This is a genomic window from Streptomyces sp. NPDC006207 (genome assembly GCF_040613835.1).
Taxonomy (GTDB): Bacteria; Actinomycetota; Actinomycetes; order Streptomycetales; family Streptomycetaceae; genus Actinacidiphila.
In genome coordinates, this window is the sequence record NZ_JBEXSX010000008.1 from 1 (window position 1) to 208402 (window position 208402).

189 protein-coding genes, 5 tRNA genes and 3 pseudogenes are annotated in these 208402 nt (G+C 73.2%); 104 read left to right on the plus strand and 93 right to left on the minus strand.

Annotated features, from left to right (window positions below):
- Window positions 1-67: 67 nt before the first annotated feature.
- Window positions 68-2092: a hypothetical protein gene (locus ABZ312_RS08050; RefSeq protein WP_500322947.1), complete on the minus strand. Its 2025-nt coding sequence runs from the start codon at window positions 2090-2092 to the stop codon at window positions 68-70.
- A gap of 386 nt (window positions 2093-2478) precedes the next feature.
- Here ABZ312_RS08050 and proB point away from each other — a divergent pair, with 386 nt between their 5' ends.
- The 5 genes from proB to ABZ312_RS08075 all read left to right on the plus strand — a co-directional run bounded on the left by proB (window position 2479) and on the right by ABZ312_RS08075 (window position 7354).
- Complete coding sequence (proB, locus tag ABZ312_RS08055) at window positions 2479-3597, plus strand: glutamate 5-kinase (protein ID WP_500323057.1); 1119 nt, start codon at window positions 2479-2481, stop codon at window positions 3595-3597.
- Window positions 3598-3723: 126 nt separating this feature from the next.
- On the plus strand, window positions 3724-4170 hold the full coding sequence (locus ABZ312_RS08060) for a DUF8830 family protein (protein WP_499511861.1): 447 nt from the start codon (window positions 3724-3726) through the stop codon (window positions 4168-4170).
- 90 nt (window positions 4171-4260) lie between these two features.
- Complete coding sequence (locus ABZ312_RS08065; RefSeq protein WP_500322948.1) at window positions 4261-5586, plus strand: glutamate-5-semialdehyde dehydrogenase; 1326 nt, start codon at window positions 4261-4263, stop codon at window positions 5584-5586.
- Window positions 5587-5657: 71 nt separating this feature from the next.
- Window positions 5658-6146: an SCO2584 family spore wall biosynthesis protein gene (locus ABZ312_RS08070; RefSeq protein WP_500322949.1), complete on the plus strand. Its 489-nt coding sequence runs from the start codon at window positions 5658-5660 to the stop codon at window positions 6144-6146.
- A 65-nt stretch (window positions 6147-6211) separates the two neighbouring features.
- Window positions 6212-7354: an SCO2583 family membrane protein gene (locus tag ABZ312_RS08075; RefSeq protein WP_500356862.1), complete on the plus strand. Its 1143-nt coding sequence runs from the start codon at window positions 6212-6214 to the stop codon at window positions 7352-7354.
- Here the strand turns inward: ABZ312_RS08075 and ABZ312_RS08080 are convergent.
- Complete coding sequence (locus ABZ312_RS08080; RefSeq protein WP_500322951.1) at window positions 7275-8396, minus strand: M48 family metallopeptidase; 1122 nt, start codon at window positions 8394-8396, stop codon at window positions 7275-7277. The two genes, ABZ312_RS08075 and ABZ312_RS08080, sit on opposite strands and share 80 nt — an antisense overlap.
- Before the next feature lie 141 nt (window positions 8397-8537).
- Between ABZ312_RS08080 and ABZ312_RS08085 the strand changes: the two genes are divergently transcribed.
- From ABZ312_RS08085 to ABZ312_RS08110, 6 genes are all read left to right on the plus strand, one after another.
- Entirely contained in the window at window positions 8538-8696 is a 159-nt protein-coding gene (locus ABZ312_RS08085) for a hypothetical protein (RefSeq protein ID WP_018556595.1), read from the plus strand.
- Window positions 8697-8730: 34 nt separating this feature from the next.
- The gene (gene nadD / locus ABZ312_RS08090; RefSeq protein WP_499511856.1) at window positions 8731-9312 is read left to right on the plus strand and encodes a nicotinate-nicotinamide nucleotide adenylyltransferase; all 582 of its coding nucleotides are present in this window, start codon (window positions 8731-8733) and stop codon (window positions 9310-9312) included.
- Window positions 9313-9349: 37 nt separating this feature from the next.
- Window positions 9350-11104 (plus strand): LCP family protein, encoded by a 1755-nt coding sequence (locus ABZ312_RS08095; protein WP_500436843.1) that lies wholly within the window; start codon window positions 9350-9352, stop codon window positions 11102-11104.
- An 86-nt stretch (window positions 11105-11190) separates the two neighbouring features.
- Window positions 11191-11628 carry an RsfS/YbeB/iojap family protein gene (rsfS, locus tag ABZ312_RS08100; RefSeq protein ID WP_499511854.1) on the plus strand — a complete coding sequence of 146 codons (438 nt, stop codon included), beginning with the start codon at window positions 11191-11193 and terminating at the stop codon, window positions 11626-11628.
- Window positions 11625-12278 carry a histidine phosphatase family protein gene (locus tag ABZ312_RS08105; RefSeq protein ID WP_500323059.1) on the plus strand — a complete coding sequence of 218 codons (654 nt, stop codon included), beginning with the start codon at window positions 11625-11627 and terminating at the stop codon, window positions 12276-12278. Before rsfS ends, ABZ312_RS08105 begins: the two co-directional genes overlap by 4 nt.
- 105 nt (window positions 12279-12383) lie before the next feature.
- Window positions 12384-12456 (plus strand) — tRNA-Ala (locus ABZ312_RS08110).
- A 49-nt stretch (window positions 12457-12505) separates the two neighbouring features.
- Here the strand turns inward: ABZ312_RS08110 and ABZ312_RS08115 are convergent.
- Entirely contained in the window at window positions 12506-13423 is a 918-nt protein-coding gene (locus ABZ312_RS08115; RefSeq protein ID WP_500436845.1) for a helix-turn-helix transcriptional regulator, read from the minus strand.
- A 101-nt stretch (window positions 13424-13524) separates the two neighbouring features.
- Between ABZ312_RS08115 and ABZ312_RS08120 the strand changes: the two genes are divergently transcribed.
- Window positions 13525-14964 carry an MFS transporter gene (locus tag ABZ312_RS08120; protein WP_500322957.1) on the plus strand — a complete coding sequence of 480 codons (1440 nt, stop codon included), beginning with the start codon at window positions 13525-13527 and terminating at the stop codon, window positions 14962-14964.
- A 7-nt stretch (window positions 14965-14971) separates the two neighbouring features.
- Here the strand turns inward: ABZ312_RS08120 and ABZ312_RS08125 are convergent, their stop codons facing one another.
- Entirely contained in the window at window positions 14972-16255 is a 1284-nt protein-coding gene (locus tag ABZ312_RS08125; protein WP_500436846.1) for a glycosyltransferase 87 family protein, read from the minus strand.
- Between the two features lie 147 nt (window positions 16256-16402).
- Here ABZ312_RS08125 and ABZ312_RS08130 point away from each other — a divergent pair.
- Window positions 16403-16475, plus strand: a tRNA-Ala gene (locus tag ABZ312_RS08130).
- 134 nt (window positions 16476-16609) lie between these two features.
- On the opposite strand, the gene ABZ312_RS08135 is transcribed toward ABZ312_RS08130, so the two are convergent.
- Together ABZ312_RS08135 and ABZ312_RS08140 are read right to left on the minus strand one after the other, a co-directional pair.
- Window positions 16610-18190 carry an NADH-ubiquinone oxidoreductase-F iron-sulfur binding region domain-containing protein gene (locus tag ABZ312_RS08135; RefSeq protein ID WP_500322961.1) on the minus strand — a complete coding sequence of 527 codons (1581 nt, stop codon included), beginning with the start codon at window positions 18188-18190 and terminating at the stop codon, window positions 16610-16612.
- On the minus strand, window positions 18187-19335 hold the full coding sequence (locus tag ABZ312_RS08140) for a hypothetical protein (RefSeq protein ID WP_500322963.1): 1149 nt from the start codon (window positions 19333-19335) through the stop codon (window positions 18187-18189). The genes ABZ312_RS08135 and ABZ312_RS08140 overlap by 4 nt, the downstream gene beginning before the upstream one ends.
- A 336-nt stretch (window positions 19336-19671) precedes the next feature.
- Between ABZ312_RS08140 and ABZ312_RS08145 the strand changes: the two genes are divergently transcribed.
- The 6 genes and pseudogenes from ABZ312_RS08145 to ABZ312_RS08170 all read left to right on the plus strand — a co-directional run.
- On the plus strand, window positions 19672-21633 hold the full coding sequence (locus ABZ312_RS08145; protein WP_500322964.1) for a S53 family peptidase: 1962 nt from the start codon (window positions 19672-19674) through the stop codon (window positions 21631-21633).
- Window positions 21634-21882: 249 nt separating this feature from the next.
- Window positions 21883-24738 (plus strand): leucine--tRNA ligase, encoded by a 2856-nt coding sequence (leuS, locus tag ABZ312_RS08150; RefSeq protein ID WP_500322966.1) that lies wholly within the window; start codon window positions 21883-21885, stop codon window positions 24736-24738.
- Between the two features lie 234 nt (window positions 24739-24972).
- A complete protein-coding gene (locus ABZ312_RS08155; protein WP_500322967.1) occupies window positions 24973-25617 on the plus strand; it encodes a hypothetical protein in 645 nt (214 codons plus the stop codon).
- A 102-nt stretch (window positions 25618-25719) separates the two neighbouring features.
- Window positions 25720-26565 carry a DegV family protein gene (locus ABZ312_RS08160; RefSeq protein WP_500322969.1) on the plus strand — a complete coding sequence of 282 codons (846 nt, stop codon included), beginning with the start codon at window positions 25720-25722 and terminating at the stop codon, window positions 26563-26565.
- Between the two features lie 298 nt (window positions 26566-26863).
- Window positions 26864-27607 carry a ComEA family DNA-binding protein gene (locus tag ABZ312_RS08165; RefSeq protein WP_500436848.1) on the plus strand — a complete coding sequence of 248 codons (744 nt, stop codon included), beginning with the start codon at window positions 26864-26866 and terminating at the stop codon, window positions 27605-27607.
- Window positions 27604-30042: pseudogene (locus tag ABZ312_RS08170) on the plus strand (ComEC/Rec2 family competence protein); the annotation flags it as partial. The gene ABZ312_RS08165 and the pseudogene ABZ312_RS08170, both read left to right, overlap by 4 nt.
- 105 nt (window positions 30043-30147) lie before the next feature.
- Here ABZ312_RS08170 and ABZ312_RS08175 read toward each other — a convergent pair.
- Window positions 30148-31569: an APC family permease gene (locus ABZ312_RS08175; protein ID WP_500322972.1), complete on the minus strand. Its 1422-nt coding sequence runs from the start codon at window positions 31567-31569 to the stop codon at window positions 30148-30150.
- A gap of 241 nt (window positions 31570-31810) precedes the next feature.
- A complete protein-coding gene (locus ABZ312_RS08180) occupies window positions 31811-32227 on the minus strand; it encodes a pyridoxamine 5'-phosphate oxidase family protein (RefSeq protein WP_500322974.1) in 417 nt (138 codons plus the stop codon).
- 56 nt (window positions 32228-32283) lie between these two features.
- Between ABZ312_RS08180 and ABZ312_RS08185 the strand changes: the two genes are divergently transcribed.
- Both ABZ312_RS08185 and ABZ312_RS08190 read left to right on the plus strand, forming a co-directional pair.
- On the plus strand, window positions 32284-33060 hold the full coding sequence (locus ABZ312_RS08185) for an arylamine N-acetyltransferase family protein (protein ID WP_500322975.1): 777 nt from the start codon (window positions 32284-32286) through the stop codon (window positions 33058-33060).
- Window positions 33061-33130: 70 nt separating this feature from the next.
- On the plus strand, window positions 33131-34567 hold the full coding sequence (locus tag ABZ312_RS08190; protein ID WP_500322976.1) for an ATP-binding protein: 1437 nt from the start codon (window positions 33131-33133) through the stop codon (window positions 34565-34567).
- Between the two features lie 15 nt (window positions 34568-34582).
- Here the strand turns inward: ABZ312_RS08190 and ABZ312_RS08195 are convergent, their stop codons facing one another.
- Window positions 34583-34981, minus strand: a complete 399-nt coding sequence (locus ABZ312_RS08195; RefSeq protein ID WP_500436850.1) for a RidA family protein — start codon at window positions 34979-34981, stop codon at window positions 34583-34585.
- Between the two features lie 201 nt (window positions 34982-35182).
- Between ABZ312_RS08195 and ABZ312_RS08200 the strand changes: the two genes are divergently transcribed.
- Window positions 35183-35449, plus strand: coding sequence for a GlsB/YeaQ/YmgE family stress response membrane protein (locus tag ABZ312_RS08200; protein WP_499511838.1), 267 nt, complete (start codon window positions 35183-35185; stop codon window positions 35447-35449).
- On the opposite strand, the gene ABZ312_RS08205 is transcribed toward ABZ312_RS08200, so the two are convergent.
- Together ABZ312_RS08205 and ABZ312_RS08210 are read right to left on the minus strand one after the other, a co-directional pair.
- Complete coding sequence (locus ABZ312_RS08205; protein ID WP_500436852.1) at window positions 35412-36851, minus strand: hypothetical protein; 1440 nt, start codon at window positions 36849-36851, stop codon at window positions 35412-35414. The two genes, ABZ312_RS08200 and ABZ312_RS08205, sit on opposite strands and share 38 nt — an antisense overlap.
- A 3-nt stretch (window positions 36852-36854) precedes the next feature.
- Window positions 36855-37100, minus strand: coding sequence for a hypothetical protein (locus ABZ312_RS08210; RefSeq protein ID WP_499511836.1), 246 nt, complete (start codon window positions 37098-37100; stop codon window positions 36855-36857).
- 40 nt (window positions 37101-37140) lie between these two features.
- Here ABZ312_RS08210 and holA point away from each other — a divergent pair, with 40 nt between their 5' ends.
- Window positions 37141-38124 carry a DNA polymerase III subunit delta gene (holA, locus tag ABZ312_RS08215; protein ID WP_499511835.1) on the plus strand — a complete coding sequence of 328 codons (984 nt, stop codon included), beginning with the start codon at window positions 37141-37143 and terminating at the stop codon, window positions 38122-38124.
- Window positions 38125-38305: 181 nt separating this feature from the next.
- Here the strand turns inward: holA and rpsT are convergent, their stop codons facing one another.
- Window positions 38306-38572: a 30S ribosomal protein S20 gene (gene rpsT, locus ABZ312_RS08220; RefSeq protein ID WP_018556617.1), complete on the minus strand. Its 267-nt coding sequence runs from the start codon at window positions 38570-38572 to the stop codon at window positions 38306-38308.
- Between the two features lie 237 nt (window positions 38573-38809).
- On the opposite strand from rpsT, the gene lepA reads away from it, so the two are divergent.
- The 3 genes from lepA to ABZ312_RS08235 all read left to right on the plus strand — a co-directional run bounded on the left by lepA (window position 38810) and on the right by ABZ312_RS08235 (window position 43246).
- Window positions 38810-40675, plus strand: coding sequence for a translation elongation factor 4 (gene lepA, locus ABZ312_RS08225; RefSeq protein WP_500322981.1), 1866 nt, complete (start codon window positions 38810-38812; stop codon window positions 40673-40675).
- A 201-nt stretch (window positions 40676-40876) separates the two neighbouring features.
- On the plus strand, window positions 40877-41134 hold the full coding sequence (locus tag ABZ312_RS08230) for a hypothetical protein (protein WP_361797151.1): 258 nt from the start codon (window positions 40877-40879) through the stop codon (window positions 41132-41134).
- A 234-nt stretch (window positions 41135-41368) separates the two neighbouring features.
- Window positions 41369-43246 (plus strand): AMP-dependent synthetase/ligase, encoded by a 1878-nt coding sequence (locus ABZ312_RS08235; protein ID WP_500322983.1) that lies wholly within the window; start codon window positions 41369-41371, stop codon window positions 43244-43246.
- 5 nt (window positions 43247-43251) lie between these two features.
- Here the strand turns inward: ABZ312_RS08235 and ABZ312_RS08240 are convergent, their stop codons facing one another.
- Window positions 43252-43791, minus strand: coding sequence for a response regulator (locus ABZ312_RS08240; RefSeq protein ID WP_500323060.1), 540 nt, complete (start codon window positions 43789-43791; stop codon window positions 43252-43254).
- A gap of 56 nt (window positions 43792-43847) precedes the next feature.
- Window positions 43848-47204 carry an ATP-binding protein gene (locus ABZ312_RS08245; RefSeq protein WP_500436854.1) on the minus strand — a complete coding sequence of 1119 codons (3357 nt, stop codon included), beginning with the start codon at window positions 47202-47204 and terminating at the stop codon, window positions 43848-43850.
- Between the two features lie 116 nt (window positions 47205-47320).
- Here ABZ312_RS08245 and ABZ312_RS08250 point away from each other — a divergent pair, with 116 nt between their 5' ends.
- Both ABZ312_RS08250 and hemW read left to right on the plus strand, forming a co-directional pair.
- Window positions 47321-49165 carry a SpoIIE family protein phosphatase gene (locus tag ABZ312_RS08250; protein WP_500436855.1) on the plus strand — a complete coding sequence of 615 codons (1845 nt, stop codon included), beginning with the start codon at window positions 47321-47323 and terminating at the stop codon, window positions 49163-49165.
- 554 nt (window positions 49166-49719) lie between these two features.
- Window positions 49720-50952: a radical SAM family heme chaperone HemW gene (hemW, locus tag ABZ312_RS08255; RefSeq protein ID WP_500356973.1), complete on the plus strand. Its 1233-nt coding sequence runs from the start codon at window positions 49720-49722 to the stop codon at window positions 50950-50952.
- Window position 50953: 1 nt separating this feature from the next.
- Here hemW and ABZ312_RS08260 read toward each other — a convergent pair whose 3' ends face one another.
- Window positions 50954-51784 carry a DUF3097 domain-containing protein gene (locus ABZ312_RS08260; protein ID WP_500322988.1) on the minus strand — a complete coding sequence of 277 codons (831 nt, stop codon included), beginning with the start codon at window positions 51782-51784 and terminating at the stop codon, window positions 50954-50956.
- 30 nt (window positions 51785-51814) lie between these two features.
- Entirely contained in the window at window positions 51815-52549 is a 735-nt protein-coding gene (locus ABZ312_RS08265; RefSeq protein ID WP_500356971.1) for an MBL fold metallo-hydrolase, read from the minus strand.
- 207 nt (window positions 52550-52756) lie between these two features.
- On the opposite strand from ABZ312_RS08265, the gene hrcA reads away from it, so the two are divergent.
- The 8 genes from hrcA to ABZ312_RS08305 all read left to right on the plus strand — a co-directional run bounded on the left by hrcA (window position 52757) and on the right by ABZ312_RS08305 (window position 62174).
- Entirely contained in the window at window positions 52757-53773 is a 1017-nt protein-coding gene (gene hrcA / locus ABZ312_RS08270) for a heat-inducible transcriptional repressor HrcA (RefSeq protein WP_500322990.1), read from the plus strand.
- On the plus strand, window positions 53773-54912 hold the full coding sequence (dnaJ, locus tag ABZ312_RS08275) for a molecular chaperone DnaJ (protein WP_499511827.1): 1140 nt from the start codon (window positions 53773-53775) through the stop codon (window positions 54910-54912). The genes hrcA and dnaJ overlap by 1 nt, the downstream gene beginning before the upstream one ends.
- Before the next feature lie 140 nt (window positions 54913-55052).
- A complete protein-coding gene (locus ABZ312_RS08280; RefSeq protein WP_500436857.1) occupies window positions 55053-55790 on the plus strand; it encodes a 16S rRNA (uracil(1498)-N(3))-methyltransferase in 738 nt (245 codons plus the stop codon).
- Window positions 55791-55876: 86 nt separating this feature from the next.
- Complete coding sequence (locus ABZ312_RS08285; protein WP_500436861.1) at window positions 55877-59152, plus strand: S41 family peptidase; 3276 nt, start codon at window positions 55877-55879, stop codon at window positions 59150-59152.
- A gap of 113 nt (window positions 59153-59265) precedes the next feature.
- Window positions 59266-59625 (plus strand): histidine triad nucleotide-binding protein, encoded by a 360-nt coding sequence (locus tag ABZ312_RS08290; protein WP_500322995.1) that lies wholly within the window; start codon window positions 59266-59268, stop codon window positions 59623-59625.
- Between the two features lie 6 nt (window positions 59626-59631).
- Entirely contained in the window at window positions 59632-60546 is a 915-nt protein-coding gene (locus tag ABZ312_RS08295) for a ribonuclease Z (protein WP_500436863.1), read from the plus strand.
- A 40-nt stretch (window positions 60547-60586) separates the two neighbouring features.
- Window positions 60587-61576: an adenosine deaminase gene (locus ABZ312_RS08300; RefSeq protein WP_500322997.1), complete on the plus strand. Its 990-nt coding sequence runs from the start codon at window positions 60587-60589 to the stop codon at window positions 61574-61576.
- A gap of 82 nt (window positions 61577-61658) precedes the next feature.
- Window positions 61659-62174 (plus strand): hypothetical protein, encoded by a 516-nt coding sequence (locus ABZ312_RS08305; protein WP_500322998.1) that lies wholly within the window; start codon window positions 61659-61661, stop codon window positions 62172-62174.
- Here ABZ312_RS08305 and ABZ312_RS08310 read toward each other — a convergent pair.
- Together ABZ312_RS08310 and ABZ312_RS08315 are read right to left on the minus strand one after the other, a co-directional pair.
- The gene (locus ABZ312_RS08310; RefSeq protein WP_500322999.1) at window positions 62162-62977 is read right to left on the minus strand and encodes an HAD family acid phosphatase; all 816 of its coding nucleotides are present in this window, start codon (window positions 62975-62977) and stop codon (window positions 62162-62164) included. The two genes, ABZ312_RS08305 and ABZ312_RS08310, sit on opposite strands and share 13 nt — an antisense overlap.
- Before the next feature lie 264 nt (window positions 62978-63241).
- Window positions 63242-64114, minus strand: coding sequence for an FHA domain-containing protein (locus tag ABZ312_RS08315; RefSeq protein ID WP_500323000.1), 873 nt, complete (start codon window positions 64112-64114; stop codon window positions 63242-63244).
- 127 nt (window positions 64115-64241) lie between these two features.
- Between ABZ312_RS08315 and ABZ312_RS08320 the strand changes: the two genes are divergently transcribed.
- A complete protein-coding gene (locus ABZ312_RS08320) occupies window positions 64242-65339 on the plus strand; it encodes a carbohydrate kinase family protein (RefSeq protein WP_500436865.1) in 1098 nt (365 codons plus the stop codon).
- Between the two features lie 19 nt (window positions 65340-65358).
- Here the strand turns inward: ABZ312_RS08320 and ABZ312_RS08325 are convergent, their stop codons facing one another.
- Genes ABZ312_RS08325 through ABZ312_RS08335 form a run of 3 tightly spaced genes read right to left on the minus strand, consistent with a single transcriptional unit; the run spans window position 65359 to window position 66544 of the window.
- On the minus strand, window positions 65359-65751 hold the full coding sequence (locus ABZ312_RS08325) for a type II toxin-antitoxin system VapC family toxin (RefSeq protein ID WP_500323002.1): 393 nt from the start codon (window positions 65749-65751) through the stop codon (window positions 65359-65361).
- Window positions 65748-65975 carry a FitA-like ribbon-helix-helix domain-containing protein gene (locus ABZ312_RS08330; protein WP_500323003.1) on the minus strand — a complete coding sequence of 76 codons (228 nt, stop codon included), beginning with the start codon at window positions 65973-65975 and terminating at the stop codon, window positions 65748-65750. Before ABZ312_RS08330 ends, ABZ312_RS08325 begins: the two co-directional genes overlap by 4 nt.
- A 53-nt stretch (window positions 65976-66028) precedes the next feature.
- Window positions 66029-66544 (minus strand): GNAT family N-acetyltransferase, encoded by a 516-nt coding sequence (locus ABZ312_RS08335; RefSeq protein WP_499511816.1) that lies wholly within the window; start codon window positions 66542-66544, stop codon window positions 66029-66031.
- 136 nt (window positions 66545-66680) lie between these two features.
- Here ABZ312_RS08335 and ABZ312_RS08340 point away from each other — a divergent pair, with 136 nt between their 5' ends.
- The 3 genes from ABZ312_RS08340 to ABZ312_RS08350 are packed head-to-tail and all read left to right on the plus strand — an operon-like array spanning window position 66681 to window position 69542.
- On the plus strand, window positions 66681-67694 hold the full coding sequence (locus ABZ312_RS08340; protein ID WP_499511815.1) for a PhoH family protein: 1014 nt from the start codon (window positions 66681-66683) through the stop codon (window positions 67692-67694).
- Between the two features lie 13 nt (window positions 67695-67707).
- Complete coding sequence (gene ybeY, locus ABZ312_RS08345) at window positions 67708-68205, plus strand: rRNA maturation RNase YbeY (protein WP_500323005.1); 498 nt, start codon at window positions 67708-67710, stop codon at window positions 68203-68205.
- Between the two features lie 5 nt (window positions 68206-68210).
- On the plus strand, window positions 68211-69542 hold the full coding sequence (locus ABZ312_RS08350) for a hemolysin family protein (protein WP_500436867.1): 1332 nt from the start codon (window positions 68211-68213) through the stop codon (window positions 69540-69542).
- A 6-nt stretch (window positions 69543-69548) separates the two neighbouring features.
- On the opposite strand, the gene ABZ312_RS08355 is transcribed toward ABZ312_RS08350, so the two are convergent.
- Window positions 69549-70100, minus strand: a complete 552-nt coding sequence (locus tag ABZ312_RS08355; protein WP_500323007.1) for a hypothetical protein — start codon at window positions 70098-70100, stop codon at window positions 69549-69551.
- A 62-nt stretch (window positions 70101-70162) separates the two neighbouring features.
- Between ABZ312_RS08355 and ABZ312_RS08360 the strand changes: the two genes are divergently transcribed.
- A complete protein-coding gene (locus tag ABZ312_RS08360; RefSeq protein WP_500436869.1) occupies window positions 70163-70510 on the plus strand; it encodes a cytidine deaminase-like protein in 348 nt (115 codons plus the stop codon).
- A gap of 21 nt (window positions 70511-70531) precedes the next feature.
- Here the strand turns inward: ABZ312_RS08360 and ABZ312_RS08365 are convergent.
- Window positions 70532-70798: pseudogene (locus ABZ312_RS08365) on the minus strand (LysR family transcriptional regulator); the annotation flags it as partial.
- A 142-nt stretch (window positions 70799-70940) separates the two neighbouring features.
- Between ABZ312_RS08365 and era the strand changes: the two are divergent.
- On the plus strand, window positions 70941-71894 hold the full coding sequence (gene era, locus ABZ312_RS08370) for a GTPase Era (protein ID WP_500323009.1): 954 nt from the start codon (window positions 70941-70943) through the stop codon (window positions 71892-71894).
- A 25-nt stretch (window positions 71895-71919) separates the two neighbouring features.
- Here the strand turns inward: era and ABZ312_RS08375 are convergent, their stop codons facing one another.
- The 3 genes from ABZ312_RS08375 to ABZ312_RS08385 are packed head-to-tail and all read right to left on the minus strand — an operon-like array spanning window position 71920 to window position 74745.
- Window positions 71920-73347, minus strand: coding sequence for a carotenoid oxygenase family protein (locus tag ABZ312_RS08375; protein WP_500323010.1), 1428 nt, complete (start codon window positions 73345-73347; stop codon window positions 71920-71922).
- 3 nt (window positions 73348-73350) lie between these two features.
- The gene (locus ABZ312_RS08380) at window positions 73351-73617 is read right to left on the minus strand and encodes a protealysin inhibitor emfourin (RefSeq protein WP_500323011.1); all 267 of its coding nucleotides are present in this window, start codon (window positions 73615-73617) and stop codon (window positions 73351-73353) included.
- A 9-nt stretch (window positions 73618-73626) separates the two neighbouring features.
- On the minus strand, window positions 73627-74745 hold the full coding sequence (locus tag ABZ312_RS08385; protein ID WP_500436872.1) for a M4 family metallopeptidase: 1119 nt from the start codon (window positions 74743-74745) through the stop codon (window positions 73627-73629).
- 306 nt (window positions 74746-75051) lie between these two features.
- On the opposite strand from ABZ312_RS08385, the gene leuA reads away from it, so the two are divergent.
- The 5 genes from leuA to ABZ312_RS08410 all read left to right on the plus strand — a co-directional run bounded on the left by leuA (window position 75052) and on the right by ABZ312_RS08410 (window position 82023).
- On the plus strand, window positions 75052-76815 hold the full coding sequence (gene leuA / locus ABZ312_RS08390) for a 2-isopropylmalate synthase (RefSeq protein WP_500323015.1): 1764 nt from the start codon (window positions 75052-75054) through the stop codon (window positions 76813-76815).
- Between the two features lie 182 nt (window positions 76816-76997).
- Window positions 76998-77735 (plus strand): TerB family tellurite resistance protein, encoded by a 738-nt coding sequence (locus ABZ312_RS08395; protein ID WP_500436874.1) that lies wholly within the window; start codon window positions 76998-77000, stop codon window positions 77733-77735.
- A 166-nt stretch (window positions 77736-77901) separates the two neighbouring features.
- Complete coding sequence (locus tag ABZ312_RS08400; protein ID WP_500436909.1) at window positions 77902-80001, plus strand: MMPL family transporter; 2100 nt, start codon at window positions 77902-77904, stop codon at window positions 79999-80001.
- A 55-nt stretch (window positions 80002-80056) separates the two neighbouring features.
- The gene (locus tag ABZ312_RS08405; protein ID WP_500323017.1) at window positions 80057-81337 is read left to right on the plus strand and encodes a sensor histidine kinase; all 1281 of its coding nucleotides are present in this window, start codon (window positions 80057-80059) and stop codon (window positions 81335-81337) included.
- Window positions 81338-81387: 50 nt separating this feature from the next.
- Window positions 81388-82023: a response regulator gene (locus ABZ312_RS08410; protein WP_500323063.1), complete on the plus strand. Its 636-nt coding sequence runs from the start codon at window positions 81388-81390 to the stop codon at window positions 82021-82023.
- Here ABZ312_RS08410 and ABZ312_RS08415 read toward each other — a convergent pair.
- Window positions 82013-82312, minus strand: a complete 300-nt coding sequence (locus ABZ312_RS08415) for a hypothetical protein (RefSeq protein WP_500323018.1) — start codon at window positions 82310-82312, stop codon at window positions 82013-82015. The genes ABZ312_RS08410 and ABZ312_RS08415 overlap by 11 nt on opposite strands.
- Window positions 82312-82674: a DUF1304 domain-containing protein gene (locus ABZ312_RS08420; RefSeq protein ID WP_500323019.1), complete on the minus strand. Its 363-nt coding sequence runs from the start codon at window positions 82672-82674 to the stop codon at window positions 82312-82314. The genes ABZ312_RS08415 and ABZ312_RS08420 overlap by 1 nt, the downstream gene beginning before the upstream one ends.
- A 56-nt stretch (window positions 82675-82730) precedes the next feature.
- On the opposite strand from ABZ312_RS08420, the gene recO reads away from it, so the two are divergent.
- Complete coding sequence (gene recO, locus ABZ312_RS08425; protein ID WP_499511800.1) at window positions 82731-83477, plus strand: DNA repair protein RecO; 747 nt, start codon at window positions 82731-82733, stop codon at window positions 83475-83477.
- Between the two features lie 62 nt (window positions 83478-83539).
- The gene (locus ABZ312_RS08430; RefSeq protein ID WP_500323021.1) at window positions 83540-84379 is read left to right on the plus strand and encodes an isoprenyl transferase; all 840 of its coding nucleotides are present in this window, start codon (window positions 83540-83542) and stop codon (window positions 84377-84379) included.
- Window positions 84380-84451: 72 nt separating this feature from the next.
- Here ABZ312_RS08430 and ABZ312_RS08435 read toward each other — a convergent pair whose 3' ends face one another.
- The 4 genes from ABZ312_RS08435 to ABZ312_RS08450 are packed head-to-tail and all read right to left on the minus strand — an operon-like array spanning window position 84452 to window position 87569.
- Complete coding sequence (locus ABZ312_RS08435) at window positions 84452-84877, minus strand: Fur family transcriptional regulator (RefSeq protein WP_499511798.1); 426 nt, start codon at window positions 84875-84877, stop codon at window positions 84452-84454.
- A 52-nt stretch (window positions 84878-84929) separates the two neighbouring features.
- Window positions 84930-85823 (minus strand): metal ABC transporter permease, encoded by an 894-nt coding sequence (locus tag ABZ312_RS08440; protein ID WP_500323022.1) that lies wholly within the window; start codon window positions 85821-85823, stop codon window positions 84930-84932.
- Window positions 85823-86584 (minus strand): metal ABC transporter ATP-binding protein, encoded by a 762-nt coding sequence (locus tag ABZ312_RS08445; RefSeq protein WP_500323023.1) that lies wholly within the window; start codon window positions 86582-86584, stop codon window positions 85823-85825. The genes ABZ312_RS08440 and ABZ312_RS08445 overlap by 1 nt, the downstream gene beginning before the upstream one ends.
- 34 nt (window positions 86585-86618) lie before the next feature.
- Window positions 86619-87569 carry a metal ABC transporter solute-binding protein, Zn/Mn family gene (locus ABZ312_RS08450; RefSeq protein ID WP_500323024.1) on the minus strand — a complete coding sequence of 317 codons (951 nt, stop codon included), beginning with the start codon at window positions 87567-87569 and terminating at the stop codon, window positions 86619-86621.
- A gap of 182 nt (window positions 87570-87751) precedes the next feature.
- On the opposite strand from ABZ312_RS08450, the gene ABZ312_RS08455 reads away from it, so the two are divergent.
- Window positions 87752-89134 (plus strand): glycine--tRNA ligase, encoded by a 1383-nt coding sequence (locus ABZ312_RS08455; RefSeq protein WP_500323025.1) that lies wholly within the window; start codon window positions 87752-87754, stop codon window positions 89132-89134.
- Window positions 89135-89221: 87 nt separating this feature from the next.
- On the opposite strand, the gene ABZ312_RS08460 is transcribed toward ABZ312_RS08455, so the two are convergent.
- The 3 genes from ABZ312_RS08460 to ABZ312_RS08470 all read right to left on the minus strand — a co-directional run bounded on the left by ABZ312_RS08460 (window position 89222) and on the right by ABZ312_RS08470 (window position 92344).
- The gene (locus ABZ312_RS08460; RefSeq protein WP_499511793.1) at window positions 89222-89806 is read right to left on the minus strand and encodes a TetR/AcrR family transcriptional regulator; all 585 of its coding nucleotides are present in this window, start codon (window positions 89804-89806) and stop codon (window positions 89222-89224) included.
- Window positions 89807-89840: 34 nt separating this feature from the next.
- Window positions 89841-90851: an aldo/keto reductase gene (locus ABZ312_RS08465; protein WP_500323026.1), complete on the minus strand. Its 1011-nt coding sequence runs from the start codon at window positions 90849-90851 to the stop codon at window positions 89841-89843.
- A gap of 140 nt (window positions 90852-90991) precedes the next feature.
- Window positions 90992-92344, minus strand: a complete 1353-nt coding sequence (locus ABZ312_RS08470; protein WP_500323065.1) for an MFS transporter — start codon at window positions 92342-92344, stop codon at window positions 90992-90994.
- A gap of 281 nt (window positions 92345-92625) precedes the next feature.
- Here ABZ312_RS08470 and ABZ312_RS08475 point away from each other — a divergent pair, with 281 nt between their 5' ends.
- Window positions 92626-93492 (plus strand): helix-turn-helix transcriptional regulator, encoded by an 867-nt coding sequence (locus ABZ312_RS08475; RefSeq protein ID WP_499511791.1) that lies wholly within the window; start codon window positions 92626-92628, stop codon window positions 93490-93492.
- Here the strand turns inward: ABZ312_RS08475 and ybiA are convergent.
- The 3 genes from ybiA to ABZ312_RS08490 are packed head-to-tail and all read right to left on the minus strand — an operon-like array spanning window position 93473 to window position 95942.
- On the minus strand, window positions 93473-94060 hold the full coding sequence (gene ybiA / locus ABZ312_RS08480) for a riboflavin biosynthesis intermediates N-glycosidase (RefSeq protein ID WP_499511790.1): 588 nt from the start codon (window positions 94058-94060) through the stop codon (window positions 93473-93475). The genes ABZ312_RS08475 and ybiA overlap by 20 nt on opposite strands.
- 50 nt (window positions 94061-94110) lie before the next feature.
- The gene (locus ABZ312_RS08485) at window positions 94111-94533 is read right to left on the minus strand and encodes a MarR family winged helix-turn-helix transcriptional regulator (RefSeq protein WP_500323027.1); all 423 of its coding nucleotides are present in this window, start codon (window positions 94531-94533) and stop codon (window positions 94111-94113) included.
- A complete protein-coding gene (locus ABZ312_RS08490; RefSeq protein ID WP_500323029.1) occupies window positions 94530-95942 on the minus strand; it encodes an MFS transporter in 1413 nt (470 codons plus the stop codon). Before ABZ312_RS08490 ends, ABZ312_RS08485 begins: the two co-directional genes overlap by 4 nt.
- A 108-nt stretch (window positions 95943-96050) precedes the next feature.
- Here ABZ312_RS08490 and dusB point away from each other — a divergent pair, with 108 nt between their 5' ends.
- On the plus strand, window positions 96051-97199 hold the full coding sequence (dusB, locus tag ABZ312_RS08495; RefSeq protein WP_500323030.1) for a tRNA dihydrouridine synthase DusB: 1149 nt from the start codon (window positions 96051-96053) through the stop codon (window positions 97197-97199).
- 349 nt (window positions 97200-97548) lie between these two features.
- Window positions 97549-100314, plus strand: a complete 2766-nt coding sequence (gene ppdK, locus ABZ312_RS08500) for a pyruvate, phosphate dikinase (protein WP_500323031.1) — start codon at window positions 97549-97551, stop codon at window positions 100312-100314.
- Window positions 100315-100396: 82 nt separating this feature from the next.
- Here the strand turns inward: ppdK and ABZ312_RS08505 are convergent, their stop codons facing one another.
- The 11 genes from ABZ312_RS08505 to ABZ312_RS08555 all read right to left on the minus strand — a co-directional run bounded on the left by ABZ312_RS08505 (window position 100397) and on the right by ABZ312_RS08555 (window position 112491).
- Window positions 100397-101554, minus strand: coding sequence for an alkaline phosphatase PhoX (locus ABZ312_RS08505; RefSeq protein WP_500436877.1), 1158 nt, complete (start codon window positions 101552-101554; stop codon window positions 100397-100399).
- Window positions 101555-101721: 167 nt separating this feature from the next.
- Window positions 101722-102648 carry an oxidoreductase gene (locus tag ABZ312_RS08510; protein ID WP_500323033.1) on the minus strand — a complete coding sequence of 309 codons (927 nt, stop codon included), beginning with the start codon at window positions 102646-102648 and terminating at the stop codon, window positions 101722-101724.
- A 60-nt stretch (window positions 102649-102708) separates the two neighbouring features.
- Window positions 102709-102906, minus strand: a complete 198-nt coding sequence (locus tag ABZ312_RS08515; protein ID WP_500323035.1) for an antitoxin — start codon at window positions 102904-102906, stop codon at window positions 102709-102711.
- Window positions 102907-103690: 784 nt separating this feature from the next.
- Window positions 103691-104338, minus strand: a complete 648-nt coding sequence (locus tag ABZ312_RS08520) for a PhzF family phenazine biosynthesis protein (protein WP_500323036.1) — start codon at window positions 104336-104338, stop codon at window positions 103691-103693.
- A gap of 28 nt (window positions 104339-104366) precedes the next feature.
- Window positions 104367-104699, minus strand: coding sequence for a nitrite reductase small subunit NirD (nirD, locus tag ABZ312_RS08525; protein ID WP_500323037.1), 333 nt, complete (start codon window positions 104697-104699; stop codon window positions 104367-104369).
- Complete coding sequence (nirB, locus tag ABZ312_RS08530) at window positions 104696-107281, minus strand: nitrite reductase large subunit NirB (protein WP_500356959.1); 2586 nt, start codon at window positions 107279-107281, stop codon at window positions 104696-104698. The genes nirD and nirB overlap by 4 nt, the downstream gene beginning before the upstream one ends.
- A 1-nt stretch (window position 107282) precedes the next feature.
- Window positions 107283-108623: an NAD(P)/FAD-dependent oxidoreductase gene (locus ABZ312_RS08535; protein ID WP_500436879.1), complete on the minus strand. Its 1341-nt coding sequence runs from the start codon at window positions 108621-108623 to the stop codon at window positions 107283-107285.
- A 111-nt stretch (window positions 108624-108734) separates the two neighbouring features.
- Window positions 108735-109139 carry a PIN domain-containing protein gene (locus ABZ312_RS08540; protein WP_500436881.1) on the minus strand — a complete coding sequence of 135 codons (405 nt, stop codon included), beginning with the start codon at window positions 109137-109139 and terminating at the stop codon, window positions 108735-108737.
- Entirely contained in the window at window positions 109136-109354 is a 219-nt protein-coding gene (locus tag ABZ312_RS08545) for a type II toxin-antitoxin system VapB family antitoxin (protein WP_319140420.1), read from the minus strand. The genes ABZ312_RS08540 and ABZ312_RS08545 overlap by 4 nt, the downstream gene beginning before the upstream one ends.
- A 51-nt stretch (window positions 109355-109405) precedes the next feature.
- On the minus strand, window positions 109406-111523 hold the full coding sequence (locus ABZ312_RS08550) for a molybdopterin oxidoreductase family protein (RefSeq protein ID WP_500323043.1): 2118 nt from the start codon (window positions 111521-111523) through the stop codon (window positions 109406-109408).
- A gap of 272 nt (window positions 111524-111795) precedes the next feature.
- A complete protein-coding gene (locus tag ABZ312_RS08555) occupies window positions 111796-112491 on the minus strand; it encodes a SanA/YdcF family protein (protein WP_500323044.1) in 696 nt (231 codons plus the stop codon).
- Between the two features lie 83 nt (window positions 112492-112574).
- Here ABZ312_RS08555 and ABZ312_RS08560 point away from each other — a divergent pair, with 83 nt between their 5' ends.
- From ABZ312_RS08560 to ABZ312_RS08590, 7 genes are all read left to right on the plus strand, one after another.
- Window positions 112575-112997: a gamma-glutamylcyclotransferase family protein gene (locus tag ABZ312_RS08560; protein ID WP_500323046.1), complete on the plus strand. Its 423-nt coding sequence runs from the start codon at window positions 112575-112577 to the stop codon at window positions 112995-112997.
- Window positions 112998-113109: 112 nt separating this feature from the next.
- A complete protein-coding gene (locus ABZ312_RS08565; protein ID WP_500436883.1) occupies window positions 113110-113988 on the plus strand; it encodes a sirohydrochlorin chelatase in 879 nt (292 codons plus the stop codon).
- A 36-nt stretch (window positions 113989-114024) separates the two neighbouring features.
- Entirely contained in the window at window positions 114025-115332 is a 1308-nt protein-coding gene (locus tag ABZ312_RS08570; protein ID WP_500436884.1) for a deoxyguanosinetriphosphate triphosphohydrolase, read from the plus strand.
- Between the two features lie 159 nt (window positions 115333-115491).
- The gene (locus ABZ312_RS08575) at window positions 115492-116754 is read left to right on the plus strand and encodes an NAD(P)/FAD-dependent oxidoreductase (RefSeq protein ID WP_500332382.1); all 1263 of its coding nucleotides are present in this window, start codon (window positions 115492-115494) and stop codon (window positions 116752-116754) included.
- A gap of 30 nt (window positions 116755-116784) precedes the next feature.
- Window positions 116785-117240, plus strand: coding sequence for a GNAT family N-acetyltransferase (locus tag ABZ312_RS08580; protein ID WP_500359569.1), 456 nt, complete (start codon window positions 116785-116787; stop codon window positions 117238-117240).
- 31 nt (window positions 117241-117271) lie between these two features.
- Entirely contained in the window at window positions 117272-119188 is a 1917-nt protein-coding gene (dnaG, locus tag ABZ312_RS08585; protein ID WP_500359568.1) for a DNA primase, read from the plus strand.
- A 131-nt stretch (window positions 119189-119319) separates the two neighbouring features.
- Window positions 119320-120615, plus strand: coding sequence for an RNA polymerase sigma factor (locus ABZ312_RS08590; protein WP_499511771.1), 1296 nt, complete (start codon window positions 119320-119322; stop codon window positions 120613-120615).
- Window positions 120616-120675: 60 nt separating this feature from the next.
- On the opposite strand, the gene ABZ312_RS08595 is transcribed toward ABZ312_RS08590, so the two are convergent.
- The 4 genes from ABZ312_RS08595 to ABZ312_RS08610 form a co-directional block, all read right to left on the minus strand.
- The gene (locus ABZ312_RS08595; protein WP_500436886.1) at window positions 120676-122631 is read right to left on the minus strand and encodes an ABC transporter ATP-binding protein; all 1956 of its coding nucleotides are present in this window, start codon (window positions 122629-122631) and stop codon (window positions 120676-120678) included.
- On the minus strand, window positions 122628-124376 hold the full coding sequence (locus ABZ312_RS08600; protein ID WP_500436887.1) for an ABC transporter ATP-binding protein: 1749 nt from the start codon (window positions 124374-124376) through the stop codon (window positions 122628-122630). The genes ABZ312_RS08595 and ABZ312_RS08600 overlap by 4 nt, the downstream gene beginning before the upstream one ends.
- Window positions 124377-124445: 69 nt before the next feature.
- Window positions 124446-125900 (minus strand): FGGY family carbohydrate kinase, encoded by a 1455-nt coding sequence (locus ABZ312_RS08605; RefSeq protein WP_500322005.1) that lies wholly within the window; start codon window positions 125898-125900, stop codon window positions 124446-124448.
- A gap of 81 nt (window positions 125901-125981) precedes the next feature.
- The gene (locus tag ABZ312_RS08610; RefSeq protein WP_361798890.1) at window positions 125982-126281 is read right to left on the minus strand and encodes a YtxH domain-containing protein; all 300 of its coding nucleotides are present in this window, start codon (window positions 126279-126281) and stop codon (window positions 125982-125984) included.
- A 177-nt stretch (window positions 126282-126458) separates the two neighbouring features.
- Here ABZ312_RS08610 and ABZ312_RS08615 point away from each other — a divergent pair.
- From ABZ312_RS08615 to ABZ312_RS08625, 3 genes are all read left to right on the plus strand, one after another.
- A tRNA-Asn gene (locus ABZ312_RS08615) sits at window positions 126459-126531 on the plus strand.
- A gap of 14 nt (window positions 126532-126545) precedes the next feature.
- A tRNA-Asn gene (locus ABZ312_RS08620) sits at window positions 126546-126618 on the plus strand.
- A 168-nt stretch (window positions 126619-126786) separates the two neighbouring features.
- Window positions 126787-126863, plus strand: a tRNA-Ile gene (locus tag ABZ312_RS08625).
- A gap of 245 nt (window positions 126864-127108) precedes the next feature.
- On the opposite strand, the gene ABZ312_RS08630 is transcribed toward ABZ312_RS08625, so the two are convergent.
- Window positions 127109-127573: a hypothetical protein gene (locus ABZ312_RS08630; protein ID WP_500322007.1), complete on the minus strand. Its 465-nt coding sequence runs from the start codon at window positions 127571-127573 to the stop codon at window positions 127109-127111.
- A gap of 170 nt (window positions 127574-127743) precedes the next feature.
- Window positions 127744-128988, minus strand: a complete 1245-nt coding sequence (locus ABZ312_RS08635; RefSeq protein ID WP_500436889.1) for a glycoside hydrolase family 88 protein — start codon at window positions 128986-128988, stop codon at window positions 127744-127746.
- 226 nt (window positions 128989-129214) lie between these two features.
- Here ABZ312_RS08635 and ABZ312_RS08640 point away from each other — a divergent pair, with 226 nt between their 5' ends.
- From ABZ312_RS08640 to ABZ312_RS08660, 5 genes are all read left to right on the plus strand, one after another.
- Window positions 129215-130528, plus strand: a complete 1314-nt coding sequence (locus ABZ312_RS08640; RefSeq protein ID WP_500436891.1) for an alginate lyase family protein — start codon at window positions 129215-129217, stop codon at window positions 130526-130528.
- A gap of 265 nt (window positions 130529-130793) precedes the next feature.
- Window positions 130794-131174 carry a hypothetical protein gene (locus ABZ312_RS08645; protein WP_500359563.1) on the plus strand — a complete coding sequence of 127 codons (381 nt, stop codon included), beginning with the start codon at window positions 130794-130796 and terminating at the stop codon, window positions 131172-131174.
- Between the two features lie 15 nt (window positions 131175-131189).
- Window positions 131190-132101 carry an NmrA family NAD(P)-binding protein gene (locus ABZ312_RS08650; protein WP_500322010.1) on the plus strand — a complete coding sequence of 304 codons (912 nt, stop codon included), beginning with the start codon at window positions 131190-131192 and terminating at the stop codon, window positions 132099-132101.
- Between the two features lie 8 nt (window positions 132102-132109).
- Window positions 132110-132310 (plus strand): hypothetical protein, encoded by a 201-nt coding sequence (locus ABZ312_RS08655; RefSeq protein ID WP_500322011.1) that lies wholly within the window; start codon window positions 132110-132112, stop codon window positions 132308-132310.
- A gap of 67 nt (window positions 132311-132377) precedes the next feature.
- Window positions 132378-133607 carry a cytochrome P450 family protein gene (locus tag ABZ312_RS08660; protein WP_500322013.1) on the plus strand — a complete coding sequence of 410 codons (1230 nt, stop codon included), beginning with the start codon at window positions 132378-132380 and terminating at the stop codon, window positions 133605-133607.
- Between the two features lie 17 nt (window positions 133608-133624).
- On the opposite strand, the gene ABZ312_RS08665 is transcribed toward ABZ312_RS08660, so the two are convergent.
- Window positions 133625-134284: a YoaK family protein gene (locus ABZ312_RS08665; RefSeq protein WP_500359562.1), complete on the minus strand. Its 660-nt coding sequence runs from the start codon at window positions 134282-134284 to the stop codon at window positions 133625-133627.
- Window positions 134285-134410: 126 nt separating this feature from the next.
- Here ABZ312_RS08665 and ABZ312_RS08670 point away from each other — a divergent pair, with 126 nt between their 5' ends.
- The 7 genes from ABZ312_RS08670 to ABZ312_RS08700 all read left to right on the plus strand — a co-directional run bounded on the left by ABZ312_RS08670 (window position 134411) and on the right by ABZ312_RS08700 (window position 140655).
- Window positions 134411-135412, plus strand: coding sequence for a Dyp-type peroxidase (locus ABZ312_RS08670; RefSeq protein ID WP_500322016.1), 1002 nt, complete (start codon window positions 134411-134413; stop codon window positions 135410-135412).
- Entirely contained in the window at window positions 135409-136209 is an 801-nt protein-coding gene (locus tag ABZ312_RS08675; protein ID WP_500322018.1) for a family 1 encapsulin nanocompartment shell protein, read from the plus strand. Before ABZ312_RS08670 ends, ABZ312_RS08675 begins: the two co-directional genes overlap by 4 nt.
- Window positions 136210-136259: 50 nt before the next feature.
- Window positions 136260-136460: a hypothetical protein gene (locus tag ABZ312_RS08680; protein ID WP_500322019.1), complete on the plus strand. Its 201-nt coding sequence runs from the start codon at window positions 136260-136262 to the stop codon at window positions 136458-136460.
- Window positions 136461-136785: 325 nt separating this feature from the next.
- Complete coding sequence (locus tag ABZ312_RS08685; RefSeq protein WP_499511754.1) at window positions 136786-137691, plus strand: cupin domain-containing protein; 906 nt, start codon at window positions 136786-136788, stop codon at window positions 137689-137691.
- Window positions 137688-138986 (plus strand): beta-ketoacyl-[acyl-carrier-protein] synthase family protein, encoded by a 1299-nt coding sequence (locus ABZ312_RS08690; protein ID WP_500322021.1) that lies wholly within the window; start codon window positions 137688-137690, stop codon window positions 138984-138986. The genes ABZ312_RS08685 and ABZ312_RS08690 overlap by 4 nt, the downstream gene beginning before the upstream one ends.
- On the plus strand, window positions 138983-140236 hold the full coding sequence (locus tag ABZ312_RS08695) for a beta-ketoacyl synthase N-terminal-like domain-containing protein (protein WP_500436893.1): 1254 nt from the start codon (window positions 138983-138985) through the stop codon (window positions 140234-140236). The genes ABZ312_RS08690 and ABZ312_RS08695 overlap by 4 nt, the downstream gene beginning before the upstream one ends.
- Window positions 140237-140370: 134 nt before the next feature.
- Window positions 140371-140655: a hypothetical protein gene (locus tag ABZ312_RS08700; RefSeq protein ID WP_499511751.1), complete on the plus strand. Its 285-nt coding sequence runs from the start codon at window positions 140371-140373 to the stop codon at window positions 140653-140655.
- A 131-nt stretch (window positions 140656-140786) separates the two neighbouring features.
- Here the strand turns inward: ABZ312_RS08700 and ABZ312_RS08705 are convergent, their stop codons facing one another.
- Together ABZ312_RS08705 and ABZ312_RS08710 are read right to left on the minus strand one after the other, a co-directional pair.
- Window positions 140787-141080, minus strand: a complete 294-nt coding sequence (locus ABZ312_RS08705; RefSeq protein WP_500322023.1) for a hypothetical protein — start codon at window positions 141078-141080, stop codon at window positions 140787-140789.
- Window positions 141081-141142: 62 nt separating this feature from the next.
- Window positions 141143-141418 (minus strand): chaplin, encoded by a 276-nt coding sequence (locus ABZ312_RS08710; protein WP_500322025.1) that lies wholly within the window; start codon window positions 141416-141418, stop codon window positions 141143-141145.
- 172 nt (window positions 141419-141590) lie between these two features.
- Between ABZ312_RS08710 and ABZ312_RS08715 the strand changes: the two genes are divergently transcribed.
- Window positions 141591-143225: a S8 family peptidase gene (locus ABZ312_RS08715; RefSeq protein WP_500436894.1), complete on the plus strand. Its 1635-nt coding sequence runs from the start codon at window positions 141591-141593 to the stop codon at window positions 143223-143225.
- Between the two features lie 60 nt (window positions 143226-143285).
- Here the strand turns inward: ABZ312_RS08715 and ABZ312_RS08720 are convergent, their stop codons facing one another.
- Window positions 143286-143627, minus strand: a complete 342-nt coding sequence (locus ABZ312_RS08720; protein WP_499511747.1) for a chaplin — start codon at window positions 143625-143627, stop codon at window positions 143286-143288.
- Between the two features lie 200 nt (window positions 143628-143827).
- Between ABZ312_RS08720 and ABZ312_RS08725 the strand changes: the two genes are divergently transcribed.
- Entirely contained in the window at window positions 143828-145054 is a 1227-nt protein-coding gene (locus ABZ312_RS08725) for a glycoside hydrolase family 6 protein (protein ID WP_500322028.1), read from the plus strand.
- A 102-nt stretch (window positions 145055-145156) separates the two neighbouring features.
- On the opposite strand, the gene ABZ312_RS08730 is transcribed toward ABZ312_RS08725, so the two are convergent.
- Entirely contained in the window at window positions 145157-147064 is a 1908-nt protein-coding gene (locus ABZ312_RS08730; protein WP_500436896.1) for a glycosyltransferase, read from the minus strand.
- Between the two features lie 235 nt (window positions 147065-147299).
- Between ABZ312_RS08730 and ABZ312_RS08735 the strand changes: the two genes are divergently transcribed.
- From ABZ312_RS08735 to ABZ312_RS08750, 4 genes are all read left to right on the plus strand, one after another.
- Complete coding sequence (locus tag ABZ312_RS08735; protein ID WP_500322030.1) at window positions 147300-148076, plus strand: IclR family transcriptional regulator; 777 nt, start codon at window positions 147300-147302, stop codon at window positions 148074-148076.
- Window positions 148073-148936 carry an SMP-30/gluconolactonase/LRE family protein gene (locus ABZ312_RS08740; protein ID WP_500322032.1) on the plus strand — a complete coding sequence of 288 codons (864 nt, stop codon included), beginning with the start codon at window positions 148073-148075 and terminating at the stop codon, window positions 148934-148936. The genes ABZ312_RS08735 and ABZ312_RS08740 overlap by 4 nt, the downstream gene beginning before the upstream one ends.
- A gap of 137 nt (window positions 148937-149073) precedes the next feature.
- The gene (locus tag ABZ312_RS08745) at window positions 149074-149790 is read left to right on the plus strand and encodes an SCO2400 family protein (RefSeq protein WP_500322034.1); all 717 of its coding nucleotides are present in this window, start codon (window positions 149074-149076) and stop codon (window positions 149788-149790) included.
- A 181-nt stretch (window positions 149791-149971) separates the two neighbouring features.
- On the plus strand, window positions 149972-150979 hold the full coding sequence (locus tag ABZ312_RS08750) for an NADP-dependent oxidoreductase (RefSeq protein WP_500322035.1): 1008 nt from the start codon (window positions 149972-149974) through the stop codon (window positions 150977-150979).
- A 49-nt stretch (window positions 150980-151028) separates the two neighbouring features.
- On the opposite strand, the gene ABZ312_RS08755 is transcribed toward ABZ312_RS08750, so the two are convergent.
- Window positions 151029-151652 (minus strand): TetR/AcrR family transcriptional regulator, encoded by a 624-nt coding sequence (locus ABZ312_RS08755; protein WP_500322036.1) that lies wholly within the window; start codon window positions 151650-151652, stop codon window positions 151029-151031.
- Window positions 151653-151801: 149 nt separating this feature from the next.
- On the opposite strand from ABZ312_RS08755, the gene ABZ312_RS08760 reads away from it, so the two are divergent.
- The 8 genes and pseudogenes from ABZ312_RS08760 (at window position 151802) to ABZ312_RS08795 (ending at window position 160240) form a co-directional block, all read left to right on the plus strand.
- The gene (locus ABZ312_RS08760) at window positions 151802-154318 is read left to right on the plus strand and encodes a beta-glucosidase (protein ID WP_500436898.1); all 2517 of its coding nucleotides are present in this window, start codon (window positions 151802-151804) and stop codon (window positions 154316-154318) included.
- Between the two features lie 189 nt (window positions 154319-154507).
- On the plus strand, window positions 154508-155056 hold the full coding sequence (locus ABZ312_RS08765) for a hypothetical protein (protein ID WP_500322038.1): 549 nt from the start codon (window positions 154508-154510) through the stop codon (window positions 155054-155056).
- A 39-nt stretch (window positions 155057-155095) separates the two neighbouring features.
- Window positions 155096-155899, plus strand: coding sequence for an EI24 domain-containing protein (locus ABZ312_RS08770; protein ID WP_500322039.1), 804 nt, complete (start codon window positions 155096-155098; stop codon window positions 155897-155899).
- A 22-nt stretch (window positions 155900-155921) separates the two neighbouring features.
- A pseudogene (locus ABZ312_RS08775) lies at window positions 155922-156176 on the plus strand (EI24 domain-containing protein); the annotation flags it as partial.
- Window positions 156177-156262: 86 nt separating this feature from the next.
- Window positions 156263-157018 carry a class I SAM-dependent methyltransferase gene (locus ABZ312_RS08780; RefSeq protein WP_500322040.1) on the plus strand — a complete coding sequence of 252 codons (756 nt, stop codon included), beginning with the start codon at window positions 156263-156265 and terminating at the stop codon, window positions 157016-157018.
- Between the two features lie 87 nt (window positions 157019-157105).
- Window positions 157106-158311: a PA0049 C-terminal domain-containing protein gene (locus ABZ312_RS08785; protein ID WP_500436900.1), complete on the plus strand. Its 1206-nt coding sequence runs from the start codon at window positions 157106-157108 to the stop codon at window positions 158309-158311.
- A 6-nt stretch (window positions 158312-158317) separates the two neighbouring features.
- On the plus strand, window positions 158318-158452 hold the full coding sequence (locus ABZ312_RS08790) for a hypothetical protein (protein ID WP_500322044.1): 135 nt from the start codon (window positions 158318-158320) through the stop codon (window positions 158450-158452).
- A gap of 183 nt (window positions 158453-158635) precedes the next feature.
- Window positions 158636-160240 (plus strand): pyridoxal phosphate-dependent aminotransferase, encoded by a 1605-nt coding sequence (locus ABZ312_RS08795; protein ID WP_500436902.1) that lies wholly within the window; start codon window positions 158636-158638, stop codon window positions 160238-160240.
- Between the two features lie 51 nt (window positions 160241-160291).
- Here ABZ312_RS08795 and ABZ312_RS08800 read toward each other — a convergent pair whose 3' ends face one another.
- The 9 genes from ABZ312_RS08800 to ABZ312_RS08840 all read right to left on the minus strand — a co-directional run bounded on the left by ABZ312_RS08800 (window position 160292) and on the right by ABZ312_RS08840 (window position 171066).
- Window positions 160292-161182: a hypothetical protein gene (locus tag ABZ312_RS08800; RefSeq protein WP_500322047.1), complete on the minus strand. Its 891-nt coding sequence runs from the start codon at window positions 161180-161182 to the stop codon at window positions 160292-160294.
- Between the two features lie 213 nt (window positions 161183-161395).
- Window positions 161396-162577 carry an aldose epimerase family protein gene (locus tag ABZ312_RS08805; RefSeq protein WP_500322389.1) on the minus strand — a complete coding sequence of 394 codons (1182 nt, stop codon included), beginning with the start codon at window positions 162575-162577 and terminating at the stop codon, window positions 161396-161398.
- 42 nt (window positions 162578-162619) lie between these two features.
- Window positions 162620-163879, minus strand: coding sequence for an ABC transporter permease family protein (gene mmsB / locus ABZ312_RS08810; RefSeq protein ID WP_499511730.1), 1260 nt, complete (start codon window positions 163877-163879; stop codon window positions 162620-162622).
- A gap of 1 nt (window position 163880) precedes the next feature.
- Window positions 163881-165431, minus strand: a complete 1551-nt coding sequence (gene mmsA / locus ABZ312_RS08815; protein ID WP_500322049.1) for a multiple monosaccharide ABC transporter ATP-binding protein — start codon at window positions 165429-165431, stop codon at window positions 163881-163883.
- A 65-nt stretch (window positions 165432-165496) separates the two neighbouring features.
- Complete coding sequence (gene chvE / locus ABZ312_RS08820; RefSeq protein WP_500357927.1) at window positions 165497-166621, minus strand: multiple monosaccharide ABC transporter substrate-binding protein; 1125 nt, start codon at window positions 166619-166621, stop codon at window positions 165497-165499.
- 6 nt (window positions 166622-166627) lie between these two features.
- Entirely contained in the window at window positions 166628-167674 is a 1047-nt protein-coding gene (locus ABZ312_RS08825) for a hypothetical protein (protein WP_500322053.1), read from the minus strand.
- A 103-nt stretch (window positions 167675-167777) separates the two neighbouring features.
- A complete protein-coding gene (locus ABZ312_RS08830; protein ID WP_500322054.1) occupies window positions 167778-168800 on the minus strand; it encodes a zinc-dependent alcohol dehydrogenase in 1023 nt (340 codons plus the stop codon).
- Window positions 168797-169957: a mandelate racemase/muconate lactonizing enzyme family protein gene (locus tag ABZ312_RS08835; RefSeq protein ID WP_500322055.1), complete on the minus strand. Its 1161-nt coding sequence runs from the start codon at window positions 169955-169957 to the stop codon at window positions 168797-168799. Before ABZ312_RS08835 ends, ABZ312_RS08830 begins: the two co-directional genes overlap by 4 nt.
- Before the next feature lie 200 nt (window positions 169958-170157).
- Window positions 170158-171066: an SGNH/GDSL hydrolase family protein gene (locus ABZ312_RS08840; protein ID WP_500322056.1), complete on the minus strand. Its 909-nt coding sequence runs from the start codon at window positions 171064-171066 to the stop codon at window positions 170158-170160.
- Between the two features lie 235 nt (window positions 171067-171301).
- Between ABZ312_RS08840 and ABZ312_RS08845 the strand changes: the two genes are divergently transcribed.
- Window positions 171302-171796: a DUF3145 domain-containing protein gene (locus tag ABZ312_RS08845; RefSeq protein ID WP_499511723.1), complete on the plus strand. Its 495-nt coding sequence runs from the start codon at window positions 171302-171304 to the stop codon at window positions 171794-171796.
- Here the strand turns inward: ABZ312_RS08845 and ABZ312_RS08850 are convergent.
- Window positions 171784-173919, minus strand: coding sequence for an MMPL family transporter (locus ABZ312_RS08850; RefSeq protein WP_500322057.1), 2136 nt, complete (start codon window positions 173917-173919; stop codon window positions 171784-171786). The two genes, ABZ312_RS08845 and ABZ312_RS08850, sit on opposite strands and share 13 nt — an antisense overlap.
- Window positions 173920-174057: 138 nt before the next feature.
- Here ABZ312_RS08850 and ABZ312_RS08855 point away from each other — a divergent pair, with 138 nt between their 5' ends.
- Window positions 174058-174504 (plus strand): MarR family winged helix-turn-helix transcriptional regulator, encoded by a 447-nt coding sequence (locus tag ABZ312_RS08855; RefSeq protein WP_500322390.1) that lies wholly within the window; start codon window positions 174058-174060, stop codon window positions 174502-174504.
- 34 nt (window positions 174505-174538) lie between these two features.
- Here ABZ312_RS08855 and ABZ312_RS08860 read toward each other — a convergent pair whose 3' ends face one another.
- From ABZ312_RS08860 to ABZ312_RS08870, 3 genes are read right to left on the minus strand one after another with little or no spacing between them, the layout of a single operon-like run.
- On the minus strand, window positions 174539-176023 hold the full coding sequence (locus ABZ312_RS08860; RefSeq protein ID WP_500322058.1) for an SDR family oxidoreductase: 1485 nt from the start codon (window positions 176021-176023) through the stop codon (window positions 174539-174541).
- Window positions 176020-176238, minus strand: a complete 219-nt coding sequence (locus ABZ312_RS08865; RefSeq protein WP_500322059.1) for a hypothetical protein — start codon at window positions 176236-176238, stop codon at window positions 176020-176022. The genes ABZ312_RS08860 and ABZ312_RS08865 overlap by 4 nt, the downstream gene beginning before the upstream one ends.
- On the minus strand, window positions 176235-176945 hold the full coding sequence (locus ABZ312_RS08870; protein WP_500322061.1) for a dienelactone hydrolase family protein: 711 nt from the start codon (window positions 176943-176945) through the stop codon (window positions 176235-176237). Before ABZ312_RS08870 ends, ABZ312_RS08865 begins: the two co-directional genes overlap by 4 nt.
- A gap of 180 nt (window positions 176946-177125) precedes the next feature.
- Between ABZ312_RS08870 and ABZ312_RS08875 the strand changes: the two genes are divergently transcribed.
- The 5 genes from ABZ312_RS08875 to ABZ312_RS08895 are packed head-to-tail and all read left to right on the plus strand — an operon-like array spanning window position 177126 to window position 182532.
- Window positions 177126-178397 carry an NAD(P)/FAD-dependent oxidoreductase gene (locus ABZ312_RS08875; RefSeq protein WP_500322062.1) on the plus strand — a complete coding sequence of 424 codons (1272 nt, stop codon included), beginning with the start codon at window positions 177126-177128 and terminating at the stop codon, window positions 178395-178397.
- Window positions 178391-179146, plus strand: a complete 756-nt coding sequence (locus ABZ312_RS08880; RefSeq protein ID WP_500322063.1) for a DUF1365 domain-containing protein — start codon at window positions 178391-178393, stop codon at window positions 179144-179146. The genes ABZ312_RS08875 and ABZ312_RS08880 overlap by 7 nt, the downstream gene beginning before the upstream one ends.
- Window positions 179143-180423: a class I SAM-dependent methyltransferase gene (locus ABZ312_RS08885; protein ID WP_500322064.1), complete on the plus strand. Its 1281-nt coding sequence runs from the start codon at window positions 179143-179145 to the stop codon at window positions 180421-180423. The genes ABZ312_RS08880 and ABZ312_RS08885 overlap by 4 nt, the downstream gene beginning before the upstream one ends.
- Window positions 180420-181706, plus strand: coding sequence for a class I SAM-dependent methyltransferase (locus ABZ312_RS08890; RefSeq protein ID WP_500322065.1), 1287 nt, complete (start codon window positions 180420-180422; stop codon window positions 181704-181706). Before ABZ312_RS08885 ends, ABZ312_RS08890 begins: the two co-directional genes overlap by 4 nt.
- Before the next feature lie 4 nt (window positions 181707-181710).
- Window positions 181711-182532: a DUF1295 domain-containing protein gene (locus tag ABZ312_RS08895; protein ID WP_500322066.1), complete on the plus strand. Its 822-nt coding sequence runs from the start codon at window positions 181711-181713 to the stop codon at window positions 182530-182532.
- Window positions 182533-182601: 69 nt separating this feature from the next.
- Here the strand turns inward: ABZ312_RS08895 and ABZ312_RS08900 are convergent, their stop codons facing one another.
- The 3 genes from ABZ312_RS08900 to ABZ312_RS08910 form a co-directional block, all read right to left on the minus strand.
- On the minus strand, window positions 182602-183960 hold the full coding sequence (locus ABZ312_RS08900) for a cryptochrome/photolyase family protein (RefSeq protein ID WP_500322067.1): 1359 nt from the start codon (window positions 183958-183960) through the stop codon (window positions 182602-182604).
- A gap of 891 nt (window positions 183961-184851) precedes the next feature.
- The gene (locus ABZ312_RS08905; protein ID WP_500357930.1) at window positions 184852-185634 is read right to left on the minus strand and encodes an anti-sigma factor; all 783 of its coding nucleotides are present in this window, start codon (window positions 185632-185634) and stop codon (window positions 184852-184854) included.
- Window positions 185631-186215 carry a sigma-70 family RNA polymerase sigma factor gene (locus ABZ312_RS08910; protein WP_499511711.1) on the minus strand — a complete coding sequence of 195 codons (585 nt, stop codon included), beginning with the start codon at window positions 186213-186215 and terminating at the stop codon, window positions 185631-185633. The genes ABZ312_RS08905 and ABZ312_RS08910 overlap by 4 nt, the downstream gene beginning before the upstream one ends.
- A gap of 99 nt (window positions 186216-186314) precedes the next feature.
- Between ABZ312_RS08910 and ABZ312_RS08915 the strand changes: the two genes are divergently transcribed.
- Entirely contained in the window at window positions 186315-187190 is an 876-nt protein-coding gene (locus tag ABZ312_RS08915) for an NAD(P)-dependent oxidoreductase (RefSeq protein WP_500322070.1), read from the plus strand.
- On the opposite strand, the gene ABZ312_RS08920 is transcribed toward ABZ312_RS08915, so the two are convergent.
- The 3 genes from ABZ312_RS08920 to ABZ312_RS08930 form a co-directional block, all read right to left on the minus strand.
- Window positions 187191-187952, minus strand: coding sequence for a bestrophin-like domain (locus tag ABZ312_RS08920; protein WP_499511709.1), 762 nt, complete (start codon window positions 187950-187952; stop codon window positions 187191-187193).
- Between the two features lie 3 nt (window positions 187953-187955).
- Window positions 187956-188630: a hypothetical protein gene (locus ABZ312_RS08925; protein ID WP_500436903.1), complete on the minus strand. Its 675-nt coding sequence runs from the start codon at window positions 188628-188630 to the stop codon at window positions 187956-187958.
- Between the two features lie 72 nt (window positions 188631-188702).
- Window positions 188703-189305 carry a TetR/AcrR family transcriptional regulator gene (locus tag ABZ312_RS08930; RefSeq protein WP_500322073.1) on the minus strand — a complete coding sequence of 201 codons (603 nt, stop codon included), beginning with the start codon at window positions 189303-189305 and terminating at the stop codon, window positions 188703-188705.
- Window positions 189306-189367: 62 nt separating this feature from the next.
- Here ABZ312_RS08930 and ABZ312_RS08935 point away from each other — a divergent pair, with 62 nt between their 5' ends.
- Window positions 189368-190324 carry a beta-ketoacyl-ACP synthase 3 gene (locus ABZ312_RS08935; RefSeq protein ID WP_500322074.1) on the plus strand — a complete coding sequence of 319 codons (957 nt, stop codon included), beginning with the start codon at window positions 189368-189370 and terminating at the stop codon, window positions 190322-190324.
- Between the two features lie 67 nt (window positions 190325-190391).
- Here ABZ312_RS08935 and fabF read toward each other — a convergent pair whose 3' ends face one another.
- From fabF to ABZ312_RS08980, 9 genes are all read right to left on the minus strand, one after another.
- The gene (fabF, locus tag ABZ312_RS08940; RefSeq protein ID WP_499511705.1) at window positions 190392-191651 is read right to left on the minus strand and encodes a beta-ketoacyl-ACP synthase II; all 1260 of its coding nucleotides are present in this window, start codon (window positions 191649-191651) and stop codon (window positions 190392-190394) included.
- Between the two features lie 64 nt (window positions 191652-191715).
- Window positions 191716-191961 (minus strand): acyl carrier protein, encoded by a 246-nt coding sequence (locus tag ABZ312_RS08945; RefSeq protein ID WP_326576364.1) that lies wholly within the window; start codon window positions 191959-191961, stop codon window positions 191716-191718.
- Window positions 191962-192034: 73 nt separating this feature from the next.
- Window positions 192035-193066 (minus strand): ketoacyl-ACP synthase III, encoded by a 1032-nt coding sequence (locus tag ABZ312_RS08950; RefSeq protein ID WP_499511704.1) that lies wholly within the window; start codon window positions 193064-193066, stop codon window positions 192035-192037.
- A gap of 15 nt (window positions 193067-193081) precedes the next feature.
- Window positions 193082-194017 carry an ACP S-malonyltransferase gene (locus ABZ312_RS08955; protein ID WP_500322077.1) on the minus strand — a complete coding sequence of 312 codons (936 nt, stop codon included), beginning with the start codon at window positions 194015-194017 and terminating at the stop codon, window positions 193082-193084.
- A 101-nt stretch (window positions 194018-194118) separates the two neighbouring features.
- On the minus strand, window positions 194119-195318 hold the full coding sequence (locus ABZ312_RS08960; RefSeq protein WP_500322078.1) for a PucR family transcriptional regulator: 1200 nt from the start codon (window positions 195316-195318) through the stop codon (window positions 194119-194121).
- 65 nt (window positions 195319-195383) lie between these two features.
- Window positions 195384-196199, minus strand: coding sequence for an ABC transporter permease (locus tag ABZ312_RS08965; protein WP_500322391.1), 816 nt, complete (start codon window positions 196197-196199; stop codon window positions 195384-195386).
- A gap of 10 nt (window positions 196200-196209) precedes the next feature.
- Window positions 196210-197109, minus strand: a complete 900-nt coding sequence (locus ABZ312_RS08970; RefSeq protein ID WP_500436905.1) for an ABC transporter permease — start codon at window positions 197107-197109, stop codon at window positions 196210-196212.
- Window positions 197110-197116: 7 nt separating this feature from the next.
- Window positions 197117-198316 carry an ABC transporter substrate-binding protein gene (locus ABZ312_RS08975; RefSeq protein ID WP_500322080.1) on the minus strand — a complete coding sequence of 400 codons (1200 nt, stop codon included), beginning with the start codon at window positions 198314-198316 and terminating at the stop codon, window positions 197117-197119.
- Entirely contained in the window at window positions 198307-199395 is a 1089-nt protein-coding gene (locus ABZ312_RS08980) for an ABC transporter ATP-binding protein (protein ID WP_500322081.1), read from the minus strand. The genes ABZ312_RS08975 and ABZ312_RS08980 overlap by 10 nt, the downstream gene beginning before the upstream one ends.
- 107 nt (window positions 199396-199502) lie before the next feature.
- On the opposite strand from ABZ312_RS08980, the gene ABZ312_RS08985 reads away from it, so the two are divergent.
- On the plus strand, window positions 199503-200249 hold the full coding sequence (locus tag ABZ312_RS08985; RefSeq protein WP_500322083.1) for a FadR/GntR family transcriptional regulator: 747 nt from the start codon (window positions 199503-199505) through the stop codon (window positions 200247-200249).
- Between the two features lie 46 nt (window positions 200250-200295).
- Entirely contained in the window at window positions 200296-201018 is a 723-nt protein-coding gene (locus ABZ312_RS08990) for a cache domain-containing protein (protein WP_500322084.1), read from the plus strand.
- Here ABZ312_RS08990 and ABZ312_RS08995 read toward each other — a convergent pair.
- The gene (locus ABZ312_RS08995; RefSeq protein ID WP_500436907.1) at window positions 200990-201808 is read right to left on the minus strand and encodes a serine hydrolase domain-containing protein; all 819 of its coding nucleotides are present in this window, start codon (window positions 201806-201808) and stop codon (window positions 200990-200992) included. The two genes, ABZ312_RS08990 and ABZ312_RS08995, sit on opposite strands and share 29 nt — an antisense overlap.
- Before the next feature lie 61 nt (window positions 201809-201869).
- Here ABZ312_RS08995 and ABZ312_RS09000 point away from each other — a divergent pair, with 61 nt between their 5' ends.
- Together ABZ312_RS09000 and ABZ312_RS09005 are read left to right on the plus strand one after the other, a co-directional pair.
- Window positions 201870-202331: a MerR family transcriptional regulator gene (locus ABZ312_RS09000; RefSeq protein ID WP_500322087.1), complete on the plus strand. Its 462-nt coding sequence runs from the start codon at window positions 201870-201872 to the stop codon at window positions 202329-202331.
- Between the two features lie 5 nt (window positions 202332-202336).
- On the plus strand, window positions 202337-203356 hold the full coding sequence (locus ABZ312_RS09005) for an aldo/keto reductase (RefSeq protein ID WP_500436911.1): 1020 nt from the start codon (window positions 202337-202339) through the stop codon (window positions 203354-203356).
- Here the strand turns inward: ABZ312_RS09005 and ABZ312_RS09010 are convergent.
- The 3 genes from ABZ312_RS09010 to ABZ312_RS09020 are packed head-to-tail and all read right to left on the minus strand — an operon-like array spanning window position 203317 to window position 206093.
- Window positions 203317-204105 (minus strand): DUF4429 domain-containing protein, encoded by a 789-nt coding sequence (locus tag ABZ312_RS09010; protein ID WP_500322088.1) that lies wholly within the window; start codon window positions 204103-204105, stop codon window positions 203317-203319. The genes ABZ312_RS09005 and ABZ312_RS09010 overlap by 40 nt on opposite strands.
- A 54-nt stretch (window positions 204106-204159) precedes the next feature.
- Entirely contained in the window at window positions 204160-205356 is a 1197-nt protein-coding gene (locus tag ABZ312_RS09015) for an alpha/beta hydrolase (protein ID WP_500322089.1), read from the minus strand.
- A 53-nt stretch (window positions 205357-205409) separates the two neighbouring features.
- Window positions 205410-206093: a TetR/AcrR family transcriptional regulator gene (locus ABZ312_RS09020; protein ID WP_500322090.1), complete on the minus strand. Its 684-nt coding sequence runs from the start codon at window positions 206091-206093 to the stop codon at window positions 205410-205412.
- Between the two features lie 107 nt (window positions 206094-206200).
- Between ABZ312_RS09020 and ABZ312_RS09025 the strand changes: the two genes are divergently transcribed.
- Together ABZ312_RS09025 and ABZ312_RS09030 are read left to right on the plus strand one after the other, a co-directional pair.
- On the plus strand, window positions 206201-207802 hold the full coding sequence (locus ABZ312_RS09025; protein WP_500358894.1) for an MFS transporter: 1602 nt from the start codon (window positions 206201-206203) through the stop codon (window positions 207800-207802).
- Between the two features lie 103 nt (window positions 207803-207905).
- A complete protein-coding gene (locus ABZ312_RS09030; RefSeq protein WP_500322092.1) occupies window positions 207906-208277 on the plus strand; it encodes a peptidase inhibitor family I36 protein in 372 nt (123 codons plus the stop codon).
- The last annotated feature ends 125 nt before the right edge of the window (window positions 208278-208402 follow it).

The window sequence follows — 208402 nt, forward strand, 5'->3', positions numbered from 1 at the left end:
GCGCACACCCGGGGCGACGGAACGATCTCGTTCCGTCGCAGCCCCCCTCCCGCGTCCGTGGTGCCGGTCACGCGACCCCGGCGCGCTGCCGTGGGACGGCCTGGGGGGCGCTCCGCGCCGCCGTCCTGGCCCGCCGCTCGTCCACCCGGGCCGCCAGGGCGTGCACGGCCTCCTGGAAGCGCTCCGCGGAGGACGGCGCCGCCGGGCCCAGCAGGTGTTCCTTCAGGTTCGCGCGCGCGGTGGCCAGCGTGTCCTCGGCCGTGCCGCGCACCACGGCCAGCAGCTCGCCCAGTCCCGCCGCGTCAGGGGTCAGTACCGTCCCGGCCCGCACGGTGGGGAAGGACGCGCGGAATCCCGCCTCGCTCCGGTCGGTGGTGTTCGTCACCGCGTAGGGCTTGCCGCTCACCAGGAACTCGGAAATCACGCTGGACACGTCGGTGATCAGGAGGTCGCAGTGGTCGAAACAGGAGTAGAGGCCGGGACGCTCCTCGACGATCACCAGGTGCTCGTCCGCGGGATGCGCCGCCCAGTACGCGGCCTCCCAGGCCGCGGTCGCCCGTCGTACGGCGCCTGCGACGCTCTCGTCCCCCGTCGTGCCGCGGTCGGCCATGCGCTCCAGGTCGTCGGCGTCGGGCAGCGACCAGGCGGCGGTCAGCCGGGCCAGTTCGCGCTCGCTGTGCCGGAGGAGGTCGCGCTGCCCGGGGAGGGCGGAGTCCGTACGGCGCCGGCGGTTGGCGTCCTCGATCAGTTCGACGATCCGCCGGTGGGCGGCACCGGCCCGCGGGTCGACGCTGCCGGTGAGCGGGTGCGGGCGGTAGAGCACGCGGACGGCGGGCTCGGCGAGCAACCGGCGGACGATGGCCTCACCGGCCACCGTGATCGAGGTGTTGCCGGGGTCGTCGGTCCACCCCTCCCAGGTGGGCGCGTAGAGCACCGTGAGGGTGCTCCCGGGCGCCGGTGGGCCCGAATGTGGCCGGATCCCGGCCAGTTGCGGACGGCCGACCTCCACGACGTCCTCGTCGGCCACGCCCACCTCGGCCAGCGCGTAACGCTCCCGGGCCGCGGGGCCCGCCACCCAGACCTCGTCGTACGCCTTCGCGTACGGGTTGCAGCTGGACAGCTTGTCGCTCTCGCCGTGGTTGACGAAGGCGTGCATGATCGACGGGATGCGCAGCACCTGTGAGGTCTTGGGCGCGTTGGCCGGGTGGAGCAGCACCTTGAGGCTGGAGTCGCCGAGCCGCATGAGGTCGGCGACCTTCGGCAGGCACACGATGGGGAGATCGGTCGGGCCGATGCGCGGCACCATCCCGCGCTCGCGCAGCAGGATCACCGGCCGCCCGTCGAGCTCGGCCAGGGGGGCCAGCCACATGTTCGCCTGGTAAGCGGAACTCGCTCCCCCGGAGAAGTACATGCCGACCGTGGGCTGGTAGCGCTCGAGCCAGCGGTCGAACCACTCGAGGACCTCGTCCGCGCCCGGTGGCCGCCTGCCGGGCATGAAGGACCGGGCGAGCAGGGCCAGCGCCACGGTGGCCAGCAGCGCGGACAGGGCGACGCCGTCGGCGGCGTACGCCGTGGCCCCGGTCGCCGCGGCCACGCTCAGCCCGAAGGTCGCCGGGCTCCCCACCAGCAGCAGCCGCAGGCCCGGCTGACGGGTAATCAGGGGCGGTGGCGGGGCGGGCAGCGGCAGTTCGGACGTGTCGATGTTGCGTGTGACGACGGGGAGCCGGCGTGCGCGTTGCACCAGCGCCGCCCCGCCCTGGAGGGCGATGTGCGCGCCGTGGACGTACAACAGGCCGCCGAGGCACACGAGGTGGAACAGCACGGACTCCCGTTGGTCCAGGCGCAGCAGTCCGACGATCAGCAGCAGGTCGCGCAGGGACTGCCGGGTGACCGCCTCCGCCTGGAGCAGCCCGAGTGCCTTGGGCGGCGGGCGCTTGCCGGCGTGCAGGCAGACGTCGGCGGCGCAACCGGCGAGGGCGGCGCCCGCCATCAGGGCCCCGTTGGGCAGGGCCACGCCCACCACCTGCGCGATCAGGGCGCACATCTGGGCCAGAAGGAGGCCGAAGTGGTGGACTCCCGGCCGTTTCCCCACGGCACGTTTCACAGCGGCAACTTCCCATCGTCGTACGTTCGGCGGCCCGGCGGAACCGCCCGGACGCGCGAGCGTGCGCTGGGCCGCCCGGGGTGCCGGTTCGCCGTACCCGTGCACGCTGCCCCGTGTTCGAATCCGCAGGCAAATCGTTCCCATTGAGGTGGTTCTCTTGTGACTTTTTTACTTACGGAGTGAAGAGTCCCTTATATGAATTTCATATCTCGTCAAGGGGTGTTCGGGCGCGGGCTTCACGGCGCGTCTGCCCCGTACGCGTTGTCCCAGTCGCCGTCCGGTGGGTGGAAGGCGGCAGCGCCCGGTCGCCCCACTGCCGTAGATTGCGAAGCAGGGAGAGGGAAGGGACGGACGTGGCGAGCGCGAGGCAGGACGTGGCGGAGGCCCGGCGGGTCGTGGTCAAGGTCGGGTCGTCGTCGCTGACGACGGCGGCCGGCGGCCTGGACGCCGACCGGGTGGACGCCCTCGTGGACGTGCTGGCCAAGGCGCGCGGGACCCAGGAGGGCGCGGCAGCCAAGGAGGTCGTCCTGGTCTCCTCCGGCGCCATCGCCGCCGGCCTGGCGCCGCTCGGGCTCACCCGGCGGCCCCGGGACCTGGCGCGGCAGCAGGCCGCCGCCAGCGTCGGCCAGGGCCTGCTCGTCGCCCGGTACACGGCCTCCTTCGCCCGGTACGGCGTACGGGTCGGGCAGGTGCTGCTCACCTCCGACGACATGAGCCGCCGGGCGCACTACCGCAACGCCTACCGCACGCTGGACAAGCTGCTCGCCATGGGCGCCCTGCCGATCGTGAACGAGAACGACACGGTGGCCACCGACGAGATCCGCTTCGGCGACAACGACCGCCTCGCCGCCCTCGTCGCCCACCTGGTCCGTGCCGACCTGCTCGTCCTGCTCTCCGACGTCGACGGGCTCTACGACGGCGACCCCGCCCTCCCGGGCACCTCGCGCATCGAGGAGGTCCACGGGCCGCGGGACCTGGAGGGCGTCTCCATCGGCAGCGCGGGCAAGGCCGGCGTCGGCACCGGGGGCATGGTCACCAAGGTCGAGGCCGCCCGGATCGCCGCCGGCGCCGGCATCCCGGTCGTCCTCACCTCCGCCTCGCAGGCCGCGGACGCCCTGGCCGGACGGCGGACCGGCACCCTCTTCCACGCCACGGGCAAGCGCTCCGCCGACCGGCTGCTGTGGCTGGCCCACGCCTCCACCCCGCTTGGCGCGCTCATCCTGGACGACGGCGCCGTGCAGGCGGTCGTCAAGCGCCGCACCTCGCTGCTTCCGGCCGGCATCGCGGCGGTCGAGGGCCACTTCACCGCCGGCGACCCGGTCGAACTGCGCGACACCTCCGGCCACGCCGTCGCGCGGGGCCTGGTGAACTTCGACGCCAAGGAGCTGCCCCGGCTGCTCGGGCGCTCCACCCGTGAACTGGCGCGGGAGCTCGGCCCCGCCTACGAGCGCGAGGTCGTGCACCGGGACGACCTCGTACTCCTGCACCACTGAGGCGGACCTCCTTCGTGGTTACTTCGTGAAAACCGCCCCGCGCCCGCTTCCGGGCTGCTGGACTTTGAGGGCGGAGCACGGAATCCGGCCAGGGACGCGACGACAGGGACGACAGGGAGGCCGCCGGTGAGACGAGGGCGCCCAGGGGCATCGTCGTCCCGAGGGACGGCGGAGCGGACACTGGTCAGCGTGACGAGCGACGACACCGCCCCGCCCGCGCGGGAGCGCCCCGTGTCCCGGCTCTGGCACGTGACGCTCAGCGTCTGCGGGCCCGAGGCCCCGCTCGCCGAGGTGCGGCGCGCGCTGGAGCAGCTCGCGAACGACCACCCCTTCCTGCTGACCAGCCGGTACGCGGCCGACCACGCCGAGATCCGGTACTGGGAGGAGGCCCGCGACCTGCACGACGCCGCCGCGATCGCGCTGCGGCTGTGGGGCGAGCACCGTTCCTCCGCCAACCTGCCGCCCTGGGAGACGGTGGGCCTGGAGGTCATCGACCGGGACACCTACCACCAGCGCCTCGCGGAGGGTTACGGACCGCCCCCGGCGGCGCCCCTCGGCGTGCACCCCTACTGAGCCGCACCGGCCGGGCCGCCGTGCGCGGCACGGTCTCACCGGCCGGAAAGCCGTCCCGCCGGCCGGCGCCCACGCCGTACCCTGGCCGCTATGAGCAGCCGCAGCCACAGCAACGACGACCTCGCCGCCTCCCTGCCCTCGCCGTGGCCGAAGAGCCCGGTGCTGCAGGCCGCCTACCGCGCCCGTGCGGCCGCCGAAGACCTCGCGCCGCTGCCGCGCTCGGTGAAGGACGACGCGCTGCTGGCCATCGCCGACGCCCTGGTCGTCCGCACGCGGGAGATCGTCGAGGCCAACGCCAAGGACGTCGCCCGCGCCCGTGAGGCGGGCACCGGCGAGGCGATCGTGGACCGGCTGACGCTGACCCCCGAGCGGGTCCGCGCCATCGCCTCCGACGTGCGGGACGTGGCCGGCCTGCCCGACCCGGTCGGCGAGGTGGTGCGCGGCTCCACGCTGCCCAACGGGCTGGACCTGCGCCAGATCCGCGTGCCGCTGGGCGTGGTCGGCATCATCTACGAGGCCCGGCCCAACGTCACCGTGGACGCGGCCTCGCTGTGCCTGAAGTCCGGCAACGCGGTGCTGCTGCGCGGCTCCTCCTCCGCGTGCCACTCCAACTCCGCGCTGGTGACGGTGGTGCGCGACGCGGTCGGCGGCGCCGGACTGCCCGCCGACGCCGTCCAGTTGGTGCCGGGGGAGAGCCGGGAGTCGGTGCGCGAGCTGATGCGCGCCCGCGGCATGGTCGACGTGCTCATCCCGCGCGGCGGCGCCTCCCTCATCAAGACGGTGGTCGAGGAGTCCATCGTCCCGGTGATCGAGACCGGCACCGGCAACTGCCATGTGTACGTGGACGCGCAGGCCGACCTCGACACGGCCGTCGCGGTCCTGCTCAACTCCAAGGCGCAGCGCCCGAGCGTGTGCAACGCCGCCGAGACGCTGCTGGTGCACCGGGACATCGCCGCCGACTTCCTGCCGCGCGCCCTGGACGCGCTGGCCGGGGCCGGGGTCACCGTGCACGCCGACGAGCGGGTGCGGGAACTGGCCGAGAAGAGCGGCACCAAGGCCACCGTCGTCCCGGCCACCGCCGAGGACTGGGAGACGGAGTACCTGAGCCTCGACATCGCCGCAGCCGTGGTGGACTCGCTGGACGCAGCCGTGCAGCACATCCGTCTGTGGTCCTCCGGGCACACCGAGGCCATCGTCACCACCTCGCAGCCGGCCGCCCGGCGCTTCACCCGGTTGGTGGATTCCGCGGCCGTCGCCGTCAACGCCTCGACCCGGTTCACCGACGGCGGGCAGTTCGGCTTCGGCGCGGAGATCGGCATCTCCACCCAGAAGCTGCACGCCCGGGGGCCGATGGGCCTTCCGGAGCTGACCTCGACCAAGTACGTCTACACCGGGGACGGCCACGTCCGCGGCTGACCGGCCCCGGCGGACGGACGGAGTTTCCGAGCGGCCTGCCCAATCCGCGTCATCGGCCCTATTCTGGACGGGTGCCGGACGAACTGGGGGGCAAGCCGTTCCCGGACGGCGAGGACCACGGTGGCGCGGATGACGAATTCGCGTCCGTGGTGCTCGATGAGGCCTTCATACGGGCGGCTGCCTTCCACGAACCGAGCGCCCACGAGCGCATGCTCGCCGCCGCCACGGCACAGGCCGAGGCAGAGGCGTCCCGCCCGCGTGTGCTGGGCGCGGAGGACGGCAGCGGTCCGTACGACCAGGAGGAGACCGAGCACTCCGCGGAGGACGAGGAGTACGAGGACCTCTACGCCCAGCGCCGCCCGTACCGGGGGCACGGCCGCTGGCACCGGACCGTGGCGTGGGTGCTCGCCGTGGTGATGGGCATCGGTGTCGTCGCCCTGACCTTCGCGGCGGTCTACCGGGGCGCCGGAGGGGCCCGCCAGCCCTCCGTACCGCCCTCCCCGACGGGCCGGATCGGAGCCCCGTCGCTACCCCCGGTGGCGGTCAGCCACACCCCATGAGCGCCTGGCGAACTTGTCTCGTACCAGGACGTTTTAAAGGGCCCTGACAGACCTACGCTTGTTGTATGGCCGGGCCTGGAGACCCACCGGAGGGGAACCCCGAGGGCTCCCCGGGAGGTGGTGAGGACGAGTACCGATCCGTCGTCTTCGACGAATCGTTCGTCCGCGCTGCCCGGATACAGGAGTTCTCCGCGCGGGAGCGGCTGGACGGATCGGCCCGCTCGGTGCGCACCCGTCGGCTCTGGGCCCGTGGCGGCGCCCCGCGCCAGGCCCTGGTCCTCGTCCTCCTGATCGCCGTGGCCTTCGGCACCGCCGTCTACCTGGGCATACGCAATCCCTACGACCAGCCCGCCCCTCCCGTGGCGCAGTCGCTGCAGATCACCCTGCTGCCGCTCGCCCCCACGGCCGCGGTGGCCGCCGTGGACCGGTCCCGGCCGTTCGCCGGGCAGCGCGCCGAGCACTACCGGGCCGGCGGGACCGGGTACGCCCTGCCGCCGGCGCGCCGCACCGCGCACTTCAGCGAGAGCCAGGTCATGCAGGCCCTGGTCTCCGCCAAGGACTACCTGGTCGCCTCCTCCGCCGATCCCGACGCGCTGACCGGCGGGGACATCCGCACGGTGCGCACCATGCTGGACCCCGGGCAGCTCGACCAGTTCGACCGGAGCCTGGAGCGGCCCGCCGACGACGGGCGCCACGCGGCGACCGGCTGGCTGGTGCGCTTCGACCCCGCCCGCGTCGCCCTCGCCGACGACGAGGTCAAGGTGCGCGGCACCATGACCGTGTCCGAGGCGGGGGAGGAGGCCCTGGAGGTCGTCACGGACCACACCCTGGTCTACGTCGTGCAGGCCGCCACCGGGGGCAGCGGCCAGGCCTCGCTGTTCACCGTGCGGCGTGAGCTGCGGCTGCGCTTCGACCGCGCGGACCTGCGCGACAAGCACGTGGAACTGCTGCGGGCCGCCGTCGAGGCCGGGCCGCTGTCCTGCGTGACCGCCCCCGTGGCGCACTTTCTGCCGCTGCTGGCCGGGCAGCGGCCGCCGGTGGAGCCCGGGGTCGACCCCTACGACCACCGCCACGAGATCGGCTCGGTGTGCGGGGTGCTGGCCCCGGCCCCGGCGGCCGGACCGGGGATCAGCCCTCCGGCGGCGGGTCCTGCGAGTCCTTCGGCGGGCGCCCTGACGGGCCGGAGCCCGAGCCCGGCGTCCCGGTGAAGCGGTCGCGCAGCCGGCCGCCGACGTCGCCGGCCCCCGCCCCGATGTCGGAGAGCAGCTTCATGAGCGGGTCCTTGCTCGTCTTCACCGTTTCGGCGTAGTGGCTCGCGGATTCCTTGAACGAGTCGTAGACCGAGGTGTCCTTGTCCTCGCTGCGCCGCGGGTAGTGGCCGTCCATGATGCGCTGGTGGTCGCGGCTCGCCGCCCACTTCTTCAGCTCCGCGGCCCGCACCGTGGTGAACGGGTGGCTGCGCGGCAGGACGTTGAGGATCTTCAGCACGGAGTCGCGCAGGTCGCCGGACTCCTCGTACTCCTCGGCCTGCTTCAGGAAGGCGTCCACGTTCATCTCGTGCAGGTGGTTGCCGCCGGCGATCTTCATCAGGCCGCGCATCGAGGCCTGCAGGTCCTGGCCGACCAGGAGTCCGGCACGGTCCGCGGAGAGCTCCGACTTGCGGAACCACTCGCGCAGTGCGGTGACGATCGCCATGATCGCGAGGTTGCCGAGCGGTATCCACGCCACCCGCAGCGCCAGGCTGGTCAGGAAGAGCAGGATCGTGCGGTAGACGGAGTGGCCGGACAGCGCGTGGCCGACCTCGTGGCCCACGACGGCCCGCATCTCCTCCTCGTCCAGCAGCTCCACCAGCCCGGTGGTCACGACGATGATGGGCTCGTCCAGCCCGATGCACATCGCGTTGGGCTGCGGGTCCTGGGTGACGTACATCGCCGGGACCTTGGGCAGGTCGAGGATGTAGCAGGCGTCCCGCAGCATGTCGTTGAGGTGCGCGAACTGCTGGTCGCCGACGCGCACCGAGTCCGAGAGGAACAGCAGCCGCAGCGAGCGCTCCGGCAGCAGGCCGCTAAGCGCCTTGAAGACGGTGTCGAAGCCGCTCAGCTTGCGCAGTGCCACCAGCGCGGAACGGTCCGCCGGGTGCTCGTACGCGCGCGAGGAGATGCCCTCGAAGCGCCGCCGGTTGCGTCCGGGCAGCCGCTCACCGCCGCTCGTGCCGCCGTTCGCACCACTCGAATCGTTCGGACCGGACATATGTCCCCGCCCCCCTGTTCGGCCGTTGGGTACCTAGTGAGGACGCGCGGAGCCACCGCGAAGTTCCACCCCGGCCGCCCGTACGATGTTGCCGAGTCCTCCGCCCGTCGACAGACCCCGAAGCCACCAAGGGACAGCCGAATGACCTCCTACGCGACCGCCGCCGTTCTGACCACGCTCGCCGAGGGCGAGGGCGGCGGCAACCACGAGAGCCTGAGCCCCTACCTCACGGGCGGTGGCGCGCTGTTCGCGCTGCTGCTGCTGCTCTTCATCACCACCCGCTTCAACCGCGACCGCTGAGCTCGATCAGGCGATGCGGGTAGGGTCTATCCGCATGAAGGAGCGAATCGGTGTGATGGGTGGGACGTTCGATCCCATCCACCACGGTCACCTCGTGGCGGCCAGCGAGGTGGCGCACCTTTTCCAGCTGGACGAAGTGGTCTTCGTGCCCACCGGCCGGCCCTGGCAGAAGAGCGAGCAGAAGGTGTCGGCGGCCGAGGACCGCTACCTGATGACGGTGATCGCCACCGCGTCGAACCCGCAGTTCTCGGTCAGCCGCAGCGACATCGAGCGCGGTGGCCGCACGTACACCATCGACACGCTCCGCGACCTGCGGGCCGAGCACCCCGAGGCGGAGCTGTTCTTCATCACGGGTGCGGACGCGCTGGCCCAGATCTTCTCCTGGCGCAAGGCCGAGGAGCTGTTCTCGCTGGCGCACTTCATCGGCGTCACCCGCCCCGGGCACACCCTGTCCGACCCCGGCTTCCCGGCCGGCGGGGTCTCCCTGGTGGAGGTGCCCGCCCTGGCGATCTCCTCGACCGACTGCCGTCAGCGGGTCGCCAAGGGGGAGCCGGTCTGGTACCTCGTGCCCGACGGCGTCGTCCGCTACATCGACAAACGCAGGCTGTACCGGTAAGTGATCAGCGGCTGATCGGCAACTGGAGGGGTCCCCAGTGAACGACTACCCCCGATGGCAATACGCCGAGGGAACACCCGAGCGGGGCGGTCAGGATCCCTACGGAGAAGACCCCTACGCACAGCAGCAAGGCGACTACGCAAACGGTTACGGCAACGAGTACGGCCAGTACGACCCGTACGCCCAGCAGACCGGTGAGCAGACCGGCCGGCAGCAGTCCTACCAGGACCAGCAGGGGTACTCCGGGCAGCCGTACTACCCGCAGGAGCAGCAGCAGTACCAGCAACCGCAGCCGCCGCAGCAGCAACCCCAGCACCCCCAACAGCCCCAGCAGACGCAGCAGTACCAGGGGTGGATCCCGCAGCAGCCGCAGTACCAGGAGCCGTACCACGAGCAGCAGCAGTACGGACAGCAGCCGCCGGCACCCCCGCAGACCCCGCCGCAGGCCCCTCCGGCCCAGCGGCAGCCCGCCTTCGAGGAGCCGCCGGCCCGGCCCGCCGCCGGCCGCTCCGCCGCGGCCAAAGCCGACTACCACACCGGCCAGTTCTCCTTCGTCGACGAGGAGACCGAGGAGTCGGAAGAGGTCATCGACTGGCTGAAGTTCACCGAGTCCCGCACCGAGCGGCGCGAGGAGGCCAGGCGCCGCGGCCGCAACCGCGTGGTCGCCGCGGTCGTCGTCCTGGTGCTGGCCGCCGTCGGCGGCGTCGGCTACCTGTGGAAGGCCGGCAAGATCCCCGGCCTCGGCGGGGACTCCGGGACCGCCCAGCAGGCCGCGGGCGGCCAGAAGCGCGACGTCATCGTGCTGCACCTGCGCCCGGTCGGCAGCGAGGCGACCTCGACCGCGCTGCTGGTCAGCAACTCGACCACCAAGAAGGGCACCACCGTCCTGCTGCCGAACTCGCTCGCCGTGAGCAGCGACGACGGCGGCAGCACCACGCTCGGCAAGTCCGTCGTGGAGAACGGTTCCGCCCCCACCCGTGAGGCGCTGGAAGGTCTGCTCGGCACCAAGATCAGCGGCACCTGGCGGCTGGACACCCCGTACCTGGACAACCTCGTCGAGTCCCTCGGCGGAGTCCTCGTCGACACCGACGCCACGGTGAAGGCAGGCAAGAAGCAGGACGGCAAGACCCTCGTCAAGCCCGGCAAGCAGCAGGAGCTGGGCGGCCAGGCCGCCGTCGCGTACGCCGTCTACCGGGGACCGGGCGAGGGGCCCGACAAGCAGCTGGCCCGCTTCGGGCAGGTCGTCCAGGCCGTGCTGAAGAAGATGTACAGCGACCCGGACCTGGCGACCAAGACCGTCGAGGGGCTCAACCAGGTCATCGAGCCCCCGCTGACCGAGAAGGACCTCGGCAGCAGCCTGGCGGCCCTGTCGGAGGAGGCCAAGGGCGGTGACTACACCACCGAGGCGCTGCCGGTGGAGCCCGACGGCACGCTGAGCGAGAAGGCCACCGAGGACGTGGTCAAGAAGGTGCTCGGCGGCACCGTCACCAACACCGACTCCGACGGCATCCCCCGGGTCACCCTGCGCAACGCGACCGGCGTCGCCGCCAACACCGGCGAGGCCCAGGTGCAGATCGTCGGCGGCGGCTACACCTTCGTCTCCGGCGCCACCGCGGACACCCGGGCCACCTCGCAGGTCCTGTACGCCGACGCCGACCAGAAGACGAACGCGGAGGAGCTGGCCAAGACGCTGGGCCTGTCCGCCAAGGCCGCCAAGAAGGGCGGCGTGGCCTCCAACGCCGACATCACGGTGGTCCTGGGCCAGGACTACAGCCCGCCGGAGAAGAACTGACCCGGGGCGGTCCATAACCGGTCGGGGACCGAGCGCGGTCCGTGAGACCCTGGACGTACGACGTCCCCGACCGGAAAGCCTTACCTGTGACCGCCACGGACCGCTCCATCGAGCTCATTCAGACCGCCGCCCAGGCGGCCGCCGACAAGCTCGCGCACGACATCATCGCCTACGACGTCAGCGACGTCCTCTCCATCACCGACGCGTTCCTGCTGGCCTCCGCGCCCAACGACCGCCAGGTGAAGGCCATCGTCGACGAGGTCGAGGAGCGGCTGCAGGAGGAGCTCGGCGTCAAGCCGGTGCGCCGTGAGGGGGAGCGCGAGGGGCGCTGGGTCCTGCTCGACTACGTCGACATCGTGGTGCACGTCCAGCACTCGGAGGAGCGGGTCTTCTACGCGCTGGAGCGGCTCTGGAAGGACTGCCCCGAGCTCGAGCTCCCCAAGGACGCCGTCGCCACCCGTGGCAAGGCCGAGGAGCACGCCCGCGCCACCGCGGCCGCCGACGAGGACGGAGAGCTGATCTGAACGGCCACACGCGGGGTCGCGGCCGCCGCGTCGTCTTCTGGCGGCACGGACAGACCTCCTGGAACGTGGAGGGCCGCTTCCAGGGCTCCACGGACATCCCGCTGACCTCGACCGGCGTCGCGCAGGCCAAGCGCGCCGCCCGGTTGCTGGCCGCGCTGCAGCCGGACGCGATCATCTCCTCCGACCTGCAGCGCGCCGCCGACACCGCCGCCGAACTGGCCGCGGTCACGGAGCTGGACATCTCGTACGACGAGGGCCTGCGGGAGACCTACGCGGGCGTGTGGCAGGGCCTGACCCACGACGAGATCACCGAGCGCTACGGCGAGGAGTACGCGGCCTGGAAGCGCGGCGAGCCCGTGCGGCGCGGCGGCGGCGAGCTGGAGACCGAGGTCGCCGACCGGGCCGCCCCGGTGGTGCTCGCGGCGGCCGACAAGCTGCCCGACGGCGGTGTGCTGGTCGTCGTCAGCCACGGCGGCGCCATCCGCACCACCATCGGCCGGCTCCTCGGGCTGGACCCGCGCAGCTGGGAGGCGCTCGGCGGGCTGTCCAACACCTGCTGGTCGGTCCTCGGCGAGGGCGCCCGCGGCTGGCGGCTGCTGGAGCACAACGCCGGGACCCTGCCCGAGCCGGTGCTCGGCGACGACGACTGACGGGGCCGGGAGCCGGGGCGGGGCCGGGGCGCAGCCGATTTCAGGAATCCGGCCCTGACCGGCTAAGCTTCTTCTCGTTCGCCGGGCGGAAAGCCCGAGGACAGCGGGGCTATAGCTCAGTTGGTAGAGCGCTTGCATGGCATGCAAGAGGTCCGGGGTTCGAATCCCCGTAGCTCCACAGCGGTATCGGATCCCGTCTCCCCCAGGGGAGGCGGGATCCTCGCGTTTCACCCGGTCCGTTCCGCGGCCGGCTCCTGTTCCGCGGCGAGCGCCGAGAGCGGGCGCGCGTGCCGGGGGCAGCCCACCAGCGGGTCGTCCAGCTCCCGCAGCCGCGCCGTCAGCTCCCGGCTCTCCTCGTCGGCCGGCGTGTAGACCACGATCCGGTGCTCCGGCATCGCCTGGACCGCCAGCGAGGTCGAGGTCAGCCGGATCCTGCCGACCGAGGCGTGATGGATCACCTTGATCCGCTGTCCCGGAGCCGCCACGTCCCCGCTCGCCCACATCTGCGCGAACTCCGCGCTCTCCCGGACCAGCCGCCCGACGAAGGACTCCCAGGCCGGTTCGCCCACGTGCCGGCCGTACGAGGCGCGCAGCTGCGCGACCATCCGGGGCAGCTCGGCGTCCCGGTTGACGTACGCCGAGCAGCACGGCGGGCCGGTGAACAGGCGCAGCAGCACGTTGCGGTCGGCGCGGGAGGCGATCCGCACCTGGGGGAAGAGCCGCCGGTAACCGGAGTTGCAGGCCAGCACGTCGTAACGGGCGTTGTAGACCACCGCCGGGAGCGGGTCGAGGGCGTCGACGATGCCCTCCACCTCCTCGCCCACCGCCTCGGCGTCGGAGACCGGCTCGCGGACGAAGGGCACGCCCGCCAGCCGGTACAGGTGCTTGCGCTCGGCCACGTCCAGCCGCAGGATGCGCGCCACCGCGTCCAGCACCTGCACGCTGGCGTTGATCGGCCGGCCCTGCTCCAGCCACGTGTACCAGGTCACCCCCACCCCGGCGAGCTGCGCGACCTCCTCCCGCCGCAGCCCGGGCGTACGGCGGCGCAGGCCGGGCGGCATGCCGACGTCCTCCGGCCGGATGCGCTCGCGGCGGCTGCGCAGGAAGGCGGCGAGCTCGGTGCGGCGCGGGGACGGTACGGCCATGCGCCCATCGTCCGCCCGTCCACGCTGGGCTGCCAGGTGCTGTCGGTACCAGGATCCGGGGGCTCTCGTTACCGGTACGGGACCGCCCGCAGCCTCGGACCATGGCGAATCCCACCGTTACCGCACGCCGTGCCCCGGCCGGCCCTCCGGGCCGCCGCGGACCGCGTGCCGGACAGCTGCTCGGCGTCCTGCTCACCGGTCAGTTCATGGCCCTGCTGGACGTCTTCATCGTCAACGTGGCCGCGCCCACCATCCGCACCGACCTGCACGCCTCGGGTGCCGGGCTGCAGATGATCGTGGCCGGCTACACCATCTCCTACGCCGTCCTGCTCATCACCGGTGCCAGGACCGGTGACCTGTGGGGCCACCGCAGGGCGTTCCTGGCCGGGCTCACCGTCTTCACCGCCGCCTCCCTGGCCTGCGGACTCGCCGGGTCGACGGGGCAGTTGACCGCGTTCCGACTGGTGCAGGGGGCCGGGTCCGCCCTGATGATCCCGCAGGTGCTCAGCCTCATCCAGCGCAACTTCTCCGGCGAACGGCGGGTGCGCGCCCTCGGCGTCTACGCGGCCGTCCTGGCCACCGGTGCCGCCGCCGGGCAGTCCCTGGGCGGGCTGCTGGTCAGCGCCGACCTGTTCGGCACCGGGTGGCGCCCGGCCTTCCTGGTGAACGTCCCCATCGGGCTCGTCCTGCTCGTCCTGGTCCCGCGGGTCGTCCCGCGCGACCCCGAGGGCGCCGCCGAGCGCCGCCGCGGTCTCGACCTGCCCGGGCTGGTCACCCTCGGCGCGGCCGTGACCCTGCTCACCGTGCCCCTGGTGCTGGGGCAGGAGGAGGGCTGGCCGGCGTGGGGCTGGGTCTGCCTCGGCCTCAGCGTCGTGCTGTGCGTGGTCTTCGCCGTGCTGGAGACCCGGCTCGCCCGGCGCGGTGGCGCGCCGCTGGTCTCCTCGCGGGTCCTGCGGGCACCCGGCATGCTCCGTTCCGTCGCCGTCATCGGGGTCGCCATGGCCCTCAACGCCGGGTTCCTGTTCGCCATCGCGCTCCACCTGCAGAGCGGGCTGGGCCTCAGCGCCCTGCACACCGGGCTCACCTTCAGCGCCGCGGCCGTCTCCTTCGGCGGCACCGGGCTCACCTGGCGCCGGCTGCCCGCGCGTGCCCACGCCTGGCTGGCGCCGGGCGGACTGATCGTGGCCGGCGCGTCCTTCGCGGCGATCGGCCTGCTGCTGCGGGACGGGCAGCAGCACGAACCGGCCTTCCTGGTGGCCCTGTTCGGTGTCGGCCTGGGGCTGGGCGCCTCCTTCAGCCCCACCCTGACCCTCGCCCTGGGGCAGGTCCGTCCCGAGGACGCCGCGGACGCCAGTGGCCTGCTGGCCACCGTCACCCAGCTCGGTCAGCTGATCGGGGTGGCCTCCTTCGGCACGCTGTTCCTGGGCCGGCTGAGCGCCGCCCACTCCTCGGCGCACGCCGTCGCGGTCACCTCCGCCGCCCTGGCGGCCACCGCGGCGGCCGGAGCGCTCGTGGCGGTGCTGCGGCGGCGGAGGGCCTGAGCGCCGCTCAGGCCGCCGCCACGGGGGTCCTGCGCGGTGCGCGAGGGCGGCGCCGGGCGACGGCGACGGCCGCCGACAGGCACAAGAACGCGGCCCCGGCGGCCGGGTAGACCGCCGAGAGGGCCATCTGCCCGGAGGACTGGTGGAGTTCGGGACGCGAGACGCCGTCGCCGTGCGGGGTGAGCCAGAGCGCGTACGAGCAGAAGAGGACGGCGTACGCGGCGGCGCCGGCCCACCAGCGTGCGGGACGGCTCCGCCGCAGGGCCTGGCCTGCCAGCAGGACGACCAGGGGGACCGCCCACACCCAGTGGTGCGACCAGGAGACGGGGCTGACCAGCAGTGCCGTGACGGCGCAGGACAGGACCGCCCAGGCGAGTTCCCCGGCCGCCAGGTGGGCGGTGGCGACGGCCACGCCCACGGCGCCCACGAGGAGTGCCGCGACGAGCCACCAGGTGCCGGGATCGCCGGTGTGCAGGGCGCGGGCGAGGACGCCCCGCAGCGACTGGTTGGCCGTGTCCTCGCCGTTGCCGGCGCGGTCGGCGGAGAGGACGACCTCCGTCCAGAAGCGCCGGGAGTCGCGCGGCAGGACGAGCGCGGAAAGGCCGATGGTCGCGGCGAAGGTGACGGACGCCACGGCGGCCGACCGCAGCCAGGTGTTCCAGCGCTCCCGCCGCCGCCAGGCGATCACCGCCCCGCCGACGGCCAGGAAGGCCACGAACAGCAGCGGTGTCAGCTTGATGCCCGCTGCGATGCCGATGCCGATGCCCGCGACCCGGCCCCTGCGCCCGGCGAGGTCCCCCAGCACGAGCACCGCGAGCAGCAGGTTGATCTGGCCGTACCGCAGCGTCGTCCAGACCGGCTCGCACCACACCGCGCCCGCCGCGACGCCCAGTGCGGCTGCCGCCGCGGGCAGCCGCCGCGGCAGCCCGGCCAGCCGGAGCGACAGATGGGCCAGGACGACCAGCAGGCCGAGGTTGACCGCGGTCGCCGCGATCCGCGCGGCACCCGGGCCCAGCAGTGTCAGGGACGTGAAGAGCAGCGCGGCGAACGGCGGATAGGTGTTGGGCAGCTGCGCGTGGGTGACCCGCATCGCGTACAGGTCGTCCCCGCCCCGCACCGACCAGCCCTCGGCCCGGTAGACGGTGAGGTCGATCATCGAGACGTGTGCCGCGCGTTGGGCGGCCCAGAACGCCGCGAAGGACACCAGGCACACCAGCGCCGCGACGAGGGTGGGCCTGCCGACCCGGGAGCTGCGCGCCGCGGTGTCGGCGATCGGCTGCGTCGCGGTCACTGCGGCCTTCTCCAGATTCTTCCGGGGCGGGGTCAGCCGACAGTACCGGGCGCCGTGCCCGCGGGCCAGGAATCGATTTGGCGTACCTGCCCCGGGGCCGTGTAATGTATCCCAGGTCGCCGGGGGAACCCGGGAGAACGGCATCGCGGGGCTATAGCTCAGTTGGTAGAGCGCTTGCATGGCATGCAAGAGGTCCGGGGTTCGAATCCCCGTAGCTCCACTTCCCACCGCGGACACTGCCCGTCCGGTCGTCACGACCGGGCGGGTTCTTCGTATGCCCCGGCGCACCGCGGTCCGTACGCCGGAGGGGCCCGGCACCGCGACGGCGCCGGGCCCTCCCGCGTGTGGCCGGGGTCAGCGGCGGCCGCCCTCCTCCATGCGCAGCGCCAGTGCGGGGCAGCGGGCCACCGCGCGCTGAGCGGCCGCGTCCAGGTGCGGCGGGACGGGCGTGCCGGCGATGTCGGGGTAGCCGTCCCGGTCCAGCCGTACGATCTCCGGGAGGACGCCGGCGCACAGGCCGTGGCCCTTGCACAGCGTCCAGTCGACGTTCAGCCGCTTGTTGCTGGTCTGCGCGGCGGCGCCGACGGGGGCGCCACCCCGCGGCGCCGGCGGGTCGGACTTCAGCAGCGGCAGCACGCCCACGGTGGGGCGGCCGCAGCCGCCGCCGAGGACGTGGGCGGCGAGGTCGTCGGTGAAGGCGTTGATGGTGGACATCACGAAGCGCATCGAGCCGTCGGGGTGCTTGCACACCCCGCGCCCCTTCACCGCGACCGCGGTCTGCCGCAGTTGCTCCAGCGCGGCCTGCCCGCCGCCGTTGAGCACGTCCTGCAGCAGTCCGGCCATACGGGGCAGCCCGAGGCGGCACGGCCCGCACTGCCCGGCCGTCTCGGCGGCCAGCCACTGCGCGACCCGCAGCGACTCGCCCAGCGGGCACAGTCCCGGGTCCAGCGGGAGCAGGGCGCCCGCGCCCAGGGTGGCCTTGTGGGCCTCCAGGCTCTCGCGGGCGATGGTCACCATCGAGGCGACGCTGGGGTCGATCCAGTTGCCGTGGTAGCCGCCGACGAGCACGCCCTGCCCCGGGTTCCCGCCGCACATCTGCAGGATGTACGACATCGGCACACCCGTCGGGGTCTCCACGACCGTCTGCCGGGGCACCGAGCCGGACACCGTCAGCATGGCCGTACCGGGCTCGCCCGGGGCGCCCGCGGAGCCGAAGCGGATCGCCCCCATGCGGGCGCCGATGGCCAGTTGGGTGAAGGTCTCGGTGTTGGAGAAGAGCGTCGGCATGCCGCCGAGGCCGGACTCGCTCGCGCTCACCTTCTTGCCGGGCGGCAGGGGGAGGCCGCCGTTGGCCGCCGAGATGATGCCCGAGGACTCGCCCGACACGAAGCGCTCCGGCATGCGCACGATCCGGGCCCTCAGCTGGCGGCCCCGTTTGGTGCCCAGGCCCCGCTCGGCCAGGGCGTCGCGCACGGACTGCTCGTTGGTGTCGCGCGTGACGCTGATGACCAGTTCGCGGGCGCCGAGGATCTCGGCGCACAGCAGGGCCCCGTCCAGCATGAGGTGCGGGGCGCGGCGCAGGATGACGGCGTCCTTACGGCAGGCCGGTTCGCCCTCGCAGCCGTTGACCATCACCGCGGTCGGCGAGCCGCGCCGGCGTGCGGCCTCACCGACGGCCTTGAGCTTCTTGTAGAAGGGGAAGCCCGCCCCGCCACGGCCGCGCAGGCCCATCAGCTCGGCGAGGTCGAGCAGTTCGCCCTCGGTCATGCTCGGCATGGAACCGTGCACATTGAGGTGGGTCACCCGGTCCAGGCGCTCCACCTCGTCGAACCCCGCGGTGATCCGGGGCAGCCCGACGGTACGCACGTCGGGGAGCACATCACCCGCCCCCGGGCGAGGGGCGGGTGACCGGTCCGGTATGGCGGGAACGCTCATCGTTGTCCTTCATAGGGTCCGGGCGTGGACTGCTGCCAGGCGATCGGCTGGAGCCTGTCGGCTCCCAGCGGATCCGCGCCCTGCCTGCCGTCCGGCACCGGGGTGCCCCATGCGGGAGTGCCGTCCCAGCCGGTCTGCTGGGGTTGCTGCTGGTACGGCACCTGCGGTTGCTGCTGGTACGTCGCCTGGGGGTCGGCGGGCACCTGCGGCAGTTGCATCGTGGCGGCCGCGGGATCCATGCCGAGGGTACGGTCCGGGGCCGGGGGAGGAACAGCCGTGTACTGCTGGGCGGTGGGGAAGTTGGGCAGCGGCGGCAGCGGTTCGCTGTAGGCGCTGGCCAGGCTGGGCCCGTTCTCCTCCCGGGGCACGGCACGCCGGCGGCCGGAACCGCCCCGGGACGCGGCCCGTTCGCCGCCGAGCTTGCGGAAGGAGGCCGAGCGCTCCCGCGTCTCGGGGAAGAGCGCCTCGCCACGGGTCCTGCGGAGCCGGTAGATCAGCCCGATGGCGACACCCACCAGGCAGATCCCGTAGGCGACGATGATCCAGGACTTGGCGGAGCGGCCGGACTGCAGGCCGTGGATCAGCGCCATGCACCAGGACGCGTAGGCGGTGCTGTGCAGGATGCGCCACCGCACGGGGTGCCGGTTGGCGGCGAAGACGCTGCGCATGGCGCCCGTGGCGGCGGCCAGGATCATCAGGTAGGCGGCGAGCACGCCGAGGGCGATGAGGCCGTCCCGGCCGGTCACGCCGAGGGGGAGGAAGGCGCCGGCGGTGGTGACCCGCACCTCGACGACCTTCGTCGTCACGTGCAGGACCAGGAATCCGATAGCGGCGACGCCCAGACCGCGGTGGATGCCCTGGGTGAGCAGGCGTTCGCGGGGGCCGAGGAAGACGGTGTCGGTGGACACCAGGCCCCAGATGACGGTGCAGCTCAGGGAGACGAGGGTGAGGACGCCGGCGCCGAAGTCCAGGAACGCCCGCAGGTACGGACCCGCGGTGACGGCGAGGACGAGCAGGGCGGCGGCGGTGCCGGCGATCGCCCAGGCGCGGGGCGACCGTGCGGCGCGAAGGGCCCCGGACAGGATGTCGCTCGCCGGTATCGGGGGGGTCCGGCGACCGTCCGGGGACTGTCGGTTGGTGCGCATGCGGCAGACGCTAACTCGTACGGGTGGCCTGAACGATCGTCTTTCGACAACCCGGGATGAGGATCATTACGAACTGCTAACGTTGGTTTGTTCGGGCTCCGTTCGGCAAGGATGATCGGTCCTTCACCGGAGCGTCCGCTCTCCGGCACCATATGTCCGCATTCCGGATCGGATTGCCGCCCCAATTGCCCTTTCGTGGGCCTTCCTTGAGTCCTTCTTGGCGAACACATGTCCCTGGCATGAGCTGTTCACCGCGAGAGTGGCGTGGCGGTCCACGCGCGCTGCCGTCTCCGGCGCGCCGCCACTCCGCGCGAACTTCACACAGCAGGGGGTTTCATGAGCTCAACCCGCTCGAGAAGGCGGGCCGGCCTGGCCCTGGCAGCGACACTGCCTCTGGTCGCCGGTGCGCTGGCGATGGGCATACCCACCGCCCAGGCCGACGCACCGCACGGACGTCACAGCCTCGCCGGAAGCAAGCCGGCCTGGGCCACCGCCAAGGCCGACAAGGGCGCCACCGCCGACTCGGCCAAGGTCACCCTCCGGGTGTACCTGGCCGGCCGTGACGCCCAGGGCCTGGCCGCCTACGCCCAGGCCGTGTCCGACCCCGGTTCCGCCTCGTACGGCACGTTCCTCTCGGCGAAGCAGGCCAAGGCCCGCTTCGGCGCCTCCGCGCAGCAGATCGCGCAGACGCGGCAGTGGCTGGAGTCCTCCGGGCTGAAGGTCACCGGCGTCGACGAGCACTACCTGACCGTGACCGGCGACGTCGCCGACGCGGAGCAGGCGTTCGGCACCCAGCTCCACAACTACGCGAAGGGCGCCAAGACCTACCACGCCCCGACCGGGACCGCCTCCGTCCCCGCCTCCCTGGGCGGCGCGGTGCTCACCGTCACCGGCCTGGACAACTCCCCGCGGCGCGCGCAGCACCAGGACACGCTGCCGCCGCCCGGCGCCGTCTTCAAGAACTCCGGCCCCTTCTCCACCTACTACGGGTCGAACACGAACAAGAAGCTGCCGGTCGCCTACGGCACGCGCGCCCCGTACGCCGTCAAGGGCTACACGGGCAAGCAGTTGCGCGCCGCCTACGGCGCGGGCTCGTACAACGGCAAGGGCGTCACCGTCGCCATCACCGACGCGTTCGCGTCCCCGACGATCGTCGCCGACGCCAAGAAGTACGCCGCCCGCAACGGCGACGCGGCCTACAAGCGCGGCCAGCTCTCCCAGGTGCTGCCGGCCGACTACCGCTACACGAGCCCCGACGAGTGCGACGCCTCCGGCTGGTACGGCGAGGAGACCCTGGACGTCGAGGCGGTGCACGCGGTCGCCCCGGCCGCCGACATCACCTACGTCGGCGCCTCCTCCTGCACCGACGACGACCTGCTCGACGCGCTCGGCAAGATCGTCGACCACCGGCTCGCCGACATCGTCTCCAACTCCTGGGGCGACATCGAGAGCAACGAGACCCCGGACATCGCCGCCGCGTACGACCAGATCTTCCAGATCGGCGCGGTCGAGGGCATCGGCTTCTACTTCTCCTCCGGCGACGCGGGCGACAACGTCGCGGCGCACGGCGCGAAGCAGGTCGACACCCCGGCGAACTCCCCCTGGGTCACCTCCGTCGGCGGCACCTCGCTCGCCGTCGGCAAGGGCGACAAGTACCAGTGGGAGACCGGCTGGGGCACCCTGAAGGCCACGCTGGCCGAGGACGGCTCGAGCTGGACGGCCTTCCCCGGCGCCTACACCTCCGGCGCCGGCGGCGGCACCAGCAAGCTCTACGCGCAGCCCTTCTACCAGCGCGGCGTGGTTCCCAACTCGCTCGCGCTGGCCAACGGCGGCACGGTCAAGCAGCGCGTCGAGCCGGACATCTCGGCCGTCGCCGACCCGAACACCGGCTTCCTGGTCGGCCAGACCCAGGCCTTCCCGGACGGGTCCTTCCAGTACGGCGAGTACCGGATCGGCGGCACCTCGCTCGCCGCACCGGTGATCGCGGGCGTCCAGGCGCTGGCGCAGCAGGCCCGGCACGGCGTGCCGATCGGCTTCGCCAACCCGCTGATCTACGACCGCTACGGCACCGGCGCGTACCACGACGTGACCGACCACCCGCTGGGCCGCGGCAAGGACCTCGCGGTCGTCCGCGTGGACTACGCCAACGGCTTCGACGCGGCGGACGGCACGATCACCTCGCTCCGCAGCCTCGGCAAGGACAGCTCGCTGTCCGCGGTCGTCGGCTACGACGACGTGACCGGCGTCGGCACCCCGGCACGCGGCTACCTCGACTCGTACCGGCCGCACCACCGCTGATCAGGTCCGGAAACGGCACGGAAGGGCCCGCACCGGGGGGAACCTCGGTGCGGGCCCTTCCCGCTCTGGGGTACCCTGACCGCATGCGTGCCGTACGCCTTCTGCTTAGCAAGCCGCGCTGACCACGATCGATGTCAGTGCGGCGCCCCTCCTGTGCGAGGGGCTTTTTCGTTTCCGCAGTGAGCAGGCAGATGTCCGTACGGCGGCCGGGCCGCAGGCCGTCATGACAGCGATGGAGTACGAAGGACGATGAGCGAGACCACCCCCGCCGCGGAGGCGGCTGCGCCCCACCGCTACACGGCCGCCCTGGCCGCCGACATCGAGAGCCGCTGGCAGGACTTCTGGGACGAGCACCAGACCTTCGCCGCCCCGAACCCCACCGGTGACCTGGCCGGGGACGGCGAGCTGGCCAAGCCCAAGAAGTTCATCATGGACATGTTCCCGTATCCCTCGGGTGCGGGACTGCACGTCGGCCACCCCCTGGGCTACATCGCCACCGACGTCTTCGCCCGCTTCCAGCGGATGACCGGGCACAACGTGCTGCACACCCTGGGCTTCGACGCCTTCGGCCTGCCCGCCGAGCAGCACGCCGTGCAGACCGGCGAGCACCCTCGGGTCACCACCGAGGCGGCCATGAACAACATGAAGTCCCAGCTGCGCCGGCTGGGCCTGGGCCACGACAAGCGCCGGTCGTTCGCCACGATCGACCCGGACTACTACAAGTGGACCCAGTGGATCTTCCTGCAGATCTTCAACTCCTGGTACGACCCCCAGGCCGACCGCGCCCGCCCCATCGGCGAGCTGGTCGAGCAGTTCGAGAAGGGCGAGCGGCAGACACCCGGGGGGCGGGCGTGGGCCGAGCTGAGCCCCGCCGAGCGTGACGCCGTCCTGGGCGATTACCGCCTGGCGTACGCCTCGGAGTCCCCGGTCAACTGGTGCCCCGGCCTGGGCACCGTGCTGGCCAACGAGGAGGTCACCGCCGACGGCCGCTCCGAGCGCGGGAACTTCCCCGTCTTCAAGGCCAAGCTGCGCCAGTGGATGATGCGCATCACCGCCTACGCGGACCGCCTGCTGGCCGACCTGGACGCCCTGGACTGGCCCGAGGCGATCAAGCTGCAGCAGCGCAACTGGATCGGGCGCTCCGAGGGCGCCAAGGTCGACTTCGCGGTCGAGGGCCACGGCGAGAGCCCGATCACCGTCTTCACCACGCGTCCGGACACCCTGTTCGGCGCCACCTACATGGTGCTGGCCCCCGAGCACCCGCTGGTCGACACCGTGGTGCCGGCCGCCTGGCCGGAGGGCACCAAGGACGCCTGGACCGGCGGCGCGGCCACCCCGGCCGAGGCCGTCGCGGAGTACCGCAAGCAGGCCCAGTCCAAGTCGGACGTCGAGCGGCAGACCGAAGGCAAGAACAAGACCGGCGTCTTCAGCGGCGCGTACGCCGTGAACCCGCTGACCGGCACCCGCGTCCCGGTCTTCGTCGCCGACTACGTCCTGATGGGCTACGGCACCGGCGCCATCATGGCCGTCCCCGGGCAGGACGAGCGCGACTGGGAGTTCGCCACCGTCTTCGAGCTGCCCATCATCCGCACCGTCCGGCCGCCCGAGGGCTGGGAGGGCGAGGCGTACACCGGCCAGGGCCCGGCGATCAACTCCGCCAATGACGAGATCGACCTGAACGGCCTGGAGGTCGCCGACGCCAAGCGCAAGGTCATCGCGTACCTGGAGCAGCGCGGCATCGGCGAGGGCACCATCAACTTCCGCCTGCGCGACTGGCTGTTCAGCCGCCAGCGGTACTGGGGCGAGCCCTTCCCGATCGTCTACGACGAGGACGGCGTCGCCCACGCCCTGCCCGAGTCGATGCTGCCGCTGGAACTGCCCGAGGTCGAGGACTACTCCCCGCGCACCTTCGAACCGGACGACGCGGACACCGAGCCGGAGACCCCGCTGTCCCGCAACGCGGAGTGGGTCCACGTCGAGCTGGACCTGGGTGACGGGCGCGGCGTGCGCCGCTACCGCCGCGAGACCAACACCATGCCCAACTGGGCCGGTTCCTGCTGGTACGAGCTGCGCTACCTGGACCCGCACAACGACCTGAAGCTGGTCGACCCCGAGATCGAGCAGTACTGGATGGGGCCGCGCGAGGGTCAGCCGCACGGCGGCGTCGACCTGTACGTCGGTGGCGCCGAGCACGCGGTGCTGCACCTGCTGTACGCGCGCTTCTGGTCCAAGGTGCTGTTCGACCTGGGCCACGTGTCGTCGGTGGAGCCGTTCCACAAGCTGTTCAACCAGGGCATGATCCAGGCCTACGTCTACCGCGACGGCCGCGGCTTCCCCGTCCCGGCGGCCGAGGTCGAGGAGCGCGACGGCGGCTGGTGGTACGGCGGCGAGCAGGTCAAGCGCGAGCTGGGCAAGATGGGCAAGTCCCTGAAGAACGCCGTCACCCCGGACGAGATCGCCGCCGAGTACGGCGCCGACACCCTGCGCCTGTACGAGATGGCGATGGGCCCGCTGGACGTCTCCCGGCCCTGGGACACCCGCGCGGTCGTCGGCCAGTACCGGCTGCTGCAGCGGCTGTGGCGCAACGTCGTGGACGAGACGACCGGCGAGGTCACGGTGACCGGCGCCGAGCCGGACGAGGACACCCTGCGCGCCCTGCACAAGGCGATCGACGGCGTCCGCCAGGACCTGGAGGGCCTGCGCTTCAACACCGCCATCGCCAAGATCACCGAGCTGAACAACCACCTGACCAAGGCGGGCGGTCCGGTGCCGCGCTCGGTCGCCGAGCCGCTGGTGCTGCTGATCGCGCCGCTGGCCCCGCACATCGCCGAGGAGCTGTGGCGGCGGCTGGGGCACGAGGGCTCCCTGGCGCACGAGGACCTGCCGGTGGCCGACCCGGCGTACGTGGTGGACGAGACCGTCACCTGCGTCGTCCAGATCAAGGGCAAGATCAAGGCCCGTCTGGAGGTGCCGCCGACGATCTCCGACGCCGACCTGGAGGCCCAGGCCCTGGCCGACCCTGCGGTCGTGGCCGCGCTGGACGGCGCAGGGGTCCGCAAGGTGATCGTGCGGGCGCCGAAGCTGGTGAACATCGTCCCCGCGTGATGGCCTGAGCGCCTGATGCGCGGCTGATCGTCCGGCCGGAGCAGGCCGGAGCAGGCCGGAGCAGGCCGGAGCAGGTCGGAGCAGGCCGGAGGAGGTCGGCGCACTCGGTGTAAGGGGCGGGTGGGGGTTCTCCCGGAACCCTCGCCCGCCCCCGTCCGTTTACGGTGGGCATACAACCGATCGAGCAGATCGGGCCGGTCGGACGGACCGGGCCGACCGGGCAGAGGAGCCGCCGTGGATGTCGCCGTCGCCGTGATCCTGCTGCTCTTCGCCTCCTTCGTGGCGCTCGGTGTCGTTGCCGCGGTCAAGACGGCGCGGGCGGTCAAGCGCGGGGTGGAGCGCACCAGCATCGAGGCCCGCCGCGTGGTCGAGGACACCGGCCTGAAGGCCCGCCGGTACAGCAGGCCCGGGCCCGCCGGGAAGCTCGCCGAGCTGCGCCTGGCGCTGCGTACGTCCGTCACGAGCACGGAAGCGGCACTGGAGGGGCAGGCCGCCGTCGACCCGTCGCTGAGCGAGGCCGTGGCGCTGCTCGCCAGGCTGAGCTCCCACGCCCGGGAGCTCGACGCGGAGCTGCGGCTGCTGGAGCGCGAGCCCGACCGCACCCGCATCGCGGCCCGGATCGGCGAGCTGGAGGAGCGCACGCGGCGCATCACCCACTCCGCGGATTCGCTGCGCTGGGCCGCCCAGGACCGGGCCCGTCGCTTCGCCGACGACGACCTCGCGGCGCTGGGCCGCGACATCGACCTGGAGGCCGGGGCGTTGCGGCACTGGGCGCCCTCGGCGCTGCCGGAGCCGGAACCGGAACCGCGCACTCAGCCGGGGACGCGGCGCGGGCGGATGCCCGAGCCGGGCACCGGACAGCCGCCCAAGGCGCTGTGAGGGGCCGGGCGGGGCCGGGACGGGCCGCGGGGACGTTCACCGGGGTTCACCTCGACGGAGCCGTACTGTCGCCCGGCCTTCGGCGCGGGTAACCTCCCGCACATGTCGTCCCATGTCGCTATCGTCACCGATTCCACGGCCTACCTGCCGCAGGAGGCCCTGACCCGGCACCGGATCACCGTGGTCCCCCTGGCGGTGGTGATCGGCGACGAAGCGCTGGAAGAGGGCACCGAGGTGTCGGCGCCCGCGGTCGCCCGCGCCCTGCAACGCCGCAAGCCCGTCACCACGTCGCGGCCGAGCCCCGAGGAATTCGCCGCCGCCTACCGCACGGTGGCGGAGGCGGGAGCGACCGAGATCGTCTCCCTGCACCTGTCGGCGGAGTTCTCCGGCACCTACGACGCCGCGCTGCTCGCGGGGGCGGACGCGCCCGTCCCGGTGCGCGTCGTGGACACCGCGATGGTCGCCATGGCCCTCGGGTTCCCGGTGCTGAGCGCCGCCGAGGCGGCGGAGGCGGGCGGCTCCGCGGACGAGATCGTGGCGGCGGCGGAGAAGCGGGCGTCGGACACGTCGGCGTACTTCTACGTGGACACCCTGGACTACCTGCGCCGGGGCGGACGCATCGGCGCGGCGCAGGCGCTGCTCGGGTCGGCGCTCGCGGTGAAGCCGCTGCTGCAGCTGGACGAGGGCCGCATCCAGCTGCTGGAGAAGGTGCGTACGGCCTCCAAGGCGCTGGCGCGGCTCGAGGAGATCGTCGTCGAACGGGCGGGCACCCGTCCGGTGGACATCGCCGTCCACCACCTGGCCGCCGCGGACCGCGCGTCCGCCCTGGCGGAGCGGCTGCGGGCGCGGGTCCCCGGGCTCAACACCCTCGTCCTCAGCGAGGTCGGGGCGGTGATCGGCGCCCACACGGGGCCCGGGCTGCTGGGGGCGGTCGTCTCCCCGCTGTGACCTCCTTCGGGTGACGGGGTTATCCACAACCTCTGGACGATCCACAGGACTTGGGCAAGATCATCTCGTTGGCGCCGGTCCGCCTACCGTCCCTGACATGGGATCGACCACCGCAACTCCTCGCCACCGCAGGCACCCGTCCGCACGCGTGCCCGCACCCGGGCCCGCCGCCGGCGCGGTCCGGGAACGGGCCGCCGCCCTCTTCGACCGTCCGCCGACCCGTCCCGCGCCACGGGGTGGGGCGGGCGCGGCGGCTCCGGATCCACCGGAACGACCGGATGGGCCGGAGCGGTTGGCCGTGCCGGAACGAGCGGCTGCGCCGGGGGCGCCGGATCCGCCGGGGCGCCGCGCCGCGGACGCCTGGCGCCTGGCGCTCACCGAGCGCCTCCCCACCTGGCTCTCCGTCCGCTGCGGCATCGAGGCGAAGACGGCGGCCGCCCTGGCCCTCGTCCTCCTCGTCGCCCTCGCCTTCGCGGTGCACCACTTCTGGACCGGCCGGCCGCGCACCGTGGCGGTGCCGCCGGTCGCCGCGGCGCTGCCCGCCGCGGCCGAGGCCCCCGTCGCCGCGCGGGCTTCCGCGGCGGCCGGGCCACGGGCGCCGAGCCCCGCGCCCGGGGCGAAGCCGGTGCTGGTCGTGGACGTCGCCGGCAAGGTCAGGAGGCCGGGGTTGCGCCGGCTGCCCGCGGGGTCCCGCGTGGCGGACGCCGTGGACGCCGCCGGGGGAGCGCTGCCCGGTACGGACACCAGCGCCCTGAACCTGGCCCGCCTGCTGGCCGACGGGGAGCAGATCGTCGTGGGCCGTGCCGCCCCGCAACCGGCCACCGGGGTCCAGTCAACCGCCGCGGCGAGCGGTCCGGTCAGCCTCAGCGCCGCCACCGCCGAGCAGCTGGACGCCCTGCCCGGTGTGGGGCCGGTGCTCGCCCGGCACATCATCGACTACCGCGGCCGGCACGGCGGTTTCACCTCCGTCGAGCAGCTGCGTGACGTCAACGGCATCGGGGACCGCCGGTTCTCCGATCTCAAGCCGCTGGTCACCCCGTGAGCGCGCCCCGCCCGGCGGTGCACGCGGCGGCCGCCTCACCCCGGGGCGCGTCGAACCCGCGCCAGGAGGGCCCGCCGGACCTCCGTCTGGTGGCCCCGGCCCTCGCGGCCTGGCTCGCCGCGGGCGTCGCCCTCGCGGCGCCCGGGCGAGCCGTGGTGGGGGCGTGCGCGCTGGTCGTCCTGGTGGCGCTCGCGTCGTGCGTACGCCGGTGGACGTCGGTCGCCACCGTGGCGCTCTGCGCTGCGGCGTCCGCGGCCGTGGCGGGACTGCACTCCGCTGACCTGCACCGTGGCCCGGTGCCCGCCCTGGCGGCCGAACACGCGCATGCGAGGGTGGAGTTGAGGCTGACGGCGGATCCCCGGCTGATCCGCCCGCAGGTGCGTGGGGCCGTCCGGGCGCCGGAAGCGGTGCTGGTGGAGGCCGAGGCCGTACGCGTGACGGCGAGCGGCACGAGGACCGCCGTCCGTACACCGGTCCTGCTCATCGCCCGCCAACCCGCCCGTACGTGGCTGACGTTGCTGCCCGGCACGCGCGTCGAGGCGGAGGCCCGGCTCGCCCCGGCGGCGGAGCCGGGCGACCGGATCGCCGCGGTGCTGTCGGTGCGAGGGCCGCCGCGCGTCGTGGGGCCGCCCGGCCGTGCGCAACGTGTGGCCGGCGGACTCCGCGCGGGGCTGCGCGAGGCCACCGAGGGCCTGCCGCCCGACGCCCGTGCCCTCCTTCCCGGGCTGGTCGTCGGGGACACCTCCCGTATCCCGGTGGAGTTGCACGACGCGTTCGAGGCCACCGACCTGACCCATCTGACCGCGGTCAGCGGTTCCAACCTCTCGCTGGTGCTGATCCTGCTGATCGGTCCGCCCGGTCTCGCGCTGCGCGCCGAGCGCGGCGGCCTGGCTCCGCGGCTGGCCCTTCCGCTCCGCGTGACGGCCGTGCTCGGGGGAGTGCTCACCGTGGCCTTCGTCGTCGTGTGCCGGCCGGACCCGAGCGTGCTGCGCGCGGCCGCCTGCGGGCTGATCACCCTGCTGGCCATCGGCACGGGCCGCCGCCGCAGCCTGCTGCCCGCGCTGTGCGGGGCCGCCCTGCTGCTGCTCCTCCACGATCCCTGGCTCGCCCGCTCGTACGGCTTCGCGCTGTCCGTGCTGGCCACCGGCGCGCTCCTGGTCCTCGCCCCGCGCTGGAGCACCGCCCTGCGGCACCGGCGGGTGCCACCGCGCCTCGCGGAGGTCCTGGCCGCGGCGGCCGCCGCGCAGGCGGTGTGCGCCCCCGTGGTGGCGGTGCTGGCCGCCCACGTCAGCCTGGTCGCCGTCCCCTGCAACCTGCTGGCGGAACTCGCGGTGGGCCCCGCCACCGTCCTCGGCTTCGCCGCCCTGGCCGCGGCGCCCTTCGCCATGCCCGTCGCCAAGGCACTCGCCTGGGTCGCGGGCTGGCCCGCCGGCTGGATCGCTGCGGTGGCCCGGCGCGGTGCCGCCCTGCCCGGGGCGACGCTCGACTGGCCCGGCACCTGGGCGGGCGCCCTGCTGCTGGCGGCCGTCACCGTGGTGGTGGTTGCGGCGGGGCGCCGCATCCTGCGCCGTCCCTGGCTGTGCGCGGCCGCCGCGCTGCTGCTCGTGCTGGCCGTCGTACGTCCCGCGCCGCTGCCCCGCTCGGTGACCGGCTGGCCGCCGCCGGCCTGGCGGCTGGTGGCCTGCGACGTCGGCCAGGGCGACGCGCTGGTGCTCTCCGCGGGCGACGGCGCCGCCGTCGTGGTGGACACCGGCCCGGAGCCCCGCCTCGTCGACCGGTGCCTGCGCTCGCTCGGGGTCACCGCGATCCCGCTGCTCGTCCTCACGCACTTCCACGCCGACCATGTCGCCGGCCTCCCCGGGGTCCTGCGCGGCCGTGCCGTGGGCGCCATCGAGACCACCACCCTCGACGAACCTTCCGACCAGGCCGCCTTCGTACGCCGTCAGGCGGCCGCCGCCCGCGTTCCCCTGCTGCGCGCGACACCCGGGGAGCGCCGCCGCCTGGGCCCCCTCGACTGGCGTGTGCTGTGGCCCGCCGCGCCCTCCCTGCTCGCGGGCGCCGAGGGTGCCGATCTGGGCGGCACCAATCCCAACGACGCCAGCGTCACCCTGCTGGTCCGCACCGCAGGGCTCACCGTGCTCCTCCTCGGCGACCTGGAGCCCGCGGCCCAGCACGCGCTCCTGACCGCTGCCCCGGACCTCCCGCGCGTCGACGTCCTGAAGGTCGCCCACCACGGTTCCGCCTACCAGGACCCGGCGCTGCTGGTCCGCATCCGGCCCCGTCTCGCGCTCGTCAGCTGCGGGGCCAGGAACCCGTACGGACATCCGTCGCCCCGGACCCTCGCCGCGCTGCGCGCCCAGGGCACCACGGTTTTGCGCACCGACCGGGACGGCCCGGTCGCCGTCCTGGGCGACCGGGAGGACCTGCGGGCCGCCGCGACCGGTCCGTCGCCCGCCGCGGAGCGGGCCGTCCGGGGACGGCGAAGGGCCCGCACCGGTGCACGACCGGTACGGGCCCCACGGGTGCCGGGGACGGGCGGCTCAGGCGTCCTCCAGGCCCATCTCCTCCTCGGGCACGGAGATCACCCAGCGGGTGCTCTGCCGCGGCCGGAGGTAGAAGAGCCAGTAGGCCAGCGAGGCGGCGACGATCACACCGGTGATCACCAGGTCCTGCGCGGTCTGCTGGGTCAGCACGTACGCCAGCACGACGACCAGCAGCAGCGGTATCGCGGGCCACAGCGGCATGCGCCAGGCCGCACGCTCCTTGTGCCCGGCGCGGCGCGAGCCGAGGGCCGCGAGAGCGACGACGACGTACATCGCGGCGACCGCCACGCCGGTGACGCCGCTCAGCGTCTCCACCGGCACGAAGCACAGCACCGCGCCCGGCACGCCCACCGCGAGCGTGGCGATCCACGGGGCGCCGAACCGCTTGCTCAGCGTGCCGAAGGCCTTGTTGACCGGGGCCGGCCAGGCGCGGTCCCGCGCGGAGGCGTACAGCACCCGGGAGTTCTGGATGACCATCACGATGCCCGCGTTGATGATGGCCAGCGCGATGCAGAGGCTGATGAAGGTGCCGACCGCCGAGTTGCTCCAGCCCCGCACGAGCGCCGAGAGGTCGCCCGCCATCAGGGAGTTCATGTCGGGCGCGCCCAGCGTGATCGCGATCGTCGGCACGATCACCACCAGGGCGCCGATGCCGAGCGTCCACAGCACGGTCCGGGAGACCGTGCGCCGCGGGTTCTCCATCTCCTCGGACAGGTACACGGCCGTGCTGAAGCCCTGCAGCACGAAGAGCGCGATCGCCAGCCCCGCGATGATCGTCCCCGCCGTGACCGCCGACCCCACCCCGTGCCCGGCCTCCGTCACCGGGTGGATCAGCACCGAGGCCGACCGCGAGCTGTGGGAGAACCCGAGGAAGGCCACGACCGCCGCCGCGACGACCTCCAGGACCAGGAAGATGCCGGTGATCCAGGCATTGGCCCGCAGGTCCAGCAGGCCCATGACGGTGGCCAGCAGCATGACGGCGGCGCCCGCGATCTTCGGGTCGATCTGCATGATCGGCGCCAGGTACTCGCCCGTGCCGAGCGCGATGATCGGCGGCACGATCATCACGACGATCAGGGACAGCACGAACACGATCCACCCGGCCAGCCGCCCGATGAGCGTGCCGACCATCGCGTACTCGCCGCCCGCGCTCGGTATCAGCGTCCCGAGCTCCGAATAGCAGAAGGCCACCGCGATGCAGAGGACCGCCGCGATCACGATGGTCAGCGCCGTCCCGGTTCCCAGGTCGGCGAAGAGCGGGGGCACGATGACGAACAGCGAGGAGGCCGGGGTCAGGCACGACAGCGTCAGAAGCGTTCCGCCGACCACGCCGATCGACCTCTTGAGCGACTTCGGGGCCTCGATGGGCGGGGCCAGCGGCGAGTGCGGGGCCGTCGGCGGGTGGAGCGTGTCGGTCATGCGCGCATCCGATCGGGTCGGGCTCGAGGGGGCTACCGCCTCCGGTCCAGGGAAACATGAAACGGAATATTCATCTCCGCTTCCGAGGATGAAACCGCGCGCGTCAAGCCCCCGTCAAGAGTCTCCGGACAACGAAATCCGAAGATCAACCAGCCCATGTCCGACGTAAAACCGGCAACTTAAGGCCTGTCACTGTGTATATCGCCGATTGGTGATCAGAATAGCCACGCCCCTTCCTTCATCAGGTCCCGGTCCCGCATCTCCGGCAGCGTCCCCAGGCCTGCACCCATTGCGGCCGGATCGCGTAGAACGCGTACGAAGGTCCGTCACCGCGGGGATCCCACTCGGCCTTCGCCGCGAAGGAGTCAGCGACACCGTCCGGCAGCCGTGCGAAGTCCACGACCCGTGCCGTGCCGTCGATGAGCACCAGATCCCTGGTGTGACCCAGGCTCAGCCGCACCCGTCCCGAGGACTCCAGGCTCCTCCCGGTGGGATTCGTCCTGCGCGTGGCGAGCCACAACTCCTCCCCGTCCCACCAGAACGACAGAGGGACGAGGCACGGCACCTCGCGCGCGTCCGCCGTCGCCACCCACACGTCGCCGCCGTCCCTGAGCCGGCCCATCGCCGCGGCGTGCCGCTCGCGCAGTGTTCGCGTCATGCCGTGAAGCCAGCCGGGTCTGGCGTGATCGTCGCCGGTTCCCCAAGACTGACGCCATGGACGCTTCCCAGGCCGACGCCTACCTCCGCCGCATCGGCGCCGCGCGCCCCGAACGCCCCGACGCGGCGGCTCTGCGCGAGCTGCACGTGCGCCATCTCGTCGCCGTGCCCTTCGAGAACCTCTCCATCCACCTCGGGGAAGGCGTCTATCTGGACCCCGAGGTCCTCCACGACAAGATCGTGACCGCTCGCCGCGGCGGCTTCTGCTACGAGGTCAACGGCGCCTTCGGCGCCCTGCTCGCCGCCCTGGGCTACGACGTCACGCTCTACGCAGCCCGTTCCGTCAACGGCCCGCGCCTCGGCATCCCCTTCGACCACATGGCGCTCCGCGTCCGCACCTGTGACGGTCTCACCCTCCTCGCGGACGTCGGCTTCGGTCGCCATGCGCACCTCCCCCTCGACCTCACCCCCGGCGTCGACCAGAAGGACCCCGGCGGCGTCTTCCGCTTCACCCCGGCCCCGTACGGCGACCTCGACCTCCACCACGACGGCGAGCCGGTCTTCCGCCTCGAACCCCGCCCCCGGGAACTCGCCGACTTCGAGGTCGGCTCCTGGTACCAGCAGACCTCGCCGCACTCCCACTTCACGCGGTCCCTGGTCTGCTCCCGTCTGACCGAGGACGGCGGGAGGCTGACCCTCTCCGGCCGCACGCTCATCACCACCGCTCCGGACGGCATCCGCCGGGAAGAGGCCCTGGACGGCGACGCCGCCGTCCTCGCCGCCTACCGCGAGCGCTTCGGCCTCGTCCTGGACCGGGTTCCCGAGGTAAAGTAAGACTCAATCTACGTAAGATCGGGTCTACCTTTCCACCCGCCTTCCCAGCCAGCCACGGGGGCCGACGCCGATGGAGTTCACCGGCCGCACAGCCGACCTCGAGCACCTCACCGACCTGCTGCGCCGGGTCACCGACGGTACGGCCGCCACCCGCGGCCAAGCCGTGATCGTGACGGGCCGGCGCCGGGTGGGGAAGTCCCGCCTGATCCAGGAGTTCTGCGACCGCTCCGGGGTGCCGTACGTCGTCTTCCAGGCCACCCGCGGCCGGAACCCCGCGGCCGAACGGGCGGACTTCGCCACGGCCCTCGCCCACTCCGGCCTCCCCGGCGCCGACCTCGTCGCCGGCCTCCGGACCGGCGACTGGAACCAGGCGCTGCGCTCGCTCGCCCTCGCCGTCCCCGACACCACGCCGAGCATCGCCGTGATCGACGAGGTGCCCTGGCTGGTGGAGCAGGACCCCGAGTTCGAGGGGGCCCTGCAGACCGTCTGGGACCGCCACCTGTCCGCCAAGCCCGTCCTGCTGGTGCTGGTCGGCAGCGACATGTCGGTGATGGAGGCGCTCCAGACCTACGGCCGCCCCTTCTACGGCCGCGGCACCAAGATGACCGTCCGCCCGCTCCACCTCGCCGACGTGCAGTCCATGACCGGTCTCGGCGCCGCCGATGCGGTGGACGCCCTCCTGATCACCGGCGGCTTCCCGGAGATCGTCCAGTCGTGGCGGCCCGGCACCTCCCGCACCGCGTTCCTGCGCGGGGCCTTCTCCACCCCGCTCTCCCCGCTCCTCGTCGCGGGGGAGCTCTCCCTGCTCGGCGAGTTCCCCGAGGCCTCCCACTCCCGTGCCGTCCTGGAGGCCGTCGGCAGCGGCGAACGCACCTTCTCCTCCATCGCGGCCCGCACCGGGGGCGCCCACCCGCTCCCCTCGGGCACCCTGTCGCCCCTGCTCGGCACCCTCCTGACCAAGCGCGTGCTCGCCGCCGACCTCCCCCTGTCGGCCAAGGCCGACACCAAGAACAAGCGCTACCGCATCGCCGACCCCTACCTGCGCTTCTGGCTCGCCTTCGTGGACCGCGCCCTCCCCCTGATCGAACGCGGCCGGGGCGACCTCGCCCTGGAACGCTTCGAGCGGTCCTGGTCCACCTGGCGCGGCCGCGCGGTCGAGCCCGTCGTCCGCGCGTCCCTGCTCAGGCTGCTCCCCGACGAGGCCTGGCCTCGCACCGAGGCCGTCGGCGGCTGGTGGAACCGCCAGAACAACCCCGAGGTCGACCTCGTCGGCGCCGACCGCGAACCGGTGGCCACGCAGGTCCACTTCGTGGGCTCCGTCAAGTGGTTCGACACCCACCCCTTCGGCCGCCACGAATACGAAGCCCTCGTCCGCGACGTGACCGCAGTCCCCGGCGCGACCCCCGCCACCCCCCTCGTCGCCGTCTCGCGCAGCGGTGTCACCCCCGGCCTCCCCCTGGCCGCCCACTGGGGCCCCGAGGACCTGGTCCGCGCCTGGCGCGGCTGAACCGTCCGCCGCGGCTCAGGGCACCACCGCCGTCGCGGTGACCTCCACCAGCTGGCCGGCGTACCCGAGGCAGCCGACCCCGAGCAGCGTCGACGTGTGGGGCCCCTCGCCCAGCCCTGAGGCCCGGACGACCTCCCAGACCTGCGACAGTTCGGCGGGTTCGGTGCCCACGACGTACACGGTGGAGGCGACCACGTGCTCCAGGCCGCTGCCCACGGCCCGCAGCGCCTCGTCGAGATTGGCGACGACCTGGCGCGCCTGGGCGACGGGATCGCCGGGCCCCACCAGGGTGCCCTCCGCGTCGAGCGGTACGGAGCCCGCCATGAAGGCGAGCCGCTGCCCGGCCTCGACGACCGCGGCGTGCGCGTAACCGGGCGGCGGGAACAAGGTCGGGACGATCATGCGGTGCACCACGGGACCTCCTGGCTGGGAGCGGCTGACCCCGCGATCCTGCAGAGCCGCGGGCACGGACGTCACCCGGTTTTCCCGCACCCGGTGGCATCCGCCCGCCGCCGGGCCGAGAGTTCGCTGAGAAGTGCAACCGCCGTGTCACGGCTTGCCCATGGCTCCGTCTCGGTGCGCATGAAGGGGCGGGGGCCGTGGCAGGTTGACGGCATGACCATCATCGGCTGGATCGTACTGGGCCTGATCGCGGGCGCCATCGCGAAGATACTGCTGCCCGGGAAGGACCCGGGCGGACTGGTCGGGACGACGCTGATCGGCATCGCGGGCGCGGTGGTGGGCGGCTGGATCTCGGCGAAGTTCCTCGACCACCCCATCACCAAGGACTTCTACGACCTGCCCACGTGGGGCGCGGCCATAGGCGGCGCGCTCGCCCTCCTGATCATCTACCGCATCCTGTTCGGGGACTCCCGCCGCTGACCGCGGTCGCGGGGAGCAGTTGCACGTCCTCCCGGCGCACCGACAGGGCCTGCGAACGGCGCGGGTCCCACAGCCAGATCCAGTCCCCGGAGGCGCCGAAGGACAGGACGGCGTGGCCGGCCGGAACCGGGCCGTTCTCCACGGGGACGGGGCCCTCGCCGACGGGCACCACGCACATCAGGGTGCCGTGCAGCCCGAAGTACGTCGCCGGGACGTGTCCCCGCCCGGCGGCGGACGCCGCATCGCGGGCGGCCCGGTCCGCGTCGTGGGCGCCGGCGACGAGCGTGGTGGCCGCGAAGGCGGCCGACAGGAGCACGGTCACGGTGACCAAGGCGAGGCGGTTGTCGCCCTTGGCGATGTGCACGTGCCGCAGCCAGCCCGCGACCGCCGTGAAGAGCAGCACGAACCCCAGGGCGAGGCCCAGCGGTTCGGCGGCTGCCGCGTACGGCCACAGGTCCCCGGTGGAGCGGACCGAGCCGGACGGGATGCCGAACCGGTCGAGGTAGAACGCCTGCATCAGCCGCCCGAGCCAGGTCACCAGCGACCACCCCACGGGCAGGGCGAGCGGCACCAGCCAGACCGCGTTCCGTGAGAACCACGAGTCGCGCAGGGCGAAGTGGACCCCCGGCGCGCACAGGAGGGCCACCGCCGCCAGGGGCCACCACGGGAGTTCCGCGTCCGCCCCGGAGGCCGTCCAGCCCACCAGCAGCGCCGCCGAGGCCGCGGCGGCGGCCACGCCGGGCAGCGTCCGCACCCGGAGCGCGGTACGGTGCGTCCCGGTGGCCGCCGGGACGTCCGTCTCGGGCGGTGCGGGCCGCAGTTCGTGGGTGTCCGGTGTGAACGCGCTTCCACCGAGAGGACGTTCCGCGAGCTCCCGCTCGACGGCCTCCCGGGTGAGCCCGGACGGCAGCCGCAGCAGCCGGTGCGCGCCGCGCCCGCCGCATGCCGCCCACCACCGTGCGAGCCGGTCGCGCCCTCCGCCGCCCGCGCCGGGACGGCGGATCACGCGGTACTCGGTCCGCGGATCGTCCGGCCGCAGCAGCAGCGCCGCGTCCCGGACCCACAGGCCGAGCTGATGGGTCCTCGCCAGGCGTTCCACGGCCCCGCACGCCGCCTTCTCGGCCCGCCAGCGGGAGCCGTTCAGCCGTACCTCGACGACGAGCGCGACGCGGCTGCCGCCCGCGGTGGCGGGGGCGTCCTCACGGCCCGCGCGGCGCACCGCCCACCCCCGCGCCTCCATCAGTCCCTGGGCGAGGGCGAGCTCGTCGGGCTCGTCGACGGCCTCGACCAGGAGACGTACGCGCTGGTTGAACGGGACCGCGGGGAGCGCCCCGGCCACCCCGGGGCGCTCCGCCCCCGGTTCCTGCGGGCGACGGCGCTGGGCGGGAACGCGCAGCGGCACGGCCTAGTCCTCCTCCAGCCAGCCCTCGAACTCCTCCGCCAGTTCGTTCAGCGCGGCGGGGTCGAGTTCCTCGTCCTCGTCGTTGATGAGCAGGAGCCACTGGGCGTCCTCGGCGTCGTCCTCGCCGGCGAGGGCGTCACGGAGGAGCTGGGGGCGGGCGGGCAGGTCGAAGCGCTCGGTGGCTTCGTCGGCGGCCTCCTCCGCGGCATCGCGGTCGGGGAGGACGAGCACATGTCTGACGTCGGTCACCGGGACATTGTGTCGGACCCGCGTGGGATGCTGGACGGCGATGGCCAGGAACAGTACGACAGACAGCCCGCTCGCCCCCGTGACGATCGCGGTGGGGCAGGAGGACCTGCTCCTCGACCGCGCGGTACGGGAGGTCGTGCTGGCGGCGCGGGCCGCCGACGCCGACACCGATGTGCGCGACCTCACCCCGGACGCGCTCCAGCCGGGCACGCTGGCGGAGCTCACCAGCCCCTCGCTCTTCGCCGAGCGCAAGGTCGTGGTCGTACGGAACGCGCACGACCTGTCCGCGGACACCATCAAGGACGTCAAGGCCTATCTGGACGCCCCCGCCGAGGAGATCACGCTCGTCCTGCTGCACGCGGGCGGCGCCAAGGGCAAGGGTCTGCTCGACGCGGCCCGCAAGGCCGGGGCGCGCGAGGTGGCCTGCCCGAAGATGACCAAGCCGGCCGACCGGCTGGCCTTCGTCCGGCAGGAGTTCCGCGCGCTGGGGCGGTCCGCGACCCCCGAGGCCTGCCAGGCCCTGGTGGACGCCATCGGCAGCGACCTGCGGGAGTTGGCGAGCGCCTGCGCCCAGCTCGCCGCCGACGTGGAAGGCGCGATCGACGCGGCCGTGGTCGCCCGCTACTACACGGGCCGTGCCGAGGCCACCGGCTTCGAGGTCGCCGACCTCGCGGTGACCGGCCGCGCCGCCGAGGCACTGGAGCGGCTGCGCTGGGCGATCGCGGTCGGCCAGCCGCTGCCCGGCATCACGTTCGCGCTCGCCTCGGGCGTCCGGGCCATCGGCAAGCTCGCCTCCGCCCCGCGCGGGGCGCGCCCCGCGGACCTGGCGCGGGAGCTGGGCATGCCGCCGTGGAAGATCGACCGCGTCCGGCAGCAGATGCGCGGCTGGTCAGGGGACGGTGTCTCCGCCGCCCTGCGCGCGGTCGCCGAGGCCGACGCCGCGGTCAAGGGCGGCGGTGCGGACCCGGCCTACGCCCTGGAGAAGGCGGTCGTCGCCGTGGCCCGGGCCGCGCGGGCCCGCTGAGGGCCGCAGCCGGAACCGGACGTGCCGAAAGGCCCCGTACCGGGAGGTACGGGGCCCTTCGGGGGCCGCACCCGCGTGGCGAACGCAGGCCGCGTGCGGCCGGAACATCAAGGGTGCCGGTGGAGGAGCGGGTGAGAGGGACCGCTGTGTCCGTCACCGGCGGGTACTGCTGCGGGAAGGCTCAGCCCTGGAGGCCGGCGACCTTGAGAGCCAGCGCCGACTTCTTGTTGGCGGCCTGGTTCTTGTGGATGACGCCCTTGCTCACGGCCTTGTCGAGCTTCTTGGAGGCGAGACGCGCGGCCTCGGTCGCCTTCTCGACGTCGCCGGTGGCCACGGCCTCACGGGTGCGACGGATGGCGGTCTTGAGCTCGGACTTGACGGCCTTGTTGCGCAGGCGCGCCTTCTCGTTGGTCTTGTTGCGCTTGATCTGGGACTTGATGTTCGCCACGAAAGAGCCTTTTCAGGTTTGGTCTGATGGGGTCCGCGCCTCGGGTAAGAGGGCACGAGGCGCGACTGCCCAGGCTAGCAGTCGGCCGCCGCGCCGCCCAAACCGGTGGCCCGTGGCGGGTCCCGCGGCTCCTCCCGCACCGCCCGGCACGGCCGTGGGCCCCGGCCATGGGACTATGGGAGCCATACGTATCGATCCGACCAGAGGCGACAGGCGCCTCAAGAGACAGGACCCTGCGTGCCCGCGACCCCTTCGAACGTGCCGGAGCCGAGCCGTACCGACCCGGCGCTGATCCGCAATTTCTGCATCATCGCGCACATCGACCACGGCAAGTCGACCCTTGCCGACCGGATGCTCCAGCTGACCGGTGTGGTGGATCAGCGGCAGATGCGCGCCCAATACCTCGACCGCATGGACATCGAGCGCGAGCGCGGCATCACGATCAAGTCCCAGGCGGTCCGTCTGCCCTGGGCGCCCACCGCGGGCGCCGATGAGGGGAAGACCCACATCCTGAACATGATCGACACCCCGGGGCACGTGGACTTCACCTATGAGGTCTCCCGGTCGCTCGCGGCCTGTGAGGGCACCATCCTGCTGGTCGACGCCGCCCAGGGCATCGAGGCGCAGACACTGGCCAACCTCTACCTGGCGATGGAGAACGACCTCACCATCGTCCCGGTGCTGAACAAGATCGACCTGCCGGCCGCGCAGCCCGAGAAGTTCGCCGAGGAGCTGGCCAACCTCATCGGCTGCGACCCCTCCGAGGTGCTGCGGGTCTCCGCCAAGACCGGACTCGGCGTCGAGGCGCTGCTGGACCGCGTGGTGGAGACCGTCCCGGCCCCGGTCGGTGTCGCCGACGCGCCCGCCCGTGCGATGATCTTCGACTCCGTGTACGACTCCTACCGCGGTGTCGTCACCTACGTCCGGGTCGTCGACGGTCAGCTCAACAAGCGCGAGCGCATCAGGATGATGTCCACCGGCGCGACCCACGAGCTGCTGGAGATCGGCACCAACTCGCCCGAGATGCTGTCGGCCGACGGCCTCGGCGTCGGTGAGGTGGGCTACCTGATCACGGGTGTGAAGGACGTCCGCCAGTCCAAGGTGGGCGACACGATCACCCAGCAGTCCAAGGGCGCCACCGAGGCACTGGGCGGCTACAAGGACCCCAAGCCCATGGTGTTCTCCGGCCTGTACCCGCTGGACGGCTCCGACTACCCGGAGCTGCGCGACGCGCTGGACAAGCTGCAGCTCAACGACGCCGCGCTGGTCTACGAGCCGGAGACCTCCGCGGCCCTCGGCTTCGGTTTCCGCGTGGGTTTCCTCGGCCTGCTGCACCTCGACGTGATCCGCGAGCGGCTGGAGCGCGAGTTCGGGCTCGACCTGATCGCCACCGCGCCCAACGTGGTCTACCGGGTGGTGATGGAGGACGGCGCCGAACACGTCGTCACCAACCCCAGCGAGTTCCCCGAGGGCAAGATCGCCGAGGTGTACGAGCCGGTGGTGCGGGCCACGATCCTGGCGCCCACGGAGTTCATCGGCGCGATCATGGAGCTCTGCCAGACCCGGCGCGGCTCGCTGCTCGGCATGGACTACCTCTCCGAGGACCGGGTGGAGATCCGCTACACCCTCCCGCTCGCCGAGATCGTCTTCGACTTCTTCGACCAGCTGAAGTCCAAGACCCGCGGCTACGCCTCGCTGGACTACGAGCCCACCGGCGAGCAGACCTCCAGCCTGGTCAAGGTCGACATCCTGCTGCACGGAGACAAGGTGGACGCCTTCTCGGCGATCACGCACAAGGACGCGGCGTACGCGTACGGGGTGCGCCTGGTCGCCAAGCTGCGCGAGCTCATCCCGCGGCAGGCCTTCGAGGTGCCGATCCAGGCCGCCATCGGCTCGCGGGTCATCGCCCGCGAGACCATCCGCGCCATCCGCAAGGACGTCCTCGCCAAGTGCTACGGCGGTGACATCTCCCGTAAGCGGAAGCTGCTGGAGAAGCAGAAGGAGGGCAAGAAGCGGATGAAGATGGTCGGTTCCGTGGAGGTGCCGCAGGAGGCCTTCATCGCGGTGCTCTCCAGCGACGAGGGCGCGGCCAAGAAGAAGTAGCCGGCGCGGCTCGCCGGCGCGGTCCGACGCACCGCACAGGAAGGGCGCTTGTCCGATGACCGGGCAGGCGCCCTTTCGTATGAGCGGACCGGCATTCGGGTGATTGGCAAAAACCCCGGGCCGCGCGGTTTCTGCCGGGGATCGAGGGCGTTACTCATCGTGACAGCGGCGAAAGGCGTCGCTGCGGAAGGGGAATGTGAAGTGAAGTACTCGAAGGCCGCGGCCGTCGTAGCCGGTTCCGTGATCGCGCTGGGCGCCGCCGGTGCCGCCGCGTCCCCCGCCTTCGCCGGGGAGGCCCTCCCGCTCGGCAACGGGCCGATGAAGATCCTGGACGCCAAGGACGAGGTCGCCAAGACCGGTCTGAAGGCGGTCACGGGCAAGACGAACGAGCTGCTCGGCGGTGCCGGCAAGACGGGGGGCACCAAGGGCATGATCGGTGGTCTGCCCATCGGCGGCTGAGCGCCGTACATCCCGCGGTGCCGCCGACGGGTGGCCGGAGCGGTGGCCGGAAGGCGGGCTCCCCGGATTCCGGGCGGGCCCGCCATTATGTGTACGTACCATGTATCCGGTCGTCACGGTTGCATCGCGGTGGCCGCGGCCCCTTACCAAGCGGGCGCCGATTCCCTACTCTGATCACCACTCGTTAGTTACTCGCGAGTCACCCAGCAAAGAGGCGGGCCCCCGGAGGTTGTCGTGACCGACACGCAGACTTTGATCGAGAACCGGCCGCCCTCCGTGGCGAACCTGTTCCTGGAGCGCGTCGAGGCGACGCCCGATGCCGAGGCGTACCGCTTCCCGGTGCCGTCGGCCGACGGCGGTCCGGAAGAATGGAGGTCGCTCACCTGGAAGCAGGCCGCGGACCGGGTCCATGCCATCGCCGCGGGCCTGATGGACCTGGGGGTGCGCCCCGAGGAGCGGGTGGCCATCGCCTCCGCCACCCGGGTCGAGTGGATCCTGGCCGACCTCGGCGTGCTCTGCGCCGGCGCCGCGACCACCACCGTCTACCCGAGCACCAACGCCGACGAGACGGCCTTCATCCTGGCCGACTCCGGCAGCCGGGTGCTGATCGCCGAGAACGCCGTGCAGCTGGCCAAGGCCGTCGAGCGCCGTGCCGAGCTGCCCGAACTGGCCCACGTCGTGGTCGTGGACGCCGAGGACGCCGACCTCGGGGAGGACGGGTGGGCGCTCTCGCTGGCCCAGCTGGAGCAGCGCGGCAAGGTCTACCTGGAGAAGAACCCCGAGGCCGTCCGCAAGACCGTGGGCGACATCACCAAGGACCAGCTGGCCACCCTCATCTACACCTCCGGCACCACCGGCCGCCCCAAGGGCGTGCGGCTGCCGCACGACTGCTGGGCGTACATGGCCCGCGCGATCCAGGCGAACGGCCTGCTGGAGGCGGACGACGTCCAGTACCTCTGGCTGCCGCTGGCGCACGTCTTCGGCAAGGTGCTGACCGCCGGGCACATCACCATCGGCCACGTGACCGCGGTCGACGGCCGCGTCGACAAGATCATCGAGAATCTGCCGGTCGTGCAGCCCACCTACATGGCCGCCGTCCCGCGCATCTTCGAGAAGGTCTACAACGGTGTCGCCGCCAAGGCCCGCGCAGGCGGCGCGGCGAAGTACCGGATCTTCAAGTGGGCCGTCGAGGTCGCCCGCGAGTACGCCAAGGTCACCCAGGACAACCGCCGTCGCACCGGCAACGCCGGCGCGCCCTTCGGGCTCTCCGCCAAGCACGCCGTCGCCGACCGCCTGGTGTACGCCAAGCTCCGCGACGCCTTCGGCGGCAAGCTGCGCGCCTGCGTCTCCGGCTCGGCCGCCCTCTCCCCGGAGATCGGCTACTTCTTCTCCGGCGCCGGCATCCACATCCTGGAGGGCTACGGCCTGACCGAGTCCAGCGCCGCCAGCTTCGTCAACCCCGGCGAGGCCTACCGGACCGGCACCGTCGGCAAGCCGCTGCCCGGCACCGAGGTCCGCATCGCGGAGGACGGCGAGATCCTGCTGCGCGGCCCCGGCATCATGCAGGGCTACCACGGGCTGCCCGAGAAGACGGCCGAAGTGCTGGAGTCGGACGGCTGGTTCCACACCGGTGACATCGGGGAGCTCTCCGCGGACGGCTACCTCACGATCACCGACCGCAAGAAGGACATCATCAAGAACTCCAACGGCAAGTACATCGCGCCGGCCGCGGTCGAGGGCCAGTTCAAGGCCGCCTGTCCGTTCATCAGCAACGTCCTGGTGATCGGCGCCGACCGCAACTTCTGCACCGCGCTGTTCGCCCTCGACGAGCCCACGATCCTCGGCTGGGCGAAGGAGAACGGCCTGGAGGGCAAGCCCTACGCGGAGGTCGTCGGCTCCGAGCAGGTGCGGGCCTTGATGGACGGCTACGTGCAGCGGGTCAACGCGGACCTGCAGCGCTGGCAGCAGATCAAGACCTTCCGCGTGCTGCCGCGCGACCTGGACGTCGAGCACGGTGACCTCACCCCGAGCCTGAAGCTCAAGCGGCCGGTCGTGGAGCGGGAGTTCAAGGACCTGATCGAGGACATGTACGCCGGCACGCGGGAGGACTGAGCGTCTCAGTCACCCACCCGGGGGCCCGGCAGGTCCACGTCGCGCAGCGTGTGTTCCAGCCGGGCCACGCGGCGGGCGAGCGCGGTGACGTCCGGACGGCCGTCGGCGGCGAGCTGCCGCTCGACGGCCGCGAGGCGCTGCTCGATCGCCTCCAGCCGGTCCCGGTCGCGCTCCAGAAGGCCCCGCAACTGGCGGGTCTTGTGGTGGAGTTCCAGGAAGACGGTCACCTTGGCGCGCAGCACCCAGGGGTCGAAGGGCTTGGTGAGGTAGTCCGCCGCGCCGGTGGCGTAGCCGCGGAAGGCGAAGGTGGTGTCCAGGTCGTTCCCGGTCAGGAAGATGATCGGGATGTCCTTGGTCTGGTCGAGGCGCTTGATGTTCGCGGCGGTCTCGAAGCCGTCCATGCCCGGCATCAGGACGTCGAGCAGCACCACCGCGAACTCCTGGCGCAGCAGCGCCTTCATCGCCTCCTCCCCGGAACGGGCGCGCACCAGCGGCTGGTCGAGCGTGCCGAGGATGGCCTCCAGGGCGATCAGGTTGTCCTCCATGTCGTCCACGAGGAGGATGCCGGCCTTCCCCGTGACCGTGGCGGTGCCGCCCGGGGTCACGAGGTGGGCCTCGTGGGGCCGTCGGGGCCGCCGGGGCAGGACCGTTCGCCGTCCCGGCCCGCGTCGGGGTCGAGCAGCAGGTGCGCCGCGTGCAGCAGCCGGTCCACGTCGACCGGTTTGGGCACGTAGTCGTTGGCGCCGCAGGCGATCGAGCGCTCCCGGTCGCCCGGCATCGCCTTCGCCGTGAGGGCGATGATCGGCAGCTCGGCGAAGCGCGGGGTGCGGCGGATGGCCTCGATCGTCTCGTATCCGTCCATCTCGGGCATCATGATGTCCATCAGCACGAGGGCGACGTCGGGGTTCCGCTCCAGGGTCTCGATCCCCTCGCGGCCGTTCTCCGCGTACAGGACGGGCATCCCGATCCGGCCCAGGACGTGGGTGAGGGCGAAGACGTTGCGGATGTCGTCGTCGACGATGAGCACGCGGTTGCCGGCCAGGACCCGGCCGGTGCGGCCGTCCCGCCACTCGTCGATCCGGTTCGAGGTGGGCCAGGTGTCCCCCGGCGCGACCGGGCCGGACGTCCGGCGCTCGGCGTCGTACGCGGCGGCCACGGGCACCGGGCCGCCTCCTGCCTCCGCTCCGCCGCCCGCGGGGCCGTGCTGCGGCTCGGGCTCGCCGGCGCCGCCGTGGCCCGCGTACACCGCCGGGACGTACAGCGTGAAGGTGCTGCCCCGGCCGGGCTCGCTCTCGGCGACGATGCGGCCGCCGAGCAGCCCGGCGATCTCCCGGCTGATGGACAGCCCCAGCCCGGTGCCGCCGTACTTGCGGTTGGTGGTGCCGTCGGCCTGCTGGAAGGCCTCGAAGATCACCGGGAGCTTCTCGCCGGGGATGCCGATGCCGGTGTCCCGCACGGCGAAGGCGATCAGGTCGTCGGCGCCCTCGCAGCGCGCCACCCGCAGTTCCACCCGGCCCTGGGAGGTGAACTTGATCGCGTTGGAGAGCAGGTTGCGCAGCACCTGCTGCAGCCGCTGCTCGTCCGAGAACATCTCGCGGGGCACGTCCTCGCCCACGGCGACGTCGAAGGTGAGCCCGCGGTCGAGGGTGACCGGGCGGAAGGTGGCGTGCACGTAGTCCAGCAGCTTGATCAGCGGCAGCTTCTTGGGACGGACGTCCATGCGGCCCGCCTCGATCTTCGACAGGTCCAGGATGTCGTTGATCAGCTGCAGCAGGTCCGAGCCGGAGCGGTGGATCGTGGTGGCGAAGTGCACCTCCTGCTCCGACAGATGGCCGTCGGGGTTGTCCGCGAGCAGCCGGGCCAGGATCAGCAGCGAGTTGAGCGGGGTGCGCAGCTCGTGCGACATGTTGGCCAGGAGCTCCGACTTGTACTGCGAGGAGGTGGCCAGCAGGGCCGCCTTCTCCTCCAGTTCGGCGTTGGAGCGCTGCAGCTCGGCCTGCTGCCGCTGGAGTTCGTCCGACCGCTCCTGCAACTGCTGGGCGAGCCGCTGGGACTCCGACAGCAGGGACTCCGTGCGGGAGTTGGCGATGATCGTGTTGATCGCCACGCCGATGGTGCTGACGAACTGGTCGAAGAAGGCCAGGTGGACGTCGGAGAAGCGGGAGAAGGAGGCCAGTTCGATGACGCCGAGCAGTTCGTCCTCGAAGAGGATGGGGATGATCACGACACTGGTCGGGGCGGCCTCGCCGAGACCCGAGGTGATGGTGATGTAGTCGGGTGGCGCCTCCTCCACGAGGATGCGTTTCTTCTCCAGCGCCGCCTGCCGCACCAGCCCGTGTCCTGGCATGCCCGGGGTGTCCACCGTGGCGCCCTGCGCCGAGCCGTACCCGGCGATGAAGGCCAGCCCGCGCGGCGCCCGGGGCTGGGCGGTGCCGCTCCGGCCGGCGTCGGTCTGGGCCAGGAAGAACGCCCCGTACTGGGCGTTCACCAGCGGGGTCAGCTCGCGCAGGATGAGGTCCGCGACCTCCATCAGGTCACGGTGCCCCTGCATCAGGCCGGCCAGGCGGGCCAGGTTGGATTCCAGCCAGTCCTTGGCGCGGGTGGTCTCGCGGAGGTTGGCCACCATCAGGTTGACGTTGTTCTTCAGCTCGGCGACCTCGCCCTGCGCCTCGACCGCGATGCTGCGCGACATGTCGCCCTGGGCGACCGCGGAGGCCACCTCGGCGATGGCCCGCACCTGGGTGGTCAGGTTGGACGCCAGCTCGTTCACATCCGTCGTCAGGCGCTTCCACGTGCCGTACACGCCCTCCACCCGGGCCTGGCCGCCCAGCTGGCCCTCGCTGCCGACCTCACGGGCGACCCGGGTCACCTCGGAGGAGAAGGACGACAGCGTGTCCACCATCGTGTTGATGGTCGTCTTCAGCTCCAGGATCTCGCCGCGCGCGTCCACGTCGATCTTCTTCGACAGGTCGCCCTGGGCGACGGCGGTGGCGACCTGGGCGATGTTCCTGACCTGGGAGGTCAGGTTGTCGGCCATGAAGTTGACGTTGTCGGTGAGGTCCTTCCAGACGCCGGAGACGCCGCGGACCTGGGCGCGGCCGCCGAGCCGGCCCTCGGTGCCCACCTCGCGGGCGACCCGGGTCACCTCGTCCGCGAAGCCGCGGAGCTGGTCGACCATCGTGTTGATGGTGTCCTTGAGCTCCAGGATCTCGCCGCGGGCGTCGACCGTGATCTTCTTCGACAGGTCGCCGTTCGCCACCGCCGTCGTTACCAGCGCGATGCCGCGGACCTGGGCGGTCAGCCGGGCGGCCATCGTGTTGACCGCCTCGGTCACGTCCCGCCAACTGCCCGAGAGCCCGCGCACCTTGGCCCGGCCGCCGAGCCGGCCCTCGGTGCCGACCTCGCGGGCGACCCGGGTCACCTCACCGGTGAACAGCGAGAGCTGGTCCACCATGCGGTTGACCGCCCGGCCGAGCCTGCGCAGGTCCCCGCGGAGCGGCCGGCTGCCGTCGTGCAGGTCCACCCGCTGCGTCAAGTCGCTGTCCGCCACGGCGTCCAGCACCCGGGTGGCGTTCGCCGCCGGGATGACCAGCGCGTCGATCAGGGAGTTCGCCGCCTGCACGCTCATCGCCCAGGACCCCTGGCCCGGGCTGTCCGCGAGCCGCTCGTCCAGCCTGCCCCGGCGTACGACCTCCCGCTTGACCCGGCCCAGTTCGGCGGAGAAGTGCTGCTCCCGCGCGACGATCCGGTTGAACGTTCCGGCGAGTTCGGCCAGCGCCCCTTCGGCACCGTCACCCAGCCGCACCCGGAAGTCGCCGTCGCACAGGGAGCGCATCGCCGTGAGCAGCGGCCGCAGTTCCGCCGCGCGTATCCACTCACCGTCCGGCGGCGGGTCGACGACACGCGGACGCGCAGGAGTCGCGGTTTTCGGGGCGGGAACAGCCGATTTAAGAGCCATGACGGCCTTCTTCGGTGACTCGGCGCTTATGAGCGCGCTCAGTCTGTCACGCTGTGCGTGCCGTTAAGGGCGCAATGCCGGATCTGCTCGGGAGCCGCACAGTGGGGCCAGATTCCATGCCACGGGAGTTCGTTTCCCGTACCAGCCTGCCCGGCAACCAGCTGGCGGCCTCCGCGGCACGGAAGTTCGTCCGCGCCGCGCTGGCCGAGTGGACCACCGAGGAGCCCTGGTCGGCCGAGAGCATCGGTGACCACCTCGTGGACGACGCGGTGCTGCTCGTGAGCGAACTCGTGACGAACGCGGTCATCCACGCCGGCACCACGGTCGAGCTGCTCTGCCGGCTGGAGAGCGCGGCACCCGGCGCACGCGAGGACGGCGGCCTCGTCGTCGAGGTCTCCGACCACCACCCCGCCCGGGTCGTCCGCGACCGGGCCGAACTCGCCCGCGAGGGCCGCGACGGCGGGCGCGGCCTGCAGCTCGTCTCCGCGCTCTCCGAGGAGTGGGGCATCACCTACCGGCGCGACCTCAAGACCATCTGGTGCCGGCTGGCCGCCGCCCGCGGACCCGGGGAGACGCTGCCGCCGGCGCCCGAGGCCGAGGGAGCCCTGCTGCGCGGACTGCGCGCCACCGAGATCCTCGCGCCCATGGCGCACCGCCTCCCGCGGCGGTACGACAGCGAGTGGATCAACCGTGGTTCGCTCTCCTTCCTCGCCGAGGCCTCCGACCTGCTGGCCGGGCAGCTCGACGAGGACATGGTCGCCTCCCTCGCCGGGCAGCTGCTGGTGCCCCGGCTCGCCGACTGGTGCGCCGTCTGGCTCACCGGGGACGGGCCCGAGGGCTCCGAGCCGCGCCTGGCGCGCGTCTGGCACGCGGCGGAGGGCCGCATCGACGCGCTCCGCATGGTGCTGGAGAAGGAACCGCCGCCGCCCGGCTCCCGCCCCGGCGCAGTGCCCTGGCCGTGGCCCGCCGTCGCCCACGGCGCGGAAGCGGTCGGCGCGGCCCTCGCCTGCCCCCTGGTCACCGGGGGCCGCCGGCACGGCACGCTGCTCCTCGGACGCACGGGGCTGATGCGCTTCCCCGACGAGGTCATCGGTCTCATCGAGGACTTCGCGCGCCGCGTCGCCCTCGCGGTGGGCACCGCCCGCCAGTACACGCGGCAGGCCATGATCAGCCGGGTCCTGCAGCGCGGCCTGCTGCCCGCGGGGCTCGGCGCGGTGCCGGGCGTCGACACGGCCGTCGTCTACGAGCCCACGCGTGCCGACGTCGTCGGCGGCGACTTCTACGACCTCTTCCCCGCGGGCGGCGGCCGCTGGTGCTTCGCCCTCGGCGACGTCCAGGGCCACGGCCCCGAGGCCGCCGCGGTCACCGGCCTCGCCCGGCCCGTCATGCGGCTCCTCGCGCGCGAGGGGTACGGCGTCGCCGAGGTCCTCGACCGGCTCAACCGCGCGCTGTCGGACGAGGCCGCGGCCGCCACGCTCGGCGACGCGCTCGGGCCGGGGTGGGACGCGGGGCCGCGCTTCCTGTCCCTGCTGTACGGGGAGATCGTCCCGGAGGGTCCGGACGGGCCGCAGGGGGCGGGGGAGGGCGCGGCGGGTGGCGGTGCCTTGTGCACGTTGGCCAGCGCCGGGCACCCCCTTCCGCTGCTCCTCACGGGAAGCGGCGCGGTACGGCCCGCGGCGGCGCCGCAGATACTGCTCGGGATCACGGACGACGCGCGGTACCGCAGCGAATCGTTCCGGCTGGCCCCCGGGGACACGCTGCTGTGCGTCACGGACGGGGTGACGGAGCGGCGCAACGGGAGCCGTCAGTTCGACGACGACGACGGGCTCGCGGCCGTGCTCGCGGCGTGCGCCGGGCTGGGGGCGGCGGGGGTGGCGGAGCGGGTCCGGCGGGCGGTGCACGAGTACGACGTGGCGCCGCCGGATGATGATCTCGCGGTGCTTGTGCTTCAGGCCCAGTGAGGGTGCGTTCGCTGTGTGCGGGGGGTGCCCCTTGCGGCCCGTTGTTGTGTGCGGCGCCGTTGTGGTTGCGGTTGCGGTTTCTCCCCCACCCTCCCGCCCTCCCCCAGCCTTCGGCCGGGGTGCCCCCATGGGGGCACCCCGCCACACACCCTCCTGCCGGCTTGGGCGACTAACGGCCGGATGGGGTGAGGAGGCGGTCCGGGGTTGCCGCAAGTGCCCTTCTGAATCCCCACCGGCCGCTATGCGCCCCGACAACCGGAGGGGGTGTGGCGGGGTGCGCCCGGAAGCGACGAGCGGCGGACCCGGGCGCCGAATGATGCGGACGTAAACCGCGAGCGCTGAGGACGTGCGCCGGCGCGGCCCCGACCCAGGCACACGATGCGCAGGCCCGCACTGACCGCGCCGGATGGGGGTCCCCCCCCGGCCGAAGGCTGGGGGAGGGCGGGCGGCGGGGAAACCCCGAACCGCAACCACGACGCACCCGCACACGTCCACCGGGCCGCACACGAGGGGACCGGAACCGCCCTCGGAGGGAATGGCGGACAATGGGACGCATGCCATCCGTACTGCCCGACGGGGAGCCCATGCCTGAGGACGGCGCGCTCCCGCCGACCGCCCTGCGCGGCGCGGAGTCCCGCCCGCTGGGGTTCTACCTGCACGTCCCGTACTGCGCGACCCGCTGCGGCTACTGCGACTTCAACACCTACACCGCCGCCGAGCTGCGCGGCACCGGCGGCGTGCTCGCCTCCCGGGAGAACTACGCGGACACCCTGGTCGACGAGATCCGGCTGGCCCGCAAGGTGCTGGGCGACGACCCCCGCCGCGTGGAGACCGTGTTCGTGGGCGGCGGGACCCCCACCCTGTTGCCGGCCGCGGACCTGGCCCGGATGCTGGGGGCCATCCGTGACGAGTTCGGCCTGGCGGAGGGCGCGGAGGTCACGACGGAGGCGAACCCGGAGTCCGTGGACCCGGCGTACCTGGAGGAACTGCGGGCCGGGGGGTATACGCGGGTCTCGTTCGGGATGCAGAGCGCCCGGCCGCACGTGCTGCAGGTGCTGGACCGGCGGCACACGCCCGGCCGTCCGGAGCAGTGCGTGGCGGAGGCGCGGGCGGCGGGGTTCGAGCACGTCAACCTCGACCTGATCTACGGCACGCCCGGGGAGTCGGACGAGGACTGGCGGGCGTCGCTGGACGCCGCGATCGGCGCGGGGCCGGACCACGTGTCGGCGTACGCGCTGATCGTGGAGGAGGGTACGCAGCTGGCGCGCAGGATCCGGCGCGGCGAGGTGCCGATGACGGACGACGACGTGCATGCGGACCGCTACCTGATCGCGGAGGAGCGCCTGGCGGCGGCCGGCTACGGCTGGTACGAGGTGTCGAACTGGGCGACCTCGGACGCGGCCCGGTGCCGCCACAACGAGCTGTACTGGACCGGCGCGGACTGGTGGGGCGCCGGGCCGGGCGCGCACAGCCACGTGGGCGGGGTGCGGTGGTGGAACGTCAAGCACCCGGCGGCGTACGCGGCGGCGCTCGCGGAGGGCCGCAGTCCCGGGGCGGGCCGTGAGGTGCTGGCGGCGGAGGACCGCCGTGTGGAGCGGATCCTGCTGGAGCTGAGGCTGTCCGACGGCTGCCCGCTCGACCTGCTGGCCCCGGCGGGTGCCGGGGCCGCGGAGCTCGCCGTGAGGGACGGCCTCCTGGAGACCGGTCCTTACCGCGAGGGCCGCGCCGTCCTCACCCTGCGCGGCCGCCTGCTCGCCGACGCCGTCGTCCGGGACCTGGTCGACTGACTCAGCCAGGGGCCGTGACGAAGTCGATCAGTTCCTCCACGCGGCCCAGCAGTTCCGGCTGCAGGTCCCGGTAGGAGTGGACGGCGCCCAGGATGCGCTGCCAGGCGGCGCCGGTGTTCTCCGGCCAGCCCAGGGCGCGGCACACGCCGGTCTTCCAGTCCTGGCCGCGGGGGACGGCCGGCCAGGCGGGGATGCCGACGGAGGAGGGCTTCACGGCCTCCCAGACGTCGATGTAGGGGTGGCCGGCGACCAGGACGTGCTCGCCGGTGACCTCCGCGGCGATGCGGGACTCCTTGCTGCCCGGGACGAGGTGGTCCACGAGGACGCCGAGGCGGGCGTCCGGGCCGGGGGCGAAGGAGGCGACGATGGCCGGGAGGTCGTCGACGCCGTCCAGGTACTCGACGACGACGCCCTCGACGCGCAGGTCATCACCCCAGACGCGTTCGACCAGTTCCGCGTCGTGGCGGCCCTCGACGTAGATCCGGCCGGCGCGGGCGACCCGGGCGCGGGCGCCGGGGACCGCGAGGGAGCCGGAGGCGGTCAGCCGGGGGCCGGCCGCGGGGGCGGCGGCGGAGGGGCGTACGAGGGTGACCACGCGGCCCTCCAGGAGGAAGCCGCGGGGCGTCATCGGGAACACGCGGTGCTTGCCGAAGCGGTCCTCCAGGGTGACCGTGGGGCCCTCGGCGGTCTTCTCGCAGCGGACGACCGCGCCGCAGTAGCCGGTGGACACCTCCTCCACCACCAGGTCCCGTTCGGCCGCGACCTCGGGTGCGGGCGTGGCGGGACGCTTCCACGGCGGGGTAAGGTCGGGGTCGTAGTTGCGGCTGCGCATGCCAGGGATCGTATCCGCGCGGCGCACCGCTCAGGCGGATCCGAACCGGGCGGAGAGCGCGTCCCGTTGGGCGCGGACGAAGCGGGCGTCGACGACGGCGCCGTGGCCCGGCACGTACAGCGCGGTCTCGCCGCCCAGCCGCAGCAGCCGGTCCAGGGTCGCGGGCCAGGAGTGCGGGGCGGCGTCGGGCCCGGCCTGGGGCTCGCCGGACTCCTCGACGAGGTCCCCGCAGAAGACCACGGCCGGCGTGCCCGGCACGACCACCACCAGGTCGTGGGTGGTGTGGCCCTCACCCGGGTGGACCAGGAGGACCTGGCGGTCGCCGCCGAGGTCGAGCTCGTAGGAGCCGTCCACGAGGTGGCCGGGGCGTACGAGGGCGTCCGCGGCCCGTGCGGACTCGGCCTCGCCGGCGCCGTGCTCGACCGCGTCCAGGCCCAGCGAGAAGCGCTCGCGGTCGAGGTAGGCGTCGAGGGTCATCTCCCCGAAGACCTGGACGCCCTCGAAGGCGGCGGCGCCGAAGACGTGGTCGAAGTGGCCGTGGGTGAATGCGATGTGCGTCACGTCCCGTCCGGTCAGTTCGCGCACCTCCCGGCGCAGTCCGGCACCCTCGGGGACCGAGGATCCCGTGTCGACCAGCAGCACGCCTTCGTCGCCGACGACGACCCCGACGGTCACGTCGAGGAAGGGCAGCCGCCGCCGCGCCACCCCCGGTGCGAGCTGCTCCCAGCCGCCGGGGGAGTCCGGTGCGGTCGGTGTGGTCTCCACAACGCGACGGTATCCCCGCGGGACGCCTCGCGCCCGCTACGGTGGCCGGTCAAGGACGCCCCCGGGCCGGACCCGTGGACGGCCCTTGCCGAGGTCTTGCCACCCCGCCGTACACTGACTTGGGGAAAACTGGCACTCAGGGAAGAGGAGTGCCAGGCCACGGGGGCGACACGACCCGCACGGTGACCGAGCGACTGGAGGTGCGCGATGCTCAGCGAACGACGGCTCGAAGTGCTGCGTGCCATCGTCCAGGACTACGTGGGCACCGAGGAGCCGGTCGGCTCGAAGGCGCTCACCGAGCGGCACGCCCTCGGCGTCTCCCCGGCCACCGTCCGCAACGACATGGCCGTGCTGGAGGACGAGGGCTACATCCAGCAGCCCCACACCAGCGCGGGCCGCGTGCCGACCGACAAGGGCTACCGGCTCTTCGTCGACCGGCTCACCAGCGTCAAGCCCTTGTCCGGCGCCGAGCGCCGGGCCATCCAGAACTTCCTGGACGGCGCCGTCGACCTCGACGACGTGGTGGCCCGCACGGTCCGGCTGCTGGCGCAGCTGACCCGGCAGGTCGCGATCGTCCAGTACCCGTCGCTCACCCGCTCGACCGTGCGCCACGTCGAACTGCTCGCGCTCGCCCCGGCCCGGATCATGCTCGTGCTGATCACGGACACCGGACGGGTGGAGCAGCGGCTGGTGGACGCCCCGGCGCCGGTCGGCGAGACCGTCCTGGCCGACCTGCGCGCCCGGCTGAACAGCATGGTGGTGGGACGCCGGTTCAGCGACGTCCCGCCGCTGGTGCAGGAGCTCCCCGAGGGCTTCGAGCCCGACGACCGGCCCTCCGTCCAGGTGGTCCTCGCCACACTGCTGGAGACCCTGGTCGAGGAGACCGAGGAGCGGATCATGCTCGGCGGCACGGCCAACCTGACCCGCTTCGGGCACGACTTCCCGCTGACGATCCGCCCGGTGCTGGAGGCGCTCGAGGAGCAGGTGGTGCTCCTCAAGCTGCTGGGCGAGGCCAAGGACTCGGGCGTGACGGTGAGAATTGGTCACGAGAACTTCCATGAGGGCCTGAACTCCACATCGGTCGTCTCCGTCGGCTACGGTTCGGGCGACGAGGCGGTGGCGAAACTCGGCGTGGTCGGACCGACCCGCATGGACTACCCCGGAACGATGGGAGCGGTACGCGCAGTGGCACGTTACGTCGGACAGATCCTGGCGGAGTCGTAGTGGCCACGGACTATTACGCCGTGCTCGGCGTACGCCGCGACGCAAGCCCGGACGAGATCAAGAAGGCCTTCCGCCGTCTTGCGCGCGAGCTGCACCCGGACGTCAATCCGGACCCGAAGACCCAGGAGCGGTTCAAGGAGATCAACGCCGCCTACGAGGTGCTCTCGGACCCGCAGAAGAAGCAGGTCTACGACCTCGGCGGCGACCCGCTGTCGGCCAACGGCGGCGGCGCGGGCGCAGGCGCGGGCTTCGGCCAGGGCTTCGGCAACTTCAGCGACATCATGGACGCCTTCTTCGGGACGGCGTCCCAGCGCGGTCCGCGCTCGCGCACGCGGCGCGGCCAGGACGCGATGATCCGGCTGGAGATCGAGCTGGACGAGGCGGCCTTCGGCACGACCAAGGACATCCAGGTCGACACGGCCATCATCTGCAACACCTGCCACGGCGAGGGCGCGGCCCCGGGCACGACCGCGCAGACGTGTGACATGTGCCGCGGCCGCGGTGAGGTCTCGCAGGTCACGCGGTCCTTCCTGGGCCAGGTCATGACCTCCCGGCCGTGCCCCCAGTGCCAGGGCTTCGGCACCGTCGTCCCCACCCCGTGCCCGGAGTGCGCGGGCGACGGCCGGATCCGGTCGCGGCGCACGCTCACGGTCAAGATCCCGGCCGGTGTCGACAACGGCACCCGCATCCAGCTCGCGGGCGAGGGCGAGGTCGGCCCCGGCGGCGGCCCCGCCGGCGACCTGTACGTCGAGATCCGCGAGCTGCCGCACCAGGTCTTCCAGCGGCGCGGCGACGACCTGCACTGCACCGTCACCATCCCGATGACGGCCGCGGCGCTGGGCACGAAGGTCCCGCTGGAGACCCTGGACGGGCTGGAGGAGATCGACATCAGGCCCGGGACGCAGTCCGGCCAGTCGATCCCGCTCCACCAGCGCGGCATCACCCACCTGCGGGGCGGCGGCCGGGGCGACCTCATCGTGCACGTCGAGGTCCAGACCCCGGGCAAGCTCGACCCGGAGCAGGAGGAGCTGGTGCGCCGCCTGGCGAAGCTGCGCGGCGAGGAACGGCCCATGGGGCAGTTCCAGCCGGGCCAGCAGGGCCTGTTCTCCCGCCTGAAGGACGCGTTCAACGGGCGTTAGCACGACACGGCCGGGCCGACGGGGCCCGGCCGCCCACCGGCCCGCGGTCCGGGGTGGACACCCTGGACCGCGGGCCGACGCGTGCCGTGAAACGATGGCCGCATGGCCGCCCTGACCCACCGCTCCCCGAGGACCGCGCCGTGACCGCACCCGTCTTCGTCGTCGAACCCGGAGCGCTGGGCCCGGACCGCATCACCCTCTCCGGCCCCGAAGGGCGGCACGCGGTGTCCGTGCGCCGGCTGCGGGTCGGCGAGGAGATCGTGCTCACCGACGGCCTGGGACGCGGCGCGTACGGCACGGTGGCGGCCGTCGACGGCAAGGACACGCTCGAGGTCGCCGTCGCCGACGTCCGCGAGGAGGCCGAGCCCCGCCCGCGGATCACCGTCGTCCAGGCGCTGCCCAAGGGCGACCGCGGGGAACTCGCCGTCGAGACCATGACCGAGGTCGGCGTCGACGCGGTCGTGCCGTGGGCCGCCGCGCGCTGCATCACCCAGTGGAAGGGCGAGCGCGGCGCCAAGTCCCTGGCCAAGTGGCGTTCCACCGCCCGCGAGGCCGCCAAGCAGGCCCGGCGCCTGAGGTTCCCCGAGGTCGCCGAGATGATGACGACCCGTCAGATCGCCGGGCTGCTGTCCGGTGCGGCGTTCGCCGCGGTCCTCCACGAGGAGGGCTCCGAGCCGCTCGCCGTGGCCCCGCTGCCGCCCGAGGGTGACCTCGTGCTCGTCGTCGGCCCCGAGGGCGGGGTCTCCCCGGAGGAGCTCGACGCCTTCGCCGCGGCCGGTGCCAAGCCGTACCGACTCGGCGCCAGTGTCCTGCGCACCTCCACCGCCGGCGTCGCCGCGACCGCCCTCCTGCTCGGCCGCACCGGGCGCTGGGGCTGAGGCGGCCGCCGGGCCGGAATCCCCCCGGCGGGCAATGAGATCGAAAACCCCTGACCAGCAGGGCGCCGGGTGGTTAGTGTGACGACGTGACGCAGCCGCAGCCTTCGCACCCCGCGTACCTCCGCTTCCCGCACCTGCACGGTGACCTGATCACCTTCACCGCCGAGGACGACGTCTGGGCCGCCCCGCTGGACGGCGCCGGCCGGGCCTGGCGGGTCAGCGCGGACAACATGCCCGTCGGCCATCCGCGGTTCTCCCCCGACGGGGCGCTCATCGCGTGGACCTCCACGCGGGACGGCGCACCCGAGGTGCACGTCGCGGCCACCGACGGCGGGCCGTCGAAACGCCTGACGTACTGGGGCAGCGGCCGCACCTCCGTGCGCGGCTGGACGCCCGGCGGCGACGTACTGGCCATCAGCACGTCCGGGCAGGCGTCGCTGCGCCGCACCTGGGCGCGGGCGATCCCGGTCGACGGCGGTCCCGCGTCGACGCTGCCGTACGGGCCGGTCGGCGACGTCGCCCACGGGCCGGACGGGGCCGTGCTGCTGCTGTCGGCCACGATGGGCCGCGAGGCCGCGGCCTGGAAGCGCTACCGGGGCGGCACCGCGGGCAAGCTGTGGATCGACCGCACCGGCGACGGGGAGTTCGAGCGGATCCACGCCGGCCTGGACGGCAACCTGGAGTGCGCGATGTGGGTGGGGGACAGGATCGCCTTCCTCTCCGACCACGAGGGCGTCGGCGCGCTCTACTCCAGCCTCCCCGACGGCGGCGACCTGCGCCGGCACACCGCCGTGGAGGACGGCGGCTTCTACGCGCGGCAGGCCGCCACCGACGGCACCCGCGTCGTCTACACCAGCACCGGCCGGTTGTTCCTGCTGGACGACCTCGACGGCGCGCAGGCCCGCCCGGTCGAGGTACGCCTCGGCGGCCAGCGTGCCGACCTGCAGCCGCACCCGGTCCACGCGGCCCACCACCTCGGCGACGCCCGGCCCGACCACACCGGCCGTGGCAGCGCGGTGGAGATCCGCGGCACCACGCACTGGGTCACCCACCGCGGCGGCCCGGCGCGGGCGTTGTCCGCCGAGCCGGGTGTGCGCACGCGGCTGCCGCGGGTGTTCGGCGGCGAGGGCGACCAGCAGGTCGTCTGGGTCACCGACGCCGAGGGCGAGGACGCGCTGGAGATCGCCCCCGCGGCGGGCTCCGGCACTGCCGCGCCCCGCAGGCTGGCCGCGGGGCGGCTCGGCCGGGTCCTGTCCATGAGCGTGTCCCCGGACGGCCACCGGATCGCCGTCGCCTCGCACGACGGCCGGGTGCTGCTCGTCGAGGCCCAGACCGGTGAGGTCCGCACCGTCGTCGAGGGCGAGCACGGCCCCGCGAGCGGCCTCGCCTTCTCGCCCGACTCGGCCTGGCTCGCGTGGTCGCACGCCGGTCCCGACCCGCTGCGCCAGCTCAAGCTCGCCTCGACCGCCGACCTCACCGTCGTCGACGCGACCCCGCTGCGCTTCCGGGACTTCTCGCCCGCCTTCACCGCCGACGGCAAGCACCTGGCGTTCCTGTCCGAGCGCTCCTTCGACCCGGTCTACGACGAGCACGTCTTCGACCTCGCCTTCCTCGGTTCCTGCCGCCCCCACCTGATCACGCTCGCCGCCACCACGCCCTCGCCCTTCGGCCCGCAGCGCCACGGGCGGCCGGTCGACTCCTCGTCCGAGGACAAGGACGGCGACGACCGCGGCCAGGACGAGGGCAAGAAGGACTCCCGCAAGGAGGACGGCGAGGACCGGCACCGCACCCCCGTCACCAAGGTGGACGCCGAGGGCCTGGCCGACCGCATCGTGCCCTTCCCGGTGGAGGCTGCCCGCTACTCCACGCTGCGCGCGGCCAAGGACGGCGTCCTGTGGCTCCGGCACCCCGTGCGCGGCGTCCTGGGGGCGAGCCTGGCCTCGCCCGAGGCCGAGCCGCCGTCCACCGCGCTGGAGCGGTACGACCTCAAGCAGCTGCGCGTGGAGGACATCGCCGACGACGCCGACGACTACGCCGTCAGCGGGGACGGCAACAAGGTGCTGGTGACGTCCGGTCACCGGCTGCGGGTGGCGGCGGCCGACCACAAGTCGGCACCGTCCGACGACGAGACCGACAGCAACGTGACCGTCGACCTCTCCCGGGTCCGCGTCACCGTGGACCCGCAGGCCGAGTGGCGTCAGATGTACGACGAGTCGCACCGGCTGATGCGGGACAACTTCTGGCGCGCCGACATGGGCGGCGTCGACTGGGACGGCGTGCGCGAGCGCTACCGGCCCGTCCTGGACCGGGTCGCCACCCACGACGACCTCGTCGACCTGCTCTGGGAGGTGGCGGGCGAGCTCGGCACCTCGCACGCCTACGTCACCCCGCCCGGCGGCCGCGGTGACGCGCTGAACCGCCAGGGCCTGCTCGGCGCGGACCTCGCCCGCGACGCGGACGGCGTGTGGCGGGTGGAGCGCGTGCTGCCCTCGGAGACCTCCGACCCCCGGGCCGGGTCCCCGCTGGCCGCGCCGGGCGTCGCGGTCCGCGCCGGCGACGCGATCCTCGCGGTGGACGGACGGCCCGTGGACCCGCTGGGCGGCCCCGGCCCGCTGCTGCTCGGCACCGTGCGCAAGCCCGTGGAGCTCACCGTCGGCCCGGCCGACGGCGGGGCGGTGCGCCATGTCGTCGTCGTGCCCATCGGGGACGAGGAGCCGCTGCGCTACCACGACTGGGTGGCCGGGCGCCGGGCGTACGTGCGCGAGCTGTCCGGCGGACGGCTGGGGTACCTGCACGTGCCCGACATGGTCGGCTCCGGCTGGGCCCAGATCCACCGCGACCTGCGCGTGGAGGTCACCCGGGAGGGTCTGGTCGTGGACGTGCGGGAGAACCGCGGCGGCCACACCTCCCAACTGGTCGTGGAGAAGCTGGCGCGGCGGATCGTGGGCTGGGACCTGCCGCGCGGGCTGCCCGCCTTCAGCTACCCGCTGGACGCTCCGCGCGGGCCCGTCGTGGCCGTCGCGAACGAGTTCTCCGGCTCGGACGGCGACATCGTCAACGCGGCGATCAAGGCGCTGGGGATCGGGCCCGTGGTGGGCACCAGGACCTGGGGCGGCGTCATCGGCATCGACTCCCGCTACCACCTGGTCGACGGGACGCTGGTCACCCAGCCGAAGTACGCCACGTGGCTGGAGGGCGTGGGCTGGGACGTGGAGAACCACGGTGTCGACCCGGACGTGGAGGTCGTCCACACCCCGCAGGACTGGGCCGCCGGGCGCGACCCGCAGCTGGACGAGGCCGTGCGCATCGCCCTGGAGGCGCTGGAGGCCAATCCGGCCCGTACCGCGCCCCCGTTGCCCTAGCGGCGTGGGCGGGGCGGGGCCCGGTGCGACCCGGGCCCCGCGCCGGCGCGCCGCCGCGAGGGGCACCGGTAGCATGCGGGACGTACTGATCAACCCCTGGACGGAGGCGTCAGGTGGCGGGAGAACCGCAGGCGGACTGCCTGTTCTGCAAGATCGTCGCGGGGAGCATCCCCGCGACCGTCGTGCGGGAGACCGAGACGACGGTCGCGTTCCGCGACATAAACCCCCAGGCGCCGACGCACGTCCTGGTCATCCCCAAGGCGCACTACCCGGACGCCGCCGCACTGGCCGCCCAGGCGCCCCAGCTCGCCGCGGACGTGCTGCGGGAGGCGGGCGAGGTCGCGGCCGGGGACAAGGTGGACGGCACCGGCTACCGGGTCGTCTTCAACACCGGCGCGGGGGCGGGCCAGACCGTCTTCCACGCGCACGCCCACGTGCTGGGCGGCCGTGGCCTCGAGTGGCCTCCCGGATAACCACCGGTGTCCGCACGTGAATTGGTCGTGCTCGGCACGGCCAGCCAGGTCCCGACCCGGCACCGCAACCACAACGGCTACTTCCTGCGCTGGGACGCCGAGGGCATCCTCTTCGACCCGGGGGAGGGCACCCAGCGTCAGATGCTGCGGGCCGGTGTGGCGGCGCACGACCTCACCAGGCTGTGCGTGAGCCACTTCCACGGGGACCACAGCCTGGGCCTGGCCGGGGTGATCCAGCGGATCAACCTGGACCGGGTGCCCCACCCGATCACCGCCCACTACCCCGAGTCGGGCAGGCGGTTCTTCGACCGGCTGCGGTACGCCACCGCCTACCGCGAGACCGTGCGGCTGCGCGAGGAACCGGTGGCGGGCGAGGCCGCGGTGCTGGTCGACTCCGAGGCCTTCCTGCTGGAGGCGCGCCGGCTGTTGCACCCGGTGGAGGCGTACGGCTACCGGCTGGTCGAGCCCGACGGGCGCCGCATGCTGCCGGAGCGTCTGGCCGCGCACGGCATCACCGGCCCGGCGGTGGGCCGGCTGCAGCGCGAGGGCGAGGTGGACGGGGTGACGCTCGCCGAGGTGAGCGAGACGCGCCCGGGCCAGCGCTTCGCCTTCGTGATGGACACCCGGCTGTGCGACGCGGTGTACGCCCTCGCCGACGGCTGCGACCTGCTCGTCATCGAGGCGACCTTCCTGGACGAGGACGCCGCGCTCGCCGAGGAGCACGGCCACCTGACGGCCGGCCAGGCAGCCCGGGTGGCGGCCGAATCGGGCGTACGACACCTGGTGCTCACGCACTTCTCGCAGCGCTACACCGACCCGGCGGACTTCGAGCGCCAGGCCCGGGACGCGGGTTTCCAGGGCGAGCTGACGGTCGCCCAGGACCTCGGCCGGGTCGCCGTGCCGAAGCGCCGCCAGGCCTAGCCGGAGCCGTCCGCACCCCTGTGACCTGTACGGTTGCGAGGTGAGCATCCCGAAGGCCGAACTCCACCTGCACATCGAAGGCACCCTCGAACCCGAACTCGCCTTCACCCTCGCCGAGCGGGGCGGGGTCGACCTGCCCTACGCCTCGACCGAGGAGCTGCGGCAGGCCTACTCCTTCAGCGACCTGCAGTCCTTCCTGGACCTGTACTACGCGCTCATGGCCGTGCTCCGCACCGAGCAGGACTTCGCGGACCTCGCAGACGCCTACCTCGCCCGGGCCGCCGCGCAGGGCGTGCGGCACGCCGAGGTCTTCTTCGACCCGCAGGCGCACACCGCGCGCGGCGTCCCGATCGGCACCGTCGTCGAGGGCCTGGCGCGGGCGCTGGACGGCAGCCGGGAGCGGCACGGCGTCAGCACGCGGCTGATCATGTGCTTCCTGCGGGACGAGCCGGCCGAGTCCGCGCTGGAGACCTTCGAGGCCGCCCGGCCCCACCTGCACCGGATCAGCGCCGTCGGCCTGGACTCCGCCGAGGTCGGCCACCCGCCGTCGAAGTTCCGCGCGGTCTACGAGGCCGCTGCCGCGGCGGGCCTGCGCCGGGTCGCGCACGCGGGTGAGGAGGGCCCGCCGGCGTACGTGTGGGAGGCGCTGGACGTGCTCGGCGTCGAACGGATCGACCACGGCATCCGCAGCATGGAGGACCCGGAGCTGGTGGCCCGGCTGGTCCGCGACCAGGTGCCGCTGACCGTCTGCCCGCTGTCCAACGTGCGGCTGCGCTGCGTGGACACCCTCGCCGACCATCCGCTGCCCGCCATGCTCGACGCGGGGCTGCTGGTCACCCTGAACTCCGACGACCCCGCCTACTTCGGCGGCTACGCGGGCGACACCTTCGACGCCGTGGCCGGTGCGCTCCCGCTCGGCGAGGACGCCCTGCGCCGGCTCGCCCGCAACTCCTTCCTGGCCGCCTTCCTCGACGACGACGAGGAACTGCGCGCCCGGTACCTCGCCGAGGTGGACGCCCACACGTTCTGAGCCCGCTCTGAGTGCGTGCGCGCGTGCCGGCATGAGTACGCGCACTCATGCGGGCCGCACCGCGCGGGCGGAGCATGGAGTCATGCGAAGGCACCTGATACGGCCCGCAGCGGCCGTCACGCTGATCGTGACCACGCCCGTCGCCACCTGGGGGCTCATGGGCCGGCAGGACGCGGCCGGCTTCGAACCCGCCGAACTGGACTACCTGGTACGGCCCTTCGCCATCCCGGAGGGGGCGGAGACCGCGATCGGCGTGGCCGCGGCCGTGCTGGCCGCCGGCGCGGCCGTGCTGCTGGGCCGGGCCTCCCGTCCCGGGCCGGACCGCTTCGACGGCCGGTGGTGGGAGGTCATCGGGCCGCTGCTCGCGGCGGGGCTGCTGGCCGGAGCGATCTGGCGGACGGTGACCGCCGGGGTCATCGGCGCCAACATCGGCGCCGGGCTGGCGATCCTGCTCGGCGGCCCGGTGGTCGCCGGGCTGGTGCTGTGGTCGCTGGGCCGGGGCCTGTGGCTGGCCCGCGCGCGGCGCCGCGGCACCCGCCCCCCGCGCGGGGGGACGGGCACCGCGGGCTGGCGGCCCGCCGCCGGTCAGGGCACGTAGTACATCGGGTTGGGGAGCTTGAACGACTTGTCGGCGTGCCCGCCGTTCAGGTCGCTGTACTGGTCGCCGAAGTTGGCGACGATGTCGTACCCCTGCGCCTCGATGTGGGCCCGGGTGCCCGCCTTGTAGTCGACGGTGGAGCAGGTCCACGTCGGGGCGGAGCAGGGCAGGTAGTCGGTCGCGACCTTGTTCTTGAGGAAGAAGTGCGCCGGGTCGGCGCTGGAGGTGTAGCCGGCGGTCCCGAGGTTGCGGACGCTCGCGGCGCGCTGCGTCTCCGGGCGGCCGGTGATCCAGAAGACCGTCACGCCGTGGTCGGCGGCCCAGTTGGCCAGCTGGGGCATGCCGAAGACCGGGGCCATGTCCTTGTTCTGGATGTAGGCGTCGTTCGAGGCCGGCGTGTAGTTGAAGCCCACCTCCAGCTCGTAGTTGTACGTCAGCAGGGACGTGTCGTCGACGTCCAGGACAATCGCGGGCTTGCCGTGGCGGTGGTGCGCGGACTTCGCGAGGGCGTCCCGCAGGTAGTCCTGGGCCTTCTTCTCGATGCCGGCGACCTGCTTGGCGTAGTTGCCGTCGGTCGCGGCCTGGTGCTCACCGGAGGCGTCGACGGTGTCGCCGTAGTACGCCTTGATGTCGTTGACCACGTCGGTCAGGTTGGGGATCTGCTTGTCGCTGCGCGGCACGGAGGTGTCCGCGGTCGCCGCGCCGACCCCGTAGAGAGTGGCGGCCGCCGCCACCGCGGCGACGGCGGCGGCGAGGGTGCGGGTGCGCCCGCGGGTGAACACGGACGGTCTGGCTGCGGGCATCTGGGGGGCTCCTTCGATCCGGCCGGAGGGCACGCACGGCCGGGCCCACGCGCTTCGGGGGAACGCCCGGCCCTGCGGGGCTCGTTGACGCGGCGACGCTAGGGGCCCCGATCATGCTGGTCAAGGGCTGTCTACGCGCGATGACCCCCAATCGCCGCCCGAGGACGGATCAGCCCAGGTCGCCACGTGCGGAAAGGACCGGCAAAGCTTTGGTATGCCGCCGCGGCCGGGCCCCGCGCCGCCGTGCCCGTACCCGCCCGAGGGTCAGTGGCGGTGCCGTCCCGGGCGCCGCCGCCCCGGTGCGGCGCCCCTCCTGCGGGTGGCCCTCGACAGAGCCGCGCCGCCCGCGAAGAGCACGACGCCCACCGCGAACGCGGTGAAGCCCAGCGGTGCCTTCGGCAGTCCCCACAGGGTCTCCGCGAAGGGGTCCGGCGGGGCCTGCGCACTGCCCACGCCGCCCAGCAGGCTGAGGATCAGGGACACCCAGACGGCGAACCCGGCAAGCGCCACCAGCACCCCGGCGGCCATGAGCACCCGGCCCGGCCCGCGCACCCGGAACAGCCCGGTGCAGGCCTCCTCGGCGGCCCCGGGGTCGTCCGCCTCCCGCCCGTCGCCGCCGGCCCCGTAGTGCCGGCGCCCGGCGAGGTACTGCGCGCGCCCGGACGGGTAGCGGCGGGTGGGGCCGGGCCCGGACCGGCCCCGGGTGTCCCCGAGGTCGTGGAGCACGGTCAGCGGCGAGGGAGTGCCACCCGGGCCATCCGCGGTTTCCGCGGCCTCTCCGGCTTCCGGGCGGTCCGCCTCGTCCCCGGGGTCCGCCTGCCGGGCCGACTCCACCGACAGCCGCAGCTCGACGTGGCCGATACGGAGCAGGTCACCGTCGTGGAGGGGGCGCGGTGCGTCGAGCAGGGTCCCGTTGAGGTAGGTGCCGTTGGTCGAGCCGAGGTCGCTGAGCACCACGTGGCTCCCGGCGCGGTTCATCGCGGCGTGCCGCCGGCTCACGCCCTCCTCGTCGAGCCGGATCCCGCTGCCGGCGAGCCTGCCGATCTCGCAGTAGCCGGCCGGTACGGGGTAGGCCCGTCCGGTGTCCGGCCCCGTGGTCACGATCAGTTGTGGCGGTGCGGCCGAGTGTCCGGGCATCTCCAGCCCCTGGGGGTCATCCGCTTTCCCTCAGGATCCGTCCGCGTCCCCGTGCGGACAAACGCTGGTCACGGCCCCGGGCGCGCGTACGATCGGTCGGAACGACACCAGGTCGGGAGGAGCCCGGGTGGAAGACCAGCCCGTCCTCGACCCGCTCGCGGCGGTGCGCGGGCCGGACGACCCGGAGACCGATGTGTACCTGACCGGCACGGTCTTCCTGGACATCATCTTCACCGGTCTCGACAGCGCGCCCGTGCGCGGCACCGAGTCCTGGGCGCGCGGCATGGGATCGAGTCCCGGCGGCGTGGCCAACATGGCGACCGCCCTCGCCCGGCTGGGGCTGCGCACCTCGCTCGCGGCCGCCTTCGGCGACGACGTGTACGGGGACTACTGCTGGGACGCCCTCGCGGTGGGGGAGGGCATCGAGCTGGAGCTGTCCCGCAAGATCCCCGGCTGGCACTCGCCGGTCACGGTCTCCATGGCGTACGAGGGCGAGCGCACCATGGTCAGCCACGGCCACGAGGCGCCGCCGCCCGAGGAGCCCGCGCCGCTCTGCCCGCCGCCGAGCCGGGCGTGCGTGGCCTCGCTGGTGCCCGGGGTCCCGCAGCAGGAGTGGATCGGCACCGCCGCCGGGCGGGGCAGCCGGATCTTCGCCGACGTCGGCTGGGACGACAGCGGCCGCTGGGACAGCGCGGACCTGGCGGACCTGGCGCACTGCGAGGCCTTCCTGCCGAACGCCGCCGAGGCCATGCGCTACACCCGCACCGACTGCCCCCGGGCCGCCGCCCGCAAGCTCGCCGAGCTGGTCCCGCTGGCGGTGGTGACGCTCGGCGCCGAGGGCGCGTACGCGGTCGACTCCGCCGCCGGCCAGGTCGCCGAGGTGCCGGCGCTGTCGGTGGAGGCGCTGGACCCCACGGGCGCCGGGGACGTCTTCGTCGCGGGCTTCCTGACCGGCACCCTGGCCGGCTGGTCGCTCGCCGACCGGCTGGCCTTCGCGTGCCTCACGGCCGCGCTGTCGGTGCAGGAGTTCGGGGGCTCGCTCTCGGCGCCCGGCTGGATCGAGATCGCGGCCTGGTGGCAGCACGCCAAGGCCTACGACGACCAGGACCGCTCGGCGCTGCGCCGCTACGCCTTCCTGGACGACCTGCTGCCCACCGGCACCCGCCGCTGGCCCCTGCGCCGCGCCGTGCCGACGATCGGCTTCCGTCCGCCGCCCTTCCGCTGACGCGGTGGCGGAGCCGGCGTCAGGCGATCACGTCGACGGGGCAGCGGGCCGCCTTCGCGCGCTCGATGCGGGCGTCGCCCGTGACCAAGGTGCACCCCAGGTGTTCGGCGAGCGCTGCGTACGAAGCGTCGTACGCGGAGAGGTTGGCGCGCAGCTCCCAGATGCGATCGAGCAGGGCGTATCCCGGCATGCGCTGGATCGGCAGGGCGGACAGCAGGGTGATCGCCGTCTCCGCCGAGGCCTGCCCCAGCTTCCCTCCGAGCGACAGGCCGCGGATCGCATGGGCCGCCTCGAACTCGATGAGGGCCGGCGCGTGCAGGGTCTCGCCGGCCATCCGTTTGCGCGCGAGATCGCCCAGTGGGCCGGCGTGGGTGAGGGCGAGGACGAGTGCGGACGCGTCGACGACGATCACTCGCGGCGCCCCTCGTCGATGTGTCCGAGCAGGTCCGCCACGGTGTAGTCGGCTGTCGCCGCCTTCCGGGCGCTGGCCAGTATGTCGTCGACCGTCGGTGTTCTCGCCTGTTCGATCAGCCTCTGGCGCAGGTACTCGTTCAGGGACTGGTGCGCCTCGATCGCGCGGTGTTTGAGGGTGCGGTGCACGTCGTCGGGGACGTCCTTGATCTGGATGTTCGCCATGCCGTCACGCTAACATGCGAAACGCATGCTTGCATGCGTTTCGCATGCTGGCGTCAGACCCGGCGCTCCAGGATCCGGCCCGGCCAGGGGGCGCCCTCGGCCTGGGGCACGGTGAAGGGCTGGGCGAGGGTGAAGCCCAGGGCCTCGTACTGCCGGACGAGCCGGCCCTCGCCGCCCGCGTAGCAGTCGACCCGCAGCAGCGGGATGCCGCGGCGCCGCGTCTCGGCGACGGCGTCGTCCACCAGGGCCGCGCCGATGCCGCTGCCGGACAGCGCCCGGTCGGTGACGAGCAGCCGCAGGTACAGCTCGCGCCCGTCCACGGGCGGGGCGTAGTCGGGCTTCTCCTCGGCCAGCACGCACACGCCCACCACCCGGCCGTCGGCCACGGCCGCGCGCAGCAGGTACTCCTTCGCGTACCGGGCCACGCGCTCCACCGCCGGGGGCCGGGAGGACCAGGGGCGGGTGCCCCACTGGCCGGTGTGGCCGCGGGCGGTCAGCCAGGCGACGGCTCCGTCCAGCAGGGCGAGCGTCGCGGGCAGGTCCTCGGGTCCTCCGGTGCGGATCTCCATCCCGCAGTTCTACCCGGCGCGTGACGCAGCGTAAAACCCCTCGGCACCCCAGCCGCACCGACGTACCCTTGAACCCCAAGCCCAGTGGCATGTCGAACAGCAGAAGGCGGGATGAGCAGGCCGTCGAGCCTGGCCCATGACTCAGACACCGACAACGCAGCAACCGCAGGCGAGCGCCCACTTCGTCGTACCGGCCAAGCACCCCATGGTGACGGTCCTGGGGTCCGGTGACTCGCTCCTGCGCGTGATAGAGCAGGCGTTCCCGGCCGTCGACATCCATGTACGAGGCAATGAGGTCAGCGCGAGCGGTGAATCCGCGGACGTCGCGCTGGTCCAGCGCCTCTTCGACGAGATGATGCTGGTACTGCGCACAGGCCAGCCGATGACGGAGGACGCAGTGGAGCGGTCGATCGCCATGCTCCGCCAGGACAGCGGAGCCGACGGCCTGGAGGAGACCCCCTCCCAGGTGCTCACCCAGAACATCCTTTCCAGCCGGGGCCGCACCATCCGCCCCAAGACCCTCAACCAGAAGCGCTACGTCGATGCGATCGACAAGCACACGATCGTGTTCGGCATCGGCCCCGCCGGTACCGGCAAGACCTACCTGGCCATGGCCAAGGCCGTCCAGGCGCTGCAGTCCAAGCAGGTCAACCGGATCATCCTGACCCGCCCCGCCGTCGAGGCGGGCGAGCGGCTCGGCTTCCTGCCGGGCACGCTCTACGAGAAGATCGACCCGTACCTGCGTCCGCTGTACGACGCGCTGCACGACATGATCGACCCCGACTCGATCCCGCGCCTCATGGCGAGCGGGACGATCGAGGTCGCTCCTCTGGCGTACATGCGCGGCCGCACGCTCAACGACGCCTTCATCATCCTCGACGAGGCGCAGAACACCAGCGCCGAGCAGATGAAGATGTTCCTCACCCGGCTCGGCTTCGACTCCAAGATCGTCATCACCGGTGACGTCACCCAGGTCGACCTCCCCGGTGGCACGAAGAGCGGACTGCGCCAGGTCGTGGACATCCTGGACGGCGTCGAGGACGTGCACTTCTCGCGCCTGACGAGCACGGATGTCGTACGCCATAAGCTGGTCGGGCGCATCGTGGACGCATACGAGCGCTACGACGACCTCAACGGCAACCGAAAGTAGCCACCGAAGCACTATGGCGATCGACGTCAACAACGAATCCGGCTGGGACTTCGACGAGGCGGCGGTGCTCGACATCAGCCGCTACGCCCTGCAGCACATGCGTATCCACCCCCTGTCCGAGCTCTCCGTCATCGCGGTCGACGCCGACGCCATGGAGCAGCTGCACGTCCAGTGGATGGACGAACCGGGGCCCACCGACGTCATGTCCTTCCCGATGGACGAGCTGCGTCCCGGGAAGGAGGACGAGGAGCCCCCGCAGGGACTGCTCGGGGACATCGTGCTCTGTCCCGAGGTCGCCAAGAAGCAGGGCGACGAGGCCGTGACCAAGCACTCCATGGACGAGGAGCTGCAGCTGCTCACCGTCCACGGGGTGCTGCACCTGCTCGGTTACGACCACGAGGAGGCCGACGAGAAGGCCGAGATGTTCGGTCTGCAGAAGGCCATCCTCGACGGCTGGCGCGCCGAGCGCGGCATCCAGGGGCCGTCGCCGGCCCCGACGACCACCCACTGATCGCGATGGTGGTCTTCGCCGTCCTGCTGGTCGTCGTCGCCTGGCTGGCCGCCTGCGCCGAGGCCGGCATCGCCCGCACCTCCCGCTTCCGGGCGGAGGCGGCGGTGCGGGCCGGCCGGCGCGGGGCGGACAAGCTGCTGGCGGTCTCCTCGGATCCCACCCGCTACCTCAACGTCGCGCTGCTGGTCCGGGTGGCCTGCGAGATGGCGGCGGCGGTGCTCGTCACCGTCGTCTGCGTCCGGCACTTCGAGCAGACCTGGCAGGCGGTCCTGGTGGCGGTCGCCGTCATGATCGTCGTCTCGTACGTCGCGGTGGGCGTCTCGCCCCGCACGATCGGCCGCCAGCACCCGCTGAACACAGCCACCGCGGCGGCTTACGTGCTGCTGCCGCTGGCCCGCGTCATGGGCCCGGTCCCGGCGCTGCTGATCCTGCTCGGCAACGCGCTCACCCCCGGCAAGGGCTTCCGCCAGGGCCCGTTCGCCTCCGAGGCGGAGCTGCGCGCGCTGGTCGACCTCGCGGAGAGCGAGTCCCTCATCGAGGACGAGGAGCGCCGCATGGTGCACTCCGTCTTCGAGCTCGGCGACACCCTGGTGCGCGAGGTGATGGTGCCGCGCACCGAACTGGTGGCCATCGAACGCTTCAAGACGATCCGGCAGGCCATGACCCTGGCGCTGCGCAGCGGTTTCTCGCGCATCCCGGTCACGGGCGAGAGCGAGGACGACATCGTCGGCATCGTCTACCTCAAGGACCTCGCCCGCCGCGTGCACATCAACCGGGACGCCGAGACCGACCCGGTCTCCTCGCTGATGCGCCCGGCCTTCTTCGTCCCCGACACCAAGAACGCCGGCGACCTGCTGCGCGAGATGCAGCGCGAGCGCAACCACGTCGCCGTCGTCATCGACGAGTACGGCGGCACGGCCGGCGTCGTCACCATCGAGGACATCCTGGAGGAGATCGTCGGCGAGATCACCGACGAGTACGACCGCGAGGTGCCGCCCGTGGAGGAGCTGGGCGGGGGCCGTTACCGCGTCACCTCCCGCCTCGACCTCGGAGACCTGGGCGAGCTCTACGGCGTGGACCTGGACGACGAGGACGTCGAGACCGTCGGCGGCCTGCTCGCCAAGACCCTCGGCCGGGTGCCGATCCCCGGTGCCTCCGCCGTCGTCGGGCTCCCCGAGACCGCCTCGGCCCCGCACGCCCCCGCCGCGCTCCGGCTCACCGCGGAGGCCCCGTCGGGCCGCCGCAACCGCATCGGGGCGGTCCTCGTCGAGCCGGTCCCGGTCGTCGCGGAGGACCCCTCGGGCCCGGAGCCGGACGGGGCGATGCACGGCGGGTAGCGCCGGTCAGCCCTGGTCGACGAGCGGGACGCCGGGGGCGAAGTGTTCCAGCGCGGCGGCCAGGCGTCGGCGGTCGAGCCGCCAGCCGTTCACCTGGCGGGACGCTATGACCAGGTCGAACGGTACGGGGACCAGGGCCCCCGCGACGGCGCGTGCCAGCGCGCCCTGCCCGGGGCCGGGCAGGGGCGGAGCGCCCTCGCGGCGCTGCACCCCGATCCAGGGCACCCGGTGGCCGTACGGGACCGGCTGCTTCCACAGCACCACGGCGGTGACGTCCTCCCACGGCACGTGCGCGGTGGTGGCCCGGTAGCGCAGGGGCACCCCGCCGAGGAGCACGCCCGTGGCGTCGACGCGCAGGGCGACCCTGCGGGTCAGCGAGTTCGCGGCGATGAGCAGCCCGCCGCCGCCGAAGAGGACGCCTCCCGCGATCCGCAGGGGGAAGCCCATGCCCGGCATCACCAGGACCGCGGTGAAAACGACCGCCCCCAGCAGCACGGCGACGGTTCGGCGGTCGAAGCCGTAGCGCGCCTCGTAAGCCGGCTTCGCGTCGTCATCCATGCCGAGATCATGACAATGCCCTGCCCCCGAGGGGAACCCTCGGGGACGGATACGCTGACCGCATGAGCGACGAGCTGCAGCCGGAAGACCGCAAGATCATCACCCTGGCCCGCTCCGCCCGCGCCCGCAACGGCGTCGCCGAGGGGGCGGCCGTGCGCGACGAGACGGGGCGCACCTACGTGGCGGGGACCGTGGCCCTTCGGTCGTTGTCGCTCAGCGCGCTGCGGACGGCGGTGGCCATGGCGGTCGCCAGCGGTGCCACGTCCCTGGAGGCGGCGGCCGTGGTGTCCGAGGCGGACGCGGTGCCGGACGAGGACCGTGCGGCCGTGCGCGACCTGGGCGGCGCGGGCACGCCGGTGCTGCTGGCCGGCCCCGACGGAGTCGTCCGGGCGAGGGTCGAAGCGGGCTGAGCCGGCGCCGGCTCAGCCGCCGGGCCCTGCAGAACGGGCCGCGCGCAGGGCGTGCTCCCAGTCGCCGACCAGGGCGCGTGCGGCGGGCAGCAGCGCCTCGCCCTGCACGGTGAGGCCGACGCCGCGGGGCCCGCGGTCGAAGAGGCGGAAGCCGAGCTGCCGTTCCAGGGCGCGGATCTGCTTGGAGAGCGCGGGCTGGGAGATGCGCAGCCGCTCGGCGGCCCGGGTGAAGTGCAGTTCGTCCGCGACCGTGACGAAGTAGCGGAGGTCACGCACGTGGACGTCCATATCCATCGGTTATAGCAGCGGATCGTGGCCTGCGCCGTGCCCTCGGGGGAACACCGGGCGACACCCGGGGGAACGGCCGCTCCGGTCCCCCGGGCGGCGGCGCCGCCCGGGGGCGTCAGCGGGGCCCGGTGGATCAGGGACAATGGTCGCCATGAGCGTTCGCACCGAGACGACCCCCGCCCCCGCCCACCGGGCCGGCTTCGCCTGCTTCGTGGGCCGCCCCAACGCGGGCAAGTCCACCCTGACCAACGCTCTGGTCGGCACGAAGGTGGCCATCACCTCCAACCGGCCGCAGACCACCCGGCACACCGTGCGCGGCATCGTGCACCGCCCGGACGCCCAGCTGGTCCTGGTCGACACCCCGGGTCTGCACAAGCCGCGCACCCTGCTCGGCGAGCGGCTCAACGACGTCGTCCGCACCACCTGGGCCGAGGTCGACGTGATCGGCTTCTGCCTGCCCGCCGACCAGAAGCTCGGCCCCGGCGACCGCTACATCGCCAAGGAGCTGGCCGAGGTCCGCAAGACCCCCAAGGTCGCCATCGTCACCAAGACCGACCTGGTGGACTCCAAGCGCCTCGCCGAGCAGTTGGTCGCCATCGACCTGCTCGGCGCCGAACTGGGCATCGAGTGGGCCGAGATCGTCCCGGTCTCCGCCGTCGGTGACAAGCAGGTCTCGCTCCTGGCCGACCTCCTCGTCCCGCTGCTCCCGGAGGGTCCGGCCCTCTACCCGGAGGGCGACCTCACCGACGAGCCCGAGCAGGTCATGGTCGCCGAGCTGATCCGCGAGGCGGCGCTCGAGGGCGTACGGGACGAGCTGCCGCACTCCATCGCCGTCGTGGTCGAGGAGATGCTGCCGCGCGAGGGCCGCCCGGCGGAGAAGCCGCTGCTGGACGTGCACGCCAACATCTACATCGAGCGCCCCAGCCAGAAGGGCATCATCATCGGCCCCAAGGGCTCCCGCCTGAAGGAGGTCGGCACCAAGTCCCGCCGCCACATCGAGGCGCTGCTCGGGACGCCGGTCTTCCTCGACCTGCACGTGAAGGTCGCCAAGGACTGGCAGCGCGACCCCAAGCAGCTGCGCAAGCTCGGCTTCTAGGACGACACGGCCCAGGCGGCCGGGCCTAGGCCGTCGCACCCCCGGCGGCCCCGCCGCTGAAGATCCCGTGGAAGCCGAACGGCACCGCGTGCGGGACCTCGGCGCGGGCCAGCTCGCGGAACGTGACGGCGTCCAGCACCAGCAGGAAGGACGAGCCGGCCGTGGCGTCGAGGACGACGGAGAGCACCACGCCCTCGCCCTCCGCCCCGGCCTCCGGGGCCGCGACGAAGACGGGCTCCCCGGGGTAGCAGTCCTCCTGCGACCAGGTCACGGTGCCGCCGTCGGCCGTGTCGAGCCGCACCAGCTGGTCGGTGAAGTGCTCGCCCCGGCCGTCGCGGCTGCCGACGCCGTACGCGAAGCGGTAGGGGCGGCCGTTGCACCGCCCGTAGTCGATGCGGGGGAGCTCCATCGGCTCCTCACCGAGCCGCTCGGACGTCACCGCGCCGTCCCCGCCGATCCGGTACCGGGTGGGCCGGGCCTGCGGGACGCCGCCGCCGTCGCGCAGCCGGTCGAGGTAGAGGGCGTCGATGACGGACGGGTCCTCGTAGGCGCACAGGTCCAGCACCAGCGCGTCGCCGTCCTCGAAGGCGTTGACGTGGTGGAAGGCGAAGAAGGCCGGGCCCTTGGCGACGCGGCGGACGGTGCCGTCCCTGCGGTCCATGACGATGAAGCGGGTGCCGCGCTCCGGGCGCCAGCGGTAGTTCTCGATGAAGGGCCGGCCGCTGAGCAGCAGTGCCGGCGGGTTGACGACGAGCGGGAACTCCACGAGCACCACATGGCGGTCGGTGATCGCGAAGCTGTGCATGTAGCCGGGCCGGGTGACGGGCAGGCTGCCCAGGAGCCTGCGGCGGGCCGTGCCGTCGGAGGACTGGCGGTAGACGCGGTACTCGCTGCGCCGCGCGAAGTGCGCCACGAAGTTGACCAGTTCGCCGGTGACCGGGTCCTGGTGCGGGTGCGCCGTGGTCCACTGACCGGCCAGCGCGTCCTCGTAGCCGACGACGCCGACCGTCTCCAGCGTCCTCGGGTCGAACTCCACCGGCATCGGGGTCTCGGTCAGCGCGACGAAGCGTTCGCCGAAGCGGGCGACGCTGACGTTGGCGTTCCCCGAGGGCTTGCGGAGGAACGGGGTGAGCACCCGGGCGAAGAGCGAGCGGCAGGGGTCGGTGGCGAACTCCTGGTAGCCGATGCGGCCCTCGTGCCGGGCGGTACGGCTGCTCGGGACGTCCAGGAAGCGGTTGGCGTAGGAGACCCGGCCGTCCTCGATCGCGAACCGGTGGAGCATCGCCTGGCCGTCGAACCAGTGCCGGTAGCGGCGCTCCCCGGCCTCGAAGAGGGCGGGGCCGTTGCGCAGCAGGACCCCGTCGAGCCACCGCGGCAGCCGTCCCCGTACCGGCAGTTCGGGGACGGTCACCTCGTCGGTCAGGCTGCGCAGCCCGGTCGTGTGCCCGCTCATCGGCTACGCGCCCTCCTTCAGCACCAGTTGGACCAGTTCGCGCTGCTCCTCCGTCAGCCGCGGGTCGGCGCAGTGCACCGTGCGGCCGTCCACCGTGATCTCGTACCGGAAACCGTCCGGTACGCCCTGCGGGGGCGCGGCCGGGCCCGCGGCGAGCACGTCGCGGGCCAGGGCGTGCAGACGGAAGGCGTCGGGGCGGCCGGCGGTGTCCAGCACGGCCCGGCGCTCGATCCCCGCGAAACCGCCGGAGCGGATCACCTGTATGCGCATGGCGGACGTCTACCCCTGTGCGGGCGGTCGCGCACCTTCCGGGACCGGCGACTGGCGCGGCACGTCGGTACCGTTCACGGCGGTCGGGATGCCGACCTCCGACCACGCCTTCACCACCGCCGCGTGTTCCTCGCCCTCACCGAAGCGCCCGGCGGCCGAGGCGACCGTCGCCTGGGCGAACTCGGCGAACGTCGCCCTGGGCGACAGCGCGCCGCCGGTCAGCACGTCGTACCAGATCAGCCCGGCCCGCTCCCAGGCGTTGCCGCCCAGGGCGACGGCCAGCAGGTGGAACGCCCGGTTGGGGATGCCGGAGTTGATGTGCACGCCCCCGTTGTCCCGCGAGGTGCGGACGTAGGCGTCCATGTGGCCGGGCTGCGGGTCCTTGCCGAGGACGTCGTCGTCGTAGGCCGTGCCGGGGGCCTTCATGGAGCGCAGCGCCACGCCCGTGACGCGCGGGGCGAGCAGTCCGGCGCCGATCAGCCAGTCGGCCTCCTCGGCGGTCTGGCCGAGCGCGTGCTGCTTGATGAGGGAACCGAAGACGTCCGACATCGACTCGTTGAGGGCGCCGGACTGGCCGAAGTAGTCGAGGTTGGCGGTGTACTGGGTGACGCCGTGGCTGAGTTCGTGGCCGATGACGTCGAGGGGGAGCGTGAAGTCGAGGAAGATCTCCCCGTCGCCGTCCCCGAAGACCATCTGCTCGCCGTTCCAGAAGGCGTTGTTGTAGTCGCGGTCGTAGTGGACGGTGGCGTCCAGCGGCAGCCCGGCGTCGTCGATGGAGTGGCGGCCGTACGCCGTCAGGAAGAGCTCGAAGGTCGCCCCCAGTCCGTCGTAGGCCCGGTTGACGGTGTCGTCGGCCGGTGCGGGGTCGCCCTCGCCGCGGACCTTCCGCCCCGGCAGGTCCGTGCGGTGCTGCGCGTCGCTGATCGTGCGGCGCGGCCGGTCCGACGGCTCCGCCCCGATCACCGGGAGGGCGCCGATGACGGTGGTCAGCCGGCGGCGGGTGCGCTCCGCGGCGTCGCGTTCCAGGGTGCGGCGGGCGGGCTCGGCGAGTGCGCGGTCCTCGTTGCGGGCGACCTTGTCGAGGACGTGCGGCGGCACGATCGTGCAGAAAACAGGTGTCTGCTCCATGCAGGGCAATGTGGCACGGTGCTCACTGTCTGTCACTAGGTGTGACCATGATCCACGAAAAGGGGGGAAGTTGTACGTTTTTCATGTCATCACGGGCGGTCTTGCATACTGAGAAGAACGCCGCAGCGGCTGCAGGGTCCCCGGGGGCTCGGTTATGGTCGACAGCATCATGCGTTTCGGGCTGCTTCTTCTTAGCTGCCGCGGCGAGGGCCTGTAGTCCAGGTCGACTCCCTCCCCGCGGGGTTTGGCGTTGCACCAGCGCCGGTCGGCCGCCTCCACAGCCGCAACCGAGGAGCACCCCCGCAGATGTCCACCCCGAACGCCGTCGGCCGCCCCACGCCCATCACCGCCGCGACGGTGCGCCAGCGCCCGACCGCGATGCCGGTCCACAAGTACAAGCCGTACGAGGCCGTGGAGATCCCGGACCGCACCTGGCCGGACCGGCGGATCACCAAGGCCCCCCGCTGGCTGTCGACCGACCTGCGGGACGGCAACCAGGCGCTGATCGACCCGATGTCGCCGGCCCGCAAGCGCGCGATGTTCGACCTGCTGGTGAAGATGGGCTACAAGGAGATCGAGGTCGGCTTCCCCGCCTCGGGCGAGACCGACTTCGCCTTCGTGCGCTCCATCATCGAAGAGGGCGCGATCCCCGACGACGTCACCATCTCCGTACTGACCCAGGCCCGCGAGGAACTGATCGAGCGGACCGTGGAGTCCCTGCGCGGCGCGGCGCGTGCGACCGTGCACCTGTACAACGCGACCGCCCCGACCTTCCGCCGGGTGGTCTTCCGCGGCTCCAAGGAGCAGATCCGGCAGATCGCCGTGGACGGCACGCGGCTGGTCATGGAGTACGCGGACAAGATCCTGGGCGACGAGACCGTCTTCGGCTACCAGTACAGCCCGGAGATCTTCACCGACACCGAGCTGGACTTCGCGCTGGAGGTCTGCGAGTCGGTGATGGACGTCTGGCAGCCCGAGGAGGGCCGCGAGATCATCCTGAACCTGCCCGCGACCGTGGAGCGCTCCACGCCCTCCACGCACGCGGACCGCTTCGAGTGGATGTCGCGGAACCTGTCGCGCCGCGAGTACGTGTGCCTGTCGGTCCACCCGCACAACGACCGCGGCACGGCCGTGGCCGCCGCCGAGCTGGCGCTGATGGCCGGCGCCGACCGCATCGAGGGCTGCCTGTTCGGCCAGGGCGAGCGCACCGGCAACGTCGACCTGGTCACCCTGGGCATGAACCTGTTCAGCCAGGGCGTGGACCCGATGATCGACTTCTCCCAGATCGACGAGGTCCGCCGCACCGCCGAGTACTGCAACCAGATGGAGGTCCACCCGCGCCACCCGTACGTGGGCGACCTGGTCTACACGTCCTTCTCCGGCTCCCACCAGGACGCCATCAAGAAGGGGTTCGACGCCATGGAGGCCGACGCGGCCGCCCAGGGCCGGACCGTCGACGACATCGAGTGGGCGGTCCCGTACCTGCCGATCGACCCCAAGGACGTCGGCCGCTCCTACGAGGCCGTCATCCGTGTGAACTCGCAGTCCGGCAAGGGCGGCGTCGCGTACGTCCTGAAGAACGACCACAAGCTGGACCTGCCGCGCCGCATGCAGATCGAGTTCTCGAAGATCATCCAGGCGAAGACCGACGCCGAGGGCGGCGAGGTCACGCCGAAGGAGATCTGGGCGATCTTCGAGGACGAGTACCTGCCCACCCCGGAGAACGCCTGGGGCCGGGTCGCCCTGCGGTCGGCGCAGACCTCGACCAGCAGCGACGGCACCGACACCCTGACCGTCGAAGCGGTCGTGGACGGCGCCGAGACGGTCCTGACCGGCACCGGCAACGGCCCGATCTCCGCGTTCTTCGACGCGCTGGCCTCGGTCGGGGTCGACGCCCGCCTGCTGGACTACACCGAGCACACCATGAGCGAGGGCGCCAGCGCGCAGGCCGCCTCGTACATCGAGTGCGCCATCGACGGCCAGGTCCTGTGGGGCATCGGCATCGACGCCAACACCACGCGCGCCTCGCTGAAGGCGGTCGTCTCCGCCGTCAACCGCGCGGCCCGCTAGTCACCACGCACGGTGAACCGGCCACGGCGCCCGAGCGGGCGTCGTGGCCGGTTCTCGTATTCGGCCCTCACGTGGTACTGACTACGCGCCGCCCATGTGGCTAACATCACGTCATTACGGCGCCGTTGCCGGAGCGTTACCCACGCGTACGGCGCGTAAAGGGACGAACCGGTGTAATCGGGATGGCGGCCGGAGGGTGCGAAGTGCTCCACATCAAGGGCTTGTGCATCTTGGGCGTGCGGACGGTCTGGCACACCGAAGGTGACGGGGAGTTCTTCTGCGCCGGCTGCGGTGGCGACCGCGGCTACCGGCGGCGCACCGGCACCCGGCGGCTGACCCTGCTGGGCCTGCCCCTCCTGCCGCGCGGCTCGGCCGGCACGGTCGTGGAGTGCGTGGTGTGCCGCGCCCACCGCGGCCCCGAGGTCCTGGAGCAGCCCACCACCACCGTCTTCTCCGCCATGCTCCGCGATGCCGTCCACACCGTCGCCCTCGCCGTGCTCACCGCGGGCGGCGCCATGGGGCGCGGCGCCCGCGAGGCCGCCGTCGGCGCGGTCCGCTCGGCCGGGTTCACCGACTGCACCGAGGACCAGCTGCTCGGCCTGCTCGCGGCGATCGTCGCCGACGAGGGCCGCTTCCCCGGCGCCTCCGACGCCCTGGACGCCGACGGGCTCGCGGACGCCCTCGACGGCTGCGGCAGCTGGCTGTCCATCGAGCTCCACGAGGCCCTGGGCCCCCTCTCCCGCCACCTCGCCCCCCAGGGCCGTGAGCACATCCTGGTCCAGGGCGCCCTCATCGCCCTCGCCGACGGCCCCTACCTGCCCGCCGAGCGGGAGGTCCTCGGCGCCGTCGGCCGCTGCCTCGGCCTCGTCGGCGAGGACACCGAACGCATCCTGGAGGCCGCGGCCCGCACGCCGTCCTGACGGGCCGCCCCTGATCGCCACCGCCGGGCGTACTCCCCGGGGAGTAACGGGGCCCGCACCGCACCCCGGGCAGTAACGCCGGCCTCGGTCCCGGGCCCGACGAAAAGGCGCCCCCGCACCGGAAGTCTGGGCAGGACCAGACCACCGGCCCGGAGGGAGGCCCATGATGGGGGCCCCGACCACTGAGACCACACCGGCCGCCGCGCCGCCGCCGACCCGAGGACGAGGGAGGAACCGGGGCGCCCGCGCGATCCCGTGGGCGGTGCTCGCGCTGTGGATCGCCGTGCTGGCGCTGGCCGGCCCGCTGGCCGGCAAGCTCGCCGACGCGCAGCAGAACCGCGCCGTGGACTACCTCCCGGTGAGCGCCGACTCCACGCAGGTCGCCCGGCTCCAGGACGCGCTGCCCGGCGGCGAGGCCACCGAACTCGTGGTCGTCTACCACCGCGACGGCGGGCTGACCGCTGCCGACCGCGACAAGGCCGCCGCCCAGATCGCCGGCATCGCGCGGGCGCACCGGCTCACCGGCGGCACGCCGCACGCCGTCCTGTCGCACGGCGACACACTGATGTACCCCGTGGCGAGCACCGAGCCCGGCCAGGACGACGCGGCCAGGAACGCCTTCGTCACCGACGTCCGCGACCGGGCCGAGGGCGGCGACGGGCTGACCGCCCACGTGGGCGGCCCCGGCGCGCTCAACACCGACATGAAGGAGGTCTACTCCTCCCTCGACGGGCCGTTGCTGTGGACCACGGTGGCCGTCGTCGCCGTCCTGCTGATCCTCATCTACCGCAGCCCGCTGCTGTGGTTGCTGCCCCTGCTCGTCGCGGGCGTGGCCGACGCCGCCGCGATGGCCGGGGTCTACGGACTCCACCAGGCCTTCGGCATCACCGTCACCGGCCAGAGCCAGGGCGTGATGACCATCCTGGTCTTCGGCGCCGGCACCGACTACGCGCTGCTGCTCGTCTCCCGCTACCGCGAGGAACTCCGGCGCGTGCCGCGCCCGTACGACGCCATGCGCGCCGCGCTGCGCGGCTGCGGGCCCGCGATCCTGGCCTCCTCCGCGACGGTGGCCGCAGGCCTGCTGTGCCTGCTCGCCGCCGACCTCAACAGCAGCCGGGGCATGGGCCCGATCGCCGCGGTCGGCGTGCTGTGCGCGCTGGTCGCCATGACGACCCTGCTGCCGGCGCTGCTGGTGCTGCTGGGCCGCCGGGTCTTCTGGCCGCTGGTCCCGGCGTACGGCAGCGAAGTGCCGCGTCCGCGCGGCCTGTTCGCGGCGATGGGCGGCTCGGCCGCACGCCGTCCGCCGGCCGTGCTCGCGGGTGGCGCGGTGCTGCTCGGGGCGCTGGCGCTCGGGACCCTGGCCCTGCCCGGCAGCCTGAAGAACGACGACGCCTTCACCAGCGCGCCGGAGTCGGTCGCCGCGATGCGCATCCTCGCCGAGGCCGACCCCGGCCGCTCCGCCCAGCCGATCACCGTCATGGCGCCCACCGGACGGGCCGGTAAGGTGCTGGCCGCGGTCCGGGGCACCGAAGGCGTCGCGTCCGCCGAACGCGGGCGCAGCGGCGGCGGCTGGACGGAGGTGTCGGTGACCGCCAAGGCGCCGCCCGAGTCGCCCGGCGAGACCGCGACCATCCACGCCCTGCGCGCGGAGCTGGACGGCCCCTACGGCGCCCACGTCGGCGGGCCCAGTGCCCAGCAGGCCGACCTGGCCGGCACCAGTTCCCGCGACCGCCGGGTCGTCGTGCCGCTCGTCCTGGCCGCCGTGCTGCTGATCCTCGTCGCGCTGCTGCGCAGCCTGGTCGCGCCGCTGCTGCTCGTGGTGGCCGTGATCGCGGTGTGGGGCGCCGCGCTGGGCATCGGCGGGCTGGTCTTCGGGCCGCTGTTCGGCTTCGAGGGCACGGACCCGGGGCTGCCGCTGCTGTCCTTCGTCTTCCTCGTGGCGCTCGGCGTCGACTACGGCATCTTCCTCATGCACCGGATGCGCGAGGAGTCGCTGGCGGGGGCCGCGCCGGCCGCCGCGGCCGTCACCGCGCTGCGGACCACGGGCGGGGTGATCGCCTCGGCCGGGCTGGTGCTGGCGGCCACCTTCTCGGTCCTGGTCAACATGCCGTTGGTGTCGCTGGTCGAGATGGGCTTCGTCATCGCCGTGGGCGTCCTGCTGGACACCTTCCTCGTCCGCACCTACCTGGTCACCTCCGCGAGCGTGGCGCTGCGCGAGCGGGTCTGGTGGCCGGGCCGGCTGAGCCGGCCGCGTACGGGCCCGTGAACCGGCCCGCGAACCGGTCTGTCACGCCGCCGACCCCGTAACGGAAGATGGACCCGTGCCGAAGCCGCCGCCCCTCCCGCCCGCCGTCCGCGCGCACAAGGACGCCGCCCTCGCCCTGGGCGTGCTCGCGCTCCAGAGCGCCATGGGCGCCCTCCTGCCGTCCGGACAGGGGCACCGCCCGGACGCGGCGGGCTGGGCGCTGCTGGTGGTCACCGCGCTGGTGCTGGCCGCCCGGCGGCGGTGGCCGATGACCGTGATGCTCGTCACGGTCGCGGCCGTCGCCCCGTACCACGCCATGGACAACCTCCACCTGGCCGTGGTTCCGGCCAGCATGGTGGCGATCTACTCGCTCGCGGTCGCCGGGCCGCCGCCGCGGACGTACCTCACCGTGGCGGCGGTCGTCGCGATCATGGTCGGGGTGATGTCGGCGACACCCGACCGGCACGCGGCGACCGACATGCTGCGCAGCGGCGGCTGGGTGGTGGCGGTGGCACTGACCGGCGAGGCGGTCCGCATCCACCGCAAGTACGTGGCCGCCATTGTCGGGCGCGCCGAACGCGCCGAACGCACCCGCGAGGAGGAGGCGGCCCGGCGCGTCGCCGAGGAGCGGCTGCGGATCGCCCGCGACCTGCACGACCTGCTCGCCCACAGCATCACCCTCATCGGCGTGCAGACCTCGGTCGCGGCGCACGTCCTGCTCGCCGACCCCGAGCGGCTGGACCGCACGGCCGTCGCCGGCGCCCTCGACAGCATCGCCGGCACCTGCCGCGACGCCCGCGCCGAACTGCGCGCCACCCTCCAGGTGCTGCGCGGCGACGACGAGCGCGGCCCGCTGCCGGGCCTGGCGGCCGTGGCCGACCTGGCCCGCTCCGCCGAGGCCGCCGGCGCCCGGGTGGAGCTGGCCGTCGCGGCCGGCGCCGACGGGGTGCCCCCGGCGATCGGGGCGGCCGCCTACCGCATCGTGCAGGAGGCCCTCACCAACGCCGTACGGCACGCCGGGGGCACCTCGGTCCGGGTCGGGGTGGAACTCGGCACCGACCCGGACCGCGGCACCGCCCTGCGGATCGCCGTCACCGACGACGGCCCCTGCCCGGGGACGGAGGCCGAGCACGAACCGGACCGCCCCGACGCCCGATGGCGGCCCTGGCGTGCCGTGGCACCCCCGAGGCCCCCCGCGGACGCCGGCCCGGCGGAGACCGTACCCGCCGCCGGCTACGGCCTCATCGGCATGCGCGAGCGCGCCCGCAGCGTCGGCGGCACGCTGACCGCCGGACCCCGGCCCGAGGGCGGTTTCCAGGTGGCCGCCGTTCTGCCGTTCGCGGGGGGCCCGGCGTGATCCGCGTGCTGCTCGCCGACGACCAGACCCTGGTCCGTGAGGCCTTCGCGATGCTCGTCGAGTCCGCCCCCGACATGCAGGTCGTCGGGCACGCGGCCACCGGGCGGGAAGCCGTGGCGGCGGCCCGCGCCGGCCGTGCCGACGTGGTGATCATGGACATCCGCATGCCGGACCTCGACGGCATCGAGGCCACCCGGCTGATCGCCGCCGACGATGACCTGGCCGGGGTCCGGGTGCTGGTGCTCACCACGTACGACAGCGACGACCACGTCGTCCCCGCGCTGCGCGCCGGGGCCAGCGGCTTCCTCGTCAAGGACACCCGCCCCGCCGAACTCCTCGACGCCATCCGCACGGTCGCCGCGGGCGAGGCGCTGCTCTCGCCGGGGCCGACCGCGCGGCTCATCGCCCGGGTGCTGCGCCTCCCGGAGGGCCCGCCGCCGGGCGGGCCGGCCCCGGAACGCCTCGCCGCGCTGTCCGCACGGGAGCGGCAGGTGCTCACCCTCGTCGCGCGGGGCCTGAACAACACGGAGGTCGCCGAGGCGCTGGGCCTCAGCCCGCTCACCGCCAAGACGCACGTCAGCCGGATCATGGGCAAGCTCGGCGCCCGCGACCGCGCCCAGCTGGTGATCGCGGCCTACGAGTCGGGGCTGGTCGCGCCAGGCGGGACGGCGGGGCTCAGCGGCTGACCGCCCACAGCAGGATCGCGGCGGCGACGCCGAAGCAGGCGAGCACGGTCCACACCGTCGCGCCCAGCGTCCGTGTGTCCGCGGCCATCGCCGGCGCCCCGCCGGCTCCGTGGGCCTGCGACAGGTGGGCCAGTGCCTTGCCCCTGGCGCCGCCCCCGGTGATCTGCTCGCGCCACGCGCAGTGCCGGCACTCGAGCATCCGCCGCCCGCGGTCCGCGTAGCCGTACAGCACTTCCAGGGCGGTGCCGTCGGGGCCGGTCGCGGTGATGTGGTGGGTGACGGAGTCCATCAGCGGGCCACCAGCACCAGGGCAAGGGCGACGAGGGCCGGCACGGTCTGCACGAAGAGGATGCGGCGGCTCGCGGTCGCGGCGCCGTACAGCCCGGCGACCGCCACGCAGATGAGGAAGAACACCGTGGCCTGGAAGCCCACCGGGTCGGCGGCCACGGCGCCCCACACCAGCCCGGCGGCGAGGAAACCGTTGTAGAGCCCCTGGTTGGCCGCGAGTGCCTTGCTCGCCTGCGCGAACTCCGCGGTGGTCCCGAAGGCTCCCCTGGCGCGGGGGGTGGTCCACAGGAACATCTCCAGGACCAGGATGTAGAGGTGGAGGGCCGCTATGAGCAGCACGGCGACGGTCGCTGTGATCGACATGGGCCGTAGCGTACGACCCGGGCCGGTCCGGTCGCCGCGTACGGAACAATGGGCGCATGAGTCTGTTCCGCGACGACGGCATCGTGCTGCGCACCCAGAAGCTGGGCGAGGCGGACCGGATCATCACCCTGCTCACCCGACGGCACGGCCGGGTGCGGGCGGTGGCCCGCGGCGTGCGGCGGACGAAGTCCAAGTTCGGGGCGCGGCTGGAACCGTTCTCCCACGTGGACGTGCAGCTCTTCGCGCGCGGGGGCGAGCTGATCGGCCGCGGCCTGCCGCTGTGCACCCAGGGTGAGACGATCGCCCCCTACGGCAGCCGCATCGTCACCGACTACGCCCGCTACACCGCGGGCACGGCGATGCTGGAGACCGCCGAGCGCTTCACCGACCACGAGGGCGAACCGGCGGTGCAGCAGTACCTGCTGCTGGTCGGCGGCCTGCGCACGCTCGCCGACGGTGAGCACGACCCGCGGCTGGTGCTCGACGCCTTCCTGCTGCGCTCGCTGGCGGTCAACGGCTACGCGCCCAGCTTCGGGGACTGCGCGAAGTGCGGGATGCCGGGCCCGAATCGGTTCTTTTCGGTCGGCGCGGGAGGAGTCGTATGCGGCGAGTGCCGCCCGGCCGGAAGCGTCGTACCCTCACTGGAGTCACTGGAACTCCTCGGCGCGTTGCTCGGAGGGGACTGGGAGACCGCCGACGCGTGCGAACCGCGCCACTGCCGGGAGGGCAGCGGACTGGTCGCGGCGTATCTGCAGTGGCATCTGGAGCGCGGCTTGCGCAGTCTGCGTTTCATCGAGAAGTAGCGGTACCCGGCGGGCCCCCGGCAGCACCAACTCGTGAGGCACAGGAAGTGGAGAGCAAGGTCATGGCAGTACGCGGGATTCTGAGCCGTCCCCGGCGCGAGTACCGGGCTCCCGACCCGCACCCGTCCGGCGCGCAGCCCCCGAAGATCCCAGGTGAGCTGGTCCCCCAGCACGTGGCCATCGTGATGGACGGCAACGGCCGCTGGGCCAAGGAGCGCGGCCTGCCCCGCACCGAGGGGCACAAGGTCGGCGAGACCGTCGTGCTGGACGTCCTCAAGGGCTGCCTGGAGCTGGGGGTCAAGAACCTCTCCCTGTACGCCTTCTCGACGGAGAACTGGAAGCGCTCGCCCGACGAGGTCCGCTTCCTGATGAACTTCAACCGGGACGTCATCCACCGCCGCCGCGACGAGATGCACGAGATGGGCATCCGCATCCGCTGGGCCGGGCGCATGCCCCGGCTGTGGAAGTCGGTCGTGAAGGAGCTCCAGGTCGCGGAGGAGATGACCCGCGACAACGACGCCATGACGCTGTACATGTGCGTCAACTACGGCGGTCGCGCCGAGATCGCCGACGCGGCGGCGCGCCTGGCCGAGGACATAAAGGCGGGTCGCCTCGATCCCTCCAAGGTCAACGAGAAGACCCTCGCCAAGTACCTGTACCACCCGGACATGCCGGACGTGGACCTGTTCGTCCGCCCCTCCGGCGAGCAGCGCACCTCCAACTTCCTGATCTGGCAGTCCGCCTACGCCGAGATGGTCTTCCAGGACGTCCTCTGGCCGGACTTCGACCGCCGCGACCTGTGGCGCGCGTGCCTGGAGTACGCCTCCCGTGACCGCCGTTTCGGCGGCGCGCTGCCCAACGAGCAGCAGCCGGCGGCGGAGAGCGACGCGGACACGCAGTAGTCGGCAGTCACCCCGCGGTCGTCCACGGACGACCGCGGGGCGGTACGAGCACGACGGCGGGCGGGGCCCGGTTCAGTTCGCGGCGGGGCCGCCGCAGCCGGCGCAGTCGGCGCAGGTCCCGAAGATCTCCACGGTGTGGGCGACGTCGACGAAGCCGTGCTCCTCGGCGATGGTGTCGGCCCACTTCTCGACCGCGGGGCCCTCGACCTCGACCGCCTTGCCGCAGACGCGGCAGACCAGGTGGTGGTGGTGACCGCTGCTGCAGCGCCGGTAGACGGACTCGCCTTCCCCGGTGCGCAGGACGTCGATCTCGCCGGCGTCGGCGAGGGACTGCAGCGTGCGGTAGACCGTGGTGAGGCCGACCGAGTCACCCCGGTGCTTGAGGAGGTCGTGCAGTTCCTGGGCGCTGCGGAACTCGTCGACCTCGGCGAGGGCCGCGGCGACGGCGGCACGCTGCCGGGTCGATCGTCCGCGGACGGGGGGCTTGGCGGTCGTCACCGGTGGCCTCCTACTCGGTCGGTTCGGTCGGTCATTCTGCCAGGCCTGGAGCTCATACCCGGACGTCGTCCTCGGTGGGACGCGCCGCGGGTACCTCCAGGGTGCACCGTGTCCCGTCCTCCGCGGCACGGCGTGCACGCTTTTTCGCCAGCGGCGCGGCCAGCAGCGTCAGCGTGACGAAGACACCGATGGCCAGCAGCACGATGGTCGCTCCGGAGGGCACGTCGGCGTAGTACGAGGTGACCGTGCCGGAGAAGGCGACCGCCACGCCGATCACGACCGACAGCGCGAAGGCCGTGGCGAAGCTGCGGGCGATCTGCTGGGAGGCGGCGACCGGGATCACCATCAGCGCGCTGACCAGCAGCAGTCCGACGACCCGCATGGCGACCGTGACCGTGACCGCCGCGGTGACGGCGACCAGCAGGTTGAGCAGCCGCACCGGCAGACCGGTCACCCGGGCGAACTCCTCGTCCTGGGAGACCGCGAACAGCTGCCGCCGCAGGCCCACGGTGACCAGCACCACGAAGCCGGCCAGCAGGCAGATCGCGGTGATGTCCTGCGGGGAGACGGTGGTGATGGAGCCGAACAGGTAGGTGAGCAGGTTGGCGTTGGAGCCGTTCGGCGCGAGCGAGGTGAACAGCACGCCGGCCGCCATGCCGCCGTAGAAGAGCATGGCGAGCGCGATGTCGCCGCGCGTCCTGCCGTACCAGCGGATGAGTTCCATGACGATCGCGCCCGCGACCGACACGGCCGTCGCCATCCACACCGGGTTGGTGCTGAGCAGGAAGCCGAGGCCGACACCGGTGAGGGCGACGTGGCCGATGCCGTCGCCCATGAGGGCCTGGCGGCGCTGGACGAGGTAGATGCCGATCGCGGGGGCGGTGATGCCGACGAGGACGGCGGCGATCAGCGCCCGCTGCATGAAGGCGTAGGAGAACAGCTCCATCAGAACAGCCCCGTCCGGATCGGCTCGGCCACGTGGCCGGCGTGCGGGTGGACATGGTCGTGGCCGGGCAGCGCGTGCTGCCCCTGGGCCTTCGGCGGGGGCCCGTCGTGGACGACGCAGCCGTCGCGCAGCACCACCGCACGGTCGATCAGCGGCTCCAGCGGACCGAGTTCGTGCAGGACCAGGAGCACGGTGGTGCCCAGCGAGACCTGTTCGCGCAGCGTCCCGGCGAGCACCTCCTGGCTGGCGAGGTCGACGCCCGCCATCGGCTCGTCCATGATCAGCAGTTCGGGCTCGACGGACAGCGCGCGGGCGATGAGCACCCGCTGGTGCTGGCCGCCGGAGAGCGCCTCGACCGGATCGCCGGCCCGGTCGGCCATCCCGACCAGCTCCAGGGCGCGCCCCACGGCCCGGCGGTCCGCCTTGCGGGGCAGGCCCAGCCTCGTACGGGCCAGCCGCCCTGCGGAGACGACCTCGCGCACGGTGGCGGGGACGCCGGAGGCCGCCGTGGTGCGCTGCGGCACGTAGCCGATCCGGGCCCAGTCGCGGAACCGGTTCAGCGGGGTGCCGAAGAGCTCCAGTCCGCCCGCGGTGAGCGGCACCTGGCCGACCACGGCGCGGATCGCGGTGGACTTGCCCGAGCCGTTGGCGCCGAGCAGCGCGACGACCTCCCCGCGCCGCACGGTCAGGTCGACGCCGCGCAGCACCGGCCGTGAGCCGAGGGAGGCGGTCGCCCCCCGCATCGATATGACCGTGTCCATTCCAGCCTCCGTACCGGGCTCCGTCATCGTTGCCTCACTTCGCGCCGAGCGCCGAGCGCAGGGCCTGAAGGTTGCTGTGCTGGACCTCGAAGTAGTCGCGGCCCGCGGACTTGTCGGTGATGCCCTCGATGGGGTCGAGCACCGCGGTCCTCAGGCCGAGGTCGCCCGCGAGGGTCTTGGCGGTCCGGTCGCTGGCGAGCGTCTCGAAGAATACGGTGCTGACGCCGTTGTCCTCGGCGAGGGTGTGCAGCGTCTTCATCCGGGCGGCGCTGGGCTCGGACTCCGGGTCGATGCCGCTGATCGCCTGCTCGACCAGCCCGTAGCGCTCGGCGAGGTAGCCGAAGGCGGCGTGGGTGGTGATGAAGGTGTCCGAGGTGCGGTTCTCCAGCCCGTCCTGGAAGTCGGTGTTCAGCGCGTCGAGCTTCTTCACCAGCGCGGCGGTGTTCTTCCCGTAGGTCGCCTCGTGGTCCGGGTCGGCCTTGGCGAGGGCCTTGCCGACGCCTTCGGCGACCTGGGCGTAGCGGACCGGGTCGAGCCAGATGTGCGGGTCGGCGCCCGCGTCCTCGTCCCCGTGCCCGCTGTGGTCGTCCCCGCTGCCGTGGTCGTGGCCGTCGACCTCGGTGCCGTGGTCCTCCAGCGGGGTCAGCGCGGCGGCGTCGACGGTGTTCGCCACGCCGGACTGGGCTATGGCGTCGTCGACGGCGGGCTGCAGGCCCTTGAGGTAGACGATGACGTCCGACTCGCCGAGCTCGCCGGTCTGCCGGGGGGTGAGCTCCAGGTCGTGCGGTTCGGTCCCGGGCTTGGTCAGTCCGGTCACGTCGACGTGCCCGCCGCCGATCTGCTCGGCCAGGAACTGCATAGGGTAGAAGGAGGCGGTGACCTTGAGCCTGCCGTCCGCCCCGCCCCCGCCCGCGGTGGAACAGGCGGAGAGGGCGACCAGCCCGGCGACGGCGGTGAGGGGGACCAGGGCACGACCTATGTTCATGACACCCATTTTCAACAAAAATGGAAACGATTGTCAATTGGCTTGGTTGCCGGACCCGGCGCCCTCGGACTGCGGAACCGATTTGATACGGGCCCCGCACCCGCCGGTAATCTGAGGTATTCGCCGGACCGCACGCGACCCGGCGGATCCCACCGACCGCTTCGTCGTCTGAAGAGAGCACCGTGGCCGCCGACAAGATCGACACCATCGTCAGCCTGAGCAAGCGCCGTGGCTTCGTTTTCCCCTGCAGCGAGATCTACGGCGGCCAGAAGGCCGCCTGGGACTACGGGCCGCTGGGCGTCGAACTGAAGGAGAACATCAAGCGCCAGTGGTGGCGTGCGATGGTCACCTCCCGGGAGGACGTGGTCGGCCTCGACTCCTCGGTGATCCTGGCCCGCGAGGTCTGGGAGGCCTCCGGTCACGTCGCCACGTTCACCGACCCGCTCACCGAGTGCACCTCCTGTCACAAGCGTTACCGCGCCGACCACCTGGAGGAGGCGTACGAGGCCAAGCACGGCCACCTGCCGGCCAACGGCCTGGCCGACCTCAACTGCCCCAACTGCGGCAACAAGGGCACTTTCACCGAGCCCAAGCAGTTCTCCGGGCTGCTGTCCACCCACCTGGGCCCGACCCAGGACTCGGGCGCCGTGGCCTACCTGCGCCCGGAGACGGCGCAGGGCATCTTCACCAACTTCTCCCAGGTGCAGACGACCTCGCGCCGCAAGCCGCCGTTCGGCATCGCCCAGACCGGCAAGTCCTTCCGCAACGAGATCACGCCCGGCAACTTCATCTTCCGGACCCGCGAGTTCGAGCAGATGGAGATGGAGTTCTTCGTCAAGCCGGGCGAGGACGAGACCTGGCACGAGTACTGGATGCAGCAGCGCTGGGACTGGTACCGGGGCCTCGGCATGCGCGAGGAGAACATGCGCTGGTACGAGCACGCCAAGGAGAAGCTGTCCCACTACTCCAAGCGCACCGTCGACATCGAGTACCGCTTCAACTTCGGCGGCACCGAGTACTCTGAGCTCGAGGGCATCGCCAACCGCACGGACTACGACCTCAAGGCCCACAGCCAGGCCAGCGGCCAGGACCTGTCGTACTTCGACCAGGAGGCCGGTGAGCGCTACTTCCCGTACGTCATCGAGCCCGCGGCGGGTCTCAACCGCGCCATGCTCGCCTTCATGCTCGACGCGTACAACGAGGACGAGGCCCCGAACGCCAAGGGCGTGATGGAGAAGCGCACCGTCATGCGCCTCGACCCGCGCCTGGCACCGGTCAAGGTCGCCGTCCTGCCGCTGTCGCGCAACCCGCAGCTCTCGCCGAAGGCCAAGGGCCTCGCGGCCGACCTGCGCCGCCACTGGAACATCGAGTTCGACGACGCCGGTGCCATCGGCCGCCGCTACCGCCGTCAGGACGAGATCGGCACCCCGTTCTGCGTGACCGTCGACTTCGACACGCTCGAGGACAACGCGGTCACCGTGCGCGAGCGCGACACCATGAAGCAGGAGCGCGTCTCGCTCGACCAGGTCGAGGCCTACCTCGGCGGCCGGCTGCTCGGCTGCTAGGTCCGGACCCGGACGCACGCGAAAGGCGCCCGGCCACCCCCGAGAGGGGTGGCCGGGCGCCTTCGTGCGTCCGCGGGGGTCGTGTGCTCAGGCCTCCAGGCCGCGCAGGATCAGGTCGTTGACCGCGGAGAACGCGGCGTCGATGCCCGGGGCGAACCACTCGGCGGCGTACGCCGGGTCGTGGAAGCGGACGGTGGCGTCCCACACCGCCTGCGCCGCGGCGTCGGGGTCACCGGCGGCGAACTCGCCGGCGGTCACGCCGTCCCGGACGATCCGCGCGAGGAGCCCGACCATGACGGCGACGTGCTGGGCGACCACCGAGCTGTGCTCGACGGTGAGCGCCATGTACGTGGCGAACAGCTCGGGGTCGCCACCCGCCTTGCGCCGCTTGGCCGCGAACAGCGCCTCCAGCCAGGCGCGCAGCCGCTGCGGCCCCGGGCGGCCGTCGTCCTGCGCTATCGCCGTCAGCTCCGCGTGCGCCTGGTCCAGCCACCGCTGGGTGACCGCCTCCCGCAGCGCGGCCTTGGTGCGGAAGTGCCGGTAGACGCTGCCGTGGCTGACCCCGAGGGCGCGCGCCACGTCGACCACGGTCGCCTTGGCCGGGCCGTAACGGCGCAGCACCTCCTCCGTGGTCTCCAGGATGCGTTCGGCGGTCAGCGTCTCGGGTGGCATGGTCGTCATTCTCCCAGGGCCGGGCGGGTGCCGGTCAGTGCCGCTGCTCACTGTCCAGGTGCGCCATCTGGGACTCCGGGTAACGCTCGCCGGCGGCCGCGTCGGCCGGGACCGCGGTCTCGATCGCCGCCAGGTCGGCCGCGTCGAGGGTCACGTCCAGCGCGCCCAGGGCCTCGGCCAGCCGCTCGCGGGTGCGGGCGCCGACCAACGGGACGATGTCCTCGCCCCGGGCCAGCACCCAGGCGATGGCGGTCTGGGCGACGGTGACGCCCTTCTGCTCCGCGATCTTGCGCAGCGCCTCCACCAGCCCGAGGTTGTGCTCCAGGTTCTCGCCCCGGAAGCGGGGGCTCATCGCGCGGAAGTCGTTGCCGGCCAGCTGCCGGTCACGGGTGAAGTGGCCGCTGATCAGACCGCGGGACAGCACGCCGTACGCCGTGACGCCGATGCCCAGCTCGCGGGCGGTGGGCAGGATTTCGTCCTCGATGCCGCGGGAGATCAGCGAGTACTCGATCTGCAGGTCACTGATCGGGGCCACGGCCGCGGCCCGGCGCAGGGTGGCGGCGCCGACCTCGGACAGGCCGATGTGGCGCACGTGACCGGCCTGGACGAGCTCCGCGATGGCGCCGACGGTCTCCTCGATCGGGACGGCGGGGTCGACCCGGGCGATGCGGTAGACGTCGATGTGGTCGGTGCCCAGGCGCTGCAGCGAGTACGAGGCGAAGTTCCTGACGGCCTGGGGGCGGCCGTCGTAGCCCAGCCACGTGCCCTCGGGGCCGCGCAGGGCGCCGAACTTGACGCTGATCAGCGCCTTCTCGCGGTCGGCCGGGGAGGCCGCGCGCAGGGCCTCGCCGATGAGCATCTCGTTGTGGCCCATGCCGTAGAAGTCGCCGGTGTCGATCAGCGTGACGCCCGCGTCGAGGGCGGCGTGGATCGTGGCGATCGACTCGCCGCGGTCGGCCTCGCCGTAGAGGGCGGACATGCCCATGGCGCCGAGGCCGAGCGCGGAGACGGTGGGGCCGGTGGAACCGAGGGTGCGGTTCTGCAAGGGGGACTCCTTGGTCGGGATGAGGAGGTCGTGCGGGGATGCTGACAACAGTGACACATGCACTGACAGATTTCAATATCTGTCAGTGCATGGCTGTCACGCGACGTCCTCGCTACGGGCCGGTCCGGCCCCGCGGCCCCTCAGGCCACCTGGCGCGGCAGGCGCAGGCTGGCGAGCGCCGTCACGACCACCGCCGCGAGCTGCACGACCAGCACCGTCACCAGGGCCTCCCGCGTCCCGTGCGAGGGGACCAGGGCGAGGAAGAGCGTGCCGAGGGTGGCCACGCCCAGGGCCAGTGCCGACTGCTGGGTGGTGACCATGACCCCGCTGCCCACGCCGGCTCGCTCGGCCGGTACGTCCGCGAGCACCAGCCGGAACAGCACCGGCAGTTGCAGCCCCTGGCCGAGGCCGGCGATCGCCACACCCGGCAGCAGGGCCCACGCCGTCATCCCGGGTTCCCAGCTGCGGGCCACGGTCAGCGCCAGCACCGCGACGCCGACGCCCTGCAGGACGCCCCCCGCGGTGACCACGCGCCCGCCGTACCGGCCCACCAGGCGTGGCCCGGCCAGCGAGGCCAGGAAGAACGCCACGGCCATCGGAACGAGCGTGGTGCCCGCCTCCACCGGTCCGTACCGCAGGCCCTGCTGCAGGGCGACCGCGATCACGAACATGAAGCCGCCGAAGCCGATGGAGAACGGCACCAGCAGCGGCAGTGCCCGCCGCATCCCGGTGAGCGCGAACAGGCTCGGCGGCACGAGCGGGATCCGCCCGGCCCGGTCGGCCCGCCGCTCGACCAGGAAGAACGCCAGGGCCGCGAACGGGAAGACGGCCAGCGACACCCACGTCCACGCGGGCCAGCCGGCCGCCCGGCCCTCGGTCAGCGGCACCAGCAGGGTCACCAGCGACACCGCCAGCAGCAGGGTGCCCGGCCGGTCGACCGGCGCGGGGCGGTCGGAACGGGTCTCCGGCACCGAGCGCACCGCGAGCAGCAGCCCGGCCGCCGCGACCGGCACGTTGACCAGGAAGACCGCGCGCCAGCCGGTGCCCGCGATGTCCGCGGCGACCAGGACGCCGCCGAGGATCTGGCCCGCGACCATGGACAGGCCCGCGGTCGCGCCGTACAGGCTCAGCGCCTTGGCCCTGCGGTGGCCGGTGGTCGCGGAGTGGATGGTGGCCAGTACCTGGGGCAGCATCAGCGCGGCCGCCCCGCCCTGCGCGACGCGGGCGCCCACCAGCACCCAGGCGTCGGGCGCCAGGCCGCAGGCGAGCGAGGTCAGGCCGAAGGCCGCCATGCCCGCGAGGAAGAGCCGGCGGCGGCCGAAGGAGTCGCCGAGCCGGCCGCCGAGCACCAGCAGCACGGCGTACGCCACGCCGTAGCCGGCCACGACCAGCTCCAGCACGGCGGCCCCCGCGTCGAGGTCGGTCTCGATGGCGGGCAGGGCGACGTTGACGATGAAGAAGTCGATGAGCGGCAGCGCAGCGCCCAGCAGCACGGTGAACAGGCCCAGCGGGCCGAGCGCCGGCGCGGTGGGGCCGGGCGGTGCCTCGGCGGCCGGTGGCGTGGTTCTCGCGGCCGGTGCCGGGCCGCCGGTGCCGACCCGGATGACCCGGGGGCGTACCTGAGCGCGGGAACGGAGGTCGGCGGAGACGGGAGCTTCGATGTGATCGGTCACGTATGCCACGATGACCTTGTTCCCAGGGGGGTACCAGAGAGCGTTTATCCAGGTATCGCGACCACCTGGCAATGGTTTGGGACGTCAGGCACTCTGGAGGTATGACGTCTCCCAGCGCCGCCGCGCGGAGCGAGCTCGCTTCCTTCCTCCGCAGCCGCCGCGAACGGATCTCCCCCGAGCAGGTCGGACTCCCGCCCGGCCGCCGCCGCCGCACCCCCGGGCTGCGGCGCGAGGAGGTGGCGCAGCTGGCCGCGGTAGGGGTGACCTGGTACACCTGGCTCGAGCAGGCCCGGGAGATCCAGATCTCCGCCCAGGTGGCCGACTCCATCGCCCGGGCCCTGATGCTGGACCCGAACGAGCGTACCCACCTCTTCCTGCTCGCCGGGGTGCCCGACCCCAACCCGCGCGCCCAGTGCCCGGGGATGTCGGACCAGATCCGGGAGATGCTGGCGAAGCTGGAGCCGCTGCCGGCCGCGGTCCTCAACAGCCGTACCGACGTCATCGCCCACAACCGCACCTACGCGCGGCTGGTCGACGACCTCGACCGGCTCCCCTTCGAGGACCGCAACATCATGTGGCTGGTCTTCACCGACCCCGCCTGGCGCGAGGGACTGCCGGACTGGCACGAGACCAGCCGGCAGCTGGTCGCCAAGTACCGTGCGGCGATGGCCGAGCATCTCGCGGAGCCCGCGTGGAAGTCCCTGGTCAAGCGGCTGGAGCAGGCCTCCCCGGAGTTCTGCGAGCTGTGGGAGCGGCATGAGGTGCAGGAACCGGAGAACCGCACCAAGCGCTTCCTCAACCCCCGGGTCGGTCTGCTGACCTTCCACTTCACGCACCTGTGGCTCGGTCCGAGCCAGGGCCCCCGGCTGGTCACCTACTCCCCGGCGGACGCCGCCACCCGCGAACGGCTGGACCGGCTGTACGAGATCGCCGGGTCCGCGCCCAGCGCTATGCCGATGCCGGTGTGAGCAGCCGCTGCCGCGCCTCCATCAGGGCGAAGCCCAGCAGGTTCAGGCCACGCCACCGCACGGGATGGGCGGCGTGCTCGTCGTCGGCGGCCAGGCCGATGCCCCATATCCGGTCCACGGGGCTGGCCTCCACCAGCACGCGCGAGCCGGTGCCCAGCAGGTAGTCCCGCAGGGCCGGGTCCTGGCCGAACTTGGCGACGTTGCCCGCCACGACCAGTTCCTCGCGGTGCCGCTCCCAGGTCGCGTTGTCGAAGCCGCGGACCTGCCGTCCCAGCTTCTTCGCGGCGTGCGGGTGCGGGGCCGCGAGGATCCCGGCGAGGGTCCGGTCGTCGTCGAAGAGCCGGGCCTTGCCGGCCATCATCCAGTGCTCCGCCGTGGCGTAGCCGATGCCGTCGACGGTGAACTCCGAGGGCCACCACTGACTCAGGCAGCCCGCGCCCACGCTGCCGTCGCGCTGCGGCTGATGGCCCCAGAAGAACAGGTACTTCGGCCGGACGCCACGCGCGGTCAGTGCCGTCAGCGCAGCCCGCGAACGGGCGTCGCGGGGCTCGGTGATCTGCGTCGTCATGTCACCGACCGTAGCGCTGGGCACCGACAACGGCCTCAGGTTTTCCCGGCTCACCCCGGGGCCGACCCCAGCAGCTTGGTCACCACCCGGTCCAGCGCCGCGAGCTCCTCCGCGTCCAGCTCCACCAGGCCCGGTGGGGGAGTGCCCAGGATGCGGTCGGCCTCCTGCGCCGCCGCGGCGCCGTCGGGTGTGACGCTCAGGAGCTTGCGGCGCCGGTCGCGTGGGTGCGGTGTGCGTTCCACCAGCCCGCGCCGGACGAGGTCGTCGACGACCAGCGTGACGTACGGGCGGTCCGTCATGAGGTCGGCGGCGAGGTCACCCGGCGTCACGGGGGCCGTCGCGATCCGGCGCAGCGCCTTGACGCGGAAGAAGCTCATGCCGAGGGCGTCGGCGACCTCGCGGCGCCGTTCGTTGCGTTCGAGGACGAGGGTGCGCAGGTCGCGCCACACCCGGGTGGCCGTGGCCTCGTTCACCGGGCGCCCACCGGCTCGCGGGCGGCGTCCGTGCTGAGCCGCTTCGCGGCGCGTTCCGCGGTGCCCGCCGCCCAGTGGCCCGAGGTCAGCCACCCCAGCGCCAGGATCGCCGCACCGCAGCCCGTGATGATCCACCACGCCGTGAGGTCGAGCCCGGCGGCGAGCGCGGCGCCGATGACGGCCACGCCCAGGGACTGCCCGACCTGCCGGCTGGTGGAGGCCACCGCCGCGGCGACCCCGGCCTGGGTCCGCGGCATGCCGGAGACGGCGGTGTTGGTGATCGGGGCGTTGACGAAGCCGAAGCCGATGCCGAACAGGACGTACGCGGTGAACAGCTTCGCGTCCGAGGCGGTCGCGTCCAGCGCGGCGAACATCACGCCGCTCGCCGAGGTGGCCAGGCCCGCCAGCAGCAGCGGCAACCGTGGGCCGCGGCTGCCGACCATGCGCCCGGACAGCGGGGCGCAGACCAGGGCCATGGCCGCCATCGGCAACAGGTGCAGACCGGCGTCCAGGGCGGACATGCCGCGCTGGTCCTGCAGGTACAGGGTGTTGAGGAAGAGGAAGCCGGCGAGGGCCGCGAAGGCGCTCACCGCTATCACCGTCGCCCCGCTGAAGGGCGCGCTGCGGAAGAAGCGCGGATCGATCAGCGGTTCCCTGCGCCGCCGTTCGTACGGGACCAGGGCCGCCGCGGAGCACAGGGCGAGCACGAGGCAGCCGACGATGACCGGGGAGCCCCAGCCCGCCGCAGGCGCCTCGATGATGGCGTAGGTCAGCGAGCCGAGCAGCGCGATGACCATCAGCTGTCCGACCGGGTCGATCCGGCGTGGCCGGGGGGCACGGGACTCGGGCACGTACAGCGCGGTGAGTACCAGGGCGAGCAGGCCGATGGGCAGGTTGATCCAGAACACCGAGCGCCAGCCGACCGACTCCACCAGCGCGCCGCCGATGATCGGCCCGGCGGCCATGCTGATGCCGACGACGCCGCCCCACGCCCCGATCGCCCGCGCGCGCTCGCGCGGATCGGTGAAGACGTTGGTGATGATCGACATCGCGACGGGGTTGAGCATCGAGCCGCCGACCGCCTGCAGCATGCGGAAGACCACCAGCCACTCCAGACTGGGGGCGATGCTGCACAGCCCGGAGGCCACGGTGAAGATCACCAGGCCGACGCGGAAGATCCGGCGGCGGCCGATCCGGTCGGCGGTCGAGCCGGAGAGCATGAGCAGCGAGGCCAGCACGAGCGTGTAGGCGTCGATGGTCCACTGCAGTCCGGAGATGGAGGTGTGCAGGTCCCGGCGCATGGCGGGCAGCGCGACGTTGAGGATGGTGTTGTCGAGACTGACGATCAGCAGGCTCATGCAGCAGACGGCCAGCACCAGCAGACGTCTGCGCCGGCTCAGCTCGGGCATCGGCCGTTCCCGTCTCCGTGGTCGGTGCGATCGGTGGATTGATTGTACCTGTGTAACCATTTCACGCTACACCCAATCCCTCCCGGGTGATACGGGAGAATGGTCCGCATGACTGCTGACGCCACCGCTCCCGCACTCCGCATCGGCCCGCACACCGTGTGGCCCCCGGTGGTGCTGGCACCGATGGCCGGGATCACCAACGCGCCGTTCCGCACGCTGTGCCGCGAGTTCTCCGGCGGCAAGGGACTCTTCGTCTCGGAGATGATCACCACCCGGGCCCTGGTCGAGCGCAACGACAAGACCATGCAGCTGATCCACTTCGACGGCACCGAGAAGCCGCGTTCGATCCAGCTGTACGGGGTGGACCCGGTCACCGTCGGCAAGGCGGTCCGGATGATCGTCGACGAGGACCTCGCCGACCACATCGACCTGAACTTCGGCTGCCCGGTCCCCAAGGTGACCCGCAAGGGCGGCGGCTCGGCCCTGCCCTACAAGCGCAACCTGCTCCGCTCGATCCTGCGCGAGGCGGTCGGCAACGCGGGCGACCTGCCGGTCACCATCAAGATGCGCAAGGGCATCGACGACGACCACACCACCTACCTGGACGCCGGCCGGATCGCCGTCGAGGAGGGCGTCACCGCCGTCGCGCTGCACGGCAGGACCGCCGCCCAGCACTACGGCGGCACGGCCGACTGGGAGGCGATCGCCCGCCTCAAGGAGCACGTCCCGGAGATCCCGGTGCTCGGCAACGGCGACATCTGGAGCGCGGCGGACGCGGTCCGGATGATGCGGGAGACCGGTTGCGACGGTGTCGTCGTCGGCCGCGGCTGCCTGGGCCGCCCGTGGCTCTTCGGCGACCTCGTGGCCGCCTTCGAGGGCGGCGGCGCCCCCGCCGCCCCGACGCTGCGAGAGGTCGCCGGCGTCATGCGGCGGCACGCCGGGCTGCTGGGGGAGTGGCTGGGCGACGAGGAGCGCGGCGTCATCGACTTCCGCAAGCACGTGGCCTGGTACACCAAGGGCTTCTCGGTCGGCTCGGAGATGCGCCGCAAGCTCGCGATGACCTCCTCCCTCGCCGAGCTCGACGCCCACCTCGCCGACCTCGACCTGGACCAGGAATGGCCGGATGGCGCCGAGGGGCCGCGCGGCCGGACGGCCGGGAGCAAGCGTGTGGTGCTCCCGGACGGCTGGCTGGAGGACCCGTACGACTGCTCGGTGGTCGTCGGCGCCGAGGCCGAGCTGGACACCTCGGGCGGCTGAGGATGTTTTGGCGGTCCGCGGGGACGTCCGGACTGTAAGACGAACCGCGGGCAGAGCAAGTGATTCTCGCCACGCCTGATAGGGGTGTCGCTCAAATGAGCAGCCCGAGTGTCATCACACCTCTCCAATGAGTGGCACTGAGTGTCATCGTTGTCGTGGCCACATGGTCAAGTCATCCCTCACGCGGAGTGACCGGCTCCGAGTGTGGCGATCACGTGGCGAGAGCATGTGTTCGACGGTTGAACGCATCCTCCGTTCACCCGGAAGGACGCCATGACTTTCGATCTCTCGGCGGATGGGTGGTTACGACCGTGTGACCTGGTGATTGACGTACTGCAGCGCCTTCGAGATGGGTACGCTCCCCGCCGTCAGGGCATCCCGGCCGCGAGGAGCGAGTCCCGTGTCGGAAGAACAAGTAATCCAGAAGTTCGTCTACGACTTCACTGAGGGCAACAAGGACCTCAAGGACCTGCTCGGCGGCAAGGGCGCGAACCTCGCCGAGATGACCAACCTCGGCCTGCCCGTCCCTCCGGGCTTCACGATCACCACCGAGGCGTGCAAGGTCTACCTGGAGTCGGGCGCCGCACCCGCGGCGCTGCGCGACGAGGTGAGTGCGCACCTCGAGGCGCTCGAGCAGAAGATGGGCAAGAAGCTCGGTCAGGCGGACGACCCGTTGCTCGTCTCCGTCCGCTCGGGGGCGAAGTTCAGCATGCCGGGCATGATGGACACCGTCCTCAACATCGGCCTGTCCGACGCCTCGGTCGCGGGCCTGGCCGCGCAGGCCGGCAACGAGCGCTTCGCGTGGGACTCCTACCGGCGCCTCATCCAGATGTTCGGCAAGACCGTGCTGGGTGTCGACGGCGAACTCTTCGAGGACGCGCTGGAGGACGCCAAACGGGCCAAGGGCACGCACGACGACCTCGACCTGGACGCGGCCGACCTGCAGGGCCTGGTCGAGCAGTTCAAGGCCGTCGTGGCCAAGGAGACCGGGCGGGACTTCCCCCAGGAGCCGCGCGAGCAGATGGACCTGGCCGTACGCGCCGTCTTCGACTCGTGGAACGGCGAGCGCGCCAAGCTCTACCGCCGCCAGGAGCGCATCCCCGGCGACCTCGGCACGGCCGTCAACGTCTGCTCCATGGTCTTCGGCAACCTCGGCTCCGACTCCGGCACCGGTGTCGCCTTCACCCGCGACCCGGCCACCGGCCACCAGGGCGTGTACGGCGACTACCTGAGCAACGCGCAGGGCGAGGACGTCGTGGCGGGCATCCGCAACACCGTGCCGCTCGCCGAGCTGGAGCAGCTGGACAAGACCTCCTACGACCAGCTGATGCAGATCATGGAGACCCTCGAGACGCACTACAAGGACCTGTGCGACATCGAGTTCACCATCGAGCGCGGCAAGCTGTGGATGCTGCAGACCCGCGTCGGCAAGCGCACCGCCGCCGCCGCCTTCCGCATCGCCACCCAGCTGGTCGACCAGGGCCTGATCGACGAGGCCGAGGCGCTGCAGCGGGTCAACGGCGCGCAACTGGCGCAGCTGATGTTCCCCCGCTTCGACGAGAAGGCGAAGGCCGAGCGGATCGGCTGGGGCATCGCCGCCTCCCCGGGCGCGGCCGTCGGCAAGGCCGTCTTCGACTCGTACACCGCCGTGAAGTGGTCGCGCTCCGGCGAGAAGGTCATCCTCATCCGCCGCGAGACCAACCCCGACGACCTCAACGGCATGATCGCGGCCGAGGGCATCCTCACCTCGCGCGGCGGCAAGACCTCGCACGCGGCCGTCGTCGCCCGCGGCATGGGCAAGACCTGCGTCTGCGGCGCCGAGGAGCTCGAGGTCGACACCAAACGGCGCCGGATGACCGCGCCCGGCGGGATCGTCGTCGAGGAGGGCGACGTCCTGTCCATCGACGGCTCCTCCGGCAAGGTCTACCTCGGCAAGGTGCCGGTCGTGCCGTCCCCGGTCGTCGAGTACTTCGAGGGCCGCATGCACGCCGGCGCCGACGACGCCGACGAGCTGGTGCGGGCCGTGCACCGGATCATGGCGTACGCGGACCGGGTCCGCCGGCTGCGGGTGCGCGCCAACGCCGACAACGCCGAGGACGCCTCCCGCGCCCGCCGCTTCGGTGCCCAGGGCATCGGCCTGTGCCGTACCGAGCACATGTTCCTCGGCGAACGCCGCGAGATGGTGGAGCGGCTGATCCTCGCCGACACCGACTCCGAACGCGACAAGGCGCTCTCCGCGCTGCTGCCGCTGCAGCGGTCCGACTTCATCGAGCTCTTCGAGTCGATGGACGGGCTGCCGGTGACCGTGCGCCTGCTGGACCCGCCGCTGCACGAGTTCCTGCCCGACATCACGGAACTGTCGGTGCGGGTCGCGCTCGCCGAGTCCCGCAAGGACGCCAACGAGAACGACCTGCGCCTGCTGCAGGCCGTCCACAAGCTCCACGAGCAGAACCCGATGCTCGGCCTGCGCGGTGTGCGCCTCGGCCTGGTCATCCCCGGTCTGTTCGCCATGCAGGTACGGGCGATCGCGGAGGCCGCCGCGGAGCGCAGGAACGCCAAGGGCGACCCGCGGGCCGAGATCATGATCCCGCTGGTGGGCACCGTCCAGGAGCTGGAGATCGTCCGCGAGGAGGCCGAGGGCGTCATCGCCGAGGTCGAGGCCGCCACGGGCACCGAGCTCAGCCTCACCCTCGGCACGATGATCGAGCTGCCCCGCGCCGCCCTGACCGCCGGTCAGATCGCCGAGGCCGCCGAGTTCTTCTCCTTCGGCACCAACGACCTGACCCAGACGGTCTGGGGCTTCAGCCGCGACGACGTCGAGGCGAGCTTCTTCACCGCCTACCTGGAGAAGGGCATCTTCGGCGTCTCCCCGTTCGAGACCATCGACAAGGAGGGCGTCGGCGCCCTTGTCCGCTCCGCCGCCGAGGCCGGCCGCGCCACCCGGCCCGACCTCAAGCTCGGCGTGTGCGGCGAGCACGGCGGCGACCCCGAGTCCGTCCACTTCTTCCACGAGGTGGGCCTGGACTACGTCTCCTGCTCCCCGTTCCGCATCCCCGTCGCCCGCCTGGAGGCGGGCCGCGCGGCGGCGCAGAGCAAGGGCAGCGACTGCCGGTAACCCGGCCCGGAAGACCATCTCCCACCCTCACCGGGGGCGGCACCTTTGTGCGAAGGTGCCGCCCCCGCTTCCGTTCCGCCGGCTACGAACGGAACGGGCCGCGCACCTCGTAGGTGATGCCGCCCGACGAACTGCCGCTCGTGCCGCGCTGCGAGGAGAAGTACAGCCGGGTGCCGTCGGGGGAGAAGGCGGGACCGGTGATCTCGGAGGCGGACTGGCCGCTGACCCGCAGGAACGGCGAGACGACGTCGTCCGGGGTGATCAGGCAGATCTCCATGGTGCCGCCGTCCTCGGCGACGTAGAGGTCACCCGAGGAGCTGCCGGTGATGTTGTCCGCGCCCGTCAGCGGGGCACTGCCGGGGACCAGGGAGTCGTCGTACGCCAGCGCGTAGGTGCCGGCGGCCAGGTCGAGCCGCCAGACGCGGTTGTCGCCCTTGGTGGTGAACCAGACGGTGCCGTCGGCGTAGTGGCAGCCCTCGCCGCCGTTGAACCTCTTCGCGCCGGACACCTGGCTGCGGGTGGCGGTCGGGGAGCCGTCGGGGTCGGGCACGTTCGCCCAGGTGAAGGAGCCCGAGGCGGCGGTGCCGGCGACCAGTACCTGCAGGGTCCCGGCCGACAGGTCGCCCCAAGTGGCCGGGACGAACCGGTAGAAGCAGCCGTTGGTCTCGTCCTCGGTCAGGTAGACCACCTTGCGCACGGGGTCGGCGGCGGCCGCCTCGTGCTTGAACCTGCCCATGGCGGCGCGGCGGACGGCCGCCTCCACGCCCCGGGGGTCGGTCTCGTACACGTGGCCGAGGCTGACCTCCTCGCAGGACAGCCAGCTGTTCCAGGGCGTCCTGCCGCCCGCGCAGTTCTGCCGGGTGCCGGAGAGGATGCGGTAGGCGCCCGTGACACTGCCCGAGGCGTCGAACCGCACCGCGCTCGCACCACCGTTCGGGTCGGTCTCCGAGTTCGAGACGTAGATCCAGCCGGTGCCGTCGGCGAAGCACGCGCCGCCGTCGGGCGCGCTGTGCCAGGTGTACGACGTGCCCGCGACCTTCTGGCCGGAGCGGGCGACGACACGGCTGGTGAAACCGCCGGGCAGGGCGATCCCGTTGGCGTCGGGCGCCTGCAGCGCGCCGTAGGGGCCGGCACCGGGCTGGGCGGGTGCGGCGTGGACCGCCCCGCGCATGAGGGTGCCGCCGAAGGCGGCCGCCGAGCTGCCGACCACCGCTCCGCGCAGGAAGGTTCGACGTTCCACGATCACTCCAGGGACGACGGGGTGGCCCGCCCGGACCCATCGCCGCGGGCGGGTCGCGCACCGGAAGGCTAGGGTGCGCCCCCCGACGTCTTCGCCAACACAGCGTGAACCACCCGCCACCGTCTGTCGCATTCACTGTCATGGCAGAGGGCGCGGGACGCGGCGGCTCACCCCGCCGCGGGCAGCTCGTAGCGGACGCCCGTCAGTTGTTCGGAGGCCGCCCACAACAGCTCGCCCGCCCGGTCGTCGCGGGTCCACGGGGCGCGCCAGGAGGGGGCCGGGGAGCCGCGCCAGCCCTGGAAGCGGGGACCGGTGAAGGAGTCGGGGAGCACGCCGGGGGCCGTGGCGGCGTACAGCAGCGGGAGCGCGCCGGCGTCCGCGGACTGGGCGATCACCCGGTTGCCGAGGTTCACCACGCGTTCGACGGTCCGGCGGTTCTCCATGCGCGCGGCGCGGGTCTGCAATCCGGTGCTCGCGTAGCCGGGGTGCGCCGCCGCGACGACGGTGCCGGCGCCCGCGGCCGCCAGCCGCCGGGACAGCTCGTGGACGAAGAGCAGGTTGGCGCTCTTGGAACGGGCGTAGGCGACCCAACGGCGGTAGCGGCGCTCGCTGTTGAGGTCACCGGGATCGATGGTGGCGACCGCGTGCATGCTGCTGGAGACGGAGACGACCCGCGCTCCCGGGGTGGCCAGCAGGCGTGGCAGCAGCAGCCCGGTGAGGGCGAAGTGGCCGAGGTGGTTCACGCCCATCTGGGTCTCGAAGCCGTCGGCGGTGGTGCCGTGCGGCAGGGCCATCACACCGGCGTTGTTGACCAGCAGGTCCAGCCCGGTGCCGTCGTACCCGGCGGCGAAGGCGCGCACCGAGGACAGGTCGCCCAGGTCGAGGTGGCGGTATCCGGCGCGGGCGCCCCGCACCTCGGCCTTCAGGCGGTCGACGGCCTCCTTGCCGCGCGTCTCGCTGCGGCAGGCGAGCAGCACCCTGGCGCCCCTGCGGGCGAGTTCGCGGGCGGTGCAGTAACCGATGCCGCTGTTCGCACCGGTGACGACGGCCGTGCGGCCGCTCTGGTCGGGGATGTCGTGCGCGCTCCAAGCCATGCGGGCCAGCGTAGGGCCGCCGCGCCGCCCTCCACACGGGTGCGCGACGGCCCGTCGGCGTCAGGAGTGCGGGGGACGGTCCTCGCCGGTGCCGCCGGTGCCGAACTCGTCGCCCAGCTTGTCCTGGGTCGTGTCGACCTGGCGCTGGTACTTCCCGCCGGTCTTCTCGTCCAGCATGTCGCCGCCCTTGTCGATGCCCTTCTGGGACTGGCTCTCGTGGCCCTTCAGCTTGGCCTTGATCTTGTCGAACATGGACATCGCTGTCCTCCTCGCCGTGAGTGGCACTTCTCTCAGCATCACCGCCCCGCCGAAGATCCGCATCCGGAACCCGTGAGTGGTCGAAGTCGCAGGTCAGAGCGGTGAAGCGAGGCGTGACGCGCGGCGTGACCGGGGCCTGGCGCCGTGCCGGGACCCCGGGCCCCGGCCACGGGGACCACTGACGGCGGGCATCCCGTGGCGGCGGCGCACCGGCGGCCCAGGCGCCGTCCTGCGTACGGTCGTTGCCGCCGGGCACCGCGGTCGCAGGGGGACGGCGTCCGGCCGGAGCCACGGGGCGGCGGCACCCGGGCGGCCGACGCGAGGTGCGGCAGTGCACCAGCGGCGAGGCCCGCTGTCCGAAGCCCCGGCCGGGGGTCGCGGGGCGGTGGCACACGCGCCGTCCAGCGCACGGCGGTTGTGCCGCCTGGGCCACGGGCCGCGGGCGGCTGATGCGAGGTGCGGCCGCGGTGGGCGCTCGCGCGGTTGCGCACGCCTGCCGGCCGGGCCGTGGTGCGAGAGGCGGATTGCGGGCGCGCGCGTGGTGGTCCCTGCCGGGGTGCCTGTCGGCAGCGCTCCGGGGTGACCCGCGTGCCGGTGCGGCCGCCTGCCCCGACAGGGGAGCCCGGCGGGTCCGTCGTTTCGCTCTGGGAGGGGGGACGCGGCAGTGGCGTCGGAGAGCGACCGGAATCCGAGTCCGGGTGCGAGGCGCCGTGCCAGGCGGGGGCGACCGGCGGGTTCGCCGTCGCGCCGGGCCCATCGGGACGCGGGCCGGATGGGCGACCGGTCAGGGGGCGAGGGACACCCGGCCGCCGATGTCCACGGTGCCGTCGGGGTGGACCCGGGTCAGGATCTGTGAGCCCGCGCCCTGGCGGACGTCCAGCGGGCGTCCCAGCTCGCCGGTGAGCACGAGCGCCGCGGCGCCCGTCGCCTCGTCCTCCACGATCCCGTCGCCGCGTCGCGGGAAGGCCCGTGCGCGGACGCGTCCGGCCGCCTCGTCCGCCCAGGCCCAGGCGTAGAGCCAGCCCTCCCCGGGCGGTGGCGCGGGCAGCGCGTCCACCTCCTCGGGTGAGCCGAACCGCTGGGTGCGACGCCCCGACGCCCACTCCGCGCGCCCGCGCACCCAGGTGAAGGCGCCCTCCGTCCAGGCCTTCACCTCGCCGGCCGGCGGCCGCAGCAACTCGGCCCCGAGCAGCCACGCCGTCCCCACCGTCGGATGGCCCGCGAAGGGCAGCCGCACGCTCGGCGTCCAGATGTCGACGACGCCGCGTGCGGCGTCGTCGACGAACACGGTCTCGCTGTAGCCGAGCGCCGCGGCGAACCGCTGCCGCGCCTGCGTCCCGGGCACGGACGCGCCCTCCCGTACCACCCCGAGCAGGTTCCCGCCCCGCCCCTCGGGGCCGATGAACACGCGCAGCACCTCGACCTCGGTCATGGACCGATTCAAGCAGGCGTCCGGCCCGTCACCGCACCCGCACCGGGAAGGCCGGCACCGAGACCGCCTCGTCGTCGAGGCAGCGGCCGTTCTCCAGGTCGAAGCGCTGCTTGAGCAGTGGGGAGGCGACGAAGGCCCGGCCCTCGGCGGTGGAGCCGAGCAGGCCCCGGGACAGGACGTAGGCGCCGGTGAAGGGGTCGCGGTTGTCGATGGCGTACGGGCGCCCGTGCCGGTCGGTGAAGAGGGCCGCCTGCCGGCCGTCGGGGAGGAGGGCGGCGACGCCGCGGCCGGGGGTGAGGGTGCCGTGGTCGCAGACGGCGAACCAGCCCGCGGTGCCGGGGAGGAGGACTTCGACGTTCATGCGGTGGTGGTCCCTTCGAGGGTGCGGACGGGGAGCACGGGGCCGGCGAGCAGGTCGAGGTCGGGCTTGACCTGGTCCCGCTCGGGGACGAAGCGGACCGAGGGGTCGGGCACGCCGGGCGCGTTGACGAAGGAGACGAAGCGCCGCAGCCGCTCCGGGTCCCCCAGCGTCTGCGCCCACTCGTCGCGGTAGTGGGCGACGTGGTCGGCCATCAGCCGCTCCAGCTCCCCGCAGATGCCGAGCGAGTCGTGGACGACGACGTCCCGTACGTGGCCGAGCCCGCCCTCGATCCGCTCCAGCCAGGCGGAGGTGCGCTCCAGGCGGTCGGCGGTGCGGATGTAGAACATCAGGAAGCGGTCGACCAGCCGGACCAGTTCGGCGTCGCTCAGGTCCTGGGCGAGCAGGTCCGCGTGACGCGGGGTGGCGCCGCCGTTGCCGCCGACGTACAGGTTCCAGCCGCTCGCGGTGGCGATGATGCCGAAGTCCTTGCTGCGCGCCTCCGCGCACTCGCGCTGGCAGCCGGAGACGGCGGACTTGAGCTTGTGCGGGGACCGTAGGCCCCGGTAGCGCAGTTCCAGGTCGATGGCCATGCGGACGCTGTCCTGCACGCCGTAGCGGCACCAGGTCTGCCCGACGCAGGACTTCACGGTGCGCAAGGCCTTGCCGTACGCGTGCCCGGACTCGAAGCCGGCGTCCACCAGCCGGGTCCAGATCATCGGGAGCTGGTCGACCCGGGCGCCGAACAGGTCGATCCGCTGCCCCCCGGTGATCTTGGTGTAGAGGCCGAAGTCGCGGGCCACCTCGCCGATGACGATCAGCTTCTCCGGGGTGATCTCCCCGCCCGGGATGCGGGGCACGATCGAGTACGAGCCGTTCCTCTGCAGGTTGGCCAGGAAGTGGTCGTTGGTGTCCTGCAGCGCGGCCTGCTCGCCGTCCAGGACGTAGCCGGAGGCGCCGATCGCCGGGGCGAGCGAGGCGATGATCGACCCGACGGCCGGCTTGCAGACCTCGCAGCCGTCGCCGCCGCGGGCGCCCTCGCGGCCGTGCCGGTCGAGCAGCTCGCGGAAGCCGGTGATCCGCAGCGCCCGCACGATCTCGTAGAGCTCCTGGCGGGTCTGGGCGAAGCAGCCGCACAGCCCCTTGTCGACCTCGACGCCCGAGGCCTCCAGCTCCGCGGTGACCAACTGGCCCAGCACCTTCACGCAACTGCCGCAGCCGGTCCCGGCCTTGGTGCACTTCTTCACCTCGGGGACCGTCGTGCAGCCGTGCTCCGCGACCGCGCCGCGGATCGTGCCCTTGGTGACGTTGTGGCAGGAGCAGATCACCGCCTCGTCCGGCAGCGCCGACGGGCCCAGTGCCACGGGGGCGCCCGCGCCCGCCGGGAGCACCAGCTGCTCCGCGGGGACCGGGGGCACCGAGCCGGTGAGCGGGCGCAGCATGCCGTACTGCTCGGCGTCGCCGACGAGGATGCCGCCCAGCAGCACGCCGTCCGGCGAGACGACCAGCTTCTTGTAGATCCCGGAGCGGGAGTCGGAGTAGACCACGTCGAGGCAGCCGGCGGTCGCGCCGTGGGCGTCGCCGAAGGAGGCCACGTCCACGCCGAGCAGCTTCAGCTTGGTGGAGGTGTCGGCGCCGGTGAAGGAGCCCTCCTGGCCTGCGATGGCCTTCGCCGCGGTCTCCGCCATGTCGTAGCCCGGCGCCACCAGGCCGTACACCCGGCCGTCCGAGGCCAGGGCGCACTCGCCGATGGCGTAGACCCGCGGGTCCTCGGTGCGGCAGGTCGCGTCGACGACGATCCCGCCGCGCTCGCCGACCGGCAGTCCGCACTCACGGGCGAGCTGGTCGCGCGGCCTTACGCCCGCGGAGAAGACCACCAGGTCGACGTCGAGCGACGAGCCGTCCGACAGCGCCATGGCCCGGACCGAGCCGTCGGCGGTCGTGACGATCTCCTGCGTGCCCACCCCCGTGTGGACGGTCACGCCCATGCCCTCGACCGTGCGCCGCAGCGCCTCGCCGCCGCCCTCGTCGACCTGCACCGGCATCAGCCGGGGCGCGAACTCCACGACGTGCGTGTCCAGTCCGAGCCCCTTGAGCGCGCCGGCCGCCTCCAGCCCGAGCAGCCCCCCGCCGACGACCGCGCCGGTGCGCGAGGTCATCGCGTACTCCTCGAGCGCCAGCAGGTCCTCGATGGTGCGGTAGACGAAGCACCCCGTCGCGTCCTTGCCGGGGACCGGCGGCACGAAGGGGTACGAGCCGGTGGCGAGCACCAGGGTGTCGTAGCCGAGCGTGAGCCCGGAGCGGGCGGTGACGGTCCGGGCCGGGCGGTCCACGGCGACCGCCGGGTCGCCCAGGTGGAGTTCGATGCCGTGCTCCGCCATGAAGCCGGCCTCCACCAGGGACAGCCCCTCCGGGCCGGTGCCGGCGAAGTACGAGCTGAGGTGGACGCGGTCGTACGCCGGGCGGGGCTCCTCGCAGAGCACCACCACCCGGGCACGGGAGGTCAGGCCGCGGTCGGCCAGCGCCTCCAGGAACCGCTGTCCGACCATCCCGTGGCCGACGAGCACGATGGTGGGCGTGGTCATGTCAGGACCCTCCGTTGTCGGTGAGCAGGTGGAGCGGGGCGACGGGCAGCGCCTCGTCGCCCTCCCAGGTGCGGGCGAGCGCGCCCACGGTGCCGAGGTCGCCGAGGAGGATGCCGCCGACGAGGCGGTCACCGCGCAGGACGACCTTCCGGTACGCGCCGCGCGTGGCGTCGGTGAGGCGGAGCACGTCGTCGCCCGGGGAGGGCGTGGTCTCGCCGAATGAGGCGATGTCCAGGGCCGCCGGGCCGTTGAGGGTGAGCCGGGTCAGCGAACGGGTACCGCCGTACCGGGGGGCGGGGTCGGCCGTCAGGACGTCCGCCAGCGCGTCCGCCTGCTCGGTGGCCGGGCCCGCGAGGCCGTAGACGACGCCGCCGTGCTGGGCGCAGTCGCCGATCGCGTGGACCGATGGGTCCGAGGTGCGCAGCGCGTCGTCCACGACCACCCCCTTGGCGACCGCCAGCCCCGCCGCCTGGGCGAGCCCGACGCGCGGCCGTACGCCGCAGGCCAGCACGACCAGGTCGGTGCCGAGGCAGTAGCCGTCGGCGAGTTCGACCGCGGTGACCACGGACCGCGCCGACCGGCCGTCGCCGGCGGCACCACGGGGCAGGGTCGACGGGCGCACCCCCGCGGACCCGCCTCCCGTACGCACCGTCCCGGCCGGCCGCAGCCGCCGGGAGGGCCGCGCGACCCCGGCCCCGTCTTCGTCCCGGGTCAGCAGACCGCGCACCCGGCACTGGGTGTGCACCTCGACGCCCAGTCCCTCCAGGTGCGCGCGCAGCAACTCCGAGGCGGTCTCGTCCAGATGACGCTCCATCAGATGCTCGCCCTGGGTGGCGACCACCACCTGCGCCCCGCGCGCCGCCAGCGCCCGCGCCGCCGACACCCCGAGCAGCCCGCCGCCGACGACCACCGCACGCGCCCCGGGACGCACCGCCGCCGAGAGCGCCAGGCAGTCGTCCATCGTGCGGAAGGCGTGCACCCCCTCCGGGAACGTGCCGCCGTCCCGCGCGAACAGCCCGCGCAGCGGCGGCAGTACCGGATTGGAGCCGGTCGCCAGCACCAGCCGGTCGTACCGGACCACGCCACCGTCGTCGCAGACCACGGCCCGCTCGTCGCGGTCGATCCGCACCACCCGGACACCCCGGCGCACCACCGCGCCGGGCACCCCCGGCAGCGCGACCACCTCCGGCGCGTACCGGCCCGCCAGCACCTCCGCGAGCAGCACCCGGTTGTACGGGGCGTGCCGCTCCTCGCCGATCACCGTGACGTCCGCACCGGAGGGCGCCAGACGCTGCGCGAGGCGCGCCCCCGCCATTCCGCCGCCGACCACCACCATCCTCATGGCACGAGCCTGCGGCGCCGCTGTTACCCGGCCGCATCCCCGTCGTTTCCCCCGGGGAACAGTGCCCTCAGCGCCCGCCCGGCCCCGCTGTGAGCCCGAAGCGGCCTCCGGCTACGGCCGGTCGACCCTGATCATGGCGATCCCGGGCCGGACCTTGGCCACCGACCCGAAGTCCTGATCGGCGTGGATCAGGGTCAGGCCGTGGGCCTCCGCGGTCAGCGCGATGAGGATGTCCATGGGCGACGGTCCCCTGTGGTGCCCGATGGCGATCAGATCACGCTGCACGGCGTGGATCCGGCGCCAGGGATCGTCGAGGGCCGGGCACCAGCCGAAGGTCCGGCGCAGTACGGCGACAAACGGCTCGTACTCGCGGTCGGAGCGCACACCGGTCATCAACTCGGCTTCGACCGGCGGACACATGGCGACCAGTCCCCGGGCCACATGCGTGGGCCACGGCTCGGGGATCTGCCGCCGCAACAGGCGCCACACCGCCGAGGTGTCAGCGAGGTAGCTCATCGGCCGCCGCGCTCCTGCTCCGCCAGGTAGTCGAAGTCCAGGACGTCCTCGGCGTGTTCCTGGAGCCATGCGAGCCCGCGGGCACGGTCGTCGGCGCTCGTCCCGGCCGCTATGGACAGGGCCAGGTTGATCGTCTCGCGCTTCGTCTTGGTGCCGAGCTGCCGCTGGGCGAAGGCGAGCATCGCGTCGTCCAGATCGATGACCGTGCGTGCCATGACGACCTCCCGGTTGATATCAGGCAGGATGCCAGTATATCAACAGCGATATCAGGCGTCGATGGCCCGCGGCTGCGCCCGCTCGACGCGGACCGCGCACACCTTGAACTCCGGCATGCGGGACGTCGGGTCGAGCGCCGGGTTGGTGAGGGTGTTCGCCCGGCCCTCGCCCGCCCAGTGGAAGGGCATGAAGACCGTGTCCGGACGGATGGCGCGGTCCACCCGGGCCGGCGCCACCGCGCGGCCCCGGCGGGACGTGACGGCGACCGGGTCGCCCTCGGCGACACCGATGCGCTCGGCGAGGCGCGGATGGAGCTGCACGAACGGACCGGGCGCGGCGGCGTTCAGCTCCGCCACCCGTCGGGTCTGGGCGCCCGACTGGTACTGCGCCAGCACCCGTCCGGTCGTCAGGTACAGCGGGAAGTCCCCGTCCGGCTCCTCGGCCGCCGGCCGGTGCAGCACCGGCACGAACCTGGCCCGGCCGTCCGGCGTCGCGAACCGGTCGAGGAACAGCCGGGGCGTGCCCGGGTGCGCCGCGGCGTCCCCGGCCGGGACGTCCGGGCACGGCCAGAACACCCCGTCCTCCGCCTCGATGCGGCGGTAGGTGATCCCGGAGTAGTCCGCGGGCCCGCCCGCCGACGCGCGGCGCAGTTCCTCGAAGACCTCCTCCGGGTCGGCAGGGAAGCCCTTCTCCCGGCCCAGGCGTGCGGCCAGCCCGTTCAGCACGTACAGGTCGCTGCGCACACCCTCCGGCGGGTCCAGGGCCTTGCGCCGCAGCAGCACCCTGCCCTCCAGGTTCGTCGTGGTCCCCGTCTCCTCGGCCCACTGCGTCACCGGCAGCACCACGTCGGCCATCGCCGCCGTCTCCGACAGCACCACGTCGCACACGGCGAGGAAGTCCAGCGCCGCGATGCGCTCGGTGACGTGCGCCGCCCGCGGCGCGGAGACCACCGGGTTGGAGCCCATGAGCAACAGGCCCTTCACGTCCCGGCCCAGCGCGTCCAGCAGCTCGTACGCGCTGCGCCCCGGCCCCGGCAGGTCGTCCGGGTCGACCCCCCACACCCGGGCCACATGGCTGCGCGCCGCCGGGTCGTCGAGCTTGCGGTAGCCGGGCAGCTGGTCGGCCTTCTGGCCGTGCTCCCGGCCGCCCTGGCCGTTGCCTTGCCCCGTGAGACAGCCGTACCCCGACTGCGGGCGCCCCGCGCGACCCGTCGCCAGGCACAGGTTGATCCACGCGCTCACCGTGTCCGTGCCCTTCGACTGCTGCTCCGGGCCGCGCGCGGTCAGCACCATCGCCTCCGGCACGCCGCAGAACAGCTCCACCGCCTCCCGGAGCCTGGGCACCGGCACCCCGGTGATCCGCTCGACCAGCTCCGGCCAGAGCGCCATCGCCGAGGCCCGCGCCTCCGGCCAGCCGGTCGTCCGCTGCGCGACGAAGTCCTCGTCCACGCGGCCCTCCGCGACCACCAGGTGCAGCAGGCCGAGCGCGAGGGCGAGGTCGGTGCCGGGGCGCGGCTGCAGGTGCAGGTCGGCGTGCTCGGCGGTGCGCGTACGGCGCGGGTCCACGACGATCAGGCGGCCGCCGTTCTCCTTCAGCTCCGTGAAGTAGCGCAGCGCGGGCGGCATCGTCTCGGCGAGGTTCGAGCCGACCAGGATCACGCAGCCCGTCCGCGCGACGTCCGCCAGCGGGAACGGCAGGCCCCGGTCCAGGCCGAAGGCCCTGGTGTGGGCGGCCGCGGCGGAGGACATGCAGAAGCGGCCGTTGTAGTCGATCTGGGACGTCCGCAGCACGACCCGGGCGAACTTGCCGAGGGCGTACGCCTTCTCGTTGGTCAGGCCCCCGCCGCCGAACACACCGACCGCGTCGGGGCCGTGGGCGGCCCGCACCCGCAACAGGCCTTCCGCGACCCGGTCCAGGGCGTCCTCCCAGGGGGCCGGCTCCAGCCGTCCCGAGGCGCGGTCCCTGACCAGGGGGCCGGTCAGCCGTGCCTCCGGGGCCAGCACGGCGGGCGCGGTGCGGCCCTTGCCGCACAGGGCGCCCTTGTTCACGGGGAAGTCGCGCTCCACCACGTCCGGGATGCCGCTGCCTCCGGCGGTGCGGCGGAGGCCCATTCCGCACTGCAGGGCGCAGTAGGGGCAGTGGGTGTCGACGGTTCCGCTGGCGCTCATGCCGCCCACGATGCGGCGCCGGTGTTTCGCCCCCCGGGCGGGGGCGTTACGCCCGGCGTACGGTGCGCTCCCTGCGGGGCTGTGCGGGGTGTGAGGGTGCGGGTCGTTTGCCGTGTGCGGGTTGTTTGCGCCTGCGGCGGGCGTCCACCCGCCCGCACTGATCGCGCCGGATGGGGGTCCCCCCGGCCGAAGGCTGGGGGAGGGCGGGAGGCGGGGAACCCCCCACCGCAACCACGACGGCGCCGCACACGACAACCGGGCCCTACAGAAGGTCACCCCAGGGCGCGCTGGACGCCGGCCTCGCGGGGGCCGAGGAAACGGGGGTCCGGGGTGAACGCGGCGTCGAACGCGGCCTTCACGGCTCCGGCGACTTCGCGGGTCCCCCCGTAGTACCAGGTCGCGTCGTGCCGCTCGTCGACCCCGATCCCGTACGCCTCGATCCCGGCCGCCCCGCACAGCGCCAGCGCCCGCCGTATGTGGAAGCCCTGGCTCACCAGCAGCGCCCGGTCGACGCCGAAGACGCGCCGGGCCCGGGCGCAGGAGTCCCACGTGTCGAAGCCGGCGTAGTCGAGGACGACCTTGTCGCGGGGCACGCCGTGCGCGGCCAGGTAGTCCCGCATCGCGGTCGGCTCGTCGTAGTCGGTGCGGCTGTTGTCGCCCGTGACGAGGACCACCCGCACCTTGTGCGCCGCCCACAGTTGGGCGGCCGCGTCGAGGCGGTGGGCCAGGTAGGGGGAGGGCTCGCCGTTCCACAGGCCCGCGCCGAAGACGACGGCGACGGGCTCCGCGGGGGCGTCCGCCACCGCACGGACCCGGTCGTCCGCGGTGACCTGGAGCCACGTCGCGGGCAGCAGTGCCAGTACGCCCAGGGCCACGGCGGCCCACAGCAGGTGCCGCCGCCCCCGCCTGGACCGCGGTAGCCGCGGCAGCCGCGCGAGCCGCCGCAGACGCGGCAGCACGGCCCCCACGCGTACCCCTGGCGTCTTCCGGTTCGGGCTTCGTTCCACGTCCGAGTCGACGTCCCGTACGTCCCTGCGGTTCCATGAGGGTGATGCGTGACGACCATTCCCGCCTCCCGTTCTTCGTGTACGGGACCCTGCGGCCCGGCGAGATCAACCACTCCTGGCTGCTGCGCGGCCGGACGACGTCCGAGACGCCCGCCGTGCTGCACGGCGCGCTGCTGTTCGACGGGCCGGGCTACCCGTACGCCGTGGCCGACGACCGCGGCCGCATCCACGGCGACGTCATCCATCCGGTCGAAGACCTGTACCAGGAGGTGCTCGCGGACCTGGACCGCCTGGAGGAGTACAGCCCGGGCGCCGCCGGGAACCTGTACGAGCGGGTGGTCCGCGACGTGCGCACCTACGCCGGGCGGACGGTGCCCGCATGGGTGTACCTGGCGGCCGCGGACCACGAACGGGAGCTGCGCGAGAAGGGGCGCCCCATCGAGGGCGGGGACTGGAAGCGCCGCTGACGCACGCTCTGCGGGCGCCCCTCACACCCGCCCGCACGGAGTGTGAAGCGGCGGAAACCAGTCGTCATCTCGGTGCAACGGCGTGGCAACCCCCGCTCGCCACACTCGGTGCATGACGGCCGAGGAACCCGCGCCGCACGGCGTGCCAGGACCGGACCACTTCGACAGCACGGCGCAGCTCATGTCCCGGATCACCACGCAGCTCAGCAGTCAGCTCTCGCGGGTGACGCTGCGCTCCGCGGCCCCCTGCCGCCCGGTCCTGGTCGCCGTCGCGCACGGCAGCCGCGACCCGGAGGCGCTGCGCACCGCGCACGCCCTGCTGGAGCGGATCAGGGACCTGCGCCCGGGGCTGTCGGTGCGGCTCGGTCACATCGAGATCGACGAGCCGTCGCTGGACGACACCCTTGCGGCCCTGCGCGGCGAGGCCGTCCTGGTGCCACTGATGCTGACCCGCGGCCACCACGTCAAGCGGGACCTCCCCGGGGCGCTGGCCCGTGCCCCGCACCTGCGGGGGCGGGTCGCGGCGCCGCTCGGCCCGCACCCGCTGCTCGCCGAGGCGCTGCACGACCGCCTGGCCGAGGCGGGCTGGCGCACCGGCCCCCCGCGGGCCGCACGGCGGGCCGGGATCGTACTGGCCGCCGCAGGGTCCCGTGACCCGCAGTCGGCCCGGGACACCGAGGCGACGGCCGCGCTGCTGCAGGCCCGGCTGGGCGGCAGGGTGCCGGTGGTGCCCGCGTACGCGTCGGCGGGGCCGGACGTCGCCGCGGCGGTGCGGCAGCTGTCGGCCGACGGCCGGGACCGGGTCGCGGTGGCCTCCTGCTTCGCCGCGCCGGGCCGCTTCGCGACGGCGACGGCCGCCGCGGCGCCGTGGATCGCCGCCGCCCCGCTCGGCGCGCATCCGGCGATGGCGGCGCTGGTGCTGCACCGCTACGACCGGGCGCTGGCCGGCACGGCGGGTCCCGCCGCCGCGGCGCAGCTGGCCACGGCGTAGCCGCCCGGACCGGGTCGCGCCCGCTACCGTCGCGGTATGGACGCGAACCACCCTGCGGCGACCGACTACGCCCCCTACAGCGAAGCCGACACCGAGCGCTACGTGCCCGAGCCCGACAAGCGGCCCGGCCGCACGTCGTTCCAGCGGGACCGGGCCCGCATGCTGCACTCCGCGGGGCTGCGCCGGCTGGCCGGGAAGACGCAGGTGGTGGACCCGGTCGACAACGCCCGGGCGCTCAACAGCAGCCCGCGGACGCGGCTGACGCACAGCCTGGAGTGCGCCCAGGTAGGCCGGGAGCTCGGGGCGGCCCTCGGCTGCGACCCGGACCTGGTGGAGACCGCCTGCCTGGCCCACGACATCGGCCATCCGCCGTTCGGGCACAACGGGGAGATGGTGCTCGCCGAGGTCGCGGCCGGCTGCGGCGGCTTCGAGGGCAACGCCCAGAGCCTGCGCATCCTGACCCGGCTGGAGCCGAAGCGTTTCGCCCATGCCGACGACGGCACCCTGACCAGCGTGGGCCTCAACCTGACCCGGGCGGCGCTGGACGCGGCGACGAAGTACCCCTGGCCGCGCGGCGGGCACCCCACCGACCCCACCAGCCCCAAGTTCGGCGTGTACGAGGACGACCTGCCGGTCTTCGAGTGGCTGCGCCGCACCGCCCCCGCCGACCGCCCGTACGTGCAGTGCTTCGAGGCGCAGGTCATGGACTGGGCCGACGACGTGGCGTACTCCGTCCACGACGTCGAGGACGGGCTGCACGCCGGCCATCTGGATCCGGCGGTGCTGCTCGCCGAGCCCGAGCGCCGCGAGATCTTCGTCGTCGCCGCCGGCCGCTACGCCCCCGGGGCGGCCGAGGACGAGCTCGCGCAGGCCCTGGACCGGCTGCTGGACATGGAGTGGTGGCCGCACGGCTACGACGGTTCCGCCATCGCCCAGGCCCGGCTGAAGGACGCCACCTCGCAGCTGATCGGCCGCTTCTGCCTGGCCGCCGAGCGCGCCACCCGGGACGCCTACGGCACCGGCCGGCTCACCCGTCACCGCGCCCAACTGGTCGTCCCGCGCGACCAGCGGCTGGAGTGCGCCGTCCTGAAGGCGGTCGCCGACCGGTACGTCATGCAGCGCGAGGCGCAGGAGCGGCGGCGCGCCCAGCAGCGCGTGGTCATCGGGGAGCTCGCCGAGGCCCTGCTGGCCCGGGCGCCGGAGGGGCTGGACCCGCAGTTCCGCGGCATCTTCGACGAGGCCAAGGACGACCGGGCCCGGCAGCGGGCCGTCGTCGACCAGATCGCCTCGCTGACCGACGCGGCCGCGACCGCCCTGCACGCCCGGCTCACCGCCCCCCGGTGAGCCCCCGGCGGCCCCCGGCCGCCCCCGCGCGCCGCGCCGCCCCCGTTCCCGGTCGGCGCGGCACTCTTCACGTCGGCCCTGCCGTGCGGGACGCTCACATGACTGGCAATTGCCAGAGGGAGGGCCGCCGGGCACCCGAGGACACCAGGGAGGCGCACAGTGGTGGACGCAGACCACACATTCGTCATCGTCGGGGCGGGGCTCGCCGGGGCGAAAGCGGCGGAGACGCTGCGCTCCGAGGGTTTCACCGGCCGCGTGATACTGATCGGGGACGAACGCGACCACCCCTACGAACGACCCCCGCTCTCCAAGGGCTTCCTGCTGGGCAACGAGGAGCGCGACTCGGTCTTCGTCCATCCCGCCGCCTGGTACGCCGAGCACGACGTCGAACTCCACCTCGGCCAGCCGGTCACCGGCCTGGACCGGACCGGCAAGCGGATCACCCTGGGCGACGGCACCTCCATCCCGTACGACAGGCTGCTGCTGACCACCGGCGCCGAGCCGCGCCGGCTGGACATCCCCGGCACCGACCTGGCCGGGGTGCACCACCTGCGCCGTCTCGCGCACGCCGAGCGACTGAAGAACGTGCTGACCTCGCTCGGCCGCGAGAACGGCCACCTGGTGATCGCCGGAGCGGGCTGGATCGGCCTGGAGGTGGCGGCCGCCGCCCGCGGCTACGGCGTCGAGGTCACGGTCGTCGAGCCGCAGCCGTGCCCGCTGCACTCGGTCCTCGGCCCGGAGCTCGGCGAGGTCTTCGCCGACCTGCACCGCGAGCACGGGGTGCGGTTCCACTTCGGCGCCCGGCTCACCGAGATCACCGGTCAGGACGGCATGGTGATGTCGGTGCTCACCGACGACGGCGAGGAGCACCCCGCCCACCACGTGCTCGCCGCGATCGGCGCCGCCCCGCGCACCGCGCTCGCCGAGGCCGCCGGGCTGGCGCTGGCCGACCGCGCCGCGGGCGGCGGCATCGCCGTGGACGCCTCGCTGCGCACCTCCGACCCGGACGTCTTCGCCGCCGGAGACGTCGCCAACGCCGAACACCCCCTGCTGGGCGGCCGGTTGCGGGTCGAGCACTGGGCGAACGCCCTCAACAGCGGCCCCGTGGCGGCCCGTGCGATGCTCGGCGGGGACGTGGTGTACGACCGGGTCCCGTACTTCTTCACCGACCAGTACGACCTGGGCATGGAGTTCTCCGGGCACGCCGCCCCCGGCACCTACGACCAGGTGCTGGCCCGGGGCGACGTGGGCAAGCGGCAGTTCATCGCCTTCTGGCTGCGCGACGGCAGGGTGCTGGCCGGGATGAACGTCAACGTGTGGGACGTGACCGACACCGTCCAGAAGCTCATCCGCTCCGGCCGCCAGGTCGACACCGACGCGCTGGCCGACCCCACGGTGCCCCTGGCCTCCCTCCTGGAGTGAGCCCGGGGGCGGTCACCTAGCATGACTGTCATGGAGCCCAGGACCGCCGTCGTACCCGTCGAGGAGATCTTCGAACTGCGCTGGAGGGTGCTGCGGCCCGGGCTCCCGCGGAAGTCGGCGATCTTCCTGGAGGACGGTCATCCGCTCGCCTTCCACATGGCGGCCTACGGCGACGGCGGCGACGGCGGCGACGAGGTCGTGGCGTGCGTCACGCTCTTCCCGGAGCAGCTGCCCGGCGACGGCGCGATCGCGTACCGCATCCGCGGCATGGCCAGCGCCCCGGAGGTCCGCGGCCGCGGCTACGGCGCTGCGCTGCTGCACGCCGCGCTGGAGCAGGCCCGGCAGCGCGGGGCCGAGCTGGTGTGGTGCAACGGCCGTACCTCGGCGCGCGGCTTCTGGGAGGGGCAGGGCTTCATGGCGGTGGGGGAGGAGTTCGTGCTGGAGCCGGCCGGGCCGCACTTCCTCTTCGTCGCCAAGCTGGTCTGACCTTCCTCGGGCCGCGCCGTAGAATCCTTCCGTGGCTGGGCGGATCAGGGACGAGGACGTCAAGGCGGTACGGGACGCGGTCCCGATCGACGCCGTCGTGTCCGAGTACCTGCAGCTCAGGAACGCGGGCGGCGGCAACCTGAAGGGCCTGTGCCCCTTCCACGACGAGAAGTCGCCCTCCTTCCACGTGAGCCCGAGCAAGGGGCTCTACCACTGCTTCGGCTGCCAGGAGGGCGGCGACACCCTCGACTTCGTGATGAAGGTCGACCACCTGTCCTTCTCGGAGGCGGTCGAGCGGCTCGCCGCCGTGGCGGGCATCACGCTGCGGTACGAGGAGGGCGGCTACACCCCGGGCCGGCAGCAGGGCGAGCGGATCCGGCTGGTCGAGGCGCACAAGGCGGCCGCGCAGTTCTACGTCGAGCAGCTGGGCGGGGCCGAGGCCGAGATCGGCCGGAAGTTCCTCACCGAGCGGGGCTTCGACCAGGCCGCCGCCGAGCACTTCGGCGTCGGCTACGCCCCGGCGGGCTGGGACCACCTCGTCCGCTTCCTGCGCGGCAAGGGCTTCACCGACCGCGAGCTGATCGTCTCCGGACTCGCCAGCGAGAGCCGCCGCGGCGGTGCCATCGACCGCTTCCGCGGCCGGTTGATCTGGCCGATCCGCGACATCACCGGCGAGGTGATCGGCTTCGGCGCGCGCAAGCTGCGCGAGGACGACCAGGGCCCGAAGTACCTCAACACCCCCGAGACGCCGATCTACAAGAAGTCCCAGGTCCTGTACGGCATCGACCTGGCGAAGAAGGAGATCGCCCGCACCAGCCGGGCCGTGGTCGTCGAGGGCTACACCGACGTCATGGCGTGCCACCTCGCGGGCGTCACCACCGCCATCGCGACCTGCGGCACCGCCTTCGGCGGCGATCACATCAAGATCCTCCGCCGGCTGCTGATGGACAACTCGGGCGCCGAGGTCGTCTTCACCTTCGACGGCGACGAGGCCGGCCAGAAGGCCGCCCTGCGCGCCTTCGAGGACGACCAGAAGTTCGCCGCCGAGACCTCCATCGCCATCACCCCCGGCGGCATGGACCCCTGCGACCTGCGCCTCGCCGAGGGCGACGCCGCCGTGCAGCGGCTGGTGGACACCCGTACCCCGCTGTTCGCCTTCGCCCTGACGTCGGTCGTCGCCCGCTACAACCTCGACACCGCCGAGGGCCGGGCCTCCGCGCTGGAAGCGGGCGCGCCCATCGTCGCGGGCATCAAGAACGCGTCCATCCAGCACGAGTACGCGGTGCAGCTGGCCGGCATGCTCGGCATCCTCGACTCGCAGTTCGTGGTGCGCCGCGTCTCCCAGCTCGCCCGCTGGCAGCGCGAACGCCGCCAGTCCGGCGGCGCCGCCCAGCCGGGCCGGGGCGCCGCGGCGCGCCCCGACGCGGCCCCGGGCCCCGCCGCGCCGGCCGGTCCGCGCGGGCCGCGGCTGGACATGCGCAGCCCCGCCCACCGGGTCGAGCGCGAACTGCTCAAGCTCGCCCTCCAGCACCCGGAACTGGTCTCCCCGGCCTTCGACGCCTACGGCGAGGACGAGTTCACCGCACCGCCGTACGCCGCCGTGCGCCGCGCCATCGCCGAGGCGGGCGGTGCCGAGGCCGCCGACGCCGAGTTCCTCGTCCGGGTCCGCGACGTGGCACCGGACGACACCGTGCGCTCGCTGGTGACCGAACTCGCCGTCGAGCCGGTCCAGCACAAGGCGCCGGACGTCTACGCCGGCAAGATCCTCGTCGACGTACGCCGTCAGGCGGTCGCCCGCCGCATCGCCCAGCTCAACGCCGACCACACCCGGCTGAGCGCCCAGGGCCCGCGCGCCGACGAGGCCCAGCTCGCCGCCGTCCAGGGCGAGCTGTGGGCGCTCCAGCAGTACGGCCAGCGCCTGCGCGAACAGGGCGTCGCGGCCCTCTGAGCCGGGCGCCGACGGCCGTCCCGCCCGGGAACGGACGGGGACGCGGGCGTGACGAGGGGGTTGCCCTCCGTCACAAAAAAGCGGCGCACGACCCTCGTGGGCATGGTGTGCCGTAGGCCACACTGGGGGCGGTGCAAGAGTCCTCGGAGCGCGGACTGCCGAGCGGTGTCGATGGTGACGCCACCGGAGTGCCGCTGACGGCGAACTCCCGGACGGGCCGTGGCGAGGACGCCGCGACCGTTCCGTCGCGGCGCGTCTCCGAGTCCGTGGCTGCGCTCACCGTGGAGGTCTCTCCCGTGCACATCCAGACACTGACGCCCCTGACGGCCCCGGCCGACGACCTGCTGGAGCGCGTGCCGGAGCAGAACCACGCGGCCGTGCACCCCGAGGAACCGGCCGGCGGACCCGACGAGGCGCAGGCGCAGGCGCGTGCGGAGGCCGCGGCGGAGACGGGGTCCGACCCCGAGTCCGATGCCGACCCGGGCCCCGTACGGCGGTCCGGCGACGAGGTCTCCGGCCCGTCCGCGGACCTGTTCCGCCAGTACCTGCGCGAGATCGGCCGGATACCCCTGCTCACCGCCGAGGAGGAGGTCGAACTCGCCCGCCGGGTCGAGGCCGGCCTCTTCGCCGAGGAGAAGCTGAACGGCACTCCGGACCCCGACTCCCGGCTCGCCGTCGACCTCGACCGGCTGGTCGTGCTCGGCCGGATGGCCAAGCGCCGTCTGATCGAGGCCAACCTGCGCCTGGTCGTCTCCGTCGCCAAGCGGTACGTGGGCCGCGGCCTGACCATGCTCGACCTGGTCCAGGAGGGCAACCTCGGGCTGATCCGCGCCGTGGAGAAGTTCGACTACGCCCGCGGCTACAAGTTCTCCACCTACGCGACCTGGTGGATCCGCCAGGCCATGAGCCGGGCCCTGGCCGACCAGGCCCGCACCATCCGGGTCCCGGTCCACGTCGTGGAGCTGATCAACCGCGTCGTGCGCGTCCAGCGCCGCCTGCTGCAGGAACGTGGCTACGAGCCCTCCACCGAAGAGGTCGGCGCCCACCTGGAGATCCCCCCGGAGCGGGTGAGCGAGGTGCTGCGCCTGGCGCAGGAGCCGGTGAGCCTGCACGCCCCGGTCGGCGAGGAGGAGGACGTCGCCCTCGGTGACCTCATCGAGGACGGCGACGCCACCTCGCCCGTGGAGTCCGCCGCCTTCCTGCTGCTGCGCGAGCACCTGGAGGCGGTGCTGTCCACCCTCGGCGAGCGCGAGCGCAAGGTCGTCCAGCTGCGGTACGGCCTGGCCGACGGGCGCCCGCGCACCCTGGAGGAGATCGGCCGGATCTTCGGCGTCACCCGCGAGCGCATCCGGCAGATCGAGTCCAAGACCCTCAACAAGCTGCGCGACCACGCCTTCGCCGACCAGTTGCGCGGCTACCTGGACTGAGCACGCACGAGCCCCCGCCGGCCGGGCCGGCGGGGGCTCGCGTCGCGGCCTCGCGGCCGGTCAGTCGACCTCCGCCACCGCCTGCGCGAACTGCGCCGCGTACAGCCGGGCGTAGGCGCCGTCCTTGGTCAGCAGCTCCTCGTGGGTGCCCTGTTCGACGATGGCGCCGCTCTCCATCACCAAGATGACGTCCGCGTCGCGGATCGTGGACAGCCGGTGCGCGATGACGAAGCTGGTCCGCCCGTGGCTGAGCTGCGCCATGGCCCGCTGGATCAGCACCTCGGTACGGGTGTCGACCGAGCTGGTGGCCTCGTCGAGGACGAGGATCACCGGGTCGGACAGGAACGCCCGCGCGATGGTGATCAGCTGCTTCTCGCCGGCGCTGACGCCCGTGCCCTCGTCGTCGATGACGGTGTCGTACCCGTCCGGGAGGGTGCGGACGAAGCGGTCCGCGTGCGCGGCGCGCGCGGCCTCCTCGACCTGCTCGCGGGTCGCGCCCTCGGTGCCGTACGCGATGTTCTCCGCGATCGTGCCGCCGAACAGCCACGTGTCCTGCAGCACCATGCCGATGCCGGAGCGCAGTTCCTCCCGCGGCAGGGACGCGATGTCGGTGCCGTCGACGGTGATCCGCCCGCCGGTGACCTCGTAGAAGCGCATGAGCAGGTTGACCAGCGTGGTCTTGCCCGCGCCGGTCGGGCCGACGATGGCGACCGTGTGGCCCGGTTCGACGGTCAGCGACAGGTCCTCGATGAGCGGCTTCTCCGGCTCGTAGCGGAACGCCACGTCCTCGAAGCGGACCTCGCCGTGCTGCTCCTTGCGCAGCCCGAGCGTCTTCGGCTCGGGGCTCTGCTCCTGGGCGTCGAGCAGCTCGAAGACCCGCTCGGCGGAGGCGACCCCGGACTGCACCAGGTTGGACATGCTCGCCACCTGGGTCAGCGGCTGGCTGAACTGCCGGCTGTACTGGATGAAGGCCTGGACGTCGCCGATGGACAGCGCGCCGCTGGCCACCCGCAGCCCGCCCACGACGGCCACCAGGATGTAGTTGACGTTGCCGATGAACATCATCGCGGGCTGGATGACGCCCGAGATGAACTGCGCCCGGAAGCCCGACTGGTAGAGCGCCTCGTTCTGCTCGCGGAAGGCCTCCGCGGACTCCTCCTGGCGGCCGAAGACCTTCACCAGGGTGTGCCCGGTGTACATCTCCTCGATGTGGGCGTTGAGCTTGCCGGTGGTCCGCCACTGCTTCACGAACTGCGGCTGGGCCCGCTTGCCGACCGCCGTGGCGACGAACACCGACAGCGGCACGGTCACCAGCGCCACCAGCGCCAGCAGCCAGGAGATCGAGAACATCATCACCAGCACGCCCACGATCGACAGCAGCGCGAAGATGATCTGCCCCATCGTCTGCTGCAGCGTCTGGCCGATGTTGTCGATGTCGTTGGTGGCCCGGCTCAGCACCTCGCCGCGCGGCTGCCGGTCGAAGTACGACAGGGGCAGCCGGGCCAGCTTCGCCTCGACGTCCTGGCGCAGCCGGAACACGGTGCGCTGGATGACCGTCGTGGCCAGCCGGCCCTGGACGACCGCGAAGACCGCGGCGGCCGCGTAGATCGCGAGGGCGGTCAGCAGCACGTGGCCCACGGCGTCGAAGTCGATCCCGGCGCCCGGGGTGAAGTCGGCGGACTGCAGCAGGTCGGCGAGGGTGTTGCTGCCCTCCTGCCGCAGGTGCTCGATCGCCCCGGCCTTGTCGGTGCCCGCGGGCAGCGAACGGCCGAGGACCCCGGCGAAGATCAGGTCGGTGGCCTTGCCCAGGATCCTCGGGCCGATGACGTTGAGGGCGACGCCCAGCGTCGTGCAGGCCAGCATGGCGACGACCAGGGTGCGCTCGGGGCGCATCAGCCCCAGCAGCCGCTTGCCGGAGCCCTTGAAGTCCATGGACCGCTCGGTGGGCTGGCCGCCCATGAACCGCATCGGCCCCGCCGTGGGTGCGGGCCCCCTCCGGGGCGCGGGGACGCTCATGCCGCCTCCTGCTCGGTGAGCTGGGAGAGCACGATCTCCCGGTACGTGGGATTGCCGTCCATCAGTTCGTGGTGGGTGCCCGTGCCGACCACACGGCCCTCGTCGAGGACCACGATCCGGTCGGCGTCGCGGATGGTGCTGACCCGCTGCGCGACGATCACGACGGTCGCGTCCGCCGTCTCCCGGGCCAGCGCCCGGCGCAGCGCGGCGTCGGTGGCGTAGTCCAGCGCGGAGAAGGAGTCGTCGAAGAGGTAGACGGTGGGCTTGCGCACCAGGGCCCGCGCGATGGCGAGGCGCTGGCGCTGGCCGCCGGAGACGTTGGTGCCGCCCTGGGCGATCGGGGCGTCGAGTCCGGAGCCGCCGCCCTCCTGCGCGAGCCGCTCCACGAAGTCCCGGGCCTGCGCGATCTCCAGGGCGTGCCAGAGCTCCTCGTCGGTGGCCTCGGGGTTGCCGTAGCGCAGGTTGGAGGCGACCGTCCCGGTGAACAGGTACGGCTTCTGCGGGACCAGGGCGACCGTCTCGGCCAGGTGCGCCGCGTCCAGTTCGCGGACGTCGGTGCCGTCGATCAGCACCTGGCCGCCGGTGGCGTCGAACAGCCGCGGCACCAGACCCAGCAGGGTCGTCTTGCCGCTGCCGGTGGAGCCGATCACCGCCGTGGTCTCACCGGGCCGGGCGACCAGGTCGATGCCGCGCAGCACCTCGGCCTCGGCGCCCGGGTACGCGAAGTCCGCGGCGCGCAGCTCCAGCTCGCCGCGCCGTACCGCGAGCCGCACTGGATCGGCGGGCGGGGTGACGCTCGGGTCGGTGCCCAGCACCTCCTCGATGCGCTCGGCGCAGACCTCGGCACGCGGCACCATCATCACCATGAAGGTGGCCATCATGATCGACATGAGGATCTGCATCAGGTAGCTGATGAAGGCGGTGAGCGCGCCGATCTGCATGCCGCCGCTGTCGATCCGGTGGGCGCCGAACCACAGCACGGCCACGCTGGTGACGTTCACGACGGCCATCGCGACCGGGAACATCAGCGTCATCATCCGCCCGGCGCGCAGCGCGACGTCCGTCAGGTCGTCGTTGGCCTTGCGGAAGCGGGCCTGCTCGAAGTCGTCCTTGACGAACGCGCGGATGACCCGGATGCCGGTGATCTGCTCCCGCAGCACCCGGTTCACCGTGTCGAGCCGTTCCTGCATGGAGCGGAAGAGCGGACGCAGCTTCCGCACCAGCAGCAGCACCAGCACGCCCAGCACTGGCACCACCGCCAGCAGCAGCGAGGACAGCGGCACGTCCTGGCCGAGCGCCATGATGATGCCGCCGAAGCACATGATCGGTGCCGAGACCATCAGCGTGAAGGTCATCAGCACCAGCATCTGCACCTGCTGGACGTCATTGGTGGTCCGGGTGATCAGCGAGGGGGCGCCGAACTGCCCGACCTCGCGGGAGGAGAAGCGCTGCACCCGGACGAAGACGGAGGCGCGGATGTCCCGGCCGACCGCCATCGAGGTGCGGGCGCCGTGATAGACGGCGCCCACCGAGCAGGCGAGCTGGACGAGGGTCACGGCGAGCATGATGGCGCCGACCCGGAGGATGTAGCCCGTGTCCCCCTTGACGACGCCGTCGTCGATGATGTCGGCGTTGAGGGTGGGCAGGTAGAGCATGGCGAGGGTCGCCACGAGCTGCAGTACGACGAGCACGGAGACGGCACGCCTGTAGGGCAGGAGATGGGACCGCAGAAGACGGATCAGCACGACGGATGACCCTATAGTCCGATGGTTGCCGTAGGCACACGATTTACCGGCTCATGGCCGACACCGGGATCAACCCGGGAACGCCCCCGGATGCGTCTGCTCACGCACCGCGACGTACTGCTGCCGCACCGAGTGCCCGATCGGCCCGTCGTCCGGGCCCGGTTCGGCCACGGCGTAGTCCGCGGGGTGCCAGTACGGAGGCTGCTCCGGCGAGGCCGTGCCGTTCACCACCCCCAGTGACCAGGCCGCCTGCCGGGCCGCGCCCAGCGCCGCGTACTCGCCCGGCGGCGGCACGACGACCTGCGCGCCCAGCAGTGCCGGGGCCATCGACCGTACGGCGGGGAGGTCACCCGCCGGGCCCAGCAGGAAGATCCGGCGCACCTCCACCCCGCGCGCCCGCAGCACGTCCAGCGCGTCCGCCAGCCCGCACAACATCCCCTCGAACGCCGCCCGCGCCAGGTGCTCCGGCTTCATGCTCTCGCGCCGCAGCCCGTGCAGCGTCCCCGCGGTGTGCGGCAGGTCAGGTGTGCGCTCGCCCTCCAGGTACGGCAGCAGCACCAGGCCGTACGAACCCGGGGTGGAGCGCATCGCCAGCTCCGACAGCCCGGCCAGGTCGGTGCCGAGGAGCTCGGCGGTGCCGCGCAGCACCCGTACGGCGTTGCGGGTGTGGACGACCGGCAGATGGCGGCCGGTCGCGTCGGCGAAGGAGGTGATCAGGCCGGTCGGGTCGCTCAGCGCGTGGTGGTGCACCGCGAAGACCGTCCCCGCCGCGCCCAGCGACACCACCGCGTCCCCCGGGCCGACGCCCAGTCCGAGGGCGGCCGCCATGTTGTCCCCGGTACCGGCCGAGATCAGCAGCCCCTCCGGGGTCCGGCCGGCCGGCTCGGCGGGGGCCAGCACGTCGGGCAGCTGCACCGGATGGCCGAGCGCCAGCTCCACGATGTCCGTGCGCCACTGTCCGGTCGCCGCCGACCAGTAGCCCGTGCCCGAGGCGTCGCCCCGGTCCGTCGTGCGCCGCCGGGGGCGGCCCATGAGCTGCCACACCAGCCAATCGTGCGGCAGCAGCACCTGCGCGGTGCGCTGCGCCGAGGCGGGTTCGTGCCGGGCCAGCCAGCGCAGCTTGGCCACCGGGTACGCGGCCTGCGGCACCGCCCCGACCGCCTCGGCCCAGGCGCCGGGACCGCCCAGCTCCTCGGTCAGGTCGGCGGCCTGGATCTGCGCCCGCTTGTCGTTCCAGAGCAGTGCGGGCCGCACGAGCGCCCCACCGGCGTCCAGCGCCAGCATCCCGTGCTGCTGTCCGGAGACCCCGATGGCCTCCACGCCCTCGAGCATCCCGCCCTTGGCGGCCTCGCCCAGCGACAGCAGCCAGGCCTCGGGGTCGATCTCGGTCGGCGTCCCGGCGCCCTCGCCGCCCGGCAGGGGGTGCGGGGCGTGCGTCTGCCGGAGCACGGCTCCGTTTTCGGTGTCGCACACGACGACCGTCGTGCCACTGCCCGAGCTGTCGATCCCCGCCACAATCCCCATGCGGGCATCATGCCGCACCCGGCGCGTACGGCGGAAAACCGGGCACCTTCACCCGCATCCGCCCGCGCCGGACCGGCGTCGTCAGGTGTTGCTGGTGCCCCAGTCGTCCTCGACCGCCGAGCCGTTGCCGCGCACGCGGCGCAGCCGCTCCGCGACCGCCGGCGGCAGCCGGTCCCCGACCTTGGCGGTCACCGCGTCCACGGCCTTCACGGCCGCCCCGCGGCCCGCCTGGCCCGCGGACTCCACGGTGTTCCGCACCGCCGGGTTCTGCGCGATGCGCTGGGCGCTCTTGCGCAGCTGCTCGTACCGGTCGCGGCCGGCCCGCGCCCCGAGCACGTACCCGACGGCGACCCCGCTGATGAACGTCAGCCGGTAGCGCATGGCTCCACCCTCTCCTCGTCTCGGGGCTGTGCTTCGCGCCTACCCGTCGTGGCCTGCGGACAACCACGGAGATACCGGTTGGCGGAGCACCCCCCACCTTGCGCTAATGTATGTGTCGCAGCGAGCGCACGCCGTCCGGGATGCCGGAAACGGGTGCATTCGGTGCAAGCGGAGCGATCCCCTGTAGCTCAATTGGCAGAGCAGCCGGCTGTTAACCGGCAGGTTACTGGTTCGAGTCCAGTCGGGGGAGCTCGCGCTCCTCTATCCCCTGTAGCTCAATTGGCAGAGCAGCCGGCTGTTAACCGGCAGGTTACTGGTTCGAGTCCAGTCGGGGGAGCAGCGGTCAAGGACCCCCGTGGGGGTCCTTTTTCGTGTCCCCGGGAACCGATCATCCGGTGATCGCAGTCCACCAGGTGGTGCGTCTGTGACCCGCGAGGGCGACAGATCGTATGAGCAGCTATGCTGCGGCAGACGGCGTGCACGGGATGGTGACGGCACGCCGTACGGGGCGGTAGCTCAGCCGGTTAGAGCAGCGGACTCATAATCCGTCGGTCGTGGGTTCGAGTCCCACCCGCCCCACCAAGGGCCGTGGGCCCGCAGGTTCAGGACCTGCAGCGGGATAACGAACGAAGCCCCTCCGGGTCACCCGGAGGGGCTTCACTGATCGTTGGCCGGTCCGTCGAAGGGCTCGGCGACGGCCCGGATGCGGGGCGGGCGGAAGGCCGCGCGCCCGGCCGTACGGCTGTGCGGGACGCGCCCCCGGTACGCCCATTCGCTGAGGCGCACCGTCGGCGGGGACGGGCGGGTGCGGGATGCGGGTCCCGTCGTCACCCAGCCGCGTACGCTTTGCGGCACTCCTCGGCTGCCGTGAAGTACGCGTCGCGGAAGTCGCTTTGGAGGTCAGGTGGCAAGTACTCGAACGTGACCTCGCCCTGCACGATCACCGCCATCGTGTGGGAGGCCGCCGCGAGCGGGGTCCATGCCGTGTCGAGGTTTTCGGCGTGCGAAGCCTTGTTGGCGGTGGCGCTCGCCTCTGCCGCTGCGGTGTCCACGTGCACCGGCACGGTGGGGTCGGGGCCCGGCAGGTGGGCGTCCTGGCCGAAGCCCCATGATCGGCAGACGGACTGTGCTTCGCCCAGGGCTGTGGCTCTCTGCCCGGTGACGCCGTCACCGCTGGTGCACCCGGCGAGGGTGAGGGCTGTCGTTGCGGCGGCGCAGACGGCCAGTGCTGCACGCAGCCCTGATCGGCTGCGCGCGTGCGGCGCGAGGTCTGAGCTCTCGTTGGCGGCCATTCCGGCCCTCCCCGTGTGAGTGGCCTGCGCATCCTACGCGTCCGCGGAAGCGCCGTGGACGGAACGGTGACCGGGGCGCCGGGCCCGCACGGCTGCCCAACTGCCCTGGTGCGCGGTCGCGTTCGCCGGGGAGGGGCCGCGCGGGGAATCCGGCGCCGTCGGACGGCACGTCACACCGTGGACAGGTCGATCGCCCGGTCGGCGTCCGCGGGGCGCAGGACGCGGAGGATGCCCTCCAGGAGGTAGTAGTCGGCGTAGGGGACGGAGACCTCGACGCCGTCCTCGGCGGGCCGGTTGCGGGTGCAGCGGGCGACGACGGCCTGGGCGCGGGTGGAGCGGGTGGTCAGGCAGGTGCGGGACAGGGCGAGGAGCAGCTGCAGGGCGCTCTCGCGGTAGCGGGCCGTGCCGGTGGCTGCGGCGAGGTCGAGCAGGCCGCAGGCCATGACCGCGCCGGCCGAGGCGTCCTTGACGTCGTTCGGCTGCTGCGGGGCGAGGTAGTCCCAGACGGGGACGTGATCGGGCGTCAGCGCGCCGAGCGCGAAGTCCGCGAGCCTGCGGGCCGTGGCGAGGAACTCCGGGTGGCCGGTGCGGCGGAACATCGTGGTGAAGCCGTAGACGCCCCAGGCCTGGCCGCGGGACCAGCAGGAGGCGGGGCTGTAGCCCTGCACGGTGTTGGGCCCGACGGGGGCGCCGGTGGCCGGGTCGAAGTCGAAGACGTGCGGCGTGGAGCCGTCGGGCCGCAGGAAGTGGCGCTGGGTGGTCCGCGCGTGCGCGACGGCGATGTCGAGGTAGGCCGGGTCCCCGGTCTGCCGGCCGGCGAAGGCCAGGAGGTCGAGGTTCATCATCGTGTCCATGATCACCCGGCCCGCGTTGTCGGCGCTGCCGAGCGCGCCCCAGGCCCGGATGAAGCGGCCTGCCGAGTTGTACCGCCCGATCAGGGAGGACGCCGCCTGCAGGGCGCCGTCGCGCCACTTGGGGTCGCCGGTCAGGCGCCAGGCGGTCACCCAGGACGGGGAGAAGAGGAAACCGAGGTCGTGCGTGCCGGTGTCGGTGCGCCGGGGCGCCAGCCGTTCCGCGGCGGCGAGGGCCAGGGAGTGGAACTGCGGGTCGCCGCTGTGCAGCCACGCCATCCACAGCGTGCCGGGCCAGAACCCGCCGACCCAGTCGCCGTCGGCGGAGTAGGTCCACTTTTCGAACTTCGTGATGACGGGGAACGAGGTCACCCCGGGTGCCACCGCGCGCAGCTTCGCCACCGCGTAGTCCGCCGCCTCCCGCAACGTGCGGGTGGTCGCGGCCGGGTCGTCGGCGTACGCGGTGTGCGCGGGGGGTGCGGCCTGTGCCGGGGGAGCGAGCGCGGTGGTCGCCGCGGCGGCGCCGGCGGCGGTGGTCAGCAGATGGCGCCGGGAGATGCCCATGGGTGCCTGCCATTCGGAGTGGGGGGTCGCGAGGAGGCCAGGGTCAGCCTGGCATGCCTATGACAGTGCTGTACACCTACGTGGCGCGGGTTCTTGTACGTGAACGAACGTCGTCGAGGGTGGCTGGAGGGGCGCTCTTGACGCCCCGTCGACACCGGCCTAGGTTCCGGTGGCGCGTTCACGGAGATGTGTTCCGTTCATATAGAGAGACAGAGGGAGAAGAGACATGCGCACCCCTTGGGGCCACTCCCGGCGCCGCCGCGCAGGCGTCGTCGCCGTCCTCGCGGCCCTCCTCGTCCCGCTGGCCTCCGCCGCCCCGGCCGCGGCCCGGCCGGACGGGCGCCACGGCACGGCCGGCGGGCCCACCACGGCACCGCGGACGGTCGTCCTCGACGGGAAGGACCTGGTACGGGCGAAGGCCCGGCTGCGCGCCGGCGATCCGCGGGCCCGCCGCGCCCTGCGGGACCTCGCCGTCCAGGCCGACGCCTGGCTGGGGCAGGGCCCCTGGACGGTCGTGGACAAGGACCGCGTCCCGCCCAGCGGTGACCTGCACGACTACTTCAGCCAGGCCCCCTACTGGTGGCCCGGCGCGCCCAGGACCCCGGACAACCCCCAGGGCTGCCCGTACGTGCAACGCGACGGGGAGCGCAACCCCGAGGTCGACGGGCTCACCGACCACGACGAGCGGGGCAAGGTCTTCGAGTCGGCCTACGAGCTCTCCCTCGCCTGGTACTACACCGGAAGGCACGCCTACGCCGAGCACGCCGCCCGCATCCTGCGCACGTGGTTCGTCGACCCGGCGACACGGATGAACCCGAACCTGGGCAACGCGCAGGCCATCCCCTGCCGTTACGACGGGCGTGCCATCGGCATCATCGACTTCTCCCAGGGCTTCACCAGCCTCCTGGACGCCACCGCCGTCCTCGATCTGGGCGCACCCGGCTGGTCGGCGCGGGACCGTGACGGCATGCGGACCTGGGAGAACGGCTTCCTCGACTGGCTGGTGGACAGCGACTTCGGCAGGCAGGAGGGCGCCGCCGCCAACAACCACGGCACCTTCCACCACATGCAGGTCGCCGCGCTCGCCGCCGCCACCGGCCGCACCGCGCTCGCCCGGCGGACCGTCACCGCCGCCCGGGCCGGGCTGATCGACCCTCAGATCACCGCCGACGGCAGCCAGCCGCAGGAGCTGGCGCGCACCCGCAGCTGGCACTACTCCACCTTCAACCTGGTGGCTTTCACCCGGCTCGCCGCCGTCGGCGACCACGTGGGCGTCGACCTGTGGCGCCACACGGGCCCGGGCGGCGCGTCACTGCGGCGGGCCGTCGACTTCCTGCTGCCGGCCGCCACCGGTGCCGGGCCGTGGCCCCACCCCGAGCTGGACTTCCACGCCTACGCCGCCTCCGACCTCGTCCACGCCGCCTCCGACCACGGCGACCGGCGGGCGCGCGCCGCGCTCGCGGACCTGGAGGCGCCCCCGGGCGGCGACCTGTGGGCGCTCCGGCCCGCACCGGAGCAACTGGACGGCATCACGGGCTGAACGGGGACGGCCGGGGCCCCGGTTCCCTCCGGATGCGCCATCCGGGTGACTGTGATGTGCTGGACCTGTCGATGACGGCCCGGCACCGCGATCCGGGTGCCACGGGCCCCGGCCATCCCGCCCCTCCCCAGGGGGCCGGTGATCCGCGCTCCCTCGCAGGCACCGTCGTGTGCCCGGTGCCTCGGGAGCGCCGGCACCGAACCGGCACCGACCGCACCGACCGATCCGGCCACCTGATCCGACCAGCTGATCCGAGGTGGAGTCCATGGCTCTCGCGAAGAAGCTCGCCGCAGGAACGATCGCCGCGCTCGCGACGGGGGCCCTGGTCCTCGGCGGCACCGGTACGGCGGTCGCCGACGACGGCTGCCACGCCGGGAGCGGGCAGGACGGTTCCGTCTCGCACTGCGCGCCGGGCGACTCGGGATGGTCCGCGGCGGACGTCCAGGAGGCGCTGCAGTCCTTCCTGCAGGCCCATCCGGACATCGCCGCCGACCCCCATGTGCAGGCCTTCGCCGCCCTCGCCACGCAGTGGCTGGAGGCGCATCCCGGCATGACGCAGGACCAGTTGGCGGCGGCGCTGGAGCCGGTCGTCTCCTGCCTGGAGGCGGGCGGCGCACCGGAGTCCTGCGTGATGTCGCCGTCCTGACGGAAGGGCCGGACGATGCCGGACAGCCCGATGATCCTCGTGACCGGCGCCGCCGGGAGCGTGGGGGCGGTCGGGCACAGGACCGTCGAATTGCTGAGGGAACGCGGCTTCCCCGTCCGCGCCTTCGTCCACCGCGAGGACGAGCGGGCGGTGCAACTGCGGGACACCGGGGCAGAGGTGTTCGCCGGCGACCTGACCAGGACCGCGGACGTCGCGCGGGCCGCCGAGGGCTGCGGCCGGATGTACTTCGGGATGGGCGTGTCGGTGCAGTACCTGCAGGCCGCCGCGACGACGGCGGCCGTGGCCCGCGCGCACGGCGGGCTCGACGTGCTGGTCAACATGTCGCAGATGACGGTGTCCCAGATGAACCTCACCAGCACGTCCGAGTCGAAGCAGCAGTGGCAGCAGTGGCTTGCGGAGCAGGTCATGGACTGGTCGGGGGTGCCGGTCTGCCACATCCGGCCGACGGTCTTCATGGAGAACCCGCTCTTCCTCGGCCTCGGTTTCCGCTCGGTCGCCCGGGACGGCACGATCCGCCTGCCCTTCGGCGACGCGCGGACCTCGCCCGTCGCGGCCCGTGACGTCGCCGAGGTGGTCACGGCGGTGCTGGCCGACCCGGCGTCGCACGTCGGCCGGGTCCACGAGCTGACCGGGGCCGGGTCCCGGGACATGACGGCGATCGCCGACGAGTTCACCGAGGTGCTGGGGCGGAAGGTCGATTACGTCGACGTGCCATACGACGAGTGGGCCGGGGAACTGGACGCCCTGGGGCTCCCCGAGCACGTACGGCAGCACATCGCCACCATGGCCCGCCTCCACGCGGCGAACCGGTACGACCGCGCGACCGACGACGTCAGGGAGATCCTGGGCAGACCGGCCTCCGGCATACGCGAGTTGGTCGAGGAGCACCCGGAGGTGTTCGGCTGACGCCGCCGGTGGACCGCGTCGTCGGTGCTCCGTCAGCGGTCCGCGCAACAGGGCGCCGGGTTGGCCACCTCGAACGGGGCCGGACGCCCGCCCACGCCCGCACCGGGCTGGCCCCCGCGGTGAAGGCGCTCGCCATGGCGGGCGTCGTCCTCGCGGCCGCGATCGCCTACCTCGTGGCAGTCGCCCTCCTCTCGGCGGCGCTCGGTTAGGGCCTGCCGAGGCGGCCACCGCGGGCGAGGGGCCGGAGCGCCACGCTGCGGCTCTTAGGGTGGGGGCATGGCCTCCTCGACCCCGCCGAACGCCGCTCCGGACGCAACACCGCCCGGGCAGGCTCCCGTTGACCCCGCCGAGCTGATCGCCGACCCCTACGGGGCGTACGGCAGGCTCCGCGAGGCCGGTCCCGTCCACCGCGTCACCGGTACCGACGGGCGTCCCGCCTGGGTGGTCACCCGGTACGAGGACGTGCGTCAGGCGCTCGGCGACCCGCTGCTGTCCCTGGACAAGCGCAACGCCCTGCCCGGCAACTACTCGGGGTTCGCGCTGCCGCCCGCCCTCGACGCCAACCTGCTGAACATGGACCCGCCGGACCACACCCGCATCCGGCGGCTGGTGTCGCAGGCCTTCACCCCGCGCCGTGTCGCGGACCTGCGCGAGCCGGTCCGCCGTACGGCCGCCGAACTGCTGGACGCCGTGGCCCCCGACGGCCGCGCCGACCTGATCGGCGCCTATGCCGCGCCACTGCCGATCCGCGTCATCTGCGACCTGCTCGGCGTCGCCCCCGGCGACCGCCGCGACTTCCGGGGCTGGACGGACGCCCTGGTCGCCCCGGACCCGTCGCGGCCCTCCGCGGCGAAGGAGGCGGTCGCCGCCATGCTCGCGTACTTCGGGCAGCTCATCGCGCGCAAGCGCGCCCACCCCGAGGACGACCTGCTCTCCGCGATGATCGCCGCCCGTGACGACGGCGACCGGCTCAGCGAGGACGAGCTGATGTCGCTGACCTTCCTCGTCCTGTTCGCCGGGTACGAAAACACCGTGCAGCTCATCGGCAACGCCGTCCTGGCGCTGCTGACGCACCCCGGGCAACTGGCCGCCCTGCGGGCCGAGCCGGGCGGGGCCGCGGCGGCGGTCGAGGAGCTGACCCGCTGGGACGGGCCGGCGCCGCTGGCCATCCGGCGCTTCCCGCTGGAGGACGTCACCATCGGCGGCGTGACGGTCCCCGCCGGCGAGACGGTGCTGCTGTCGCTGGCCGCGGCCAACCGCGACCCCGCCCGCTTCCCCGAGCCCGACCGGCTCGACCTCGGCCGCGCCGACACCGCGCACCTCGGCCTCGGGCACGGCATCCACTACTGCCTCGGCGCTCCGCTGGCCCGGCTGGAGACCGGGATCGCGCTCACCGAGCTGCTGGCCCGCTTCCCGGGGCTCGCCCTGGACGCGGACCCCGCGCAGCTGCGGTGGCGCCCGTCGATGCGCACCCGCGGCCTGGTGGCCCTCCCGGTCCGTTTCTGACGGCGGTACAGGACGGGTCACCGGCGGGCGGCGACGGTCGCCGCCACGGCCACCGCCAGCGCGCACCCGGTGGCCGCGCCCAGGGCGGCGGGCGGTGTCACCAGGAGCACCAGGAGGCCCCCGGCCAGGGCGCCGGCCACCAGGGCGGCGACGCTCAGTGCCTGGCGTAGGGCCATCCGCCGGTCGTGCGCCGTGGCACCGGTGCCGCTGAGCAGCCCGACCAGGGTGCGGGTCATCACGGTCGTGGTCAGGCCCGCGACGCCGACGCGTCCGGCCATCGCGTTCTGGATGCCCATCGCCACCGCGCAGACCACCACCAGCACGCGCCGCGGCCCGTCCAGCGCATGCAGGGCCGTGGCCGAGGCCAGCAGCGCGGTCTCGCACACCGCGGCCACGCCCACCAGCGCGATCGGGCGGGTCAGCCGGGCCAGAGCCGCCCGGCAGAAGAGGATGCCCACGGCGAAGCCGCCGAGGGCCACCAGCGAGGTGACGACGGAGAACTGGGGCGCCCCGGCCAGGCCGAGGCTGACGAAGACCAGGTTGCCCGTCATGTTCGCCACGAAGACATGGCCCAGGCTGAGGATGCTCACGGCGTCGACCAGCCCGCTGAGCACGGTGAGGACGAGCAGCAGCACGGTCAGCAGGCGCTGCCGGTCCCCTTCCGGGCCACCGCTCATGTCCAGCCGCCTTCCACAGGGGTTCGCCGCCGCTCCTGGTCAGGATGCACCGGGCCGGGCCCCGGAGCAGACTTGTGCGTGTCCCGCCCCGACCCGGGCGCGCCCCCGAACCGAAGGAGCGTGGTGATGGCGGAACCGCTGCCGCAGCCGGTGCTCAGCCCTCTCACCACGTCCGCGATCTTCCTGGTCGTGACGGTCGACCCCGGCGGGGAGACCACCGTCCGCGATCTGCTGGAGGACCTGTCCGGGCTGCAGCGCTCGGTCGGCTTCGGCACCCCGGACGGGCGGCTGAGCTGTGTCGCCGGGGTGGGGTCGAACGTGTGGGGCCGCCTCTTCGGCGGGCCGCGCCCCGCCGGACTGCACCCCTTCGCCGAGCTGACCGGGCCCCGCCACCAGGCGCCCGCCACCCCGGGCGACCTGCTCTTCCACATCCGGGCCACCCGGCTGGACCTGTGCTTCGCCCTGGCCTCGCTGGTCATGGACCGGCTGCGCGGCCATGTCACGGTCCGTGACGAGGTGCACGGCTTCAAGTACCTCGACGTCCGCGACCTGCTGGGGTTCGTCGACGGCACGGAGAACCCGGTGGGCCCCGAGGCGACCGAGGCGGTCCTGACCGGCGACGAGGACCCGGACTTCCGTTGCGGCAGCTACGTGATCGTGCAGAAGTACGTCCACGACCTCGACGCCTGGAACGCCCTGCCCGTGGAGGCGCAGGAGCGGGTGATCGGCCGCAGCAAGCTGGGCAACATCGAGATGGACGACGACGTCAAGCCCGCCGACTCCCACGTCGCCCTGACCACGATCGTCGAAGCGGACGGCACCGAGCGGCAGATCCTCCGCGACAACATGCCCTTCGGCCGGGTGGGCTCCGCCGAGTTCGGGACGTACTTCATCGGCTACGCGCGGACGCCCGAGGTCACCGAGCGGATGCTGCGCAACATGTTCCTCGGCGACGGGCAGGCGAGCCACGACCGGATCCTGGACTTCTCCCGGGCCGTGACCGGCACGCTGTTCTTCGTGCCCTCCGCCGACTTCCTGGACGACCTTCCCGATCCGCCCGCCGTCGCGGCCGCCCCGGCCGCGAAGTCGCTGGGGATCGGCGACCTGAGGAAGACCGTCACGTCATGAACAACCTGCACCGGGAACTCGCCCCGATCTCCGAAGCCGCCTGGGACGACCTGGAGGAGGAGGCGCGGCGCACCTTCAAGCGCCATGTCGCCGCCCGCCGCATCGTCGACGTGCCCGAGGCCGCCGGCCCCGAGTTCGCCGGGGTGAACACCGGCCACCTCGACCCGGTCGAGGCGCCCCACGAGGACGTCCTCGCCCGGGTGCGCCGCGCGCAGCCGGTCGTCGAGCTGCGCGTGCCCTTCACGGTCGCCCGCAGCGAGGTCGACATCGTCGAGCGCGGTGCCCAGGACGCGGACTGGCAGCCCGTGAAGGACGCCGCCCGGCGCATCGCGTTCACCGAGGACCGGGCGGTCTTCGAGGGGTACGCGGCGGCCGGCATCGCCGGCATCCGCGCGAGCGCCTCGAACCCGCCGCTGAGCCTCCCCGCGGACGTGCGCGACTACCCCAACGCCGTCAGCCAGGCCATCTCGGCGCTCCGCCTCGCCGGCGTCGGCGGCCCGTACACGCTCGCGCTGAGCGCCGACGCGTACACCGCCGTCAACGAGACCTCCCACTACGGCTACCCGATCCACGCCCACCTGGCCCGGCTCCTCGACGGGGAGATCGTGTGGGCGCCCGCCATCGACGGGGCGTTCCTGCTCTCCACCCGCGGCGGCGACTTCGAGCTGCGCATCGGCCAGGACGTGTCCATCGGCTACCTGTCGCACGACGACACCAGCGTGCGGCTGTACTTCCAGGAGACCCTCACCTTCCTGGTGCACACGGCGGAGGCGGCGGTCGCGCTCACGGCCGCGTGACGGATGACGGATGACGGGTGACGGGCGCCCGGTACGGGTATTCGCCCGTTATGACCGGAAAACACAGGAAGACATCGCTCTGGCCGCACCGTTCCGAGGTCAGGACCGGCGGGCCCGCCCGCCACGCCGCCTCGGCGGGCGGGGACGACGGCGGTCGCGAGCCCGTCCCCGAGGACCTCCCGCCCGCCCACGCCCCCGTGGTGCCCGGCACCCACGTGGACGGCACGGAGGCGCCCCACCACCGCGCGTGAGAGCGGGCCGCACCGAGAGCGGGCGCACCGGACGCAGCCGCCTCGTGCCCCGTCCGCCGGCAGGGGAGCGGCGCGCGGGGAGCATGGGACGGGGGAGGAGGCGGAGGTCCCGCACGCCCGCGTCGACCGGCGCCGGAAGCGCCGCTGACGGGCCCTCACGAAGTGTGCCCCCGTACGGGTGGAGCGGGCCGCGAGGGCGTGACACGTTCCGTCACCGCGGGGACCGATTGTGTGATTATTCGGCCCGCTCGGTTGGAGGTAGTGCCCCCATGACCTCAGTGACGGAACGTCAGTCCGGCCATCCCGCGGCGGAGGTGCGGACCCGATGACGATGCACACCGAGAACGAGATCGTCATCGACGCGCCCCTGCGGTACGTGTGGCTGCGGACCAACGACGTCGCCGGCTGGCCCACCCTGTTCAGCGAGTACGCCGAGGCCGAGATCATCTCCCAGGAGGGCGACACCACCCGCTTCCGCCTGACCATGCACCCCGACGAGAAGGGCCGCGTCTGGTCCTGGGTGTCCGAGCGCACCGCCGACCCGGCCACCCGTACCGTGCGGGCCCGGCGGCTGGAGACCGGGCCGTTCGAGTTCATGAACATCTACTGGCAGTACGAGGAACTCGGCCCGGAGAGCACCCGCATGCGCTGGCTGCAGGACTTCCGGATGAAGGTGGACGCGCCCGTCGACGACGAGGGCATGCGGCAACGCATCAACAGCAACTCCCGCGTCCAGATGCAGCTCGTCAAGGACCGGCTGGAGTCCCGCCGGATCCGTCCCGTCGGCACCCTGGACACCCACGCGGACACCCGCCGCGGCGGCGACATCCGCACCCTGCTGACCACCACCTCGGTCGGCACGACGGACGGGTTCTGCGGCATGGTCACCGTCGGTCCGGGCGAGGCCGTCGCCGAGCACTACCACCCGTACTCGCAGGAGCAACTGGTCGTCGTCGAGGGCGAGGTGCGGGTGGACCTCGACGGCTGCCCGCGCAGCGTCGCCGCCAACGAGGCCCTGCTCGTCCCGCGCGGGGTCCGCCACCGGCTGGTGAACACCTCCGACGCGGTGGCCCGCGCCGTCTTCTTCCTGGCCCCGCTCGCGCCGCGTCCGGAACTGGGGCACGTCGACACCGAGACCCGCGAGGAAGCCGCCGCCATCGCCCGCGCCGCCACCGCGACGGGGCCGGCGACGGAGGGCCCGGCGCCGGGCCGCGAACTGGTCGACCGGTGACCGCAGGCCGTACCGCGCGCAGGGTGGTGGTGACGGGCGTCGGAGCCGTCGCCGCCGGCGGCGTCGGGCGGGAGGCGTTCTGGGAGCGGATCGTCGGGGGCAGGCCGGCGATCCGCCGGATCACCCGCTTCGACCCCTCGCGGTACCGCTCGCGGATCGCCGCCGAAGCCGACTTCGACCCCCTCGCGGCCGGGCTCACCCCCCGGGAGATACGCCGCAACGGCCGGTTCGCCCAGTTCGCGCTCGCCGCGGCCGCCGAGGCGCTCGCCGACAGCGGGCTGCGCACGGAAGCCGAGGACACCGACCGCATCGGGGTCTGCCTCGGCACCGCCGTCGGCGCCACCGTCACCCTGGAGGACGAGTACGTGGTCGCCAGCGACGGCGGCCGCCACTGGGAGGTCAGCCCGGACCACGGCATGCCCTTCCTCCACCGGGCGATGCACCCCTCCTCGGCCGCCGCCGAACTCTCGCTGCGGCATGGTCTGCACGGTCCGTCCTCGGTCGTCTCCACCGGCTGCACCTCCGGCGTCGACGCGATCGGCTGCGCCTTCCGCACGCTGAGCGACGGCGAGGCCGACGTCATGCTGGCGGGCGCGGGCGAGGCGCCCATCTCCCCGGTCACGGTGGCCTGCTTCGACGCGATCCGCGCCACCACCGCCTTCACCGGCGACCCTGAGCGGACGCCGGCGCCCTTCGACGCCCGGCGCGACGGCTTCGTCCTCGGCGAGGGCGGCGCCGTGCTCGTCCTGGAGGAACTGGAGCACGCCCGTGCCCGGGGCGCGTCCGTCTACTGCGAGGTGCGCGGCTGGGACAACCGCACCGGCGCCTACCACATGACCGGTCTGCGCCCCGACGGCTACGACCTGAGCGAGGCGGTCATCTCCGCCATGTCGGAGGCCGGCATCGCCCCCGAAGAGCTCGACTGGATCAGCGCCCACGGCTCCGGCACGGTGCAGAACGACCGCTACGAGACCGCCGCGTACAAGCGCGCCCTCGGCGAGCACGCGCGCAAGGTCCCGGTCAGCTCCGTCAAGTCCGTCATCGGCCACTGCCTCGGCGCGGCGGGCGCCCTGGAGATGGCCGCCTGCGCCCTCGCCGTCCGGCGGGGGGTGATCCCGCCGACCGCCAACCTCCTGCGGCCCGACCCGCAGTGCGACCTCGACTACACCCCGGTCCTCGCCCGCGAACGGCGGGTGCGGCACGCACTGTCGGTGGCCTGCGGGCTCGGCGGTCTCCAGTCGGCGATGGTCTTCTCGGCCCTGGAGCCGGACCCTGAACGGGAGGCGGAGGCATGACCACACGCGCGGTCATCAGCGGACTCGGGGTCGTCGCCCCCACCGGCGTCGGCGCCCGCCCCTACTGGCGGGCCACCGTCGCCGGGCGCAACGGCATCCGGCCGATCGGCAGGCCCGACGCGAGCCGCTCCCCGGTCGTGCTGGCCGGGGAGGTCACCGGGTTCGACGCCGCCCGCTGGATCGACGACACCCTGCGCGCCGAGACCGACCGCTGGACCTGGTTCGCCCTGGCCGCGGCCGAGATGGCGCTGGCCGACGCGGCGCTGCGGCCCGCCGACCACCCCCCGTTCCACCTGTCGGTGGTCACCTCCAGCGGCTCCGGCGGCAACGAGTCCGGCCAGCGGGAGACCCACGCCCTGTGGGCACGGCAGCCCGGCCAGGCCGGCGCCCACCAGTCCATCGCCTGGTTCCACGCGGCCGGCGCCGCCCAGATCTCCATCCGGCACGGGCTGACCGGCGGCTGCGGCGTCGTCGCCGCGGACGGCGCGGGCGGCCTGGACGCGCTCAAGCACGCCTGGCGGCGGCTGCGGCGCGGCGGCAAGGCCGTGATCGTCGGCGGCACCGAGGCGCCGCTGTCGCCCTTCGCGCTCGCCTGCCAGTCCACCCTGCCCACGGTGCACCGCGGCGCCGACCCCGAACGGGCCTACCTGCCCTTCAGCCCGTACGCCTCGGGGTTCGTCCCCGGCGAGGGCGGTGCCCTGATGGTCCTGGAGGAGAAGGCGCACGCCGCCGAGCGCGGGGTGCGCGGTTACGCCGAACTGCTCGGCCACGCCGCCACGCACGACGCGCACCACCACACGGCGCCCGCGCCCGACGGCGTCCAGCTGGCCCGGGCCGTCACCACGGCGCTCGAGCAGGCCGGGCGTGCTCCCGGGGACGTGGACGTGGTCTTCGCCGACGGCGCCGGCGACCCGGCCGGGGACGCGGCCGAGGCGGCGGCGCTCCAGCGGGTCTTCGGCCACCGGCTGGCGGAGCTACCGGTGACGGTGCCCAAGGCGGGCGTCGGCCGGCTGACCTCCGGCGCCGGCGCGCTGGACGCGGTGACCGCCGCCCTCGCCCTGCGCACCGGCGTGATCCCGCCCACCCGGGGCGGCGACGCGAGGGCCGCCCGCGAGCGGTACGGCGTTCGCCTGGTCACCCGCTGGACACGGCCGGAACGGCTGACGACGGCCGTGGTGCTCGCCCGCGGCACCGGCGGGTTCAACAGCGCCGTCGTCCTCGGGTCGTTGGTCGCGGACTCCTCGTATTAGCGGCGTGCCCTACGGCCTGGGAGTGAAAGAGGGAAAGCCTGGAGCAATGACCGTCACGTCCACCCGGCGGGGGGCGTTGCTCCTGATGTCGGCGTCCGGAGGACGTCGTTGAACTCCCAGAGGAGAAACTCCCCATGCTGAAGAAGGCTCTTGCCTGCGCTTCTCTCGCCGTCGCGGCCACCGGCGCCGTCGTCCCCGCCGCCGTGGCCTCCGACACCTCGGGTGGGAACTACTCGCAGAACGTCAACCTGATCCCGCACCCCTGCCTGGACGTGAAGCGCATCTACGCCCTCAACCCCCTCGCCGTCGACCTGCTGACCGAGACCAGCGGCCAGCAGTGCAACGAGAAGTCGAAGGTCGTCGACGGGCACAAGTCCGCGCTGTCCGACCTGATCGACGCCGGGGCCTACCAGAACTGAGGGACCGGGTACACGAAGGGCCCGGCCCCACGGAACTCCGTGGGGCCGGGCCCTTCTCCCGTGCGCGCCGGCACGCACGAGCGGCGGCCGCCCCCGTATGCCGGGGACGGCCGCCGTGGATCCCGCCCGGATCAGTTCTGGTACGCGCCGACGTCGGCGAGGTCGGACAGTGCCGACTTGTGCGCGTCCACCACGCTGGACTTCTCGTTGCACTGCTGGCCGCTGGTCTCGGTCAGCGCGTCGAGCGCGACAGGGTTGAGGGCGTAGACCCGCTTCACGTCCAGGCAGAGGTGCGGCAGGACGTTGACGTTCTGCGAGTAGTTCCCGCCGTGGACGTCGGAGGCCTGTGCGGTCGGCGCGAGGGCCGCGGCGCTGCCCGCGGCGGCCACCGCGAGAGTGGCGCAGGCGAGTGCCTTCTTCAGCATGTTGCGAAGCTCCAGAATGAGGTGCGGACGGATGGCGGGGCGCCCGGGGGCGGGCGCTGCCGTCAGACGTTGAAGCAGGCGTTGCCGGCTGTGGGGTTCAGCAGCGCGCCGGCGTTGATGCCGTTGCCGCAGACGTTGACCGGGATGTTGACCGGGATCTGGATGACGTTGCCGCTGAGCACACCCGGGGAGCCGATGGCCGCACCCTCGGCCGAGGCACCGCCGCGGTCGTAGTGGCCGTCCTTGCCGCCGTCGCTTGCGAGGGCGCCGCCCGCACTGCCCATCACCGCGACACCGGCCGCGACGGTCAGCACTGCGGCCTTCGAGAGACGCTTCACGAGCTCTTCCTTTCCTTGGTCACTGACGTGCGGTCTGGTCAACGACGCGCAAGGCGGGGCGGATGCGGAGCGTCACCCGAACAGCCGCCGGAACAAGGCGTCCAGGATGGTCAGCTGATAACCAGAAACCTGGGGGGTCGTCAGATTTGCTACCGGTCAAGGAGCTCCGCAGATGCGAATTTCCTTGCGACGGACCGCCTCCGCCGCCCTGATAACTGCTCTTCCCGCCCTCGCCCTGACGGCGCCCCTCCCGAGCGCGGCGGAACCACGGCCCGGTCCTCCCGGAGCGATCCCGGACCAGTACGTCGTGACCCTGGACGACGGCACCGCGCCGCGGACCGTCCTGGACGGTCTGGGCGTCGAGCCGCTCTTCACCTACCGGCACGCGCTTTCCGGCTTCGCCGCCCGGCTCACACCGGCCCAGGCGCAGCGGGTACGCGCCGCGCCCGGCGTCGACCAGGTGGAGCAGGACGCGGTGGTCGCCATCCCGCTCGGCGAGGACGCCCCCGCCGACACCGACCTGGAGCCCCCCTACCCGGGCGACGTCCCGGGCGAGCCGTCCGGCCCCGTCGACTTCCCCGGCCCCGGCCCGCAACAGGAGGGGCCGCAGCAGGCTCCTGGCGAGGGAGTACCCCTGCCGGCGGGACCGGACGGGCAGTCACCCGGGCAGTCGCCTGAGCAGTCCCCCGACCAGGCGATGCCGCAACCGGCCGGGCCGGACCAGTCGGCTCCGGACCAGTCGGCTCCGGACCAGGCGGTGCCCTACCAGGCGGAGCCGGAACCGGCCGGGCCCGAGCAGTCGGTGCCCGAACAGGCCGCTCCCGAGCAGTCCGCACCGGACCCCGCGGCGCCGGGGCAGTCCGTTTCCCCGGTGCCCGGGACCAAGCCGGTCCAGGTCCCGCAGGCCCCACCCGGCCCCGCCTCGCCCTCGGCCCCCGTACCGGACTCCTCCGGACCGCGGGCGACGGGAGTGCGCAGCCTGGGCGGCTTCACGCCCTGGGGCCTGACCCGGATCAACAACCGGGCCCTCGGGGGCACCGGTTTCTCGGTGCGGTCCACCGGGGCCAAGGTCACCTCGTACATCGTCGACAGCGGCATCGAGTTCTCCCACCCGGACTTCGGCGGTCGTGCCGTGCCCGGGTACGACGCGATCGGCGACGGCCTGGACGGCGGGGACTGCAACGGCCACGGCACCCACGTGGCGGGCGTCGTCGGCGGCACCTACACCGGTGTCGCCCGCAAGACGACGCTGGTGTCGGTGCGGGTCTTCCCGTGCGTCGGGCGCACGTCGACCTCCGCCGTCATCGCGGGCGTCGACTGGGTGGCCGGGAACGCGAAGAAGCCCGCCGTGGCGAACCTGTCGCTCTCCGGGCGCTGGTCGCCGGCGGTCAACCGGGCCGTCGAGGGCCTGGCGGCGGCCGGGGTGTTCCCGGTGGCCGCGGCCGGGAACGACAACCTCAACGCGTGCTTCGTCTCCCCGGCCAGCTCGCGGACGGCCTTCACGGTCGGGGCGATCGACCAGGAGGACCGCCGTGCCTGGTTCAGCAACTGGGGCACGTGCGTCGACATCCACGCACCGGGCATGGGCATCCTGTCGGCGTACCTCAACGGCAGCTTCCGCGACATGGACGGCACGTCGATGGCCGCCCCGCACGTCACCGGGATCGCCGCCCTGTACAAGGACACCCACGGGGACGCGTCCTTCACGGCGCTCAGCCAGTGGCTGACCGGTCACGCCCTGCGCAACGTGCCCATCGACGGCGGTTACGGCACCGCGCGGCTGACGGCCTACACGAACGGCCTGTGACATGGCGGGGCCGCCGGAGGACGTGACCTCCGGCGGCCCCGGCAGGTGTGACGGTTCGCGTCAGCCGTTGATGCAGACGTTGCCCGCGACCGGGTTGAGCAGGCCGATCGCGTTCAGGCCGTTGCCGCAGACGTTGATCGGGACGTTGATCGGCACCTGGATGACGTTGCCGCTCAGGATGCCGGGGGAGCCGGCGGCGATGGCACGGGCGTTGGCACCGCTGCGGCGGTTGCCGTAGCCGTAGCCGTCGAAGCCGTAGCCCTTGCCGTAACCCTTGCCGTAGCCGTGGCTGCCGCCCTTGCCGCCGCCGTCGTAGCCGCTCGCGAGGGCGGTGGTGGCGGAACCGAGGACGAGGGCACCGGTGGCGACCGTCAGGGCGACAGCCTTGGAGAAACGCTTCACTTCTGATCCTTTCGGACTGGAGGGGACCAAAGGTCGTGATCTGACCAACGACCCGATTTGTCCATGGATGCGCATGATCACCCGAATAGTCGTACCGGATTCGGATAGCACATGACGCTTCGTCAGTTATTCGGTCTCCGGGCGACCGTTCGGCGCACCAGAAGCGGCGGGGCCCGGCGGCCGATGTGACGGTGGGTCACATGGTTCTCGCTGCGATCGCACGTGCCCGACGACCCGGCGCACGCACCGTACGCGTGGTGGCCGGGCTGGCCGGAGCGGCGGTGCTGCTCTCACCGGGGTGGGCCGCAGGCCCGGCCCTGGCGGAGGCCCCGCCGGCCGCCATCGGGCCCTCCCCGTTCTGGGCGGACCCGGACAGCCGGGCCGCCCGGCAGGCCGACGCCTGGGAGGCCCGCGGCCGGACGGCGGACGCCGCGCTGCTGCGGCGGATCGCCGACCAGCCGCTGGCCACCTGGCTCGACGACCGGACCCAGGACGCCGCGGGCGAGACCCGCCGGATCACCGCGGCGGCCGAACGCGCCCACCGCATCCCGGTGCTGGTGCTCCACAACCTCCCGCGGCGCGACTGCGTCCGCCGCCCGACCGGCGCCGCCGACGCGGCCGCCTACCGCCGCTGGATCACCGGCGTCTCCGGCGGCATCGGCGGCCGTCCGGCCGTGGTGATCCTCGAACCGGATGCGGTCGCCGGTCTGGTGGCCGGCTGCGGAGGAGCCGCCCCCGGGCCGCCCCCGGGCCGGGCGGCGCTGCTGGCCGAGGCCGTGGGGCTCCTCAAGGCACGTACCGCTACCAGGGTCTACCTCGACGCGGGGAACCCGGGGCGGGTCCCCGACCTGCGCCGGCTCGCCGCGGCGCTGCGGCTCGCCGGGATCGGCCGGGCCGACGGCTTCGCGCTGAACGTCGCCGGCTTCCACACCACCGGGGTCAGCACGCAGTACGGCGACCGGCTGTCCGGGCTGCTCGGCGGCGCCCACTACGTCATCGACACCAGCCGCAACGGCAAGGGCCCCTGGGCGGCCGTGCGCAGGAACGCGCAGTCCTGGTGCAAACCGCCGGACCGGGCGCTCGGCCCCGCACCCACGGTGCGTACCGGCAGTCCGCTGGTGGACGCCTACCTGTGGGTGAAACAGCCAGGTGAGTCCGACGGCGCCTGCCGGGGGGCGCCGCCCGCGGGGCACTGGTGGGCGGCGTACGCGCTCGAACTGGCCCGGGAGGCCGGGCGGCGGCCGGCGGCACGCGCGTTGCGACCCGCCCCCGCCGTACCCACCTGGACCCCGTCGGCGTCCGCCCCGGCTTCGGCGTCCGCCCCGCCCTCGGTGGCTGCCCCGGCTCCGGCGTCCGCCCCGGCTTCGGCGGCCGTTCCCTCCACATCCCCCTCGGCCGCGCCGTCGAGGCCCGCGGTGCCCGGCTGAGGAGGACGAAGCGAGGACGAAGCAAGGACGAAGCGAGGACGAAGCAAGGACGGCCGCCCGTACCGGGCGGCCGTCCTGGTGTGCCGGGTCCTGCCGTGTTCCTCAGCGCCGCGCCATGTGGTGCCGTACCGCCGCCATGCGGGCGGAGGCGCGCTGCCTGGGCGCGCGGTGCCGGCCCCTGGCCGTACGCCGGGCCCGTCGCGCCTGCCGAGCGGCCAGGACGTCCGCCACCCGGCGCCGCAGCACGCTGCACCGCCAGACCAGCAGCGGGACCAGGGAGGTCAGCAGCGCGATCGCGGCCCAGACGCGCAGCGCCGGGTGGGCGTGGCCGCGGGGGACCGAGGCGAGCAGCGAACCGGCGAGCAGGGCCGCCCAGAGCAGGTGGACACGGAAGGTGGCGAGCCGGTCCGGGCGGGCCGGGCCGCCCTCGGCCGTGGCGAGCCGGCCCGGCGGGCGCCGGAGCACCGTCCGTACCAGGGAGAGTACGTGGAGCGGGGCGGACACCGCGGACATCAGCAACCCCGCGACGCCGAAGGACCCCTTCGGCCCGTGGGGGCCGGCGTTGCGCCCTCGGGTCCCCAGGCACAGGGCGATCCGGAACGCAACGGCGGCGCCGTGGAGCGCCAGCCACACCGTGGGGTCGAAGGGGGCGCCGGAGGCACCGAGCCCCAGGAAGAGCACGCAGGCCAGCGCGGAGAGGATCCAGCCGAGGCCCGAGAGGGGGTAACGGGCGGCCGCCAGCGTGTAGGTGAGCAGGCTGCCGGGGCGCAGTTTCCACGGGGCCTTCCAGAACTGCCGCAGGAGGGACTCGTAGGTGCCGCGGCTGCGGCGCAGTTCCTGGGCGAAGAAGCCGTTCCAGGAGGACGGTCCCCGGCCGACGGCCACCACGTCCGGGGTGTGGACCGAGCGCCACTTGCGGCCGGTGGCGGGGTTGCGGCGGGCGTGGATCTCCAGCCCGGTGGCCAGGTCGCCGGCGGCGGAGTCGTACATCCCGCCGGCCTGCCGCAGCGCCGTGACGCGGACGACGTCGGTGGTGCCGGTGAACAGGGCGGAGCCGTAACGGTTGCCGGCCCGCTGCGCGGAGGCGTGGACGAGGAACCGGTGGCTCTCGGCGGCCCTCGTCACGGCGGTGTCGTGGTCGCCGTGGACCTGCGGGCCGACGACGAAGGCGACGTCCGGGTCGCGGAAGTAACCGAGCATCCGCTCCAGGTAGTGGGGGAGCGGGACCTGGCCGGTGCCGACGCCGGCGGTGAACTCGTAGTCGCCGCCGTGGGCGTCGAGCCAGGCGTTGTGGTCGCCGTGCCGGGCGCCGGCGCGCAGGGCGCCCTTGGGGTGGTTCCAGCGCGCGACGCCCTTGCGGGTGAAGTGCCGTACGCCCAGCGTCTCGCAGAGCCGCCGGACCTCCGGGTCGTCGTCCTGGTCCAGCAGCCACACGTCGACGGGGCCTTCGTGCCGGACGCGTACCGCGCCCTCCAGCGTGGCCCGCAGCTCCTCCAGGGACTCACCGCCCGGGGCGGAGGAGACCAGGAGGGCGACCCGGGTGCCCGGTGCCGGGGCGACCGGGACCGGGTCGCGGGCGACCAGGGTGGCGTGGGCGTGGGCGAGGACGGCGACCAGGCGGAGGAGTTCGAGGAGGCCGAGGGAGACCAGCATCGCGGTGTCGGCGACGTGCGCCCACTGCGGCGCGGTCTCCCGGGCCGTCCAGTGGCGCGGCTGCACGAGCCAGACCAGCACGCCCAGCGAGGCCAGGGGTGCGGCGGTGAGCAGCAGCCAGGTGCGGATCCGGTGCCCTTCGCGGGAGATCAGGCTGCGGTACCTGACCCGGTACAGCACCCCTGGCCGAGGGGGGTCGTTGAGGGGTCCGGCGAGCGTCCCGTGGCGCGCGTAGTCGTAGCGGCGGGGGGCGCCGGGGACCGGGGCCGGCCGGTCGCCGTCGCCGGTGGCCGGTGCGGGGACGAGCCCGCCGGGCCGGTTGGGCGTCTTGCGCATGCTGCTGGGCGTGATCGTCACGGCGACCCCGTAGGAGGAGAGAGGTGAAGGAATCACCGAAAGGTGGGAAAGCGGTGCAAAGCCCCTGATGGGCACTGAGAAAGTAGCAAAGGGCCCTAGAGTTATCCGACAAGCAGACAATCGGCGTGGCGCGGTGCGCGGCCATTGCCCGCTACGACCCGGCGCGGATACGCTGCGTTCGCGATACCGATCGCTATACGGAATATCGAACAGGCGCCGGAGAGAGCGAGCAGAGATGGGACGTCTCGTACCCGCCGTGACCAGAGCCCTGGACATCCTGGAGCTCTTCCTCGAAGGCGACGGCACGATGTCCGCGCCCGAGATCACCCGCAGGCTGGGTCTGCCGCGCACCACCGTGCACGAGCTGGTGACGACCCTCGCCGCGCGCAACTACCTGGTGCCGCAGCCCGGTCAGTCCGGCCGCTACCGCCTCGGCGTGCGCACGTACCAGCTCGGCAGCCGCTACGCCGAGCAGCTGGACCTCGCCGCCGAGGGTCAGCAGGTGGCCCGTTCGGTCGCGGAGACCTGCGACGAGACGGTGCACGTGGCGATCCTGGAGGGCACCGACGTCATCTACATCGCCAAGGTGGACAGCACCCACGCGGTCCGGATGGTGTCGGCGGCCGGGCGCAGGCTGCCCGCGCACTGCACCTCCGTCGGCAAGATGCTGCTGGCCTCGCTGCCCCCGGACGCCCTCGACGAACGCCTGCCCGGCGACGGGCCGCTGCCCGCGATGACCGAGCACAGCATCACCTCGGCCGACGAACTGCGGCGCCAGCTCGGTGCGGTGCGCGAGCGGGGGGTCGCCGTCGAGCGGCGCGAGTCCAACCCGGACGTCTCCTGCGTCGCCGCCCCGGTCCGCAACTCGGCGGGACGGGTGGTGGCCGCGCTCAGCATCTCCGTGCCGATGATCCGCTGGACCGAGGAGCGCCGGGCCGAGCTGGAGGAACTGGCCGTCAAGGGCGCCGCCGAGCTGTCCGAGCGCCTCGGGCACCGGGGCGGTGCGCGATGAGCGGGGTCGAACTCGCCCTCAAGGCCGGGGCGCGCCTCGGCGAGGGCCCGACCTGGGACCCGGTCGGCGCGCGGTTGCTGTGGGTGGACATCCTCGCCTCCCGGGTGCACTGGTACGACCCGGCCGGCGGCGGCGAGTCGGTGATGGCGACCGGGCAGCACGTCGGCGCGGCCAAGCCGCGCGCGGCCGGCGGCGTGGTGGTGAACCTGCGCGACGGCGTGGGGCTGTACGACGCGGACGGTGCCTTCCGCTGGCTGCACCGCGACCCCGTCCCCGGCCGGCGGGCCAACGACGCCGCCGTGGACGCCGCGGGCACCCTGTGGGCCGGCACCATGCGCTACGACGAGGCGCCCGGCGGCGGGACCCTGCGCCGGGTGGCCCCGGACGGCACGGTCGAGCCGGTGCTGGACGACGTGACCGTCAGCAACGGCACCGACTGGAGCCCCGACGGCTCCCTCATGTACTACGTGGACAGCCCGACCCGGCGCGTCGACGTCTTCGACGTCGACCGGGACACCGGACTCGTCCGCGGGCGGCGGCCGTTCGCGGAGGTCGAGGAGGCCGCGGGGCTCCCGGACGGCCTCACCGTGGACGCCGAGGGCTGCGTCTGGGTGGCCCTGTGGGACGGGGCCGCCGTCCGCCGCTACACCCCGCGGGGGGACCTGGACCGGGTCGTGGAGGTGCCGGTACGGCGGCCCACCGCCTGCGCCTTCGGCGGCCCGTCGCTGACCGATCTCTACATCACCTCCGCGAGCACGGGCCTTGACGCCCGGGAGCTGGCCGAGCGGCCGCTGTCGGGATCGCTGCTGGTGGTGCCGGGGGCCGGGCAGGGGATGCCCGATGTGCCGTTCGGTGGTTGATTCCGTGGTGGTTCGGGGTTGATTCGGGGCTGATCGGCCCCTAAACCCGCATGTCCCGGGTTTCACAGAGGTTTCACGGGATCGACGGTCAACTCATATGTACGTCGTATCGTCGCGTCCCATACGCTGCCGGGGCAATGGACTACTGCGCAGCATGCCGACGGCACATCAACGGCGCCCTGTCTTGCCCGGGGTGCGGAACGCCCGCTCACCAGCTCGGTGCGCAGGGGCCTGCCGACGCGCCCGTGCAGGAGCCCGGGACCGACGAGGGCGAGGCCACGGCGCCGCCCGAGGGCGGTCGTGCGGACCGCCGCAAGGCCGCGGGACGGGGGTCCGCGGAGAGCTCCCCGCGCCGTTCCGGCAGCCGGGCCCGCACCCGCCGCGTCCGCACCCGCCGCCGTTCCCGGCTGCTGGTCGGCACCCTGGTGGGCGCCGCGATCGTGCTCGTCGGCTGGAGCGTGGCGGAACTCCCGCTCGCCGGCTACGTGACGGGCGCGAGTTCGGCCGCCTCGGACGACACGCGGACCGACGGCGCCTCCCCGCGCCCGACCTCCTCGCCCGGCGACGACACCTCGGGGGACCCGGCGGCACCCGCCTCCGACGCCCCGGCGTCCGAGAGCGCGAGCGCCTCCGCGTCGCCCAGCGCCTCCAAGAGCGACAAGGAGTCGTCGTCCCCCTCGGCCTCGGCCTCCGCCTCGGTCAGCCACCCGCCCGCCGGCTCCGGGACCAAGCCCCCCGCCGGAGGGGGCCCCACCACCTCGGCGCCGCAGAACTCGAGCCCGGCGTCCGCGCCCCCCACGCACACGCCGAAGCCGACGCCCTCCTGCACCCGTTTCCTGTGGTGGTGCACCTGACGGGCACCGGGCCCGTCCTCCCCGGCTCGTCCACCGACCCGCTCCGACCCGCTCCGTCCTGCGGCCCCACCGGCCGTCGCCGCGGTGTGCGACGGGACACGCCCATGCCGATTTATTTGACTTCCTCAAACATCCAGGCTCATGGTTAGTTAAGAACCTAAAGCTTTGGAGGCGTTCCCCCATGCCGAAGAGCCGTGAATGGCACCTGGTCGCCCGCCCGCACGGGTGGCCGAAGCCCGAGGACTTCGCGCTGCGCGAGACCGAGGTCCCCGAGCCCGGACCCGGTGAGATCCTCGTGCGCAACCTCTACGTGTCGGTCGACCCCTACATGCGGGGCCGTATGAACGACGCGAAGTCGTACGCGGAGCCGTACCGGCTGGACAAGCCGATGCACGGCGGCGCGGTCGGCCGGGTCGTCGCCTCGGGCGCGGAGGGCTTCGCCCCCGGCGACCACGTGCTGCACTTCCTCGGCTGGCGTGAGTACGCCCTGGTCAACGCGGAGACCGCGGTCAAGGTCGACCCCGACCTCGCCCCGCTCAGCACCTACCTGGGCGTGCTCGGGATGACCGGCCTCACCGCCTACGCGGGCCTGTTGCGCGTCGCCGGCCTCAAGGAGGGCGACGCGGTCTTCGTCTCCGGCGCGGCGGGCGCGGTCGGCAGCCAGGTCGGCCAGATCGCCAAGCTCAAGGGTGCCTCCCGGGTCATCGGCAGCGCCGGTTCGGACGAGAAGGTCAAGCTCCTCGTCGAGGAGTACGGCTTCGACGCCGCCTTCAACTACAAGGACGGCCCCGTGGCCGAGCAGTTGGCGGCGGCCGCGCCCGACGGCATCGACGTCTACTTCGACAACGTGGGCGGCGAGCACCTCGAGGCGGCCATCGGCGCCCTCAACCTGCGCGGCCGGGTGGCCGTCTGCGGCATGATCGCCCTCTACAACGCGACCGAGCCCGCCCCCGGCCCCCGCAACCTGTCCCGGCTCATCCAGAACCGGCTGCGCATCGAGGGCTTCCTCGTCGGTGACCACTACGACCTGCAGCCGCAGTTCGTCCAGGAGGTCGGCGGCTGGATCCGCGAGGGCAGGCTGCGCTACCGCGAGACCGTCGTCGACGGGATCGAGAACAACCTGGAGGCCTTCCTCGGCGTCCTGCGCGGTGACAACACCGGGAAGATGCTGGTGCGTCTGCCCGATTAGCAGCGGGCGGGAACGGGGGACGAGGGGCGTGCCCGGATGGGTGCGCCCCTCACGCGCCGCCGGGTTCCCCGGCGTCGCGGGCCGGATCGAGCAGGGCGACGAAGCGCCGGAAGACCGCGGGCATGTCCACCTCGCCGGGGTCGTGCAGCCACTGCAGTTGCAGACCGTCCATGACGGCCACGAGCAACGGGGCGGCCTGCTCGGGCGTGAGGCCGCCGGGCAGCGTCCCGCCGTACTCGGCGCGCAGCGAGTCGGCGGCCCAGCGGCGCACCCGTGTGTAGCGGTCCCTGAAGTACTCCCGCGCCGGGTGGTCCTCGGTGACGCTGTCGCCGGCGAGCACGCTGAAGACCTGGACGACGCCCGGCCGGGTGGCGTTGTACTCGACCAGGTTGGCCACCATCTCCATCGGCCAGGCCGTGCCGTGCAGCGCCGCCGAGGCCATGTCCCACCGGTCGCGGACCTCGAGCACCGCGACGAGCAGGGCCTCCTTGGTCGGGAAGTAGTGGAGCAGCCCCTGCTGCGTGAGCCCGACCCGCTCCGCGACGGCGGCCAGCGAAGCCCCCCGGTAGCCGCGTTCGGCGATCACTTCGAGGGCGGCCTGGATGATCTCGGCCTTGCGGTCCTCGTTGCGGACCGCGCGGCCGAGTCCCCGGCCGCGGTCGTTGGCAGTCACAGGCGTGAGCCTAGCCCGGTGCCGGGTACGGGCCGAAAGTAACGAAGAGGTGACGACACCTACCGATCAACAGGACACGGGCCGGAGGATGGCGACCAGTCAGGCAGGCAGGCGACGGGTTGTCACGTCCTCACGAAGGAGTCCACCCCATGAGCGACACCTCCGGAACCCCGCTCGACGACGCGGTCGAACGCGCGCTGGGCAAGCTCGACCTCGACGCGAAGGCACGGCTGCTGGCCGGGCAGGACATGTGGTCGCTGCCCGCGCTGCCCGAGATCGGACTGGGCTCGCTGGTCATGTCGGACGGGCCCATCGGGGTGCGCGGCGTGCGCTGGACCGCGGACGACCCCTCCATCGCGCTGCCCAGCCCCACGGCGCTCGCCGCCACCTGGGACCCCGCCCTCGCCCGCCGCACCGGGCGGCTGCTCGCCCAGGAGGCCCGCCGCAAGGGCGTGCACGTCCTGCTCGCCCCGACCGTCAACCTGCACCGTTCGCCGCTGGGCGGGCGGCACTTCGAGGCGTACTCCGAGGACCCGTACCTCACCGGTGAGATCGGCACCGGCTACGTCGCGGGCGTCCAGGACGGCGGGGTCGGCACGACCGTCAAGCACTTCGTCGCCAACGACGCCGAGACCGAGCGCCTCACCGTCGACAACGTCATCGGCGAGCGCGCCCTGCGCGAGCTCTACCTCGCGCCCTTCGAGGCCATCGTCAGGGACGCCCGTCCCTGGGGCGTCATGGCCGCCTACAACTCCGTCAACGGCACCACGATGACCGAGCACCACCGCCTGCAGAACGAGGTGCTGCGCGAGGAGTGGGGCTTCGACGGCTTCGTCGTCTCCGACTGGGCGGCCGCCCGGGACACCGCCGCTGCCCTCGCCGGCGGCCTCGACGTGGCCATGCCGGGACCGCGCACCGTCTACGGGCAGGCGCTGGCCCGCGCGGTGCGCGAGGGCCGCGTCGAGGAGTCCGCCGTGGACACGGCGGTGCGCAACGTGCTGCGGCTCGCCGCCCGGGTGGGCCTGCTGGCGGACACCCCCGCGGCGGTGCCCGCCGACCGGATCCCCGCCGCGATCGACGGCCCCGCGCTCGCCCGGGAGATCGCCCGCCGCTCCTTCGTCCTGGTCCGCAACGAGCCGCGCGACGGGCGGCCCGTCCTGCCGTTCGACCCCGCCGCGGTGCGCGGGATCGCGCTCATCGGCGCGGCCGCGCGTGACGCCCGGGTGCTCGGCGGCGGGTCCGCGCAGGTCTTCCCCGCCCACGTGGTCGCGCCGCTGGACGGCCTGCGCGCGGCGCTGCCGGAGGGCACCCCCTTGGCCTACGCCGTGGGCGCCGACCCCAACGAGGAACTCGCGCCCGCCGGGCCGGGCTTCGCGCTGCGCGCGGTCTGCCGGGACGCGGCGGGCGAGGTCCTCGGCACCTGCACGCTGCCCGGGGGCCACGTGCAGTGGATGGGCGGTGACCTGCCCGACGGGGTGACCCACGACACCCTGCACTCCGTCGAGGTGACCGGCACCTTCACCCCCCGCGAGAGCGGCGCCCACCACTTCGGGACCCGGGGGCTGGGCGGCTTCCGGCTCGTCGTGGACGGCGCGCCGGTCTACGAAGGGACCCAGGTCGCCGGGCCCGAGTCCGGTCCCTTCGAGGGGATGTTCGGTGCGCCCGTCGAACGCGGCCGGGTCGTACTGACCGCCGGGGTGCCCGTCGAGGTCTCACTGACCCACGCCCTGCCCCAGGACCGCAGGGGGCCGGTCCGGGCGGTCGTCTTCTCGCTCGTCCACGGCGAACCGCAGCGGGACGGGGACGAGTTGATCGCGGAGGCCGTCGCGGCGGCGCGGGAGGCGGAAGTGGCGGTGGTCGTGGTCGCGACCACCGAGCGGGTCGAGAGCGAGGGATTCGACCGCGCGGACCTGCGGCTGCCGGGCCGTCAGGACGAACTCGTGCACGCGGTGGCCGCGGTGAACCCTCGGACGGTGGTCGTGGTGAACGCCGGATCGCCGGTGGAGATGCCGTGGCGCGAGGAGGCCGCCGCGGTGCTGATCGGGTGGTTCCCCGGACAGGAGGCCGGCGCGGCGCTCGCCGACGTCCTCCTCGGCGCCGCCGAGCCCGGCGGCCGGCTGCCCACCACCTGGCCGGCCCGGCTGGCCGACGCCCCGGTCGGCGAGGTCGTGCCCCGGGACGGGGTCCTGCGCTACGACGAGGGCGTCTTCATCGGCTACCGCGCCTGGGAGCGGGCCGGGGCGGAGCCCGCGTACCCGTTCGGGCACGGGCTCGGCTACACCGACTGGGCCTACGAGGACGCCTCCTTCGCACCGGCGGAGGGGCCGGAAGCGGACGGCGGGCGAGGCACCCTGGGCACGCTCACCGTACGGCTGCGCAACACCGGTGACCGGGCCGGGCGGGAGGTCGTCCAGGTCTACCTGGCGGCGCCCGCGGGCGAGGACCCGGCGGGCGGACGCCCGGCCCGCGTCCTGGCCGGATTCCTCCCGGTGGAGCTTCCGGCGGGCGCCGTGACGGAGGCCCGGATCGCGCTGCCCCGCCGTGCCGCGCAGATCTGGGACCCCTCGGAGGGTGACTGGCGCACTCTTGCGGGTACGTACACCGCCGAGGTCGCGCGCAGCGTCGCCGACCGCCGTCTCACGGTGCCGGTGGCCGTGGGCGGCTGACCCACCACCCCGGGGAGGTCCCTGACAGCCTCCCCGGGGTGCGGGGTCGTCGTCGCATGATGACGGATCGTCAGGCTCCGTTCCGGGTGCGGTCCCCCGGCCGGCCCCCGCCCGATTGCGGGCCGCCTCCCGTGACGTGACGCTCGTGCCAACCGCGCCCCACTCCAGGCGTCCACCCGAGGAGCAGCGATGACGGCACGTACGCGCACCCGTCCGGTCCTGGCCGGCGCGGCTCTCGTCCTGGCCGGCGCGTCCGCGCTGCTGACCGGCTCCGCGCGGGCCGGCGAGCCGCCCGCGCCCGCCGTCGCCGGCTGCACGGTGAACGGCCGGGCGGTCACCGGGGGTGCCGTCACCGGCACCGAGGGCTTCGACGAGATCGACTGCCCGGGCGGTGTCCCCGCGGGCGTCGTGGTCGCCGGGGCCGGCGGCGTCGACGTCATCACGGTCCACGGCGGCAACGCGGGGACCGTCGACGGCGGCGGCGGGGCCGACATGATCGAGATCAACGGCGAGAACAGCGGGCGGGTCACCGGAGGCGACGGCGACGACCTCGTCGACCTCATCGGCGACGCCGGGGCCAACTCCGGTACCGTGGGCGGCGGACCGGGCGACGACGTGCTCTTCCTCAAGGCCCAGGACATCGCCGGCACCGGCGTCGTCACCGGCGACACGGGCTCCGACGTCTGCCTCTTCGACCCGGACCCCTCGGGCGCCCGGGACTGCGAGGTCATGGTCTGAGCCCCACCGTCCGCGCGCGGTTCGCATACCCTGTCGCGCATGCGAGATCTTGCCAACGGGATACGGCTCTTCGTGGACGGCCAGCGCTGGGTGCTCCGGCACGGCCGCTGGTTCGGCTTCGGGCTGCTGCCGGCGCTGATCACCCTCGTCGGCTACGTGGCGGCACTGGTCGTCCTCGCCTTCTGGGCCGACGACGCGACCGCCTGGGCCACGCCCTTCGCCGACGACTGGGACTCGCCCTGGCGCGGCCTGTTCCGCGGGCTGCTCACCGCGGTCGCCTTCGGCGGCGGCCTGCTGCTGGCGGTGATCTCCTTCACAGCGGTGACGCTCCTGGTCGGCCAGCCCTTCTACGAGTCCCTCGCCGAGCGGGTCGACGTCACCGAGGGCGGCGCGCCCGACGCCCCCGACGTCCCGCTGTGGCGGGAGCTGCTGCAGTCCGCCCGGGACAGCCTGCGGGTGCTGGTCCGGGTCGCCGCCTGGGGCATCCTGCTGTTCGCCGCAGGCTTCATCCCCTTCGTCGGCCAGACCGTCGTCCCCGCGATCGGCTTCTGCGTCTCCGGGTACTTCCTCGCCCTCGAACTCAGCGGGGTGGCCTTCCAGCGGCGTGAGGTCCCGTTGCGGATGCGGATGCGGATGCTGCGCGGGCGGATGGCGCTGACGCTGGGCTTCGGTGTGCCGTTGATCCTGTGTTTCCTGGTGCCGTTGGTGTCGGTGCTGCTCATGCCGGGTGCGGTGGCGGGTGCGACGCTTTTGGTGCGTGCGTTGATGCAGCCGCAGGAGGTGCCCGAGCCGCGGCCGGAGCCGGGTGCGCCGGTGGGGCGGCTGGACTTGGGCAAGCCGTAGCCGCCGGGGGCTCGGCGGCGGGGTGGCCTTCCAGCGGCGTGAGGTCCCGTTGCGGATGCGGATGCGGATGCTGCGCGGGCGGATGGCGCTGACGCTGGGCTTCGGTGTGCCGTTGATCCTGTGTTTCCTGGTGCCGTTGGTGTCGGTGCTGCTCATGCCGGGTGCGGTGGCGGGTGCGACGCTTTTGGTGCGTGCGTTGATGCAGCCGCAGGAGGTGCCCGAGCCGCGGCCGGAGCCGGGTGCGCCGGTGGGGCGGCTGGACTTGGGCAAGCCGTAGCCGCCGGGGGCGATCCGGAGGGAACCGTTCCGCACCTGCCGCGTGACTTATGCCCTGTGGACGAGCACGCGAGGGGGAGGCGCGCCATGGCGCAGCGCACCAACCAGTACGACGACAATCCGCAGAGCTACCGCACCTACTGGGAAGGCCGCGGCTACGAACACGACGCCGAGGTCGCCGCGTTGCGGCGGCTGCTCGAAGGGCGGCACTTCGGGCACGCGGCGGACGTCGGCGGCGGCTTCGGCCGGCTCGTGCCGGTGCTGCGGGAGTTCGCCGACCGGGTCACGCTGGTGGACGCCAGCCGCAAGCAGCTGGACGACGCGGAGGAGTTCCTCAGGGGGCTCGCGGGGGTGAGCATGCGGCTGATGAGCGCGGGAGGCCTCGGGCTGCACTCCGCGAGCGTCGACCTGGTCACCATGATCCGCGTCATGCACCACCTGCCCGACCCGGGGGCCGCGCTGACCGAGATCGCCAGGGTGCTGCGGCCGGGCGGCACCGCCGTCGTCGAGACCGCCAACCTCGCGCACGCCGCCAACCGGCTGCGCTACGCGGCGCACCGCCGGCGGGTGCCGCGGTCGCCGGTGGACATCCGCTCGGCGGAGAACCGCGAGCGCGACAGCATCCCGTTCGTCAACCACCACCCGCGCACGGTGGCCGCGCAGCTGGAGGCCGCGGGGCTGCGCGTGGAGCGCCGGCTGTCGGTGTCCAACCTGCGCAGCGCGCGGCTCAAGCGGGTGGTCCCGCACGCGACGCTGGTACGGGCCGAGGGGGCGCTGCAGTCCCCGCTGGCCCGCGTGGGGTTCGGGCCGAGCATCTTCTTCCTCGCCCGCAAGCCGGCGTAGCGCCCGGGACCCCTGGCGGAGCGGTGCCCCGGTGCGCCATGCTCCGGGCGGCCGACCCGCTACCCGACCGCCCGGAGGTTCCCCGCGATGCGCCTGCCGCTCCGCCCTGCCGTGCCCGCCGACGTGCCGCCGCCCACGGCGGAGGAACTGCGCCTGGAGCGGGCCGTGCCGCGGGAGATCCTGCGCCGCGGCGGCTTCGACACCGCGGCCCCGCGGTTCGCCCGGGCCCTGGCGGAGGCCCGCGACCCGGCCTCGGCCGCCCGGAGCGTGCGGCGGCACGGGCGCGCGCTGTGGCGGGCCGCGGTGGACCGGGCCCAGGGCCGCGGGGCGGTGGGCGGTGACCTGAGCCACGACGACGACCGGCCGCTGTACTGGGCCCGGCTCGCCCTCGGCGCGGAACTGCGCCGGTGGGAACCGGCGTTCGCGCTGCCCGCCGCCGGCCGTGTCGCGCTGGCGGCCCGGCTGGAGCGCGCCTCGCGCGGACAGGAGGCCGTCCGCCCGCCCCTGGCCGAGGGCGTGCGGCGCATCCTGCTGACCGGCTTCGACCCCTTCCGGCTGGACACCGACATACGCTGCAGCAATCCCTCCGGGGCTGCGGCGCTCGCCCTGGACGGCGTCACCCTCGCGACCGCCGCGGGCCCCGCCCGCGTCGAGACCGTCGTCTTCCCGGTGCGCTGGGGCGACTTCGCCGACGGCACGGTCGAAGCCGTCCTGTGCCCCCGGTTCCGGCCAGGCCCGCGCCGGGTCGACCTGTTCGCGACCGTCAGCCAGGGCCGGGACGGACGCTTCGACCTCGAACGCTTCAACGGCGCCTGGCGCGGCGGCCATCCCGACAACACCGGCCTGTCCGTCACCGGCCCGGTCCCGGTCCCGGTGGCCGCCGCCGACCGGCAGCCGCAGTGGACGGCGTCCACGCTGCCGTACGCGGCGCTCGCCGCCGCCGGCACCGGCCCCTTCCCGGTGCACGACCGCACCACCGTCACCGAGGTCCCCGCCGGGGCGACCGACCCCGTCACCCGTGACGGCGGCCCGACCTCCGGCTCCGCGGCCCGCGCCGGGGGCGGCGGCGACTACCTCTCCAACGAGATCGCCTACCGGGCCACCCTGCTGCGGGACAGGCTCGCGCTGCCCGCCCCGGGCGGCCATGTCCACACCCCGGTGCTGCACTTCGGCCCCGGCAACACCGACCCGGCCACCGGCACGGTCACCGACCCCGCCTTCGTCGCCCAGCGGCTCGCGGTCACCGCCCAGATCCGTGCCCTCCTCGTCGCGGCCGCGGGCACGCTCGGCTGAGGAGAGGTGAAGGACAGGGGCCGCACGCGGACCCGGGTGCTCGACCATGTCCCGGCCGGGGACGTGAAGCTCGTCGCGCCGGCCGCCGCGGGCCGGATCACCACCGTCGCCGTGGGCCTGCGCGGTCAGGGGAGGCGATGACTGAACGGAAGCCCCGCCGGGCCCGTATGAGACCGGGGACGGCCGCAAGATAGCCGAACCGTGCACCACTTGTCCCGTAAACCCCACACATGTACCAGATGTGAGGAATATGCGAAAAGGTGGTGCAGGCAAGGGGAAGCGGGCCGCCGCGGCGTGGCCCCCGTGATCGAGGGAGGTTCTGCCGTGACCGTCGCAGTCGGCGCCACCGGTAATGCCACCGAGTTGTTCCGCGCCAACACCGCGCACAGTCCCTCGTACTTCGCGCTGCGCCGCGCCGCCGGCGGCCTGTCGTCCTCCGACGCAGGACACGACATCGTCGACTTCTGCATCCCGTGCAACCCCTACTTCCCGAGCCCGGCCATGTACGACAAGCTCCAGGAGTCGATGCGGGACATCCTCACGTACTACCCGAGCAGCACGGACGTCATCACCAACGAGCTGTGCTCGCTGCTCGGCCTCAACCCGCAGACCGTGGCCATGGGCAACGGCTCGACCGAGCTGATCACCTGGATCGACCACCTGCTGGTCCGCGAGAGCCTGGCCGTCCCCATACCGACCTTCGGCCGCTGGACCGACCAGCCCATGGAGACCGGCAAGCGCGTCGACATGTTCCTCCTCCCGGAGGCCGCCGGATTCGCCCTCGATCCGGCGGCCTTCGTCTCGTTCGTCCGCGCACGGGGTTCGCGTACGGCCGTGATCTGCAACCCCAACAACCCCGACGGCGGCTTCCTCCCCAAGCACGCCGTCGTCGCGCTCATGGACGCCCTGTCCGACCTCGACCTCGTCGTGATCGACGAGTCCTTCCTCGACTTCACCGACGCCGAGGCCTGGCCGAGCGTCGCCGGCGAGGCCGTCCTGCGGCCCAACGTGATCGTCCTGCGCAGCCTCGGCAAGAACTTCGGCCTGCACGGCATCCGCTTCGGCTACCTCGTCGCCAACCCCGCGCTGGCCGGGAAGGTCCGCCGCATGCTGCCCAAGTGGAACCTCAACTCCTTCGCGGAGGCGGTGGTCTTCATGCTCAAGGACCACCGCGAGGAGTACGCGCAGAGCCTGCGCCTGGTCTCCCGCGACCGGCAGGAGATGACCTGGCAGCTCGCGGCCCTGCCGGGGCTGACCGTCTACCCGTCCCAGGGCAACTTCGTCTTCGTCAAGCTCCCCGACGGCGTCGACGGCGCCGTGCTGCGCGACCGGCTGCTGGCCGAGCACGGGGTGCTGGTCCGCGAATGCGGCAACAAGCTGGGCAGCAGCAGCCGTTTCATGCGGCTCGTGGTCCGGCCGCAGGCCGACGTGCAGCGGCTGCTGACCGGGCTGAGCACGGTGCTGTACGGCAGCACCTGGTACGCGGCGCCCGCGCCCACGCCCGCGGCGGCTGCCGCGCCCGTCCAGGAGCAGCCCCCGCAGCCCGCTCCGCAGCAGCTGCCGCAGATCCAGCCCGCGCCGCCCGTACAGCCCGCCATGCCGCCGGTGCAGCCGCTCCCGCAGATCCAGCAGGCCCCGCCGCCCCAGCCGATGTACGAGCAGCCCGTGGGGCCGCCGCCGATGCCGCCGCAGCCGGTCTACGAGTTCAGGCCCGAGCCACAGCAGCAGCCGGTCTACGAATTCAGGCCCGAGCCACAGCAGCAGTCGCAGCAGCAGCCTCAGGTGCCGCCTCAGACGCAGCCCCAGCCGCGCCCCCAGGCGCCCGCTCCGGACACGTACCCCGCGCTGACCGCCGAGGTCCCGCCGGCCTTCGCTTCGGCGCCGCCCGGCACCCCGCGGCCGGCGCTGTACTGGCAGGACGCCTCCTGACGCACCGCGCCCGCGCGGGCCGGTGAGCGACCGGACCGCGCGGGCGCAGGGTCACCTGGCCGCCCGGAACGAGCGGCTGTCCAGGGTCTTCCACTCCCCGCACGAGCTCTGCTTGCCCTGGGTCTCCCGGATGACGCAGTGCGTCTCGACCACCCGGCCGTCCCGGGTGATCGCCTTGACCCACACCCCGGAGCCGACGGAGGTCACCGTGGCGCCGCAGACGCCGCGCGGGTAGCCGCGGTTGCCGCTGAGGGAGTGCCAGACGAAGGGCCCGCGGGGAAGGGTGCGACCGCCGATGAAGACCCGGCCCTCGAACACCGCGACGGAGATCTCCTGGTCGCCCTTGCGGAGGGTGGAGTCGATGCTGACGCAGGATCCGTCACGGCCGTCGCGGCCGTCGCCGCGGTCGTTCCGGGGCCCGTCGTCCCGGCCGTTCCCTCGCTCGTCCTCGCGGCCGTCCCCGCGGTTCCCGCCCTGGTCGTCGCGGCGCTGCTGCTCGCGCTCGTCGCCGCGTTGATCGCCGCGGTCGTCCCGGCGCTCGTCGTTCCCGCCGTTCCCGTCGCCCCGGTCGTCCCGGCGCTCGTCGGCGCGCTCGTCGTCGCCCTCGCCCCGGTCGTTGTCGCCCCGGTCGGTCTCCCGGCCGCCGCGCTGGTCCCCGCCGTCCTCGCCGTCCTCGCGACCGCCCTCGTCACGGGCCTCCTCGTCGCGGCCGCCGTCCTCGCCCTCCTCCTCGTCGTCGTCCGCGGCGACGCTGCGCGTGCCGGGCGGCCGGGGGTCGGCCACGGCCGCCGTCGTGCCGGCCGCGGTGGTCACGGCGCCGGGGGTCGTGGCGAGCACGGGCGCCGACACCGCGGCCGCGGCGACGGCGAGCGGCACGACCACACCGGTCAGCCGTCCGTACCGCCGGGACCTGCGCGACGGCGGCCTGCCGTCAGGACTCATGGGGGACTCCCTCGTCGAGTGCGAAAGCGCGGGGCTTGAACGACGGGATGCGTACCCGTCTGCGCGCCGACTCTCCGCCGGAGTCATTCCGGTGGCCCAGAACATCCCCGTACGGCCGACGGGGGTTCACCCGGTGCCGGTCCCGAAGTCGACAGGCGGGGGCGGCCGGGAGAGAATCCCGGCCGCCCCCGCCTGCGGGGAGGACTGCGCCGCTCAGTGGGTGCCGAAGGAGTGCACGGTGGTGGAGCGGTAGGTCTGTCCCGGCCGCAGGACCGTCGACGGGAACGAGGGCTGGTTGGGGGAGTCCGGGAAGTGCTGGGTCTCCAGGCAGAAGCCGTCGCCCTGCCGGTAGACCCGGCCCGAGGAACCGGCGAACGCCCCGGTCAGGAAGTTGCCCGTGTAGAACTGCACACCGGGCTCGGTGGTGGCGATCCGCATGACCCGGCCGGAGACGGGCTCGGTGACCGTCACGATGTGCTCGGGCGCGGCGGTGCGGCCCTTGTCGAGCACGAAGTTGTGGTCGATGCCCTGCCCGTACAGGACCTGCTGGTGCGCGGAGCGGATGTCGCGGCCGATCGCCTTCGCGGAGCGGAAGTCGAACGGGGTGCCCGCGACGGGCGCCAGCTCACCGGTGGGGATCAGGGTGGAGCCGACCGGGGTGTAGCGGCGGGCGGCGATCTGGACCTCGTGGTCGTAGATGCCGCCGTCGCCCTCACCACGCAGGTTGAAGTACGTGTGGTTGGTGAGGTTGACGACCGTCGCCTTGTCGGTGGTGGCGGTGTAGTCGATCCGCCACCGCGCGTCGGCCGTCAGGGTGTAGACGACCTTGACCTTCAGCGTGCCCGGGTAGCCCATCTCGCCGTCCGCGCTGGTGTAGCGCAGCACCAGACCGGCGTCCGAGCCCGCCTTGAAGCCCTCGACCTCCCAGACCCGCTTGTCGAAGCCCCGGTCGCCGCCGTGCAGGCTGTTCGGTCCGTCGTTGACGGGCAGCTGGTAGGTGTGCCCGTCCAGGGTGAACTTCCCGCCCGCGATGCGGTTGCCGTAGCGACCGATCAACGCGCCGAAGTACGGGCTGTTCGCCACGTAGCCGGCGATGTCGTCGAATCCGAGGGACACGTTGACGCGGCGCCCGCGCCGGTCGGGCAGCTCCAGGGTCTGGACGACGCCGCCGTACGAGAGCACCTTGAGGGTGATCCCGCCGTTGCTGACCGTCCAGATGTCGACCTTGGTGCCGTCCTCCAAGGTCCCGAAGTGTTCCTTGCTCACCTTGCTCCCGCCTGCGGGCCTGTGCCGGGCGTCGGCGGTCTGCCCCGCCGTGCCGGCCTTTCCGGCCGCCCAGGCGCTCGTCCCGCTGATCGCGGGCGCGACCGCCCCGAGCGCCGCGCCCGCGATCAATGTACGTCTGTTCACTTGCGGCTCCTTCGATAGGTAGCTGCTTTACGAACCGACCTTGCGCTTGTTCCAGACGTCGAAGCCGACCGCGGCCAGGAGCACCAGACCCTTGATGACCTGCTGGTAGTCCGTGCCGATGCCGACGAGCGACATCCCGTTGTTGAGCACCCCGAGCACCAGGCCGCCGATGATGGCGCCCAGCACGGTGCCGACGCCGCCGGTGGCGGAGGCGCCGCCGATGAAGGCGGCCGCGATGGCCTCGAGCTCGAAGTTGATTCCGGCCTGCGGGACACCGGCGTTGAGCCGTGCCGCGTAGACCACGCCCGCGAGCGCCGCGAGCACGCCCATGTTCACGAAGACCAGGAAGACGACCCGCTTGTCCTTGACGCCGGAGAGCTTCGCCGCCGCCTGGTTGCCGCCGAGCGCGTACACGTGGCGGCCGATCACCGCGTTGCGCATCACGAAGCCGAAGACGATGAGCAGCCCGGCCAGGATGAGCAGCACGATCGGCACGCCGTGGTAGCTGGCCAGCGTCATGGTGAAGGCGACGACGCAGGCGACGATGGCGAGCAGCTTCAGCAGGAAGAAGTTGCGCGGCAGCACGTCCAGGTCGTACGCGAGCTGCTGGCGGCGGTCGCGGATCTCCTGGACGACGGCGATGGCGATCACCACGAGACCGATGAGCAGGGTCAGGTTGTGGTAGTTGGTGTGCGGCCCGACCTCGGGCAGGAAGCCGTTGCCGATCTTCTGGAAGCCGCGCGGGAAGGGCGAGATGGACTGGCCCTCCAGGAAGATCTGCGTGCCGCCGCGGAAGAGCAGCATGCCGGCCAGGGTCACGATGAACGACGGGATCCCGACGTACGCGATGAAGTAGCCCTGCCAGGCACCGGCGACCGCGCCGATGAGCAGGCAGGCGACCAGGGCGAGCGGCCACGAGACGTGGTGGTGGATGATCATCACTGCGCCGGCCGCGCTGACGAAGGCCGCGAGCGAGCCGACGGACAGGTCGATGTGGCCGGCGATGATCACGACCATCATGCCGATCGCCAGGATCAGGATGTAGCTGTTCTGGCCGATGAGGTTGGTGACGTTCTGCGGTTTGAGCAGGATGCCGCCGGACCATATCTGGAAAAGCGCCGCGATCAGCACCAGCGCGATGATCATGCCGTACTGGCGCATGTTGCGCCGGGCCGCCTGCAGCAGGAGGCCGGCGGCTCCGGCCGCCGCGCCGCCGCCCTCGGCGGCCGTTGCCGCGCCCCCGGCGGGCGGCGGAGGAGTCTTGTCGGTCTTCACCGGGCTGCCCATCTCAGTTACCTCGGTCCATGGTCATGTGGCGCATCAGCACTTCCTGGGTCGCGCTCTCGCGCGGGATCTCCCCGGTCAGCCGGCCCGCGGACATCGTGTAGATGCGGTCGCACATGCCGAGCAGCTCCGGCAGTTCGGAGGAGATGAAGACGACGGCCTTGCCCTGGGCCGCCAGGTCGTTGATGACCGTGTAGATCTCGTACTTGGCCCCGACGTCGATGCCCCGGGTGGGCTCGTCGAGGATGAGGACCTCCGGCCCGGCGAAGATCCACTTGCTGAGGACGACCTTCTGCTGGTTGCCGCCGCTCAGCTTGCCCGTGGTCTCGAAGACCGTCGGGGTCTTGATGTTCATCGTGGAGCGGAAGGACTCCGCGACCCGGGCCTCCTCGTGCTGGTTGACGACGCCGCGCTTGGCGACCTTGGACAGGGCGCTGAGCGAGATGTTGCGGCTGATGTCGTCGATGAGGTTCAGCCCGTAGTGCTTGCGGTCCTCGGTGACGTACGCGATGCCGTGGCCCACCGCCTCCGGGACGGTGCGGGTGCGGATCTCCTTGCCGTGCAGGTAGACCCGGCCGCTGATGCCACGGCCGTAGGAGCGGCCGAAGACGCTCATGGCCAGTTCGGTGCGGCCGGCCCCCATCAGCCCGGCGATGCCCACGATCTCGCCGCGCCGGACGTCGAGGGAGACCCCGTCGACGACCTTGCGCTGCTGGTCGATCGGGTGGTGCACGGTCCAGTCCTCGACGGCGAAGGCCACCTCGCCGATCTCCGGCTCCCGCTCGGGGAAGCGGTGGTCGAGGTCGCGGCCCACCATGCCGCGGATGATCCGCTCCTCGGTGACGGTGCTGTGGCCGTCCTCGTCGGTGGCCTTCATGTCGAGCGTCTCGATGGTCCGCCCGTCGCGCAGGATCGTGATGGAGTCGGCGACCCTGGCGATCTCGTTGAGCTTGTGCGAGATGATGATGCAGGAGATGCCGTGCTCCTTGAACTCCATGATGAGGTCAAGGAGCTTGCGGCTGTCCTCGTCGTTCAGGGCGGCGGTCGGCTCGTCCAGGATGAGGAGCTTGACCTCCTTGGACAGCGCCTTGGCGATCTCGACGAGCTGCTGCTTGCCCACGCCGATGTCCGCCACGCGGGTGGTGGGCCCGTCGGTGAGCCCGACCCGCTTGAGCAGCCGGCCCGCGTGCCGCAGCGTCTCGTTCCAGCTGATGACACCGCGGGTGGAGTGCTCGTTGCCGAGGAAGATGTTCTCGGCGATGGACAGGTACGGCACCAGGGCGAGCTCCTGGTGGATGATCACGATGCCGCGCTGCTCGCTCGCGCGGATGTCGCGGAACTCGCAGGTCTCACCCTGGAAGAGGATCTCCCCTTCGTAACTGCCGTGCGGGTAGACCCCGCTGAGCACCTTCATCAGGGTCGACTTGCCCGCACCGTTCTCACCGCAGATGGCGTGGACCTCGCCCTCGGCGACAGTCAAGGTGACGTCGGAGAGCGCCTTGACCCCTGGGAAGGTCTTGGTGATGGAGCGCATTTCGAGGACGGGTCCGGCCATTCCTGCTTTCCGTTCTCCTCGGGTGGTGGGAAGTGACGATCGTCGGTCGCGGTCCGGCTCAGGGACTACTGGAGCTCGGACTCCTTGATGTAGCCGGAGTCGACGACGACCTCCTTGTAGTTCGACTTGTCGACGCTCACCGGCGGCAGCAGGTAGGTCGGGACGACCTTGGTGCCGTTGTTGTAGGTCTTGGAGTCGTTGGTCTCCGGCTTGCCGCCGGTCAGCACCGCGTTGCCCATCTGGACGGCGACCTTGGCCAGTTCGCGGGTGTCCTTGTAGACGGTCTGGGCCTGCTCGCCCGCGATGATCGACTTGATCGAGGCGACCTCGGCGTCCTGACCGGTGACGATCGGGAGCGGCTTCTTGCCGGTGCCGTAGCTCACGCTCTTGAGCGCCGAGATGACGCCGCGGGAGATGCCGTCGTACGGGGAGAGCACCGCGTCCACGTCGTCGGAGGTGTACGACTTGCTGAGCAGGTCGTCCATGCGGGCCTGGGCGGTGGCGCCGTCCCAGCGCAGGGTGGTGACCTGGTTGAGCTCGGTCTGGCCGCTCTTGACCACCAGCTGCTTCTTGTCGATGTACGGCTTGAGGGTGTCCATCGCGCCGTTGAAGAAGTACTTGGTGTTGTTGTCGTCGGGCGAGCCGGCGAAGAGCTCGATGTTGAAGGGGCCCTTCTTGCTGCCGTCCTTCAGGCCCAGCTTCTCGAGGATGTAACCGGCCTGGAGCTGGCCGACCTTGTAGTTGTCGAACGTCGCGTAGTAGTCGACGTTCGCCGAGCCCAGGATGAGGCGGTCGTAGGAGATCACCTTGATGCCCGCGTCGTGGGCCTGCTGCAGCACGTCGCTGAGGGCCGAGCCGTCGATGGCGGCGATGACCAGCAGCTTGTCGCCCTTGGTGATCATGTTCTGGATCTGGGCGACCTGGTTCTCGACCTTGTCGTCGCCGTACTGCAGGTCGGTCTTGTAGCCCTGGGCCTGGAACTGCTTGACCATGTTGTCGCCGTCGGCGATCCAGCGCTCCGAGGACTTGGTGGGCATGGCGATGCCGATGGTGCCGCCCTTTCCACCGTCCTTGTCGCCGCCGCCTCCGGTGTTGTCGCTCTGCCCGCAGGCGGTCGCGGTGGCCCCGAGGGCGAGGGTGGCTATCAGCGCGGCTGTGGTGCGCAGACGTGCGGCTCTGGCGATGCGCATGGCTGATCAGATCCTTTCGGCGGCCAGGCGGGGGTCGGTCGCCTGGTCCGGGTCGGTCGCGATGTCCAACGGGAAGCGGTGGAGCGGACCCGGCTGCCGCGCGCCCAGCGGGGAGAGCCCGCCGTCCGCGCCCAGCCGGGAGAGCAGGTCGAGCACAAGGCGGCCGCGCCGGACCCGCTCGCGGGCGGTCGTCAGGGCGACCTCCCGCAGCTGACGTCCGTACGGGTAGATGCCGGGGGCCTTGCTCAGCCCGAACTTGAGGTAGATCGGCGCGCCGCGGCGGATCAGCTCCGCCGCGTCGTAGAGCCGGACGAAGCCGCCGAGGTCGTCCGGGGCCTCGATGTAGAAGTCCATCGGCGCCCGGCTGACCCGGCGGATCTCGGTGATCTGCTGGAGGGTCAGGTCGGAGGGGATGTTGATGGAGTCGGCGCCCAGCCGCTCCCACACCGCGTAACCCGCCGGGTTGACCGGGCCGACCAGCGCCGAGACCTTGAAGGTGGTGTCGGCCGGCAGCAGGCCCTGCGCGCGCAGCTGGTGCAGCAGCCACAGCACGCCCTCGTCGGCGACGAGCAGGCAGCGCACGCCCAGGGCGGCGGCGCGCAGCGCGTCCTCGACGCAGCCGGCCACCTGGTCGTGGCCGCGGGCGCGCAGGCCCCCGCCGCGGGAGTCGGTGCGGGTGGCGGCGCCGATGTCCCAGGTGCCGCGGGGACCGGTGAACAGGCAGAGCTCGACGTCCCGTTCGGCGCAGGCGGTCACCATCTCGGTGATCTCCGCGTCCGTCAGCATCCAGATGCCGCTGCCCTGGCTGATCCGGTGCACCGGCACCTCCAGCCGCTCGCTCTCCTCCAGCACGGTGGCCAGCGCCTCCGGGCCCTCCACGGAGGGGATCTCGGTGCGCCAGCTGCCCCCGTCGGGGAAGGAGTGCGGGGAGGCGTCGGCAGGGTCGTCCGCCGGCGCGCCGTGACCGAGGAGGGTGAGCGCGTACTGACCCGGGTGTCGGGGACCGCCTGTGGTGCCGGCCGTGCCGGGGCTCGGGGTGGGTGCGTCGGTCACGGTGCTCCTTCGTTCTCGCCGTTCGACATATCGGACGACGTTCGGTTCATTGGGTATGGGTGGGCACGGATGGGACATCGGGTGTCCGCCGCGCACGGAGCGGTCACGGACGCAGCAGCACCTTCCCCACCTTCGGATCCCTGTTCCCCAGCAGTCCGAGGGCGTCGGCGTACTCCTCCAGCGGCAGGTCGTGCGTGATCAGCGGCGCCGGGTCCAGGATCCCGGCGTCGAAGGCCCGTACGGTGTGGGCCCAGGCGGCGGGCGGCGCCCCGAAGACCGTGTGCACGGTCAGCTGGCGCACCACCAGGTCGGTGGGGTCGAGCCCGAGCGCTCCCGGCGCGGGGATGCCGGTCAGCGCCAGCCGCCCGCCGCGGCGCAGCAGCCCCGCCGACACGCGGGCCGCGGAGGCGGAGCCGGCGGCCTCGACCACCAGGTCGTACCGCCCGTCCTCAGCGGCCAGTTCACCGGCCGTGCGGAAGCGCGTGGCGCCGAAGGAGGCGGCCAGCTCCTCCCGGTCCCGGCCGGTTCCCACCACCAGCAGCTCCGCCGGCGACACCGCGGCCAGGAACTGCACCGCCAGCATGCCGAGCGTGCCGGTGCCGACGACCGCCACCCGCTCGCCCGGCGCGGCCGGGGCCTTCAGCAGCGCCGCCGCCACGCACGCGGCCGGCTCCAGGAGCACGGCGGTGCGCAGGTCGGCCGCGTCGTCCAGGACGTGCAGCAGCCGGGCCGGCAGCGTCAGGGTGTCCGCCATGGCACCGGGCTGCGTGAAGCCGGTCTCCTCGTACGGCGCGCTGCACAGCGTGGTCTCCCCGGCGTGACAGCGCTCGCAGACCTGGCAGTTGCGGAAGCCCTCGCCGACGACCTTCCGGCCCACCAGGCCGGCGGTCACCCCGGCGCCGACCGCCTCCACCGTGCCGGACCACTCGTGGCCGGGGGTGACGGGGTAGCGGACGTAGCCCTCGGGGCGGGTGCCGGCGTGCACCTCCCGGTCGCTGCCGCAGATGCCCGCGGCGTGGACGCGGACCAGCGCCTCGCCCGGACCGGGCGCGACCGGTCCGGCCGGCACGATCCGGTGCCGGCCGGGTCCGTCGAGGACGACGGCGCGGGGGGTGTGGACGGTCACTTGGCGCCCTTCGGCTTGCGGCGCTCCCAGCCCTCGGCCCACAGGTCGAAGCGGGCCTGCTGCTGGGGGAACTCGGCGGCGGCGTCGACGTCGAGCTCGACACCGAGGCCCGGCGCGTCCGACAGCGTGAAGTACCCGTCCTCGCCGACCACGGGGGCGCCCTTGACGACCTTCTTGATCTCGGAGTCCGCGAAGTCGTTGAAGTGCTCGAGGATCTTGAAGTTGGGGGTGCACCCGGCGAGCTGGAGGCTCGCGGCGGTGAGCACGGAGCCGCCGACGTTGTGTGGGGCGACCAGCACGTAGTGGGTCTCCGCGGTGGCGGCCAGCTTGCGGACCTCGTTGATGCCGCCGATGTGCCCCAGGTCGGGCTGGATGATGTCGGCGGCCTGGAGCTCGAACAGCTCGCGGAACTCGTAGCGGTCGTGGATGCGTTCACCCGTGGCGATCGGCAGATCGGTGTGGGCGGCCACCTTCGCCAGGGCCTTGAGGTTCTCCGGCGGCACCGGCTCCTCGATCCAGCTCGGCTTGAAGGGCGCCAGCTCGTTGGCGACGCGGATCGCGGTCGCCGGGCTGAACCGCCCGTGCATCTCCACCAGCAGCTCGGTCTCGGGGCCGATCGCGTCGCGCACGGCCTCGATGAGGGAGACGGAGTAGGCGGTGGCCGCGTGGTCCAGCTCGAAGTGGCCGGTGCCGAAGGGGTCGATCTTCAGCGCGCGGTAGCCGCGGTCCACCACGGCGCGGGCGGCCTTGTGGTAGGCCTCCGGGGTGCGCTCGGTGGTGTACCAGCCGTTGGCGTACGCCTTGACCTTCTCGTTCACCTTGCCGCCGAGCAGCTGCCACACGGGGACGCCCAGCGCCTTGCCCTTGATGTCCCAGCAGGCCATCTCGATGACGGCGATGCCGGACATGACGATCTCTCCGGCCCGCCCGTAGTCGCCGTACTTCATCCGGCGGACCAGGTCCTCCACCGCGAAGGGGTCGGAACCGGATATGTGGTTGGCCTCCGCCTCGCGGAGGTAGCCGAGCAACGCGTCGGTGTGGCCGAGCATGCGGGTCTCGCCGACGCCCGTGAGCCCCTCGTCGGTGTGGACGAGCACGTAGGTGAGATTCCGCCAGGGAGTACCGACCACATGGGTGCTGATGCCGGTGATGCGCACGGGAAGCCGCCCCTTTTAGGGTGTCGTTCGAGATTTCGTCACACGTTCGAAATGTTGAAGGGAACGTAGTTACGGGCTCCCGGCGGTGTCAATGGGTGTGCCGGGCAGGTGTCGGCGATGTTGCCGAAGTGAGTCCGTACGCCCGTCACGCGTGCCGTCCCGTGTCCGAAACCCCGGACGAACGGCCGGGTCCGGCGCGGCTAGCCGCCGGCCGGGTCCGGTCCGAAGGCCGCGGCGTAGACCAGCCCCGCGAGCTTGGCCTGTCCCTCGGCGCTGGGGTGGAACCAGTCCCAGGGACTGAGTTCCTTCTGGGTGAAGCGGTAGTCGAAGACCATGCCGCCGTCGTAGCGGCAGCGCTCGTGGCGCGCGCACTCCTGCCGCAGCACGTCGTTGTACGCCATCACCCTTTCGCGTACGGTCTGCCGCCGTTCGCGGGCGGCCGTGCTCATCGACTGTGCGTCGGACAGCATCGACGGGCACAGGCCCAGCTTCCAGATCTGCCGTCCCAGCACGTTCTGCCGGCCGACGTCCCACAGGCGCATCAGGTCGGGCACGCTCGCGACGAAGACCTGGGCCTTCGGCAGCTTGCTGTCGAGGGTGCGCAGGGCGGCGGAGAAATCCTTGCGGTACTCGGCCACCGGGGTCATGCGGTCGATGCTGCGCGCGCACGCGTCGTTGGCCCCCATCAGGATCGTCACCTGCTGCGGTCGCAGCGCGACCGCCTTCTTGGCCTGCTCCGGCAGGTCGTGCATCCGGGCGCCGCTGGCCGCCAGGTTCCAGCTCTCGGTGGCCGGCCGGTTCAGCACCCGGGTGGCCACGCTCTTCACGGAGCTGCGGCTGCCGGTCGCCCAGGACAGGTCCGGACAGTCCGTCAGGATCCCGCAGGCGTCGAAGGCGCGGGTGATGGAGTCGCCGAGCGCGGCCAGGGAGGCGGGCGTGGTGTCCCACACCTGCGCGGGGCGCTTCGCCGTGCCCGCCCGCCCGGCGGCACCGGCCTCGGTGCTCCCGGGGCCGCCGGTGGCCGAGCAGCCGGCCGCGAGTGCCGTCGTGAGCAGTGTGACCAGCGCGATCAGGGCGCCGCTGACCCCGCGCGGGAGCGACTGGCGCATCCGTTCTCCCTCGGACGAGTGGTGACTTCTCGCTGATCCCGACAGTACGTCACTCCTCGCCTGACGCAGCGCGGTAGCTTTTTCCCTGACAGGTGGTGCGAAAGAGGTGATCAGAGGTCAGATCTTGTCTCATTCGTTATGATTAGTGCAGAATGTCCACTGCTGTCCCGGATGGCTCGGTTATGGGCATGAGGCCGCTGGGGAAGGCGTACCTCGTCCCACACTGGAGGTCCCGGTGACGACACGTGGAGTTCTGTACGTGCACTCCGCGCCACGCGCGCTCTGCCCGCACGTCGAGTGGGCCGTCGCGGGCGTGCTCGGCGTGCGCGTGAACCTGGACTGGATCCGCCAGCCAGCCTCTCCCGGCACCTGGCGGGCCGAGTTCTCCTGGCAGGCGGAACCCGGCACCGCCTCCAAGCTGGCGTCCGCGCTGCGCGGCTGGCATCTGCTGCGCTTCGAGGTCACGGCGGAGCCGTGTGCCACCGCCGAGGGGGAGCGCTACAGCAGCACGCCCGAACTCGGCATCTTCCACGCCGTCACCGGCATCCACGGGGACATCCTCATCCCCGAGGACCGGCTGCGCGCCGCGCTCGCCCGCGCCCGCAAGGGCGAGGCCGACCTGGAGACGGAAGTCGCCAAGCTGCTCGGCAAGCCGTGGGACGACGAGTTGGAGCCCTTCCGCTACGCGGGTGAGGGCGCCCCCGTGCGCTGGCTGCATCAGGTCGTCTGACGCTCCGCCATCCGCCGCGGTGCCGCGGCGCCCTCCGGCGCCGGCGGCTCGTCGCCCGCGCGCGCCGCGGCGCCCGGCCACCACACCTTCGGGCCGATGTCCCGTACCAGCGCGGGCAGCAGCAGCGAGCGCACCAGCAGGGTGTCCAGCAGCACCCCGAAGGCCACGATGAAGGCGATCTGCGCCAGGAAGGCCAGGGGGATCACGCCGAGCGCCGCGAAGGTGGCGGCGAGCACCACGCCCGCCGAGGTGATCACCCCTCCGGTGGCGGTCAGCCCGCGCAGGACGCCCTGCCGCGTGCCGTGACGCAGCGTCTCCTCGCGGACCCGCGTCATCAGGAAGATGTTGTAGTCCACCCCGAGGGCGACCAGGAAGACGAAGCCGTACAGCGGCACCGAGGCGTCCGTCGCCGAGAAGCCGAACGCATGGCGGAAGACCAGCGCCGACACGCCCAGGGTGGCGGCGAAGTTGAGCGCCACCGTGGCGACCATGAGCAGCGGCAGCAGCAGGCTGCGCAGCAGCGCGGCCAGGATCACCAGGATGATCGCGAGGACGACGGGGACGACGAGCGTGCGGTCGCGCTCCGCGGTCCGCTGGGTGTCCACCTGCTGGGCCGTGTAGCCGCCGACCACCGCGTCCGCGCCGGGTACCGCGTGCACGGCCGTGCGCAGCCGCTGCACCGTGGCCTTGGCGGCGTCGCTGTCGGCGGCGTCCTTCAGCGTCACCTCCAGCAGGACCCGGCCGCCGGCGACGAGCGGCTCGCCCCCGCCGGGCCGGCCGGCGGCGGTGAGCGGGGCGACGGAGTCGACGCCGTCGGTGCCGGCCGCGGCCCGGGTGACCGGGTCGAGCCGCTCCGCCTCCGCGATGACCACGGCCGGGTTCCCCGCACCGCCGGGGAAGTGCTCGCCGAGGACGCGCTGGGCGGTCACCGAGGGCGCCTGGTGGACGAAGATCTCGTCCAGCGGCACACCCCGGGCGGTCAGCGCGGGGGAGAAGGCGGCACAGCCCACCAGCAGCGCCAGGCTCGCGGCCCCCACCCGGCGCGGCGTGCGGTCCACGAGGGCCGCGATCCGCCGCCACACGCCCTCCCCCTCCGGACGCCTGTCCCGCGGCCGGGCGGGCCAGTAGGCGGCCCGGCCGAGCAGCAGCAGTGCCGCCGGCAGGAAGGTCAGGCTGCTTGCGACGGCGCAGACGATGCCGACGGCGCCGACCGGGCCCAGGGCCCGGTTGTTGGTGAGGTCACTGGCCAGCAGGGCGAGCAGGCCGAGGGCCACGGTGGCCGCGCTCGCCACGATCGCCCCGGCCGAGCGGCGCAGCGCGGCGCGCATCGCCGCGAACCGGTCGCCGCGGACCGCGAGTTCCTCCCGGAAGCGGGCGGCGAGCAGCAGGGCGTAGTCGGTGGCCGCGCCGATGACGAGGATCGACAGGATGCCCTGGACCTGGCCGTCGACCCGGACGACGCCGTGGTCCGCCAGCACGTACACCACGCCGCAGGCCAGGCCGAGCGAGAAGACCGAGCCGACGATGATGACCAGGGGCAGCAGCAGCGCGCGGTAGACCAGCAGCAGGATCGCCAGCACGACGCCGAGCGCGGTGAACAGCAGCAGTCCGTCGATGCCCGCGAAGGCCTCGCCCAGGTCGGCCTGCGAGGCCGCGGGCCCGGCGACGTGGGCGGTGGTCCCCGGGACCCGGGCCGCGGTGCCCTGAATCCGGCCGACGGCGTCCCCGACGTCCCGGCCGAGGTCGGGGCGGAGCTGCACGACGCCCTGCAGGGCCCGCCCGTCGCCGGAGCGCAGCGCGGGGGAGGGGCGCCCGGTGACCCCCTCGGTGCCGGCGAGCGAGGCCAGCGCCGCCGTGGCGGCCTGCTGCTGGGCGTCGGTCACGCGGCCGCGGTCGGCGGTCCAGACGACGATCGCCGGTACGGTCCCGTTCCGGCTGAAGGCCGTCCGTTCGGTGACGGCCTTCGTCGACTCGGCGCTGCGCGGCAGGAAGGCCGCCTGGTCGTTGGTGGAGACCTCGCCGAGCCTGCCCGCGTAGGGGCCGAGTGTGCCCCCGACGCCCAGCCAGGCGACCAGCATTACCACGGGCAGCAGCCATCGGACGGCGCGCGGCAGGGATGTCATCGCTCTCTCCCGTGGGATGTGGAACGGGGGACTGCCCCCGTGCGGAAGGATGTATCTCAGCTATTGAGTATCTTAATCATCGAGATTATCTACGATGGAGGTGTGCCCGACAACTTCCAGGACGAGTCCCCGACCGGGCTGCAGGCCTTCGCCGTGCAGCTGCGCAGGATGAACGGCGAGTTCAACCGCATCGCGCAGGACTTCGCGCAGAGCCAGAAGCTGCACCACACCGACGTGCAGGCGCTGGTCGCGATCCTGGACGGTGACGGCCACGGCGGGGCCATGACCCCCGGTCTGCTGCGCGAACGCCTCAATCTGACCTCCGGTGCCGTCACCGCCTGCCTGGACCGGCTGGAACGCGCCGGCCACGTCCGCCGCACCCGTGACGCCGCCGACCGCCGCGTGGTCCATCTGCACTACGCCCCGCGGGGAATGGAGGTGGCGCGGGAGTTCTTCCGCCCGCTCGCCCGGGGCACGGACGCGGCGCGCGCCCGCTTCACCGAGGACGAACTCGTCGTCGTGATGCGCTTCCTGGCCGCGATGAACGACGAGCTGACCGCCCTGCGCGCCCCCGTCCCGGACTGAGCCCGCGTCCGTCACGGCCCCGCGCGGCCCTCCGCTACGGACCCGCCGCGCCCGCCCGGGCCGCGGCGGCTATGTTGCGCGCCATGCCGCCGAAGACCACGGAGTGGAACGGCGAGACGCTCCACCAGTACGCGTGCCCCGCCAGCCCGCGCGGATGGAACAGCGCCCGCTGCCCGTAGACGGTGCGCCCGGCACCGTCCCGTCCGGACGTCAGCTCCAGCCAGGCCATGCCCGGCAGCCGCATCTCGGCGCGCAGCCGCAGCAGCCGGCCCGGCTCGATCTCCTCCACCCGCCAGAAGTCCAGCGAGTCGCCCGCCCGCAGGTGCGTGGCGTCCCGCCGGCCCCGGCGCAGCCCGACCCCGCCCACGAAGCGGTCGAGCCAGCCGCGCACGGCCCAGGCCAGCGGGAAGGAGTACCAGCCGTTGTCGCCGCCGATGCCCTCGATGACCCGCCACAGCGCCTCGGGCGAGGCGTCCACGATGCGCGTCCGGCGGTCGGTGTAGAGCGAGCCGCCCGCCCAGTCGGGGTCCGTCGGCAGCGGGTCGCTCGGCGCGCCGGGCACGGAGGCCGAGGACCAGCGGGTGACCACGTTCGCCTCGCGGATGCGCTGCAGCGCCAGCCGCAGCGCCGCCTCGACGCCGATCATGCCCTCGGGCGGGTCCGGCACCCACGCGGCGATGTCGCGGTCGTGGCAGACCACCTCGTACCGCAGCGACTCCGTCAGGGGCCGCGCGATGCTCGCCGGCACCGGGGTCACCAGCCCCACCCAGTGGCTCGACAGGCGCGGCGTCAGCACCGGCACGGGCACGATCAGCCGGTGCGGCAGCCCCGCCACCTCGGCGTACTTCAGCATCATGGCGCGATAGGTGAGCACGTCCGGGCCGCCGATGTCGAAGGCGCGGCTCACCTCGGGCGGCAGCGTGGCGCAGCCCACGAGGTAGCGCAGCACGTCCCGTACGGCGATCGGCTGGATCCGGGTGCCGACCCAGCGCGGGGTGACCATCACCGGCAGCCGCTCGGTGAGGTAGCGCAGCATCTCGAAGGAGGCCGAGCCGGAGCCGATGATCACCGCCGCCCGCAGCGCCGCCGTCGGCACTCCGGAGGCGAGCAGCACCCGGCCCACCTCGGCGCGCGAGCGCAGGTGCGGCGACAGCTCCCGCTCGGGCACCCCGGCGGGGGTCAGACCGCCCAGGTACACGATCCGCCGCACGCCCGCGGCCTTCGCCCGGGACCCGAAGACCTCCGCGGCATCCCGGTCGGTCCGCTCGAAGTCCCCTCCGCTGCCCAGGGCGTGGACGAGGTAGTACGCGACGTCCACGCCCTCCATGGCCGCCCGCACCGACTCCGGGTCGGTGACGTCGCCCCGGACGATCTCCACCTCGCCCGCCCACGGGTGGTCGCGCAGCTTGCCGGGCGTACGGGCCAGGCAGCGCACCCGGTGCCCGGCCTCCAGCAGTTCGGGGACGAGCCGGCCGCCGATGTAGCCGGTCGCGCCCGTCACCAGGCAGGTGAGGCTCATCGCGGGCTCCCGGCGTCGCGGGCGAAGGGGCCGGCCGCCGGCTCGGGCGGCAGCAGGGTGCGCAGCAGCGCCGCCAGTGCCGTCAGCGCGGCCGTGAGCAGGAGCGGCAGGAGCGGCAGGAGCGGCCAGAGCGGTGCCCCGGCGTGGCGCGGGGCCGGTGCGGTGCCCGGCGGCCCCGGGACCGGGCGGGCGTCCGTTCGCAGGCGCGGGCTCATCGCGCTCCCTCCGTTCCCGGGGCGGTCAGCGCGCCCGCCACCTCCGGCGGCAGCGGACGCAGCCGCAGCAGCCCGGCGACCAGGCGCGCCGTCAGGGCGTGCCAGGTCCCGGCACCGCGCAGCATCGCGTGGTCGCCGCCCGGCACCACCAGGTGGCAGGCCTGGGCGCCCGCCGCCCGCGCCCGGTCCGCCAGGGTCAGCGAGCCGGCCGGATCGGTGACCCGGTCCCGGTCGCCGTGCAGCAGCACCAGACGGCACCCCGCCAGATGCCCCACCGGCTCGTCCTCGGGACACCACGGCGCCAGCCCCACGACCGCGCCCACCAGCGGATGCCCGGCCACGCGCAGCGCCGCCCGGCCGCCCATCGAGTGCCCCACCAGCATCACGGGCACCTCCCCGGCGCGTTGCCGCAGAGCCTCCAGCGCCCGCAGGGCGTCCCGCGCCGCGTCCTCCCGCTCGCCGTTCCAGCCGCGGTGCCGGTAGCGGACCCCGGCCAGCGCCACCGCGTGCCCGGCGGTGGCCCGGCCGATCGCGCGGACGAAGGGACGCATCCGGACCCCCGGCAGGTTCCACGGCGGGGGCGGTTCAAGGCCCTCCGCACGACCGCCGTGCAGCACCAGGACGGCGGCGCGCGGCCGCTGGGGCAGCACGTACGGGACCAGCGCCGGACGCGGCGTGCCGCCGCCCGCTTCGTCACCGTACGTCATCGGACCGCCCCTCTCGTGCGCTCTCCGTCATTATCGGCCGCCCTCCGTGACGACGCCCGTCACGTGCGTCCACCCATGGATTCGCGGCCGTCCGCCCGGCGGATTGCCGCACCGACCAATCCGTCCCGCCGCGGGCTCCGAACCACCAGCAGGGAGAGGACCGCGACGAAGGGACGGGACGTGACCGAAGCAAGGCGAAGGGTGGCCGTCGTGGGCAGCGGCGTCGCCGGGCTCACCGCCGCCTACCTGCTGCAACGGCACTGCGACGTGGCGCTGTTCGAGGCCGACGACCGGCTCGGCGGGCACGCCCACACGCACGACGTACCCTCCTGCGACGGCCGGGTGACCGCCGTCGACACCGGCTTCATCGTCCACAACGAGCGCACCTACCCCACCCTGCTGCGGATCTTCGCCGAACTCGGCGTCCCCACGCAGGAGTCCGAGATGAGCATGTCCGTGCGCTGCGAGGGCTGCGGCCTGGAGTACGCGGGCGCGCGTGGCCCCTCGGGGATCTTCGCGCAACCGCGCAACGCGCTGCGCCCGGCCTATCTGCGTATGCTGGCCGAAGTGCCCCGATTCCACCGCCTGGCCCGGCGGCTGCTCGCGGAGGGCGGTTCCGACGACACCACCACGCTGGGGGAGTTCCTCGGCGCGGGGGAGTTCTCGGCGTACTTCACGGCCCACTTCACGACCCCGCTGGTGGCCTGCGTCTGGTCCTGCTCGCCGCGGACCGCCGCGCACTACCCGGCGGTCTACCTCTTCCGGTTCCTCGACCACCACGGGATGCTCTCGGTGGGCGGTTCCCCCACCTGGCGGACCGTCACCGGCGGATCACGCGTCTACGTCGAGCGCATCGTCAAACGGCTCACCGCGATCCGCACCGCCACCCCCGTACGCGCCCTGCGCCGGCACGCCGACGGCGCCGACGTCGTCACCGACGACGGCGACACCGAGACGTACGACGCGGTGGTCGTCGCCACCCACCCCGACCAGGCACTACGACTGCTCGCCGACCCCACCGCGGAGGAGCGCCGGGTGCTCGGCGCCATCCCGTACTCCAGCAACCCGACGGTGCTGCACACCGACACCACGCTGCTGCCCCGCAGCCGCGGCGCCCGCGCCTCCTGGAACTACCTCATGCCCACCTGCGCCCCCGACCCCGGCGGGGTCCGCGTCAGCTACGACATGAACCGCCTCCAGCGGCTGGACACCCCCGAGCGCCACGTCGTCACCCTCGGTGACGAGGAACGCGTCGACCCCGCCCGGGTGCTCGCCCGCATGGTGTACGAACACCCCGTCTACACCCCCGCGTCGCTGGCCGCGCGACGGCGGCTGCCGGCCCTGGCGACCCCCGTCACCGCCTTCGCCGGGGCGTACCACGGCTGGGGCTTCCACGAGGACGGCTGCCGCTCCGGCGCCGAGGCCGCCCGCCACCTGGGGGCGCGATGGTGACCCCCGCGGGCCTGCCGCCGCAGGTGCCCGCCCTGTACGAGTGCACGATCACCCACGTGCGCACCGATCCGCTGCGGCACGCCTTCGCCCACCGTACCTACATGTGGCTGACCGACCCCGCCCGGCCGCCCCGGCTCCCCGCCGCGCTGCGCCCGCTCGCCCGCTTCGACCCCCGTGACCACTTCGGCGGCCGGCACCCGACCGTACGGGCCGCCCTCGACGCCTGGCTCGCCGCCCAGGGCGTCGACCTGCACGGCGGCCCGGTCCGGATGCTCAGCCACGCCCGGGTCCTCGGCCACGTGTTCAACCCGCTGACCCTGTACTGGTGCCACGACCCGGACGGCACCCTCGTGTGCGTGGTCGCCGAGGTCCACAACACCTACGGGGAACGGCACGCCTACCTGCTGCGCACCGACGGCCGCGACGGCGCCCACGTCGCCAAGGACTTCTACGTCTCCCCGTTCCTCCCCGTCGACGGCGGCTACCGCATGCGGCTGCCCGAGCCGCACGACCGGCTCCACCTCACCGTCCACCTGGAACGGCCCGGCGGCGGCACCCCGTTCACCGCCACCGTGCGCGGCGAGCGGCGCCCGGCGACCGCGCCGGGCCTGCTGCGTGCCGCCGCCCGCCACCCCTGGTCCACGGCTGCGGTGTCGGCCGGCATCCGCCGGCACGGCATCCGGCTGCTGCTGCGCGGACTGCCCGTGCAGCCCCGTCCCGTCCACGCGCCCCAGGAGGGTTTCGAGTGACCATGTCCACCACGTCCGTCCCCCTCTCCGCTTCCGCACCCGCCTCCGGCGTGGACCCCCGCCGCTGGCCGGACGTCGCCGCGCCGCCACGGTGCTCACGGCTGCGCGCCGCGGTCGCCGGCGCCGTGCTGCGACGCGCCCTGAGCGGGCTCCCGCTGCGCTGCCGGCTCGGCGACGGCGGCCCGGTCCTCGGCACGGGCGGGCCCACCATGCTGATCGCCGACCCCGAGGCCTTCCACCGCCGGGTCGGCACCGGAGGACTCATCGGCTTCGGCGAGTCCTACATGGCCGGCGAATGGGACGCGCCGGACCTGCCGGCCGTCCTCACCGTGCTCGCCTCGGACGTCACCGGGCTCGTCCCCCGGCCGCTGCAGCGGCTGCGCGCCCTGTGGGCACACCGGCAGCCCACCGAGCGGCGCAACACCCTCGACGGCGCCCGCGGCAACATCCACGCCCACTACGACCTGTCCAACGAGCTCTTCGCCCTCTTCCTCGACGAGACCCTCACCTACTCCTCGGCCGTCTTCCGCGGCTTCCCCGCCCGGCGCGCCCAGCTGGCCGCCGCACAGCACCGCAAGATCGACCGGCTGCTCGACCTGGCGGGCGTCGGCGAGGGCACCCGGCTGCTGGAGATCGGCACCGGCTGGGGAGAGCTCGCCGTCCGCGCCGCCGGCCGCGGCGCCGAGGTCGTCTCCGTCACCCTCTCCGAGGAACAGCGCCGGCTCGCCACGGCCCGGATCGCCGCCGCCGGGCAGCAGGACCGGGCCACCGTCCGGCTGCGCGACTACCGGCAGGTGACCGGGAGCTACGACGCCATCGTCAGCGTCGAGATGATCGAGGCCGTCGGCGCCGAGTACTGGCCGGTGTACTTCACCGCCCTGGACCGGCTGCTCGCCCCCGGCGGCACGGTCGCGCTCCAGGCGATCACCATGCCCGACGAGCGCATGCTCGCCACCCGCGACACCTACACCTGGATGCAGAAGTACGTCTTCCCCGGCGGGCTCATCCCCTCCCTGGAGGCGATCGAGCGGACCCTCGACGAGCACACCGCGCTGCGCGTCACCTCCTGCGACGGCTTCGGACCGCACTACGCCGAGACGCTGCGGCTGTGGCGCGAGCGCTTCACCGAACGCGCCGCCGACGTCGCCGCCCTCGGCTTCGACGAGACCTTCCGCCGCATGTGGACCCTCTACCTCGCCTACTCCGAGGCCGGTTTCCGCTCCGGCTACCTCGACGTGTGCCAACTGCGGCTGACCCGGGGGGAGACCACCAGGTGAAGGGCGCCGCGGACACCCTCGCCCCGTTGCTGGAGCAGTTCACCGGCGGGCCGCTGCCCGTGCGGCTGCGGGCCTGGGACGGCAGCACCGCCGGGCCGCGCGACGCCCCCGTGGTCGTCCTGCGCTCCCGGCGGGCGCTGCGAAGACTCCTGTGGCAGCCCGGCGAACTCGGCCTCGCCGAGGCGTACATCACCGGGGACATCGACGTGCGCGGCGACCTCACCGAAGGCCTGCGCGCCGTGTGGCACGCGGCACGCGACGGCGGGCTGCGCCCTCCCCGGCTCACCGCGGCCGACCGGCTCCGCGCCGCCGGCGCCGCCGTACGGCTCGGTGCGGTCGGCCCCCGGCCGCCCGCCCCGCGCGGACGCGCCCGGCTGAACGGCACCCCGCACACCAGGGGCCGCGACCGGGCCGCCATCAGCCACCACTACGACCTGTCCAACGACTTCTACGAACTCCTCCTCGACCCCTCCATGGCCTACTCCTGCGGCTACTGGACCCGCCACGACGACCCGTCGTACGGCCTCCCCGACGCCCAGCGCGACAAGCTCGAACTCATCTGCCGCAAGCTGGACCTGCGCCCCGGCACGCGGCTGCTCGACATCGGGTGCGGCTGGGGCGCGCTCGCCCTGTACGCCGCGCAGACCCACCGCGCGCAGGTCCACGCGGTCACCCTCTCCCGCGCCCAGCGGGACTTCGTACGGGACCGGATCCGCGAACGCGGCCTGGAACAGTACGTCACCGTCGAACTGCGCGACTACCGCGACCTGGAGGGCAGCGGCGGCTACGAGGCGGTCACCGCGATCGAGATGGGCGAGCACGTCGGCGACGCGCACTACCCGCGGTTCGCCGGCGCGATCCACCGCATGCTGCGCCCCCGAGGCAGGGCGCTGGTGCAGCAGATGTCCCGCGGCCGCGTCGCCCCCGGTGGCGGCGCCTTCATCGAGACCTACATCGCCCCCGACATGCACATGCGCCCGCTCGGCCGGACCGTGGGGCTGCTGGAGGACGCGGGCCTGGAGGTGCGGGCGGTGGAGTCCCTGCGCGAGCACTACGTCCACACGGTGCGGGCCTGGCTGGCCACCCTGGAGCAGCGCTGGTCCGACGTCGTCCTCCTGGCCGGAGAGGAGACCGCCCGCGTGTGGCGTCTGTACCTGGCGGGCGGGGCGCTGGCCTTCGCCGAACGCCGCATGGGCGTCGACCAGATCCTCGCCGTACGGCCCGCGGCCGACGGCACCGGAGGCGCGGCCGGCACGCCCGCCGCCTGGTACGCGGGGTGGTGAGGCGGTGAACGGCTTCCCCTGGGGCGCGTTCGGGGTGGGCGTGGCGGTGGCCGCCGGGGCCGCGCTCGCCGTCATGCTCGCCACCTTCGCGTTCGCCCTGTCCCGCGGCAGGCACCGCTACGTCGACGTCGCCTGGGGCGTGGCCTTCACCGCGGTCGCCGGGTCCGCCTACGGCATGTCCGCCGGGCACGGCGACCCGGCCCGCCGCGCGCTGGTGCTCGCGCTGACCGCCGTGTGGGGCGTGCGGCTCGCCGTCCACATCGCCCGCCGCGGCCGCGGCCACGGTGAGGACCCCCGCTACGAGGCCTTCCTGGCCAAGGCCCGCGGCAGCCGGGCCGCCTACGCACTGCGCGCGGTGTACCTGCTGCAGGGCGCGCTCGTCCTGGTCGTCTCGCTGCCCGTCCAGGCCGCCTCGTACATCCCCGGGCCGCTCGGCCCGGCGGCCGCGGTCGGCGCGCTGCTCTGGCTCACCGGCCTGCTCTTCGAGGCCGTCGGCGACCACCAGCTGGCCCGGTTCAAGGCCGACCCGGCGCACCGGGGCCGCATCATGGACCGCGGCCTGTGGAGCTGGACCCGGCACCCCAACTACTTCGGCGACTTCTGCGTCTGGTGGGGGCTGTTCGCGCTGACCTGCGACGCCTGGCAGGCCGCCGCGGTGTCGGTCGTGTCCCCGCTGCTGATGTCGTACCTGCTGACCCGGGGCAGCGGGAAGGCCCTGCTGGAACGGCACATGGCGGACCGCCCCGGCTGGGCCGCCTACGCGTCGCGCACCAGCGGCTTCTTCCCCCGGCCCCCGCGCCGGCGCGTCGGCGTCCCGCCGGGGTGAGGGGGCGGGCGCGGGCGGCCCGGGCGCCGCGTCGAGGCGGGCGATGGCGGTGGCCCCCGGCGGGCGCGGCTATTTCGCGCGGGCGCCGCGGAAGCGGGCGAGGGCCTCGTCGAGGTCGACGAGGGGGGCGGGGTAGTCCAGGGCGGCCCGCTCGTCCTCGGGGAGCCGCCAGGGGCGGTGCACGGCGCCGCCCCGCACCTCCGCCAGCTCCGGCACCCAGCGGCGCACGTAGGCGCCGTCCGGGTCGAAACGGCGGGCCTGCACCAGGGGGTTGAGCACCCGGTTCGGGCGGGTGTCGGTGCCGGTTCCGGCCACCCACTGCCAGTTCAGCTGGTTGTTGGCGATGTCGCCGTCCACCAGCAGCTCCAGGAAGTGCGCGGCGCCGATCCGCCAGTCCACGTACAGCGTCTTGGTCAGGAAGCTCGCGGCCAGCAGCCGCGCCCGGTTGTGCATCCAGCCCTCGTGCCGCAGCTGCCGCATCGCCGCGTCGATCAGCGGGTATCCGGTACGGCCCTCGCGCCACGCGTCCGCCTCGGGCCCGTCACCGTGCCAGCGGTCACCGCGCGGCCGCAGGTCCCGGGAGGCGGCGTCGGGGCGGGCGGCGAGCACCTGGTGGTGGAAATCCCGCCACGCGACCTGCCGCACGAACGCGTCCGCGCCCGGCCCTGCGGCCTCACGGGCGCGCCGGACCAGCTCGGTGGCCGACAGGCAGCCGAAGTGCAGGTACGGCGACAGACGCGAGGTGGCGTCGCCCGCGAGGTCGTCGTGGCGGTCCTCGTACGCGGCGAGGCCCGAAGCCCGCCAGGCCCGCCAGCGCTCGCGGGCCTGGGTCTCCCCGCCCGCGGGCAGCCCGGGCGACGTGCCCGTGGGCGGCTCCGGGAGCGGCCGGGAGGCCACGCCGTCCGGGACGCGGACCACGCGGGGCGCATCCAGCGGGTCGCGCAGATCCGCGGTCTCCCAGCGCCGGAAGTACGGCGTGAACACCCCGAAGCTGTCCTTGCCTGCCGGGGTCACCGCGCCGGGCGGCACCGCGGTCAGCACGGCGTCGTGCACCCGGAGTTCGCGGCCCGCCGCTGCCAGCGCCTCCCGCAGCCGCTCCTCGCGCCGCGCGGCGTAGCGGCTCACCCCCGCTGCGACGTGCACCTGCCCGGCGCCGGTCTCCTCCGCGACCCGGCACGTCTCGCGCGCCACGTCCCCGTGGCGCAGCACCAAACGCCCGCCGCGCTTGCGCAGCCGCTCGTCCAGGTCGGCGAGGCAGCCCGCGAGGAACGCGGCGCGGTTCGGGGCGGCGAAGCCCGCGGCCTCGATGGCCTGATCGAGCACGAACAGGGGGACGACCTGCTCCGCGGAGTCGAGGGCGCCCCGCAGGACCGGGTTGTCGTGGAGCCGCAGATCGGCGGTGAACAGGCAGATCGACGTCGTCGTCACGTCCGGGGCACTCCTCCTGGCCGGCATTCGCGCCCGGCGAGCCTATGGTGCCGCCTCCCACCGCGGCGTGAGGCGCCCCGCCGCGGCCTGGCGAGCGCGGGGCGTTTCCCGTGGAGCCACGCCCTCCCGGAGCGCCCCCACGGCGGCGTCACCCCCACGCGGGGCCCTTCCCCATGGGCCGGGGCTCCAGGCCGCGTGACCGTGCGTGGGGCCGGCCGGCCGCTGTGGGGTGTCCCCGGGCGCCCGGATCGTGGCCATGTCGTTCACCTTTCTGGTCCGGGGGACGACCTGGGTGCCCTCCGGTGGAGTGGAGCTGGGGGTGAGGGGCCGGACCGGTCCGGAGGTGCTCGCCTCCTGCGCGTCGTGGCGCGAGACGATGCCGCCGCCGGGCGTGGTCATGCCGAAGCGGGCGAACGCCGCGACGAGGACGAACGCGCCTGCGGCCAGGGCGAAACAGAGAGTGAAGCGGCTCTCGGCGGGTGCGTGGCCCGGGGCTCCGGCGGCCGGCACGGCTGTGTCGCCCGGAGGCGGGGCTCGCCCGGTCCTCGGCCGGCTGCCCTCGGGGACGGGAGCTCCCCGAGCTTCGGTAGGCGGTGCCGTGCCGTCACGGGGTGGTTGTGCGGGTGCACGTGTGGCGGTGTCCTCCGGGGGCAGGCGCTGTCCGGGGTCCGGCTGGGGTGCCATGCCGCGGGCGAAGCCGTGCCTTCGGCTGGATGGCCGGTGGGGGCAGGGCGTTCGCGAACCGCCGCGGCCCCGGGGGCACGGCGGGAGCCCGGCGCGGTGACCCATGCCACAGCGGCCGCCCAGGACCTTCGGCCCGGCCGGCCCGCCGCCGCGCACCGCACCGGACGGGGTGCGGAACGGAGCGGTGCGCGGCGGTGCGCGGTGGCGTCAGGCCGGGAAGTTGATCAGGGCCAGGGGGTCGGAGGTCGGCTGCGGGGAGCCGCCGGCGGGTTCGACGGTGATGCCCATGCCGGAGGCGCCGTCGACGTTGCCCCGGAGGAGGACAGCCTGGGTCGTGTCGCCGCCGGACGGCTTCGGCATGAGGCCCGCGGAGCGCATCGTGCCGCCGTCGGCGTACCAGAGCTGGTAGACCCGGTCGCCGCTCAGCGCGGGCATGCCGTGGGCGAAGAAGACCGCGCGGTCCTGGCTGCGGGAGACGACGACCGTGCCGCCGGCGCCGCCCGCGAGCTTCGCGGAGGTGGTGACGGCGTCGGGCGCGGCCAGGACCCGGGAGATCTGATCCGCCTGGGCCTGGGTCCGCTGGTTCTCCTGGCGCAGGTCGCCGAGTTGTTGCTGCTGCCAGACCGCGACCCCGCCCAGGATCGCGGCGGCGGCGAGGCAGGCCGCCAGGGCGAAGCGGACGCGGCGCCGTGCGGGCTGCGAGGCGCGGCGGCGCATCGCACGGGCCGCGGCGCGCGGCGGCTCGGGCACCGACGGAGGCTCCTGCCGTACGTTGACGATGAGCCGCATGACGTCGTCCTTCATGCGGGGCGGGACGGGTTCGGCCGCGGCGAGCCCGAGGCGGGCGGCGGTCGCGGCCAGCTCGCGCACCTCCAGCGCGCAGGCCTCGCACTCCGCGAGGTGGCGTTCGAACTCCGCGCGCTCGTGCCGCGTCAGCGCGTCGACGGCGTAGGCGCCGGTGAGGGTGTGCAGCTCGGCCTCGGTGCTCACGCGGTCACCCCCAGGCAGTCGCGCAGCCGGATCAGGCCGTCCCGCAGCCGGGTCTTGACGGTGCCCAGCGGCAGCGACAGCAGCTCGGCCACCTCCCGGTACGTCAGCCCCCGGTAGTAGGCGAGGGTCACCGACTGGTGCTGCACCTCGGTGAGGGTGCGCATGCAGCGTCGCACCTGTTCGGCCTCCAGCCGGGCCTCCACCTGCTCGGTCACCTCGTCGTAGGCGGGGGTGCGCTCCAGCAGCGCAGCCCTGTGCTCGCGGTCCGCCGCCGCGCTGGCGGACCGTACCCGGTCCACGGCCCTGCGGTGGGCCAGGGTCATCACCCAGGTCATCGCGCTGCCCTTCTCCGGCCGGAAGCGGGCGGCGGTGCGCCACACCTCCACCAGCACCTCCTGCGTCACCTCCTCCGACTGGGCGGGGTCCCTGAGCACTCCGCGCACCAGTCCGAGCACGGGTCCGCTCACGGCGTCGTACAGCCGGGCGAAGGCCTCCTGGTCGCCGCGCGCGACGGCGAGCAGCAGCTCCGAGAGGTCCGGCCCCTGCCGTGCGGGCCTGCCGAACCGCAGCGGTTCCCTCACCACACCTCCAGCGTTCGATTCCGTGTGTCGAGGACAAGTCTCGCGTCCGGCATTCGGCGCCGCGAGCGATTCGGATTGGTCCGTCGTACCGTGGCAGTCATGTCCGACACCACCTCAGCAGCAGTCCTGGGCACCGGGATCATGGGTGCCGCGATGGCCCGCAACCTTGTCAAGGCCGGCCTCGACGTCCGTGTGTGGAACCGTACGAAGGAGAAGGCGCAGCCGCTCAGCAAGGACGGCGCACGCGTCGTCGACACCCCCGCGGAGGCGGTGGACGGCGCCGACGTGGTGCTGACGATCCTGCACGACGCGGACTCCGCCCTCGAGACCATGCGGCAGGCGGCGCCGGCGCTGCGCAAGGGCGCGGTGTGGGCGCAGTCCACCACCGCGGGCGTGGGCGCCCTCGGGGAGTTCGCGCGGTTCGCGCGCGAGCACGGCGTCGTCTTCCTCGACTCGCCCGTGCTGGGCACCCGGCAGCCCGCGGAGAACGGGCAGCTCCTGGTGCTGGCCGCCGGGCCGCAGGAGGCCCGGCAGACCGTGGCGCCGGTCTTCGACGCGATCGGCAGCCGCACCGTGTGGGTGGGGGAGGACGCGGCCGAGGGCGCGGCCAGCCGGCTGAAGCTGGTGATCAACAGCTGGGTGCTGACCGTCACCCACGGCACGGCCGAGGCCCTCGCACTGGCGAAGGGCCTTGGCGTGGACGCCGCGGACTTCCTCAAGGCCGTCTCCGGCGGCCCCCTCGACATGGGCTACCTGCAGGCGAAGGGGGCGTCGATCCTGGCCGGGGACTTCAGCCCCAGCTTCGCGGTGCGGACCGCGGAGAAGGACGCCCGCCTGATCGTGGAGGCGGGGGAGTCCGTGGGGGTCCGGCTCGACGTGGCCGCGGCCGGCGCCGAGCGCTTCCGCCGCGCGGCCGAGCTCGGGCACGGCGGGGAGGACATGGCGGCCTCGTACTTCGCGAGCTTCGAGAAATGATCACCCGATGTGCGGGAAGAGGCTGGTGAAGTACGCCGCCGCCTCGGCGGCGTCCCGGCCGAAGGGGGCGTCCAGGTCCCAGATGAGGAAGAGCAGGAAGGCGATCAGGGCGCTGTAGAGCCCGGCGAGGAGCAGTTCGCGCCGGGAGCGCCTGATCTGCAGGCTGAAGATCAGCCCCACCGCGACGAGGGCGCCGGTGACCAGGCCGAACCACACCACCCCCGGCATGGTCGGCCCGGCGTTCTCGCCGCGGGCGGTGCGCGCGTCGTCGGCGGCCGCGACCTGGTCCACGACCGGCTGGTACGCCTGGTTGGCCAGCGGGGTGCGCGGCTCGAAGTCGGTCACGTCGCGGCGCACCTTGCCGAGGAGCTCCGAGCCGCGCTGGGTGTTCTCGCCGTGCTTGAGCATGTAGGGCAGTTCGGTGTGCGCCACGTAGGAGACGTACGCGTCCACGTCGGCGCGCACCTGGTCGCGGACGGCGGCGGGGTAGACCTGCACCCGCTGGCGCACCTCGTGCAGGGCCTGGGTCTCGCGGTGCAACGTGTCCTCGGCGCCGCCGCGCGCCTCCCACACGCCGGCGATGGCGAGGCCGAGGACGATGGCGTACACCACGCCGATCATCATCGTCATGTACTCGATGACGTCGGGGGTCTCCGAGGGGTCGTCGTCGTCCCCGATGCGACGGTGGTTGATGGCCACGATGGTCAGGACGACCGCGCAGGCCGCGGCCATCGCGATGGCCAGGACGAGCCAGTCCGACATCGATCACCTCCGTGAGCGGGCTTGGGAGCGGGGCTTGAGCGCGGCGGCGGACAGGACCGCGGGCGCGGTGACCAGCAGCATGAGATGGACGATGCTCGGGCCGTCGGGGGCGGGCGGCGGGCTCGCCTTGCGGTAGGCGACCGGCGGGAGTTCCGCTCGGTGCGTCGGGGTGGGAGTGGGAGTGGGAGTGGGGGTGGGGGTCGGCGTGGGTGTCGGGGTCGGCGTCGGTGTCGGAGTGGGGGTGGGCGTGGGTGTGGGGGCCGGTGCGCGGCGTACGGGGCGGGCGGGGGTGGGCCGCGGTGCCGGCCCGCAGGGGTGTCGCCAGGACACCGAGCCCCGTGAACCGCCGCTGTCCGTGCGGGCGTTCACCGTCGACTCGTACGCGGGGCAGTGCCGCCGCCGGACGGTCGCGGACGAACCGCCGCTGCCGGTGCGTGCGTCCACGGTGTCCCCGCCGTGGGTGACCCGGGCCCTCGTCTCCCCGCCGCGGGTCTCCACGCGGACGGCGCCGCCGCCGGTCTCCACCCGTACGGTGCCGTCGGGCAGGAACCGGACCACGGGCGGGCCCGGTGGCCCCGGCGGATCATGCGCGTACGCCGTCCCCCCGGCCGCCCCCGGCCCCAGCACCGCCAGTGCCGCGGCCGCCGTGAGGCCGGCCCCCCTCAGCCAGATGCTCATGGACGAGATCCTGCGCGGTGCCGCGCGGGCCCATCCGGGGGACCCGGCCAATCCCCCCGAAGGGCTGATTCGTCAGCTCAGCACGCGCCGCAGCGCACGCCGGGCGCGGTCGGGGGCGGTCCGGTCGCCGAAGAGCTGGACGGCGTGGTTGAGGGAGAAGTAGATCCCGTTCAGCTCGAAGACCAGTTGCTCGGGGTCGGTGCCGGGCGGCAGTTCGCCGAGTTCCACGGCGGCCCGGATGTCGCGGGTCAGCCGGCGGCGCCAGACGGTGTAGAGCCGGGCGACCGCGTCCCGTACCGGCCCCTCGCGGCCGTCGAACTCCACGGCGGAGGCGGTGAACAGGCAGCCGCCGGGGAAGGCCTCGCGTTCGCGGTCCAGGTAGGTCACCCACGCCTCGCAGATCGCGGTCAGCCGGGCGATCCCGGGAGCGGCCCCGGCGGCGGGCACCCAGACGGCGCGGGTGAAGATCTCCGAGGCCCGCCGCAGGGCGGCGATCTGCAGGGCCTCCTTGGTACCGAAGTGCCCCAGCAGCCCGGACTTGCTGATCCCGAGGTCGGTCGCGAGCCGGCCGATCGTGAGGCCCTCCAGGCCCTCCACGGAGGCGACCGCGACGCTGCGCTCGATGATCCGCTCGCGGGTGTGGCGTGCCTCGGCGGCGGACTTGCGTGGGCTCATGGGGCCATCGTAGCCACCCCTCCCCTTTAGAGTCCGACCGGTCGGTCGCTATAGTTTCGGCCATGACTGCATCCCGCATCGCCGCCCTCGGTCACCACCAGCCGCAACGTGTCCTCACCAACGACGACTTGGCCGCCATGGTCGACACCAGTGACGCCTGGATCCGGCAGCGCACGGGCATCGCGACCCGGCACATCGCCGCCGAGGACGAGACGGTCGCCGACATGGCGAGCGCCGCGGCGGGCAAGGCGCTCGCCGCGGCGGGCCTGGACGCCGCCGACGTCGACCTGGTCGTCGTGGCCACCTCCAGCGCCGTCGACCGCTGCCCCAGCACCGCCGCCCAGGTCGCGGCCCGGCTCGGCATGACGGCTCCCGCCTCCTACGACCTCAACAACGCCTGCGCGGGCTTCACCACCGCGCTTGCCGCCGCCGACCACTCCGTGCGGGCCGGCGCCGCCCGGCACGCCCTGGTCATCGGCGCCGAGAAGATGTCCGACCTCACCGACTGGAGCGACCGCAGCACCTGCGTCCTGCTGGGCGACGGGGCGGGCGCGGCCGTCGTCAGCGCCGCCGATGCCGCTCCGGGGACGCTCCCCGGCATCGGCCCCGTCGTGTGGGGCTCGGATCCCACCCGCGCCGACGCCGTACGGCTGGCCGGCGCCTGGCAGCCCCGCTTCGCCCAGGACGGCCAGGCGGTCTTCCGCTGGGCCACCACGACCCTCGCCCCGATCGCCGAGGAGGCCTGCGCCCGCGCCGGTGTAGCCGTCGCCGACCTCGGGGGCATCGTGACGCACCAGGCCAACCTGCGGATCATCGAGGGCGTCGTACGCCAGCTGGGGGCCCCGCAGGCGGTGGTGGCCCGGGACGTCGTCGACTCCGGCAACACCTCCGCCGCCTCCGTGCCGCTCGCCTTCTCCAAGCTCGTCGAGCGCGGCGAACTCGCCCCTGGCGCGCCCGTGCTGCTGCTCGGCTTCGGCGGCGGGCTGTCCTGGGCCGGGCAGGTCGTCGGCTGCCCCTGACCCGGGGACGACCGAGGGCCGGTCGGCCGCGTGTGCGGCTGACCGGCCCTCAGGGGTGCGGTACGGCTCAGGCCTTGAGGGCCAGGACGACGTTGTGGCCGCCGAAGCCGAAGGAGTTGTTGATGGCCACGATCGGGCCGTCCGGCAGCTTCCGCGCCTCGGTGGAGACCAGACCGGGGTCGATCTCGTCGTCCAGTTCCGCGATGTTGATCGTCGGCGGGGCGATCCGGTGGTGCAGGGCGAGGACGGTGGCGACCGTCTCGATGCCGCCCGCGCCGCCCAGGAGGTGACCGGTCATCGACTTGGTGGCGGAGATGGCCACGTGGTCGAGGTGGTCGCCGAGCACCTTGCGGAGCGCCTTGACCTCGGCGACGTCACCCTGCGGGGTGGACGTCGCGTGCGCGTTGAGGTGTGCGACCTGCGCCAGGTCCAGGCCCGTCGCGGCGATCAGCTGCTCCAGCGCGGCGGCGATGCCGCGGCCGGTGGGCTCCGGCTGCGCGATGTGGTGGGCGTCGGCCGACAGGCCCTGGCCCAGCACCTCGGCGTAGACCCGGGCACCGCGCCTGGCGGCGTGCTCGGCCGACTCCAGGACGACGACCCCCGCGCCCTCGCCGAGGACGAAGCCGTCGCGGCCCTTGTCGTACGGGCGGGAGGCGCCCTGCGGGTCGTCGTTGTTCTTCGACATCGCCATCATGTTGGCGAAGGCCGCGATCGGCAGCGGGTGGATGGCCGCTTCCGTGCCGCCGGCGATGACCACGTCGGCACGGCCGGAGCGGATCATCTCGTACGCGTAGCCGACGGCCTCGGCACCGGAGGCGCAGGCGCTGACCGGGGTGTGGACACCGGCGCGGGCGTTGACCTCCAGGCCGACGTTGGCCGAGGGGCTGTTGGGCATCAGCATCGGCACGGTGTGCGGGGACACCTTGCGCGGGCCGGAGGCCTTGAGGTTGTCGTACTGGTCGAGCAGCGTGGTGACGCCGCCGATGCCGGAGGCGATGACCGCGCCGAGGCGGTCGGGGTCGACCGAGCTGTCCTCACCGGCCTTGGCGGTGAAGCCCGCGTCGGCCCACGCCTCGCGGGTGGCGATCAGCGCGAACTGCGCCGAGCGGTCCAGCTTGCGGGCGACCGGGCGGGGCAGGATCTCCAGCGGTTCCACGGCGATCTGCGCGGCGATGCGCACCGACAGCTCGGCGGCCCAGTCCTGCTTCAGGGGGGTGACGCCGGAACGTCCGGCGATCAGTCCCTCCCAGGTCGACGCGCTGTCCCCGCCCAGCGGAGTGGTTGCGCCGATACCGGTGACGACCACGGTGTGATTGGTCGGGCTCACAGGGATTGTCTCTCCACGTCTAGAAGGGCGGGCGACAGACACGTCGTCCAGGGGTGGCTCAGGCTCAGCCCTGGGCCTTGAGGATGTAGTCGACGGCGTCGCCGACGGTCTTCAGCTGCTTGACGTCGTCGTCCGGGATCTTGACCTCGAAGCGCTCCTCGGCGGCGACGACGACCTCGACCATGGACAGCGAGTCGACGTCCAGGTCGTCGGTGAAGGACTTGTCCAGCTGGACGTCCTCGGTCGGGATGCCGGCGATCTCGTTCACGATCTCCGCGAGACCCTCGACGATCTCTTCCTGGGTGGCCATGGCGGCGCTCTCCTTCTTCGTGCTGGTTACTACGGGCTGCGGCGGGCGGGAGTGCGCGCCGCGTGAGTGTTGCCTAGGGGAGGGTAACGACAGTGGCGGCGTAGACGAGCCCCGCCCCGAAACCGATGATCAGGGCCGTGTCGCCGCTCTTGGCCTGTCCGGTGGCGAGCAGGCGCTCCATCGCGAGCGGGATCGACGCGGCGGAGGTGTTGCCGGTGGTCTCGATGTCGCGGGCGACCGCGACGTGCTCCGGCAGCTTGAGCGCCTTGATCATCGAGTCGATGATGCGCATGTTGGCCTGGTGCGGGATGAAGACGTCCAGGTCGTCCGCGGTGATCCCGGCGGCGTCCAGCGCCTCCTGGGCCACCTTGGCCATCTCGAACACCGCCCAGCGGAAGACCGTCTGGCCCTCCTGGGTGATCGCGGGGAACTTCAGCTCCCCGTTCTCGTCCACCGGCAGCTGCGCGACGTCGCCCACACGGAAGCGGTCCCACGCCACGGTCTGGGTGATGGTCCCGGACTTGTCGCCCTCCGAGCCCCAGACGGTCGGGCCGATCTCCGGCTCGTCGGCCGGGCCGATGATGACCGCGCCGGCGCCGTCGCCGAAGAGGAAGGCGGTGGCGCGGTCCGTCTTGTCGGTGAGGTCGCTCAGCCGCTCGACGCCGATCACCAGGACGTGCTTGGCGCTGCCCTCGGTGACCATGCCCTTGGCGAGGGTCACGGCGTACGTGAAGCCCGCGCAGCCCGCCGAGATGTCGAAGGCGGCCGGCTTGCCGGCGCCGATGCGGTGCGCGATCTCGGTCGCGACGGCCGGGGTCTGCTTGAAGTGGGAGACGGTGGCGACGATGACGCCCCCGATGTCCTCGGCCGAGATCCCCGCGTCGGCGATGGCCTTGCCCGCCGCGATGACCGACATCTCGGCGACCGTCTCGTCCGGGCCGGCCCAGTGCCGGGAGGCGATGCCGGAGCGCGAGCGGATCCACTCGTCGCTGGAGTCGATGGTCTCCAGGATCACCTCGTTGGGCACCACCCGGGTCGGCCGGTAGCCGCCGACGCCCATGATGCGCGCGTACGGGGAGCCCTTGCTGGGCCTGATCTTCGCCATGTCTGCGGGGACTCCTTATTCCTGGGGGCCGTGCTCGGCCACGATCGCGCGGGCGGCGTCGAGGTCGTCCGGGGTCTTCAGGGCCAGGGTCGCGACGCCGGGCAGCGCGCGCTTGGCCAGGCCCACCAGGGTGCCACCCGGAACCAGCTCGATGATCGCGGTGACGCCCATGTCCTTGAAGGTCTCCATGCACAGGTCCCAGCGCACCGGGTTGGACACCTGCGTCACCAGGCGGGAGACGATCTCGGCGCCGGAGGCGACGACCGCGCCGTCGGTGTTCGACACGTACGGCAGCGCGGGGTCGCAGACCTGCAGCGTCTGCGCCAGCTCCTCCAGCACGGCCACGGCCGGGGCCATGTGGTGGGTGTGGAACGCGCCCGCCACCTTCAGCGGGATGACCCGCGCCTTCTCCGGCTTGTCCGCGGTCAGCTCCGCGAGCTGCTTCGCCGTGCCGGCCGCCACGATCTGACCGGCGCCGTTGATGTTCGCCGGGGTGAGGCCGAGGTTCTCCAGGTGGGCGACGACCAGGTCCGGGTCGCCGCCGAGCACGGCCGACATGCCGGTCTCGGTGATGGCCGCGGCCTGGGCCATGGCGGTGCTGCGGGTGCGGACGAAGGTCATCGCCGCTTCCGCGCCCAGCACGCCGCCGACGGCCGCCGCCGTGATCTCTCCGACGCTGTGACCGGCCACGGCGCCGAGCGCGGAACGCGCGGCGGCCGGGTCGCCGAACAACTGCTCCGCCGCGACCAGGCCGGCCGCGACCAGCAGGGGCTGGGCGACGGCGGTGTCACGGATCTCCTCGGCCTCGGCCTTGGTGCCGTAGTGGGCGAGGTCGAGTCCGGCGGTCGAGGACAGACCGGCGAGACGGTCGGCGACACCGGGGAGTTCGAGCCAGGGGTTCAGGAAGCCGGGAGCCTGGGCACCCTGGCCGGGAGCGACGAGTACGAGCACGCTTTCAACTCTCTCTTGAGCGAGGTGATCCCCGCCCGTGGGGACAGGGACCAAGAACCGACGGGCGATTTGTTGGTGTCCCACAAAGGCCCTGATCGCATCTACGGTGTCTGCCCCGAGTCGGAGAGCCGGCCCAGGATGAGCGCGATACGTAGGGTGAATGCGGAGCGCACGTCCGACGGCGACCAGCCGGTGACGTCCGTCACACGTCGAAGCCGGTAGCGAACGGTGTTGGGGTGAACGAACAACATCCGGGCGGCCCCTTCCAGCGACGAGGCCTGTTCGAGGTAGACGGACAGAGTCTCAAGCAGTGCCGAACCAGCTTCCTCCAACGGCCTGTAGATCTCCTCCACCAACTGATCGCGGGCGTGTCGGTCGCCCGCCATCGCCCGCTCCGGGAGCAGGTCGTCGGAGAGCACCGGACGCGGCGCGTCGGGCCAGGCCGCACACGCCCGCAGGCCCGCCGCCGCGGCCTGCGCGGACTTCGACGCCGCCAGCAGGTCGCCCACCACGGGCCCGGCCACGACCGGCCCCGCGGCGAACGGCCCGATCAGCGCCCTGGCCACCCGCAGCGGATCCCCGTCGCCGCCCGCGACCACGATCAGCCGGTCGCCGAGCACTCCGGTGAGCACCTGCAGCTTGGCGTGCCGCGCCGCCCGCCGGATCGCCTCGACGGTGAGTTCGCTGTCGCCGTTGGGTGCCGTGCCCAGCACCACCGCGATCTTGTCGGGGGAGCTCCAGCCGAGCGCCGCCGCCCGCGACAGCACGCCCTCGTCCGCCTCGCCGGACAGCACCGCGTTGACCACCAGGGACTCCAGCCGCGCGTCCCAGGCGCCGCGCGCCTCGGCGGCCTGGGCGTAGACCTGGGCCGTCGCGAAGGCGATCTCCCGTGCGTACACCAGCAGCGCCTCGCGCAGCACCGACTCGTCGCCGGGGGCGGCGACCTCGTCGATCGCCGCCTCCATGACCTCGATGGTGGTGCGCACCATCTCGACCGTCTGGCGCAGCGAGATCGCCCGGGTCAGCTCCCGCGGGGCGGTGCCGAAGACGTCGGTGCTGATCGCCTGCGGGGTCTCCGGGTGGCGGAACCACTCCGTGAAGGCCGCGATGCCCGCCTGCGCCACCAGCCCGATCCACGAGCGGTTCTCCGGGGGCATGGCCCGGTACCAGGGCAGCTGCCCGTCCATCCGCGCGATCGCGGCCGCCGCCAGGCGCCCCGAGGACTTCTCCAGCCTCCTCAGCGTGGCGGAGTGGGGGTGGTCACGGGCGGGGTCGAATGCGTTCAGCGCGGGTTCTGGCACGGTACAAGCCTGCCTTATCCGGGCGGATGCATGGCACGGACCCCTCGGCTCCGTGCACCCGTGGCTCAGATACGGCCTCCCGCGGCGGAGTCCGCGGACAGCCGCTGGGCGAGGTAGACCGGGATCACCGACGCGGCGACCAGGACGGCGGCCACCACGTTGACGACGGGTGCCTGCTGCGGCCTGGCCATGTTGCCGAAGATCCACACGGGGAGGGTCTGGACGCCGGGGCCCGCGGTGAAGGTGGTGACGACGATCTCGTCGAAGGAGAGGGCGAAGGCGAGCAGCCCGCCCGCCAGCAGCGCCGTGCGCACCAGCGGGAAGGTGATGTCGCGGAAGACCTGGAAGCCGTCGGCCCCCAGGTCCATCGCCGCCTCCTCGTACGAGCCGGAGGTGCGCCGCAGCCGGGCCACGACGTTGTTGAAGACCACCACGACGCAGAAGGTGGCGTGGCCGACGACGACCGTGAACAGGCCCAGCCCGACGCCGAGTGGCTCCAGCACCGTGCGGAACGCGGTGTTCAGGGCGATGCCCGTGACGATGCCGGGCAGCGCGATCGGCAGCACGACGACGAAGGAGAGCGCCTCCCGCCCGAAGAAGCGGTACCGGGAGACCGCGAAGGCGAGCAGGGTGCCCAGCAGCAGGGAGACCGCCGTCGCGCCCAGGCCCGCCTTCACCGAGGTCCACAGCGCGGAGCGGGCGCCGGAGCTGTGCCACGCGTCGGCCCACCAGTGCAGGGTCAGGCCCGAGGGGGGCCAGCCGAAGCCGCGGGCGGCGTTGAAGGAGTTGAGCAGGACGAGCAGCAGCGGCACGTAGATGACGGCGAAGCCCAGCACGGCCGCGACGCGCAGGACGATGCGGGCGGGACGGGAGAGGTGCATGGTCACGGCCTCACAGACTCTGGAGCGCGCCGGTGCGCCGCATGGCCAGCAGGTAGACGACGATGACCGCGACCGGCACGGTGCCCAGTGCGGCGGCGAGCGGCAGGTCGAGGGTGATGTTGGAGTAGACGACGTTGCCGATCAGCTGGGTCTTGCCGCCGACGATCTGCACGGCGATGTAGTCGCCGAGGCTGAGCGAGAAGGTGAAGACCGAGCCGGCCGCGACCGACGGCAGCACCATCGGCAGCACCACGGACCGGAAGGTGCGCCAGGTGCGGGCCCCGAGGTCGGCGGAGGCGTCCAGCAGGCTGGCCGGCAGCTGCTCCAGCCCGGCGTGGACCGGCAGGATCATGTACGGCAGCCACAGGTAGGCCAGCACCATGATCGTCGCGGGCAGGCCGTAGCCGGGCCCGTCCAGGCCGAGCGGCCTCAGCGCCCAGTCCAGCGGCCCGTTCTCGGAGAGCATGATCCGCCAGGCGTACGCCTTGACCAGGTAGCTGGCCCACAGCGGGGTGAGCACGGCGACGACCAGCAGGTGCCGGTACCGCGGGGCGGCGACCCTGGCGGTGTAGAAGGCGATCGGGAAGGCGATGACGATGTCGATGACCGTCACCGCGACGGCGACGCCGAGGCTGCGCAGGGCGACGTCCCGGTAGACGCCCGTGGTGAGGACGGTGCGGAAGTTGTCCGTGTTCCAGACCTTGACCACGTCGGAGGTGAAGGCGTCGGTCGTCCAGAATGCGGAGAGGAACAGCGCGGCCAGCGAGCCCAGGTAGGCGAGGACCAGCCACAGCAGAGGGGCGGACAGCAGCAGCGACAGCCGCAGCCGCGGGCGGCGGTGCAGGGAAGCTGCCAGCCGCCGCCCGAGGGAGCCGCTCGTCGTGGTGGACGGGGTGGACGGGGTCGTCACGGGTGGCTCAGCCCTTGATCTCGGTCCAGGCCTGGACCCACTTGGCGTAGGGCACGCAACGGACGTCGGTGCGGCCGTCCAGGCACTGCGGGATGGGCGTGTTCCAGAAGTGGACCTGCTTCCAGTACGGCTCGTCGGCCGCGTGGAAGACCGTGCAGTGGTTCTTGTCCGTGGTCAGGGCGCAGGACTTCTCGTTCGCCGGGGCCTCGCCGAACCACTCGGCGACCTGGGCGTTCACCTTCGGCGAGACGATCCAGTCCAGCCACTTGTAGGCGCAGTTGGGGTGCTGGGCCTTGGCCGAGACCATCCAGGTGTCGGACCAGCCGGTGGCGCCCTCGCTCGGCAGGACCGCCTCGACCGGCGCCTTCTCGGCCTTGGCGAGGTTGGCGATGACCTGCCAGCTGGTGCCGATGACGGAGTCGCCGCTCTTGAAGGCGGAGATCTCCTTCAGGTAGTCGCTCCAGTACTCGCCGACGTCCGCGTTCTGCTCCTTCAGCAGGGTGACGGAGGCGTCGAACTGCTTCTGGTCCAGCGCGTACGGGTCCTTGATGCCCAGCTCCGGCTTGGTCTTCATCAGGTAGAGCGCGGCGTCCGCGATGTAGATGGCGGAGTCGTACGCGGTGACGTGGCCCTTGTAGGGGGAGGCCTCGTCGAAGACCGCCGACCAGGAGGTGGGGGCCGGGGAGACCTTGTCGGTGCGGTACATCAGCAGGTTGGCGCCGCGGCCGTGCGGGATGCCGTAGGCGACCTCGTCCACCGAGTTCCACTTCTGCATCTTCAGGCTGGCGAAGACGTCCTTGTAGTTGGGGACCAGGTCGGTGTTGACCGGCGCCGCGTCGCCCGAGGCGATGAGGCGCAGCGAGGCGTCGCCGGAGGCCGAGACCGCGTCGTACTGGCCGGTCTTCATCAGGCTGACCATCTCGTCGGAGGTGCCCGCCACCTTGGTGTTGACCTGGCAGCCGGTCTCCTTCTCGAACGGGGTGACCCAGTCGACGGACTTGTCGTTGGAGCCGTCCTCGGCGTAGCCGGCCCAGGCGATCAGGTTGACCGCGCCCTCGGTCTTGCCCAGGGCCTTGGGCGCGCTGAGCTTGGGCGGGGTGAAGGCGCCGCCGGAGGCGCCGGCGCCCTTGCCGGGGGAGGACGACCCGCCGCAGGCGGTGGCCAGGGCCAGGACGGTACAGGCTGCGAGGGCACGGGTCAGACGCACGTGGACTCCGTTTCCGGGTGGGGGGACTGGACGGTGACGTTGTGTCGGCGGTGCCACTGGAGGCGGACACGGGTTCCCCGGTAGGCGGCGACGTCGGCCGAGGAGGTCTCCTGGTTCTGCTGCAGGGCGGTCAGCCGGCCGCCCTCGTCGAGGTCGACCAGGAAGCGCGTGGTGTCGCCGAGGTAGATGACCTCGGCGACGGTGCCGGAGACGGTGCGCAGCCCGTCGTCCGGGGCGTCCGGGGCGTCCGAGGGGCCGGCGGGAGCGCCGGGGCCCAGCAGGCGGATCTTCTCCGGGCGGACGCTGTAGGTCCCGGTGTCGTCGGTCAGCAGGTTGGAGGTGCCGACGAAGCCGGCGACGAAGGGCGTGGCCGGTCGCTCGTACACCTCGGCGGGGGTGCCGACCTGCTCGATCCGGCCCCCGTTGAAGACCGCGATCCGGTCGCTGAGGGTCAGCGCCTCCTCCTGGTCGTGGGTGACGAAGACGAAGGTGATGCCCACCTCGCGCTGGATCGCCTTCAGTTCGACCTGCATCTGTTCGCGCAGCTTGAGGTCGAGCGCCCCCAGCGGCTCGTCGAGCAGCAGCACCCGGGGACGCCCCACCAGGGCGCGGGCCAGTGCGACCCGCTGCCGCTGGCCGCCGGACAGCTGTGCCGGACGGCGCCCGCCGAACCCCTCCAGCCGGACCGAGGCGAGCGCCGCGCGGGCGCGCTCGGTCCGTTCCGCCTTGGGCACCTTGCGCACCTTCAGGCCGTAGCCGACGTTCTGCTCCACCGTCATGTGCGGGAAGAGCGCGTAGTCCTGGAAGACGGTGTTGACGTCCCGCTCGAAGGGGGCGAGCCGGGTGACGTCCCGGCCGGCCAGCTCCACGGTGCCGGCGGTGGGGGCCTCGAAACCCGCGACCATCCGCAGCACGGTGGTCTTGCCGGAGCCGGAGGGGCCCAGCATCGAGAAGAACTCGCCGTCGGCGATCTCCAGGTCCACCCCGGCGACCGCGTGCACCTGGCCGAAGGACTTGCGCAGGTCCCGCAGGCGTATCGCGGGCGTCCCGGTGCCCGTTTCCTTGGCCGTTCCCTCCATCGGCGGGGAACCTTTCTCTTCGGCTGGAGCATTGACCGGAAACCTATGAAGTTATATTTCAGAGGACAAGGCCTGGCCGGGGTAAAACTTTCCCCAAGTGAGAAGGTGTGCGGGTGAGCAAACTTTCGAATGGCGCACTGCACGCCGTCTTCGCGCCGGTCGGCAACCTCGCCCGGGTCGACGCGGTCGTACGGCGCCTCGCGGACGCCATCGAACTGGGCCTGCTCGCCGACGGCGAGCAGCTCCCCGGTGAGAGCGAGCTCGCCACCCGCCTCGGTGTCTCCACCGTGACCTTGCGCGAGGCCCTCATGGCCCTGCGCCAGCAGGGACTGGTCACCACCCGCCGCGGCCGCGGCGGCGGCAGCTTCGTCACCGCCCCCGACCAGCCGCGCACCGCCCGGCTCGGCCACCGGCTGGCCGACTGGAGCACCGAGGAACTGCGCGACCTCGCCGACCACTGGGCCGCCGTCGCCGGCACCGCCGCCCGGCTGGCCGCCCGGCGCACCGAGCCCGCGGACCTCGCCCCGTTGGAACGCTCCCTGGAGGAGTTCGAGGCCGCCGACGACCTCGCCGCCCGCGGCCGCGTCTACGGCAGGCTCCACGTGGAGCTCGCCGCGGCCGCCCAGTCGGCCCGTCTCACCAAGGAGGAGATCCGTATCCAGGCGGAGATCGGAGCGCTAATCTGTCTCGCACTCGGGGAGGACGACGCCCGCGCGGCGGTCGTCGAGCTGCACCGCGCGCTGCTCCGCGCCGTGCGCGACGGCGACGCGGAGCTGGCCCGGTCCCTGGCCGAACGGCGGGTGCAGGACGCGATGGGGCGTCTGATCGGACTGCGTCTGACCGTCACCGGCTGACCCGGGCGTCCGCACCACCCGTCCTCCCGCACCGGAGGCAGCCGCCGTGGCCGTCAGCTCAACCGCCTTGGTCGACAGCGTCGTCGCCGACGTCGTGGACCGGGTCCGCGGCACCCTGGAGGACGTCTTCGCCGCCGTCGCCCAGGTCGCCGAGCGCACCACCGCCATCGCCGCGGTCCGTGCCGCCGGCCGGGCCCCGACCACCGCCGACCTCGCAGCCCTGCGCCCGCTGCTGCACGAGCGGCTGCGGCGCCGGCACGACCTGATCTCCGGCATCGGCTTCATCGCGGAACCCGGGCTGCTCGGCGACGTACCGGCCTGGCTGGAGTGGTGGCAGAACCACGGGGAGGACGGGCTGCGGCCGCTCCTGCCCGACCTCGACCCGGGCACCTCGGCCTACTCCGACTACACCCACTGGGACTGGTTCGCCCTGCCCCGCGCCACCGGCGAACGCGCCGTGGCCGGACCGTACGTGGACTACCTGTGCTCCGACGAGTACAGCCTCACCCTGTCGGTGCCGGTCCAGCACGGCGGCCGCTTCCTCGGCGTCGCCGCCGCGGACGTCTACCTGCGCCACTTCGAGGCCGCCGTGCTGCCCCTGCTGCGCCGCCTGCCCGCCCCGGCCGCCCTGGTCAACGCCCGCGGCCGGGTCGCCGCCTCCACCGACCCCCGGCACCTGGCCGGCTCGCTCCTGCGCAGCGTCAGCGGACGGTCCTGCGGACCGATCCCGCTGACGCTGGTCACAGCTCTGCCAGCACCGCCTCCGTGAGCGCCGGCCACAACGGCAGGGCCCACTCGCCGAAGTCACGGTCCGTCAGGACCACGCAGGCGGCGCCGGCGTCGGGGTCGACCCACAGGAAGGTGCCGGACTGGCCGAAGTGGCCGAAGGTGCGCGGGGAGGACGAGGCGCCCGTCCAGTGCGGGGACTTGTGGTCCCGGATCTCGAAGCCCAGGCCCCAGTCGTTGGGGTTCTGGCCGCCGTAGCCGGGCAGCACGCCCTTGAGGCCGGGGAAGGCGACGGAGGTCGCCGCGGCGACGGTCCCCGGGGCCAGCAGCCGCGGTGCCTGCAGCTCGGCGGCGAAGCGGACCAGGTCGTCGACGGTGGAGACGGCGCCCGCGCCGGCCGAGCCCGGGCAGTCGGTGGCGTGCATGCCGAGCGGCTCCAGCACCGCCTGCCGCAGGTACTCGGCGAAGGGGATCTCGGTGGCCTTGGCGATGTGGTCCGCCAGCGCGTCGAAGCCCGCGTTGGAGTAGATCCGCCGCGTGCCGGGGGCCGCCATCACCCGGTGCTCGTCGAAGGCGAGGCCGGAGGCGTGGGCGAGCAGGTGCCGTACGGTCGAGCCCTCGGGGCCGGCCGGTTCGTCCAGCTCGACCGCGCCCTCCTCGACCGCGACCAGCGCCGCGTAGGCCGACAGCGGCTTGGTCACCGAGGCCAGCCGGAAGCGCCGCCCGGTCTCGCCGTACGCTCCCAGGACCGTGCCGTCGCGGCGGACGACCGCCGCCGCGGCCGTCGGGACAGGCCAGTTCTCGATCGCGCTCAGGCTGTTCAGGCTCCGCATGGGCGTGAGCCTAACGAATGGCCTTGCCTGGAGTGCACTCCAGGGTTTTAGCGTGGAACCCATGACCGTGACGCAGGTGGCCAAGAGCAAGCCCGGCAGCGTACGCAGCTGCGCCGACGAGGCGCGGCACCCCCTCCCGGACGGCCGGGACCGCTACACGATCAGCGAGGTGGCGGCCTTCACCGGGCTGAGCGCGCACACCCTGCGCTGGTACGAGCGGATCGGGCTGATGCCGCACGTCGACCGCTCCCACACCGGGCAGCGCCGCTTCACCAACCGCGACCTCGACTGGCTGGGCTTCGTCGGCAAGCTGCGGCTGACCGGGATGCCGGTCGCGGACATGGTCCGCTACGCCGAGCTGGTGCGGCTGGGGGAGCACACCTTCCCCCAGCGCCAGGAGCTGCTGGAGTCGACCCGGCGCGACGTGCTGCGGCGGATCGCCGAGCTGCAGGACACCCTCGCGGTCCTCGACCACAAGATCGACACCTACGCTGACGCCCGCCGGGCGTCGGAGAGGGCATGAACGGCATGAGCGACAACAACGAACCGATCGCCAAGGTCACGCTTGGCACCGACGGCCCCCTGGTCGGCGTGCAGGGCCTGGGCTGCATGGGCATGAGCGAGTTCTACGGCCCCACCGACGAGGCCGCCGCCCGTGCCACCCTCGACGCGGCGCTGGACCTCGGGGTCACGCTCTTCGACACCGCCGACGTGTACGGCCTGGGCGCCAACGAGGAGTACCTCGCCCCCTTCGTCCGCGCGCACCGGGACGAGATCACCCTCGCCACCAAGTTCGGCATAGCGCGGAAGGCCGACGACCTGCGGTTCCGCGGGGTGCGCAACGACCCCGACTACATCCGGGAGGCCGTCGACGGCAGCCTGCGCCGCCTCGGCGTGGACGTCATCGACCTGTACTACATGCACCGCCGCGACCCCGCCGTGCCGCTCGCCGAGTCCGTCGGGGCGATGGCCGAGCTGGTGCGGGCGGGCAAGGTCAGGCACCTGGGCCTGTCCGAGGTGACCGGGGCCGAGCTGCGCGAGGCGCACGCCGTGCACCCGATCACGGCCGTGCAGTCGGAGTGGTCGCTGTTCAGCCGGGACGTGGAGGTCTCGCTGACCGGTGCCGCCGCCGAGCTGGGGGTGGCGCTCGTGCCGTACTCCCCGCTGGGCCGGGGCTTCCTGACCGGATCCTTCCAGGACGCCTCCGAACTGTCGGCGGACGACTTCCGCCGGCACCAGCCCCGCTTCAGCGGGGAGAACGCCAAGCGCAACCTCGACCTGCTGGAGCCGCTCCGCAAGGTCGCGAGGGCGCACGGCGCCACGCCCGCCCAGATCGCCCTCGCGTGGGTGCAGCAGCGGGCGCAGGTCCACGGGCTGACCGTGGTGCCGATCCCGGGCACCCGCAAGGCCGAGCGCCTGCGGGAGAACACCGCCGCCACCCGGATCGTGCTGGACGGGACCGAGCTGGGATGGCTGGAACCGATCGCCGGGCAGGTCGCGGGGGACCGCTACCCGGACATGTCGTCCACGTCGGCGGCGCGCGAGTAGCCGTCCCGGTCCAGGGCGGGTCGCGTCCGCGCGGCCCGCTGGACCGCCGCGAGGACCGCCGCCGCCAGCGGCAGCGACTCGTGGACGAGGCCGTACCCGAGGCCGAACACGACGGTCGCGGGGTCGTCGTCGGGGTTGCCGGAGCGGTGGCCGTCGGCGTCGCGCGGCAGCAGCCGCAGGTGGCCGCCGAGCATCTCGGGGGAGCGCCAGTCGACCCCGGACAGCCCGTCGACCGGGAAGTGCTGGTCGCCGGCCTTCCACTTGGCCGTCGAGGCGCCCGTCCAGAACCAGCGGAAGGACACCGTCCCGCCGTCGAAGGAGGCCTTGCCGTCATACGCCTTGAAGGACAGGGGCGCGGACGGCACGTCCACCAGGTGGCGCGGGGCCGGTTCCGCGTCCGCGCCGCCGCCGGCCGTCGCGATCGCGGACAGCAGTTCTCCGGCGTAGTACTCGGCGAGCAGTTCCCGCTCGGCGGGCAGCACCAGGCGGTAGGGGTCGGCGGTCTCCTTGAGCTGGCCCTTCGCGGCCTCCATCAGCGGATCGGCGCCCCGCCGCGGGAGCATGCGCAGCGCGATGGCACCGCGCCGCCCCGGGACCAGTTCGACGCCCGCGAGGGCCTCGTAGGGGACACGCCGCCGCCCCAGGGTCTGCAGCAGCTTCGAGTTGCGCATCCCCCGCTCGTAACGGATGAGCACCGCATCGGCATCGAACTCCCATACGGCGTTGGATCCGGCCAATACGTCACCCATACGGGTCATCGTAGGCCGCGTCGCCGTTTCGGGAACCGGCCGGGCGCGGCCGGACTAGGCCACGTCCGCCGTGCACCGGCTGCCGTCGGCGCACCGGACGTCCGGGTAGCGGCCGAGGGCGATGCTGGTGAAGTTGGCGAGGCTGTCGGTGCCGGAGCGGAAGTAGCCCGCGTGTCCCTCGGCGTCCTCGGAGGTCACCACGCGGGCGCCGAAGGACCGGGAGACGGGGTCGGCACCGTGGCCGAGCCCGGCGAACTCCATGTGCGGCACGTCGCCGATCCAGTCGGTGCTGTCGCGGGTGGCCCACACCCGGGCGGCCGTGCCGAGGTCGGCCGCCTTGTCCACCCGCATGCCGGGGCTGCCGAAGACGGTGATGTCGGAGACCCGGCCGGACGGCAGGTCGGGGGCGGCGACACCGCACAGCACCGAGCCGTAGGAGTGGCAGAACAGCGAGACGCTGCCGCGCGCCGGCAGCGCCCGTACCAGCGCGGCCAGCCGGACGGCGCCCTGCTCCGCCAGTTCCCCGGTGGAGGCGTCCAGGCCGACGCCCTGCGGGGTGGTGTAGTCGGCCCAGGCGACGACGGCCGTGCGCGTGTGCGGGGCGGCGGCGTGCTCGGCCGCGTACAGCGAGTGGGCCATGCCGACGGGGGCGCGCGTCGGATCGTCCTCGCGTTCGAAGGAGAGCACGTCGGTGTCGACCCCGGGCACGACGAGCGACACCCGTTCGGCGGTGCCGAGGTCGCCGAAGACCTCGGCGGCCCGGCCGCGGCCGGTGGGGTCGAAGGCGAGGATCTGCCGGCCGCCGTCGAGCAGGGAGGCGTACCGCTCGGCGCGCTGCGCGGCGTCCTGGCGGCCCTCGGCGGTCAGCAGGGAGCTGTGCGAGCGGGCGGTCTCCTGGGCGCGGGCCGTGCCGAGCGAGCGCCGGTTGGCCTGGTAACGCAGGGCGATCGGGGCGCCGTTGAGGTTGCCGACGACGAGCGGGTAGCGGACGGCGAGCCGCTTGGCCCCGTCCGGCCCGACCGAGGCGAAGAAGCGCGCGATGACGCCGGGGGCCGCCTGGGGGTCGGGGAGCGGACGCCCGCCCACCGAGCCGTGCCGCCACGCGGCCGTGGCCACCGCCAGCGCGTCCCCGCCGCCCTTGTGGTGGCGCAGCGCGGTCCAGCCGGTGGTCGCCAGCATGACGAAGACCACGGCCAGGGCCAGGAGGGCGCGCAGGGAGGGGGAGCTGAAGCGCTCGTCGACGAGGTTCACTGGGGGACACCCTAGGAGACGCCGGAGATCCCCTGCGCACCCCGTGACCCAAGTCACGTTTGAAACAAGGAGATTCCGGACACACCCTGGTGTTCGGCCCACGGCTGTGCCAGGACCGGGACCAGCAGGTCAAGGTGTTCCTCGGTGATCCGGCGGATGGACTCCACGCTGGTCTCGTCACCGTCGCCCCACAGCCGCTGGGCCACCCGGATGACCCCGCCGACGGCCGCCACCAGGACCCGCGGTCGCGGGTCCGCAGGGTCCAGGCCCTCGCGGGCGGCGATGACCGAGGCGAGCCGTTCCTCGACGAGCGCCGAGTGGCGCATCTGGGCGGACAGCAGCGGCGGCGTGGACTCGATCACCCGGTACATCGCCATGTACGTGGACAGCGGCACGACGGCGGCGATGACGGCGCTGATGCTGTGCCAGGAATCGTCCAGCGCCGCGCGCAGCGCCACGAAGGGCGGTTCGCCGGCCGGCCGCTCGGCCACCGCGGTGACGAAGGCCTCCTCGACGCTGTCCTCCAGCGCCAGCGCGACCTCCTCCTTGCCGGCGAAGTAGCGGAAGAAGGTGCGCTGCGAGACCTCCACCTCGGCGGCGATCTCGTCGACGGTCGTGCGCTCGTACCCCTTGAGGACGAACAGTTCGATCGCGGCCCGTATGAGCGCGTCGCGCGTCCGCTGCTTCTTGCGCTCGCGCAGTCCGCACACGGGCGTCGCGCGCATCGCGTGCTTCATCTGCCGTCCACCTCCAGGGGGCACCACGATACTTGCGTGCCCTCCTGACAGTTACCGACGGATGACTGCTTTGGTCAAATGTCAGGGGCTGACATAATCTCTTGCCCATGACCCAAGCCTCCGTCGTCACCGACAAGGGCCCGGACTCGATACCGGCGCCTTCCAAGAAGCCCCTGCGCGGCCACCCCTGGCTGACCCTGTTCTCGGTCGCCATCGGCGTCATGGTGGTGGCCCTGGACGGCACGATCGTCGCCGTCGCCAACCCGGCCATCCAGGCCGACCTCGGTGCCTCCCGCGAGCAGATCCAGTGGATCACCACCGGCTACATGCTGGCCCTGGCGGTCTCGCTGATCACCGCGGGCAAGCTCGGCGACCGGTTCGGGCACCGGCAGACCTTCCTCGTCGGCCTCGCGGGCTTCGCCGTCACCTCCGGCCTGATCGGCGTGTCCAGCGGCGTCGGCATGGTGATCGCGCTCCGCGTCCTGCAGGGCGTGTTCGGCGCGCTGCTCCAGCCCGCCGCACTGGGCCTGCTGCGCGCCACCTTCCCGGCCGAGAAGCTCAACATGGCCATCGGCATCTGGGGCATGGTCATCGGTGCCTCCACCGCCGCCGGGCCGATCGCGGGCGGTCTGCTGGTCGAGCACGTCAGCTGGGAGTCGGTCTTCTTCATCAACGTGCCCGTGGGTCTGGTCGCGCTGGTCCTGGGCCTGGTCATCCTGAAGGACGTACGGGCCGAGAACGCGCCGCGGTCCTTCGACATCCCCGGCATCGTGGCGCTCTCCGGTGCGATGTTCGGCCTGGTGTGGGGCCTGATCAAGGCTCCGGAGTGGGGCTGGGGCGACCCGCTCACCCTGGGCTTCCTGGTCGGCTCGGTGCTGCTGTTCGTCCTGTTCGCGTTCTGGGAGACCAAGGCCTCCGAGCCGCTGATCCCGCTGCGGATGTTCCGCTCGGTGCCGCTGTCCGCGGGTACTGCGCTGATGGTGCTGATGGCCTTCGCCTTCCTGGGCGGCCTGTTCTTCGTCACCTTCTACCTGCAGAACGTGCACGGGATGTCGGCGGTGGAGTGCGGTGTCCACCTGCTGCCGCTCACCGCGATGATGATCGTCAGTTCGCCGGTCGCCGGCGCACTGATCACCAAGTTCGGCCCGCGGGTGCCGCTGGTCGGCGGCATGGTGTGCACGGCGGTCGCGATGTTCGGGATGACCGGCCTGGAGGCGGACTCCGGCACCCTGGTCATGTCCGTGTGGTTCGGGCTGCTGGGCCTCGGCCTGGCCCCGGTGATGGTCGGCGCCACCGACGTCATCGTCGGCAACGCGCCGCTGGAGCTGTCCGGCGTGGCCGGCGGCCTCCAGGGCTCCGCGATGCAGGTCGGCGGCAGTCTGGGCACCGCCGTCCTCGGTACGGTCATGGCGTCCCGTGTGGACGGCCTGCTGCCCCAGAAGTGGGCCGCGGCCGGACTGCCCCCGCTCAAGGGCGAGCAGGCCGCGCAGGCCGCCGACGCGGTCGTGGTCGGTGTGCCGCCGGTCGCCAAGGACACCCCGGCCGAGATCGTCGCGGTGATCACGAAGATCACCAACGAGACCTTCCTCTCGGGGATGGGGCTGGCCTTCACCGTCGCCGGCATCGTGGCGGCCTTCGCGGCGGGTATCGCCTTCCTGACCAAGCGCGGCGTCAACGCGGACGCCGCCGGCGGCGGGGTGCACATCTGACGCCGGACGATTCCCTATCCGGGTGAACGAGGCCCGGGGCCCTTGGCGGCCCCGGGCCTCGCCGTTCACCGTGGAGCTCCGACCACCACGGGGAGTGATCCACATGCGCAGCGCAGCCCTGACCCTAGTCCTGACCACGGCCGTCGTGGCCGCCGCGGCCCTGGCCGCCCCGGCCCCGCACGCGACGGCCGCCCCCGCGGGTGGCTGCGACCCCGGGGAGCTGTGCCTGTGGAGCAGACCGGACTACCGCGGGGCGCGCCTGGTCCACGAGCTCGCCGACACCGACGTCAACTCCTGCGTGCCGCTGCCGCCCGGGACGTCCGCGAAGTCGTTCGTCAACCGGACCCGCAAGCTCGTGACGACCTACCAGAGCGCCGAGTGCTCCACCGAGGGCGACTTCGTGACGTTCCCGTCCGGCACCTGGGTCCCGGAGTCCCGGCACACGGTCCGCGCCTTCCAGATCGTCGACCAGTGACACGAGCCCGCGGGGAGCCGGGAAAGGCCAGGGGCCCCGGTGCCGGACGGGAACGTCACGAAGTCGCCCTCGGTGGAGCACTCGGCGCTCTGGTAGGTCGTCACGAGCTTGCGGGTCCGGTTGAC

What these genes read in the sequence shown, in the direction of transcription:
- ybiA (WP_499511790.1), bottom strand. Translation starts at nt 94,060, where the DNA reads ATGACGACGCAGATCACCGAGCCCCGCGACGCCCGTTCGCGGGCTGCG.
- ABZ312_RS08750 (WP_500322035.1), top strand. Translation starts at nt 149,972, where the DNA reads ATGCCGAAGAGCCGTGAATGGCACCTGGTCGCCCGCCCGCACGGGTGG.
- mmsA (WP_500322049.1), bottom strand. Translation starts at nt 165,431, where the DNA reads ATGGCCGGACCCGTCCTCGAAATGCGCTCCATCACCAAGACCTTCCCA.
- holA (WP_499511835.1), top strand. Translation starts at nt 37,141, where the DNA reads ATGGCCAGGAACAGTACGACAGACAGCCCGCTCGCCCCCGTGACGATC.
- ABZ312_RS08260 (WP_500322988.1), bottom strand. Translation starts at nt 51,784, where the DNA reads ATGCGCAGCCGCAACTACGACCCCGACCTTACCCCGCCGTGGAAGCGT.
- ABZ312_RS08570 (WP_500436884.1), top strand. Translation starts at nt 114,025, where the DNA reads ATGGACGCGAACCACCCTGCGGCGACCGACTACGCCCCCTACAGCGAA.
- ABZ312_RS08305 (WP_500322998.1), top strand. Translation starts at nt 61,659, where the DNA reads ATGCGAAGGCACCTGATACGGCCCGCAGCGGCCGTCACGCTGATCGTG.
- ABZ312_RS08475 (WP_499511791.1), top strand. Translation starts at nt 92,626, where the DNA reads ATGACGTCTCCCAGCGCCGCCGCGCGGAGCGAGCTCGCTTCCTTCCTC.
- ABZ312_RS09000 (WP_500322087.1), top strand. Translation starts at nt 201,870, where the DNA reads ATGACCGTGACGCAGGTGGCCAAGAGCAAGCCCGGCAGCGTACGCAGC.
- ABZ312_RS08870 (WP_500322061.1), bottom strand. Translation starts at nt 176,945, where the DNA reads ATGACGTACGGTGACGAAGCGGGCGGCGGCACGCCGCGTCCGGCGCTG.
- ABZ312_RS08665 (WP_500359562.1), bottom strand. Translation starts at nt 134,284, where the DNA reads ATGAGCGGTGGCCCGGAAGGGGACCGGCAGCGCCTGCTGACCGTGCTG.
- ABZ312_RS08565 (WP_500436883.1), top strand. Translation starts at nt 113,110, where the DNA reads ATGACGGCCGAGGAACCCGCGCCGCACGGCGTGCCAGGACCGGACCAC.
- ybeY (WP_500323005.1), top strand. Translation starts at nt 67,708, where the DNA reads ATGGCGATCGACGTCAACAACGAATCCGGCTGGGACTTCGACGAGGCG.
- leuS (WP_500322966.1), top strand. Translation starts at nt 21,883, where the DNA reads ATGAGCGAGACCACCCCCGCCGCGGAGGCGGCTGCGCCCCACCGCTAC.
- ABZ312_RS08770 (WP_500322039.1), top strand. Translation starts at nt 155,096, where the DNA reads ATGCGAGATCTTGCCAACGGGATACGGCTCTTCGTGGACGGCCAGCGC.
- ABZ312_RS08635 (WP_500436889.1), bottom strand. Translation starts at nt 128,988, where the DNA reads ATGGGCATCTCCCGGCGCCATCTGCTGACCACCGCCGCCGGCGCCGCC.
- ABZ312_RS08335 (WP_499511816.1), bottom strand. Translation starts at nt 66,544, where the DNA reads ATGGAGATCCGCACCGGAGGACCCGAGGACCTGCCCGCGACGCTCGCC.
- ABZ312_RS08925 (WP_500436903.1), bottom strand. Translation starts at nt 188,630, where the DNA reads ATGAGCATCTGGCTGAGGGGGGCCGGCCTCACGGCGGCCGCGGCACTG.
- ABZ312_RS08445 (WP_500323023.1), bottom strand. Translation starts at nt 86,584, where the DNA reads ATGGACACGGTCATATCGATGCGGGGGGCGACCGCCTCCCTCGGCTCA.
- ABZ312_RS08175 (WP_500322972.1), bottom strand. Translation starts at nt 31,569, where the DNA reads ATGACCGACACGCTCCACCCGCCGACGGCCCCGCACTCGCCGCTGGCC.
- ABZ312_RS08545 (WP_319140420.1), bottom strand. Translation starts at nt 109,354, where the DNA reads ATGGCACGCACGGTCATCGATCTGGACGACGCGATGCTCGCCTTCGCC.
- ABZ312_RS08630 (WP_500322007.1), bottom strand. Translation starts at nt 127,573, where the DNA reads ATGGCCGCCAACGAGAGCTCAGACCTCGCGCCGCACGCGCGCAGCCGA.
- ABZ312_RS09005 (WP_500436911.1), top strand. Translation starts at nt 202,337, where the DNA reads ATGAGCGACAACAACGAACCGATCGCCAAGGTCACGCTTGGCACCGAC.
- ABZ312_RS08700 (WP_499511751.1), top strand. Translation starts at nt 140,371, where the DNA reads ATGCTGAAGAAGGCTCTTGCCTGCGCTTCTCTCGCCGTCGCGGCCACC.
- ppdK (WP_500323031.1), top strand. Translation starts at nt 97,549, where the DNA reads ATGGGTACGCTCCCCGCCGTCAGGGCATCCCGGCCGCGAGGAGCGAGT.
- ABZ312_RS08935 (WP_500322074.1), top strand. Translation starts at nt 189,368, where the DNA reads ATGACTGCATCCCGCATCGCCGCCCTCGGTCACCACCAGCCGCAACGT.
- ABZ312_RS08640 (WP_500436891.1), top strand. Translation starts at nt 129,215, where the DNA reads ATGCGCACCCCTTGGGGCCACTCCCGGCGCCGCCGCGCAGGCGTCGTC.
- ABZ312_RS08515 (WP_500323035.1), bottom strand. Translation starts at nt 102,906, where the DNA reads ATGTCCATGTTCGACAAGATCAAGGCCAAGCTGAAGGGCCACGAGAGC.
- ABZ312_RS09025 (WP_500358894.1), top strand. Translation starts at nt 206,201, where the DNA reads ATGACCCAAGCCTCCGTCGTCACCGACAAGGGCCCGGACTCGATACCG.
- ABZ312_RS08330 (WP_500323003.1), bottom strand. Translation starts at nt 65,975, where the DNA reads ATGGCGAACATCCAGATCAAGGACGTCCCCGACGACGTGCACCGCACC.
- ABZ312_RS08375 (WP_500323010.1), bottom strand. Translation starts at nt 73,347, where the DNA reads ATGAGCGGGCACACGACCGGGCTGCGCAGCCTGACCGACGAGGTGACC.
- ABZ312_RS08200 (WP_499511838.1), top strand. Translation starts at nt 35,183, where the DNA reads ATGACCATCATCGGCTGGATCGTACTGGGCCTGATCGCGGGCGCCATC.
- ABZ312_RS08440 (WP_500323022.1), bottom strand. Translation starts at nt 85,823, where the DNA reads ATGGAGCTGTTCTCCTACGCCTTCATGCAGCGGGCGCTGATCGCCGCC.
- ABZ312_RS08355 (WP_500323007.1), bottom strand. Translation starts at nt 70,100, where the DNA reads ATGGATGACGACGCGAAGCCGGCTTACGAGGCGCGCTACGGCTTCGAC.
- ABZ312_RS08160 (WP_500322969.1), top strand. Translation starts at nt 25,720, where the DNA reads ATGTCGTCCCATGTCGCTATCGTCACCGATTCCACGGCCTACCTGCCG.
- ABZ312_RS08075 (WP_500356862.1), top strand. Translation starts at nt 6,212, where the DNA reads ATGGCCGGGCCTGGAGACCCACCGGAGGGGAACCCCGAGGGCTCCCCG.
- ABZ312_RS08650 (WP_500322010.1), top strand. Translation starts at nt 131,190, where the DNA reads ATGCCGGACAGCCCGATGATCCTCGTGACCGGCGCCGCCGGGAGCGTG.
- recO (WP_499511800.1), top strand. Translation starts at nt 82,731, where the DNA reads ATGAGTCTGTTCCGCGACGACGGCATCGTGCTGCGCACCCAGAAGCTG.
- chvE (WP_500357927.1), bottom strand. Translation starts at nt 166,621, where the DNA reads ATGCGCATCGCCAGAGCCGCACGTCTGCGCACCACAGCCGCGCTGATA.
- ABZ312_RS08850 (WP_500322057.1), bottom strand. Translation starts at nt 173,919, where the DNA reads ATGACATCCCTGCCGCGCGCCGTCCGATGGCTGCTGCCCGTGGTAATG.
- ABZ312_RS08715 (WP_500436894.1), top strand. Translation starts at nt 141,591, where the DNA reads ATGCGAATTTCCTTGCGACGGACCGCCTCCGCCGCCCTGATAACTGCT.
- ABZ312_RS08410 (WP_500323063.1), top strand. Translation starts at nt 81,388, where the DNA reads ATGCTCGTCGAGTCCGCCCCCGACATGCAGGTCGTCGGGCACGCGGCC.
- ABZ312_RS08595 (WP_500436886.1), bottom strand. Translation starts at nt 122,631, where the DNA reads ATGAGCGTCCCCGCGCCCCGGAGGGGGCCCGCACCCACGGCGGGGCCG.
- ABZ312_RS08145 (WP_500322964.1), top strand. Translation starts at nt 19,672, where the DNA reads ATGAGCTCAACCCGCTCGAGAAGGCGGGCCGGCCTGGCCCTGGCAGCG.
- ABZ312_RS08420 (WP_500323019.1), bottom strand. Translation starts at nt 82,674, where the DNA reads ATGTCGATCACAGCGACCGTCGCCGTGCTGCTCATAGCGGCCCTCCAC.
- nirB (WP_500356959.1), bottom strand. Translation starts at nt 107,281, where the DNA reads ATGACCACGCCCACCATCGTGCTCGTCGGCCACGGGATGGTCGGACAG.
- ABZ312_RS08065 (WP_500322948.1), top strand. Translation starts at nt 4,261, where the DNA reads ATGAGCAGCCGCAGCCACAGCAACGACGACCTCGCCGCCTCCCTGCCC.
- era (WP_500323009.1), top strand. Translation starts at nt 70,941, where the DNA reads ATGGTCGCCATGAGCGTTCGCACCGAGACGACCCCCGCCCCCGCCCAC.
- ABZ312_RS08395 (WP_500436874.1), top strand. Translation starts at nt 76,998, where the DNA reads ATGGCGGCCGGAGGGTGCGAAGTGCTCCACATCAAGGGCTTGTGCATC.
- ABZ312_RS08785 (WP_500436900.1), top strand. Translation starts at nt 157,106, where the DNA reads ATGCGCCTGCCGCTCCGCCCTGCCGTGCCCGCCGACGTGCCGCCGCCC.
- ABZ312_RS08550 (WP_500323043.1), bottom strand. Translation starts at nt 111,523, where the DNA reads ATGAGCGCCAGCGGAACCGTCGACACCCACTGCCCCTACTGCGCCCTG.
- ABZ312_RS08760 (WP_500436898.1), top strand. Translation starts at nt 151,802, where the DNA reads ATGAGCGACACCTCCGGAACCCCGCTCGACGACGCGGTCGAACGCGCG.
- ABZ312_RS08765 (WP_500322038.1), top strand. Translation starts at nt 154,508, where the DNA reads ATGACGGCACGTACGCGCACCCGTCCGGTCCTGGCCGGCGCGGCTCTC.
- ABZ312_RS08920 (WP_499511709.1), bottom strand. Translation starts at nt 187,952, where the DNA reads ATGTCGGACTGGCTCGTCCTGGCCATCGCGATGGCCGCGGCCTGCGCG.
- ABZ312_RS08085 (WP_018556595.1), top strand. Translation starts at nt 8,538, where the DNA reads ATGACCTCCTACGCGACCGCCGCCGTTCTGACCACGCTCGCCGAGGGC.
- ABZ312_RS08860 (WP_500322058.1), bottom strand. Translation starts at nt 176,023, where the DNA reads ATGAGCCTCACCTGCCTGGTGACGGGCGCGACCGGCTACATCGGCGGC.
- hemW (WP_500356973.1), top strand. Translation starts at nt 49,720, where the DNA reads ATGCCATCCGTACTGCCCGACGGGGAGCCCATGCCTGAGGACGGCGCG.
- ABZ312_RS08995 (WP_500436907.1), bottom strand. Translation starts at nt 201,808, where the DNA reads ATGCGGAGCCTGAACAGCCTGAGCGCGATCGAGAACTGGCCTGTCCCG.
- ABZ312_RS08380 (WP_500323011.1), bottom strand. Translation starts at nt 73,617, where the DNA reads ATGCGCATACAGGTGATCCGCTCCGGCGGTTTCGCGGGGATCGAGCGC.
- ABZ312_RS08685 (WP_499511754.1), top strand. Translation starts at nt 136,786, where the DNA reads ATGACGATGCACACCGAGAACGAGATCGTCATCGACGCGCCCCTGCGG.
- ABZ312_RS08915 (WP_500322070.1), top strand. Translation starts at nt 186,315, where the DNA reads ATGTCCGACACCACCTCAGCAGCAGTCCTGGGCACCGGGATCATGGGT.
- ABZ312_RS08120 (WP_500322957.1), top strand. Translation starts at nt 13,525, where the DNA reads ATGGCGAATCCCACCGTTACCGCACGCCGTGCCCCGGCCGGCCCTCCG.
- ABZ312_RS08725 (WP_500322028.1), top strand. Translation starts at nt 143,828, where the DNA reads ATGGTTCTCGCTGCGATCGCACGTGCCCGACGACCCGGCGCACGCACC.
- ABZ312_RS08680 (WP_500322019.1), top strand. Translation starts at nt 136,260, where the DNA reads ATGACCGGAAAACACAGGAAGACATCGCTCTGGCCGCACCGTTCCGAG.
- ABZ312_RS08400 (WP_500436909.1), top strand. Translation starts at nt 77,902, where the DNA reads ATGGGGGCCCCGACCACTGAGACCACACCGGCCGCCGCGCCGCCGCCG.
- ABZ312_RS08185 (WP_500322975.1), top strand. Translation starts at nt 32,284, where the DNA reads ATGGACGCTTCCCAGGCCGACGCCTACCTCCGCCGCATCGGCGCCGCG.
- ABZ312_RS08645 (WP_500359563.1), top strand. Translation starts at nt 130,794, where the DNA reads ATGGCTCTCGCGAAGAAGCTCGCCGCAGGAACGATCGCCGCGCTCGCG.
- ABZ312_RS08865 (WP_500322059.1), bottom strand. Translation starts at nt 176,238, where the DNA reads ATGAGCCCGCGCCTGCGAACGGACGCCCGCCCGGTCCCGGGGCCGCCG.
- mmsB (WP_499511730.1), bottom strand. Translation starts at nt 163,879, where the DNA reads ATGGGCAGCCCGGTGAAGACCGACAAGACTCCTCCGCCGCCCGCCGGG.
- hrcA (WP_500322990.1), top strand. Translation starts at nt 52,757, where the DNA reads ATGCTCAGCGAACGACGGCTCGAAGTGCTGCGTGCCATCGTCCAGGAC.
- ABZ312_RS08535 (WP_500436879.1), bottom strand. Translation starts at nt 108,623, where the DNA reads ATGAGGATGGTGGTGGTCGGCGGCGGAATGGCGGGGGCGCGCCTCGCG.
- ABZ312_RS08415 (WP_500323018.1), bottom strand. Translation starts at nt 82,312, where the DNA reads ATGGACTCCGTCACCCACCACATCACCGCGACCGGCCCCGACGGCACC.
- nadD (WP_499511856.1), top strand. Translation starts at nt 8,731, where the DNA reads ATGAAGGAGCGAATCGGTGTGATGGGTGGGACGTTCGATCCCATCCAC.
- ABZ312_RS08540 (WP_500436881.1), bottom strand. Translation starts at nt 109,139, where the DNA reads ATGAGCTACCTCGCTGACACCTCGGCGGTGTGGCGCCTGTTGCGGCGG.
- ABZ312_RS08945 (WP_326576364.1), bottom strand. Translation starts at nt 191,961, where the DNA reads ATGGCCACCCAGGAAGAGATCGTCGAGGGTCTCGCGGAGATCGTGAAC.
- ABZ312_RS08430 (WP_500323021.1), top strand. Translation starts at nt 83,540, where the DNA reads ATGGCAGTACGCGGGATTCTGAGCCGTCCCCGGCGCGAGTACCGGGCT.
- ABZ312_RS08800 (WP_500322047.1), bottom strand. Translation starts at nt 161,182, where the DNA reads ATGAGTCCTGACGGCAGGCCGCCGTCGCGCAGGTCCCGGCGGTACGGA.
- ABZ312_RS08250 (WP_500436855.1), top strand. Translation starts at nt 47,321, where the DNA reads ATGCCACGGGAGTTCGTTTCCCGTACCAGCCTGCCCGGCAACCAGCTG.
- ABZ312_RS08560 (WP_500323046.1), top strand. Translation starts at nt 112,575, where the DNA reads ATGCGTGACGACCATTCCCGCCTCCCGTTCTTCGTGTACGGGACCCTG.
- ABZ312_RS08740 (WP_500322032.1), top strand. Translation starts at nt 148,073, where the DNA reads ATGAGCGGGGTCGAACTCGCCCTCAAGGCCGGGGCGCGCCTCGGCGAG.
- ABZ312_RS08780 (WP_500322040.1), top strand. Translation starts at nt 156,263, where the DNA reads ATGGCGCAGCGCACCAACCAGTACGACGACAATCCGCAGAGCTACCGC.
- ABZ312_RS08510 (WP_500323033.1), bottom strand. Translation starts at nt 102,648, where the DNA reads ATGGCTTGGAGCGCGCACGACATCCCCGACCAGAGCGGCCGCACGGCC.
- ABZ312_RS08675 (WP_500322018.1), top strand. Translation starts at nt 135,409, where the DNA reads ATGAACAACCTGCACCGGGAACTCGCCCCGATCTCCGAAGCCGCCTGG.
- ABZ312_RS08190 (WP_500322976.1), top strand. Translation starts at nt 33,131, where the DNA reads ATGGAGTTCACCGGCCGCACAGCCGACCTCGAGCACCTCACCGACCTG.
- ABZ312_RS08660 (WP_500322013.1), top strand. Translation starts at nt 132,378, where the DNA reads ATGGCCTCCTCGACCCCGCCGAACGCCGCTCCGGACGCAACACCGCCC.
- ABZ312_RS08360 (WP_500436869.1), top strand. Translation starts at nt 70,163, where the DNA reads ATGAGCGACGAGCTGCAGCCGGAAGACCGCAAGATCATCACCCTGGCC.
- ABZ312_RS08310 (WP_500322999.1), bottom strand. Translation starts at nt 62,977, where the DNA reads ATGCCCGCAGCCAGACCGTCCGTGTTCACCCGCGGGCGCACCCGCACC.
- ABZ312_RS08745 (WP_500322034.1), top strand. Translation starts at nt 149,074, where the DNA reads ATGGACTACTGCGCAGCATGCCGACGGCACATCAACGGCGCCCTGTCT.
- dusB (WP_500323030.1), top strand. Translation starts at nt 96,051, where the DNA reads ATGACTGCTGACGCCACCGCTCCCGCACTCCGCATCGGCCCGCACACC.
- ABZ312_RS08880 (WP_500322063.1), top strand. Translation starts at nt 178,391, where the DNA reads ATGGTGACCCCCGCGGGCCTGCCGCCGCAGGTGCCCGCCCTGTACGAG.
- leuA (WP_500323015.1), top strand. Translation starts at nt 75,052, where the DNA reads ATGTCCACCCCGAACGCCGTCGGCCGCCCCACGCCCATCACCGCCGCG.
- ABZ312_RS08135 (WP_500322961.1), bottom strand. Translation starts at nt 18,190, where the DNA reads ATGAGCGTTCCCGCCATACCGGACCGGTCACCCGCCCCTCGCCCGGGG.
- ABZ312_RS08245 (WP_500436854.1), bottom strand. Translation starts at nt 47,204, where the DNA reads ATGGCTCTTAAATCGGCTGTTCCCGCCCCGAAAACCGCGACTCCTGCG.
- ABZ312_RS08965 (WP_500322391.1), bottom strand. Translation starts at nt 196,199, where the DNA reads ATGCACCTCTCCCGTCCCGCCCGCATCGTCCTGCGCGTCGCGGCCGTG.
- ABZ312_RS08520 (WP_500323036.1), bottom strand. Translation starts at nt 104,338, where the DNA reads ATGACCGAGGTCGAGGTGCTGCGCGTGTTCATCGGCCCCGAGGGGCGG.
- ABZ312_RS08610 (WP_361798890.1), bottom strand. Translation starts at nt 126,281, where the DNA reads ATGCGCTACCGGCTGACGTTCATCAGCGGGGTCGCCGTCGGGTACGTG.
- ABZ312_RS08240 (WP_500323060.1), bottom strand. Translation starts at nt 43,791, where the DNA reads ATGGAGGACAACCTGATCGCCCTGGAGGCCATCCTCGGCACGCTCGAC.
- ABZ312_RS09030 (WP_500322092.1), top strand. Translation starts at nt 207,906, where the DNA reads ATGCGCAGCGCAGCCCTGACCCTAGTCCTGACCACGGCCGTCGTGGCC.
- ABZ312_RS09020 (WP_500322090.1), bottom strand. Translation starts at nt 206,093, where the DNA reads ATGAAGCACGCGATGCGCGCGACGCCCGTGTGCGGACTGCGCGAGCGC.
- ABZ312_RS08180 (WP_500322974.1), bottom strand. Translation starts at nt 32,227, where the DNA reads ATGACGCGAACACTGCGCGAGCGGCACGCCGCGGCGATGGGCCGGCTC.
- ABZ312_RS08460 (WP_499511793.1), bottom strand. Translation starts at nt 89,806, where the DNA reads ATGCCACCCGAGACGCTGACCGCCGAACGCATCCTGGAGACCACGGAG.
- ABZ312_RS08705 (WP_500322023.1), bottom strand. Translation starts at nt 141,080, where the DNA reads ATGCTGAAGAAGGCACTCGCCTGCGCCACTCTCGCGGTGGCCGCCGCG.
- ABZ312_RS08450 (WP_500323024.1), bottom strand. Translation starts at nt 87,569, where the DNA reads ATGAACATAGGTCGTGCCCTGGTCCCCCTCACCGCCGTCGCCGGGCTG.
- ABZ312_RS09010 (WP_500322088.1), bottom strand. Translation starts at nt 204,105, where the DNA reads ATGGGTGACGTATTGGCCGGATCCAACGCCGTATGGGAGTTCGATGCC.
- ABZ312_RS08735 (WP_500322030.1), top strand. Translation starts at nt 147,300, where the DNA reads ATGGGACGTCTCGTACCCGCCGTGACCAGAGCCCTGGACATCCTGGAG.
- ABZ312_RS08340 (WP_499511815.1), top strand. Translation starts at nt 66,681, where the DNA reads ATGACTCAGACACCGACAACGCAGCAACCGCAGGCGAGCGCCCACTTC.
- ABZ312_RS08490 (WP_500323029.1), bottom strand. Translation starts at nt 95,942, where the DNA reads ATGCCCGAGCTGAGCCGGCGCAGACGTCTGCTGGTGCTGGCCGTCTGC.
- ABZ312_RS08670 (WP_500322016.1), top strand. Translation starts at nt 134,411, where the DNA reads ATGGCGGAACCGCTGCCGCAGCCGGTGCTCAGCCCTCTCACCACGTCC.
- ABZ312_RS08140 (WP_500322963.1), bottom strand. Translation starts at nt 19,335, where the DNA reads ATGCGCACCAACCGACAGTCCCCGGACGGTCGCCGGACCCCCCCGATA.
- ABZ312_RS08840 (WP_500322056.1), bottom strand. Translation starts at nt 171,066, where the DNA reads ATGCGCCAGTCGCTCCCGCGCGGGGTCAGCGGCGCCCTGATCGCGCTG.
- ABZ312_RS08350 (WP_500436867.1), top strand. Translation starts at nt 68,211, where the DNA reads ATGGTGGTCTTCGCCGTCCTGCTGGTCGTCGTCGCCTGGCTGGCCGCC.
- ABZ312_RS08080 (WP_500322951.1), bottom strand. Translation starts at nt 8,396, where the DNA reads ATGTCCGGTCCGAACGATTCGAGTGGTGCGAACGGCGGCACGAGCGGC.
- ABZ312_RS08115 (WP_500436845.1), bottom strand. Translation starts at nt 13,423, where the DNA reads ATGGCCGTACCGTCCCCGCGCCGCACCGAGCTCGCCGCCTTCCTGCGC.
- ABZ312_RS08605 (WP_500322005.1), bottom strand. Translation starts at nt 125,900, where the DNA reads ATGGGGATTGTGGCGGGGATCGACAGCTCGGGCAGTGGCACGACGGTC.
- ABZ312_RS08695 (WP_500436893.1), top strand. Translation starts at nt 138,983, where the DNA reads ATGACCACACGCGCGGTCATCAGCGGACTCGGGGTCGTCGCCCCCACC.
- nirD (WP_500323037.1), bottom strand. Translation starts at nt 104,699, where the DNA reads ATGAACGTCGAAGTCCTCCTCCCCGGCACCGCGGGCTGGTTCGCCGTC.
- ABZ312_RS08980 (WP_500322081.1), bottom strand. Translation starts at nt 199,395, where the DNA reads ATGGAGGGAACGGCCAAGGAAACGGGCACCGGGACGCCCGCGATACGC.
- ABZ312_RS08580 (WP_500359569.1), top strand. Translation starts at nt 116,785, where the DNA reads ATGGAGCCCAGGACCGCCGTCGTACCCGTCGAGGAGATCTTCGAACTG.
- ABZ312_RS08385 (WP_500436872.1), bottom strand. Translation starts at nt 74,745, where the DNA reads ATGGAGCAGACACCTGTTTTCTGCACGATCGTGCCGCCGCACGTCCTC.
- ABZ312_RS08950 (WP_499511704.1), bottom strand. Translation starts at nt 193,066, where the DNA reads ATGGCGAAGATCAGGCCCAGCAAGGGCTCCCCGTACGCGCGCATCATG.
- ABZ312_RS08315 (WP_500323000.1), bottom strand. Translation starts at nt 64,114, where the DNA reads ATGCCCGGACACTCGGCCGCACCGCCACAACTGATCGTGACCACGGGG.
- ABZ312_RS08930 (WP_500322073.1), bottom strand. Translation starts at nt 189,305, where the DNA reads ATGAGCCCACGCAAGTCCGCCGCCGAGGCACGCCACACCCGCGAGCGG.